This window comes from Streptomyces sp. NBC_00390, assembly GCF_036057275.1.
Taxonomy (GTDB): Bacteria; Actinomycetota; Actinomycetes; order Streptomycetales; family Streptomycetaceae; genus Streptomyces.
The window spans coordinates 2,816,851-3,045,001 of sequence record NZ_CP107945.1 but is presented as its reverse complement, the minus strand read 5'-3'; the positions used below and the strand labels follow the sequence as shown (position 1 = coordinate 3,045,001).

Genomic DNA, 228,151 nt, shown 5'->3' with positions numbered 1-228,151 from the left:
CGCGGGGTGGGCGGCCGCGCAGGCCGTCGGCCCGCTGCCGTGTTCGCTCGAACACGCTCAGTTCAGCATGGCCCGCGCCGCCCGTGCCCGCCCCCTGATCGCCTCCGCCGTCGTCGGCTCGACCTCGGACACCACATCCGCGTACGCGTCCATTTCGTCGGCGCCTGTCAGGAACTCGCCCCGCTGGACCAGCAGTTGGGCCCGTTCATAGCGCAGCCGGGCCGGGTGGGCCGGGAGCAGGAGCGACAGGTCGATCGCCCACAGGGCCACGTCCGAGCGCTCGGGCCGCGGCGCGGCCCAGGCACGGATGTTGTTCAGGATGCGCAGCACCACCGCGAGCGGCGGGGCCGGGGTCAGCATCGACGGGGTCAGAGGCGTGCCCGTCGCGCCCGCGACCAGGAGTTCCGCATCCGGCCCGGTCAGGACGCGGCCGCCCGCGAAGGGGTCGGCCAGGACCTGCCCGTCGTGGTCGCCGAAGCCGACGACGAAGTGGCCGGGCAGCGCGACCCCGTACACGGGCGCGCCCGCGCGGCGGGCGACCTCCGTCCACAGGACCGAGAGAAGGATCGGCAGGCCGCGGCGGCGCCGCAGCACCGCATGGAGCAGCGAGGACTCCAGGCGCTGGTAGTCGGCGGGAGCGCCGTGGAAGCCCTCGCGCGCGCCCAGCAGGTCGGCCAGCGCCGTCGCCCAGGCCTCGGGGGTGCGCAGACCGAACGGGAGCATCCCGGCGAGGCGGTCCAGCTCGATCTGGGCGGCGTCCAGGCCGGCCTCGTCCAGCGCGGGGTCCGCCTCGGTGCCGATCAGCAGGCAGAGCAGCGCGAGATCGGGACGTTCGGCGCGGGCCTCTTCCGCGAAACGCGCCCGCCACGATGCGTCGTACATATGCGACTCGTACCCCGTCTAGGCCGACCGGTAGTGGTGGTAGTGGTGATGAATCGCAAAACCCATCGCTTCGTACAGGGTGCGAGCCGCACCGTTGTCCGCCTCGACCTGCAGCCATGCCGCCGACGCGCCCTCGTCCAGGGCCCGGCGCGCCAGCGCGGTCATCACGGAGGTCGCGAGGCCCTGACGGCGGTAGGCCGGGTCCACCTCCACGGCCATGAAGCCCGCCCAGCGTCCGTCGACCACACACCGGCCGATCGCTGCCGGAATCTCCCCGGTGCCGGCACCCGTGGGGCCGGGTACAGAGGCGAACCACACCGAAGGGCCGCTGCCCAGGACCTTGAGCACATGTGGTCCGGGCACAACGGACCGCTGGTAGCGCCGTAGCCACCTCTCGTCGCACGATCGCGCGAGCCGCACCCGCGACACGTCCGCGTCCAGGTCGCCCACCGGCGCCAACGCCCCGGTCTGCACCTGCGCCGACACCTCGCGCCGCCACCCGCGCGCCTCCAGCTCCGCGCACAACCGCTCCTGCGTCCCGGCGGCGCCGGTCGCCGTCTGCATGTACGCGGGCAGATCGCGCCGCGCGTACCAGGAGCGCACCCGCTCCAGCGCCTCGGTGAGCGGCACTCCGGGGTCGCCGAGCGGCAGCACCGAGTTGGCGCGCCGGGTGAAGCCGCCCGAGGCGCGCAGTTCCCATGCGCCGAGCCGCTCGCTCTCCACCGGCTGCCAGGCCCGCGCGGTGACTCTCGCGAGCTCCTCGAAACCCGCCGAGGGACCCTTTCTGCGGGCCGGAGCGGCGGGCACGACCTTGCCGGCGACCAGCGACGATTCCGCGATACGGACGCTCTCCCCGGTCCTGCGAGTGATCACCAGCACACCCTCGTTCCAGGATGTGAGAACACCAACCGTGTCGGTGAACTTCTCAGCTCCCGCTTCACCCTCGCTCAAGCGCCGTACCGACACCCGTTTGCCCACGTCAGCAGGTGTGATACGAACCTCGAGCCGTCCGCCCGCAGTGAATTCCACAGCTCTGTGTGCCCCTCCTGTTCGGATCGTCCCCAAGAACGGAGATACTAGGGGCGGGCATCGACGACGCCGCGCTCCCGCGCAAGCCAGCCCTTACCGAGGAGGAACGACAGCGTGACCTACGTCATCGCGCAGCCTTGTGTCGACGTCAAGGACAAGGCGTGCATCGAGGAGTGCCCCGTCGACTGCATCTACGAGGGCTCCCGGTCCTTGTACATCCACCCGGACGAATGCGTCGACTGTGGTGCTTGCGAGCCGGTCTGCCCGGTTGAGGCGATCTTCTACGAGGACGACACCCCGGAGGAGTGGAAGGACTACTACAAGGCGAACGTCGAGTTCTTCGACGAGCTCGGTTCGCCCGGTGGTGCCTCCAAGCTCGGCCTCATCGAGCGCGACCACCCCTTCATCGCCGCTCTGCCGCCGCAGAACGGCTGATCACATCTCCATGTCCCCGGTCCCGTACGGTTCGTCGTCCGTACGGGACCGAGGTGTTTGACGCCCCACGTACCAGAAAGTGAGCGCCCCAGTGGCCGCAGTCTCTTCGCGCCTCCCCGTCTTCCCCTGGGACAAGCTCGAGCCGTACAAGGCGACGGCAGCGGCCCACCCGGACGGCATCGTGGACCTCTCGGTCGGCACGCCCGTCGACCCGGTGCCGGAGCTGATCCAGAAGGCACTGGTGGAGGCCGCGGACTCGCCCGGCTATCCGACGGTGTGGGGTACGGCGGCGCTGCGTGACGCGCTCACCGGATGGGTCGAGCGCAGGCTCGGTGCGGTGTCGGTGGCACACACCAACGTCCTGCCGGTCGTGGGTTCCAAGGAACTGGTGGCGTGGCTGCCGACCCAGCTGGGTCTCGGTCCCGGCGACAAGGTCGCCTACCCGCGCCTCGCCTATCCCACGTACGAGGTCGGTGCGCGCCTTGCCCGCGCCGAAGCGGTCGTCTACGACACCGAGACATTTGCGGCCGACCCCGCGGGGGGAGAGCTCGACCCGGCGGGCCTCAAGCTGCTGTGGCTCAATTCGCCGTCCAACCCGACCGGCGCGGTGCTGGCCAAGGACGAGCTGGCCAGGATCGTCGCCTGGGCGCGTGAGCACGGCGTGCTGGTCTTCAGCGACGAGTGCTACCTGGAGCTGGGCTGGGAGGCGGAGCCGGTCTCGGTGCTGCACCCGGACGTCTGCGGCGGTACGTACGAGGGCGTTGTCGCCGTCCACTCGCTCTCCAAGCGCTCCAATCTGGCCGGCTACCGTGCCGCCTTCATCGCCGGTGACGCGGCCGTGCTCGGCGAGCTGCTCCAGATCCGCAAGCACGGCGGCATGATGACGTCGGCGCCGGTACAGGCCGCCACCGTCGTGGCGCTCGGCGACGACGCGCATGTCACCGAGCAGCGCGCCAGGTACGCGGCCCGGCGAACGGCGCTGCGTACGGCCCTCACGGCGCACGGCTTCCGCATCGAGCACAGCGAGGCGAGCCTGTATCTGTGGGCGACGCGCGACGAGCCGTGCTGGGACACGGTGGCGTATCTGGCCGGCCTCGGCATCCTGGTGGCGCCGGGCGACTTCTACGGGACGGCCGGCGAGCGTTTCGTGCGAGTGGCGTTCACGGCCACGGACGAGCGCGTCGAGGCCGCGGTCAAGCGCCTGGGCTAGGCGGCCCGCGACACGCGGCGGGGCCCCAGGAGCCAAGAAGGCTCCTGGGGCCCCGCCGCGTGTCGCCAGGGGTGCGATCAGCCGCCGAGGGGCATGCCGCCGAGTGAGCCGGTGGGCAGAGCGCCACCGGGAACGGCGCCGGCCGGCAGGCCGCCCTTGGCGGCGCCGCCGACCAGACCGGCGGCCTGCGCCGAGGCGTCGCCGACAGCCTTCTTGGCGACCGGGGCGGCCGTTTTTGCCGCCTTGCCGACGGTCTTGGCCGCCACGGGGGCGGCCTTCTTGGCCGTCTTGCCGCCGACCTGGCCGGCCACCTTGGTGGACTCCTTGGAGACGCCGTCGACCGTGGTGTCGACGTTGTCCGTGTCGAGGGCGGTCAGGCCGCCGAGCGCTGTCTGCGGCAGCTCAGCGGCGCCTGCGGAGCCGGCCGCACCGACCACGGGAGCTGCTCCAGCCGCGATGAGCAGCGCGGCGCGGGCGATCCGACGGGTCAGGGGGAGGGACATGGTGCTCCTTGGGACGAGAGGGACGTTCGGATGTTCGGACTGCTGGTGGTGCTGCCCGACGTTCGGACGTCCTGACAACCGCTGGGGGGCCGGGGGAAGTTGCGGTCGGCCAAGGTAAAGAGTTGGTAATGCATCGTTTTATCGGTCTCGGATAAAAACGGGCAAACATTGCATTGTGCAAGTGCCTGGCGAACCGTCACTTCCCTTTGTTCGCAAGGGATTTGGCATCGCGCGGGGGGCAGTGGCAGGGCGTGCGAACAAGGCGTTCCGGGTGAGATCGGAGCGCCGCCTTCGAGGGAGGGGACAAACTACTGAGCGATACGGATCCGGACGGTGTCGGTGCCCCGCTCGGGCGCCCCGCCCTTCTGCCAGCCCTCGTCGGACTCGTCCGCGTGCCACACCCTGCCCCGGTACGAGACCTCTGCTATCCGCAGTCCGTCCGCGCGCGCGACGGCCCAGTGCGCCAGCTCCCAGCCGCGCCTGGACGCCGGGCCGCCGGACGTCGATCCGGACGTCGCCGGCACCGGAAGCGTCACCTCGCCCGCGGCAGCTGCACCAGCGCTGCCGCTCTTGGCGCCCCCGCCCTGCACGCCGCCGGGCAGCACATCGGGCCCGAAGGCACGCACCAGCTCGGTCCGCACCTTCGCCGGGTCGCCCGCGTCGCCGCCGCCGCGCACCGCGCAGGTCAGCGTCGCCGAGGCCCGGCCGGTCAGGGCCGCAGCCAGCAGCGTGGCGTCGGGCTCGTGCTTCGCGTACGCCTGCGGGAACCCGCTGCGCTGGACCCGCTGCGCGGCCACCGTCAGCGGCAGCCGTGAGTAGCCGGGGACCTCGTCGAGGTGCTCGTAGAACTTCCTGGACGCGTAGACGGGATCCAGGATCTGCGCGGGGGTGCCCCACCCCTGCGACGGGCGCTGCTGGAACAGGCCCAGAGAGTCCCGGTCGCCGTGCTCGATGTTGCGCAGTGCGGACTCCTGCAGGGCCGTCGCCAGCGCGATCGTGACCGCCCGCTCGGGCATGCCCCGCGTGGTGCCGACCGCGGAGATCGTCGCCGCGTTCGCGGCCTGCTCGGCGGTGAGCTCGTACGAGGGGCCGTCGGCCTCGGCGCCGCGGACCGTGCAGCGCGGGGCGCCCCCGCCGGTCTCGTACTGCACGATCACATAGCCGATCACGGCCAGCAGCACGACGAACGCGGCCGCGACACGAATCGGGCGGCCGCGCCGGACGGGGGAGGCGGTCTCGGGCACGACGCCCACCGTACTGGAGTCCGAGGAAGGCTCTAAGGTCGGAGCCATGCCTGACACCGTGCTTGACCTCACTCTTGACGGCCCGGCGCTGACCGCCGCGCTGGTCGATCTCCGCTCGGTCAGCGGGGAGGAGAAGCCCCTCGCCGATGCCATCGAGCAGGCCTTGCGTGCCCTGCCGCACCTCACCGTCGACCGCCACGGCAACAACGTCCTGGCCCGCACAGGCCTGGGGCGCAGCGAGCGGGTCGTCCTGGCCGGGCACATCGACACGGTCCCGGTCGCCGGCAATCTGCCCTCGCGACTGGACGAGAACGGCATCCTGTGGGGCTGCGGCACCAGCGACATGAAGTCGGGCGTCGCCGTCCAGCTGCGTATCGCGGCCACCGTCCCCGAACCCAACCGCGACCTCACCTTCGTCTTCTACGACAACGAGGAAGTCGCCGCACACCTCAATGGGCTCGGGCATGTGGCCGAGGCCCACCCCGACTGGCTGGAGGGAGACTTCGCCGTCCTGCTCGAACCGTCCGACGCCCAGGTCGAGGGCGGCTGCCAGGGCACATTGCGTGTCCATCTCCGCCTGACGGGGGAGCGGGCACACTCCGCCCGCAGCTGGATGGGCTCCAACGCCGTTCACGCCGCCGGTCCGGTCCTGGCCCGCCTCGCCGCGTACGAGCCGCGGCGCCCGGTGATCGACGGGCTCGAGTACCGCGAGGGCCTCAATGCCGTCGGCATCGAGGGCGGTGTGGCCACCAATGTCATCCCCGACGCCTGCACCGTGGTGGTCAACTACCGCTATGCGCCCGACCGCAGCATGGCCGAGGCCGAGGCCCATGTCCGTGAGGTGTTCGCGGACTGCGGCGTGAGCGAGATCGTGGTGGACGACCACACCGGCGGGGCGCTGCCCGGCCTCTCGCACCCGGCCGCGGCCGCGTTCATGGCCGCCGTCGGCGGCAGCGCACAGCCCAAGTTCGGCTGGACGGACGTCTCACGCTTCAGCGCGCTGGGCGTGCCCGCGGTCAATTACGGGCCCGGTGACGCGCTCTTCGCCCACAAGGCGGACGAGCATGTTGCCGTTGACAAGATCACGCACTGCGAGCAACGCCTCCGCGAGTGGCTCACAGCTTGAAAACCCTGATTTCATCATTCGTAACGATCCCGGACCTACCCTGAGCCAAGGCAACAAGGTTCGGCGGAGGGAGCAGGTCATGGGCAACCCCGAGGGATTGCGGGCGCCGGAGGAGCAGCGGCAGGGACCGGTACTGCGCCGTAGGGACCAGGTGCAGGAAGGCACGACCGATCAGCGGCTGCTGGACACCGAAGGCGACTCCGAGTGGGTGCACACCGATCCGTGGCGGGTCATGCGCATCCAGTCCGAGTTCGTGGAAGGCTTCGGTGCGCTTGCCGAACTCCCCAGTGCCATCAGCGTCTTCGGGTCCGCCCGGACCGTCGCCGGGACGCCGGACTACGACGCGGGGGTGGCCATCGGCCGGGCATTGGTCGAGGCCGGCTTCGCGGTGATCACGGGTGGCGGCCCGGGCTCGATGGAGGCCGCCAACAAGGGGGCGCGTGAGGCCAGGGGGATCTCGGTCGGACTCGGTATCGAGCTTCCCTTCGAGCAGGGCCTCAACCCGCACGTCGACATCGGCGTGAACTTCCGCTACTTCTTCGTCCGCAAGACGATGTTCGTGAAGTACGCGCAGGGCTTCGTGGTGCTGCCGGGCGGTCTCGGCACGCTGGACGAGCTGTTCGAGGCGCTCACCCTCGTCCAGACCCGCAAGGTGACCCGCTTCCCGATCGTGCTCTTCGGCACGCAGTACTGGGGCGGACTGGTCGACTGGCTGCGCAACACCGTGGTGGCCCAGGGCAAGGCGTCCGAGCGTGATCTGCTGCTCTTCCATGTCACGGACTCGGTGGAGGAGGCGGTGGCACTGGTCACCAAGGAAACGGCCAGGTAGCACGCACCGGCCGGCAGGGCCCGTGGCCCCGGCACCCGGGTCCTGCCCGCAGCCCCGGACGGTCAGGACACCGGACGATCAGAGCCTGGACCCGGACGAACAGAGCCCGGACCCGGACGATCAGAGCCCGGACCCGGACGATCAGAGCCCGGACCCGGACATCAGAGCCCGGACCCGGACGATCAGGGCCCCGGACGGTCAGGCGAGTCCCCGGCGGGCGACCGCCGGGGCGCGGTGGCCCGCGATCGCCGCCACCATGTCCAGCACCTGCCTGGTCTCCGCGACCTCGTGGACGCGGTAGACCTGCGCCCCCAGCCACGCGGAGACCGCGGTGGTCGCCAGCGTGCCGATCAGACGCTCCTTGACCGGTTTGTCGATGGACTCGCCGACGAAGTCCTTGTTCGACAGGGAGACCAGCACGGGCCAGCCCGTCGCGGTCATCTCGTCCAGGCGGCGGGTCGCCTCCAGGCTGTGCCGGGTGTTCTTCCCGAAGTCATGGCCGGGATCGATCATGATCGCGTCCCGGCGGACCCCCAGCGCGACCGCCCGCTCGGCCAGCCCGAGCGTCACCCGCAGCACATCCGCCATCACATCGTCGTACGCGACCCGGTGCGGCCGCGTCCGTGGCTCGGCGCCGCCCGCGTGGGTGCACACCAGCCCTGCTCCGTATCGCGCGGCGACCTCGGCCAGCCCCGGGTCCACACCGCCCCAGGCGTCGTTCAGCACATCGGCGCCCGCCTCGCACACGGCCTCGCCCACGTCGCGCCGCCAGGTGTCGACACTGATCACGACGTCCGGGTGGCGCCTGCGGATCTCTGCCACGAAGCCGACCGTGCGCCGCGCCTCCTCCTCGGCCGTCACTTCCTCACCCGGACCGGCCTTCACACCGCCGATGTCGATGATCGCGGCGCCCTCGGCGATCGCCTGCTCGACACGGGAGAGGGCGGGCTCGTCACGGAACGTCGCGCCCTGGTCGTAGAAGGAATCCGGCGTCCGGTTCACGATCGCCATGATCACCGGTTCGTGCGCCTCGAATTCACGCCCGCCCAGCCGCAGCATCCGCTGTTTCCTCCTCAGGTCGTCCGCCTGCGACCCTAACCGTCACAGTCCCGTGGCACGATCAGCACCTGACGGATTCCGCTCGGGGTGTTCGGGGAGAGGGTCGCTCGTGTTCTTGTTCTTGCTGATCGCCATGGTCGTGGTGGTCGCCGCGGTCACCCTCGCCGTGGTCGGCGGCGGCGACAGCGCGGCCCTGCCGGAGGCGGCCCCCGAACAGCTGGTGGACCCGCTGCCGGCGGGCCGCCCGCTCGCCCGCGCCGACATCGACGCCGTACGGCTGCCCATCGGTGTGCGCGGCTACCGGATGGCGGACGTGGACGAGGTCCTCACCCGGCTGGGCGCGGAGCTCGCCGAGCGCGATGCGCGGATCGCCGAGCTCGAGTCGGCGCTGGCCGGTGCACAGGCCGGCGCCACGGGCCGCCCCGATCTGTTCACCAAGCCGGGCGAGGAGCGGGACCAGTGACCGGCGGGGCCGTGGCCGGTCCCGACGGCAGACTGCGCTGCCCCTGGGGGCTGTCGACGGACGACTATGTCGCGTACCACGACAAGGAGTGGGGCCGCCCCGTCCACGGCGACGACGCCCTGTTCGAACGGCTCTGCCTGGAGGCGTTCCAGTCCGGACTGTCCTGGATCACCATCCTGCGCCGCCGGGAGGGCTTTCGCAGTGCCTTCGCCGACTTCAAGATCGCCTCGGTGGCCGAGTTCACCGACGCCGACAAGGAGCGCCTGCTCACCGACGAGGGCATCATCCGCAACCGGGCCAAGGTCGAGGCGACCCTCGCCAACGCGCGCGTGCTCGCCGACTGGTCCGCCGGCGAGCTCGACGCCCTGATCTGGTCGTACGCCCCTGATGCCGCGAAGCGGCCGGCGCCGCGCTCCATCGCCGACGTAGCCGCGGTCACGGACGAGTCCACGGCGATGGCGAAGGCGCTCAAGAAGCGGGGCCTGCGCTTCATCGGCCCGACGACCGCCTACGCGCTCATGCAGGCCTGCGGTCTGGTCGACGACCATCTCGCCGACTGCGTCTTCCGCGGCGCCAGGGCCTGACCCCGGACGGGCTCAGCGGCCGACGTACTTCGGCGGTTCCTTGGCCAGGAACGCCTTGACCGCGATGGTGTGGTCCTCGGACGCGCCGGCCTTCGCCTGGAGCTCCTCCTCCTTGTCGAGTGCCTCGCTCAGCGAGTGGTCGGCGCCGTACGCGAGGGACTCCTTCAGCGACGCGTAGGAGACCGTCGGGCCGTCGGCCAGGGCCCGGGCGACCGCGTGGGCCTCGGCGGCCAGGTCGTCCGCCGGGACCAGCTTGTTCACGATTCCCAGCTCGTACGCCTCCTGTGCGGAGATCGAACGCGGGAACAGCATCAGATCGGCGGCGCGGCTGTGGCCGACCAGCCGGGGCAGCGTCCACGACATCCCCGAGTCGGCGGTCAGCGCCACGCCCGCGAAGGAGGTGTTGAACTTGGCGGTGTCGGCCACGACGCGGTAGTCGGCGGCGAGCGCGAAGCCGAACCCTGCGCCGGCGGCGACTCCGTTGACGCCGGCCACGACGGGCTTCGGCATCTCGGTCAGCGCCCGGACGATCGGGTTGTAGTGCTCCTTCACGGTGTTCATCACCTCGCCGGAGCCCGACTCGTGGGCCGCGATCAGCAGCCCCACATGCTCCTTGAGGTCCTGGCCCACGCAGAAGGCGCGCCCGGTCGCGGTGAGCAGTACGGCACGTACGGAAGTGTCTGCGGCGGCGGCCTGGGCTGCGTCGCGCAGAGCCACCTTGGCCTCCACGTTCATGGCGTTCATCGCCTCGGGCCGGTTGATCGTGATCGTCGCAAGTCCGTCGCTCACGTCGTACAGCACGGAGTCGGCCATGTCAGGGTCCCCTTTGTCGGCTCAACGGCGTTGTCGAGGCCAGCATGGCGGAGATCAACGGCGCCGGACATGTGAGCTGCGTCAAACATTGCGCGCCGCGCCGGACTCGGGCGGGGGCGAAGTATCGCAGGCGGATCGCCGAATTGGGTGGTTTTGAGAGAGCGCGTTGCGCAAGCGATGCCGACTGATGTTGGTCATTGGGTCCCGCCATGCGGGATAATGACCTGGAAGCAATGTGTTCGATGCCGGTGAGGTGTGCCCATCCAGGGGCCGTCGGCTGACGATGAGCTGGTTTCAGGAAGGGGAACGAGCATGGCGGCCATGAAGCCGCGGACGGGCGACGGCCCGCTCGAGGTGACCAAGGAGGGGCGGGGCATCGTCATGCGCGTTCCGCTCGAAGGCGGCGGTCGGCTTGTCGTCGAGCTGACTCCGGACGAAGCGGATGCACTCGGTGACGCCCTGAAGAAGGTTGTCGGCTGACGCGCCCTGACACTTCGCTGCCCCGGTACCGACGGTGCCGGGGCAGTGGTGTTTCCGGAGAAGTTTCCGGGACCCGCACCCGGGGCGTCAGCTGCGGCGGACCGCGCAGAGCAGGCCGTCGCCCACCGGGAGCAGCGTCGAGAGCAACTCATGGCTCTCCCGTACCGCGCGCAGCAGTTCGCGCAGCCGCAGTACCTCGACGGGCTGTGCCGCGGAGTCGACCGTACGGCCGTCGGCGAAGACGCCCTCGAAGCAGACCAGGCCGCCCGGACGCAGCAGGCGCAACGATTCAGCGAGGTAGTCGAGCGACTCCGCACGGTCACCGTCGCAGAACACGAGGTCGTAGCCGCCGTCCGCGAGCCGCGGCAGCACGTCCAGCGCACCGCCCGGGATGAAACGCGCCCGGTTCGCGGCGAAGCCGGCCGCGCGGAAGGCCTCGCGGGCGAACTGCTGCCGTTCCGGCTCCAGGTCCACCGTGGTCAGTACGCCGTCCGGGCGCATGCCCTGGAGCAGATAGATTCCCGAGACGCCGGTGCCGGTCCCGATCTCGGCCACCGCCTTGGCGTCCGTCGTGGCAGCCAGCAGTCGCAGCGCGGCGCCGGTGCCCGGTGACACCGAGGACAGCCCTGACTCCCGGGCCCGCTCGCGGGCCCAGCGCAGAGCGTCGTCCTCGGCGACAAAGGCGTCGGCGAACGCCCAGCTCGTCTGCCGGTTGGCGGTAATGACCCTCTCCTGTCCCCGTAGTTGGCGCGACGCTGACTGTATCCGCTGCGCCCGGGAACCCGCAGATGGGACCGGGCGTTGTGCAGGACAGGGGAAAGCGCTCGGGATCAAGGCCGGAGCCGGACCCAAATCGACGTAAAGATTCTTATCCGGAGCTAACGGGCGAGGTGGCTATGGTAGGGGCTCCGCTGGATACCACCAGAGCCGACAGGGGAGGTGCGGCTGCAGCTGCGGATCGGGGAGGGGTGCTCAGGCGCCTTCTCAGGTCGGCGGGTGAGCCGAAATCCGTGACCAAGACCGCTGACAGTTCTCTGCCGACCGAACCCGTAGCCACCGCGACCTTCGCATCGGACGCGGAATCGCAGGCATGGACTCCGCCCACCTGGGAGGAGATCGTCAGCACGCACAGCGCCCGGGTCTACCGCCTGGCCTACCGCCTGACCGGGAACCAGCACGACGCCGAGGACCTCACCCAGGAGGTCTTCGTCCGTGTCTTCCGCTCGCTGTCGACGTACACGCCGGGCACCTTCGAGGGCTGGCTCCACAGGATCACCACCAACCTCTTCCTGGACATGGTCCGCCGCAAGCAGCGGATCCGCTTCGACGCGCTGGGTGACGATGCCGCGGAGCGGCTGCCCAGCCGCGAGCCGTCCCCGCAGCAGGTCTTCAACGACAGCCACTTCGACGCGGATGTCCAGCAGGCGCTGGACACGCTCGCCCCCGAGTTCCGCGCCGCCGTGGTGCTCTGTGACATCGAGGGACTGTCGTACGAGGAGATCGCCGCGACCCTGGGCGTGAAGCTCGGCACCGTCCGCAGCCGTATCCACCGTGGCCGTTCCCATCTGCGCAAGGCCCTGCAGCACCGCTCGCCGGAGGCCCGTGCGGAGCAGCAGCGTTCCCTGGCGGGTGTGGTCGGCCTGGCGGGGGAGGGCGGGTCGGCGTGAGCGGCACCAGTCCCACCCCCGCGGAGCAGCATCTGGGGGACCGGCTCGCCGCCCTGGTGGACGGTGAGCTCAGTCATGACGTCCGGGACCGGGTACTGGCCCATCTGGCCACCTGTCCCAAGTGCAAGGCCGAGGCAGACGCCCAGCGCCGGCTGAAGAGCGTGTTCGCCCAGGCCGCCCCGCCGCCGCTCTCCGAGGGGCTTCTCGCGCGGCTTCAAGGGCTCCCCGCGGGCCCCGCGGGGAGCGATGACGACGACCAGGCAGGACCCTTCGGCGGACGGCGCAGCGCCGACGGAGTCTTCGGAGCGCTGAAACCGTCCGCGGGGCATACGCGCGACCCCCGCGCGGAGACGTTCGGCTACGTCCCCGGGGGCGCCCACGCGGCCGTCCTGCCCGGGGGCGGGAGCGGCTTCCGGATCCACGAGGTGGGCCGCGCGGAGGCCGAGCGTTCGCCGTGGCTCGGCCGCCGGTTCGCCTTCGCGGCGGCCAGCGCGGTCTCCTTCGCCGCGATCGCGCTGGGCGGCGCCATCCCCCTGGACGCCGTGACGGACAGCAGCGCCAGGGGACAGGGCCCTGGCAAGGTCACTCCGCTGCGTACGGCGGGACCGGCCGCTGCCACAGGCTCCCAGGGCGGGACGGCCGCCGCGCGGGGCGCCGACTCCGAGCGCCGTCGCACCGGCGGCAGCGGCGCGGTCCTGCCGCAGACCCGGACGGTCGCGGCCACCGCACCCGGGGAGCCCGCGGGCGAGCCGCCGAGCCGGCCGTTCGCGGCCTCGCTGCTGGCCCCGTCCACCGCTTCCCTGTCGCCGCTGATACGCCCGACGGGTTCGACGTTCCAGCCGGCGACGGCGCCCGGAGTCACCCCGAGCACCAGCCCGGTCCCCACGGATCTCGCGCGCCCGACGCGGCCTTCCGTGTCGCAACTGCGCTGACCAGGACCCTGCGCACGGATTCGCAAACCTGGTTGAATCCTGGGAGGTGCCCCGTGGGGGCGCTGGCACGGGCCGGCAGTTTGCGGGGAGAGCATGAACGACGGGAAGCCCACCGGAGCGAAGGCGAAGTGGTGGAGCCGCCCCAGCGCGGGCAGCGGCAGCGCCTCCGGACCGGAGGCGCCCGCCCCCGAGGAAGCACAGCACACGCAGCAGGACCCGCTGGCGGCGCCGGCGGCAGCAGACGCGCCGACGGCACACGCGGAAACCACGGCAGCGCTCACGGACACCACAGCGCATACCGACACCACCGTGCGCATGGACACCACCGTGCCGGCGGACTCCGTGCCGGCGGCCGTCACCGAGCCGGTGAGCCGCCCGCAGCCGCTGCACGCCCCTGACCCGTACAGCACTCCGCCGTACGGCGGCCCCGGGCCGTGGGCGCCCGCACCCCCCGTACAGCGGCCGGTGCCGACGCCCGCGCACGGCACGCCCGTGCCGCAGCAGTACATGGCACCGGGGGCACCCCAGCCCCAGCCGCCGCAGCCCCTGCGCCAGCCGCCTCATGTGACCCAGCCGCTGCCGCCGCAGGCTCCCCCGCCCCAGGACCGGCCGCAGCCGCTGTCGTCGGTGTGGCTCCAGTACGACCCGTGGAGCGCCCCCGGGCAGCCGCTCACCCACCACGGTGAGCCGGTGAAGAAGCGCCGGCGTGGCCCGCTGCTGATCGGCGCGGTCGTGCTGGCCCTGGCCGCGGGTGGTACGGGCGGCGCGATCGGCGCGTACATCGAGCGCAACGGCGGCATCACCCAGGTCGAACTGCCGCAGGCCGGGCACGAGAGCGGCGACCGCGCGCCCGACAGCGTGGCGGGCATCGCCGCCAGCGCCCTGCCGAGCGTGGTCACCCTCCATGTCAGCGGCGGCGAAGAGCAGGGCACCGGCACCGGCTTCGTACTCGACCGTGAGGGGCACATCCTCACCAACAACCACGTCGTCGATCCGGCGGGCTCCTCCGGCGACATCTCGGTCACGTTCAGCGGCGGCGAGACCGCCGACGCGACGCTGGTGGGCAAGGACAGCGGCTACGACCTCGCCGTCGTCAAGGTGACCGGCGTCTCCGGCCTCAAGCCGCTGCCGCTCGGCAACTCCGACAACGTCCGGGTCGGCGATCCGGTGGTCGCCATCGGAGCACCCTTCGACCTTCAGAACACCGTGACCTCCGGCATCATCAGCGCCAAGGAGCGTCCCATCACGGCGGGCGGCGAGAAGGGCGACGGCAGCGACATCAGCTATGTCGACGCGCTCCAGACCGACGCCCCGATAAACCCCGGCAACTCCGGCGGCCCGCTGGTCGACGCCAAGGCGCGGGTCATCGGGATCAACAGCGCCATCCGGGCCGCGGACAGCGGCGCCGGCGCCGACGGGGGCCAGGCCGGGTCCATCGGCCTCGGCTTCGCGATCCCCATCAACCAGGGCAAGCGCGTCGCCGAAGAGCTGATCAACACCGGCAAGGCCACGCACCCGGTGATCGGCGTCAGCCTCGACATGAAGTTCACCGGCGACGGCGCACGCGTCGGCGAGAAGGGCAAGGACGGCGCCCCGGCCGTCACGCCGGGCGGGCCCGCTGCCAAGGCGGGCATCGAACCGGGCGACGTCATCACCAAGGTCGACGGCCAGCGGGTGCACAGTGGTGAGGAGCTGATCGTCAAGATCCGCGCCCACCGCCCCGGCGACCGGCTGGAGCTGACCCTGGAGCGCGGTGACGCCGAGCGGACGATGACGCTCACCCTCGGCTCCGCCGACAGCAGCTGACCGGCGCGGCAACGGGCGGCGCAGGCCATCCGGCGGCCACCGCCCGGGCCGCCGGAAGGTACCGCGCGGACAGTTTCGACGGGTACCGTGGATCGGGCCCGGACCCCGTCCGACCTGTCGGCAGCGAAGACGAAGAGAACACGAGGAGCAGCAGGGTGTTCAACGACATAGGCGGACTGGAGCTGGCGGCGCTCGTCGTCCTCGCCGTGCTCATCTTCGGCCCCGACAAGCTGCCGAAGCTCATCCAGGACGTCACCCGCACGATCCGGAAGATCCGTGCGTTCTCGGAGAGCGCCAAGGAGGACATCCGCAGCGAGCTGGGTCCGGAGTTCAAGGACTTCGAGTTCGAGGACCTCAATCCCAAGGCGTATCTCCGCAAGCAGCTCGCGGAGAACGAGGATCTGAAGGACCTCAAGGAGCTGCGCAGCAGCTTCGATCTCAAGAAGGAGATCGAAGAAGTCGCCGACGCCGTCAACGGCACGGAGCGCGCCGACGCGCCCGGCACCTCGGTTCCCGCCGCCGTGGGAGGCTCGGCGACCGGCGCCCCCGACCTGCTCAAGAAGCGCGAAAAGCTTGATCGGGACGAGCGCCCGCCGTTCGACGCAGACGCCACCTGAACCTGTCAATCCCTTCGACCGGGTGCGGGCTGGCTATTCTCTCCATCTGTCCGGGAGTGAGGACGCCCGAGGGGGGCGGGACCGCTCCAAGCCTGGAAGACGGAGGAGGCCGAGCACATGGCGACGACGAGTCGGGTGGCGGCACAGGATACGGCTGGTGCATATCTGAGCGCGGCCTTCCCCTGGTACGGCCTGGACGAGGCCTTCGCGGGCCCGCGGCGGCTGATGAAGGTCGGCATCGCCGCCGACGGCACGGTCCAGCACGGAGCGATGGGCCACGGCGACGAGCCGTCGATACGGCCGGAGGCAGCAGGCGCCGAGAAGGAGCGCTTCGCCGTCGTCGTCACGGTCGCCGCCAGCCCCGTCAGACGCAGCCCGGACGGCACGGGCATGCTCGACGCCACGAGCGTCTCCTCCGCGGCCTGGCTGGCGGGTTCGGGGCTGCTCGCCCATACCTGGCCCCCGCAGCTGGACCACTCGCTGCGTGACGACTGGCTCGACCAGCAGACCGAGACGGCCTTCGCGCTCGCCGACGACCTGACCGGCCCGCCCTGGTCGATGCTCTCGCTGCCGGTGGACGGGGTGCCGACGCCTTTCCACTACCGGGAGTCCGAGTTCGGCTGGGTGCTGGCCGGGACGACCGGCACCGGGGGCGTGCACATCGGGGCGTACGGGCGCGGGATGAGCGCCTACGGACTCGGGTTCTCGGTGGTCGAGGATCTGTCGGTGTACGACGCGTAGGACGCGTGCACGGCGCGCCGGCGCAGGCATGACGAAGGGGGCGCTGCTCGGTGCGAGCAGCGCCCCCTTCGCCGTGGCTCAGAACTTGTTGCGCGGAGTGATGCCCAGCGACATGCCCGACAGGCCGCGCTGGCGGCCGCCCAGCTTGCCCGCGATCGCACGCAGCGCCGAACCGGCGGGCGAGTCCGGGTCGGTCAGCACGACCGGCTTGCCCTCGTCGCCGCCCTCGCGCAGCCGGACGTCGATCGGGATCGAGCCCAGAACCGGCACATTCGCGCCGGTCGTCTTCGTCAGGCCCTCGGCGACACTCTGCCCGCCGCCGGTACCGAAGACATCGACCATCTCGTCGCAGTGCGGGCACGGCAGGCCCGACATGTTCTCGACCACACCGACGATCTTCTGGTGTGTCTGCACGGCGATCGACCCGGCACGTTCGGCGACCTCCGCGGCCGCCTGCTGCGGCGTGGTGACGACCAGGATCTCCGCGTTCGGGACCAGCTGCGCGACCGAGATCGCGATGTCGCCCGTACCCGGCGGCAGGTCCAGCAGCAGGACGTCCAGGTCGCCCCAGTACACGTCCGCGAGGAACTGCTGCAGCGCCCGGTGCAGCATCGGGCCGCGCCACACGACCGGTGCGTTGCCCGGGGTGAACATCCCGATGGAGATGACCTTCACGCCGTTCGCCGACGGCGGCATGATCATGTTCTCGACCTGGGTGGGACGGCCGTCCGCGCCCAGCATGCGCGGCACGCTGTGCCCGTAGATGTCGGCGTCGACGACGCCGACCTTCAGCCCGTCGGCCGCCATGGCGGCGGCCAGGTTCACGGTCACGGAGGACTTGCCGACGCCGCCCTTGCCGGAGGCGACCGCGTACACCCTGGTCAGCGACCCGGGCTTGGCGAAGGGCACCTCGCGCTCGGCGGTCGTGCCCCGCAGTGACGCGGCGAGATCCTTGCGCTGCTCGTCGCTCATCACGTCCAGCGTGACCTCGACGCGGGTGACGCCCTCGACGCGGGCGACCGCATCGGTCACGTTCTTGGTGATCGTCTCGCGCATGGGACAGCCCGAGACGGTGAGGTACACCGTGACGGCGACCGTGCCGCCGTCCCGGATGTCGACCGACTTCACCATGCCCAGTTCGGTGATCGGTCGGTTGATCTCGGGGTCGTTCACCGTCGCCAGTGCCTCAAGCACCGCGTCTTCCGTAGCCATACGGACGATGGTACGGCGCTCACCGCCACGGCCGGAAAGCCCTCTCAGCGGTCGCCTTCATCACGTCCCCGAGAGGGGCCGTGCGGGAATAGGACGCGCTGCTCCTCGATGTCCTTGATCAGATCCTGCAGTTCGGAGCGGATCCAGTCCCGGGTCGCCACCTCGCCGAGGCCCATCCGCAGAGCTGCGATCTCCCGGGTCAGATACTCCGTGTCCGCGATCGACCGCTCGTTCTGCTTGCGGTCCTGCTCCAGATTGACCCGGTCGCGGTCGTCCTGCCGGTTCTGCGCCAGCAGGATCAGCGGGGCCGCGTAGGACGCCTGCAGGGACAGGGCGAGGGTGAGAAAGATGAACGGGTACTCGTCGAAGCGCAGGTCGCTCGGTGCGCTGATGTTCCACACGACCCAGGCGATGATCGTCAGGGTCATCCAGACGAGGAAGCGCCCCGTCCCCAGGAAGCGGGCGATCTTCTCGGAGAGCCGCCCGAAGGCTTCCGGGTCGTACTCCGGCAGCAGAGCGCGGCGCGGCGCCCGCGGCACGTCCAGGCGGGCCCGCGGTCGCGACGCCGCGGTCGCCCCGGACGGCATGCGCTCCTTCGGCTCGCCCCGCTCGAAGGGCCTCTGGTCGCCGCTACCCATCGACGGCCTCCTCGCCGGAGGAGAACGCCTCGAACTCCGTCTCGCGCCAGTCCTCCGGGAGCAGATGGTCCAGCACGTCGTCGACGGTCACGGCCCCCAGCAGTGCACCGCTCTCGTCGACGACGGGCGCCGCGACCAGGTTGTACGCCGCGAGATAACTGGTCACGGCGGGCAGCGACGTGTCCGGCGCCAGCGGCGGAAGATCGTTGTCCACGATGGAGCTGACCAGCGCGAACGGCGGATCGCGCAGCAGCCGCTGGAAGTGCACCGTGCCCAGGTACTTTCCGGTCGGCGTCTCGTCCGGCGGCCGGCACACGTACACCTGTGCGGCGAGGGCGGGGGACAGGTCCCGCTGGCGCACCCGTGCCAGGGCGTCCGCCACCGTGGCGTCCGGCCGCAGCACGATCGGCTCCGTGGTCATCAGGCCGCCCGCCGTGCGCTCCTCGTACGACAGCAGCCGCCGTACATCCGCGGCCTCGTGCGGCCGCATCAGCGCCAGCAGCTGCTCCTTGTCCTCCTCGGGCAGTTCGGACAGCAGGTCGGCGGCGTCGTCGGGGTCCATGGCCTCCAGCACGTCGGCCGCCCGCTCCTGCTTCAGCTTGCCGAGGATCTCCACCTGGTCGTCGTCCGGGAGCTCCTCGAGCACATCGGCGAGCCGGTCGTCGTCGAGGGCGGCGGCCACCTCGGCGCGTCGCTTCGGCGACAGATGGTGCAGCACATTGGCGAGGTCGGCCGCGCGCAGCTGCTCGAACGTGGCGAGCAGGCTCTCCGCGCCCTGTCCGTGCTCCTCCAGCGAGAAGCCGGTGACGGCCGACCACTCGACGGTCAGCGTCTCGCCCTTGCGGCGCAGCGCCCCGCCCTTGCCCTTGCGTACGAAGACCTTGTCGATCTCCCAATCGCGGCGGGCCGGCAGCTGCTGGATCGACACATCGAGGACGGTGGCCACCTCGCCGCTCTCCACCAGCTCCACCCGCCGGTCGAGCAGTTCGCCCAGCACCAGCCGCTCGGTCGGACGCTGCTCGAACCGGCGCATGTTCAGCACACCGGTGGTGATGACCTGGCCCGACTCGACGCCGGTCACGCGGGTCATGGGCAGAAAGATGCGGCGGCGGCTGATGACCTCGACGACCAGACCGAGCAGCCGGGGCGGCCGGCGGCCGACACGCAGCATCGCCACCAGGTCGCGCACGCGGCCCACCTGGTCGCCGTTGGGGTCGAAGACCGGGACGCCCGCGAGGTGCGAGACGAAGACACGAGGCACGCCTGCCGCCATGCTCAGCGCCTCCTCCGTGCACGCTCTTTGCCCGGTAAACCGTGCTGTTCGACTGGTTCAGGCTAGCCCGTACGGTTCGGGCGTGCCCTGGTCGGCATCCGTACGGCTCTCTGATGAACACGGAGGTCGGCACAGGTACGCTGCGGTCTGCCGTCCCCCCACCGACGAGAGGCAGTGCGCTGGTGACTCCCCTCCTTCCTGCTTCCCGGGCCCGCCGGGCCGCGCTGCGGGTGGCCGTGTGCGCCGGGCTGACCGTTCTGCTCACGGCATGCGGTGAGGATCCGGACGCGGGGACCAACGGCGTCGGCAGACTCAGCGCGGTCGAGATCGAGACCAAGGCGCGCAAGGCGGTGGACGGGGCCGATTCGGTGCGCCTGTCCGGGACGCTGGTGAGCAAGGGCGGCTCGTACAGACTGAACATGCGCCTCAAGCACGAGGGCGGCACGGGATCGGTCACCACGAAGGACAACACCTTCGAACTGCTGCGAGTGGGCGACGCCCTCTATCTGAAGGCCGATGCCGGCTTCTGGACCCACTCGGGCGCCAAGGACGGCAAGGAGCCCAGCAAGTCGGACTCCGCAGCCGCGGACAAGCTCGACGACAAGTACGTGAAGGTGCCCGAGGGGGACCCGGCGTACAAGCAGTTCCGCGGCTTCACGGACATGGACGTACTGCTGGACGGGCTGCTCGGGATGCAGGGCGAGCTCACCAAGGGCGACCGGACGAAGGTCGGCGGCGTCCGCACCATCAAGGTGACCGGCGGCAACGGCGAGGGCGGCATCCTGGACGTCTCGCTGGAGGGCGAGCCGTATCCCCTCCAGTTCGCGCGTGCCGGCGGCGCGGGGGTGCTCACGCTGGGCGACTGGGACAAGGAATTCGCCCTGGCGGAGCCGTCGAAGGAGGAGACGGTCGACTACGGACGCCAGCTCCCCAGGACCTCGGGCGACTGACGCGGGGCGTCAGCGTTCCTCGACGATCTCGAGGATCCGGGTCTTCGGCGTACCGACCAGGGCGCGGGCGGTCTCGCTGGTCGCCCAGATCTTCTCCACCAGTGCGTCACGGAAGTTCTCCGCGGCGGCGGCCGTGTCGAAGTCGAGGTCGAGGGCGATGCGGTGCGGGTCGTCGAGAGGCTGCATGACCCGGTAGGCGCGCACGCCCGCGTGCCTGCGGAAATCGGCGAACCGGTCGAACCCGGATTTCCAGGTGTCGAGGTCGGTGATCTCGTGCTCGATACGGAGCGTGGCCATGCTGCCTCCGGGGCCGGGCGGCGTGTCACCTTCCATGCTGAAAACCCCGCGGATGCCTGGCAAGCCCACGCACCCGCGACGGCCGCCGGAACAGCCCCGCCCGGAGCACCCCGGCGCCCCCGGGCCTCTCCTTCCGGATCCTGCCGGGCTCGCGTACCCCTGGATTCCCCCTGGCCCTTCGGGCACGGGGATGACCCGGCACCGGACTCGGCCGCTCGCTGATCCGGCCTGATCCGGCCTGATCCGGCCTGATCCGGAAGAAGGATGCCTAGCGCTTCCCGCGGCGCTTCAGGAGCAGGCGGGGCAGGGCCGCGGGGATCGGGCGGCGTGTCGTTGCGGGGGTCGGGAGAGGCACGGCCGCCGACGAACCGTCCGGGAAGGCCGTGCCACTGTCCTGCGGGGCAAGGCGCAGCACCCGGGACTCGCGGGCCCAGCGCTGCGTCAGCTCCTCCGCGTCGGGAGCGTTCAGGCGCTTGCCCTTGAGCTCCGCGACCACCGACTCCCACGCCTCGGAGAGCGGTGCGACCTCGCTCACCCGTGCCGTCCAGGCCACCAGCCGGCCGCCCTTGTCCTTGCTGCGTACGGTGACTTCCGCCGTGCCGCCGTCCGTGAGACCTGGCAGCGGCTGCTCGCCGGGGCCGTCGCCGACGATGTACGCCGCGCCCTCGTGCCATACATGCCACAGGGCGCGCGCCGGGCCGTCGCCCCGCACCCAGATGAGGCCCGACTTCTTGGTGGCCTCCTCGACGAGCGCCCGACCGAGCAGCTGATCTGTCATACGCGCAGCCTAACGGGAGCCGGTTGCCCTACAGCCAGCCGTTGCGCTTGAGAGTGCGGTGGATGGTGAAACAGACGGCGATGATGCCGGTGAGCACCATGGGGTAGCCGTACTTCCACTCCAGTTCCGGCATGTACTCGAAATTCATGCCGTAGACCCCGCAGACCGCCGTCGGGACGGCGATGATCGCCGCCCATGAGGTGATCTTGCGCATGTCCTCGTTCTGCGCCACCGTCGCCTGCGCCAGGTTGGCCTGGAGGATCGAGTTCAGCAGTTCGTCGAAGCCGATGACCTCCTCCTGCACCCGGGCCAGGTGGTCGGCGACGTCGCGGAAGTACTTTTGGATGTCCGGGTCGACCAGCCGCATCGGCCGCTCGCTGAGAAGCTGCATCGGGCGCAGCAGCGGGGAGACGGCCCGCTTGAACTCCAGCACCTCGCGCTTGAGCTGGTAGATCCGCCCGGCGTCGCTGCCGCGCGGGCTTCCCTTGGCAGGCGCGGAGAACACGTCGATCTCGACCTCGTCGATGTCGTCCTGCACGGCCGCGGCCACCGCGATGTAGCCGTCGACGACGTGGTCGGCGATGGCGTGCAGCACCGCCGAGGGGCCCTTCGCCAGCAGTTCGGTGTCCTTCTGCAGCCCGTGCCGCAGGGCCCGCAGGGACCCCTTGCCGCCGTGCCGCACGGTGATGACGAAGTCCCGCCCGGTGAAGCACATCACCTCGCCGGTCTCGACGACCTCGCTGGTCGCGGTCAGCTCGGCGTGCTCCACGTAGTGGATGGTCTTGAAGACGGTGAACAGCGTGTCGTCGTACCGCTCCAGCTTGGGTCGCTGGTGGGCGTGGACCGCGTCCTCCACGGCCAGCGGGTGCAGCCCGAACTCCGCCGCGATACCGGCGAACTCCTCCTCCGTCGGCTCGTGCAGCCCGATCCAGGCGAAGCCGCCGCCCTCCCGCACCCGCAGCATCGCTTCGTGCGGTGTCTGGCAGGACGCGCTCTCCAGCCGCTCCCCGTCGCGATAGACGGCGCAGTCGACGACCGCGCTGGAGGCGGACGGGTCACGCGTGGTGTCGTAGCTGTTGTACGGGGTGGCGCTCTTGCGCAGGGCGGGGCGGACCGCTGCGCGCAGGTCACGGATCATCGACATGGCTGGCTCCTTCACGGAGAGGCCGTCGGCGAGTGGTGTGGCACAGCCCGGAATGAGGACGTGATGTGAGGCATACGTCCGCAAAGCGGGCGGCACCGCAGGGTCGCGGTGACGGCGTTCGCTACAGACAGGCAAAAACGAAATGCTCTTCCGTAGTGCGAAATGCCACCGGCCTCGTGCGGAAAGGCCTCAGCACACAGATCCTCGGTTCACCGGCAGAGACGGAGCGAGAATCGGTGCGGCGTGGAAGAGCTCTTGGTACTGCACGGTCGACTTCGACTCATCGCAGCCCCACCTCCTCCGGCCGGTCCCCCGTGGGGGATGACGTGTCGCCGGGACTCGAAAGCACGCTTCTGCGTACCGTCCCGACCAGCGGCCAAGACTATCAGCCGACAGAGGGTCAATCCCGTGCTTTGCCCGTTCCATACGCGCTTTATGCTCGCCCCATGGGAGATGTTCTTGCTCTGGTCGAGGCCCGGTTGCGTACGGCCCTCGGCGAACCGGAGGCGCGCGCCGCAGTGACGTTCCTCGGTACGGACCGCATCGAGGTGCTCCGGTTCATGGACCGCGACGGGGACGGGGACATCGTGCGGTACGCCACCCTCGGCATGTCCGCCCACCCGATGACCGACCCCACCGCCACCCTCGCCGACCCGGTCAAGGGCCCGCGCGCCGAGCTGGTGCTCACCGTACGGGCGGGGCTCGCGGACACCGACAAGGTGCTGCGCCCGCTCGCCGTGCTGGCCGCGTCCCCCCAGGTCGAGGGCGTGGTCGTGGCCCCTGGCGCGTCACTGGACGTGGGTGAACCACTGTGGCCCGGGGCGGCGTTCAGCTCGGTGCTGGTCGCGGAGCCCGGCGGTCTGGTCGAGGATCTCGAACTGGACGGGCCGATGGACCCGGTGCACTTTCTGCCGCTGCTGCCGATGACCGCGAACGAGGCGGCCTGGAAGCGCGTGCACGGCGGGCAGGAGCTCCAGGAGCGGTGGCTGGCGCACGGCACGGACCTGCGCGATCCGCTGCGCAGGTCGGTCACTCTGGAGTGAGAACTGGCCCGGCGGGGCAGGCCGGTCGGCGAGGATTGATGTGGCATACATCTGAATCGGTCGAGGGGGAGGCACGCTCCGGACGGGTGATCGTCCTTGACGCGGCGTCGGCCGGGGAGGACCGTTGACCCCTATGAGGGGCGAACCCAGTTGCCCGAAGTGCGGTGGCCGGGTGAGGGCGCCCGGTCTCTTTGCCGACTCCTGGCAGTGCGATGTGCACGGCGCCGTGTACCCGCTGCAGCCGGTGATCCCGCCCAGTGTCGAAGCCCTCGGTGTCGTCGTGCACCGCGCCCATGTACCCGTGTGGATGCCCTGGCCGCTGCCTGTGGGCTGGCTCTTCACCGGTGTCGCCTACGCAGGCGACGACCGCAGCGGCGGTCGCGCCACGGCGGTCGCCTGCTCGGGTCCGGGCCCGCTCGGCGGTATGGGTGAAGTGCTGCTGATCGCCGAGGAACTGGGCGTGGGCCTCGGTGCGCGCTACGCCGGGATGGACGGCCCCGACCCCGGTCCGCACATCCGCGTCGACCAGTCACCGCAGGCCAAGGTCCTCGCCGCCGGGCGCCCGACTCCCCTGTGGCATGTGGCGGGGGCACCCGAGGACCGTGCGGTCTTCGCGGGCGAGGCGCGTGGCCTGTGGCTGTGGGCGGTCTGCTGGCCCGAGCAGTCGGCGCTGCTGATGTACGACGAGCTGGTGCTCACGGATCTGCGGGACGCGGGTGCGGAGGCCGAGCTGCTGCCGTGCGGGGCGCTGTCCCCGCGACTGCTGAGCTGAGGACATTCCGCCGGGTCGGGCCGGGCCCTGCCGTGGCCCGCGACGAGGGCCGTGGCACGTCGCGGCGGCCGGCCGGCTGCGTCGCGCGCGAGGGCGACCTGTGCGAACGGGCCGCTTGTACGTCAGGGGCGGGATGCCGGGCCGGTTATCCTTGACCGTCCCCTGTCCGACCCGAGCCCCGGAGTCAGCGTCGTGCGCATCGATCTGCACACCCACTCCACGGCGTCGGACGGCACGGACACCCCGGCCGAGCTGATGCGCAATGCCGCCGCTGCCGGGCTGGACGTCGTGGCGCTCACCGATCACGACACCACCCGTGGACACGCCGCGGCGGCCGCAGCCGTCCCCGAGGGGCTGGCCCTCGTCACAGGCGCCGAGCTCTCCTGCCGCCTGGACGGCATCGGGCTGCACATGCTGGCGTATCTCTTCGACCCCGAAGAGCCCGAACTGCTGCGTGAGCGCGAGCTGGTACGGGACGACCGGGTGCCGCGCGCCCAGGCGATGATCGGCAAGCTCCAGGAGCTGGGCGTACCCGTCGACTGGCAGCAGGTCGCCCGGATAGCCGGCGACGGCTCGGTCGGCCGGCCGCACATCGCCGAGGCGCTCGTCGAACTCGGTGTCGTACCGACCGTCTCCGACGCCTTCACGCCCGACTGGCTGGCCGACGGCGGCCGGGCGTACGTCGAGAAGCACGAGCTCGACCCCTTCACGGCGATCCGCCTGGTCAAGGCTGCCGGCGGGGTCACCGTCTTCGCGCACCCGCTCGCGGTCAAGCGGGGCCGCACGGTGCCCGAGAGCGCGATCGGCGAGCTGGCCGCGTGCGGCCTCGACGGCATCGAGGTCGACCACATGGACCACGACGAGGACGTACGCGCACGGCTGCGCGGCCTCGCCGGGGAGCTCGGGCTGCTGGCCACCGGCTCCAGCGACTACCACGGCAGCCGCAAGTCCTGCCGGCTCGGTGAATACACCACCGACCCGGAGATCTACGGCGAGATCACGCGGCGCGCCACGGGCGCTTTCCCCGTTCCGGGCACCGGGGGCACCGGCGGCGCATAGCTCCCGGGAGCTTCGCGCGTCACCTCGCCACCCGCCCTTCGTACACCCCTCTTCCGGCAAGGCTCCTCACTGTGTTCGACGTTGCCGTTTTCGGCTCCTTGTTCCTCACCCTCTTCGTCATCATGGATCCCCCCGGGATCACCCCGATCTTTCTCGCCCTCACCTCCGGACGCGCCGCCAAGGTGCAGCGGCGTATGGCGTGGCAGGCGGTGGCCGTCGCGTTCGGTGTGATCACCGTTTTCGGGCTCCTCGGCCAGCAGATCCTGGACTATCTGCATGTCTCCGTCCCCGCGCTGATGATCGCGGGTGGTCTGCTCCTGCTGCTCATCGCGCTCGATCTGCTCACCGGCAAGAACGACGAGCCCAAACAGACCAAGGACGTCAATGTCGCGCTGGTGCCGCTCGGCATGCCCCTGCTGGCCGGCCCGGGCGCGATCGTCTCGGTGATCCTTGCCGTCCAGCACGCGAGCGGCGCCGCTCAGCTGACCGCGGTGTGGGCGGCGATCGTCGCGATGCACGTCGTGCTGTGGCTGACCATGCGCTACTCGCTGGTGATCATCCGCCTGATCAAGGACGGCGGTGTGGTCCTGGTGACGAGGCTGGCGGGCATGATGCTCTCCGCGATCGCCGTCCAGCAGATCATCAACGGCGTCACCCAGGTCATCCAGGGCGCCTGAGTCCCCGGCTGAGGCCTCCGGCGCGGCGCGACGCACCGTGCCCCCGTACGGACCATCCGTACGGGGGCACGGTGCGTCGTGCAGCGTGTCAGGGCTATGAAGCCGTGGTTTCGGCGGGCCGGATGTAGATGCGCTGGCCGATCGAGGCGGCCTGCTGCACGATCCGGTTGACGGAGGCGGCGTCCACGACGGTGCTGTCCACGGCGGTGCCGTCGACGTCGTCCAGTCGCATGATCTCGAAGCGCACGGCTTCTCCCTTCGTCTGATCCTCCTGAAGGAGAACTGCTGACAGACGGAATTCTCCGTCCGTATACGTATGTCCACAACGGGATGCATCCTGCAAATATTCCGTACGCTAAGGAAAATTTTCGGATGCCTAACTACTGGCGGGTAGAGCCTCGGCCGCGGAGAATGAGGCCCGTATGAACGACGCAGAGATCCCCGAGTCCGCCGAGATCGGCGCCCGCCTGGAGCGCACCAATGAGCTCCTGCAGCGGATGCTCGCCGAGGTCGCGAAGACGCCTTCCACCCATGCCATCTTCGTCGACGCCGGTTACGTCTATGCTGCGGCCGGGTTGCTTGTGGCGGGCACGGAGGACCGGCGCTCCTTCGACCTCGACGCGGAAGGGCTGATCGAGGCCTTCATCGACAAGGCACGGATCATCTTCGCCGACAGCAGGCTGCTGCGGGTGTACTGGTACGACGGCGCCCGGCGCCGTATCCACACCCCCGAGCAGCAGTCCATAGCCGAGCTGCCCGACGTGAAGGTGCGGCTGGGCAACCTGAACGCGAACAATCAGCAGAAAGGTGTCGACTCACTCATCCGTACGGATCTGGAGTCGCTCGCCCGGCACCGTGCGATCAGCGACGCGGCGCTCGTGGGCGGCGACGAGGACCTGGTCTCGGCGGTCGAAGCGGCACAGGGGTACGGCGCCCGCGTCCATCTGTGGGGCATCGAGGCGGCCGAGGGGCGCAACCAGGCGGAGCCGCTGCTGTGGGAGGTCGACAGCCAGCGGACCTTCGACCTCGACTTCTGCCGCCCCTACATCACGCGCCGACCCGTGACGACGTACGAGAACGAGGGCGCGCCGCCGCCGTCGCGCGACGAGGTGCGGTTCGTGGGTGCGCAGATCGCCGCGACCTGGCTGGGGGAGCGGGGGCGGGCGGCCATGGCGGAACTGCTCCCCGGCCAGCCCTATCTGCCGGGCCCGGTGGACCAGGACCTGCTGATCGAGGCGGAACGGGTACTGCAGCGGTCACTACGGGGACATGCGGTGCTGCGCCGAGCGCTGCGGGACGGTTTCTGGCAGCACCTGCAGGCTCAGTTCTGATCCCAGAAGGAGATCAGCGCCGCGGCCGTCTCCAGCGGCCGGTCGGTGTTGGGTGAGTGACCGGCGCCCGCGATGACGGTCCGGCGGGCATCGAGCCGCTCGGCCATCTCATCGAGCAGCTGCACCGGCCAGGTGTCGTCCTCCTCGCCGGACACCACGTGCTTCGGCAGCGGCCGTACGGCGGCGAGCTCGTCCACCCGGTCAGGCTCGACGAGCAGCTGCCGGCCGGTGGCGGTCAGCTGAACCGGATGGTGACGCATCCAACGGCGCCGCAGATCCTCGCCGTTGCGGCCGGCTGCGGCGTCGGCCTCCGCATCCTCGGGAACCTCTGTGGCGTCGAAGGCCTGGATGGCCTCCCACACCTGGTCCATCGGCATGACGGCGAGCGCGTCGCCCAGCAGCTTGACCTTCTGCTGCTGGGCCGGGCTGATCTGGGCGGGCCCGGAGGACATCAGCGTGAACGTGAGGAACGGCGTGCGGTCCAACAGCACAGCGGCACGGGAGATCTGACCGCCCAGCGAATGCCCGACCAGGTGGACCGGCCCGCCGACGGCGGCGGCCTGCGCGAGGACGTCCTTGGCCAACTCCTCCTGCGCATAAGCCTGTTGATCCTCGGGGCCGACACTCTCGTACTGCCCGCGCCCGTCGACGGCGACGGCCCGGTAACCGGCCTCGGTCAACGGCTCGAGCATCGCGATGAAGTCCTCCTTGCTGCCGGTGTACCCGGGCAGCAGCAACGCCGTCCCGCGCACGGCACCACCGGGCCGCGCATCGAGCACGGCGAACACCCCGCGCGAGGTGGACAGCGCATGGGCACGCGCGCAGGCGGGCGGAACGAAGGTGGGCGGCCGACTCATGTGACGAGGCTAGCGGGTGGGGCTGCGATCCAGGGGGGCCGCGTGCGCCATGAGGCTCCGCTCCGTGTCGGACAGCCGCGGCGCGCGGTGGTGCGGGCGCCTGGGAGGGTCCGGGCATTGCCCGGGGCTTGGGCTGGTGTGATGGCCGTACTCATCGTGGGTGCGCCGGCACCCCAGGGTGCGCGGGGGCGGGTGAATGAGGGTTCCGCGCCTCGGCCCGCCCGACGCCGCGTCCTTGCAGACGTCGGGACCGCGTGCGGCCGCAGTCGGGGCAGGGGAACTTCATCGGCGCGGACGGCGCCCGTTCCGTCTCGGCCGACGGCAGCCGGGACCGGGAGACTTCACGCGACGTGGCATGCCGCGGTGGCCGGGCTGCGTCGCCGTGGCCCCGTCATGGACGAGGGTCCGCGCCGGGACGCCGATGGCCCGGCTCCCCGTGGGGGAGCCGGGCCATCGGACCGGTGCGTGTCAGCTCTCGGGCTGCGCAGCCGTAGTCGTGCGCGTGCGGCGGCGGCGGGGCTTCGGCTCCGCAGCGGCCGTCTCCTGCGCCTCGCCCGTCCCGGCGACCGACTTCGCGGCAGCGCGGGTGCGGCGACGCGGCGTGACCTCTGTCCCGGCGTCCGCCGTGTCGGCCGCGGCGGCACGCGTCCGGCGGGCCTTCGGCTCCGCCTCGGGTGCCGGGGCGACGGCCGTGTCGGCCGCCTCCACAGGCTTCACCGCACGCGTACGGCGCTGCGGCTTTGCAGGGGCCGTCTCGTCGACGGACCCGGCGACCTCGGCGGCCGGCTGCTCGACGCTCTCCACGACAGCCGTCGCCTCGGCCGAAGCCTGCGCGCCCACGCGGGTGCGACGGCGGCGGCGCGGGGTGCGCGGCTCCGCCGGGGCGTCCGCCGGCTGCTCCGGGGCACTCGCCACGGCTGACTCCGCCGACTCGGCCAGTTCGGCCCCGCCACGGGTGCGGCGGCGCTGGCGCGGGGTGCGGGTGCGCTCCGGGCGCTCCTCCCGTACCGCGGTCGCGGCGGACTTGCGGCCGCGGCCGCCCGTCTCGCCCAGGTCCTCGACCTCTTCCGCCGCAAGCCCGGCGCGGGTGCGCTCGGCACGCGGCAGCACACCCTTGGTGCCCGCGGGGATGCTCAGCTCTTCGAACAGGTGCGCAGACGTGGAGTACGTCTCGACCGGGTCGTTGAAGTTCAGCTCCAGCGCCTTGTTGATCAGCTGCCAGCGCGGGATGTCGTCCCAGTCGACCAGTGTCACGGCCGTGCCGGACGCGCCCGCACGGCCGGTGCGACCGATGCGGTGGAGGTAGGTCTTCTCGTCCTCCGGCGACTGGTAGTTGATGACGTGCGTGACGCCCTCGACGTCGATGCCGCGCGCGGCGACGTCGGTGCACACCAGCACATCGACCTTGCCGTTGCGGAACGCCCGCAGCGCCTGCTCACGCGCGCCCTGGCCCAGGTCGCCGTGGACAGCGCCGGACGCGAAGCCGCGCTGCGCGAGCTGGTCGGCGATGTCCGCCGCCGTCCGCTTCGTACGGCAGAAGATCATCGCGAGTCCGCGGCCGTCGGCCTGCAGGATCCGGGAGACCATCTCCGGCTTGTCCATGGAGTGCGCGCGGTAGACGCGCTGCGTGATGTTCGCGACGGTCGCGCCCTGGTCGTCCGGCGCGGTGGCGCGGATGTGCGTGGGCTGCGACATGTAGCGACGGGCCAGACCGATGACAGCACCCGGCATGGTCGCCGAGAACAGCATCGTCTGACGCTTGGGCGGCAGCAGCTGGATGATCTTCTCGACGTCGGGCAGGAAGCCCAGATCGAGCATTTCGTCGGCCTCGTCGAGCACCAGCGCGCGCACGTGCGAGAGGTTCAGCTTCTTCTGGCCGGCCAGGTCGAGCAGTCGGCCCGGAGTGCCGACAATCACATCGACGCCCTTCTTGAGGGCCTCGACCTGGGGCTCGTACGCCCGGCCGCCGTAGATCGCCAGCACGCGGACGTTACGGACCTTGCCGGCGGTCAGCAGGTCGTTGGTGACCTGGGTGCACAGCTCGCGGGTCGGGACGACCACGAGCGCCTGCGGGGCCTCGGTCAGCTGCTCGGGCTTGGCCCGGCCGGCCTCGACGTCCGCGGGGACGGTGACACGCTCCAGCAGCGGCAGGCCGAAACCGAGCGTCTTGCCGGTGCCGGTCTTGGCCTGGCCGATGACGTCGGTGCCGGAGAGCGCTACGGGGAGCGTCATCTCCTGGATGGGGAACGGGGACACGATGCCGACGGCCTCGAGGGCTTCGGCGGTCTCGGGGAGAATCCCGAGATCCCGGAAAGTCATAGGCTGCGTAGTCAGGGTGTTGCCTCTTCTGTGAGACGCGGCGCGAGGCGTACGCGGGGGTCTTAACCACACCTGAGTACTGGGCCGACCTTGGATGGCCGGACGGTGCGGGACCACTGCCGACGCTCGAGCGCTCGTGCCGCTGAGGGGGCCCCTCATCTGCCTGCGTACGCATATCGCGCACGGTCCGCGTGGAGGGCTGTCGGGTCGGAGCCGATCGGGCCACCGACCGGGCATCCTCATTCGGATGGCCCACTGGACTCGTCGACATTCATCAACGATCAGTGGGCGCATTACCACTGTACCCCGGATTCGCGCATGTGTGTTGGGCGAATTCGTAGGAACCGCACTACGAGCATGGCTGACCAGGCCCTTCCGCCTCACGACGAGCGGGCTATTGTGCGCTTCATGGAGACGCCTGACAACGCCACTGAACACACCGGCATCGCCGCCCAGGACTGGGCTGCGGCGTCCAAGGAACCCCAGTACCGTGCCGCCGTCGTGGACCTGCTCGGCGCCCTCGCCTACGGCGAGCTGGCGGCCTTCGAGCGGCTCGCCGAGGACGCCAAGCTCGCCCCGACGCTGGCGGACAAGGCCGAGCTGGCGAAGATGGCCTCCGCCGAGTTCCACCACTTCGAGCAGCTCCGTGACCGGCTCACGAAGATCGACGCCGAGCCGGCCGCCGCCATGGAGCCGTTCGCGCAGGCCCTGGACGACTTCCACCGCCAGACCGCCCCCTCGGACTGGCTCGAGGGCCTGGTCAAGGCGTATGTCGGTGACTCCATCGCCAGCGACTTCTACCGCGAGGTGGCTGCCCGGCTGGACTCCGACACCCGCGCCCTGGTGCTCGCCGTGCTCGACGACACCGGCCACGGCAACTTCGCCGTCGAGAAGGTCCGCGCCGCGATCGAGGCGGACCCGCGGGTCGGCGGCAGGCTCGCGCTGTGGGCACGGCGGCTGATGGGCGAGGCACTGTCCCAGGCCCAGCGCGTGGTCGCGGAGCGGGACGCGCTCTCCACGATGCTGGTCGGCGGCGTCGCGGGCGGCTTCGACCTCGCGGAGGTGGGACGGATGTTCTCCCGGATCACCGAGGCGCACACCAAGCGGATGGCCGCCCTGGGCCTCGCCGCCTAGGGCGGCGCCGAGCGGCCCGGCCGGTCCGGTCCGCCGGGCCCCGGCCCGGCGTCGCCGGACGTACCGCGTCCGTCGGGCTCTGCGGGGTGCTCGCCCGGTCCACCGGGCTCCTGCCCGGATCCGTCGGGCCCGGGCCGGTCAGGGTTCTCCTCCGGCCGCTCGGCGGGCGGCCGGTCGTCGGACGGGCTCAGAAAGGGAGCGCCCGGCGCAGGCGTCGGGTGGACGGGCGGATCAGCAGCGAGAGCAGTACGGCTCCGATCGCGACCGCCCCCGCCACCACCGCCGCCTCATGACCCGGACCGATCGCCACATGGGTCACATAGGCGCCGAAGAGAGTGCCGAGCGTGCCCGTGGCGAACACCACACGCCGGGCCGGGAGACGGTTGGCAAAGTGATGGGCCGCGGCCCAGGACAGGGCCAGTCCGAGCAGGACGGAACCGAGCGTTGCCCAGATCACCGATGATCACCTCGTGGACGCCGGTTGGCAGAACGGGTCGTAGCCGTAACTACCCGAAGAGTGCGGAATGCAACCCTCTCGGCTCTGCGCGAGAAACGCCCGGATCAGCACAGAAGGGCCCGGCGGACATCCGCCGGGCCCTTCTGCGTGATGCTGCTGCGCGCCGCTACAGCGCGCCGAACCCCACGCGCCGCGTCGTCGGCTCACCGATCTCGACGTACGCGATCCGGTCGGCCGGTACAAGCACCTTGCGGCCCTTGTCGTCCGAGAGGCTCAGCAGCTGCGCCTTGCCGGCCAGCGCGTCACCGACCGCGCGCTCGACCTCCTCGGCGGACTGCCCGCTCTCCAGAACGATCTCCCGGGGCGCGTGCTGCACGCCGATCTTGACCTCCACGGCTATGTCCCTCCGAACGGTCAGTGCGTTGCGCGGTCAACCGCGCCGTACGCAGCACACATTAGCCCGGAGTCAGGACGCGTCCGGTGCCCCGGGGAAACGCCAGGAGCGAACAGCCCCCGGCCGGACGGCGCCGTCGGGCGGTGCCGCTCAGTGCTGCTCGCTGCCGTGCAGCGGGAAACCGGCGATACCGCGCCAGGCGAGCGAGGTCAGCAGCTGCACCGCCTGCTCGCGAGGGATGGCCGACTCGCTGGAGAGCCAGTACCTGGCCACCACCTGGGAGACCCCGCCGAGGCCGACGGCCAGCAGCATGGACTCCTCCTTGGACAGCGCGGTGTCCTCGGCGATCACGTCGGAGATCGCCTCGGCGCACTGGAGCGAGACCCGCTCGACGCGCTCGCGGACCGCGGGCTCGTTCGTCAGGTCCGACTCGAAGACCAGGCGAAAGGCGCCGCCCTCGTCCTCGACGTACGCGAAATAGGCGTCCATCGTCGCCTCGACGCGCAGTTTGTTGTCGGTCGTCGACGCGAGCGCGGTGCGCACCGCCTGCAGCAGCGACTCGCAGTGCTGGTCCAGCAGCGCCAGGTAGAGCTCCAGTTTTCCGGGGAAGTGCTGGTAGAGCACCGGCTTGCTGACGCCGGCGCGCTCTGCGATGTCGTCCATCGCGGCCGAGTGGTATCCCTGAGCCACGAAAACTTCCTGGGCGGCGCCCAGGAGCTGATTTCTGCGGGCTCGGCGTGGCAGGCGTGTGCCCCGCGGGCGCGCCGCCTCTGTCTGCTCGATGGCTGTCACGCCGCCTCCCATGTCTTGAACAAGCACAGTCGTTCCGTGCGCGCTGTGCGCCGCGCCCGCCATCGTACTTTTGGGTAACCCGGCTGTGCGTGGTGCGGACGCAGAATTTCACGGACCGGACAGTCTCGGTAGCTTCGCGTTCGGGGGCATTTCCGGCACATTTCGGTGGGCAACGGGCGAGAGGTCACCGGTAGTCGTCTTCATCGAGCGTCACCACACGGGCCTGCTCGGCGGCGTCCGCCTCGTTCGCGGCGTCCGGGTCGGCGCGATTCACCGGTTCGTCGCGGTCCGGCCGTATGTCGGTGTGCTGCTCGGCGGCGTCCGCCTCGGGGACCTCTTCGTCGCGCGCGGCGTCGTCGTCGTTCTCTTCTACGAAGGTCTCAGGATCGGTGGGATCGACTGACATGCCGCACCGCTTTCCATGGAGAGTGCCTTTCCTACGAGCCTAGGAGGTACTGATCCGTGGCGCTACGCGGTGTCCGGCGGCGTGTGACGCCGAACACACGGGTCATCGCGTGATCGTCTCGTAACATTGCCGCATGTCTTCGACCGAGCTTCCGGGGGCCCGCGCCGTCAGCGCCGCGACGGCTCCGAAGGTTGCGGCCGTACACGTCGCCGACGGCGAGGAGTTGGGCTCCGTGGCCCTGCCCGGGCTCACGCTCACCGTCCGCTCCAGACGTCCGGCGCGCGCCGGACTGCCGCCCGCCCTGTATGTGCACGGTCTGGGCGGCTCCTCGCAGAACTGGTCGGCGCTGCTGCTCCTGCTCGAGGACGTGGTGGACGGTGAGGCGATCGACCTGCCCGGATTCGGGGACTCACCGCCGCCGGACGACTGCAACTACTCGGTCACCGGCCACGCCCGCGCGGTGATCCGCTTCCTGGACGCCCGCGGCCGCGGCCCCGTGCATCTTCTGGCGAACTCGATGGGCGGCGCCGTGTGCACGCGTGTCGCGGCGGTCCGGCCGGACCTCGTGCGTACGCTGACGCTGGTGGCGCCTGCGCTGCCGGAGCTGCGCGTGCAGCGCTCGGCCGTGCCCACCGCACTGCTCGCACTGCCGGGTGTCGCCCTGCTCTTCAGCAGGCTGACGGAGAACTGGTCGGCGGAAGCCCGCACCCGAGGAGTGATGGAGCTCTGCTACGGAGACCCCTCACGGGTGACCGAGGAAGGCCTGCGCAACGCCGTCGCCGAGATGGAGCGGAGGATGGGGCTCCCGTACTTCTGGGACGCGATGGCCCGCTCGGCCCGCGGAATCGTGGATGCCTACACGCTCGGCGGACAGCACGGACTGTGGCGGCAGGCGGAGCGGGTGCTCGCCCCGACCCTTCTGGTTTACGGGCGGCGGGACCAGCTCGTCTCGTACCGTATGGCTCGCAAGGCGGCGGCGGCGTTCCGGGACTCACGGCTGCTGACGCTCCCGGACGCCGGGCACGTTGCGATGATGGAGTACCCCGAGGCGGTCGCCCAGGCGGTCCGGGAACTGCTCGACGAGCACGGTAGGAGCTGATCCGGGGCGTGGGACGACACAGCCGCAAGGGCCCCGTACCCAGGGGTGCAGGCCCGGGGGACACGCCGGGCGCCGCCGCGGCCGCTCCCGGCGGCGGACAGCGCAGGCGGGGCGCCGCACCCGGGCCCGAGCAGCACACCTCCGGCGGCTACGGTGCCGCGCAGACCAGGGGCGGACACCCCGAGCAGCACGAGTCGGGCGGAGGCTGGGGCGACCTGCGGACAGCGCCCGGCACGTCCGGCGCGCAGCGCACGCAGACACAGACGTATCCCCCGCAGCGCGCGATGGTCGGAGGGCCACGGATACCGGGACCCCGCCGCGAGTTCGTCGAGGCCTTCGACGAGTTCCCGCGACAGGCCCCGCATCCCGATCCGTACGCCTCCGTCTCCGAATGGGACACCATGCACGGCCGGCCCGCCGAGACCGCGGCCGCCGACGACGTCGACGCGGCCGCCGGCCTCGGCGTGTCCAAAACCGGGGACGAGCGGCCCGCCAAGGGGGGCAAGGGGCGCGCCTTCACCGGGATCGCGGCTGCCGCCGTGACCACGGTGCTTGCCGTCGTGGTGGCCGGCCAGGTCGTCACGGACCCGCCGGACACATCGGCATCCCGGTCCAGCAGCCAGGAGCGGGAGGTGCAGGAGCGTCCGGACCGGTCGGACGGCCGGGGCGTGCCGCCGCAGGTCCCGCCGCCCGCTGCCGCACCGCAGGCGCCCACGTACGCCCAGCTGATGGCCAAGCGGTTCCCGATCGACCCAGGGCTCGAGGCGTCGGGCGAATTCGAGGCGGTCGCCGGCTTCGACAGAGGGCCGGGCGAGGGCCGCAAGATCCGGTACCGGGTCGATGTCGAGAAGGGGCTGGGCCTGGACGGCGCCCTGTTCGCGAAGGCGGTCCAGGAGACCCTGAACGACGACCGGAGCTGGGCGCACAAAGATGAGATGACCTTCGAGCGTGTTTCTTCCGGGGACGCCGAATTCGTCATCACGCTGGCCAGCCCGGGCACGACCGCGGAGTGGTGTGCCAAGTCCGACCTCGACACCTCCGTCGACAATGTCTCCTGCGACTCGGCATTGACCGAACGGGTGATGATCAACGCGTTCCGGTGGGCGCAGGGCGCCGAGACCTACGGGCCCGACGCGATGTTCGCCTACCGCCAGATGCTCATCAACCACGAGGTCGGACACCGGCTCGGCTATGACCACGTGAACTGCGAAACCCCAGGAGCGCCGGCGCCCGTGATGCAGCAGCAGACCAAGTCGCTGGACATCGACGGGGTCAAGTGCCGGCCCAACCCCTGGGTGTATCCCGGGAAGTGAGCCCGGCCCGGACCTGGCCGTAGCATGACGGTACGTAACGAAGAGGCGCCGTAGCGCGACAGAACGCTACCTGGGCGTGAAAGTTACGTGTATTCACCCCTTCCAGTGGCGCGACGGACAACCGTCCATCACGCCACCGACGTATCCGCTTAACGTCGTCCCCGCTGCGGGTCGCCGGATCGAACGGCGGCCACCCACAAGGGAGATCGGGGGTGCACTCGTGCGGATCGGACTGCTCACGGAGGGTGGTTACCCGTATGCGACGGGTGAGTCCAGGCTGTGGTGCGACCGGCTGGTGCGCGGCCTGGCGCAGCACGAGTTCGACGTCTACGCACTGAGCCGCAGCGCCCGTCAGGAGGAAGGCGGCTGGGTCAGCCTTCCGCCCCAGGTCCGCCAGGTGCGGACGGCCGCGCTGTGGGCGCCGGAGGACGACGGCCACACCTACGGGCGGCGTGAACGGCGGCGCTTCGTCGCCCACTTCAGACAGCTGGCCGCGGCCGTCTGCACCGAGGGCGACGCCCCCGAGTTCGCCGAGGGGCTGTACGGGCTTGCCGAACTGGCCCGTGAGTACGGCGGGCTGTACGCGGCACTGCGTTCCGAACTCGCCGTACGCGCCCTTGAGTCCGCCTGCCGTGCACCCGGCGCACGCCGGACAGTGCAGGGCGCCGCTGTCCCCGACCATCTCGCCTTCGTCGACGGACTCGAGCGTGCGCTGCGACCGCTCTCGCTCGACTGGTACGACGAGGACGCGCTCGGCGCGGTCGACCTGTCCCACGCCGCGTCCGGTGGACCGGCGGCTCTGCCCGGGCTGTTGGCCAAACGCTTCTGCGGGGTTCCGTTGCTGGTCACGGAGTACGGCGTCCAACTGCGCGCGCACTACCTCTCCACGCGCGAGGCCGGACTCGGCGCGCCCGTACGGGCCCTGCTCGCGGCCTTTCACGGCCGGCTCGCCGCCGAGGTGTACCGGCAGGCATCGGTCATCACCCCCGGCAACACGCACGCCAGACGCTGGCAGGAGAAGTGCGGGGCGGACCGCGACAAACTGCGCACGGTCTACCCGGGGATGGAGGCGGACCGTTTCGCTGCGCTCGGCGACGGGGCCGGAGGGCGGGGCGGCGATCCGCACACCCTCGTCTGGGTCGGACGCATCGAACCGGCGAAGGACCTCGTCGCGCTGCTCCACGCTTTTGCCGATATCCGCAAGGAGGAACCGCAGGCGCGCCTGCGGATCCTCGGGGCACCGGTCGCCGGCCCCGAGTCAGCCACCTATCTCGCCCACTGCCGGGCGCTGGCCGCGCAGCTGTTCCCCGACGAGGCCGCCGATGCGCACGCCGTCGGCGACAACCCGGTCTCCTTCGAGGAGATCGGCGCCCCCGAGGCGCCCGAACTGGTCGACGCCTATGCGGCGGGAGAGGTGATCGTCTTGTCCAGCGTCGTCGAAGGCTTCCCGATCAGTCTGGTCGAGGCGATGCTCTGCGGGCGCGCGACCGTGTCCACGGATGTCGGCGCCGTCGTCGAAGTCATCGGCGGCACGGGGCTGGTGGTGCCCCCGCGCAATCCCCGGGCGCTCGCCGACGCCTGTCTCGCGCTGCTGCGTGATCCCGAGCGCCGTGAGCGTCTGGGCGCGGCGGCGCGGGCGCGGGCGCTCGAACTGTTCACGGTCGAACAGAACCTGGCGGCGTTCCGCGGGATCTATCTGGAGCTGATCTCGTACTCCCCGGTCCAGCGGGAGGCGGAATCGGTGGACGCGGACGGCGAGCCCCGCCCGTTCGCCTACCCCGTCGAGTCCCACGTCCCGGGCCGGTGGCCGGCCCCGGCCACCACCCCGAACTGGGCGGACGGTACGGGCCCGGGCATGGTGCCCACGGCCGAGGAGGCAGGCCGATGACCACGTCCCGCATCAACGAGCAGGCCACGGAGGAGGACTGGGCCCTCGAGGCGCTCTCCCAGCTCCACGCCGACGCATCACCGTCCGCCACGGAGCCCTGGCACACGTGGCCGGACTCCGGCACACCGGAGTTCTGGCCGGCGCCGGAGGCCGGGCCGCAGACCCGGCCCGAGGCCGAACGCTCCGCGCCGGGCGGAGTACACGCGGATGTGCGTCCGGCCCCGGCCCGAGCTACCGGTGAGCGTGTACCGGACGGGCCGGCCGCTGCGGCGGGGGAGTCGGGCACGGAGTTCGCCGCCGGATCCCCGGCCGGTCCGGAGCTGTGGCCCCCGGCGGAGCGGGAGTCCGGGGGAGTGCCCGCGGGCGACGCGGAGCGCCCCGCTTCCGACCCCGGGCCGGGGGATGCTTCCGTCTCCGGTGGGAGCAGCCGTGGGGCCGTGGCGCGGTTCGACGGTGGGCGGTCGGAGCCCGGCACCGAGTGTCCGGAGCCCGATGCCGTGCCCCCGCGACACGCGGACGCGCCGGAGCGTGGTGGTGCCGACGGGACCAGGCCCGTTGCCGTCCGGCGCGGCCCCGTGGACCCCGTCAAGGGGCTGATGCACCGGCATCGGGAGCTCTGTGAGCAGGCCGTCGACCCGCTGGAGATCGCCGCGGGGCTGGAGGCCCACGGTGTCACGGACCGCACCGCCGCGCGGTTCCGGCATCGGGATGTGTTCTCGCTCGCCGAGGAACTGTTCGCACGCGTGCCCCGCCGGGCCGAGGGCCCCATCCGTCCGGCGCGCGCCGCCGATCCGGGCGCCGGACGGATGCTGCTCGCGCTGCTGCCGGGAGCCGTGTGCGCCCTTGCCGTACTGGGCAGGGAGGTGTCCCACGGCAGCCTCCGCCTCGCCGCCACCGCCCTCGGTGCGGTCGCCGTCACCGTCGCCCTCGGGCTCTGCCTCGGCCGCGGCCCCCTGCGCGCCCACGGCCGCACCGTCCGTGCCGTGCGGATCTGGACCGTGTGCCTGCTCGTCTTCGCGGCATACGGCCAGGGCTTCGTCGGCCAGGTCGTCACCGGCGGCCCCGACGAGCGGTGGCCCGTCGCCCACGGTCCCTTCCTCGCGCTCTGCCTGGCCGTCGCCCCCGCGGCCTGGTGCGCCCACCTTTTCTCCGTACGCGCGCGCCGGAGGCTGGACCGCAGTCGCACGCTCGACGAGTTCGCCGCCGGTGTGCGCCCCCTGCTGTTCGCCGTCGTGACCTTGTACACCGGCGCACTCGCCGTGCTTCTCGCCTTCACCGCCCTCGTACTTCCCGGCCCGGCCCTCCTTCCGACCGCCGCCCTGGGTGTCCTGTTCTTCCTGGCCCGGCTGCTCGTCGTGCACGGCTTCCCCGAAGCGGCGGCCACCGCACTGGCCACCGCCTGCGCGGCCGAAGCCGCCGCACCGGCCCTGCTGTTGTCGGGCCGGCTGCCCGGTCTCGGCTTCCTGGCCGGTCCCGTCGAGGCGCTCGTCGCCGCCTGGGGCTCGGCCGCCGTACCGACCCTGGCCTGCGGCGCCGTCGCCCTCGGCCTGCTGGTCCACGCCACCACCGCGCTGAGCAGGGCCTCGGCGCACACCCCTTGAGAAGGACAACCTCCCGCGGAGCCGACACCGCGGAGTCACCGGCATCACCAATCCGGCACCACAAAGGAGCAAGCGACATGTATCCGCAACCCCCAGCCCCGGCCCGTCGGCCCGAAGGAGCCGCGCGATGAGGGTTCTTCTGCTCGGTGCCAACGGGTTCATCGGCCGCTTCGTCGCCGACCGGCTGCTCGCCGACCCGGCCGTCCATCTCACCGCCCTCGGCCGCGGCGACGACGCCGATGTGCGCTTCGACCTCGCCGGCGGCAGCCCTGGTGCGCTCACCCGCTTCCTGGGAGCCGTCCACCCGGGGGTCGTCATCAACTGCGCAGGCGCCATCCGCGGCGGAGCCCGCGATCTGACCCGGCACAACACCGTCGCCGTCGCCACCGTCTGCGAGGCACTGCGCCGCAGCGGCTGCGGTGCCCGGCTCGTCCAGATCGGCTGCGCCTCCGAGTACGGGCCCTCCCAGCAGGGCTCGTCGACCGCGGAGGACGCCGTGCCGCGCCCCGGCGGCCCGTACGGGGTGAGCAAGCTCGCGGCCACCGAACTCGTACTCGGCGCCGGCCTCGACGCCGTCGTCCTGCGGGTCTTCTCACCTGTCGGCCCCGGCACCCCGGCGGGCTCCCCGCTCGGCCGGCTCGCCGAGGCCATGCGCCGCGCCATGCAGTCCGGCGACGGCGACCTGAAGCTCAGCGGCCTCGGCGTGCAGCGCGACTTCGTCGACGTACGGGACGTGGCCCGCGCCGTGCACGCCGCCTCGCTCTCCGCCGCGCAGGGCGTCGTCAACATCGGCACGGGACGTGCCGTACGGCTCCGGGACGCGGCGGCGACCCTGGCCCGCGTCGCCGGATACGCCGGGGCGCTGCACGAGCTGGACGCTTCGGCGGGCCGCCCCATCGGCTCCCCGCGCACCGAATCCGTCATGGAGCACCTGGCCGCCACGCCGTCCCCGTACCCCGACGGCTGCGGCAACTGGCAGCAGGCGGATGTCCGCACCGCCCGGGACCGGCTCGGCTGGCGGCCCCGGATCAACCTCGAAGAGTCACTCGCCGACATCTGGATGGAGGCGGCATGTCGCATCTGACCACGAACGAGGCCCCGCTCCCGGCGAACGGTGCCGTGGCCGCCCCTCCGGACGACATCTGGGGAAGGCTCGGCTTCGGTGTTCCCGGTTACGCACACCCGCTGATCGCCCCGGTCGAATGGGCCGAGCTGGCCCGCCCCGGCGCCCCGCTGCACTGGGTCGTCCTCAATGTGGCCAACGGCCCGGGCGACCGCCCCGACCCGCACTGCCTCGAAGCCGCGGGCCGGCTGCGCAACGCCGGTGTCCGCGTCCTGGGCCATCTCGACCTGTCCCACGGATCACGGGTCTTCGGCGATCTCATCTGTGATGCCCACCACTTCCTGGAGTGGTACCAGGTCGACGGATTCCTGCTGGACCGGTGTCCGACCGAGCGGGCCGAACTGGCCCGGGTGCGGCGTACGACGGCGACGCTGGAGGCGGTCCTGGACGGCGGCCACCTGGTACTGGGACACGGCTCGCACCCGTACCCCGGGTACGCCGAAGCCGCCGACCAGCTGGTCACCTTCTCCGGGGCCTGGACGGACTACCGCTGGTCACAGGTGGCCGAGTGGACCGCGGACTACCCGCCGGAGCTCTTCGCCCACTTCGTCCACGGTGTGCCCCGCACCCACCTGGAGGAGGCCACGCGCATCGCCCGCTGGCAGGGCGCCGGAACGATCTTCTTCACGGATCGGGGCGGCGCGGATGACGGGAAAGGACAGATCGGTCCATTCGAGACACTGCCCGGCTACTGGGACGAAATCGTCTCGCAGATCGGACCGGGTGTCTCGGAATGAGGAGGGTCGTGGCAGTGTTACGGGGGAACAACCGTACTGACTTAACGACGCAACGGAGTCCCCGTGTCGCTGCCACCCCTGGTCGAGCCAGCTGCTGAGCTCACCGTCGACGAGGTCCGCAGGTACTCCCGCCACCTGATCATCCCCGATGTCGGGATGGACGGGCAGAAGCGGCTGAAGAACGCCAAGGTGCTCTGTGTGGGCGCCGGCGGCCTGGGTTCGCCCGCCCTGATGTACCTCGCCGCAGCCGGTGTCGGCACGCTCGGCATCGTGGAGTTCGACGAGGTCGACGAGTCGAACCTGCAGCGCCAGATCATCCACAGCCAGGCCGACATCGGCCGCTCCAAGGCCGCGTCCGCGCGCGACAGCGTGCTCGGCATCAACCCGTACGTGAACGTGGTCCTGCACGAAGAGCGGCTCGAGGCCGAGAACGTGATGGACATCTTCAGCCAGTACGACCTGATCGTCGACGGCACGGACAACTTCGCGACCCGCTACCTGGTCAACGACGCCTGCGTGCTGCTGAACAAGCCGTACGTCTGGGGTTCGATCTACCGCTTCGACGGCCAGGCCTCCGTCTTCTGGTCCGAGCACGGGCCCTGCTACCGCTGCCTCTACCCGGAGCCCCCGCCGCCGGGCATGGTCCCCTCCTGCGCCGAGGGCGGCGTGCTGGGCGTGCTCTGCGCGTCCATCGGCTCCATCCAGGTGAACGAGGCCATCAAGCTGCTCGCCGGGATCGGCGAGCCGCTCGTCGGCCGGCTGATGATCTACGACGCCCTGGAGATGCAGTACCGCCAGGTCAAGGTCCGCAAGGATCCGGACTGCGCAGTCTGCGGCGAGAACCCCACCGTCACTGAGCTCATCGACTACGAGGCCTTCTGCGGCGTCGTGTCCGAGGAGGCCCAGCAGGCGGCGGCCGGTTCGACGATCACTCCCAAGCAGCTCAAGGAGTGGATCGACGACGGCGAGAGCATCGACATCATCGACGTCCGTGAGATCAACGAGTACGAGATCGTCTCGATCCCCGGCGCCCGGCTGATCCCGAAGAGCGAGTTCCTGATGGGTACCGCCCTCCAGGACCTGCCGCAGGACAAGAAGATCGTCCTGCATTGCAAGACGGGTGTCCGCAGCGCGGAGGTGCTCGCCGTGCTGAAGTCCGCCGGCTTCGCCGACGCCGTGCACGTCGGCGGCGGCGTCATCGGCTGGGTCAACCAGATCGAGCCGGAGAAGCCGATCTACTGAGCACCCGCTTCGCTGAGCTGCACAAGGCGAGGCTCACGCGTCGCTGACCAGCGCCCCTCGTGGTCGTCAGCTGTCGACATCGGTCGGCAGTGGTCCACGTTCCACGGCCCGGAGACGGCCCCGGTTGCATGCCGGGGCCGTCTCCGGTTTTTGGGAGACCCGTACGCGCAGCGCCCCTCTCCCGGGGCATCTCGGCCTGCGTGGCCCTCGCGTGTGCATCACGGGTACCTGGCAGCGTTCGCCGGGGCGTCGGCGTCCTGGATCCTGGGCGCCGTTACTCGCACACCGTCCCGTCGGCCGGCACCTTGCCGTTCAGGAGGTAGCCGTCCACGGCCCGCTTCACGCACGCGCTGCTGCCGTACGCGCCATGGCCCTGACCCCGGTACGTGATCTTGATGCCGACGCCCTTGCCGAGCTCCTCGGCCATCGCCTGCGCGCCCTTGTAGGGCGTCGCAGGGTCTCCGGTGTTGCCGATGACGAGGATGGGGGGCGCGCCGGGCGCGCTGACGTCGGGGGTGTTCCAGGCGCCTGGCACCGGCCACTTGGTGCAGCTCATCAGCCCCCAGCCGAGGTACTCGCCGAAGACCGGCGAGGTGCTGCGGAACTCCGGCAGCCGAGCCTTGGTCTGTTCGAGCGTGAAACGGGACTTGGAGTCCACGCAGCCGATGGCCGTGCCGGCCGGCTGGATGTTGCTGTACTGGCCGTTCTCGTTGCGGCCGTTCATGGCGTCGGCGAAGGCCAGCAGCAGCGCCCCGTTGCCGCCGTCGGCCTCGTCGAGGCCCTGCTCCAGCAGGCTCCAGTACTCCCGCGAGTACAGGGTCTGCGCAATGCCGGTGGTCGCCAGTGTCGACGTCAGTTTCCGGTCGCCCGAGCCCGGAATCGGTTTTCTCTCCAGCCTGTCGAGGAGAGCGATGATCCAGTCCTGGATCTCCTGCACGGTGGAGCCGGGCACCAGACAGGCGTCGCCGCGCGCCACGCAGTCCCTGGCGAAGTTGGTGAGGGCCAGCTGGAAGCCCTGGGCCTGGCCGAGCGAGCCCTGTTCGGCGTTCTCGGCCGGATCCACGACGGCGTCGAAGACCGCCCGCCCGATCCGCGTCGGGAACAGGTGCGCGTACACGCCGCCGAGTTCGGTGCCGTAGGAGATGCCGAAGTAGTGGAGCTTGTCGTCGCCGAGCACCGCCCGCATCAGATCCATGTCGCGGGCCGTCTCGGTGGTGGCGACATGGGGGAGCACGCTGCCGGAGTTCTTCTCACAGGCGTCCGCGAACGAGGCGAGCCCGTCGACGAACGTCTCCTCCTCCGCGGCGTCGTCGGGTGTCCCGTCCTCGGCCAGGTAGGCGTCCATCTGCTTGTTGTCCAGGCACTCCACCGGCGCGCTGCGGCCCACTCCGCGAGGGTCGAAGCTCACCAGGTCGTACCTGGCCTGCAGGGCGCCGTATTCCTCGGCGGCTGCGGGGAGGGTCTGCACGCCGGAGCCACCGGGTCCGCCGAAGTTGAAGATGAGCGATCCGATCCGGTTCGTGGTGTCGCGGGCCCTGGCGCGTATGAGGGCGAGTTCGATGGTCTCGCCCTCCGGGTCGTCGTAGTCCAGCGGGGCATCCATGAACGAGCATTCCCACCTGGTGCCCGCGGGCAGCGGCGACGGCGGGGTCCCGCCGCCCTCCGCCTCCGAGGGCGCCGGACAGGGGTGCCACTCGAGTGTCTGGGAGGCGAAGTCCCTCGCCTCGTCCTGGTTCCCGTCGCCGTCGGAGCAGCCTGCCGCCGCCAGGAGCGCGGCGGCGGTGGCCATGGCTATGGAGGTGCGACCACGTGCGCCACCCCGCACCCGGACGGCGGCGGAGGAGGAAGTCGGCATGCCGTCATCGTGCGCCGTCCGGCCGTCGCCCGCACGGGCGACAGGTCCATGCGGGTGGATTGGCCGGGCCGGTCGATGTGTCTAGAGCAGGCCCTTGCGCGTCAGGTGGTTGAAGGCGAACCACCCGGGCAGCACCGGCAGCCACAGCGTCAGCATCCGGTACAGCAGGACCGCGGGGGCTGCCACGTCCTTGGGCAGTCCCACCAGGAGCAGACCGCCCACCAGCGCGCCTTCGACGGCGCCCACGCCGCCCGGTGTGGGGGCGGCCGAGCCCAGCGCGTTGCCCGCCAGGAACACCACGGCGATGGCGGCGTAGCTCACCGGCTGGACACCGTCGCCGAAGGCGCGGATCGATGCGTCGAGGCACATCACGAACACACCGGTGAGCAGCAGCATGCCGCCGATGCCGGTGAGCAGCTTCACCGGCCGCTGCAGCACGTCGAGCATGCGCGGCACCACGCCCGCGAACAGCGAGCGCAGGCGCGTCGAGACGAACTTCCGCAGGAACGGGATCGCCGTGACCACCAGCACCAGCACGGCGACCGTCAGCAGACCGGCGATCACCGTCCTCGACGGGGTGAACGACGCCGTCCGCTCCGTACCCGTCAGATAGCCGAAAGACAGCAGCAGGAGGATGTGCGCGCCGAGACCGAACAGCTGTGAGGCGCCCACGCTCGCCACGGCCAGTCCGGGTCGTACACCGGAGCGCTGCAGGAAGCGTGTGTTGAGGGCGACCCCGCCGACCGCCGCCGGGGCGACGATCTTGACGAAGGACCCGGCGACCTGCGCGAGGACGGTACGCACGAAGCCGACCCGCTCGGGTACGAAGCCCAGCAGGCTCATCGCGGCGGCCAGGTAGCTGAGCGCGGAGAACGCCACCGCCGCCGCCACCCACCCCCAGTGGGCCTGCGAGAAGATCGTGCCGAAGTCGATGCCGGCGAGCTGCGAGAGCAGGAAGTACGCGGCGACCGCACCGGCGAGGAGGCTGACGAGGGTGCGCGGCTTGATCCGCTCCAGGCGGACCGGCTCGACGGGGGCCTGCGGCCTGATCAGCAGCACCTGGTGGCGGATCTGGGTCAGCAGATCCTCCTCGCGCGCGCCTTCCATGGCCACGTCCATGGCCCGTTTGTCGGCCTGCTTCTCGGCGCGCTCGGTCTTGCGAGCCGCCCTGCGGTCGTCGTCGGCCGGCTCCTCGTGCGCCCGGGCCTGCCGCGCGGACGCCGATGCCTCCAGCACCGCCTCGCGCTCGCGCTGGGACCGTTCGCGCGCGAGCCTGCGCAACGTCGCCCGGGACGAGCGGCTGAGCGCGATCGGCTGGAGCAGGGGCAGACAGTCGGCGACCGCGTCGGGGCCGAGCACGGCGACGGCACCGGCGACGGCGCGTTCGGCGCCGATCCGCAGCCCCAGGGTGGTCAGCAGTTGCGCGATGTCCATGCGCAGGACCACGTCACCTGCCGCGATCTCGCCGCCGCGCAGATCCGTGAGGATCACCCGGCCGTCCGCGTCGAGCAGGATCGAGTCCCCGGTGAGCCTGCGGTGCGCGATGCGCCGCGACTGGAGCGCCTGGACCTGGCGCCAGGTGCCGCGCACCACGTCGTCGGTGATCTCGCCGTCGTCCAGCGAGTCCAGGGTCCGCCCGCCGAGGTGCTCGTACACCAGCATCACCGCGTCCGGGCCGAGCTCGGAAGTGGCGATCAGCTTGGGGGCGTTGGCTCCGGCGGCGATCGCCGCGTACGCCAGCAGCGCCTCCTGCTCCAGGGCCTGGCGCAGCGACTGGATGGAGCGGCGGGTCGTGATCGAGCGCAGCGTCAGCCGGCGCCACACCCGGTAGAAGAAGCCCTGCGCCTGCTGCTCGCGGTCGACGACGGTGACGTCGAGCGGGGGCCCGTCCTCCAGGGTCACCAGATAGCGGCGGCCGCGGTCGCCCTGGTCGGCGGTGTCGTGCCCGCTCTCCTCGGCGCGCATGGCCGTCACCGGGCGGAAGCCGACACGGCGCAGGCCGGCGAGCAGGGTCTGCCCGGTGGGGCGCACATTGGGCGAGCCGACGGCGTACAGCGTGCCGTAGGCGACGGTCCAGCCGAGCAGCACGGTGAGGATGATCGAGAACGGGGTGGTGTACCCGGCGACCAGCATCGCGAAGGCGTCGAGCAGGAGGACCACCCAGAGCACGACGCGCCAGCGGGGTCTGCGGGCCATGCCGACGGCGGTCATGTAGGCGATGACGGGCGCGAGGTAGCCGTGCACGGGATCGGTCAGCTCGCCGCCGGTCTGGGCCTGGGTCAGCGCGTCCTGGAGGGTGTCGGGCGCGCTCCTGGCGACCCAGAGGTCGGTGGCGAGGGTGACGCCGTGGGCGAGCACCGCGGCGAGTACGCCGTCGGCGATGCGCAGGCCGTCGCGTTTGATCAGCCGCTCGATGGCGAAGGCGACCGGGACGAGCAGGACGGCGATGCTCGACACAAGACCGGCCATCTTGACCAGCAGGTCGGGGGCCTGGCCGGTGCCCTTGCTGATGTCCTGCTCGAGACCGGACGTGGTGCCGTGCGCGAAGGCGGCGACGGCGAGCACCAGGGCGATCGCGAGGACGCCGATGAGCAGCCGCATCAGGTCGGAGGGCCGGTGCACGCGGGCGGGCAGCAGCGGCTCGTCGCCGGATACCCGGTCGGCGCGGATCACCTCGGGGTCGGTGCACGGGTGGGCCCCGTGGGGCATCGCCCCGGCCGGGTGCTTCGCGTCCGGCTGCTCGGCGGTCGACTGCTTCGGGCTCGGCGACTCGTCCTTCGACCGCTCGCCGTTCGACCGCTCGCCGTTCGACCGCTCGCCCTTCGACGGATCGGCGCCGGGCCGGCCGTCGGCGGCCGGTGGAACGGGAGATTCCGGGCGCGACTCGGGCTCAGGGCTGCTTGCCGCCTTCGAAGGCTGCACGCCCTGCTCCTTCGCCGTCTCGGTCTCTTCTTGATCTCGTATCACCAGTCACCGCCCGCACGATGGTGGCACGACCGGACGACAGTGGGGGGTATCAGGGTGCATTGCGGGGGCGCGAGGTGTGCAAGACTCGGCCCTTTGTCCCGCATGGCCTGATTCGCCCCTTGTCCGGGGCCCTGTCGGTGGCGTGCGGCAGGATGGGTCGGATGGAGGAGCTGCCGCAGTACGCCGAGTATCCCGAATATGCCGAGCGGGTGCTGGAGGTTGCCGACCTGATCCCATCGGGCCGGGTGATGACATACGGGGACATCGCCGAATGGCTGGGCGAGGGCGGGCCGCGCCAGGTCGGCCGGGCGATGGCGCTGTACGGCGGGGCGGTGCCGTGGTGGCGGGTCGTCCGGGCGGACGGCACTGTGCTGCCCGGCCATGAGATCGAGGCCCTGCAGCACTACCGCGCCGAGGGAACCCCGCTGCGCGACGCCCCGCGGGGTGCCGACGACCACGTGCCGCGCATCGACATGCGACGGGCGCGGTGGGACGGAGTCCACCCGGAAACAGCGGGCGACGGCAGCGACGGAACTCACATATGACAGCTTCCGCCAAGCGGCGCGGCCGCGGGGAACCGCGGGACCGCAGGAGGTACGCGGCGGACCCGCCGTCGGCGCTCCCCGCCCTGGCGTAGCGTCGTCAGCGCGCGTCACGATGCGCATTCTCATCACCAGCACACCCACCAGGACCGGCGAACCACGTGAGCTCCTCCTCCACCACCGGGCGTACGTCGTACCCGCAGCAGGTACGGCAGGGGGTTCCCCCACGCCCGCAAGGACGCAGGGGGAGGCCCCCGGGCGCGTACCGACTGGTGCGTACCCCTCCCGGCCCGGTGGATCCCCCCCTCCTGGACGCAGCCCAGCGGGCCGTGGTTGACCATCGGGCAGGGCCGCTGCTGGTTCTCGCCGGGCCCGGCACGGGCAAGACGACCACGCTGGTGGAGGCCGTCGCCGCACACATCGCCAGGGGCGCGGATCCGGCCCGGATCCTCGTGCTCACCTTCAGCCGCAGAGCGGCCGTCGATCTGCGAGACCGGACGGCGCTGCGGCTCGGTGGCAGGCAGGGGCCGCAGGCGACCACCTTCCACTCCTTCTGCTATGCCCTGGTCCGGGCCCACCAGGACGCCGATCTGTTCTCCGAACCGCTGCGGCTGCTGTCCGGTCCCGAGCAGGACGTCGCCGTACGCGAGCTGCTCGCGGGGCACATCGGTCCGGAGCGCGCCGGTGTGCCGGGCATCCGCTGGCCAAACGAGCTGCGGGCCTGCCTCACCACGCGAGGCTTCGCGGACGAGGTGCGGGCCGTGCTCGCCCGCAGCCGCGAGCTCGGTCTCGGCCCGGACTCACTCGCCCGCTTCGCCGCTCGCACCGGCCGTCCCGACTGGGGGGCGGCCGCGGCGTTCCTCGCCGAGTATCTCGACGTCCTGGACCTGCAAGGAGTGCTCGACTACGCGGAACTGGTGCACCGTGCGGTGCTGCTGGCCGAGCGGAGCGCCGCGCCGTACGACTTCCCCTACGACGCGGTCTTCGTCGACGAGTACCAGGACACCGACCCGGCCCAGGTGCGGCTGCTCCGGGCCCTCGCGGGCGGTGGGCGGACGCTGGTGGCGTTCGGCGACCCGGACCAGTCCATCTACGCGTTCCGGGGCGCGGACGTGAACGGCATCCTCGACTTCCCGGACACCTTCCGCCACACGGACGGGACGCCGTCGCAGGTGGCGGTGCTCGGCACATCCCGGCGCAGCGGTGCGCAGCTGCTCGCCGCGACCCGGCTGCTGACCCGCCGGATGCCGCTGACCCGCCTTCCCGCGGACAAGGTCCGGGCCCACCGCGAGCTCGGGGCCGTGCGCGAGGGCGGCCGCGTCGAGGCGTACACGTACCCGACGGCCTCGACGGAACTCGACAACATCGCCGACATCCTGCGCCGTGCCCACCTGGAGGACGGTGTCCCCTGGAAGGACATGGCGGTCCTGGTGCGCGCCGGCGCGCGCTCGATCCCGGCCGTCCGCCGCGCTCTGACCTCGGCGGGTGTCCCCCTGGAGGTCGACGGCGACGATGTGGCGCTGCGCCACGAGCCCGCGGTGGCCCCGCTGCTGACGGCTCTGAGAGCGGTGGCCACGGCAGCGGTGACACCGAGGGCGGCGTCGGCCACGGCCGAAGAGGGCCAGGCCACGGCCGAAGGGGACCAGGCCACGGGCGAGGGGCGTCGGGCAGCCCGGGGCGAAGCCTCTGCGGCAGCCGGGGAGCCGTCGCCGCAGACTCCTGACGACCGCCCCGGCGCGGGGCACCGGCTCCAGGTCTCCGGTCCCGCGCACGCCTCGGCGCCGGCCCACGGCGCAGGACCGGATGTCGCAAAGGCCTCACCAGAGGCCGGACGGCTGCCCTCTGCCACGGGCGGGGACGGCTCGGCGAAGGACTCGGCCCGTGACGGCCGGCCCGGTGGCGGAGCGGAGGCACTGCCTGCCACGACGACCGCGGACCCGGCGGGCCGGGGAGCCGGCGAAGCCGCCCCCGTCGGGCTCAGCACGGCGGCGGACGGCGGTGTCGCGGTGCAGGCAGCGGATCCCGTGAGCCAGGACGGCGCGGCGTCGGGGAGCGGCCCCTGCTGGCTCGGTACCGAGACCGCCGTCGCTCTGCTCACTTCCCCCCTCGGCGGCATGGACACCGCCGACCTCCGGCGTCTCGGCCGGGCTCTGCGTGACGAGGAGCGCGCAGGCGGTAACCGCGTACCCCCGCCGTCGGACGAGCTGATCGCCCGCGCCCTCGCCGAGCCCGAGCGCCTCGTCGCTCACGACCCCGCGTACGCCCGCGGCGCGCAACGGCTCGGTGCGCTGCTGCGCAAGGCGCGGGAGCTGCTCGCCGGGGGAGGCACGGCCGAGGAAGCGCTCTGGCAGCTGTGGGACGGCACCCCCTGGCCGCAGCGCCTGGAGCGCGCAGCCCGCCGCGGGGGTGCGGCAGGACGTAACGCGGACCGGGATCTCGACGCCGTCTGCGCCCTGTTCGAGACCGCGGCGCGTGCCGAGGAGCGCACCGGCGGCCGGGGCGCGCTGAACTTCCTCGAGGAGCTCGACGCCCAGGACATCGCCGCCGACACGCTCACCAGGCGGGAGGTGCGGCCCGACTCCGTACGCCTGATGACCGCCCACCGCTCCAAGGGCCTCGAATGGAGCCTGGTCGTCGTCGCCGGCGTACAGGAGGGTCTGTGGCCCGACCTGCGCCGGCGCGGATCCCTTCTGGAGGCCGACCGCATCGGCCGTGACGGACTCGCCGAGCCCCTCACGCCCGGAGCGCTGCTCGCCGAGGAGCGGCGCCTCTTCTACGTCGCCGCCACCCGCGCCCGCCACCGGCTCGTGGTCACGGCCGTCAAGGCGCCCGCCGACGACGGTGACCAGCCCTCCCGCTTCCTCACCGAACTCGGCGTCGAGCCGCGCGACATCACCGGCCGCCCGCGCCGCCCCCTCGCCGTCGCCGCGCTCGTCGCCGAGCTGCGTGCCACCACCGTGGACCCGGCCGCGACCCCGCAGCTGCGCGATGCCGCGGCCCGTCGCCTCGCGCGCCTCGCCGCGCTCACGGACGACGAGGACCAGCCGCTGGTCCCGGCCGCGCACCCCTACAGCTGGTGGGGTCTGTACGACGCCACACACAGCGCCGTCCCGCTGCGCGACCGCGACCAGCCCGTCACCCTCTCCGGCAGCGCGCTCGACCAGCTGGCCAACACCTGTGCTCTGCAGTGGTTCCTGGGACGCGAGGTGAAGGCCGACACACCCGCCACCGCGGCCCAGGGCTTCGGCAACGTGGTGCACGTGCTCGCGGACGAGGTCGCGTCCGGGCGGACCCCCGCGGATCTCGGGGTCCTCATGGCACGCCTCGACTCCGTCTGGGACGCGCTCGTCTTCGACGCCCCCTGGAAGTCGCAGCAGGAGAAGGAGCACGCGCGCCTGGCGCTCGAGCGCTTCCTGCGCTGGCACGTCATGGACCGTGGCGGCCGGGAACCCGCCGCCACCGAGCACGACTTCGACGTGACGCTCGAAGCCGGTGAGTACGAGGTCCGTATCCGCGGCTCCATGGACCGCGTCGAGCAGGACGAGCACGGCCGCGCCTATGTCGTCGACTTCAAGACCGGCAAGGCGACCCCCACCAGGGACGAGGTCGCCCGCCATCCGCAGCTCGCCGTCTATCAGCTCGCCGTGCGCGAGGGCGCGGTCGACGAGGCCTTCGGCGGCCACCGGCCCGAGTCCGGCGGCGCGGAACTCGTCCAGCTGCGCCAGCCCGCTGCCAAGAAGGAGGGCGGCGAGGCACTGCCCAAGATCCAGGCGCAGGAGCCGCTCGCGGGGGAGTGGGTGGGAGATCTGCTCGCCACCGCGGCCGGCCGGGTCCTGGACGAACGATTCACCCCGGCGGCCGGCCAGCACTGCACGCACTGCTCGTTCCGTGCCTCGTGCAGCGCACAGCCGGAGGGCCGTCACATCGTGGAGTGAACACCCGCCGCGTGATGCATGTCACGGGCCGGGTGTGCATCCAAAAGGGGCCTCTCGGCGGTCGCATAGGGGTGCGGTCAGAAGGTTCCAGAGGAGAAGAGAGACAGATGGCGGCCAATCGGAGACTCCTGGTTTCGGCGATGGTCTGTGCGACCGCGATCGCCGGACTCTCGGCCTGCTCCAAGAGCGACAGCGGCAACGGCGGTTCAGGGGCGAAGGAGCCGACGGCGACCGCGTCGTCGAAGCCGGCGGACCCCTTCAAGGGCCTGAGCGCCGATCAGATCGCCGACAAGGGCATCGAGACCACCAAGGGCGCCACGAGTCTGAGGATGGCCGGCCGGGTCAAGACGGACGGTGACCTGATGGACGTCGACTTCGCGGTCGACGACAAGGGGACCTGCACGGGCACGATGGGCACCGACGGTGCCACCGCCGAGCTGCTGCAGACCGACGACGTGATGTACATGAAGGGCAACGAGAAGTTCTGGACCTCCATGGGCAAGGAGGAAGGATCTTCCGGCGAGGAGGCCGCCGGCATCGCCGAGATGCTCAAGGGCCGCTGGATGAAGATCCCCGCCGGTGAGGGGCCGGGCGAGATGTGCGACCTCAAGGGCATGGTCTCCGACATGGACGACGACAAGTCCGAGCGCACGGGCATGACCAAGGGACCCGACGCCGAGGTGGACGGCGTCCCCGCGGCCGTCGTGGTGAAGAAGAAGGCCGACGGCGAGACGATCGAGATGTACGTGGCCAAGGAGGGCAAGCCCTACCTCCTCAAGGTCCACGTGGTCGGCGGCGACGAGCCCGGCACGATGGTCTTCTCCGACTACGACAAGCCTGTGAAGGCCGTGGCGCCCCCCGCCGACGAGGTCGTCGACATGGAGAAGCTGCAGGGCCTGGACGACCAGGGCGCGGGCGCTGCCTGACGCGGCGCGGACGCTCCCGGCCCGTCGCCGGGACCCGGCCGCCCCCGCCTGTGGCGAGCTCGGGCAGATGCGGACGGGGCCACCGGGCTGTCGGTGGTCCCCGTTAGCCTCTCTGGGATGACCGCGCGTATCACCGACCCCGAGCAGCTCAAGGAGCTCCTCGGTATCCCCTTCACCCCGGAGCAGACGGCCTGCATCACCGCACCGCCCGCCCCGCAGGTCGTCGTGGCCGGAGCCGGGTCGGGGAAGACGACGGTCATGGCTGCCCGGGTGGTGTGGCTGGTCGGCACGGGACAGGTCGCCCCCGAGCAGGTGCTCGGTCTCACCTTCACCAACAAGGCGGCGGGCGAGCTGGCCGAGCGCGTCCGTACCGCTCTCGTACGGGCCGGTGTGACGGACCCCGAGGCCCTTGACCCGGACAATCCGCCGGGTGAGCCCCGCATCTCCACGTACCACGCGTTCGCCGGTCAGCTGCTGACCGACCACGGGCTGCGCATCGGTCTGGAGCCGACCGCGCGCCTTCTCGCCGACGCCACCCGGTACCAGCTCGCCGCACGGGTGCTGCGCGAGGCGCCAGGGCCGTATCCCGCGCTCACCCGCTCCTTCCCTTCCCTGGTCAGTGATCTGCTCGCGCTGGACGCCGAGCTCGCCGAGCATCTGGTGCGCCCCGAGCAGCTGGAGGCGTACGACGCCGCGCTGCTGCACACCCTGGAGACCGCCCGGCTCAGCAACGCGGAGCTGCGCAAGGTGCCCGAGGCCGCCGCCGCCCGGCGTGAACTGCTCGACCTGACCGTCCGTTACCGCGCGGCCAAGCGGGAGCGGGATCTTCTCGACTTCGGGGACCAGATCGCCCTGTCCGCCGAGCTCGCGCTGACGCGGCCGGAGGTCGGCCGCATCCTGCGGGACGAGTTCCGGGTCGTGCTGCTCGACGAGTACCAGGACACGTCCGTCGCCCAGCGGCTCCTGCTGTCCGGCCTGTTCGGGCAGGGCACGGGGCACGCGGTGACCGCGGTCGGCGACCCCTGCCAGGCCATCTACGGCTGGCGCGGGGCGTCCGTCGCCAATCTCGACGACTTCCCGGCCCACTTCCCCCATGCCGACGGGCGGCCCGCCACGCGCCTCTCGCTCAGCGAGAACCGGCGCAGCGGCGGCCGGCTGCTCCAGCTCGCCAACGGCCTCGCGACGCCGCTGCGCGCCCTGCACGAAGGTGTGGAGGCGCTGCGCCCGGCCCCCGGCGCCGAGCGGGACGGCATCGTCCGGTGCGCCCTGCTGCCGACACACGCGCAGGAGATCGAGTGGCTCGCCGACTCGATCGCCCACCTGGTGCGCACCGGCAAGGAGCCCGGCGAGATCGCCGTCCTGTGCCGTACGGCGGGCGACTTCCCCGAGATCCAGGGCGCGCTGGTCGCCCGTGACGTCCCGGTCGAGGTCGTCGGGCTGTCCGGGCTGCTCCACCTCCCGGAGGTCGCCGACCTGGTCGCCGTGTGCGAGGTCCTCCAGGACCCGGGTGCCAACGCCTCGCTCGTCCGTCTGCTCACCGGGCCGCGCTGGCGGATCGGTCCCCGCGACCTTGCGCTGCTCGGCCGCCGGGCGCGGCTGCTGGTGCACCGTGCCACGGCTGAGGGCGCCGATCCCGAGCAGCGCCTCGCGGCGGCCGTCGAGGGGACCGACCCGGCTGAGGTCATCTCGCTCGCCGACGCCCTGGACACCTTCCTGGAGTCGGCGGGCGGGGAGGACGACGGCCTGCCCTTCTCGGCCGAGGCCCGGGTGCGGTTCGCCCGCCTCGCCGCCGAACTGCGCGATCTGCGCCGGTCGCTGGCAGACCCCCTGATGGACGTACTGCACCGCGTGCTCGGCACCACCGGCCTCGAGGTCGAACTGTCCGCGTCCCCGCACGCCCTGGCCGCACGCCGCCGCGAGACCCTCGCCAACTTCCTGGACACAGCGGCCGGTTTCGCCGCCCTGGACGGGGAGGCGTCACTCCTGGCCTTCCTGGCCTTCCTGCGGACCGCCGCGCAGTACGAGAAGGGCCTGGACAACGCCCTCCCGGGCGGCGAGAACACGGTCAAGGTGCTGACCGCCCACAAGTCCAAGGGCCTTGAATGGGACGTCGTGGCCGTCCCCGGCCTGGTCGCCAAGCACTTCCCGAGCGACCATGCGCGCGAGGCCTGGACCGCCCGGTCCAAGGTGCTGCCGCACGCTCTGCGAGGTGACGCGGCGACGCTCCCGGACATCGCCTCCTGGGACGCGAGGGGGCTGAAGTCCTTCAAGGAGTCGATGAAGGACCACCAGCACACCGAAGAACTCCGCCTCGGATATGTGACCTTCACCCGCCCCCGCTCGCTGCTGCTGGGCTCGGGGCACTGGTGGGGCCCGAGCCAGAAGCGCAGCCGCGGCCCCTCGCAGTTCCTCCAGGCGCTGTACGACCACTGCGCGCAGGGCTACGGCGAAATCGAGGTCTGGGCGGACGAGCCGGACGAGGACGCGGAGAATCCGGCGTTGCACGGGACGGCGGCGGACCATGTCTGGCCGCTTCCCCTGGACCCGGCCTCCCTCGCCCGCCGACGTGCGGCGGCGGACACCGTGCTGGCCCACCTGGACACCCTGAGAAACCAGCCCGAGCCGGAGCCGGAGCCGGAGCCGGAGCCCGAGCCCGAGGACGCGGACGACTGGTGGCCCACCGAAGCCCCCTACGACGACGAGGCCCCACCACCCCCCTACGACGACCTCGGCATCCCCGACCCCCGCAGCCCTGCTGACGGGGGGACCACCCGCCGACCGGCTCACCCCGCATCGCCGCACCCGCACACCGATGCGGGCACCGAGTCGCACGGTGAAGCCGGCTCTCCCGCAGGTGCGGAGGAGCTTCGCCTCGCTCCCGAAGAGGTCCGCATCACCCCCGAAGGGGTCCGCCTCACCCCGGAAGAGGCCCGCACCATCGCCTCCTGGGACCGCGACCTCGACGCTCTCGCCGGCGAGCTGCGCCGTACCCGCGCCAGTGTGCGTGACGTCCTCGTACCGCCCTCGCTCTCCGCCACCCAGCTGCTGCGCCTCGCCGCCGACCCCGACGGCTTCGCCCAGGAGCTGGCCCGCCCCATGCCCCGGCCACCGCAGCCCGCAGCCCGCCGGGGCATCCGCTTCCACGCATGGGTCGAGTCGCGGTTCGAGGAGCTGCCGCTGCCCATGCTGGGCCCGGACGAGCTGCCGGGCGGGGCGGACGGCCCGGACGCGGCCGGCATCGAGGACGAGCACGATCTGGCTGCGCTCAAGGAGGCCTTCGAGCGCACCCCGTACGCACGCCGCACGCCGTACCGTGTCGAGGCGCCGTTCGAGCTCACCCTCGCGGGCCGCGTCATCCGGGGCCGTATCGACGCCGTCTACCGGACCGGAGCGGACACCTACGAGATCGTCGACTGGAAGACCGCACGCAACTCCAGCGCCGACCCCCTCCAGCTCGCCGTCTACCGCGTGGCCTGGGCCGAGGCGCACGGCGTCCCGCTGGAAGCGGTGAGCGCCACGTTCGTTTTCGTACGCACCGGAGAGATCGTCCGGCCCGACGGCCTCCCCGGTCGCGCCGGTCTCGAACGCCTCCTGATCGGAGTGAGTCCGCACAGCGGGACGGCCGACGAGTCAGCCGTCGGCGCCCGTTAGGCTCAGGAGCATGAGCGACACCCCGGACAACGCCGTCCGTACGTACACGGAGCAGCATCGCGCCGCCTTCCTCGACGCCCTCACCGAGTGGCTGCGCATCCCGTCGGTGTCCGCACAGCCCGAGCACGCCGCGGACGTACGGCGCAGCGCGGAGTGGCTCGCGACCGCACTCGCCGGGACCGGGTTCCCCGTCACCGAGATCTGGCCCACCCCGGGCGCACCCGCGGTCTTCGCCGAATGGCTCTCGGACGACCCGGGCGCACCCACGGTGCTGGTCTACGGACACCACGATGTCCAGCCCGCCGCCCGCGAGGACGGCTGGCACACCGACCCCTTCGAGCCGCAGATCGTCGACGGCCGGATGTACGGCCGCGGCGCGGCCGACGACAAGGGGCAGGTGTTCCTCCACACGCTCGGTGTGCGGGCCCACCTCGCCGCCACCGGACGCACCACGCCCGCGGTCAACCTGAAGCTGCTGATCGAGGGCGAGGAGGAGTCCGGCTCCCCGAACTTCCGCGCGCTCGTCGAAGAGCACGCCGAGCGCCTCGCCGCCGACGCCGTGATCGTCTCGGACACCGGCATGTGGTCCGAGACGACCCCGACCGTCTGTACCGGCATGCGCGGTCTCGCCGACTGCGAGATCACCCTGTACGGGCCCGACCAGGACATCCACTCCGGCTCGTTCGGCGGAGCCGTACCCAACCCGGCGACCGTCGCCGCCCGGATCGTCGCGGCGCTGCACGACGAGAACGAGCACGTCACCGTGCCCGGGTTCTACGACGGCATCGCACCGTTGACCGACGCCGAGCGCGACCTGCTCGCCGAGCTGCCCTTCGACGAGGAATCCTGGCTGCGCACCGCCAAGTCCCACGGCACCCTCGGTGAGAGCGGCTACTCCACACTTGAGCGCATCTGGGCCCGCCCGACCGCCGAGGTCAACGGCATCGGCGGCGGCTACCAGGGCCCCGGCGGCAAGACGATCGTCCCGTCGTCGGCGATGGTCAAGCTCTCCTTCCGGCTCGTCGCGGGACAGGACCCGGACAAGATCGAACGCGCGATCACGGACTGGGTCGCACTCCAGATCCCGGCCGGCATCCGCAACGAGATCGAGTTCGGCGCGGCGACCCGCCCCTGCCTGACGCCTCTGGACCACCCCGCCCTGAAGTCGGTGGTTCGGGCCATGGGCCGTGCCTTCGACGGCCACAAGATCCGCTTCACCCGCGAGGGCGGTTCGGGACCGGCCGCCGACCTGCAGGACGTGCTGGCCGCTCCCGTGCTGTTCCTCGGTATCTCCGTACCGTCCGACGGCTGGCACGCGCCCAACGAGAAGGTCGAGCTGGACCTGCTCCTCAAAGGCGTGGAGGCGGCCGCCCACCTGTGGGGCGACCTGGCCGAGGCCCTGCGCTGAACCGCAACCCATCCACCCGGGGGAGTTGGAAGAACACGTGAGCACCAACAGCTACGCCGACGGCCGTCCGATCGGTTTCACCGAGCCGGTCGGCCTCACCGCGCCGAGCGGTATCGACCGCGAGGCGCACAACCGCCTCGACGAGGCCTGGCTCGCGGCGGCGTGGAGCCACCCCACGACCCGGGTCTTCGTGGTCTCCGGCGGCCAGGCGCTGATCGACGACACCCCTGACGGCCGCACCGAACTGGTCATGACCCCGGCCTTCGAGGCCCCCGTCACCGAGACCCACCGCTACTTCCTCGGCACGGACGAGGACGGGGTGCGCTACTTCGCCCTCCAGAAGGACGCCCTGCCCGGCCGTATCGACCAGTCGGCGCGGCCGGCGGGTCTTCGCGAGGCGGGGCTGCTGCTGTCCCCCCGCGACGCGGGACTGCTGGTGCACGCCGTTGCCCTGGAGAACTGGCAGCGGCTCCACCGCTTCTGCTCGCGCTGCGGAGAACGTACGGTCATCGCCGCCGCCGGCCACATCCGCCGCTGCCAGGCCTGCGGCGCCGAGCATTACCCGCGTACCGACCCCGCGGTGATCATGCTCATCACGGACCAGGAGGACCGCGCGCTGCTGGGCCGGCAGGTGCACTGGCCCGAAGGCCGCTTCTCCACGCTTGCCGGGTTCGTGGAGCCCGGCGAGTCGATCGAGCAGTCGGTGCGCCGGGAGGCCCGCGAGGAGGCCGGAATAGAGGTCGGCGAGGTCGAGTACATCGCCAGCCAGCCCTGGCCGTTCCCGTCCAGCCTGATGCTGGGCTTCTTCGCGCGCATCGCTCCCTCCGCCTCGTCCGAGATTGTGGTGGACGGTGAGGAGATCGAGGAGGCGCGCTGGTTCTCCAGGGAGGAACTGCGGGCCGCGTTCGAGTCCGGGGAGGTGCTGCCGCCGTACGGGATCTCGATCGCCTCACGTCTCATCGAGCGCTGGTACGGCAAGCCGCTCCCCAAGCCCGGCAGCCTGGCATGACGCGCAGCAGGCCGGCACAGGGCGCAGGGCCCGGGACATGACGCGGCCCCGGGACGAGCCCGGGGCCGTATGTCCGCACGGCGACGGCAGTCGCACGCACCGTCGACAGTTGTCGTCAGGCGCTGAGAGCCTGCTTCACCTGGGCGAGGCTCGGGTTCGTCATCACGACCTCCGCGCCGCCGCCCGCGGGCAGGATCTGTACGGTCGGCACCGTCTGGTTGCCGCCGTTGGCCCGCTCGACGAAGGCCGCCGACTCCGGGTCCTGCTCGATGTTGATCTCGTTGTACGAGATGCCCTCGCGGTCCAGCTGGCTCTTCAGCCGACGGCAGTATCCGCACCAGGTGGTGCTGTACATCGTCACAGTGCCCTGCATCGTCTCCTGCGCTCCTTCGTCTCGCGGGGTGTTCCAAGAGCAGAACGCATGTGACCCGACCACCATTCCCGCATTGGCCCGCATAAGTAGGACCAATCCAGCACCCCTGTGGACAACGGCCGCATGCACCACTGCCGACCTGGCAGCATGGCGGGGTGACAGCAGCAACGCACTCCTCTCTCTTCCCGCAGGTCCCCGAGTCGGCGGACGCGGTGCTCGACGGGCTCGACCCGGAGCAGCGCGAAGTGGCGACCGCCCTGCACGGTCCGGTGTGCGTGCTGGCCGGAGCCGGCACGGGCAAGACGCGCGCGATCACGCACCGCATCGCGTACGGGGTGCGCGCCGGGATACTCCAGCCGGCCAGTGTGCTGGCCGTCACCTTCACCAACCGTGCCGCCGGGGAGATGAGAGGCCGGCTGCGCCAGCTCGGCGCGGGCGGGGTGCAGGCCCGCACCTTCCACTCCGCCGCCCTGCGCCAGCTGCAGTACTTCTGGCCCAAGGCGGTCGGCGGAGAGATGCCCCGGCTCCTCGAGCGGAAGATCCAGCTGGTGGCCGAGGCCGCCGCGCGCTGCCGTATCCGCCTCGACCGGAACGAGCTGCGGGATGTGACGAGCGAGATCGAGTGGGCCAAGGTCACCCAGACCGTGCCGGCCGACTACCCGGCCGAGGTCGCCAAGTCCCTGCGCGACGCACCGCGCGACCCGGCCGAGATCAGCCAGATCTATGCGATGTACGAGCAGCTCAAGCGCGACCGCTCGGCGATCGACTTCGAGGACGTGCTGCTGCTGACGGTCGGCGTCCTCCAGGACCGGCACGACATCGCCGACCAGGTCCGCCGCCAGTACCAGCACTTCGTCGTCGACGAGTACCAGGACGTCAGCCCGCTCCAGCAGCGGCTGCTCGATCTGTGGCTCGGTGAGCGGGACAGCCTGTGCGTGGTCGGCGACGCCAGCCAGACCATCTACTCCTTCACCGGTGCCACCCCGGACCATCTGCTGAACTTCCGCACCCGCCACCCCGGTGCGACGGTGGTCAAGCTGGTCCGCGACTATCGCTCCACCCCCCAGGTCGTTCATCTGGCCAACGGGCTGCTGGGCCAGGCCACCGGCCGGGCAGCCGAGCACCGTCTGGAGCTGATCTCCCAGCGCGATCCCGGCCCTGAGCCCGCCTATGTCGAGTACGGGGACGAGCCGGCCGAGGCCGAGGGCACCGCCCGCCGGATCCGCGACCTCATCGCCGCGGGCGTCCCGGCCGGCGAGATCGCCGTGCTCTACCGCATCAACGCCCAGTCGGAGGTCTACGAGCAGGCGCTCGCCGACGCGGGTGTCCCGTACCAGCTGCGCGGCGCCGAGCGGTTCTTCGAGCGCCAGGAGGTCCGGGAGGCCGGCATTGCCCTGCGCGGCGCGGCCCGCGCCGGAGGCAACGACTCGCTGCTCGACGATGCCGAGGATCTGCCCGCTCAGGTCCGGGCGGTGCTGTCCACCAAGGGCTGGACGACCGAGCCACCCGCCGGATCGGGAGCGGTGCGCGACCGCTGGGAGTCGCTCGCCGCGCTCGTCCGCCTCGCCGAGGACTTCGCGCGGGCCAAGCCCGGGGCGACGCTCGCCGATCTGGTCGCCGAACTGGACGAGCGCGCTGCCGCACAGCATGCGCCCACCGTCCAGGGCGTCACGCTCGCCTCTCTCCACTCGGCCAAGGGCCTGGAGTGGGACGCCGTGTTCCTGGTCGGGCTCACCGAGGGCATGATGCCCATCACCTACGCCAAGACGGACGAGCAGGTCGAGGAGGAGCGCCGGCTGCTCTATGTGGGTGTCACGCGGGCCCGGCTGCATCTCTCGCTGTCCTGGGCGCTGTCCCGCCAGCCGGGCGGCCGTGCCTCGCGCCGCCCCACCCGTTTCCTCAACGGCCTGCGGCCCGGCTCGGTGCCGCTCGGCAGCCGTGGGGCCGGCGGAGCGGGCGGGGTCGAGCGTGGCAGCGGCAAGGGTCGCAAGCGGCGCGGCCCGGTGGTGTGCCGGGTGTGCGGCAAGACCCTGACCGATGCGGGCGAGATGAAGCTGATGCGTTGCGAGGACTGCCCGTCGGACATGGACGAGGCACTGTACGAGCGCTTGCGTGCATGGCGCTCGGAGCAGGCGAAGGAGCTCGGCCAGCCCGCGTACTGCGTGTTCACCGACAAGACTCTGATGGCGATCGCGGAGGCCGTGCCGGGCAGCGAGGGCGACTTGGCGGGGATCTCCGGTGTCGGCGGCCGCAAGCTCGAGCGCTTCGGAGTCGATGTCCTGGCCATCTGTGCAGGTCAGGAGCTTGGCGAGGTTGTTGAGAGTGACTGATACAAACTCGTCGAAAAAATAGTTTGCGCGCGCCCCAGCCAGCCCCATAGGTTCTTAACCACGAGAACAGGGCTTCTTCGAAGCGCTGTCCTCGTGCTGTACTTATCCGAATAGCGAGACCGGCCCCGGCCGGTCCCCGAGACGCCGAGAGGAGGCGATTCCAGTGATCAGCATCAAGACCAGCTTCATCCGCACCGCCAAAATGACCGATCGCTCGGTCGTCTCCGCCTGCTCGCTCGGCTTCTCCGCTGCGTTCCAGGGCACCGGTATGTCCGGCATCTCCGCCGTGCTTCCCGTGTCCGGCCTGGGCGGCCTCTCCCTCCTGGAGCGCAATGAGCGACCGGCCAAGGCACTGGAAGCAGGAGTAGCAGCGGCAGAGGCTCAGGCCTATGCCTTTGCGGCGGCCAGTGCCGAAACCCAGCAGACGACGATGCACCACACGAAGTGGGCCTTCCGCGGGCTCGAACCCTGGAGTGATCCAGCCTGATCCAGCATCAGGCCGGCGCCTTCAGGGCCGCGGAACCCCACCCGGGATCCGCGGCCCTTCTGTTTTCCCCACCAGGGATCACAGAGCGAAGGGGCCTCGGGATACGCACCACCCGGTACCAGCCCCCGGCACCGTCGGGGGACCCGCAACCGGCCACCAGCCGGCACGACCAGACGAGGAACAACACACCGTGCAACTCGAAGCGCACGCCCCGTCCGTACCGCCTTCCGAGACTCTCTCCCCGCCCGCCTGCACCGAGGACTCCACCTTGACTCCCCTCACCGCGCTCACCGCGCTCGACGACGCCATCGAGAACCTCGGCGTACCCGTCCCCTGCCGCTCCTACGACCCGGAGGTCTTCTTCGCCGAGTCGCCGGCCGATGTCGAGTACGCCAAGTCCCTGTGCCGCACCTGCCCGCTGATGGAGGCCTGCCTCGCCGGCGCGAAGGAGCGGCGTGAGCCTTGGGGCGTCTGGGGCGGAGAGCTGTTCGTCCAGGGCGTGGTCGTCGCCCGCAAGCGGCCGCGTGGCCGCCCGCGCAAGAACCCGGTCGCGGCATGACCGCCATCGGAACCATCGACCGACCCGTCACGCACGATCCCCAGAAGCAGGCCCCGATGACCTCTTCCACGAGCGAGCCCAAGGGCTCCGCCGCCCCAGCCTTCACCACCATCGGCGCGAACACCTCGCGTCAGAACAGGACCCGCGAAATGCAACTCATCCCAGAAGCCCTGGCTCGCGCGCATATGAGCGAGCGCATGCGTGAAGCCAACGCGGAACGCCAGGCCCAGCGCCTGGTCGCCGCCCGGCGCATGCAGCGCCGCGCCGAGCGCGTGTCCCTGCGCGCCCGTCGCGCCCTTGCCATGGCCGTCATGCACTGACGGCTCGGCCAACCCTGCGGGGGCCGGTCCTTAACGGACCGGCCCCCGCAGTGCGTTGGGACGGCGGTGCGTTGCACCTGCGCCCGGCCCGATGCGGAGGTATCGTCACGAGGTGGACGAGCAGAAGACTCCGCGCCCTGCACAGCCGGGTGCCGAGACCATCGTGTGTTCCCGCTGCGGCACCGTCGCCGAGGGGGCCCCGCCCACCTGGACCTTCTCCATGGAGAACGGCGTTCGCCACCACTACTGCGAGGACTGCGCCCGCGCCAACCTCCGGGCGATCGAGGGACGCCTGGACTCGGACTGGTGGTAGCGCCGCCCGCCAGGTCCCAGGGGCTGGTACCGAAAACAGTCCCTAGCCTTCGACGGCCGCGCTCCCGGCTTCCGCGGCGCCCGCGTCCGCATCTTCCGTCCCTGGCCGGGCCGACTCGTGCGGGGGCAGGAACCCGGGCAGCCACGCATCCAGTTCGTCCCGAAGCCGCACGGTGGCGTTCATCTGGCACAGCACCCCGATCGTGCTCAGCGTCACCCGGTGTATCAGCAGATACGCGGGCGGCAGGTTCAGCTGCTTGCCCAACTGATAGGCGGGGGAGCGGATGTCGGCGATCCGTGCAGCTTGATGGCGCATCCATCGACGGGTGAAGGTGAACTCCTCCACCTCCGCCGGTTCGATGATCGGCAGCAGATAGCCGAGCACTGCCTCCGGGTCGAGGTCGATGGACTCCTTCACGAAACCCGCCTCGCACAGCAGTTCGTAGACTGCCTCGGCCTCGCCCTCCAGCGTCATCCGCAGGCATGCGCCGATGGTGGTCGGCAGCCCGCCGGGCAGCCGGTCCACCGTGCCGAAGTCCAGCACTCCCAGCCGCCAGCCCTCACCGTGCTCGCCGGGAAGGAGCCGGAAGTTCCCGGGATGCGGATCGGCGTGCAACAGCCCTGTGCGAGCCGGGCCGGAGAAGAGGAACCGGGCGAGCAACTGGCCTGCCCGGTCCCGCTGTTCGGACGTGCCCCCGGTGATCACCTCCGCCAGCGGTATGCCGTCGATCCACTCCGTCACCAGCACCTGGTCGCACTGGTGCACCACATCCGGAACCATCACATCGGGATCGTCCGCGAACTCCGCAGCGTGCTCCCGCTGGGCCTGCGCCTCCAGCCCGTAGTCCAACTCCTCGGACACCCGGTCACGGAGTTCCGCGATCAGCGGCTTGATGTCCATCCCGGGAATCAACGGCCCCAGCAGCCGCGCGAACCGGCTCAGCTGGGTCAGGTCCGACAGCAGTGCCTCCCCCGCGCCCGGGTACTGCACCTTCACCGCGACCTCGCGTCCGTCGTGCCACACCGCCCTGTGCACCTGGCCGATGGACGCGGCGGCCGACGGCTTGTCCTCGAAATTGAGGAACAGCTCACGCCACCCGTCGCCGAGCCGCTCGTCGAGCACGGCGTGGACCGTGCGGGTCGGCATCGGGGGTGCGGCTTCCTGCAGCTTGGTGAGCGCCGCACGGTAGGGACCGGCGACCTCCTCGGGGAGTGCCGACTCGAAGACGGACATGGCCTGTCCGAACTTCATCGCGCCGCCCTTGAGCTCACCCAGTACACGGAACAGCTGTTCCGCCGTGCGCTGTTGCAGCTCCCGCGCGACGATCTCCGCGGACTTGCCGCCGATCCGCTTGCCCAGGCCCCATGTCGCGCGTCCGGCGAAACCCAGTGGCAGTGCGGCCAGCTTGGCGGTCCGGGTGACCGCCTTCCGGGGAAGATCAGACATACGCCCCTCCAAATCCCAGACAGCCGTGCCGCATGTGCCCTGTGGCGTTACACCGTTGACGGCGATGGCTCGGCCATTGTCTCGTGTGTCGGACCGAACCCCAGGGTGCGCCCCCTCTCACTTTTCCTCTCCGCGCTGCAGGGACAGTCGAGATGGGGCGGGACGGACTCGGACCGCCAGCGCAGCAAGGGAAGTGACACTTCGCACCGGGCTCCCACGCTCGCCGGCAGCTCACCGTCCAGAAACGACAGCGCATGCGCCGCCGCCAGGCCCGCCACGGTGGTGGCCAGGGCGACATCGCAGGCCGGCGGCGCCGCCCTGCGCCGTCCCGAGCGCCACTGGGCCAGCAGCCTGGCCCGCCCCGGGTCCTGTTCCGCCCTGCCTCGTTCCAGACATTCGGCACATGCGGAGCAGCCGGGCAGCACCAGCGGGCCGACCACACCGGTCGCCTCGACAACCCCCGCATACAGATGCGGAGTCCCGGTCGCGATCCAGTCCTCAGCGCCCGCCGGGTCCGGCGCATACGCGGACAGCCCGTCCCGTGGCGCGACGACGATCAGCGACAGACCCGGCTCGCCCGTGCCCGCCGTACCCGTATCGGCGGCGCGCGGAGGGCGGTCGGGTGCGGTGCGCCGCACGAGCTGCCGGGCAGCCACCGCCCGCCGTTCACCGACGGCTGCCCCGGGCAGCCCGCCCGGAGCGACATCACCAGGCTCCGCACATCCGCCGTCCAGTACCTCGATCCGGCCCACCCCCGCCGCCGACAACGTCGCCGCGACCGTGGCACCGACACGGCCCGCGCCCCGCACCTGAACCCGTATCGCCCGCCGGGCGACAAGCCGTCCCATCCCGCCGCCCGGCTCGGGGTGGATCACGGACAGTGACGCCAGATCGGGCCGAAGCCGTTCGAGCGCGCCGGCCCGGGTGCGTAAGGCATCGGCGGCCGGCCCCCCGGCCGTCGCGTCGTCGACCAGGCCCGCTGTCGCCAATCGCGCCACCAGCGCGTCGACTTGGCCATCCGGCAGCCCTATCATCCGCGCCTGCTCACGCAGGAGCGGAAGGCCACGGGTGCCGTCCAGCAACTCGATCAGGGAGCCGGTGGCCGTGTCCACCGGGCCCACCGTCACCGCGTGCGCGGGTGTGACCCCGAACTGCACTGATTGACGATCTCGCCATGCTCGCCGCAGGGCAGGCTTCATCATCGGGTGCATATCCACTTCCCCCGTCGATCTCGGAACGTCGGACCCGCGAGGACCGGAACGCCGCCCGGCACTTCGCTCAACCGGTGTCAGAATGCCCGGCCGCTTCGGCGGGTGTGAAAAGTTGTCCACAGGCGTGGGGTATTAGTCGTTCAAATGGTGGAGCCATGGAGTGGATCACGTTCGAACCGTTCCCGAGGCGGGACTTCCGCCCCTGACAGCGGGTAACGTCGGGGCGTGCCCGTCGACCCTTCCCCTCGCCTCGCTGGGGAGACTCCGCCGCACGGCCCGGGGAGTCAGCAGCGCAGCGCGACACGCCACGCGCCACGCGGATCGGGGACGAGTGCGGTCGAGGTCCGCAGGAGCGCCCGGCGCAGCCGGACCGTCTCCGCCTACCGTGAGGGCGACCGCACCATCGTGCTGATTCCCGCCCGGATGTCGGAGGCGGAGGAGCGGCGCTGGGTCAGCGTGATGCTGGACAAGCTGGCTGCCCAGGAGAGCAAGCGGGTCCTCGGCGACGCCGAACTGACGGAGCGGGCGGAGCGGTTGTCCGCCCAGTATTTCGACGGGCGGGCCCGGCCGACGTCCGTGCGCTGGGTGACGAACCAGAACACCCGCTGGGGCTCCTGCACCCCGGCAGAGGGCAGCATCCGCCTCTCGCACCGTCTGCAGGGCATGCCGGAGTACGTCGTCGACTACGTGCTCGTCCATGAACTCGCCCATCTGCTGGTACCCGGCCACGGCCCGCGCTTCTGGCGGCTGCTGGAGGCCTACCCCCGTACCGAGAGGGCCCGGGGCTACCTGGAAGGCGTCGTCTCCGCCGACCGTCTCCCGCACCTGCCTGCAGCACGCGGAGAGTGACGGTCCACGGTCCTGTACCGAATGTGTACCGGCTTGGCTCAATGTCGGCCTCAGCCGTTAGCCTGGCGCGACGCATTCAAATTCGGGATGGGGGACGGTCGTAACGCATGGCCAGGGAATTTCAACGCGGCCACAAGGCCAAGATCAGTGATCTCACGCCGGGGACGGATCTGTACGTAGGTGTGCAGATCGCCGCTCCTGGGCTGACCTTCGACATCAGCTGCTTCGGACTCGATGCGAACGAGCAGCTCTCGGACGACCGGTACTTCATCTTCTTCAATCAGCCGAAGTCGCCGGAGGAGTCGATTCAGCTTCTGGGCGCACAGTCCGGTGACACCGAGTCGTTCCGCGTCACACTGGATCGCATCCCGGCGAACATCCACAAGCTCTCCTTCACCGCGACGATCGACGGCGCGGGACAGATGTCGCAGGTCGGCCCGGGGTACATCCGGATCGTCGCCGGCGGCGAAGAGGTCGTCCGGTACGCCTTCACCGGCTCGGAGTTCTCCACCGAGCGTGCGGTGATGCTGGGCGACTTCTATCTCAAGGACGTCTGGCGGTTCGCGGCGGTCGGCCAGGGCTTCGACGGCGGACTCGACGCACTGCTGAAGAACTTCGGCGGCGAGGTCGCCGAGGAGCAGCCGGGCGCGCAGCAACCGCAGGCCGCGGCACCCTCGTTCGCGCCGCCGCAGGCCGCCGCGCCGGCCCCGGTGTTCGGCGCACCGGCCCCTGCCCCGCAGGCGCCCCAGGCGGCGCAGCCCGCGCCCGCCTTCGGCGCCCCGGGCCCGGCGCCCGCGCAGCCGAACCCGCAGATGCACGCCGCTCCGACCGTCGCCGCGCCGCTGCCGCCGGGCACCGTGCCGCCGCCGGCGCCGTCCCCGTACGGACAGCCGCCGCAACAGCCGCAGTTCGGCCAGGTTCCGGGGCAGGTGCCCGGCCAGGTTCCGCCGGGCATGCCGTCGCCGTACGGTCAGCAGGCCCCCGCGCCCTACGGTCAGCAGCCCCCCGGCATGCCCCCGGGCGGCATGCCGCAGGGCGTTCCCCAGGGAGTCCCGCAGGCGGGTGCCGGTCTGCAGGCCGCGCTCCAGCCGTACCGCGAGACCCCGACGGGCCAGCGCTGGACACCGCAGAACCAGCAGCTGATGCGGGTCGACCTGACCATGGGCGGTACCCCCGTCCTCGCCCGTCAGGGCAGCATGGTCATGTACCAGGGCAAGGTCGATTTCAGCTACAAGGGCGCCGGTTTCGCGGGCCGTATCGTCGGCAATGCCACCGGCCAGGAGATGCAGCTGATGCGCTGCACCGGCCGTGGTCAGGTGTTCCTCGCGGAGGACGGCGCGCATCTGCACTCCATCGAGCTGCAGGGCGACGGCATCTGTGTCTCCGCCGAGAACGTCCTCGCCTTCGACGAGTCGCTGCAGCACGAGGTCCGTCGCATCGAGGGCCACGGCATCCCCGGCGGCGCCCTGTTCACGATGATGTTCCAGGGCACGGGCACGATCGTCGTCAAGACCCACGGCATCCCCGTGGTCCTGCCGGTCACGCCCACCACCTTCGCCGACTGCAACGCGGTCGTGGCGTGGTCGGCGGCATCCCAGGTCATCCTCTCCAGCCAGGTCCGGCTGCGGCGCAATGCCTACCCGGGCCACAGCGGGGAGACCGTGAACCTCCAGTTCCGGGGCGCGCCCGGCAACTTCATCGTCGTCCAGCCGTACGAGGTCTGAGGGAGCCCGACATGAACCAGCAACTCGCGGGCTTCGCCCCGACCCCGATCGCGGCCCGGATGGAGAACCACGGCCGCACCATGCTCAAGGTCGCCATGGCCACAGGCCAGGACCTGTACGCGCGTGCCGGCTCGATGGTGGCCTACGAGGGCTTCGTCCAGTACGAGCCCAACCCGCCCGCCGTCCGCCAGGTCGCCGCCCAGTGGGTGACCGGCGAAGGCGCGCCCATCATGAAGTGCTCCGGTGACGGCCTGCTCTACCTCGCCGACTACGGTGCGGACGTCGTCGTCATCAATCTCAACAACGACTCCCTCTCGGTCAACGGAACCAATCTGCTGGCCTTCGACGCCCACCTCCAGTGGGGCGTCGAAAAGGTCAAGGGCCTGGCCAAGTTCGCCGGACAGGGCCTGTGGAACGTGGAGATCGAGGGCACAGGATGGGTCGCCCTGACCTCCCGCGGCACGCCGATCGTCGTGGACTGCGGCCGCGGCGAGGACGAGACCTACGTCGACCCGGACGCCCTCGTCGCCTGGTCCCCGAACCTCAAGGTGAAGGGCAAGCGCAGCTTCAAGGCCTCGTCCCTGATCGGGCGGGGCAGTGGAGAGGCCTACCAGATGGCCTTCTCGGGCCAGGGCATCGTCGTCGTACAGCCGAGCGAGGACAGCACCGACCGCCTGCGGATCCGGGGCTGAGGGGGAGCGGGAACACACCATGCAGAGTTCGCTTTTCAGCAACACGGAGCAGCAGTCCCAGGACCGCTACGTCGTGCAGAACCCGCAGTTGCTGCGGGTCTCGCTCACCGGCCACGACGACATCCTCGCCCGCAAGGGCGCCATGGTGGCGTACCAGGGCCTGGTCGACTTCGACGGCGAGTACCAGACCAGCAGCCAGCGACGGGCTCGCGCCAACACCGGTGAGGGCCTGGACCTGATGCGCTGCTCGGGACAGGGCACCGTCTACTTCGCCAACCTCGCGCAGTACGTCCATGTCGTGGACGTGGACCAGGAGGGCATGACGGTCGACAGCGCCTATGTCCTCGCGCTCGACTCCACGCTGCACACCGAAGTCATCGCGGTGGACAGCCAGTACGGCATCTCCGGATCCGGCAAGTACCAGCTCAACATCTCCGGCCGGGGCAAGGTCGCGCTGATGACCTCCGGCCAGCCGCTGATGATGCAGGTGACACCGGACAAGTACGTCAGCGTGGACGCCGACGCGATCGTCGCCTGGTCGTCCGCACTGCGGGTGCAGATGCAGTCCCAGACCCACTCGACGGGCGTGCGCCGCCGACGCGGCAACACCGGTGAGGGCTGGGAGCTCAGCTTCCTCGGTCAGGGCTTCGCGCTCGTGCAGCCCAGCGAGGTCATGCCGCCGCAGAACGCGGACCTCGGACAGGGGCTGCGTGCGCAGTACGGCGTGGGCCAGCACGGTTCGCACTCCCAGAACCAGAACAACGCCTGGAACTAGCCGAACCTCATGAGTAAGGGGCGGCCGCTGAGAGCGGTCGCCCCTTACTCGTTCCCTTATGCCTCACGCCGCATGTCTCACAGCGCCGCGCGGGTGCGCTCCAGCAGTCTCACGACAGACGCATCGGCCACGTCCGGCACCTCGTCGTACGCGAACCAGCGCAGGTCCAGTGACTCCTCGCTGATCTCGGCGACCGCTCCGGCGGGCGCCAGCGCCGCGTACTGCACATCGAGATGCCACGTGCAGGGCGCGGGAATCGGGTGCCGGTCCAAGGTCACCGGACCGCCCGGCAACAGCGTCAGACCGCTGATGCCGGACTCCTCCGTGGCCTCGCGCAACGCGGCCAGCGCGAGCGTCTCGTCCCCCGGCTCGCAGTGGCCGCCCATCTGCAGCCACATGCCGAGCTTCCGGTGCAGTGTCAGCAGCACCCGCCCCCGGTCCGGGTCGATCACCAGGGCGCTGGCCGTGAGATGCCCGGCTCCGCAGGCCTTCCACATGGCGTCAGGGTGCGCCGCCAGGTGGTCCAGATACAGCCGCCGCAGCTCTTCCTGATGCTCGTAGCCCTTCAGTACGAGCAGGGCGTCGTCATGCAGGCTCACTTCTCGTCGTCGCCCTTTTCGCCGGTGCCGCGCTCTTCCGCGGTGCCCTTGCCGCCCTTGCCGTCCTCGTCGCCCTTGGAAGCGGCCTCACCGAGCATCTTGTCCAGCTCGGAGAAGTCGAGCTGCTCGCGGTGGACGAAGCCGTCCGGATCGTCCAGATCCGTGGCCGTGGGCAGCATGTCCGGGTGCTCCCACAGAGCGTCACGCCCGTCCATCCCGCGCGCGTCGGTGAGCGAGGCCCACAGCCGAGAGGCGTCCCGCAGCCTGCGCGGACGCAGCTGCAGACCGATCAGTGTCGCGAACGTCTGCTCGGCGGGGCCGCCCGATGCCCGGCGCCTGCGCAGCGTCTCGCGCAGCGCCGCGGCGGACGTCAGACGGCTCGACGCCGCCTCGTGCACCACGGCGTCCACCCAGCCTTCGACGAGGGCCAGCGCGGTCTCCAGCCGGGCCAGCGCGGCCTTCTGCTCCGGGGTGTCCTCCGGCTGGAACATGCCCTGCTGCAGCGCCTCCTGCAGCTGCTCGGGGTGCGTCGGGTCGAACTGGCCGACCACATCCTCCAGCTTGGTCGTGTCGACCTTGATCCCGCGCGCATAGCCCTCGACCGCACCGAACAGATGCGATCGCAGCCACGGCACATGGGCGAAGAGCCGCTGGTGGGCGGCCTCGCGCAGGGCGAGATAGAGCCGCACCTCCTCCTTCGGCACCCCGAGGTCCTTGCCGAGCGCTTCGATGTTCAGCGGAAGGAGAGCGGCCTTGCCGGCCGGGCCCAGCGGCAGCCCGATGTCGGTCGAACCGACCACCTCGCCCGCGAGCACACCGACCGCCTGTCCGATCTGCTGACCGAACATCGCTCCGCCCATGGAGCGCATCATCCCGATCAGCGGACCTGCCATGGCCTGCATCTCCTCGGGCAGCACATCACCCATGGCGAGGCCGACACGCTCGGCCACCGGGTCCACGAGCTGCTGCCACGCCGGGAGGGTCGCCTCGACCCACTCCGCGCGGCTCCATGCCACGGCCGTGCTCGCGCCCGACGGGAGCGAGGTCGCTCCGTCCAGCCACAGATCGGCCAGCCGCACGGCCTCCTCGACCGCGGTCCGGTCGACCGGACCGACGCTCACGTCCTTGGTGCCGTCCGGCGTGCCCTGGGAGACCGTCTGGCGCGCGATCTGCTTGGCCATGTCCCAGTTGACCGGGCCGCCCTCGTAGCTCAGCATCTGGCCGAGCTGCTGGAAGGCCGCGCCCAGGTCGTTCGGGTTCAGGGAGCCGAACATGGCCGCGAAGGGGTTGTCCCCGCCGCTGTCCCCGAAACCGAAACCGAACGGATCGGCCGGGGACCCACCGGAGCCCTGGCCACCTCCGGCGGGATTCTTCTTCTTGCCCTCGTCGCCGTGCTCCGGCTCCTCCGGCGGAAGGCCGAATCCGAATGGGGTGTCACTCACGGGTTTCCTCGGCTCGTAGGGCCACCGGCGTCCTGCCGGCGGCGACTGCCTGACAACACTCTCAGCGTAGACATCCGGGACGCTTATGGGCTCGGTGCTCCGCCGAGGCGTGGCCTGCGGCAGGATGGACGCCACCTGGTGCGTAGACGTCATGCGCTTACGTACTGAAGACAACCGCTGGAGACGCCTGGTGAGTTCCCCAGATCCGCAGGTTCGCGCAGCGCGAAACCACTCAGCCGCTGCCGCCGGCCGTGGCCCCGTCGTGGCGGTCACCGGTGCCGCCACGGGCGTCGGCGACCTGCTCACGAGGCGTCTTGCCGCGTCCGGAGAGGTCAAGCAGGTCATTGCGATCGACGAGCGCCGCGGTGAGGTGTCCGAGGCGCAGTGGCACATTCTCGACGTACGGGACCCGGCCATCGCGGAGAAGCTGCGCGGCGCCGATGTGGTCGTGCACCTCGCACTCGACCTCGACCTCGAGTCCGATCCCGCCGCACGGACCGCCTACAACGTGCGGGGCACCCAGACGGTCCTGACCGCGGCGGCCGCCGCCGGGGTCCACCGGGTCGTCCTGTGCACGTCGGCCATGGTCTACGGGGCGCTGCCCGACAACGACATCCCGCTCTCGGAGGACGCCGAGCTGCGTGCCACCGCGGAGGCCACCGGCGTCGGCGACCTGCTGGAGGTCGAACGCCTGGCCCGCCGCGCGCCCCGTGCGCACCCGGGTCTGAACGTCACGGTGGTAAGGCCCGCCGTGCTGGTGGGCGGCACCGACACCGCGCTCACCCGGTACTTCGAGTCGCCGCGGCTGCTCGTGGTCGCGGGATCACGTCCCACCTGGCAGTTCTGCCATGTCGAGGACCTCGTGAGCGCCCTGGAGTACGCCGCTCTGGAAAAGGTCGAGGGCGAGCTCGCGGTCGGCTGCGACGGCTGGCTGGAGCAGGAGGAGATCGAGGAGCTCAGCGGTATCCGCCGCATGGAGCTGCCGTCGGCGGTCGCCCTGGGGGCGGCGGCAAGGCTGCACCGGATCGGGCTCACCCCGTCCCCGGCCGGAGACCTCGCGTACACGATGCATCCCTGGGTGGTCAGCGTCAGCCGGCTGCACGACGCGGGCTGGCGGCCGCAGTGGACCAACGAGGAGGTACTCGCCGCGCTGCTCGAGGAGGTCGAGGGCCGGCACACGGTCGCAGGCCGCCGTCTGGGCCGCAAGGACGCCACTGCCGCGGGCGCCGCTGGGGCGACGGTCGCGCTTCTGGGCACCGCAGCGCTGGTGCGGCGTGCCCGCAAGGCACGGCGCCGCCTGTAGGACCTGCCCGCCGGACCGGCTCCTCGGACCGGTCCGGTCCCGGGGGGAGGCGCCGGGGGCGACGAGGCCGTCGGCGTGCGGGCCGGGACTGTAGAAGGCTCCAAGCCGACCGGCCCCCGACCGGTCGATGGGGCTATTTCGCGTCGTCGGGGGCGTGCGGCACGATGGCTGCATGGCACGCACCAACGATCATCCCGGTGAGCAGGCGGCGCAGGACCCCATCCGTCTGCTGGCGATCCGCGAGACCCCGCTCTCCCTCGACGAGGTGTTCGCGGCTGTCGGTGACGACGCCGCGGGCGGCACCGCGCTCTTCGTCGGCACCGTGCGCAACCACGACGGAGGTGCCGATGTCGACGCCCTCGGCTATTCGTGCCATCCGACGGCCGAGGCCGAGATGCGCCGTATTGCGGAGAAGGTTGCCGCGGAGTACCCGGTCCGGGCCCTCGCCGCTGTCCACCGTGTGGGTGACCTGAGGGTCGGTGACCTGGCCGTTGTCGTCGCCGTGTCCTGTCCGCACCGGGGGGAGGCCTTCGAGGCTTGCCGGAAGCTGATCGACGACCTCAAGCACGAGGTGCCGATCTGGAAGCATCAGAAGTTCTCGGACGGCACCGAGGAGTGGGTGGGCGCCTGCTGACACGCGCGTCCTGAGCGCAACCCGGACGGCCCTATCCGCCCCGATTTGCGTAACCACAGCCCTGCCATGAGCGTTGAATTCGCGGGTGGCTAATCTGCTGATCACTCGGGCGGGTTGCACATGAACGTAGGGAGGTCGCGATGGCAGTTCTGGCATGGTTGCTGATTCCGCTCTTCGCCGTCATAGGCGCTGCGATATGGGCGAGCTGGGCCTCGCGCAACCGCAGTGCCGGGGACGTGGCCGAGCTTGCCGGTTATGCCCGTTTCCGTGACGCGATGGAGAAGGCTGCCCCCGGCTCCGACGCACTCCATCACTGACGCCGACCGCGCGCCGACGTCACCGCCTTCCGCAGCCCCCGTACGGACCGGCCCCGACGGTGCGCCTACAGGCCCGTCCCGTACTGTCGTTCCATGCCACGCCGCACTGCGACGATGCTCGCCTCCACGCTCATCTTCATCGCGCTGCTCTGCGCAGGGGTTTTCTTCCCCGTGCCGTACTCGGAGATGTCGCCCGGGCCGACGGTGAACACCCTGGGGGCCGCGGGCGGTGAGCCGGTGCTCAAGATCTCCGGCCGCAAGACCTATCCCACCTCCGGGAACCTCAACATGACGACCGTCCGGGTCACCGGGGCGGACTACCGGATGAACCTGGTCGAAGCGGTCTACGGCTGGCTGGCACACGACAACGTGGTGGTCCCGCACGACACGCTCTACCCGAACGGCAAGACCGAAGAGCAGTCGACCCAGGAGAACGCCGAGGAATTCAGCCAGTCCCAGGAGAGCGCCAAGGTCGCGGCCCTGCGGCAGCTGAAGATCCCCGTGCAGTCGCGGGTCGTCGTCGCCTCCGTCGTCAAGGACACGCCTGCGGAGAACAAGCTGCACGCGGGCGATGTCATCCGCGCCGTGGACGGCACGGCCGTCAAGGCGCCGGAGGACGTCGCGAAGCTCGTCGTCAAGCACAAGCCCGGCGAGAACGTCGTCTTCACGGTCGTCCCCGCGGACGACGCGGCGGCAGCCGAGAAGGCGGGCAAGGAGCCCAAGGGCACCGAGAAGGTCACGATCACCACGGTGAAGGCGGGCGGCGGGAAGAGCCGGGCGATCGTCGGCATCCAGGCCGGGACCGACCACACATTCCCCTTCGGTATCGACATCAACCTGGCCGATGTCGGTGGCCCCAGCGCGGGTCTGATGTTCGCCCTCGGCATCGTCGACAAGCTCACCCCGGACCGGATGACGGGCGGCAAGTTCGTGGCCGGCACCGGCACGATCGACGAGAACGGCAAGGTCGGGCCGATCGGCGGCATCCGTATGAAGCTGGTGGGCGCGCGCAACGCCGGCGCGGAGTATTTCCTGACGCCGAAGGACAACTGCGCGGCGGCCGCATCGGACGTGCCGGACGGCCTGAAGCTGGTGAAGGTCGACACCATCGGCGATGCCGCCACGTCCCTGGCGAAGATCCGCTCGGGCGACCTCTCCGGCCTGCCCGCCTGTTCCGCAAGCTGACAGCACAGCACAGCACAGCACAGCTGCAGCGGGGCACGGCACGGCACGAGGCGCCGCTCCCGGTATCGGTCCGGAAGCTGCGCCCCGCGCCGCTGAGCTACGCCTCGAACGTCGCCGTCAGAGCCTCCGCCAGGCCCGGAACCAGATCGGCACCGGTGAGGACCTCGTTCGGGGAGTCTTTCTCCCGCAGCCGCAGCGCCGACTCACGCGCACCGTCCCGCAGCACGGCCACGGTCATCCGGACCTCCTGCCGGTCCGGATGACGGGCGACCCACTTGGCCAGGGCCGCCTCGTCGAGGCCGTCGGGAACCGAGCTCTCCGCGGACGGCGGCAGCATCAGCCGCTCGACCGTCAGGGCGCAGCCGGCCACCGCGTCGGGCCAGGCGATCGTGCCGAGAAACTCGTCCAGCGCGGTGCCGGCCGGGATCTCGTCCTGCTCGACCGGGGTGAGCGGCGCGGCCGCTTCACCCCCGTCAAGACCGAGCTGGGCGGCGAGCCCCGGCTCCTGGGTGCGCAGTTTGGCGGTGTCGACGAGCGCGAAGAGCCGTGCGGGCTGGTCCCAGCCGAGTCCGGAGGCGTACTCGTCGATCTCGAGCACGGCGCGGGTGAGCGGGCTCGCGGCCATCGGGGGGCCGGAGGAAGAAACGTTGGACATGGGCAATATCCTGCCTCCTTCCGGGCCCGGGACGGGAACTAGGTAAAGCCTCAGCAAGTTGGATGAGTGGGCTCTACGATCGCGGGGCCCGATTCACACGACAGCGAAGTTCGAGGTGCGCACGTTGGCTTTCCAGATGCCGGACCGCGGCGGAGGCCCGACCGGGCCACGGATGAGAGTAGGCCGGCCCTCCCGGCGTGTCCGCACCCTGCTCATGACGCTGGGCGTCCTGGCCGCGCTGGCCATGGTGTTCGTCATGTTCTCCGGGTTCTGGACCGACTGGCTCTGGTACCGCTCCGTCAACTACTCCTCCGTCTTCACCACCACTCTGTGGACCAAGATCGGCCTCTTCGCCGTCTTCGGTCTGCTGATGGCCGCTGCGGTGGGGGTGAACATCTGGCTGGCCCACCGGCTGCGCCCGCCGCTCAGCGCGATGTCGCTGGAGCAGCAGAGCCTCGACCGCTATCGCATGGGCGTCGCCCCGTACAAGAAGTGGGTGCTTCTCGCGATCACGGCGCTGGTGGGGCTGATCGCCGGCGCCTCCGCCACCAGCCAGTGGCGGACCTGGCTGATGTGGGTCAACGGCGTGTCCTTCGGACAGAAGGACCCGCAGTTCCAGATGGACGTGTCGTTCTTCGCCTTCGACCTGCCCTGGTACCGGTTCCTGCTCGGCTTCGGCTTCGCGGCCGCCGTGCTGTCGCTGATCGCCGCCGCACTGACCCACTATCTGTACGGCGGGCTGCGTATCACGAGCCCCGGCGCCCGTGCGACCGCCGCGGCCACCGGCCACCTGTCGGTGCTGCTGGGTGTCTTCGTCTCGCTCAAGGCCGTTGCCTACTGGCTCGACCGGTACGGGCTCGCGGTGAAGTCCAGTGACTTCAAGGCGACCAGCAACTGGACCGGTCTGCGGTACGTGGACGCGAACGCGTACCTGCCGGCGAAGACGATCCTCTTCTGCATCGCGATCATCTGCGCGGTGCTGTTCTTCGCGACGCTGTGGCGCCGCACCTGGCAGCTGCCGGTGATCGGCTTCGGCCTGATGGTGCTCTCGGCCATTCTGATCGGCGGCCTCTACCCGGCGATCGTGCAGAAGTTCCAGGTCCAGCCGAACGAGCAGGCCAAGGAAGCCGAGTACATCCGGAAGAACATCGAGGCGACCCGCAAGGCGTACGGCATCGACTCCGTCAAGCCCACCGACTACTCGGGCACGGGCGAGCTCAAGGCGAGCGAGCAGCAGCGCAAGGACGCCGCCTCGGCCGCCAGCTACCGGATAAACGACCCCAACATCGTCTCGCCCACCTTCCAGCAGCTGGAGCAGGAGCGGAAGTACTACCAGTTCCCGCAGACTCTCGACGTCGACCGCTACAAGGGCCAGGACACCGTCATCGGTCTGCGTGAGCTGAATCTCGCCGGGGTCGACAAGCGCAACTGGATCAACGACCACTTCACGTACACCCACGGCTACGGCGCGGTCGCGGCCAAGGGCACCGGCACCGCAGCGGGCACCTCCGGCGCCCCCGACTTCACCGAGTCGGGCCTGCCGTCCAAGGGCAGTCTCGGGGACTACGAACAGCGGATCTACTACGGCGAGAAGACCTCCCAGTACTCGATCGTCGGAGGGCCCCAGAAAGAGCTCGACTACGAGGAGGACGGCGGCGGTCAGGTCACCACGAGCTACAAGGGCAAGGGCGGCATCGACCTCTCCGGCCCGCTCAACCGCGCCGCGTACGCGGTCGCCCTCAGCGAGCCGCAGATCCTGTACTCGGGTGCCATCGGCGAGGGTTCGAAGATCCTCTACAACCGCACGCCCAAGGAGCGCGTCGAGGCGGTCGCCCCGTGGCTGACCATCGACGGTGACGCGTACCCGGCAGTGGTGGGCAAGCGCATCCAGTGGGTCGTCGACGCCTACACGACGACGAACGGCTATCCGTACGCCTCGCGTACGACGCTGGGATCCACCACCGCCGACTCGCTGACCGACCGGCAGCGTGCCGTGGTCGCCCAGCAGAACCAGGTCAACTACATCCGTAACTCGGTGAAGGCCACGGTCGATGCCTACGACGGCACCGTCACCCTGTACGAATGGGACGACAAGGACCCGGTCCTGAAGACCTGGAAGAAGGCGTTCCCGGGCACGGTCAAGGCCAAGAGCGAGATCCCGGCCGAACTGAAGTCCCATCTGCGCTACCCGCAGGACATGTTCAAGGTGCAGCGCGAGCTGCTCAGCCTGTACCACGTCACCCAGCCCGACCAGTTCTACAACGCGAGTGACGCCTGGCAGGTGCCGCACGACCCGACCCGGCAGACGGACAACCAGGCGGTTCCGCCGTACTACCTGTCGATGAAGCTGCCGGGCCAGAGCGCGCAGCAGTTCTCGCTGACGACGACGTTCACCCCCAGTGGACGGCCCAACCTCCGTGCCTTCATGGCGGTCGACGCCGATGCGAACAGCGCCGAGTACGGCAAGATCCGCCTGATGCGGGTGACCGACGACAAGGTGGACGGCCCCGAGCAGGTCCAGAACAGGCTCAACCAGTACCGGCCGGTGGCCAACTTCGTCCGTGACCTCAAGGGCGCCGACTCGACCATCAAGTACGGCAATCTGCTGACGGTTCCGCTGGACAAGGGATTCCTGTACGTCGAACCGATCTACGCCCAGGGCCGCGGCTCGGAGTACCCGCTGCTGAGCAAGGTGGCGGTCGTCTACGGCGAGAAGATCGGCTTCGGCGACAGCCTGAGCGACGCCCTCAGCCAGGTCTTCGGCGTGGAAGGCGCGGAACCGACGCCGCCGACCACGCCACCGGGCGACGGCACCACCAAGCCCCCGCCGGCGACAGGGGACGCTGCGCTCAAGGCAGCCATCGCGGACGCCCAGGAGGCGTACGACGCGTCCAAGGCGGCGCTGAACAAGCAGCCGGTGGACTGGGTCGCGTACGGCAAGGCACAGGCGGACCTGGAGGCGGCACTGCAGCGCGCGGCCGAAGCGCAGACGGCCGCGTCCGACTCCAAGCCGCCGGCGGAAGGGGACTGAACAGGGGCCACCCCGCGTCGTGGTACGGTTGCATCACAACGACGCGGGGTGGAGCAGCTCGGTAGCTCGCTGGGCTCATAACCCAGAGGTCGCAGGTTCAAATCCTGTCCCCGCTACTCGAAGAAGAGGGCCCGGATCCATCAGGATCCGGGCCCTCTTCGTGCTGTCTTTCGTTGCCCTTTTCGTACGGTCCGATGTCGTAGGGGTCACTTCCGTGTGGCTTGTGGGGTGAAGTGCGTGCCGGATGACGCGTGTTGAGAGCCGACGTGTTTGACTTGTCGTTCTGTGGGCATGTCGACAAAACGCTGAAGTGACCTCACTGGTCGCGGTATACCAGGTGTACGCGGGTTGCAGGTGGTGCGACGATGGAATCTATGGGGGACAGGGCAACACTGTTGGAAACAGGGCGGTTTGTACGGCCGCATACGGAGGATGCGCCGGACGCGAGCAGTGCGGCCGGACGCGTCGACAACGTTGACAGCGCGTTGGAAGGGGCCGGCGCGGCGGGCACCGATGCGGTGGAGACCGCCGGGGCCGAGGCGCGGCACCGGCGCGCAGCCGACAACGGCGACACGGCGTCGATGAGCGTGCTCGGTGCGCTGCTGCTGCGCCGCGGAGACCTTGACGGCGCCGAGCCCTATCTGCGCGGTGCCACCGCTGACGGAGACCGTGCCGCTGCGAACAACCTGGGTGTCCTCCTCCATCAGCGCGGATACGCAGACGAGGCGGCCGGATGGTGGCGCATCGCCGCCGTCGCCGGTTCCGCCGCCGCGGCGCACGCCCTGGGACGGCATTTCCGCGAGCGCGGCGACGAGCCCGGGGCCGAGTACTGGCTGCGCCAGTCGGCCGAGCAGGGCCACGCACTGGGGGCGTACGCCCTCGCCGACCTTCTGGAACACCGCAGCGACTCCGGCGCGGAGCGCTGGCTGCGTACCGCCGCCGAGCAGGGCCATCGCGAGGCCGAGTACCGCCTCGCCCGCACTCTGGAACGCCTGGCGGCGGCCCGGGCCCGGGGCGGGGAGGGCGCAGGTCGCCTGGACCTGAGCGGCCCCGCCGACCGCGCACGCCAGGCGGGCGGCGAGAGCGCCCACCCGTCCGGGCGGGCAGCGGACCGAACCGACGGCCCCAGCGGGCCGCCGGGTGCTGCGCACCGGCCCCGTGGCGGCGTGGATGCCGTCGAGCCGGACGCGGGTGGAACGGGCGCGGCCCGGCGCGTGGGGGCCTTGCGTCAGGACCGTTCTGCCGGCGCCGCCAGGCCAGGTGCCGCTGTGCCGGGTCAGAACGGCGGCGACCAGGCCCGTGCGGGCAGGGCGGCGCGATCGGGTGCGGGCGGGCGGGCGGACGCCGGGCGCGAGGCCCGCCGCGACGAAACGGGCCCGGACGCTTCCGCGCGACAGGCCGGGCGGGACGGCACCGGCCCGGACGCTTCCGCCCGGCAGGCCCGTCGGGGCGCAGAGGCCGGCGGCGCGTCCGTCCATGGGGACGGTGCGCGCGAGCGTGACTCCGGTACGCCGCCGCAGGAGCAGGCCGGTGATGAGACCGCGGGCGCAGAGCTGTCCCTGCTCGACGAGGCCGAGCAGTGGTACCGGCAGGCCGCCGCCCGTGGCCACCGCCGTGCGGCCCTGTACCTCGGGGCCATTCTCGAGAAGCGCGGCGAACTGAAGGAGGCCGGGCGCTGGTATCTCACCGCCGCCAAGGACGGCGAGGCCCGGGCCGCCTGTGCGCTCGGTTTCCTGCTGCGCGACGCGGGTGACGAGGAGAGCGCCGCCGTGTGGTGGCTTCGCGCTGCCCAGGACGGTGACGGCAACGCCGCCAACGCGCTCGGCGCGCTGCACGCCGCACGCGGTGAGCAGCAGACCGCCGAGCGCTGGTACCGCGCCGCCATGGACGCGGGAGACGTGAACGGCGCCTACAACCTCGGTTTGCTGTGTGCCGCCCAGGACCGCACGGCCCAGGCCGAGCAGTGGTACCGCCGAGCCGCCTACGCCGGGCACCGCGAGGCCGCCAACGCGCTCGCCGTACTGCTCCTGCAGGCCGGGGACGCGACCGGCGCCGAGCCCTGGTTCTCCAAGGCCGCCGAGGCCGGCAGTGTCGACGCCGCCTTCAACCTGGGCATCCTCCACGTCGGCCGCGACGACGACCGCACCGCCCTGTCGTGGTACCGGCGGGCCGCGGCCGCCGGTCACACCGAGGCCGCGCTCCAGGTCGGCATCGCCCTGCTCAGGGACGGTGACGAGCAGGGCGCCGAGCGTCATCTGCGGTGTGCGGCGGGCGGCGGCAGCGCCGAGGCGGCGTTCCGCCTCGCCACCGTGCTCGACGCCCGTCAGCCGCCGCCCGGACCGCCGGCGCTCGGCGAGTCGACGGTGGAGAAGAGCGAGTGCGAGGGGTGGTACGAGCGCGCCGCCGTGCAGGGCCACCGCCGTGCCCAGGTGCGTGTCGGGATGCTCGCTGCCGCCCGCGGCGACATGACGGAGGCCGCCCGCTGGTACCGGGAGGCCGCCGAGGCCGGCAGCCGTAACGGCGCCTTCAACCTCGGACTGCTGCTCGCCCGCGAGGGCAGTGAGCGCGAGGCGGCCCTGTGGTGGACCCGCGCCGCTCGTGCGGGTCACGGCAGGGCAGCGCTGCGCCTCGCGCTGCTCGCGGCGCGCAGAGGGGAGCTGGCCGAGGGGCAGGGATGGTGCACCAAGGCGGTCGAGCTGGGGCCCGCGGAGGTGGCGGAGCGGGCCGCCAGGCTGCGCGAGGCGCTGCGCCAGGAGCTGACCGCATAGCTTGTTGTACAGCTCACGCAAGAGTGATTTGCGCTGGTCGGCGGCGTCCCGTAATGTTGAGTTCACCGACGCGGGGTGGAGCAGCTCGGTAGCTCGCTGGGCTCATAACCCAGAGGTCGCAGGTTCAAATCCTGTCCCCGCTACTCACGGACCAAGGCCCGGATCCTCAAGGATCCGGGCCTTCGTCGTGTGCGCCCGGCTCCGGCAGTCGGGATCAGGCAAGCGCAAGGGCGCGGGGAAGCTCCTGGGACGTCGAAGCCCCCGACGCGGGGGCGTCGGGGGCTTCGGGGCTGTGCTGCTAAACGCTCGCGCAGTTCGGGCACGTGCCGCGGTAGGTCACCTCGACGTCCGAGATCGTGAAGCCGAAGCGCTCCGCGTCCGGGAGGTCGGCCAGCGGGTTGCCGGCCGGGTGCACGTCACGGATCGTGCCGCACCGGGCGCAGACAAGGTGCTGGTGGGGCCGGTGCGCGTTCGGGTCGTACCGCTTGGCACGGCGGTCCGTCGACACCTCGAGCACCTCACCGAGACTGACCAGTTCGCCCAGCGTGTTGTACACGGTCGCCCGGGAGATCTCGGGGAGTCGCTTGACGGCCCGGGCATGCACCTCGTCGGCCGTCAGATGGACATGGTCGCCGTCGAGGACCTCGGCCACGACACGCCGCTGGGCAGTCATGCGCCAGCCGCGTCCGCGGAGTCGTTCGAGAAGGTCACTCATAAGGACCAGCCTAACAGTGGCGGGACTCAGGTCCCGACCCGGTGTGACTTTGGACGTTCTATTGACTTGGACAAAGTCCATTGTAGGATCCAGTACGAAGGACGCCGAGGGGCAGGACACGCAGGAAATGACGCAGGAGGCGCACGTGACGCAGGGACCGCTCACCACGGAGGCCGGAGCGCCGGTCGCCGACAACCAGAACAGCGAGGCCGCGGGCGTCGGCGGACCGGTGCTGGTCCAGGACCAGTTGCTGCTCGAGAAGCTTGCGCACTTCAACCGCGAGCGCATTCCGGAGCGGGTCGTCCATGCCCGCGGCGCCGGTGCGTACGGCACCTTCACCCTGACCCGCGATGTGTCGCAGTGGACGCGTGCCAGGTTCCTCTCCGGGGTCGGCAAGCAGACCGAGACCTTCCTGCGGTTCTCGACCGTGGCCGGCAACCTGGGCGCCGCCGACGCGGTCCGTGACCCGCGCGGCTGGGCGCTGAAGTTCTACACCGAAGAGGGCAACTACGACCTCGTCGGCAACAACACCCCGGTGTTCTTCATCAAGGACGCCATCAAGTTCCCGGACTTCATCCACACGCAGAAGCGCGACCCGTACACGGGCAGCCAGGAAGCCGACAACGTGTGGGACTTCTGGGGCCTGAGCCCGGAGAGCACCCACCAGGTGACCTGGCTGTTCGGCGACCGCGGCATCCCCGCCTCGTACCGCCACATGAACGGCTACGGCTCGCACACCTACCAGTGGAACAACGCGGCCGGTGAAGTCTTCTGGGTCAAGTACCACTTCAAGACCGACCAGGGCATCAAGAACCTGACCTCGCCGGAGGCCGCGAAGCTCGCCGGTGAGGACCCCGACTCCCACCAGCGGGACCTGCGCGAGTCCATCGAGCGCGGTGACTTCCCGACCTGGACCGTGCAGGTGCAGATCATGCCCGCGGCCGAGGCGGCGAACTACCGCTTCAACCCGTTCGACCTGACCAAGGTCTGGCCGCACGAGGACTACCCGCCGATCGAGATCGGCAGGCTGGAGCTCAACCGCAACCCGGAGAACATCTTCGCGGAGGTCGAGCAGTCCGTCTTCAGCCCCGCGCACTTCGTGCCGGGCATCGGCCCGTCCCCGGACAAGATGCTCCAGGGCCGTCTGTTCGCGTACGGCGACGCGCACCGCTACCGCGTCGGGATCAACGCCGACCACCTCCCGGTGAACCGCCCGCACGCCACCGAGGCGCGCACCAACTCCCGTGACGGCGCCCTGTACGACGGCCGCCACAAGGGAGCGAAGAACTACGAGCCGAACAGCTTCGGCGGCCCGCACCAGACGGACCGTCCGCTGTGGCAGCCGATGCCGGTCTCCGGCGTGACCGGCGGCCACGCGGCCCCGGCGCACGCCGAGGACAACGACTTCGTCCAGGCCGGCAACCTCTACCGCCTGATGTCCGAGGACGAGAAGAGCCGTCTGACCGAGAACCTCGCCGGCTTCATCGCCAAGGTGTCGCGCGACGACATCGCCGAGCGTGCGATCGACAACTTCCGGCAGGCGGACGGCGACTTCGGCAAGCGGCTCGACGCCGCGGTCCGGGCACTGCGCGGCTGACGGTCACCTGACGCGCAGCGGAGGGCCGGATCCCTGTCGGTGATGGGCAGGGGGCCGGCCCTCGTGCGTACCCGTTTCAGCCGGCCAGTGTGGCGGACCGGCGCCGGGCCGGAGCCCAGCAGCCGATGATGTCGCGTACGGAGACGACGCCGACCGGGCCGCCGTTCTCCAGCACGATCAGATGACGGAAGCCGCCGTGCGCCATGGCCTCGGCCGCCTCTTCCAGGGTCCAGGACGGCGCGGCGAAGACGACGTCGGTGGTCGTGTGGGTGCCGGCGGTCTCGTGGTCGGGGTCCTGCCCCAAGCCCACCGAATTGAGGATGTCGCGCTCGGTCAGAATGCCGAGTCCGTTGGCGTCGGTGTCGAGGACGACCGCTGCGCCGATACGGCGCGCGGCCATCAGGCGGGCAGCCTGGCGGAGTGTGTGTGCGGGTCCGATGGTGAGGACCACCGTGCTCATGGCGTCACGGACGAGCATGGACGGAGCCACCTCCTTGGTGGATCGGGTCGTTCGCGAACCGATTCACAAGTTCACAAGTGGGGGGACTCTCAGAGTCGCAGTCATGCGGGATGCCAGCAAGAGGGCGCGCGTGACCCGATGGGGCCGCGCGCGGAAGGCGCTGGTGAGCGGGCGTGCGCTGGTCGCCGGTCTCAGTACTTCTGGTATTGAACCGTCTCTCCGGCGAGGTGCGGCGCTGGTTCGCATCCGGCTGGAGACCTGCGCGGTTGCCGTCGACGTTGGTCGTTGCTGGTCGTCGCCGGCCACCCGCAGACGGCCCACGGACGGCCCCGGCGTACGGTGTCGAAGGGCTGTCTCCCCGGTCGGCCGAGCGAGGTGCGCCACCTGGCCGGCAGCGCCATCCAGACACGCAGGCACAGCAGATCGGGCACTTCCTCACGTGAGGAAGTGCCCGATCTGCTATCTCGGCTGTGGGGCGCCGGGATTTGAACCCACGACCTCTTCGTCCCGAATTAGGCCCTGGAAGATCGCCGACCTGGGACTCATGTCAAAGCTGCTGGTCAGGCTGTCGGGGTGTGTCGGTCTCCGGTGGTGCTCGGGGGCCGCTATCTCAAGATCGTCTCCAGGATTTCTCCATGATGGCATGGCAAGGCTGCGTTGTGGGTTCCCCGCGTCTGCCATCCGCGCGCCAACCTGCGTCGTGGCTGACGGCCAGCGGGAAACCAAGACCGAGACCCACGCATTACGAGTCGCCCGTGCAGCGCGACGGCAGCGAGGCAGCCGAGATCGGCTCATCAGCCCGGCACGGTCCGTCAGTGGTCTGCCACATACACCTTCTCGCCCAGCATGAGGGGCGCTTCTGCCGGTCCCTTGATGTAGGGGCCGCGCCAAATGAGGCGGTGCTCTTGCGCGGACGGGTACCACTGCCGGACCTTGTGCATGCGCACGGGCCACCGGTGGTGATACGTCCGGATCTGCTTCTCCTCCGCTGCGTCTTTCGAGCGTTGCGCCGGGATCTGCTGGGCCAGGTGCACGACCCGGACGTCGGGATCGCGAGGGATGCCTGTCGTGCGGGGTCCGGTGGGCGGACTGCTTGTGGGCTGGGTGGTGGTGACGCCTTGAGCGACGAGTCGCCAGAACGCGAACATGTAGCGGCAGGCGAAGTCGTCGTCCGGGTCTTCCACGCGGCCGCCGGCCCACTCCCCGATGTCGGCGACCGGCTCGGCTCGCCAGGCGGACGCCTGCGTGAGCGCGGTCTGTAATTGCTTGTGCTGCTCGGTGAGCCACTCCGTGGACCCGTCGTCGGCTGCGGTGACGGCGGCGTCACCGCGCATCCCGTACATGCCGTCGGGGACAAGACGAGGCAAGGGATGGCCAGAAGCACGGGCCTGAGTAACCGCCGCACGCCACTCGTCGGGCTGGACGGGACCATCACGGTCCATGAAGGTGCTGATCCGGACGCCCTCGTACGTGGCAGTGGGCAGCATCTGGTGCTGGGTGATGAACTGCCAGCCGAAGGCGGCAGTGTCGGACAGCGATCCGGTCCGGTTCACGCACACCACGGGCTCCGGCAGAACCAGCAGGCCCTTGGGTGTCACGACGTCCCGGTCGCGGGACAGCGTGGTGATGTCGCCGGGCTCCAGCGTGGCCGCCGCTGCCATGACGGAGGCATGGGCGGAGGGCGAGATCACCATCAGCTCAGCTGACCGCAGGACATTCAGATCCTGGGCCAGTTGCCAGTCCGCGGCAGCATCGGGGCCGGCAGGCCAGGGCGGTCGCATACCGAGTTTGCCCAGAATCAGCGAGCATGCCTGCTCCCATTCGGCGCCATGGGGCGCATCGCTGTTGAGCAGCACTTGGTACATCTCGCTGAGCACATTGTTGATGTTGGAGCTGACCATTGTCCGTACCCACGGGTTGCGCGGCAGGTGCCGGAGAGTCTCCGCCCGCATGCCGGACGCCGTCACCGCAGCCCTGCCAGCTGTCCACTCCCCCATACGGTCCCGGCTGCGCTCCTTCTTCGCCCGGCTCGCCTTACCCATTCCCGCCCCTTCCGCCGATGTCCCCTGACCTACCCGCCAGCCCCCGACATCGACACCACAAGCGAGGGCCCTTTGGCCAGCGTGGCGATCCGTCGGGGCACGCTGTACGGACGCGTTCACGAGTGGCACGGGCGGCGCAGTTCGTCTGCACGGCAGGAACGTGCAGTGCCGGTTTCGCCCTTTCAGCGGTGGTTGTCAGTGGGGCGTGTCAGTATGCGGCGTGGCTGCCAACTACACAGCGTTAGGGGAGGGTTCGCGTGGGCCGGACATTCGTAGAGCTGTTTCGTGCTGCGATGGACGATGCTGATGCGAGGCCGTATCCGTACCAGGAGCGGCTTGCGGCAGAGGGTTTGCCAGAGTTGCTGCGGGTGCCTACAGGGGCGGGTAAGACAGCGGCTGGGGTGCTGCCGTGGTTGTGGCGCCGTCTGGAGCATCCTGATGCCGGCGTGCGCGCCGGCGAGGCCCGGTGGTTGGTGTTCGTTCTGCCGCTGCGGTCAGTGGTCGAGCAGACAGCGGCGGTCGTACAGGGGTGGATTGCCAAGGCCGGTCTGGCCGGGGCGGTGGGCGTCCATGTGTTTATGGGCGGCGAGGATCGCGACGATGACGCGTGGCGTATGGATCCGTCGCGGACAGCGGTCTTCGTCGGAACGCAGGACATGTTGCTGTCCCGGCTGTTGATGCGCGGGTATGGGGAGTCGCGTGCGCAATGGCCGGTGTCGTTCGGGCTGCTCCACAGCGGTGTGCAGTTCGTCTTTGACGAGACGCAGCTCATGGGGCCAGGGCTGCCTACGTCGGCGCAGTTACAAGGGCTGCGGGAGCAGTTGTGTACGGGCGCGCCGTCGAAGTCGATGTGGATGTCGGCGACGCTTGCGCCGCAAGAGGTGTGCACGCCCGACCACCGCGAGGTTCGGGGCGTGGTGGAACTGGGGGAGGACGACCGGGTCGGTGGCCTGGCCGTGCGGTTGGACGCGGTGCGGCGGGTGGAGCGGGTGGGGGTGCCCGAGTCGGCGGTGGCATACCCGGCTGGGGTGGCGCAGGTCCTGGTGGCGCGTCACGTACCGGGGACACGAACGATTGCAGTGTTCAACACGGCAGAGCGCGCCGTGGCGGTTCAGGCGGCGCTGGCCAAACTCGTTCGCCGGGGCGGGCCGGAAGTGGTGCTCTTGCATTCCCGGTTCCGGCCACCTGAGCGGGAGGGGCTGATGGATGAGCTGAGGGCTCCGTTGTCTGTGGCCGGTCAGATCGTGGTGAGCACCCAGGTTCTTGAGGCAGGTGTTGATCTCTCGTCTCGGGTGCTGTTCACCGAGGCTGCTCTCTTTTCCTCGGTGGTGCAGCGGGCCGGTCGGTGTAATCGCGCCGGTGAGTTTCCGGAGGGCGCCGACCTGCTGTGGGCTCCGCCTCCCTCTGGAAGGGGGCAGTACGCGCCATATGAGCAGGAGGATGTCGAGACGGCGGTGGAGGCACTCACCTCGTTGGAGAGAACCTGGGTGAACTCCACGACGCTCCAGGAGATGCCCGTCGTCCCCAAGCCCGTTGTCCATCCGGTCCTGCGGCGCCGCGACCTGCAGCAGTTGTTCGACACCATGCCCGACCTTAGTGGTGCGGACATCGACGTCTCCCAGTGGATCAGGGACAGCCAGGACACTACGGCCCAGGTGGCGTGGCGCGGGTTGACGGACGGCAGGCCGGGCGAGCGTGAGGCGTTTCCTGCCCGCGACGAATTGTGTGCCGCGCCGATTAGGGACCTCAAGACGATCGTGAAGGATTCTTTGGGCCCGTTGTGGGTCGTGGACGCGGCGGAGGGCACCTGGCGTCGTGCCCAGTTCGCCGACATCCGCCCCGGCACCGTGCTGCTGGCCTCCACCGCCTCGGGCTGGTACGACACGAAGCTCGGGTGGGGCCTCAAGCACCGAGGCCCGGTGCTCTCCCGCGCCCGGACTGGGCAGGTTCCGGACGGCATGGGCAAGGACGATGCGTCCTGCACGGACCGGTGGGTGGACCTGATCGAGCACCTCGAGGACGTCGAACGGGAAGTCGGCTCGCTGGCAGAGAGTTTGGCTCCATTGGACGGGCTGTCCGCCGGACACCTGGAGGCGGCTCGGCTGGCAGGTCGCTATCACGACCTGGGCAAGGCACATGTCGTGTTCGTCAACACGATCCGTCGCAGTTGTCCAGAAGGGGAGCAGCCGCCGGGCGCGGGACCCTGGGCGAAATCGCGTCACCGGATGGGTCGGCACGAGCGCAGGTACTTCCGGCACGAACTGATCAGTGCGCTGGCGCTGTTGCATCCGGACAGCACCCTTCTGGACGGTAGCGAGCACGCGGGCTTGATCGCCTACCTTGCGGCAGCGCACCACGGCAAGGTGCGGGTGTCGGTGCGTTCCATGCAGGGCGAGGCCGAACGCGTGCCGCCTCGGGTTCTGGGCGTCGAACCGGCGGAGGAGGTCGGCCCAGTCGAGCTGCCGGCCGGGCAGGTACTCCCGCGCATCGTCGTCGACCCGTCCGTGCTCTTCCTTGGCGGCGGTCCGGAGGGAGCTCCTTCCTGGACGCAGCGGACCGCCGAACTGCTCTCCGGGCTTGGGCCGTTTCGACTGGCCTTGCTGGAGGCGCTCGTGCGTGTCGCGGACTGGCGGGCCAGCCAGGCCTACCGCACACCGCAGTCCGCGCAGGACCGGGCCGTGTCGTCGGACGAGCAGCCTTCCGCCACCCCGCTCCCGATTCCCGTACAGGCAGGCGCATTCGAGCAGGAGGTGCTGTGGTGAGGAACCAGATTCCGCTGCGCGGATTACGCGCCACGACACTGGGCGGCTACCTCAGCGCGCTCGGCCTGCTGCGTACTTTGGCGACCCAGCACGACACCATCACACGGCTGCGCTGGGCAGACGACCTTCCCGTCCTGACCAGCTCATCCAGCATCGAAGAGCTCACGGCGTGGCTCGTCAGCTCTTATCAGCCAAGCCCAATCATCTCCCCGTGGAACGCCGGAGGGGGGTTCGCCGGCAACGGCAAGAGCGTGGAAGCCGAAAGGGCCCTGGCTCAGATCGAGGACAGCCACGATCCACGCCTGGCGGTACTGCGACAAGCCATCGCTGCAGGCCGAAGGGCCGTGGCCGAAGGGCGTGCACGCGGGTGGGCGGGTGAGAGCCTGTGGGTCAAACAACACAAGCAGTCAGTGATCAGCCTGTGCCGCAACACTTTCCCCGATGAGGCGCTGCCCTGGATCGACGTGGCTGCTGTCCTTAGCGGTCCGGACGTCCACTTCAATCCGGTGGCCGGCACGGGCGGCAACTTCGGCCGCCAGGAGCTGTCCGCGACCTACCTCCAGCATCTCGCTCTGGTCCTCGGCCCCGAGGCCGACCACAGCCATGCCGCCGCGTGGCTACGCGCCGCCCTGACCGGCGCTGAAGACATCCCGTACAAGCGGGGAGCCGTCGGCCAGTTCGATCCCGGCCGGGCCGGAGGAGTCCTGGCCTCCATCTGGGGTGAACCCGACAAGCAAGGTTTCATCAATCCCTGGCGCACCATCTTGACCTGCGAAGGTCTACTGATGTTCGCCAGCGCCGCGGTCCGCCGCAACGCTGCCGAGCCGGGAGCGGCGTGGCCCTTCAGCGTTCACGCCACCCCCATCGGGCACCCCACCGCCTCGGCCGGTGAGACTGCCAAGGGCGAGATCTGGGCGCCTCTGTGGGAGCGGCCCGCCAACCTCGCCGAAATGGAACAGCTCTTTGGTGAGGGCCGGGCACGATGGGCCGGCTCCCAGGCCAAGGACGGCTTGCTGTTCGCGCTGGCCATTTCCGCCCTCGGTGTCGACCGCAACCTGGCCGCCTTCCGGCGATTCGTCATCGTCGAACGCCTCGGCCAAAACCCCATCGCCATCCGAGCCACGGACGTCCCCGTCGCCCTACGCAGTGAGCACACCCTGCTTGCAGAACCGTACGTGTGGCTCGCCCGGCTGCGCCGCAAGGACAAGATTCCTGCAGGTGTGGCCGCCCTGCTGCGCCAGTGTGATCAAGCGCTGTTCGCCGCTATCACTGGCAGAGATACCACCGCCATGGCCCGATTCGTGATCTCCTTCGGCCACCTTCACGAGGCCGTCGCCCGCTCCGGACGCCTGCGCCAGGACATCGCCCCGTATCAGCCACGCCAATCCCGCATCTGGAAGCCCCCGCCCGGTATTGTCGGCCAACTTGAGCTGCAGTTGGCCTCCGCCCTGGCCTCCCTCGCCGAGACCCGCACAGAGCACGCAATGCCCGCGCTGCGTCCGCTGCTGACCCGGGTGACACGCAGCAGGGCCCGTCTGGTGTGGGCCGACAGCCCCGCCACGGGCACCGAACTCCTCGGCTCCACCCTCACGCAGGCACTCGCCCAGGCCCACCGCCTGCACCTGCAGACCCTCAAAGCCGCACCCGGTGATCCCGAACCACCCGCCGCGGAATTCGCCGTCGGGCAGACCATGGCACTCCCTGCCCTCGAATCCTTCCTGGACGGCGAGTGCGATGACGAGGTGATCGCCAACTACCTGCGCGGCCTGATGGCCCTGGGCTGGACCACCAACCAACCCACCCCGGCACACCACGGACACGCACTGAACCCGGTGCTGTCCGTGCTGGTGCCATTCTTCTCCACCGACCCGCTCCGGCTGGTCTCCACCTGGGGACCGGCCCCCCTCGCCTTCACTGCCACGCTGCGCCCGCGCCCCGACTGGATCGCCCGCCTGATCGCCGCCGGTCCCGCCAGAGTTCTCGACGACGCCCTCCTACGGCTCCAACTCGCCGGATGCAGGCCGATGGTCGGCCGCCCACCGGACCGCACGGGTGCCCTGGCCGCTCACCACACCAACGGCACACGCCTGGCCGCCGCTCTCCTGATGCGCGTCCGCACCCGCGATCGCACCAAGGCGCTGAGCGCCGTGACCGCGACCCGCCCCGACAAGGCCTCTTCCGTCACCACCTGAAGACCGTGCACGTGAAAGGACCACCGTGATCACCACCGATCTCCACCGCATCCGCTTCGAGGTCCCCCTGCGCCCGGCCTTCGGGTCGACCTTCCAGCCCACCGGCTTCCCCGACATCGGCGCCGGAACCTTCGACACCTTCGCCGACGACGGAAGCACGACCCCGTCCCTCCTGGTGGAGTCCGTGCAGTCCATGGCCAACCGCCTGGAAGCCACCGCCTGGGACCACGGCGCCCAGCAGCCCGTCGACCTCATCGCCGACCTGCCCTACATCCGTGTCCACCGCGCCAGCGCCCCCGAAGAATTCCTTACCTCCAGCCGCCTCGAGGCCCACCGGATCGCCTCCGCCTTCGTACGCGAAGCCACTCTCGACGGCACCAAAATGCTCGACCTCATCGCCAGCAGACTGGGGCTGGAAAACGACAAGCCGCTCAACTTCCCGGCCATGGCCGACGCGCTCATGGGCCTGGACCCGTTCGTGCTGCTGCACGGCACCTTCTTCAACAACAAGGCGTGGTGGGGCCAGCCGCGATTCACCCGCGCTGTCTCCGCCGTCATCGAAGCCCACGACGTTCGCCGCGCCGTCAGCGGCGGACGCAAGAGCGACAGCGTCCGGCACGCCCTCGGCGACCAGAGCGAAGGGGCCGGCGGTACCAGCGAAGGCTACGGATCCGTCCCCTTCCACCGCGTGGAATGGACCGCACGCGAAATCCGCGCGATGTTCGCCATCGACACCGCTCTACTGCGGTCCTACGGACTGGGCGAACTCCGCACCGAACTCCTCACCACGCTGGCGCTGTGGGAGATCCGCAGCTTCCTCGACGGCGGCCTGCGGCTGCGCACCGCCTGCGACCTCGAACCCGTCGCCAAGCCCACCGGTAACGCCGGAGACCTCCCCGAACGCCCCGAACTCACCGCCCGGATCACCGAACTCCTCCCGCGAGCCATCGCCGACCTTCCCACCCAAGGCGCCCTCACCGTGCTGTGGAACGGCGAAAAGCCCAAGAAGAAGACCGCAGGCGGCGCCCAGTGATCACCCTTGCTCTGCACTTCCCCTGGAAGCGGTACCACGCCACCCCCTGGGGACACTTCGTCAACGAAGGCGCCGTCGAACTGCCCCCCTCGCCCTGGCGCATCTTGCGCGCGCTCTACTCCACCTGGAAAGAACGCTGCCCCGACCTGGCTGCCGACCAAGTCCACCAAGTCCTCGCTCGGCTGTCCTCCCCGCCCGCCTACCGCATTCCGCCACACCAGCTCAGTCATAGCCGCCACTACTTCCCCGACAGCAGCCACCGCTCCGGCAGCAGCGCAGGCACCGACCTAGCCCTGGACGCCTTCGCCGTCCTTGGCGGCGACGCGACCATCTACGTTCAATGGTTCGGCGACCTCGCCAGCGACCAGGCCAAAGCCCTGGCCCAGCTCGCCGAATCCCTGCCCTACCTTGGCCGTGCGGACAGCATCGTCGAAGCCCGCTTGCTGACCAGCGCCGACGACATCCCCACCGACACCCACACCCCGGCTGTTCAGCTCAACGACGATGACCTCGCCCCCCGCGGGTGGACGAACCTCGAAGTCCTGGCCCCCACCATTCCCTTGGACCTCGACGGGCTCACCATGCGCCCCACCGACGTCCGGGCTCGCTCACTGCTGTACCCGCCCGGCAGCCGACTCCTGTCCTACGCGGCACCCATCACGCACACCCCCGCACAGCCACCAGCGCACCGGCCTAAGGTCAAGCGCAAGACGGAGAAGATCACTGCGGTCCGTCTCACAATCAACGGCCCCGCGCTCCCCCCACTCACCCAGACCCTGCCACTCACCGACACTCTCCGATCCCGCTGCATCAAGCCCCTGACCCCAGGCAACGGCCTGCAGGCCCTGCGTCACAGCAACCTCGCCGGCAAGGCCGCCGACGGCAGGCCTCTCACTGGTCACCACCACGCCCACTTTCTGCCCTGGGACAGCAACCACGACCGCCGCATCGACGAAATCATCATCTGGACACCCGGAGGACTTGACACCGAAGAACTCGACGCCATCCATCAAGCCACCACCGGGACCATCGGCGTTCCGGAAGGCGTGCCGGGCCCACGCCGCCTCCACCTCCGCGTCACCGCCTACGGAGCAGCGGCCGACGTCCTCCCCGCCGAATGGACCAAACCCGCCACTCGCCACACCAGCCTCACCCCCTTCGTCCCAGCGCGGCACCCGAAGAAGCACCAGACACTCACTGAGTTCTTCACCACCGAAGCGGCCCGCGAACTCGCCCATCGCCAACACCCAACCCCAGCCCAGAGCAAGATCCTTCAAGGCGACTGGCCCCTCTACACCCAACACCGCTGGACAAAACGCGAGACCCGTAACGACAACCGACCTAGCCGAGGACTCCACCTCACCTTCAACGAACCCATCAGCGGACCAATCACCCTCGGCCGCCACAGTCACTTCGGCTTGGGACTCCTCCTCCCCACCCCCACTTCGGAACCGCAAGCACAGCAGCGACACGCAGAACGCACCGAAACGTAATGCCTGAAAGGGGCGTATTTGCCCATGCTGGAAAGCGCGCGACTACCAGGCCAGACACAGAACCTGCCGCTCACGCGGCCTATCCGCGGCCTGCCCGGCCGCGGCCCCATCGCAGGAACCGTCCCGATGGCACGCAGGAAACGAGCGACGTCACTATCCGTGGCCTGCCCGGCCGCGGCCCCATCGCAGGGCCTGGCGCAGAGCGTCCGCGGACATCGGAACGACTCTATCCGTGGCCTGCCGCCGCGGCCCCATCGCAGCACTGGGAAGTGCAACGTCCTCGGCGAGGCGGTGATCCCTGTCCGCGGCCTTCCCGCCGTTGCCCCATCGCAGGTCCCACACGATCGTGTCCGCCGCTTGGCCGCACTCCTCTATCCGCGTCCCGCCCGGTCGCGGCCCCATCGCAGGCACCCGAACTGTCGTCCCTCCCTCCCTGCGTACCTGCTATCCGCGGCCTGTTCGGCTGTAGCTCCATCGCAGGTACGCGACGATGTTCGCAATCGCCGGGTGCACGTCCTCTCCGTGGCCTGCCGGGCCAGCGGCCCCATCGCAGGTGCATCATGGCGGTCGACCCGGACCTCGACAGTGGCCTATCCGCGGCCTACCTGGCCGCGGCCCCATCGCAGGACCGGTGGCACCACCCCGGACATCACCATCGTCACCACCATCCGCGGTCTGTCCGGCCGCGGCTCCATCCCAGGGGCAAGGTGTACGGCGGGGGAGCAGCCACCATCTCCTATCCGCGGCCTTCTTGGCCGCGGCTCTATCGCAGCTCGCCGCGCGCGAGGACCCCGTTGAAGACTCCGTCCTATCCGCGGCCTTCCCGGCCGCGGCCCCATCGCAGGTGCGCGTCCAGTTTCGCCTGCACGGCGATCGCCTGCTATCCGCGGTCTGTCCCGTCCGCGGCTCCATCGCAGGCCCGCCACCGTCGGCGGAAAACTATCCGCGCCCTCCCGGCCGCGGGCCAATCGCAGGGCCCACGGGTTCACGCCCACGCTCTCAGCAAAGCGGACTATCCGAGGTCTGTCCGGCGCGGCCTCATCGCAGGGAGGAGACGTGGCGTGGGTTGGCGTGCACCGGGCTATCCGGGGTCTGTCCGGCAGCGGCCCCATCGCAGGATCTGGTCGTACGTCACCCGAGGCAGCTCGATGCCGCTATCCGCGGTCTGTCCGGCCGCGGCTCCATCGCAGGGCGCCACGCACGTGGGCGGTCGGCGAGACCGTGACCCTATCCGCGGCCTGCCCAGCCGCGGCCCCATTGCAGCTTCCACGGCGGCCGCCACTGGCCGATCATCACCGCGTTATCCGTCCGCGGCACCATTGCAGGACTGGTGGCACCACCCCGGACATCACCATCACTACCGCTATCCGCAGTCTTCCCGTTTGCGGCCCCATCGCAGGGCATCAGGCTTGTACGCCTCCATCACTGCGAACGGACTGTCCGGCTGCGGCCCCATCGCAGGTCCGCGCCGGGCTGGAGACCGAAGTCGTCAAGCCAGTGCTGTCCGTGGCCTTTCTTGTCCGCGGCCCCATCGCAGGTTTCCGGGCACTCTCGACCTGGAGACGCGCACCTACGCTTGCCCTCGACCTGCCTGGCCGCGGCCCCATCGCAGGAAGCGACACTCGCACAAATGGGCTCGCGGCCTACCTCTATCCGCGGTCTTCCCGTCTGCGTCCCCATCGCAGGCCCGCCACCGTCGGCGGAAGACTATCCGCGGCCTCCCGGCCGCGGCCCCATCGCAGGACCTTCGACCAGTACAACTCCGTCGGCTCCACCCAGCTATCCGCGGCCTGCCTGGCCGCGCGCCCAATCGCAGGGTGTTGCCCTCGATCGTGTAGTCCTGGGTGCCGTTCCTATCCGCGGTCTATCCGTCCGCGGCTCCATCGCCGGCCGACACCGAAGCCCGCTGGGGCAGCGATCCGCTTGCTGTCCGTGGCCCGTCCGGCCGCGGCCCCATCGCGGCGAGTGGCAGACCTATGACCTGCGCAACCCGACGCAGTTATCCGCGGCATGCCGGACCCGCAGCCCCATCGCCGCTCGAAGACCCGGGCGCGTACGTGCGGTGCGGTCTTCACTATCCGCGGTTGGGCCGGCCGCGGCCCCATCGCAGGTGCTCAAACCTGAAGTCATCGATCATCACGAGTGTGCCTATCTACGGCCTGCCCGGCCGCGGCCCCATCGCAGCCATAGGTGCGCGAAGGTCTGCCGGAATTTGTGCTGCTTTCCGCCGTCTGTCCGGCCGCGGCCCCATCGCAGGACCCTGGCGACGGTGGCGAGCCGCCCATGGCGCCCCATCCGTGGCCTGTTCGGCCGCGAACTCGCGGTGTCCTATGGGCTGACCTCCTCGGTCGGTGCGGTATCACCGGGGCCGCGGCGAAGAAACCCACCAGCAAGAAGCGCGCGGGCTAGTCCAACACCCCCAGCGCGGTGTCCGGCCGGCAGTGGCAGCACGCCTCGACACCCTCGGCCAGCGCACGCACCGCCTGGTCCCGCTGCAGCGTGCGCACCCGCTTGCCCGCCATGTGGCAGCCGCCGACGTGCACCGCCACCGGCGGTGCGCCCTGGCCGATGCCGCGCTCCAGCACCCAGTCCGGCGTCACCTCGAGCCGGCTGCGGCGGTGGATGGCGGCCTGCTGCTCCAGGTAGGCGATCTTCTCGCGGACCTGGTCGAGGCTGAAGGTAAGGAACGTCTCGAGGATGCGCAGGCGCTCCCGGTCCGGCGGGAGAACGGACACGATGCCGCTCTGCCTATCGCATGTGACAGTTGCGCCAGCGGCGCCCGGTGCGGGAGATCAGGCCCCGCTCCTCGAGTCGCCCGAGCTGGTATGCGACGGACGAGGACGACGACAGGCCGACGAGCTGCCCGATCTGCCGGATGCTCGGCCCTTCCCCAGTGGCGGCGATCTCCTCGCGGATGCACCGCAGGATGCGCTCCTGCCGTTCGGTCAGGCGATCCATCACGACGATCACCCCTCTTCCCGATCGCGCTGTGTCTCACCACCGATGAAAACACATGTTCGATTTCTGGGGCGACCCTGCCACACTGAGGTCATGTCCGAACCCGAGCCGCAGCGCTACCACCTCACCCTCACCATCGACGGCCGGCCGACGATGCACGGCTGGTGGGCAGACCAGGCAGTCGCGGACCGCAAGTTCCTGAGCTGGATCGGCGACTACGGCAGCACCGCCGGGGCGCACATCACCCTCACCGGCCAGACCGACGGTCGAGAGCTGGCGACCTGGCCGTAGCCGCCTGCCAGTGGGCAGAGGGCCGGCGAGGCGATCGGCAGGGCTCGCTGCTGTCAGCCCTCGGGCTCCGTCAGCCGCGCCTTCGTCTTTACGGCCCGCTCCAGCTCGTACCGGTTCAGCCCCGCCTCCCGAGCATGAGCGGTGATCGCGGCCTGCACCGCCTCCGCAGCGTCCAGCCACAGACGCCACACCTCGGGCGAGTAGCCGCTCTCAGCCGCAGCCGCGCCCGCCGCCGCGCCCGCTGCATCCGCCGCGCGCTGCAGTTCAACCAGCTCAGCAGGGGGTTCGATCCCGGCCACGCTCGGAGTCTACGTCCGGCTAGCTGACCGACGACCGCAGGCATCAGAGCTGCGGCGCCAATTGGCGGCGTTCACCACGGTTCCCCCGACCCGGGGCGCGCGTGACGTGTGAACGGCGATGAACGCCGACGTACGGAGGTGAACTGAGACGGAAACTGAGACGGAGGGAACGGGCCGCCAGCGGCCCAGTGCTCATGCTGTCGCCCTTGTGGAGGGCCGTGGGAGTCTTGACCGCGGACGACGACGGCAGACGGAGAGGGAGAGCGAGTGTCGCAACAGACCAGCCCTCGGGGGACCTTTGTGAAGATCGCGGATGCCGTGAAGGCTGAGGTCGTGGCAGAGCCTGAGATGACGGAGCTGCCGACTCTGGCCACGCTCATGGAGCGGTACGGGGTCTCCCGTGGCGTGGTGCTCCGGGCTTTCAACGTGCTCAGGAAAGAAGGGGTGGCTGAACCGATGCCCGGCGGCCCATGGCGCGTGATCAAAGAGGGACAGAGCATCGACCGCCGGCCGCTGGCTGAGCGGCTTGCCGAGGTGATCACGACGGATGGTATCGCTGTAGGCGAGTCGTTCCCCAGTACCTCGACACTCGCCACCCGATTCGGAGTTTCCCGACCGACCGTGGCCAAGGCGCTGGACAAGCTCGAAGCCGCGGGGCTGCTCTCGGCGGCGCGGCAAGGGAAGCAGCGCACTGTGCTGGCGGTGCCGAACAAAGAGGAGGGGCCCAGGCTATGAGCGCATCAGGACTGACGGAGTGGGCGTACCCGCTCGCCGAGTCGCTGCTTGCCGAGCCGCTGCCGCGCCGGTGGAAGCACTCGCTCGGAGTGGCCGAGCGAGCGCGGACGATTGCCCTCATCCTCGGGGAGGATGCCGAGCTGCTGGAGGCTGCGGCGGTCCTCCATGACATCGGGTACGCGCCGGACCTTGCGAAGACCGGCTTTCATCCGCTGGACGGGGCCCGGTACCTGCGGGACCACACCGATGCGGACGTGCGTGTGATCCGGCTGGTGGCTCACCACTCGTGCGCATGGATGGAAGCGGAGGCGCGGGGACTGCGCGACGAGCTGGAGGGTGAGTTTCCCCGCGAGCGCCCGCACCTTGGGGACGCGCTCTGCTACTGCGACATGAACACCACGCCGGACGGGACCCCTACCAACCCGGTGGACCGCGTGAACGAGATCGCTGGGCGATACGGGCCGGACAGCCTAATCGGCACTTTCATCCGTCGCGCCGAACCGGAGATCCTGGCCAGCACCGCCCGCGTGCTGGAGCGGGTTGCAGCCGCGAAACGTCAGCCGATATAGGGGACGGTGCGCGTCCGGTCCATGGCGTGCTCGATGCGCAGGCGCATCGTCGGGTGGATGTCGAGTTCAACTAGGTCTGCTGGAGCAACCCAGCGGACCTGCGTTGTCTCGCTGCTCGTACGCACGTCACCGCCGACCGGCCGCGCCCGGAAGCAGATGCTGAACTGCTGCCGCGCCTCGCCGTCGTCGTACAGCATCACGTGTCCGGGGTCGGTGTAGATCCCGGACATGTTGACGACTTCGGCCTTGATCCCGGTCTCTTCCCAGACCTCACGCACAACCGTGTCGCTGATGGACTCCCCCACGTCGTGTCCGCCGCCGGGGAGGGCCCACCGGCCGTTGTCGGACCGCTGGATCACCAGCACCTCGCCCGCGTCGTTCTGGACGAACGCGACGACGGACGGCACGACCGAGTTGGCCGGCGGGGCGTCGGGGTCGTGCAGATAGTCGATGCGTCCCATGGTCAGGCTCCCGTCAGGTCGTGATCCGTCACCTGGCGCGCGCCTCCCCAGGTCTGTTCGATGCTATTCGCGTACGTGTCGAAGAGGCCGCCGCCCGGCAGGCGCCGGAGGTGCAGGACGGGGGCCAGGTATGCGCCGATGCCGTAGACGTGGGTGTTCACCAACATCTCGTCATCGGCCCGGAACAGCGAGTTGTAGAGCGTCGCATCATGAAGCCGGAAGCCGATGTCCGGGTGACTGGCGAACAGCGGCCGGTAGTTCATCAGGGCGTTGCGAATCTTGCCGTCCATGATCTGGTGACCCTCATCTATGCCGCGCTGTTTGACGGCTGCGCAGCCTGGGTCGCCGAGCAGGATGCGCACCTGGGTATTGCCCTGCACCTTCGACTTGAGCAGGTCAAGGAAGAGCGGGTCTTCCGAAAGCCACAGCCCGGAGTAGACGAGAACGTCTACGTGCGACTGGGCCCGCCCATAGATCTCGCGCCACAGGCCGGCGGGAACCATGTGCCGGTGCGGGTAGACCGTGACGATCTCAGCCTTGCTCAGGTCGGTGGCGCTCTCGACGGTGCGAGAGTCCTCCCACAGCGTCGTTACATCGACCTTGAGCAGCGCCGCCGTCGCGTACTGGTGCCGCCGATACGGGACTTTCCCTTGGGTGATCCAGCGTTCGACGGTCTTCGGGTTGACCTCGATCGCGTCGGCAAGGTCCTGCACGGTCATGCCCTGCGCCAAGAGGGCGGATCTTAAGCGCTCGTTGGACATCTCGACCCCCGGTGGGACGTCTAGGGACTTCCTGACGGTACTGAGATCTCCCCAAGGTGTCCACGAGCGGGGTGAACAACGCCCCCCACCTGCACCGATTCTGATGGTGCGCCAAGAAGTCCCGGCGCGAGACACGGAGAGTCCGTCAGCAAGCTTGACGGAACTCAGTGCAGTACCTGTAATAGAGGTACTGCATTGAGCTTCGGCTCGATCGCGGTTCTCAGCGTGCCCGTGCAACGGGTGCGCCGCTCAACAACTGGACAGCGTGATCCACCGCAGCACCACGGCCGTGAGGACGCCGGCCGAGGCGAGTGGAGACCAGCCGATCGAGAAACGGCCCCGTGTCACAACCGGGCCCACACCCCTAACCGGGAACGCCATCGGCTCTAAGAACCGCACGGCACACCTTGAAACTGCGATGACATCCGGGATTTCGGACCTCTCCGGGTCGAGCAGCGTCGTGTGAAACAGGAGATCCGAACCCTGTACCAGCGCTCACGGTGCCCGACATCCCATCGCCGTTTCGGCAGGCAGGGTGTCGGGTCGCCTTGGTCGCTCGTAGCCCACGACCGACCCATCCAACGGCGCGCGGCCCCGGTGTCCTACCACCGGGGCCGCTTCGAGCCGTCCACCTGCTAGGGAGACACGACTCATGAAGCGCATCGTTGCTGTTCAGGCGGTTGTTACTGCCCCTGACTTTGACCGTGAGCCGACGGCTGCGGAGCTGGGCGCGATCGAGAGCGAGATGCCCGTCATCACGGCGGAGCTGGAGCTGCTGGACGCGCAGATCGTCACCCTGGACCGTGCGCCGTCGCCGCTGGACGTGCGCCGGATCCGTCGGGCGCGCCGACGGGTGTTGGTCGCCCGCCGTGAGCTGACCAACCGGGGCATCGTCGGTGCGCCGGAGGTGGCCTGATGGCTGCCACGTTCACGGCGCAGATGTCCCGCCGTGCGGCCACGGGCCGGTGGCGGCTGTATGTGGTGCTGCTCAACACCTGGGTGGCATGGCCGGAGCGTGACTTGGGTGGCGGCACGGTGGTGCCGACTGTTCAGGAGCGTTCACGGGCGCTGAACGCGCTCGGCTACGCGCTCACGGACGGGGCGCGGTGGGAGTGGACCGAGGACAGCGAAACCCCCGATGACCCGTCGTCGGCGGTGCTGCTGATCGCGTCGGTCACGGTGCGGGAGGCGGCGGGATGAACAGTGTTCAGATCCGTTCAGCCGAGCGTGCGCTGTCGGTCGGGACGTGGATGATCGTGGCCGGGGCGATGCTCTACTCGATCCTCACCGTCACTCCGCTCGCCGCCGCGCACACCCCCGATGAGTGGGACTGGACCGCGCCGATTCTGCCGCTGGTGGTGGACGCCGCTGTCGTCATCGTGGTCCGCCTTGATGCCGTTCTCGCCCGTCTGGGCGGGCACGGCGGGCGGTGGCCGGTCGTGCTGCGGTGGATGACCGGCTGCATGACCCTGGCGCTCAATGTCGCTGACTCCGCGCTGAGGAAAGACCTGGTCGGCGTGGCCGTGCACGCGGTCGCGCCGCTGCTGCTCATCGTCACCGCAGAGACCGGGCTCGCCTACCGGCGCGCCATCACCGCCGCCCAGGCCGCGCAGGAAGCCCGCCGCAAGGCGGAACAGAGCGAGCGTGAGCAGGCAGCGGAGGCACGGCGCGCGGCGGCCGAGCAGCGGGCCCGCGCGGAACGCGAGCACGCCGCGACGTTGGCCCGTGAACAGCGCGAGCACGAAGCGCGCCTCGCCCGCGAACAGACCGAGCGGGAAGAGGCCGCACGCCGTGCCGAGCGCGCCGAGCGCGAGGAGCGGGAGCGTGCCGAGCGGGAGGCACGTGAACGCCGTGAACGCGAGCGGGAACAGCAGCAGCGCGAGCGTGAACGCTTTGAACGAGAAGCTTCCCAGCGCCGCCAGGAAGAGGAGCGGCGGCGTGAGGAATCCGCCCGCTGTGAACAGCGGGAGCGCGAGGAGCGGGCGGCTCGTGAACGCGCGGCGCTGCTGTCCGGCGGCCCGGTGAACGAGAAGCTGCCCGAGGACCAGGCGCGCGCCGTCGTGCACGCCGCCTTCGGTGAAGGGCTGCCGGTGCGGGCGGCTGCGGACCTGTGCGGCTGGTCGGTCGGCTGGGTCTCCACCCGCTACCAGGAACTGCGCGACGCCACGGTGACCGACCCGCGTGCTCTGGAAGGAGCCGCGTCGTGAGGCGCCGGCCGCGCGTGCTGGACCTGTTCTGCGGTGCGGGCGGTGCGGGGATGGGGTACTGGCGGGCCGGGTTCGAGGTCGTCGGGGTGGACATCGTGCCCCGGCCCTCGTACCCGTTCACGTTCATCGAGGGCGACGCGCTCGATGCGATGCGGGAGATGTGCCAGGGCTTCCACCTGGTGCATTCCTCGCCGCCGTGCCAGTCGCAGTGCACCTTGACCAAGGGCACGAACAAGGGCCGCCGGTACGTCGACCTGATCCCGCAGATGCGGGAGCTGGGCCAGTTGTACGGGGTGCCGTGGGTGATCGAGAACGTCAACGGCGCGGGCATCCGTAAAGACCTCACCCTGTGCGGCGAGATGTTCGGACTGGGTGTGATCCGGCACCGGCACTTCGAACTCGGCTGGTTCGACGAGGCGGAGCAGCCGCCTCATCGGCCGCATCGGGGCCCGGTCCGCGGCTGGCGGCACGGTGTGTGGCGGGACGGCCCGTACATCGCCGCCTACGGCAAAGGCGGTGGCAAGGGCAGCGTGAGCGAGATGCAGGCCGCCATGGACATCCCGTGGACGGCCGACCATCACGAGCTGACCGAGGCGATCCCGCCCGCCTACACCCGCTACATCGCTGAGCAGTTCATCGGCGGTGACTGGGGCGCCGCCTTCGAGCCCTCTGCCGCGGTCCGGCTCCGGCAACTCGCCCGCGCCGAACCTCGTACGAACGAATTCGTGGCGGCAGCCTGATGACCCGCCGCCGCGACCTGTACGACCCCACCGGCGAGCGCTACGGCATCCCCACCTACCCCTGGCGCATGGCACCCGACGGCTACGCCACCCGCCGCCAACTCCGCGCCGCAGATCTCCGGCCCGGCGGCCAGGGCGTTGCCGCGCAGATCGAGCGCCCGCGCCAGCGTCGCGGCCCGCTGGTCGCCTACCTGTACACGATCGACAAGGCCAAGCCCGTCCGGCCGATGACGCCGGCGAAATGGGCGGCCCTGGCCAAGGCGAACACCGCGCGTCGCACCTGCCCGGAGTGCGAGCGGGATGCCGGATACGTCATCCCTGCCTCACTCGGCATGTGCGTCCCCTGCGCCTACCCCGACGACGAACAGCGCGCCGCTTAAGCCCTGTTGGCAGGCCCAGCCGGACGACCTCTCACAGCCCCGGCCGGGCCCAACTCCAATGAGGAGTGCACTCAGCATGACGGAACTCAGCACTGAGCCGGTAGCCGTTCCCACGGCTCCGGTCACACCGCCCCCGCCCCCCGGCACCCCGCCCGCCACGGCCAAGGACGTGAAGGGGGTCGACCACACGCCCGGCGGCTGGCCGATCATTCCGCTCGCTCTGTCCGGGGCGAACAGCACGGTTGGCGCGGTCGCCGCCGCTTCCCTGGCTGGCGGGCCGATCGCCGCGGCCGTAGCCGCTACCGGCATGGTCGTCCTCGGTACGGTCGCCGCTGCTCGTTCCCGTAAGCCTGACGCGCGCCGTGAGGCTCGCCGGGTCGCGGCCCGCACCGCGGGCCGTGACGCGGCTCGTAAGACCGGGCACCGCAGTTCCGCTTCGGGCAGCCACGGCAGCGCCGGGAGTCGTTCGGGTGGTTCGCGTTCCGGTGGTTCGGGTGGCCGGTCGGGCAAGGTGCCCGGCCAGCACCGCCGCACCACCGCAGGCACCGCGGGCCGCCACGGCAGCACCGGCGGAAAGTCCCTCAGCAAGACCGGCAACGGTCTGTCCAAGCACGCAGGGCCCAAGCACAGCGCGGGCGCGGGCAAGGGCGCTGCGAGCCGGGTGGGGCAGGTCAAAGCGCTGCGGGCCGCACAGAAGGACGCGGCCGGCTCGCGCGGCGGGCAGCGGACGCAGACGACCGACGCCCGACGCGCGGTGGCCGACGCCCGGCGGAACGCCAAGTCCGCAGCCGGCAACAGCCGATTGGGCAAGCGCTCCGGTCCGGCGAGCCGCCTGATGGGCGGCGCCGCTCGCAAGGCACGCGCCGCGCGGGACGCGGCAATCGCCAAGCAGCGCACCAAGCGGGACGCCAAGACTCGCGGCACCGTGGCGGCGCAGCGGGCGCAGGTCCGCAAAGCGCCGGCTCGTAAGGCTGCCCGGCAGGCGTTGCGCAGGTCCGCGGCCCGCTTCCACGGCCGTCGACTGCTCGCCGCGCTGCTCGCGCTGCCGGTCGGTCTGCTGGGCTGCCTGTCCACGTGGATCGGCCGGAAGCTCAACATCCCCGCCCTGGTCCACCCCGGCCGGCGCCTGTACCGGCGGATGGTGCACACCGCGGGCGAGCAGCGCGCGGCCCGGGATGAGACAGCGCGCCAGATCCAGCGCGAGCAGGAGGCCGCCGCGGACGCGGAGGCCGCCAAGGACGGCAAGGAAGGTATCGCGGACGGCGTTGAGCGGCCCGCGGCCACGGTTCCCACCAGCACGAACACCCCTGTGAGTGAAGGAGAGCACGTGTCCGGATTCAGGTTCGAAGAGGCTGCCTCTGAGATGGAGCAGGCCGCCAATCAGTACGAGCCCGAGAACGCCATGGAGATCCTCGCCATGGTCGAAGGGCTCCCTGCCGCGCTCACCGCGGTGGCGAACGTGATGAAGATCCTCGCGGAGCGTTCCGACTCCGAGTTTCCGCTGGAGAAGGAGGTCGCGGACGGCTTCAACGACATTTTCGGCGCCCTGATGAGCGCGGTTGCGGTCGCGGAGGACATGGGGCCGCTGTTCCGGCAGGCGCACGAGCAGGACATCGCCCGGCACGAGGACCCCCGCAACGGCACCGAGGCCGAGAAGGGCTGGAACGTCTGAGATGAGCAGCACCGCCACCGCCAAGAAACAGCAGAGCAGTGGCCCGGTGCTGGACTGGAGCGCCGGTCACGGTCCCGTGACCGGCGCTCTGTCCGCCACCACCGGAGCCTTCGCCCTCGCCACCAGCGGCGCTGCGCTGTCCATGCCGCCCGGCTGGGCCCTCGCGGTCGGCTCCGCGGGCGCGCTGGGTCACACCATCGCCGGTATCCGCGTCCGTAACGCCGGCCGCACCCTTGCCACCAAGGCCGCATCCTGGCTGGTCGGCGCCGGTTGGACCACGTGGGCCATGACCCACGGCCCGCTCACCTGGGCCGCCCTCGGCTCCCTCGCCACCGTCGGTGTCGGTATCGGGGCCGCTGCCCGCTCCGTCGCCCTCTACGAGGAAGCCCGCGAGGACGAGGCCAACGCCGCTGAACAGCGGGCCGTTGCTGCGGAGCTGTCCGCGGAGCGGCGTGCGATCGCCGCGGAATGGGTCGACCGCGTCCAGCGCGTGTGCTCGATCACCGTGCGCGTGGTCGGTGTGGAGATGTGGAAGACCGGCGCCGGGTTCTCCATCGACGCCGAACTCCCGCCCGGCGGCGCCACCTGGAACAAGATCGCCGCCGAGTCACCGCGGCTGTCCGCCGATGCCAAGCTGCCGCACGGCTGCACCGCCACCGCGGGCCCCGGCATCCACCAGGGCCGCGTCATCATCGACGTGACCACCGTCAACGTGCTCGAAGAGAAGCGCGACTACCCGGCGGACTACAGCACGCTCTCGATTCACACCGGCATCCCGTGGGGCTACCGCACGAACGCCGAGGAGATCCGGGCCTACCTGCGCGAGCAGTGCGCGTTGATCGTCGGGCCGACCGGTTCGGGCAAGACGAACATGGTCCACGGCATCCTGGCCGGGTTCGCCCGCGCCGAGGACATGCTCACGTGGGTGATCGACCTGAACGCCGGATCGGCCGGCCTGCCGTGGGTGCTGCCCGCCCTGAACGGGGAGATCACGCGCGAGGACGGCAAGCCCGTTCGGCCCGGCGTCGACTGGCTCGCTGGCACCTACGACGAAGCCCTGACCATGCTCGATGCGGCCGTGCGCGTGGCCAAGCAGCGCAAGATGGGCTACCAGGACCTGCTGTCCAAGGCCAACACCGATCTGCTGCCGATCAGCGCGAAGATTCCGCAGATCATGCTCGTCATCGACGAAGGCGCGGAGATCCTGGCCAGCACCGACCGGCAGATCCGCAAGCTCGGGGAAAAGATCCTGGAAGTGATCCGGATCGCCCGCGCCATGGGCGTCCGAACCGTCATTACCGCGCTCGGGGCCACCGGCAGTGTGCTGAACAAGTTGATGATCCGCCGTGAGGCAAAGGTCCGCGTCGCCCTCACCGGCGGCGAGAAAGAGGGCATGGACCTGTCCAAGATGTTCCCCGGCAGCCGCGGCCTGCGCGTGGACCAGGCCCCGCACAAGGGTGCCGGGTTCATGAGCACGCCCGAGTCGCCGGCCGCGCTGTTCAAGGGGTGGCGGATCCGCCCGAACCAGATCCGGGAGATCACCGCCGCCACCTCCGACCGGCACCCGACGCTCGACGCGGTGTCCGCGAAAGCTGCCGGGCCCGCGTACGCGCGGCGTTGGGACGCCGACCGCACCGCATGGATGCGCGACCTGGACCTGTCGGACGACACGAGCGACTCGGCACGGGACGCGTCGGGTGGTCTGCGTCTGTCGGCACTGAGTGAGCAGCAGGAGTCTGCGGAGGACGCGTTGGCGCGCCGGTTCCGGGAGGAGATCGATGCTCAGTTCGGCACCGCACCCGAACCCCATGGCACCGAGCAGGCCGCCGGGACGGAGCGGCCCGCTGGGCTGAACCTGTCGGCACTACGGGACGAGCAGGACAGCCCCGCGCAACAAGCGGCACTCGCCGCGCTGGTCGCCGCCGGACCCGAGGGCACCGGAGCATCCGCGATCGCCCGCGCCCTCTCCGACGCGTTCGGGACGACGCGTCAGACGGTCGTCGGGTGGCTGAAAACGTGGATGCAGGACGGCACCGCCGTCCGTATCGGCGAGGGAACCAAAGCCCGCTACGTCCACCGCTCCCACACCGCCAACGGCTGATCACTTGTCGCTTGTCGCCCCCGCTGCACCACATGCCGTCTGACGGGGCCGTGGAGCCCGGAAACGGCTTGCGACCTGGGAGGCGACAAGCGACAAGACAAGCAACATGACAAGGCAGACGACAAGCCGCACGACAAGAGAGACGACAAGCCACGCGACAAGCACACCCACCCCGCCGCACGGGCCCCCGCCACCTCTGGCGCGGGCCCGCGGCACACCCCGAGGGAGCCAGAAATGCGCCAGCACACCCCGCCCGGCCAAATGGCCCCGCACATCCCCGCCGACGTCTTCCAACGCGCCCAAGCGACCGGACAGCCCGTCGTCTTCGTCGTCAACGACACCCCACCCCCGTTCCCGTGGCAGCGGCTGCTCATCCCGTTCGCGATCGCCGGGGCCGCCGCCCTCGGCACCTGGGGGATGGTCGCCGCACTCGCCTGGCTCCTGGACGTGGCCGCGCACACCGCCACCGTCATCGCAGGCGCTGCCGGACCCATCGGAGTCGGCGGCATCACGTTGAAGCTCGCCCGCGGCAAGAACACCTAGCTACGCCAAGGGCGGCCCCCACTCCGCCAAGAACCGGGGCCGCCCTTGCCAACCAGCATCCACCGACGGAACTGGAGACCTCCAGCATGACGCAATTGACCGACATTCGGGCAGAGCACCTGCCTGCCGCTCTGTCCCTGGCAGCTTCCGGCGTGCCCGTGCTGCCGTTACGAGCGGGGAAGGTGCCGTTCGGCAACTGCCGCCGCTGCGCCGACAACGCGTGCGGCGGCCGGCCGAACATGAAAACCCCCGGACCCTGCACCTGCCCGTCGCCTTGCCACGGATGGGCCGCCGCCACCACCGACCCGGACGTCATCAGCTCAGGCGTCTGGCGCCGCGCATGGGTGCGCGCGAGCGCGGTCGCCTACCACCCGGGCGGGGCGGGGCTGACGGTCGTGGACCTGGACAACGCCGACGCGGTCACGTGGGCACGCAGGACCCTGCCCGCCACGCAGACCGTGCCCACTACGCGAGGTGAGCACTGGCTCTACCTCGGGTCCATGTCGTCCGCGAACGCGGTCCGGCCCGGCGTGGACATCAAGTCCACGATGGCCTACGCCCGGTGGCTCGGGTTCGGCAGCGGCACGATGGCTTACCTGCCGGATGCCGTGCGCGCGCTCGCTGTGAGCAAGCCCGCCCGGGCTCGGTCCGCGCCGCAGGCCGTTACGGTGCCCGCACCTTCCGGGAGCGGGGAGTGCCGCCATCGCACGCCCGCCTACCTCGAGCGCGGCATCGCCATGGCAGAGCAGCGCATCACCGAGGCCTGCGAGGCGGTGCACGCCTCCGTGTACCGGACGTTCCTGGCCGTGCTGTCCACCCATGGTCGGTGCGGCTGCCTCACCGAGGCCCACGTCGCTCGGCTGTTCACCGCCGCGCAGGCCAAGGGCGAATCGCCTCGGCACTGTACCGACGCGTGGACCAACGCCCGCACCCGGTTGGGACTGTGACCATGGCCGACGACGTGAAAACCCCCGCCCGCGAGGTCATCACCGACTACGCACAGGCACACTTCCGGTACTTCCGCACCCCCGACGGCACCGTGTACGCGCAGAGGAAAGGCCACCCCGTCGCCCGCCCGATCCGCTCCCAGGGCACCACGGGAAGCCACCGCCAGGAACTCATGGTCGGCCTGTTCAAGGACGGGTTCGGCGTATTCAACGGGACTGCGCTCAAGGAGGCGTTGGACCTGATCGAGGCTCTCGCGCTGAGCGAGGACGTACAGTCCGTGCACATCCGCGTCGCGCCCGGGTTCGACGGGGCGACGTGGCTGGACCTGGGCCGCGATGACGGGCAGTCCGTGCGCATCCACCCCACCGGGTGGGAGATCGCCGTCCCGGACCCGCGTGAGGTGTGCTGGCGGCGCACGCAGCTCACGGGGGAACTGCCCCTGCCGGCCAAGGACACCGACGGCAAGGGCATCGACCTCCTGCTCAGGCTCTGTAACTTCGCCACCGCGGAAACCGAGTGCCTGGCCATCGCCTGGCTCATCGGCTGCCTCGGACCGTCCGTGCCGGTGCCCGCGCCGTTTCTCACCGGGCCGCAGGGCGCGGGCAAGTCCACCGGTGGACGGATGCTCATCAGGATCGTGGAGGGCATGAGCGGTGACCTGCGGCGGGCCCCGAAGGATGAGGAGAACCTGCTCGCGGCGGTGGCGGCCGGGTGGGTCACTGCCTTGGACAATCTCTCCCACATGCCCCCGGACTTGTCCGACGCGATGTGCTGCATCGTCACCGGCGCCGAGAACGTCAAGCGCGCCCTGTTCACCGACGGGGACGTCTTCCGCGTCAGCTACCGCCGCCCCCTGCTCCTGACCGGCATCGACGTGGGCGTCATCCGGCCCGACCTCGCCGAACGGCTCCTGCCCCTGCGTCTGGAACGCCCCAAGGTCCGGCGCACCGAAGCGGAGCTGTGGGCCGAGTACGCCGAGGTTCTGCCCCTCGTTCTCGGGTCTCTCCTGGACCTCACCGTGAAGGTCCGCGCGGTGGAGGCGGAAACCCCGACCGATCTGCGGATGGCGGACTTCGCGCACCTGTGCGCGCAACTCGACGCAGCGACTGGCCTCGGGGCGCTCACCGCTTACCGGGCCAGCCTGGACGACCTCAACGACGACGTCATCGAGGGCGACCTCCTCGCCCAGACCGTCCTCAGGCACGCCGACACGATCGCCCCGGGCACGGCGCAGCGGATGACCTCCACCGAGTGGCTGCACCTCCTCAGCGGCCTCTACAGCAGCGAGGAGCCGCGTCCCCTGCCCAAGGGCTGGCCGACCACGGGCAAAGTCCTCTCCGACCGGCTCAAGCGCCTCCAACCCACCCTTGCCGCACGGGGCGTCCTCATCGACTCGGGGCGCACCAGCACGGGCCGCTACCTCGAAATGACCCGCCTCGCCGGCCCGCCCCCACACGAGCAGAAGCGGGTGTTCTGACCCGCGATCCACGCGGTCGCTGGGACAAGAAGAAGAGCACCACCGGACAGGCGTGCTCCTCTTGCTGTTCGGCGGAACGCCGCCCGATGGTCGCGCCGCGAAGCGGCTCCTTCTTCACGCTTGAAGCGGCGCCGCACTACAACAGACACCCCCTCTTTTGTCCTAAGAAGGAAGACGCTGCGTCATCAGCGTCACGCAGGCGGAAAAACGGCCCCTGACCTGCTGCGACAGGCATGACGCAGACGGCGGTCTCTGCGTCATCCTGCGTCATCTGCGTCACCCGATGACGCAGCCCATGCCGCACGGATGACGCACCCCCTGACCACTGCGTCAAGCAAAACCCCAGGTCAGAAGCCCAAATGACGCTGATGACGCAATGACGCAGAAATCCGCACCTCGGACCCACGCGTCCCAAGACCCCGAAGCCAACGTGACTCAACTTCTGAGGACCCATGAGCCGAACCCGTTCCGCTCAACCCGACTCCCGCGCCACCCTCCGCGGCGGCCTGCCCGATCGGTACCTCACCCCCGACGACATCGCCGAGATCTTCGACGTACCCCTCGAAACCGTCTACCAGTGGCGCAAGAAGCGCACCGGCCCGCCCGGCTTCCGCATCGGCAAGCACCTCCGCTACGACCCCGCCGACGTACGCGCCTACGTCACCCAGCGCAAGGACGCCGACCAGGAAGCCGCCTGACGCGGCTGTTTTCGCACTCCCCAGGGAGGGCCACGCCGTGGCCCTCCCTGCCTCATGTCCAGAAGGGGCGACGCCTACATGGCTGGCCACATCCAAGACCGCTGGTACAAGACCGAGACCGACACCGATGGCAAGACCGTCCGCGTCAAGACCGACCGCCACGGCACCGGCATGCGCTACCGCGCCCGCTACATCGGCCCCGACGGCACCGAGAAGTCCAAGAGCTTCCCCGACGGACAGAAGCGCCTCGCGGAGAAGTGGCTGTCCGGGATCGAGGCGGACATGACGCGAGGGCAGTACATCGACCCGCGCGCCGGTCGCCTCACGGTCCGCCAGCATGCTGAACGCTGGCTGGCGTCGCTCAGCATGGACCCCGGCACCTTCGTGAGCACCGAGCAGCGCATCCGCCTGCACGTCCTGCCGCACCTGGGGAGCCGCTCGCTCGACTCGCTGAGGCCGATCCACATCCGTGAATGGCTTCGGAAGCTCGAGGACGGGGGAGTGGCCGCCGCGTATCAGCGGGTCATCTTCGCGAACCTCAACGCGTTGCTGGCGGCGGCCGTCGACGACCGCCTGATCCCGCATAACCCATGCCGTTCGTCGTCCGCGAGGGCGCCCAAGCTGGAACCTCGCCGGATCGTGCCGTGGCGACCTGAGCGCGTGCTGGCGGTGCGCGCGGCAGTGCCGGAGCGGTACCGGGCCATGGTGGACTTGGCCGGCGGATGCGGCATGCGGCAGGGCGAAGTGCTCGGCCTGGCCGTTGACGATGTGGACTTCGTCGGCGGAGTCGTTCACATCGTCCGCCAGGTCAAGCTCATCGCGGGAAAGCAGGTGTTCGCGCTCCCCAAGGGCGGCAAGACGCGCACGGTCCCGCTGCCGGAGAGCGTCGCTCGGGCGCTTGAGACTCATATCGCGCAATACCCGCCCACAGCCGTGACGCTGCCCTGGCGGTCGGTCGACGGCTCACCGGTCACGGCTTCCGTCCTCTTCCGCAACGCCGAGGGGCGCGCGGTGAACCGCGTCGTCTTCAACGAAAGGGCGTGGCGGCCCGCCCTTGATAGGGCGGGTATCCCGCGCGGCCGGGGGAACGGCATGCACGCGCTGAGGCACTTCTACGCGTCCGTTCTGCTGGACGCGGGGGAGAACATCAAGGCCCTGTCGGAGTACCTGGGACACCACGACCCGGGCTTCACGCTGCGGACGTACACGCACCTGATGCCGGGCAGCGAGAAGCGGACACGGGAGGCGGTGAACCGCGCGTTCGAGGAAGGATCGAAGACCGATGACGGCCCCACGACGGCCCAGGGGGCCTGAGCTAGGGGGAAACGCGCAGGTCACGCCCCAAGCGGCGTCAGTACTTCTGGTTGAGGTAGCCGAGCAGCTCCTCGTGGAGCCGCCCGTTCGACGCCGCGGCGTTGCCGCTGTGCGGTCCCGGCCGGCCGTCGAGACCGGTGAAGGTACCGCCCGCCTCCTGGACGACGACGGCCGTCGCCGCCATGTCCCACAGGGAGAGCTCAGGCTCCGCGCAGATGTCCACCGACCCCTCGGCGACCATCATGTACGGCCAGAAGTCGCCGTATCCGCGGGTGCGCCAGCAGGCGCGGGTCAGATCCAGGAACCCGTCCAGCCGTCCCTGCGCCTCCCACCCGCTCAGCGAGGAGTACGCGAACGAGGCGTCCTGTATGCGCTCGACCTCCGAGACCCGCAGCCGGGTCGCGGAGGAGAGGCTGCGGCCCGTGTACGCACCGGCGCCCTTGGCCGCCCACCAGCGACGGCCGAGTGCCGGGGCCGACACCACGCCGACCACCGGCTGATACCCCGGTGCGCCGTCGGCGCCCGCCTCCATCAGGGAGATCAGCGTCGCCCAGACCGGCACACCGCGCACGTAGTTCTTGGTGCCGTCGATCGGGTCGATGACCCAGCGGCGAGGGCCGGTGCCCTCGATGCCGTACTCCTCACCGAGGATCGCGTCGCGCGGCCGTGCCCGCTGGAGATGCCCGCGGATCAGCTCCTCGGCCGCCTTGTCCGCCTCGCTCACCGGCGTCATGTCCGGCTTGGTCTCGACCTTGAGGTCAAGAGCCTTGAACCGCTCCATCGTGACGGCGTCGGCGGCGTCCGCGAGCACGTGGGCGAGACGCAGATCATCGTGGTAATCGGGCATGGCCGCCACTCTAGCGGTGCACGTCGCTGCCTTCCCGGGCACCGGTGGACCGCCTGTGCGACCCGCCCCGGGGCCCTTGGCAGTCACGCCTATTGACAGTGGAAGGACACGAGTCAACTCTGTGCCCAGAGTCCGGCCCGCCCTTGCAGAAGGAGTCGCGCCGGAGCCGCTCGGCCGGGGAGGCGACGATGCCTGCAGCCCGAGAGTTACTGCTGAACGCTGCGCTCGCGGCACTCGAGGAGCTGCCCTGGTCCGGGGTGCGGATGGTCGATGTCGCCTCCGTCGCCGGCCTCTCGCGTCAGACCCTCTACAACGAGTTCGGCAGCAAGGACGGCCTCGCCCGGGCTCTTGTGCGACGGGAGGCCGACCGTTATCTGCACGGCGTGGAACGGGTGCTGGCACAGCCCACCGAACCCGCCGACCGTCTGGTGTCGGTCGCCCGGTGGACCGTCGGCGAGGCCCGGGACAGGCCGCTGCTGCGTGCCCTGATCACCGGCTGCTGGGGGGAGCGGATGCCGCAGCCCAGACCGGCGAGGCGCGGCGCCGTGCTCGCCGGGGTGCCCGCGCAGCGCCGGGCGGATGCGGGGCTGCCGGCCCCGCACGAACTGGTGGCCGCCGTGCGGGACCGGTCGCTCGCCGCCCTCGGCGCCGGGCGCCAGGACGTGCGGCCGGAGCTGGCCCAGCGCTGCGAGCTGGTGGTGCGTCTCGCGCTGTCGTATGTCGTCGCACCGGTCGGCGACGGTGTCGGCCGGCCCGTACGCACGGCCCTGGCCGGCATCGACCAGCTCGTACGCGGAGCCCTGGGGGTGCCGTCAGCGCGATGAGCCCGAGAGCTGCAGACCGACGACGCCGACGATCACCAAGGTGATGGACACGATCTTGAGAGTGGAGACCACGTCGTCGAGGAAGACCATTCCGTAGATCGCGGTGCCCGCCGCGCCGATGCCCGTCCACACCGCGTACGCGGGCCCCACGTCGAGCCGCTTGAGTGCGAGCGTGAGCAGTCCGAAGCTGCCCAGTGCGAACGCGCAGAACGCGATCGTCGGCCAGAGCCTGGTGAAGCCGTGCGACAGCTTCAGACAGACGGCGAAGCCCGTTTCCAGGAATCCGGCGACCACGACCAGCAGCCACGCCATCGTCTCTGCCTCCCGATTCGATCGGTGACTGCTTCGTCTGACTTGGTGCGATTATGCCCTTACCGGCAGGTGCGGTCCGCAAACGTGCGGCTCAGTCGCCCTCGCGTCGCTCCCGGGTGGCCAGCAGCCGCCGCAGCGAGAACAGCCGTGCCGGATCCGCGTGGCCCTCGGCCACCCACTCGTCCAGCGCGCAGTCCTTCTCGTCGTGCGAACAGGACCGCGGACACCCCTCCGTGCCGGGCACCAGATCAGGGAAGGCGTGGATGACCCGGGACGGGTCGACATGGTGCAGCCCGAAGGAGCGCACGCCCGGAGTGTCGATGACCCAGCCGCCCTGCTTGTCCGCGAGCGGGAGGGCGAGCGCCGATGTCGTGGTGTGGCGGCCCCGGCCGGTGACCGCGTTGACATGGCCGGTCGAGCGGCGCTTCTCCTGCGGCACCAGCGCGTTGACCAGAGTCGTCTTGCCGACGCCGGAGTGACCGACGAATGCGGTCGTCCGTCCCACCAGGTGCTCGCGGACCCGGTCCGCGGCCAGTCCGTCCACGAACTCCTCGCGTGTGGTGACCACATGGGGCACACCGAGCGCCCCGTACATCTCCAGCAGTTCGTCCGGCGCCGCCAGATCCGACTTCGTCAGCACCAGCAGCGGCTCGAGCCCGCCGTCGTACGCCGCCACCAGGCAGCGGTCGATCAGACGCGGGCGCGGCTCGGGATCGGCGAGCGCGGTGACGATCGCCAGCTGGTCGGCATTGGCGACGACCACACGCTCGAACGGATCGTCGTCGTCGGCGGTACGCCGCAGCACCGAACGGCGCTCCCCGATCCGCACGATGCGGGCGAGGGTGTCCTTGGCGCCGGTGAGATCGCCGACGATGTCGACCCGGTCGCCCACCACCGCGGCCTTGCGGCCCAGCTCGCGGGCCTTCATCGCCATCACGACACGATCCTCGACGAGGCAGGTCAGCCGGCCCCGGTCGACGGTGAGGACCATGCCCTCGGCCGCGTCCTCGTGCTTGGGGCGGATATTGGTGCGGGGCCGGTTGCCCTTGCGGTTGGGGCGGGACCGGATGTCGTCCTCGTCGGTGTGCTTGCCGTAACGGCGCATGTCTCAGGCCCCGAGCATTCCGGTCCACATCCGCGGGAAGTCCGGCAGCGTCTTCGCGGTGGTCGCCACGTTCTCGATCTGCACGCCGTCGACCGCCAGGCCGATGATCGAGCCTGCCGTCGCCATCCGGTGATCGTCGTAGGTGTGGAAGACACCGCCGTGCAGCGGGCGCGGGCGGATGTGGAGACCGTCCTCGGTCTCGGTGACGTCGCCGCCGAGTTCGTTGATCTCCTTGGTGAGTGCCGCCAGGCGGTCCGTCTCGTGCAGCCGCAGGTGCGCCACACCGCGCAGCGTGGACGGGGAGTCGGCGAGAGCCGCGACCGCAGCGATACCGGGCGTCAGCTCCCCGACCTCCGAGAGATCGACATCGATGCCGTGGATACGGCCGCTGCCGGTGAAGACCAGAGCCGTGCCGTCCGGGGTGGTCCTCAACTCGCAGGAGCCACCCATTTCGGTGAAGATCCGGCGCAGCGCGTCACCGGGTTGGGTGGTGCGCTCGGGCCAGTCCGGGATGGTGACCCGCCCGCCGGTGACCAGAGCCGCCGCCAGGAACGGCTGCGCGTTGGACAGATCGGGCTCGACGGTGAGGTCCCGCCCGAGCAGCGCGCTCGGGGAGACCCGCCAGACGTTCGGCTCGCCGCCGGTCTCGGGCTCGTCGACCTGGGCACCGACCGTGCGCAGCATGTCGACGGTCATCCGGATGTGCGGCATGGACGGCAGCCTGCCGCCGACATGCCGGACCTCCACGCCCTGGTTGAAGCGCGGCGCGGACAGCAGCAGCGCGGACACGAACTGAGAGGACGAGGAGGCGTCGATCTCGACCGGACCGCCGTCCAGTGCCCCGCCGCCGTGCACGGTCATGGGAAGTGCCCCGCGTCCGTCGTCGTCGATACGGGCGCCGAGCACCCGCAGGGCGTCGATCACGCCGTTGAGCGGGCGCTCGTGGGAACGGGGATCGCCGTCGAAGTGGACCGGACCGTCGGCGAGGGCGGCGACGGGAGGAAGGAAGCGCATGACGGTGCCGGCGTTGCCGACATCGACGGTCGCCGGGCCGTGCAGCCCGGTGGGGAAGATCCGCCAGGCCTCACCGGCGCCGCCGGTGGTGCTGGACGAGACGGTCTCCTCGATGCCGACGCCCAGCGTGCGCAGCGCGGAGGCCATCAGCAGGGTGTCGCGGGAACGCAGCGGGCGGCGCAGCCAGCCGGGCTCGGCGGCCAGCGCGGCCAGCACCAGGGCCCGATTGGTGACCGACTTGGAACCGGGCACGGTGACCGTCGCTGCGACGGCCCCGGTCGCGAGCGGGGCGGGCCAGAGGGCGGGTTGCACGGAGCTTTCGGTCATGGGCCTCACTTTAGTGGCTCGGCGCCGGGCCCGATCTTGATCAAATGCGCTCGAACGGGGCGAATGTGCCGCGAAGAGGCGAGGAGCGGGGCCGCGGGATCCGGTCGGGGCTCACAGTCCGAGCAGCCAGCGGCCGCCGCCTGTCAGCGATGTGATCGACACGGCGTGGAAGAGGAACAGCCACATCGCGGGCGGCACATTGGTCAGCCGGGCGAGCTGGTCGGCGTCCGAGTCCGGGGCGCCGCCGTGCCGCCGCTTGGACTGCAGCTCGAAAGCCGGACGTACACCGCCGAGCAGCAGGAACCAGACCGCCGCGTACGCGAAGGCGGACTGGACGACGGGTTCGGTCAGCCAGGACACGAGCACGAAGGCGGCGCCCGTGACGATCACCGTGAACATGCCGTAGACATTCCGGATCATGACCAGCATCGCCAGCAGCAGCGCGGTCGCCAGCCACAGCAACAGCGTGATGTGGTGCGCGGCGAGCAGCCAGGCCCCGCCGAGGCCGAGCAGCGGCGGCGCCGTGTAGCCGGCGGCCGCCGTAAGGATCATCCCCAGCCCCGTCGGCTTGCCGCGGCTGACCGTCAGGCCGCTGGTGTCCGAGTGCAGCCGGATGCTCTGCAGCCGGCGGCCGGTGACCAGCGCGATCAGGCCGTGACCGCCCTCGTGGGCGATGGTGATCGCGTTGCGCGAGACACGCCAGGCGGCCTGGGGTATGACGGCCGCCAGCGCCGCCACGCCCGTGGCGATGACGAGCCACTGGTCGGGGGCGGGCTGGCTGCCGAAGACGCGGTCCCACAGGTCGGTGAGCGAGGTCACGCCGAGGTGCACGCCGGAAGCCAGGTCGGAGATCGTGCCGGGATGAGTGGTGTTCATGTCTCGGGCGGGCTCCTCGGGATGGTGGTCGGGCGGCGTGCGCGAGTGGCAGTGTGGCACTTATGTGCGGACGGTATGCAGCGAGTCGTAGGCCCGAGGATCTCGTGGGGCTGTTCGAGGTCGAGAAGTGGGAGCCGCAGGAGACGCTGGCGCCCGACTGGAACGTGGCTCCCACCAAGGAGGTCCACGCGATTCTCGAGCGCCCTCTCAAAGACGCGGACGACCGGCGTCCGGTTCGGCAGCTGCGAACGCTGAAGTGGGGGCTCGTGCCGTCGTGGGCGAAGTCCCCCGAGGGCGGGGCGCGGATGATCAACGCGCGGGCGGAAACACTCCACGAGAAGCCGTCGTTCCGGAAGCCGTTCGTCTCCCGCCGCTGCATCCTGCCGGCGGACGGCTATTACGAGTGGGTGACGGGTGTCGAGGAGCGCGAACTCGAGGTCGAGGGCAAGAAGAAGCGGCCGCGCAAGCAGCCGTACTTCGTGACGCCGTCGGACGGGTCGGTGTTCGCGATGGCGGGCCTGTACGAGTTCTGGCGCGACCGCACTCTGCCGGAGGGGCATCCGCAGGCATGGTGGGTGACCTGCTCGGTGATCACGACCGAGGCGGAGTCGGGACCGCTGGGGGTGGCCCCGGCCGAGGGCCCGCGTTCGCTGGCGGACATCCACCCACGGATGCCGCTGATGCTCACGCCGGACCGCTGGGACGCGTGGCTGGACCCCGCCCGCACGGACCTGGAGGAGCTGCGGAACATGCTCGAGCCGCCGGAGGGCGGGCTGATGCGGGCGTACCCGGTGACGACAGCGGTGAGCAACGTCCGCAACAACGGACCGGAGCTGCTGGAGGAACTGGCGGCCCCGGAGGTGCCCACGCTGTTCTGACGTGCCCCGGCGGTGTGGAGCCACGCCGCGTGGCCCGATGCGCGAGCATGGGGGCGTGAGCCGGGCAGAGATCGTGGAGACCGAGGCCGGGGACGCGCGTGTCACCTGGTGGGCGGCGAAGAACGCGCGGGGCGTGCTCGCCCTCGGACACGGCGCAGGGGGCGGGATCGAGGCGCGCGACCTGCGTGCCCTCGCCGGCGTTCTGCCCTCCCACGGCGTCACCGTCGCGCTCGTGGAGCAGCCCTGGCGGGTCGCCGGGAAGAAGGTCGCCCCCGCGCCCAGGACACTGGACACCGGATGGCGCGGCGTATGGCCCGCCCTCGCCGGGGCGGGGCTGCCCATCGCCTCCGGCGGGCGCAGCGCCGGGGCGCGCGTCGCGTGCCGTACAGCCGCCGAACTCGGTGCCGTGGGCGTGCTCGCGCTGAGCTTCCCGCTGCATCCGCCCGGCCGCCCCGAGCGGTCGCGCGCCCAGGAACTCCTCGGCGCCGGCGCCCCCACCCTCGTCGTGCAGGGCGGCAACGACCCCTTCGGCCGCCCCGACGAGTTCCCGGACGGTGCCTACGAGCTCGTGGAGGTCCCGCACGCGGATCACGGGTTCGCCGTGCCGAAACGGGCCGGGGTCGGCGAGGCGGAGACCCTGAAGGTGATCACGGACGCCGTGACCGTCTTCACCCGGCGCCTGTGGGAATGATGTGCGTGCGGACGCTGTTGTGGCGGATGTCGGAACGTCAGCAATGAAGCATGGAGTAGGGAGTCCGCCACATGGGTACGACCTTCTGCCCGACAGCCGAGCGCGCCACCGGGCTCGAGTGGACGGTGCTTTCCGCGGGCAAGGCCGAACCGGCTCGGACGGCGGGCAGCGCTGATCGGCAAGCCCCCTCGCAGCATGGTCGACTATTCTCCGATTCGAGCGGGTCCGCACTCGGTCTCGCCACAGCGTTGGAGGAGGTGGGTCCGGTCACTGGGACCGACGCAGGGGCCGACGACGGCCAGGCGGAGCTGTCCGAGGAGACGGCCGCCGAGCGCAATGCCCGTTTTGAGCGGGATGCCCTCGGCTTCCTCGACCAGATGTACTCGGCCGCTCTGCGCATGACACGTAATCCCGCCGACGCCGAGGATCTCGTGCAGGAGACGTACGCCAAGGCGTACGGATCGTTCCACCAGTTCCGCGAGGGCACGAACCTCAAGGCGTGGCTGTACCGGATTCTCACGAACACCTTCATCAACTCCTACCGCAAGAAGCAGCGTGAGCCTCAGCGCAGTGCGGCGGAGGAGATCGAGGACTGGCAGCTCGCCCGCGCCGAGTCGCACATGTCGACCGGGCTGCGGTCCGCCGAGTCGCAGGCCCTCGACCATCTGCCGGACTCGGACGTGAAGGCGGCGCTGCAGGCGATCCCCGAGGAGTTCCGGATCGCGGTCTATCTGGCGGACGTAGAGGGCTTTGCGTACAAGGAGATCGCGGACATCATGGGGACACCCATCGGTACGGTGATGTCCCGCCTGCACCGGGGCCGCCGCCAGTTGCGCGGCATGCTCGAGGACTACGCCCGCGAGCGCGGGCTCGTCCCGGCCGGTGCGGGGGAGTCGAACGACGCGAAAGGCTCGGGCTCATGAGCTGCGGAGAGCCGCATGAGACGGACTGCTCAGAGGTCCTGGACCATCTCTACGAGTTCCTCGACCGCGAGATGCCCGACAGTGACTGCACGAAGTTCGAGGTGCACTTCGAGGAGTGCTCCCCGTGCCTGGAGAAGTACGGTCTCGAGCAGGCCGTGAAGAAGCTGGTCAAGCGCTGCTGCGGCCATGACGACGTGCCGAGCGACCTGCGGGCCAAGGTCATGGGGCGTATCGATCTGATCCGTTCGGGCGAGGCCGTTCCCGACCAGGACGTGGCGACGGCCCAGGAGTAGGACGGCCCAGGAGCAGGAGCGTCTGCGAGGAGCGCTTCCTCTTCACGCACCTGAACGCCTTGCGTGCACACAGGGTGCGCCGCGCACACCGCGGCGCGCCCTGTGTGCATGTCACTCGTACGTGCGAATGGGCGGTGAAGCGCCCCCCAACCCCCCTCAACTCGCTAGCGTTGGCGCTCCATTTGAGGAGGGTGCGGGGCAGTGACGGCCTTACCCACGGCAGCTCGCGCGTACATTCTGGGTGCCGTCCTGTGCGCCGCGGCATGCGCCGCCCCGGTCCTGCGGACGCCCGGGGCGGCGGTGCCATGGAGCGCCGTGCTGCTGCTCGCCGGGCTGTACGCCGTCTGCGAGCTCCCGGCGCGCTGCCGCGTTCTCGGCGACATGGTGCCGGTGAGCGCCGGACTGTTCTTCCCCGTGCTGCTCGCCGCCGCCTTTCTGCTGCCGCCCGCCGCGGCCGCGCTCGTACCCGTACCCGGAGCGCTGCTGGCGCGGGTCGACCGGCCCCCGGCCATGGCACGGCGGATCTGGCGGGCTGCCGAGCAGGCGCTCGCGACCTGGGCGGCCGGGCAGGCCTATACGCTGCTCGGTGGCGAGCCGACGCTGCGCGCGCCGGACTTTCCCCGGGTGCTCCTGTCGGCCGCCGCCGCAGCGCTCGCGTTCTGGCTGGTGCTGACCGTGCTCGACGGCGGGATCCGGGCCGCGGCGACCGGGGTACTCCCTCTGGCGCCGGCGGGGTCGGCCCCACCCACGTCCAAGGGGCTGTGGGGGAGGGCGCCGCTCGGCGGCGCCCGGCGCGCCCAGCTGCCCGCGTCACCGGTGCCCCACCTCGTGCACGGGCTCGTCGGGCTGATGATGGCCGTGCTGTGGAGCAGTCCGTACGGGCCGCTGTCCGCGCTGTTCGTGCTCCTGCCGATGTACATCTCCTGCTGGATCTTCGCCCAGTACCACCGTGAGCGCGCGGCCCACCAGGCGACGATCCGGGCCCTGGTGCAGGCCGTCGACATCAAGGACCGGTACACCCGTGGGCACAGCGAGCGTGTGGGACGGGCGTCGGCGCTGATCGCGCGTGAACTGAGCATGGAAGAAGACCGGCTGGAGGTGCTCAGGTTCGCCGGGATCCTGCACGACGTGGGCAAGCTCGGGGTGCCGACACGGGTGCTGCGCAAGGACGGGCCGCTCACTCCCGAAGAGCGGCGGGTGATCGAGCTGCACCCCGAGTACGGGCACGAGATGGTGCGCGGCATCGGATTCCTCGGCGAGGCACGGGCGGCGATCCTGCACCACCACGAGCGGATGGACGGCAGCGGCTACCCGTACGGGCTCGTGGGCACCCAGATCCCCGAGTTCGCGCGCGTGGTCGCGGTGGCCGACGCGTTCGACGCGATGACCTCGACGCGGTCCTACAGCAGGGCGCGGCCCGTGCCGGTGGCCCTGGCCGAACTGGAGCGGTGCGCCGGAACCCAGTTCGATCCGCGGATGGTGCGGGCACTGGTGCGGGCACTCGACCGGCACGGCTGGGAGACATCGGTCACTTCGGACGAGTCTGCAGGGCTCGTGCCGCCGCGCCCGGCGGAGACCGGCCGGCAGGACCCGGCGGCACCGCCCGGGAACGTCCCGCCGCCCCGGCAGGTGCGGGCCGGGTGAAGGCGGCGGCCGGGAGGGCGCGGTGAAGCGGGGGCATCAGCGGCACCGGAGGCGCCGGGAGAGACGCAGACCCGGAGGCCTTGTCGTCGCGGTGTACGCGGGCGCCCTCTCGCTGACCGGAGCATCGCTCGGGTGGGTGGTGTGGGCGGGCATCGAGCAGCGCGGCATCGCGCTGGCCTTCGGGTCGTTCATCGCCGTGGGGGAGCTGACGCGGTGGGGTGCCGTGCCCGGGGTCGGCGCACCTCCCGTGCTCGGAGAGTTATGGGGGAGGGAACCCGCGCCGCTCGGGTTCGCGGGCGCCCTGGCGTACGCCCTGCTCGGCGAGTGTGCGGGAAGCCCCACCACCCACGGGGCACTGCAGGCCGTCGCCGTCGTGGTCGCCGGCGGGCTCGCGGGTGCCGTGCCCCATGTCGCCCGCGGCCGAGGGCCCGCGCTCGATCATGTGGTGCGCCGGGTGCTGACCGTCGGATTCGCCGCCGTTTGCTTCCAACCGCTCTATATCTCAGGGGAGTTGGACCGACGCCTGGGTCAGGGGGCGTACTACGCCCTGTTCCTGCTGCTCGTGCTCCTGCTCACCGCGCTGTGCGACGCCGTACTCGCCGCCGCCCTGCTGCGGGCGCGCACCGGGTACCCCTTCGGGCCGCTGCTGCGCGACGAGCTCCGCGCCCTGCTCGGTATCGGCTCGGCCGTCTGCGCCACCGGCGCCGTCATGGCGCTCGCGGTGGCCGTCGCCGGGCTGTGGGCGCTGCCCGTGTTCTGTGTGCCGTTGCTCCTGACGCACCTGTCGTTCCGCAGATACGCGGCGGTGAGGACCACGTATCGCCAGACCATCACCTCGCTCGCCCGCGCGACCGAGATCGCCGGATACACCAGGCCCGGCCACGCCCGTCGCGTCGCCGCGCTCAGCACCGCCGTCGGACGTGAGATGGGCCTGTCCGGTCCTGAGCTGACCGTGCTGGAGTACGCGGCCCTGATGCACGACATCGGGCAGCTCTCGCTGGTCGACCCGGTCGCGGACGGGGCGACCGCTGCCCTCCCGGCCGCCGAGCAGCGGCGGATCGCGCTGCTCGGCGGGGCCGTGGTCCGCCAGACCGGTGCTCCCGCCGCGGTCGCCGTGGTGGTGGAGCAGCAGGCCGACCCGTACCGGGAGCAGCCGTTGCCGGCACGGATCGTCCGGGCCGTCAACGCATACGACGATCTGACCGGGGGCAGCGGAGGAAGTGCGGGCGGGGTGCTCACCGCCCTCGAGCGGCTGCGGCTCGGGACCGGGCACGACTATCAGCCGGAGGTCGTCGAATCCCTTGCCAGAGTCCTTGCCCGAGGCGGTCTGGCCCCGCTCCCACCTGGGTAACCCATGGGTAATGAGCGAGCCTGTGACCGGGCATGGTTGGATGCGAAAGAAGGCACACAAGCAGGCGCACAGGCATGCGTCCGGGGGCAGTGACCCGAGCGACCGGCAGGCGGGAATCGTGAGGATCTTCGGGAAGGTACGGCATCGGCCCTCCGCCTCGTGGCGGCAGGCCACCGACCGCGCGTTCACGCTGATCGGCGACGGCCGGTACGAGGACGCGGGTGCCCTGCTGACACGGGCCGCGGACCTCGAGCCGTGGCTGTCGGAGTCCTGGTTCAATCTCGCCCTGCTGCACAAGTTCCGGCACGACTGGGAGCAGGCCCGGGCCGCCGGGCTGCGAGCCGTCGCCCTGCTCGACAAGGAGACCGGCGCCCCGGACTGGTGGAACGTGGGCATCGCCGCCACCGCCCTGCAGGACTGGCCGCTCGCCCGCCGTGCCTGGCAGGCGTACGGGCTCAAGGTCCCCGGATCCGCCGCTCCGAACGGCGAGCCCGTCGGCATGGACCTGGGCAGCGCCGCCGTCCGCCTCTCGCCCGAGGGCGAGGCGGAGGTGGTGTGGGGCCGCAGGCTCGACCCGGCCCGGATAGAGGTGCTGTCCATCCCGCTGCCGTCCTCCGGTCGGCGCTGGGGCGAGGTGGTGCTCCACGACGGTGTGCCGAACGGCGAGCGGATCACCAGCGCGGGGCCCTCGTACCCCGTCTTCGACGAGATCGAGCTGTGGGCGCCGTCGCCCGTGCCCACGTGGGTGGTGCTGCTGGAGGCCGGGTCCGAGGCCGACCGGGACGCCCTGGAGCGGCTGGCCGCCGACGCAGGCTTCGCCGCCGAGGACTGGTCCTCGTCGGTGCGGCTGCTGTGCCGGGCCTGCTCCGAGAGCCGGATGCCGAGCGCCGAGGGCGAGGGGGAGCACCTCGACCCGCACGACCACAGTGAGCCCGGTCATCCCGGGCCGCTGGGCCACCGCACGGCAGGCGATCTGTGGTCGCCGGAGCGCGAGTGCGGGATCGCGGCGCCGGCGGGGCTCGTGCGGGGACTGCTGGACGGCTGGGTGGCGGACAGTCCCGATTCCAGGGAGTGGCGGGATCTCGAGGAAGTCTGCTGACCACTGCCCGTAGGCTGTAGGGACACAGGAGTGACCGGTCAACGGGTCGGGCAACGGGTAGTGAGAAGGGCGTACGGCTGACATGGCGTCGCAGCAGTCGCAGCAGGAGACGGACCAGCAGATCAACGATGGTTTCGTCGTGGACACGGAGAACTGCGAGGAGCGCGAGCAGGCGTACCGCGAGCGCGGCACCGCGCGACCGATCACGGTCGTCGGCAACCCCGTGCTCCACAAGGAGTGCAAGGACGTCACCGAGTTCGACGACAAGCTCGCCGCGCTGATCGACGACATGTTCGCCAGCCAGCGCGCGGCGGAGGGCGTGGGCCTGGCCGCGAACCAGATCGGCGTGGACCTGAAGGTCTTCGTCTACGACTGCCCGGACGACGAGGGCGTCCGTCACACGGGCGTGGTGTGCAACCCGGTGCTTGAGGAGCTGGCGCCGCAGGAGCGCGTGCTCGACGACTCGAACGAGGGCTGTCTGTCCGTGCCGACGGCGTACGCGTCGCTGGCCCGTCCCGACTATGCGGTGGTGCGCGGTCAGGACGCCGAGGGCAACCCGATCAAGGTGCGCGGCACCGGGTACTTCGCGCGGTGTCTGCAGCACGAGACGGACCATCTGTACGGGTACCTGTACATCGACCGGCTCTCCAAGCGCGACCGCAAGGACGCGCTGCGGCAGATGGCCGAGGGCACCCCGCGCTACCCGGTCGTCGCCAACGACTGACCTCACCGTCACGCACCAGGGCCCCGCTCGGCACGAGCGGGGCCCTGGTGCGTGCTCGGCCCTGGGTGTCGGCAGAGCGTCATTGGGCGGACAAATGACGTTGGGACAGGGGCTGTTGACGCGCGTCAACCGGCCCGCCACTCTCTGGCGTACACCGCTTTCACGGTATGGAGGCTCGATGTTCCGACGTACCGCACGACTCCTGCTGTCTGTTGTCATGCTCATGGCTGCAACATCGGCCGGGATCATGGCGACCGCCGGCACCGCCCAGGCCGACGGCTGCTACACCTGGTCGCGCACCCTCTCCCAGGGCGCATCCGGCGCCGACGTCACCCAGCTCCAGATCCGCGTCGCGGGCCACCCCGGCTCCGGCGCCGTCCTCGCTGTCGACGGAGACTACGGTCCGGCGACCACCGCCGCCGTCAGACGCTTCCAGTCCGCCTACGGCCTCGCCGCCGACGGTGTGGCCGGCCCCGCCACCTTCGACAGGATCTACGCACTCCAGGACAACGACTGCACGCCGATCCACTTCAGTTACGCCGAACTCAACGACTGCAACACCACGTGGGCGGGCGGCGCGGTGAGCGCGGCGACGGCCAAGTCCAATGCCCTGCGCACGATGTGGAAACTGGAAGCCCTGCGGCACGCACTGGGCGACCATCCCATCACCGTGACCAGCGGTTTCCGCTCGCACGCCTGCAACGACGCGGTCGGCGGCGCGACGAGCAGCCGGCATCTGTACGGTGACGCGGCCGACCTTGGAGCCGGCCCGCACTCGCTGTGCAAGCTGGCCCAGCAGGCCCGCAACCACGGCTTCAACGGCATCCTGGGCCCCGGCTACCCGGGCCACAACGACCATACGCATGTCGACCACCGGGCGAGCCGCTTCTGGTCGGCGTCCAGCTGCGGCATCTGAGCCTGCGCCGGGGGCCCACGACATCGGCCGTGACCCCCGGCACGCTCATCCGTCCGGTCAGAAGTCCTCGTCCAGATCCACTGAGCCCTCGACGGCGACCTGGTACGCCGACGGGCGGCGCTCGAAGAAGTTCGTCAGCTCCTGGACGCCCTGCAGCTCCATGAAGGAGAACGGGTTCTGCGAGCCGTATACCGAGGTGAAGCCCAGCCGGGTGAGCCGCTGGTCGGCGACGCACTGGAGGTACTCGCGCATCGATTCGGTGTTCATGCCCGGCAGGCCGTCACCGCACAGATCGCGGCCGAACTGGAGCTCCGCCTCGACGGCCTCCTTCAGCATGTCCTTGACCTGCTGCTCCAGTTCGTCGTCGAACAGCTCCGGCTCTTCCTTGCGGACGGTGTCCACGACTTCGAAGGCGAAGTTCATGTGCATCGTTTCGTCACGGAACACCCAGTTCGTTCCGGTCGCCAGACCGTGCAGCAGGCCCCGCGAGCGGAACCAGTACACGTACGCGAACGCGCCGTAGAAGAAGAGGCCCTCGATGCAGGCCGCGAAGCAGATCAGGTTCAGCAGGAAGCGGCGGCGGTCGGCCTTCGACTCCAGTCGGTCGATGCTCTCGACCGAGTCCATCCACTTGAAGCAGAACTCCGCCTTCTCCCGGATGGACGGGATGTTCTCGACCGCCGCGAAGGCCGCAGTGCGGTCGTCCGGGTCGGGGAGGTAGGTGTCGAGCAGCGTCAGATAGAACTGGACGTGCACGGCCTCCTCGAACAGCTGGCGCGACAGATACAGCCGCGCCTCCGGGGAGTTGATGTGCTTGTAGAGGGTGAGCACCAGGTTGTTCGCCACGATCGAGTCGCCCGTCGCGAAGAACGCGACCAGGCGGCCGATCATGTGCTGCTCGCCGGGGGAGAGCTTGGCGAGGTCGGCGACGTCGGAGTGGAGGTCGACCTCCTCCACGGTCCAGGTGTTCTTGATCGCGTCCCGGTACCGCTCGTAGAAGTCCGGGTAGCGCATCGGGCGGAGGGTGAGTTCGAAGCCCGGGTCGAGCAGGTTCTTCGGAGTCCGGGAGGTGTCGGCGCTCAGCGCCGTCGTTGAGGGGTGGTGGTCGGGCGACGGGTGGGGGGTCATTACTGGCAGGCCTCGCAGGACTCGGGGTTCTCAAGGGAGCAGGCGATCGCATCGGCGTCGGGGGCCGCCTGCTGGACGTGGATGGTGGCAGGGGCCGTGCCGGACGCGGCGCGCGCGATCCGGGTCGCGGGGCGTGAGCGCAGGTAGTACGTCGTCTTCAGGCCCTGCTTCCAGGCGTACGCGTACATCGAGCTGAGCTTGCCGATGGTGGGCGTCTCCAGGAACAGGTTCAGCGACTGGCTCTGGTCCAGGAACGGTGTCCGCGCCGCTGCCATGTCGATCAGGCCACGCTGCGGGATCTCCCATGCCGTGCGGTACAGGGCCCGCACCTCGGCCGGCACCCAGGTGAAGTCCTGCACCGAACCGTTGGAGTCGCGCAGGGCCTCGCGGGTCTGGGTGTCCCAGACGCCGAGCTGCTTGAGCTCCTCCACGAGGTAGGAGTTGACCTGCAGGAACTCGCCGCTGAGTGTCTCTCGCTTGAAGAGGTTGGAGACCTGCGGCTCGATGCACTCGTACACGCCCGCGATCGAGGCGATCGTCGCGGTCGGGGCGATGGCGAGCAGGAGCGAGTTGCGCATGCCGACCGTGGCGATACGCTCCCGCAGCGCGTCCCACCGCTCGGGCCAGTTGAGCTCGACACCGTAGTGGTCGGGGTGCAGTACGCCGCGTGCCGTACGGGTCTCGGACCACGCCGGCAGCAGGCCGTTGCGCTCGGCGAGGTCGCAGGAGGCCTCGTACGCCGCCAGCATGATCCGCTCGGCGATCTTCGTGGAGAGCGCCTTGGCCGCGGCCGAGTCGAACGGCAGCCGGAGCTTGAAGAAGACGTCCTGCAGGCCCATCGCGCCCAGGCCCACCGGCCGCCACCTCGCGTTGGAACGCCCGGCCTGCTCGGTCGGGTAGAAGTTGATGTCGACGACCCGGTCCAGGAAGGTCACGGCGGTGCGGACGGTCTCGTCGAGGCGCTGCCAGTCGAGGTCGCCGGACGCGAGGACGAACGCACCGAGGTTGACCGAGCCGAGGTTGCACACGGCTGTCTCGCCGTCGTCCGTGACCTCGAGGATCTCGGTGCACAGGTTCGAGGAGTGGACGACGCGGCCCGGCTCGGCGGTCTGGTTGGCGGTGCGGTTGGACGCGTCCTTGAAGGTCATCCAGCCGTTGCCGGTCTGGGCGAGGGTGCGCATCATCCGGCCGTACAGGTCGCGTGCCGCGATGGTCCTGCGGGCCAGGCCCGCTGCCTCGGCCTCGCGGTAGGCGGTGTCGAACTCCTCGCCCCACAGGTCGACCAGCCCGGGTACGTCGGCGGGCGAGAACAGCGACCAGTCGGCGTCCGCCTCGACGCGGCGCATGAACTCGTCGGGGACCCAGTGCGCGAGGTTCAGGTTGTGCGTACGCCGCGCGTCCTCACCGGTGTTGTCCCGCAGCTCGAGGAACTCCTCGATGTCCGCGTGCCAGGTCTCGAGGTAGATGGCGGCCGCGCCCTTGCGCCGGCCGCCCTGGTTCACCGCGGCGACCGAGGCGTCGAGGGTCTTCAGGAACGGCACGATGCCGTTGGAGTGCCCGTTGGTGCCGCGGATCAGGGAACCGCGGGCGCGGATACGGGAGTACGAGAGCCCGATGCCGCCGGCGTGCTTGGAGAGGCGGGCGACCTGGTGGTACCGGTCGTAGATCGAGTCGAGCTCGTCGAGCGGCGAGTCCAGCAGATAGCAGGACGACATCTGCGGGTGGCGGGTGCCGGAGTTGAAGAGCGTGGGGGAGGAGGGGAGGTAGTCGAGCCGGCTCATCAGTCCGTAGAGCGCGGCGACTTCGTCCAGGGCACGGGCCCCCCTCGCGCCGTCGGACGTGGTGTCCTCGGCGAGCCCGGCGGCCACGCGCAGCATGAAGTGCTGTGGGGTCTCGATCACCTGACGGGTGATCGGGTGGCGCAGCAGATAGCGGCTGTAGAGGGTGCGCAGCCCGAAGTAGCCGAACCGGTCGTCGGCGCCCTGGTCGATCAGGTCGTCGAGGCGGGCCATGTGCCGCGTCACGAACTCGGCCGTCCGGTCGGCGATCAGGCCTTCGCGGTGCCCCACGGCGACCGATGCGGAGAAGCACACCGCGCCCTGCCCGGCGGCCTCTTCGGCGATCGTGCGGGTCAGCAGCCGGGCGGCGAGCCGGGAGTAGGCGGGGTCCTCGGAGATCAGTCCGGCGGCGGCGTCGGTGGCGAGGGAGCGCAGTTCGGCCTCGTCGGACCCGGCGTGCCGGCCGCGCAGCGCGGCGGCGGCGACCCTGCCGGGGTCGGTGTCGGGCAGGTCGGCCGTGAGCTCGGTCAGGAGCCGCAGGAGCGCGGTCCCGGGGCCGTCGGCCGTCTGCTCGACGGTGCCTGAGGCCGGATCGGCCGGCGCGATCGTCACGTGGTGCTCCCTCGCTCGGTTCCGGACCGGCGGGGGAGGGGAAGGCCGTGCGGCGTACGTGCCGCAGCGGGCAGCACCGTGCACGGCGTCCACCGGCCCAACCGCGAGACCCGGACGTCTTGGCACCCGGGTCGGTCGAACCGGATGCACCGTCGGCAGGTCCTCGGACTTGTGGGCGCGGCAAAGTGCACCACATCACACCGTTGCGGGACAGTTCCGGATTCGCACCGGATTCCCCTGCGGCGACAGCGAGCATGAGCATACATGTGGGGGCGGCCCGTTGCGTCACCCACCACATGTTGTGTCGGTGGGTAGGTTGTTGCCCGCTTTGCTCTCGTCGTTGACGAGAGCGGGCCGCCGGTTTCCCGGCGGCCCGCTGCTCGTTGGCGGTCGGTCGGTCAGTGACCGGCGCCCGCTGTGGCCGGCGGGAGTTCGGCCTGGACGCCCGGGTCACCCGCGTCCGCCGTGTAGTCGGACGGGCTGGTCTCGTCGACGCCGTCGGGGGCCTTGGCCGCCCGCAGGACGAAGGTGAGGACCACGGTGACGACGACGTTCAGCACGAACGCGGTGAGGCCGATGTAGCCGATCTCACCGATGCCGGGGATGACATCGGACGAGCCGCCGAAGTGCTTCTGGGCCGGGGTCGCGACGCCGTACGCGGTCCAGGTGCCGTAGACCATGCCGACCGCCCAGCCGGCGATCAGCGCCCAGCGGTGGAACCAGCGGGTGAACAGACCGCCGACCAGGGCCGGGAAGGTCTGCAGGATCCATATGCCGCCCAGCAGCTGGAAGTTGATCGCGACGGTCTTGTCCATGGTCAGGACGAAGACCAGCGCGCCGACCTTCACCAGCAGCGAGACCAGCTTGGAGACCTTGGTCTCCTGCGCCGGGGTCGCATCGGGCTTGATGAAGTCCTTGTAGATGTTCCTGGTGAAAAGGTTGGCCGCGGCGATCGACATGATCGCCGCCGGTACGAGCGCGCCGATGCCGATGGCCGCGAAGGCCACACCGGCGAACCAGTCGGGGAACATGTCCTCGAACAGCTGCGGAATCGCCAGCTGGCCGTTGGCCACCTTCACACCGGCGGCGATGGCCATGAAGCCGAGCAGCGCGAGCAGGCCCAGCATCAGGGAGTACAGCGGCAGGATCGTGGTGTTGCGGCGGATCACCTCGCGGCTGCGCGAGGACAGGGTCGCGGTGATCGAGTGCGGGTACATGAAGAGCGCGAGCGCCGAGCCGAGCGCCAGCGTGGCGTAACCCCACTGGCCCAGGTCGCCCGGTACCAGTGCACCGGTCGGCTTGCCGGTCGACTCGTTGATGGTCGCGAACTTCTCGCCGGCACTGGCGAAGATCTCGTCGAAGCCGCCCAGCTTGATCGGGATGTAGATGATCGCCACCGCGATGACGATGTAGATCAGGGTGTCCTTGACGAAGGCGATGAGCGCGGGTGCACGCAGTCCGGAGGAGTACGTGTAGGCCGCGAGCACGCCGAACGCGATCAGCAGCGGCAGGTCCTTGACGAACCAGTTGGTGGTCTCGCCGCCGCCGACGCCCATGACGTCGAGCACCGCCTGGATACCGACGAGCTGCAGTGCGATGTACGGCATCGTCGCCAGAATGCCCGTGACGGCGACCGCAAGCGAGAGACCCTTCGAACCGAAGCGCCCGCGTACGAAGTCCGAGGTCGTCACATAGCCGTGCTTGTGCGACACCGACCACAGCCGCGGCAGGAAGGTGAAGATCAGCGGGTAGACGAGGATCGTGTACGGCACGGCGAAGAAGCCGGCCGCGCCGGCCGCGTAGATGGCCGCCGGGACGGCGACGAAGGTGTAGGCGGTGTACAGGTCGCCGCCGAGCAGGAACCAGGTCACCCAGGTGCCGAACGACCGGCCACCCAGGCCCCATTCGTCGAGGCTGTGCTCGTTCTCGGCCTTGCGCCAGCGCGAGGCCAGAAAGCCCATGACCGTGACGGCCACGAAGAAGAAGATGAAGACGCCGAGTGCGACGCCGTTCACGTCGTTCTTCACTGCGACGCACCTCCCTTGCGGGCGCGCTGGTCACGCTGCCACAGCTGGTACGCGACCATCGTCAGCGCGGTCGACAGCAGGACCCAGAACATCTGGTACCAGTAGAAGAACGGCATGCCGATGAACGTCGGCTCGACCTTCGCGTAGGAGCTCACCCAGAGCATGGCCACGAAGGGCGCGAGGAGGCAGAGGGCAATGACCACCCGCACCGGTGTGACGGCGGGTTGCCTTGCTTCGGGCGCTTGTGGCGGTTCGGGCGCATCGGGCGCCTCGGGCACTGCGGACATCGTTGTCTCCGTCCCCTTGCTGATCAGCTGTACCTGTAACGCGCAGGGAAATGTAGGCGAGGGTTTTGAAGCGAGTCACCCCCTGTCCGTATATCGGTACGGCAACGACTGTGTCCAGGCTCCGGGCACGGAGGGGGAAACGCGACATAGCGCCGCAACGTTTGTTGCGGCGCCATGCGGTTGACGGCGGATCAGGCAGCTGCCGGGCCGGCCGGACCCCCGGCAGGGGTGTGTGGCCGGGCCGGCGTTCAGTCCTTCGGCCGCTGCAACCTCGCCACGCTGTGCTGTTCCGGGGGGCGACCCCCGGACCCCCGGCAGGGGTGTGTGGCCGGGCCGGCGTTCAGTCCTTCGGCCGCTGCAACCTCGCCACGCTGTGCTGTTCCGGGGGGCGACCCCCGGACCCCCGGCAGGGGTGTGTGGCCGGGCCCGCGTTCAGTCCTTCGGCCGCTGCAACCTCGCCACGAACTTGTAGCGGTCGCCGCGGTAGACCGAGCGCACCCACTCCACCGGCTCGCCCTGCGCGTCCAGCGAGTGGCGCGACAGCATCAGCATCGGCAGGCCCACGTCCGTGCCGAGCAGGCCGGCTTCGCGCGGGGTGGCCAGGGAGGTCTCGATCGTCTCCTCGGCCTCGGCCAGATGGACGTCGTACACCTCCGCCAGTGCCGTGTAGAGCGAGGTGTACTTCACCAGGCTGCGGCGCAGCGCCGGGAAGCGCTTTGCCGACAGATGCGTCGTCTCGATGGCCATCGGCTCGCCGCTGGCCAGGCGCAGCCGCTCGATCCGCAGCACGCGTCCGCCGGTCGAGATGTCCAGCAGGCCGGCCAGCGTGTCGTCGGCCGTGACATATCCGATGTCCAGCAGCTGGGACGTGGGTTCCAGCCCCTGGGCGCGCATGTCCTCCGTGTACGAGGTGAGCTGCAGCGCCTGCGAGACCTTGGGCTTGGCCACGAAGGTGCCCTTGCCCTGGATACGTTCCAGCCGGCCCTCGACGACCAGTTCCTGGAGCGCTTGGCGCACCGTGGTGCGCGAGGTGTCGAACTCGGCCGCCAGCGTGCGCTCGGGCGGCACCGGCGTGCCGGGCGGCAGCGTTTCGGTCATGTCGAGCAAGTGGCGCTTGAGCCGGTAGTACTTGGGTACACGCGCGGTCCGTGTCTGGGCACCGCTCTCGTTCTCGGTGCTGCCCCCGTCCGTGGTCATGGCCCGCCTTCCCGCCTGCTGCGCTCCTGCCGTCACCGGCTCCTCCGTCTGTAGCGGCTCACATGGTGGCATGGACCGGTCGCAGGTCGTCGCCCTCCCTCAGGTGTCGGTCCGATAACGGACACGACAGCCCTTCTTATACACCCTTGACACCCCTAAAGGTCTAGGCCAAGCTCCGGGTACTGGTCTAAACCACTAAAGACCAAGTCCCAGCCCCACGAGCAGTACTCGGCGTATTTCTCCGTAGGTCTTCGCGGTGGGCGGGGAGTTGCAGAATTCCCTGAGGAGGGTGGCGTGAAGCGCAAGCTCATCGCGGCGATCGGTGTCGCGGGCATGATGGTCAGCATTGCCGCGTGTGGCTCCGACAGCGACAAGCCGGGGGACAAGGCCGGTGCCGAGGTCAAGGAGATCACGGTCTGGCTGACGGTCGACGCCCAGAACAACTGGCCCGAGCTCGTCAAGGCCGCGGATGACGCCGTGGTCAAGAAGCACCCCGGCCTCAAGGTCAAGCACGAGTACTACGGCTGGCCGGACAAGAACGCCAAGCTCGACGCCGTACTCGCCACGGACAAGGCTCCGGACGTGGTCGAGATGGGCAACACCGAGATGCTCGGCTACACGGTCAAGGGCGCCTTCGCCGAGATCGACCCCGCCAAGTTCGACCAGTCCGACGCCTGGCTGGACGGCCTCAAGGAGTCGGTCACGTACAACGGCAAGACCTACGGCGTTCCGTACTACGCCGGTGGCCGCGTGGGCAACTGGCGCAAGGACGTCGCCGCCGAGGCCGGCGTGAAGGCCACGCCGAAGACGTACGCGGAGCTGACCGCCGCCCTCGACAAGATCCAGAAGAAGAAGGGCAAGAAGTTCAGCGCCTGGTACCAGCCGTCGCCGGACTGGTACGCGGCCATGTCCTTCGTCTACGACGCGGGCGGCGCCATCGCCAAGAAGGAAGGCGACCAGTGGAAGTCGACGCTCTCGTCCCCTGAGTCCATCAAGGGCCTCAAGGAGTACAAGAACGTCCTGGACAAGTACATGAAGGCCGACAAGACCAAGGACGAGTCGGACCGCTACATCGTGTACGGCCAGGGCAACGCCGGCATGATCTTCGGCGCGGCCTGGGAAGGCGCCACCTCCGAGACCCCGGAGAACGACAAGACCGGCAAGCTCAAGGGCAACCTCGAGAACTTCGTGATGCCCGGCCCGTCCGGCAAGAACATGCCCGTCTTCCTCGGCGGCTCGGACCTGGCCATCCCGGTCAAGTCCAAGGCGCAGGGCGTCGCGGCCGAGTGGATCAACGCCTTCACCGGCGCCCAGGGCCAGAAGGGTCTGCTCGCCAAGGGCAACCTGCCCAACAACAAGACGGACCTCGCGACCCTGAAGAACGACCCGAAGACGGTCGTCCCCGCCACCGCGGCCGAGTCCAGCTGGTTCGTCCCGATGGCGCCGGGCTGGGGTCAGGTCGAGAAGGCCCAGACCCTCAAGACGATGCTCCAGGAGATCGGCACCGGCAAGAAGACGGTCGAGGAGGCCGCCAAGGCCGCGGACGCCGCGATCGACAAGGTCATCAACACCAAGTGACCGTCCCGGCAGGGCCCCGTCGGCCAACGACGGGGCCCTGCTCCCGTACAAGGAGAGGGACCGCTGAGGAGCGCCCGATGAGTGCCGCAGAGACAACCACTGCCAAGGTGCCGCCGACGCGGCGATCGACAGCCCCCAGCGCCGGCGCCGGGACCGGGGGAGCCGGCAGGCCAGGGAAACAGCGAGGCATCGGCGGCGGAGCCGCACTGCCGTGGACGCTGCTCGCGCCCTGTCTGCTCGTGCTCCTGCTGGTCCTCGGCTATCCGCTGGTCCGGCTGGTGACCCTCTCCTTCCAGAACTTCGGCCAGCCGCAGCTGTGGGGCTTCCAGGAGCCGGAGTGGGCCGGCCTCGCCAACTTCACGAAGATCCTCGGGGACGGGGAGTTCTGGGCCGTCGTGATCCGCACGGTGGTCTTCGCCGCCGGTGCGGTGATCCTCACCATGGTCCTCGGCATGCTGATAGCCCTGCTGCTGCAGCGGGTGTCCGGCTGGGTGAAGACCCTCATCAACATCGCGCTGGTGGCGAGCTGGGGCATGCCCATCATCGTTGCCACCGCGATCTTCAAGTGGCTCTTCGACACCGACTACGGGGTCCTCAACTGGCTGCTGAGCCGGCTGCCCGGGGTCGACATGAGCGGGCACAACTGGTTCGCCAGCGGTCCGCAGGGCCTCGCCGTGATCATGCTGCTGGTCGTCTGGGGCGCCGTGCCCTTCATCGTCATCACCCTCAGCGCCGGACTCACCCAGGTCCCCAAGGAGCTCGAAGAGGCCGCCCGGCTCGACGGCGCCGGTTCCTGGGGCGTGTTCCGCTACGTCACGCTGCCGGTCCTCAAGCCGATCATCGTGATGCTCACGACGCTCTCGCTGATCTGGGACATGGGCGTCTTCCCGCAGGTGTTCGTGATGCGCAACGGCCATCCCGAGGCGGAGTTCCAGCTCCTGACGACGTACTCGTACGACAAGGCCTTCGTGGTCAACGACTACGGCGGCGGCTCGGCGATCGCGCTCGTCACCGTGATCCTGCTGCTCGGGGTGGTCGCCGTCTACATGCGCCAGATGCTCAAGATCGGAGAGGTGGAGTGACCACGAACGCCGCGGCACCCGCTGCCGTACGCAGCCCCAAGGGGCCGAGGAGGAGCAGGGCGGGCTGGAATCTGCTCGGTCTGCTGGTCTTCGCCACCGCCGGTTTCCCGGTCTACTGGATGCTCAACACGGCCTTCAAGCCGGCCAGGGACGCCATCGACCCGAACCCGCACTTCTTCCCCAGGGTGTTCACCCTGGGCAACTTCTCGCGGGCCTTCGACATCGCCGACTTCTGGGGCCCGGTCTGGCGCAGCATGGTCGTCTCGCTCGCCGTGGTGGCCATCGGAATCGTGGTCGGCATGCTGGCCGCGCTCGCCATCTCGCGGTTCGCCTTCCGCGGCCGCAAGATCGTGATCGTCGGGATCCTCGCGGTGCAGATGGTCCCGCTGGTCGCCATGATCATCCCGGTCTTCCTGCTGCTGAACGACCTCGGCCAGTACGACAAGCTCACCGGCCTGATCATCACGTACCTGACCTTCATCCTCCCCTTCACGGTGTGGACGCTGCGCGGATTCATCGTCAACATCCCCAAGGAGCTGGAGGAGGCGGCGATGGTCGACGGCTGTACCCGCACCGGCGCCTTCGTCCGCGTGGTCTTCCCGCTGCTCGCCCCGGGCATGGTGGCCACCTCCGTGTACGGATTCATCCAGGCCTGGAACGAATACCTCTACGCGCTGATGCTGATGAGCCAGCAGAACCAGACCGCCACGGTGTGGCTCGGCAACTTCAGCACCAAGCACGGCACCGAGTACGCACCGATGATGGCCGGAGCCACGATGATGGCCGTCCCCATCGTGATCCTCTTCCTCCTCGTCCAGCGCAAGATGGCAGCGGGCCTGACGGCCGGCGCAGTGAAGGGATGACGCCGCCTCATGACGACTGTTCTGCGTTCTTCCGGCACCCTCACCCGTGACGCTCTGACCGTCCTGCAGCCCGGCTTCACCGGCACCACCGCGCCGGACTGGCTGCTGCGCCGGATCGGTGAAGGGCTCTCCGCCGTCGGCCTGTTCGGCCGCAACATCGTCGGCGCCGAGCAGCTCGCCGCGCTCACCGCGCAGCTGCGGGCCGAGCGGGACGACGTACTGGTCGCGATCGACGAGGAGGGCGGTGACGTCACCCGGCTCGAGGTGCGCACCGGCTCCTCCTTCCCCGGCAACTACGCGCTGGGGTGCGTCGACGATGTGGAGCTCACCCGGGCCGTGGCCCGTGAGCTCGGCCGCCGGCTCGCCGCGTGCGGGGTCGACCTCAACTGGGCGCCTTCGGCTGACATCAATTCGAATCCGGACAACCCGGTCATCGGGGTCCGTTCGTTCGGCGCCGGCACCGAACTCGCCGCCCGGCACACCGTCGCGTACATCGAGGGCCTCCAGGCCGCCGGAGTCGCCGCGTGCACCAAGCACTTCCCCGGACACGGCGACACGAACGTGGATTCGCACCACGCGATGCCCCGAATCGATGTGGATCTGGCCACGTTGCACGCCCGTGAGCTGCTGCCTTTCCGAGCGGCCATCGCAGCGGGTTCCAAAGCAGTGATGAGCGCGCATATTCTGCTACCCGCGCTCGACCCGCACCGCCCCGCGACCCTGAGCCCGCAGATCCTCACCGGTCTGCTGCGCGAAGAGCTGGGCTACGAGGGCCTGATCGTCACCGACGGCATGGAGATGCAGGCCATCTCGTCGACGTACGGCATCGAGCGCGGCTCCGTCCTCGCGATCGCAGCCGGGGCCGACGCCATCTGCGTCGGTGGCGGCCTGGCCGACGAGGAGACCGTACTGCGCCTGCGTGATGCGCTGGTCGGCGCGGTACGGGACGGCGACCTGCCCGAGGAGCGGCTGGCCGACGCTGCGGCGCGAGTGCGTGCACTCGCCGACTGGACGCGTCGGATCAGGGGGGCTTCGGCAGAGCCGGGCGCGGCGTTCGAGGAGGGGACCGCGCCCGGCTCCGACATCGGGCTGGTCGCCGCGCGCCGGGCCGTGCGGGTGACGGCCGGCGAACTGCCCTACGCCCCGGTCACCGGCGCCCCGTATGTCGCCGCGTTCACGCCCGTCGCCAACATCGCCGTCGGCGACGAGACTCCGTGGGGTGTGGCCGCCGAGCTGGCCGCGCTGCTGCCGGGCACCGGGACCGGCACCTACGGCGCTCGGACCGAGGCGTCCGACGTGGTGACAGACGTGCTGAAGGGTGCGGCGGACCGTAGGATCGTCGCTGTGGTGCGCGACGTTCACCGCCACCCCTGGATGGCGCAGGCCCTGGACGCCCTGCTCGCGGCCCGTCCCGACACGGTCGTCGTCGAAATGGGTCTGAACCGGGCCGAACCGAGGGGTGCCCCGCACATCGCCACCCACGGCGCAGCCCGCGTCTGCGGACGCGCCGCCGCCGAGGTCATCACCGGCCGGGAGGCCGGGATCTGACCGACGCGGACCGTGCTGTGCCGGGCGATGCCGGGAAGCCCCCGGCGCCCGGCACCTGGACCGCCTGGAGGCACCCAGCATGTCCGCCGCGATGCCGTCCGAGCACACGGAGCACCCGGGCCGGATCATGTCCGGCGAGATGGCGCAGCAGCCCGCGGTCCTGCGGCGCATCCTCGAGGAGGGTGCGCCCAGGATCCGTGAGGTCGCCGATGCGATCGCGGCGAGGCGCCCGCGGTTCGTGCTGCTGACCGCACGCGGTACGTCCGACCACGCAGCGCTGTACGGGAAGTACCTGCTGGAGATCCGGCTCGGGCTGCCGTGCGGGCTGACGTCCATGTCCACGACCACGGCGTACGGCGCGCGGCCCGACCTGACCGACGTGCTGGTCATCGCCGTCAGCCAGTCCGGTGGCTCGCCGGACCTCGTGGCGTCGACCAAGGCGGCCCGGCAGGCCGGGGCGGTCACGCTCGCGGTGACCAACAACCAGGATTCCCCGCTGGCGGCGGTCTCCGAGTTCCACATCGACATTCTGGCCGGGCCGGAGAAGGCGCTGCCGGCCACCAAGACGTACACCGCCTCGCTGCTGGCGCTCTATCTCTTCGTGGAGGGCCTGCGCGAGGGCGACGGCTTCGCGGCCAAGATGCTGCCGGAGCTTGCGGCACGGACTCTGGACCGCCGGGACGAGGTGCGCCGGCTGGCAGCGCGCTACCGCTTCGCCGAGCGGATGGTCATCACCTCGCGGGGCTATGGCTACCCGACGGCGAAGGAAGCCGCGCTGAAGCTCATGGAGACGAGCTACATTCCGGCCCTGGCCTACTCCGGCGCGGATCTGATGCACGGCCCGCTGGCCATGGTGGACAACATCTCCCCGGTGATCGCGGTCGTCCCGGACGGCAAGGGCGGCGAGGCCCTGCAGCCGGTCCTGGACCGCCTTCGCGGCCGCGGCGCGGATCTTGTGGTGGTGGGCCCCGCCCGCCAGGTGGAAGCGGCGCCGGAGGGCTTCGTGCTGCCGACCGAGAGCGTCCCCGAAGAGCTCCAGCCGATCCTGGAGATCCTGCCGATGCAACTGCTGGCCTACGAGGTCACCATCGCCCGCGGCCACGATCCGGACGCGCCGAGGGCCCTGGCGAAGGTCACGGAGACGCACTGACGCGGTGCCTTTCCCGGCGCGTCGACGCGCGCCCGGGCACAGAACACCCGCGGGCCGCGGCGCCGGGACGGGACCCTCGACCCGTCCGGCACCGCAGCCCGGAGTTCCCGGCCGGCGGGTGTGCGGTCCCGCAGGCCTTGTGGAGGTCCCGGCGCAGTCAGGGCAGAGAGCGCCAAGTACCTCGGTCCACCCTCCTGTGCGGGGAAGGTGGAGGCTCTATCAAGGATTGTGGACTAGACCATTCGGGGCTGTCCATCCATCTGCAGAGCATAGTTGCCTGCCCATCCTCCAGTACGGGCGGACGGATGAACAGGTTCACCCCACAGGTACGCTCGCAGATGTGCCCTCCATGAACGACCTCGTCCGCCAGCACACCGCCCTCACCGAGTCCGACCTCGAGTGGCTCCATCTGCTGGTGTCGGAGTGGCAGCTGCTCTCCGACCTCTCCTTCGCCGACCTCGTCCTGTGGGTCCCCACCCGCGACGGCGCCCGCTATGTCTCCGTCGCCCAGATGCGGCCCAACACCGGCCCGACCTCCTACCAGGACGACATGGTCGGCCATCTCGTGCCGCGCGGTCGGCGTCCACTGCTGGACGCCGCGCTCGACGAGGGCCGGATCGTGCGCGAGGGCGACCCGGAGTGGCGTGAGGAGGTCCCCGTGCGGGTCGAGTCCATCCCCGTGCGCCGCGAAGGCCGCGTCCTCGGCGTCATCGCCCGCAACACGAACCTGCTGACCGTGCGGACCCCCTCACGCCTGGAGCTCACCTACCTCCAGTCCGCCTCGGACCTTGCCCAGATGATCGCGGCCGGCTCCTTCCCGTTCCCGGGGCAGCAGGTCGACATGGACGCCTCCCCGCGCGTCGGTGACGGGCTCATCCGGCTCGACGCCGACGGCGTCGTCCAGTACGCCAGCCCCAACGGGCTCTCCGCCTACCACCGCCTGGGGCTCGCTTCCGACCTGGTCGGACAGCATCTCGGTCAGATCACCGCCGAACTCGCTCCCTCTCGCGGCCCGGTGGACGAGGCCCTGGTCAAACTCGCCAGCGGCTACGCGCCCCGCGAGACAGAGGTGGAGGCCAATGGCGGAGTGATCCAGCTGCGGGCCATCCCGCTCAAGCCGAAGGGCGTCCGGATCGGTTCCCTGATCCTGCTGCGCGACGTCACCGAACTGCGCCGCCGCGAGCGGGAGTTGATCACCAAGGACGCCACCATCCGGGAGATCCACCACCGGGTGAAGAACAACCTCCAGACGGTCGCGGCGCTGTTGCGCCTGCAGGCCCGCCGGATGGATTCCGTGCGCGGCCGCGAAGCGCTCAACGAGGCCGTTCGTCGCGTCGGATCGATCGCGATCGTTCATGAGACGCTGTCCCAGAACCTGGACGAGCGCGTCGAGTTCGACGAGATCGCCGACCGGGTGATCGCGATGGTCGCGGAGATCTCCCCGGGCAAGGTCGACTGCCGCCGCACCGGCCGCTTCGGCATCCTCGACGCCGAGATCGCCACCCCGCTGTCGATGGTGCTGACCGAGGTGCTGCAGAACGCCCTCGAACACGCCTTTGCGCAGGGGGAACACGGCTCGGTCGAGGTCGCCGCAGTCCGCAGCGGCCGGCACGTCGAGTCCGGCCGGCTGCTGATCACGGTCCAGGACGACGGCCGCGGTCTGCCCGAGAACTTCGACCCCCAGCGGGCGGGCAATCTGGGTCTGCAGATCGTAAGGACCCTGGTGGAGGGGGAGTTGGGCGGATCCTTCGACATGGTCCCGGTCCAGGGGCCCGGACGTGGCACCCGGGTCGTGCTCGACATCCCCGTACCCGGCAAGAACACGAGATAGCCGCGGCACAGCGAAGAGCCCCGGACCGTTTCACACGGTCCGGGGCTCGAAGCTCACGTTGCTCGCATGTGCGAGATGCGCATTGTGGGTACTGCGCGCTGCGGCTCGGGGGCGGTGAGTGCGTACTCGCTGTACGCGCCGCCGGCTGAGGCTCGTAGCAGGGGGCGTCAGGCGCTGGCGTTACGTGCCCGGTTGCGAGCGGCGCGGCGCTTCATTGCGCGACGCTCGTCCTCGCTGAGGCCACCCCAGACGCCGGAGTCCTGGCCGGACTCGAGCGCCCACTGCAGGCACTGCTCCATGACGGGGCAGCGACGGCAGACGGCCTTGGCTTCCTCGATCTGCAGCAGCGCAGGACCGGTGTTGCCGATGGGGAAGAAGAGCTCGGGGTCTTCCTCGCGGCAAACGGCGTTGTGACGCCAGTCCATGGCTGCTACCTCTCCTTGATATTACGTGCGGGTTGCTTGTGAATGTGAACGCTTTCACGAATCCCCCCGTAAGCGAAGGGCCGACTTCCGGTTACCCGGTGTGGTCCTGGGATTCGTGGAGGGGTTCCGGCGGTCTGTGGGGCCGATGTTGCGGGCCGTCCCGATCGCCATGTAGAGATTCGCAAACCTCGGCGGCGGATACAACCCCTTCCGGAAAGTTTTTTTTGATTCCTCGGTGTCGACTAGGTCACAGCCGTACTTCTATGGGGTGGAGGCCAGCCCATACGTTCGAGATAAAGGCCGTCCGGGCCTTCCGCTCACACAATCACACGCAGTGCACGGCGTACGCCTGTGAACGTCACGCTGGTGCGCACTCCGAGGTGGTCACCGTCCATCTGGAAGGGCAGTGGAGCCTTTGAATGCAAGGTGAAGTCGGTGAGGTCGTGCAGTGTGACCGCGTGCTTTCCGCGTGGGCCGCGCTCGGGGCTGGAGGTGAGCAGCTGGGTCGCGTACCGGGCCACGGCGGGCCCCGACATCCTCGACAGTCCGAGGACGTCCAGCCCTGTCTCGAAGGAGGCCCGGGGGGACGCGTACACCGGACGATTGCCCAGGTAGGTCCACGGCGAGGTGTTACAGACTATGGACAGCACCAGGTCGGTCACCGGGTCGGTACCGGGGCTCTCCAGCGTGATCGTTCCGTGCCGGCGGTGCGGCTCGTCGACGAACTGGCGCAGCGCCTGGCGCACGTACAGGGCGTGCGTGGAGCGCTTGCCGCGCTCACGGTGCTGTTCGACGCGGCCGACGACACCGGCGTCGAAGCCGAACCCGGCGCAGAAGGTGAACCAGCGCGGCGGCACCCCCTCGTCCTCTGTGCCCGGGGTGCCGGCGGCGAGGCCCAGCCCGACCGTCCGCTCGGTCCGGTCGCGCAGCGCGTCCAGAATGGCGCCCGTCGCCTCGACGGCGTCGTTGGGCAGTCCGAGTGCGCGGGCGAAGACATTCGTGGAGCCGCCGGGGACCACGGCGAGCCGGGGCAGGCGTTCGGGGTCGGGGCCGTCGTGCAGCAGACCGTTCACGACCTCGTTGACGGTGCCGTCGCCACCCAGGGCCACGACCAGGTCGATCTCGCCGGACTCGGCGGCCCGCCGGCCCAGGTCGCGGGCGTGGCCGCGGTACTCGGTGGTGACGGCCTCGATCTTCATCTCGCTGGCGAGCGCGTGGATCAGCACGTCCCGGGTGCGGGCACTGGTGGTGGTTGCTGCCGGATTGACCACGAGGAGTGCGCGCATGCGATGCAGAGTACCTACTGAGGGGTACCCGGCCCAGCCCCGGGCTCCGGTCCCGGGCCGCTCCCCGGCTACCCTGCTCGGGTGAGTGATGAGCAGACCCCCCGCCCCGTCCGCCTGACCGCCGCTGCCGCGGTGTGCGCCGCGGAGGGCCTGGCGCTTGTGGCCGGCGGCCTCTACATGCTCGTCATGGGTCTGCTGGGCCGTCCCGACAGCCCCACCCAGGCGGAGACCGGCGGTCTGACCCTGATCGCTCTCGGTGTGATTCCGCTCGCCGCGGCCCGCGGCCTGCTGCGCCGCCGCGGCTGGAGCAGGGGACCGGCGATCATCACGCAGCTGATCGCCCTGATCCCGGCCTGGACCCTGCTGCGCGCCTCGGGTGCGCTGATCCCGCTGGGTGTCGTCGTGGCGGCGGTCGCGCTGACCGGCCTGGTTCTGCTGGTCAACCCGACGACGGCACGGGCGCTGGGCATCGGCGGCACCGACGCGTAGCGCCCGCCCGACCCGCCGGGCCGAACGGGCGCCGAAAGGCGCGGGGGCCTACTCCTCCACCAGCAGCTTCTCGCGGAGCTGGGCCAGCGTGCGGGCCAGCAGCCGCGAGACATGCATCTGGGAGATGCCCACCTCCTGCGCGATCTGCGACTGGGTCATGTTGCCGAAGAAACGCAGCAGCAGGATCCGCTTCTCCCGCGGCGGCAGGTCCTCGAGCAGCGGCTTGAGCGACTCGCGGTACTCGACGCCCTCCAGGGCCTCGTCCTCGGCACCCAGGGTGTCCGCCACGGCCGGCGACTCGTCGTCCGTGTCCGGTACGTCCAGGGACAGCGTGGAGTACGCGTTCGCCGACTCCAGGCCCTCCAGGACCTCTTCCTCCGAGATGCCCAGGCGGTGGGCCAGCTCGTGCACCGTGGGCGAGCGGCCGTGCTGCTGGGACAGCTCCGCCGTCGCCGTCGTCAGCGCGAGCCGCAGTTCCTGCAGACGCCGCGGGACCCGGACCGCCCACCCCTTGTCGCGGAAGTGGCGCTTGATCTCGCCCACGACCGTCGGGGTCGCGTACGTCGAGAACTCCACCCCGCGGTCCGGGTCGAAGCGATCCACCGACTTGATCAGGCCGATGGTCGCGACCTGGGTCAGATCGTCGAGCGGCTCGCCGCGGTTGCGGAACCGCCGCGCCAGGTGCTCGACCAGCGGCAGATGCATCCGCACGAGCTGATTGCGCAGCTCCGCACGCTCGGGCGACCCGTCGGGCAGTTTGCGCAGCTCGAAGAACATCGCCCGCGCCCCGCTGCGATCATGGAGAGCGTGCTGTTGCGGTGGCGCCTGCAGTGGCTCCTGCGGTTGCTGTTCGTGCTGTTGCGGTGGCCCCTGCAGTGGCTCCTGCGGTTGCTGCTCGTGCTGCTCGCTCATCCGGTCTACCTGCTCCGCCGCGCTCGTCTGCCCGTCAGGTTCGTCCACCACCGGGTGCGGCCGTGCCTGCTGGTCCGGGATGCCGGTCGACGCGCTCAGCACCCGGGGGCCTCGCTCCTCGTCCTGCGCCATCGGACCGTCCCCGTTTCCCTCGCTCACGCCGGCCCGGGTCCCGCGCCGCGCTGCTTGTACAGGCTGATGGAGACCGTACGGTCGTCGGCGACCGACGAGTCGACCTTGCCGGCCAGTGCGGAAAGCACCGTCCAGGCGAACGTGTCACGCTCCGGTGCCCGGCCGTCGGTCGTCGGTGCCGAGACCGTCACCTCCAGTGAGTCGTCGACGAGCCGGAACACACAGCTCAGGACGGACCCGGGCAGAGCCTGCTGCAGCAGGATCGCGCATGCCTCGTCGACCGCGATCCGCAGATCCTCGATCTCGTCGAGGGTGAAGTCCAATCGTGCTGCGAGGCCTGCGGTGGCCGTACGCAACACGGACAGGTAGGCACCCGCAGCGGGCAGCCGGACTTCCACGAAGTCCTGGGTCCCGGGCTCGCCTGCGATCTGGGACACCCTCACCTCCAAGGTGGCACAAGCTCTTTCGGGGCCACGGGAGAAAGATCCCGGAGCCTTGCGGTACGTAGTCGATACGTAGCCGGTACTGGCCCGGCGACGCTATCGCGATCCATGGTGCCGTGTCGCCGGGACCCCTGCCGATGGCTGTCACTCATGGTAAGCCCATGAGTACGGACAGTGGCTAGAGGTCTGCGCCGCCCAAATAAGCGGATCCAGCGGATGGTTGACGTACCCAGACGTCAGACGATCGAACCGTCGACAAAGCACCACCGCCAGGTCTGTCCCGGCTCGAAACTGCGCATGACCGCATGGGCCGTCTCCTGGAAGTGCCCACTCGCATGCCGCAGCGGCGACGAGTCGCAGCATGCCACATGCCCGCAGACCAGACAGATCCGCAGCTGAACGGGGTGGCTGCCGACCGCCTCGCACTGGGTGCAGGAGCTGGACAGCGGCACGGGCTCGGGGCGCGGCAGTTCTGCTACGTGCGTGCACTCGCTCATGATTGCCAGATTACGACGCAGCTGACGGACCGGACACGAGGTCGGTGACATGGACGTTTTGCATTTGGTGGGACTGATCGCGGTGAGCGCCGCGGTCGCGGGTGCCGCACGCAGGGCACCCGTACCGGCGCCGCTGCTGCTCGTCACGGCCGGCCTGATCGCCTCGTACGTGCCCGGTGTGCCGGACTACGTCCTCGATCCGCACATCGTGCTGCCGCTGGTGCTGCCGCCACTGCTGCACACCGCGGCGCTCGACAGCTCCTATCTCGATCTGCGCGCCAACGCCCGCCCGATCGCGCTGCTGTCGGTCGGCTACACCCTTTTCGCGACAGTCACGGTCGGTTACTTCGCTTATCTGCTGGTGCCCGATCTGCCGCTGGCCGCCGCGCTGGTGCTCGGTGCCGTCGTCGCACCGCCGGACGCGGTCGCCGCGACAGCCATCGCGCGCCGGCTCGGTCTGCCCCACCGGATCACCACGATCCTGCAGGGCGAATCCCTCGTGAACGACGCCACCGCGATCACCGCGTACAAGGTGGCCCTGGCCGCCGCGGTCGGCGCGGGCGCGGGCTGGGCCGACGGTGTCCGTGAGTTCGCGCTGGCCGCGCTCGGGGGCATCGTTGTCGGGCTGGCCCTGATGGTGCCGATCCACTGGCTGCGCACGCACCTCACGGAGCCACTGCTGCAGAACACGCTCTCCCTGCTGATCCCGTTCGCCGCCTACGCCCTCGCGGAACAGGTCCATGCCTCCGGAGTCCTCGCGGTGGTCGTCGTCGCGCTGTACCTCGGCCATCACGACTGGCAGGTCGACTTCGCGACCCGGCTCCAGGAGGGAGCGGTGTGGAAGGTGGTCGCGTTCATCCTGGAGTCGTCGGTCTTCGCCCTGATCGGGCTGCAGCTCTCGTTCGTCGTGTCCGGGCTCGGCGCGTACGGGGTCGTCGAGTCCCTCACGTACGCGGTCGGGGTCTTCGCCGCTGTGGTCGTCATGCGCTTCGTGTGGGTGTTTCCGGCGACGTTCCTGCCGCGCATGCTGTCCGCGCGGATCAGGGAACGCGAACCGGACACCAACTGGACCGCGCCGCTGATCGTCGGCTGGGCCGGCATGCGGGGTGTGGTGTCCCTGGCGATCGCGTTCTCGATCCCGATGGTGACGGAGGACGGCGAGCCCTTCCCGGCCCGCAACCTTGTCCTCTTCCTCACCTTCACCACGGTGATCGGCACGCTGGTGGTCCAGGGCCTGACCCTGCCGCCGCTGATCCGCGTGCTGAAGCTGCCCGCCCGTGACGTGTACGCCGAGACGCTGGCCGAGGCGCAGGCGCAGAGCCAGGCGTCCGCGGCCGCCGAGCAACAACTCGAGCAACTGCTGGCGGACCCGGGCAACCGGCTGCCGCAGCCGCTCGCCGACCGGCTGCGCTCCGTGCTGGAGCGGCGACGCAACTCGGTGTGGGAGAGGCTCGGTTCGGTGAACGAGGAGACCGGCGAGTCGGCGGACGACACGTACCGGCGCCTGGCCCGGGAGATGATCGCCGCCGAGCGGGACGTGTTCGTGGAGCTGCGCAACCTCAGGGAGATCGACGACGAGATGATGCGTACGCTGCTGCGCCGCCTGGATCTTGAGGAGGCGGCCGCGTACCGGGAAGGGGCCTGACCCACCGGGCCGTGCCGGACACGGGTGGCCCGGCGCGTGTCATCGGGCCTCCGGCCGTCCACCGCCGTCCTCATGGCCGGTGATCACGGCCACGACCGTCGTACCGCGGGCGAACGCGCCCTCCTCGGCGAGCGTCGTCAGGCCCAGCAGCATCTTGGCGACGTAGACGCGTTCCACCGGCAGCCGGTGGCGGGACTCGAAGTCGGCCGCGAACGCGTCGAGTTCAGGGGTCGTACGGGCATAGCCGCCGCAGTGGAAGCGCTCGTCCAGCGACCAGTGGCCGGCCGGGCCGCCGAAGGCCTCGGTCTGCAGTGAGCGGACCGCCGCGGTGAGGAAGCCGCCCTTGAGTACCGGGAAGCCCAGCGCCCGCCCGCCTTCGCCCAGTCCGGCGGCCAGGCCGGCGAGGGTGCCGCCGGTGCCGCAGGCCACCCCGACGACATCCGCGAGAGAGTGCAGCTCGCGGCCGAGTTCGGCGCAGCCGCGCGCGGCGAGGGCGTTGCTGCCGCCCTCGGGGACGACGTACGCGTCACCGGCCTCCGCCCGTCGCAGGATCGCGGCGAGCACCTGGGGGTCGTCCTTGGCGCGGTATGCCGCGCGGTCGGCGAACACCAGGCGCATACCGTCGCGGGCGCACCGCGCCAGGGACGGGTTGAGCGGGCGTGCGGCCAGTTCGTCGCCGCGTACGACACCGATCGTGGGGAAGCCCAGCAGCCGGCCCGCCGCGGCCGTCGCGCGCAGATGGTTGGAGTACGCACCGCCGAACGTGACTACCGGGCGGCCCGCCGCAGCCCGCAGGTTGAGGGCCAGCTTGCGCCACTTGTTGCCGGGGAGGTCGGGGTGGATCAGATCGTCCCGTTTGAGCAGGAGCCGTACGCCGTGCCGGGCGAAGCGCTCGTCCTCGGCCGGCTGCAGCGGCGACGGCAGCCGCGGCCGCAGTACGGCGGTGAGGTCGAGCGCTTCCCTGGTCACCCGTCCATTGTCGGGTCACGTGTGCCGGGCCGCCTCAGGCACTCCGTGACGTGCAGACCGTGTGCGAGGCGGTCCGGACCTGCCCCGATGCGGCGCGTCCAGTCCCACTCATTTGTGTAATGGCGCACGCACGCTCCGCACTGGAAGGCTTGCTGTCGCAGGTCAGAACCATGATCGTGAGCGAGAGGGACACACATGACGGTTGGTTCGATCGGTTCCGCAGGCCCCGAGGTCCGCGAGCAGACGCCCCAGCAGAGTCTCGGCACCGCAGCCGCACGGAACCTCGCGACCACCACCAAGTCGGCCCCGCAGATGCAGGAGATCACCTCACGGTGGCTGCTGCGGATGCTGCCATGGGTCCAGGTGCAGGGCGGTACGTACCGGGTGAACCGCCGGCTCAGCTATTCGGTCGGCGACGGCCGGGTCACGTTCGTGCAGACCGGGGACCGGGTCGCCGTCATCCCCGCCGAGCTCGGCGAGCTGCCGGCACTGCGGGACTACGGCGACGAGGCGGTGCTCACCGAGCTGGCGCAGCGCTGCGAGCAGCGGGAGTTCGCGGCCGGAGAGGTGCTGGCCGCGGTCGGGGAGGCCGCGGACCGGATCTATCTGCTGGCCCATGGCCGCGTGGAGCAGATCGGCGAAGGGCCGTACGGCGACGAGGCGGTGCTCGGCGTCCTCGCCGACGGTGCCTACTTCGGCGAGGAGACGCTCGTGGACCGCGGCGCGGTCTGGCAGTACACCGTCCGCGCCGCGACGGCATGCACCGTGCTGGTGCTGACCAGGGACGACGTGGTCAACCTCGCCGACCGCGCGGTGTCGCTGCGCACCCATCTGGCAGGCATCGCCGCCCTGCCCGAGCAGCGCACGAACAAGTACGGCGAGGCGGAGATCGACCTGTCGGCCGGCCATGTCGGCGAGGCCGTCGTCCCGCACACGTACGTGGACTACGACGCATCGCCGCGCGAGTACGAACTGAGCGTCGCGCAGACCGTGCTGAAGGTGCACAGCCGGGTCGCCGACCTCTACAACCAGCCGATGAACCAGACCGAGCAGCAGCTGCGGCTCACGGTCGAGGCGCTGCGCGAGCGCCAGGAGCACGAGCTGATCAACAACCGGGAGTTCGGTCTGCTGCACAACTGCGACTACGGGCAGCGGCTGCAGCCGCACGACGGAGCGCCGAGCCCGGACGACATGGACGAGCTCCTGTCGCGGCGGCGCGGGTCGAAGCTGTTCCTCGCACATCCGCGGGCCATCGCGGCCTTCGGCCGCGAGTGCAACAAGCGCGGTCTGGTCCCAGAGAGCGTGGAGGTGGCCGGGCACCATGTGCCGGCCTGGCGCGGGGTGCCGATCTTCCCGTGCAACAAGATCCCGGTCTCCGACGCCCGGACCACCTCCATCATCTGCATGCGTACGGGCGAGGAGGACCAGGGCGTCGTCGGCCTCCGCCAGAGCGGCATTCCGGACGAGATCGAGCCCAGCCTGTCGGTGCGATTCATGGGCATCGACGAGCAGGCGATCATCTCGTACCTGGTCACGGCCTACTACTCGGCGGCCGTGCTGGTCCCCGACGCCCTCGGCGTCCTGGAGAACGTGGAGGTCAGCCGCTGGCGGTGACCGGCGCAGCAGGGGCGCGGCGCCCTGTCGCGCCCCGTGCCCGCCGCCCTCGCACACGACCCGGCACGCCACCCCTGCGAAAGGATCGCCCAGTTGACCATCTCGGACACCACTCAGGGCCGTGAGGCCGGCGTCCTGCTGGAGCGCACCCGAACCGCCGTCACTCCTCAACTACGATCCACCATCGAGACATTGCCCGGCGCCGTACGCCGGGTGGCGCTGTACCACTTCGGCTGGGAGCAGGCCGACGGCACACCGGGCCCCGGTTCGGCGGGCAAGGCGGTCAGACCCGCGATGGTCCTTGCCGCGTGCCGTGCGCTGGGCGGTGATCCGCAGCAGGCCGTGGCGGCGGCCGCCGCCGTGGAGCTGGCGCACAACTTCACCCTGCTGCACGACGACGTCATCGACGAGGACCCCACCCGAAGACACCGCCCCACCGCCTGGACGGTCTTCGGCATCCCGGACGCCATCGTCGCCGGGGACGCCATGTTCGCCCTCGCGCTGCGGCTGCTCGCCGAGGACTCCCACCCTGCCTCGCCCGCGGCGTCGCAGCGGCTCGCGGCCTGCGTCATCGAGCTGTGCGCGGGGCAGCAGGCCGACTGCTCCTTCGAGGAGCGGGGGCCGCACGAGGTCTCGCTGGAGGAGTGCCTCGCCATGGCGACGGCGAAGACGGGGGCGCTCCTCGGCTGCGCCTGTGCACTCGGCGCGCTGTACGCGGGAGCGGGGCCGGAGGCGGTCGCGGCCATGGACGCGTTCGGGCGGGAGGCCGGTCTCGCCTTCCAGCTCATCGACGACCTGATCGGGATCTGGGGCGACCCGGAGCGTACGGGCAAACCGGCCGGGGCGGATCTCGCGGCCCGCAAGAAGTCACTGCCCGTGGTCGCGGCCCTGGCGTCCGGTACGCCGGCCGGAGCCGAGCTTGCGGAGCTGTACCGGGGGCCGATGACCCCGTCCGCCGTGCGCCGTGCCGCGGACGCGGTCGACGCGGCGGGCGGCCGTGACTGGGCACAGCTGCATGCCGCCGAGCGCATGTCCAGGGCCGTCGACGAACTCGCCCATGCGGTGCCGGACCTCACCGCGGCAGGCGATCTGCTGGCCTTGGCGGAGTTCGTCACCCGGCGCACCCGCTGAGACGGCCAGGCCGCAGGGGTCCGCCGGTCCCCGTTCCCGATGGCCAGGACAGCCGGCGGCTCAGGCTGTCCGAGACGCCCATACCGTCTTATCCTTGACTTATGGGTAGCGAAGGACACCATGCCGACCGCCGCCCGCAGGAGGAACCTGTGTGCCAGGCCTGTGGGCAGCCTGTCAGCACGGTCATCAAGCGACACAAGATGTTCGGGGCGTTCGTCCCCGCCTGGGAGCCGGGCCCGTGCCGTAATCCCGAGTGCGTGCTCTGCACCGACAAGCAGAGGGACGAGCCAGGAGAAGAGGTCGCCGCCTCCTGAAAGTGGGAGGCCGGATGCACCGCGGAGGCAGCCGTACCGCTACAGTCCGCGCCATGTCATCGGAGTCGACTGAAGTGTGGGCGGGCTGGTACCGCGACCGGCAGGGCGCGGAAGCGTTCACCATAGCCGCGAGAGGCGGCCAACTGCACACATGTATAAGGGGTGTTGAGTACGAGGGGGCGACGTTCGCGGCGATGCACGCGGTCGGTACCGACCGCGTGCTGTCGTCGTGCGTCCTCGAATGGGACATGCCGTTGCCCGTGCACGCCGACGGCGCAGTGCAACAGGCAACGCTCAGTTGTCTGTTGACGCTGGGGGAGCCGACCGGGCCCGGTGCCCCGCTGAACCGTGCGGATCTCAATCTGACGTTGCACTACGACGGTACGGCCTATGAGTCCGGGGGAGCGGAAGGCGACTTCGAGGACGTACTGAACCGCATCCGGCAGCAGCTGCCGCCCGGAGCCGGGCTCGGCCACCGGGAGCCGGCCGGCGCCTGAGCCCCGCCGGCCTGGTCAGCGCAGCCCGTCCCAGCTCCAGCGCGGGGTGGGACCGGGTTCGCCGAGATCCGTGCCGGGCGGGTCGGCCGACACATCGCGGGCGATCTTCGTCCCCCAGTCGAAGTACTCCACCACCCGGCGGCGCAGCAGCTCGTCGTCGGGCAGCTCCTTCGCCACCGCGTCACTCATCAGCTCCATCCAGCGCAGCCGCTGCTCCTCGGTGATGTGCAGTCCGAGATGAGCGTTCAGCAGAGCCTGGTGACCGCCCAGCTCGTCGGTGAAGCGGGTGGGTCCCTCGAAGACCTCGGCCAGCCAGACGGCGACACGCTCGACATGGGTGGGGGTGAAGTCGGCGAAGACGGGGGCGAGCAGCGGGTCGGCGAGCACGGCTTCATAGAACGTGTTGCTCAGGCGGCGCAGCGCGTCCGCGCCGCCCACGGCCTCGTACAGCGTGGTGGGCTTGTCGCTCATGCTTCCCAGCATTTCCCGGATCGCTGGGACGGCCAAGCTTTTCCGCTCTGGGCGCATGGACCGGAAGGGCGAAATCCGGGCGAGTCCGGGGAAGGGCGCCCCGCTGTGTGCTGCGGGGCGCCCTCGCCTGTGACTTCCGGGTCGGGTCCCCGTCAGGAGACGCGGGCGACGGCAGCCGCGAGACCGTTGGCCCACAGCTGGTTCACGCGAGCGCGCTCCTGCGTGTTCGGTACGGCGTTCTGGCAGGACGTTCCCGGGCCGCCGCCTGACATCAGCTCGCTGCACGGCCCGGAGTAGTGGTCCGGCAGACCGAGCACATGGCCGGTCTCGTGGGCAGTGACGCGGGTGGAGTTGTACTGCTGGTTCTGCCGGTAGTCGAGGAATATGTAGCCGCGGCCGTGCCCGTCGGTGCTCGCGTACGAACCGCGCGGGTCGTTGCCCTCGTAGTACCGGAAGTCGGGGCTGCTGCCCTCCTGCAGTCGCACATTGCCGACCGAGCTGTTCCAGATCTGGGTGCTGCGTGCTATCTGGGTCCGGAAGCTCGGGGCGTTGCTCGCGCTGTAGACGACGGTGACGGCCTGGGCGCCCGGATTCGCGGCGCGCTTCCTGGACACCGACGCGACGACCGCGTCGAAGAACGCCTGGGTGGCCTTGGCGTCCTCGGCGGAGCCTTCGTAGGCTGCGTACGAGGAAGAGGCGGCGGCCGCAGGGGAGTTGGCCGTCGTGGCAGCGGTGGCGGGCACGGCGCCCAGGGTGGCGGCGAGGCCGAGACCGAGGGCGACGGCGAGTAACGATCTGGGGTGACGCATGGGGGGCTCCTGCTCGTCCGATGAAACGATTGGGTAGAGCAGAGTGTCCGGGAGTCGAACCCCCGTGCGGATGATGCCAATCGGCGATAACCCAGCCGCATCGCCTGCCTTCCGCGGGTCACCCGGCATTCCTCCGGCGGGCTGTCACGATCCGTCCCTCCCGCCCCAACTCCAGTGTCTGGTGCGGCAGTTGGGGTCGCTCTACGCTCAGGACATGGAGCTCGAGGTGAGGCACCTGCGTGCGCTGTGCGCCATAGCCGACAGCGGCAGCCTGCACAAAGCGGCCCGGCAACTGGGTGTCAGCCAGCCGTCCCTGACGACCCAGCTGCGCAGGATCGAGAACTTCCTTGGCGCGGAGCTGTTCTCGCGCGAGCGCACCGGGTGCCGGCCGACCCCGCTGGGGCGCGCCGTGCTGAGCCGCGCCCGCCCGTTGGTGGCCGAGATGGCCGCGCTGGTCGTCGAGGCGAAGGCGGAGGCCTGGGACGGCGGCCCCCGGCTGCGGATCGGCTCCACCGCCAGCCGCGCACTCGCCGGCTGGCTGCGCCGGCTGCGGAAGCGGCTGCTGGGCACCGACATCTCGCTGCACATGGACGTGTCCGCCAACGCCCTGTTGCGGATGGTCGCCGCGGGACAGCTCGATGTCGCCTTCGTGCACGAGGTGGAGGGCTCGCCGCTGCGGGTGCCGGACGGCCTCGGGGTACGCGTACTGATGGAGCGCGAACCGCAGTTCGTCTCCATGGCCCGTGACCATCCGGCCGCGGCGGCCCCTGTTGTGGAGCTTGCCGATCTCGCCGACGACCGCTGGATGGTCGATCCGACGGTGGACGGCGAATGGGACGGGCTGCGCCGGATGCTGAGCGCGGCCGGGCTCAACCCTCCGGTCCTGCACGGGGATTACCACACCGCTGCCTCACTGATCGCGGTCGGCGAAGCCGTCGCCCCCTGCCAGCCGACTTCGCTTCCGCGCGAGGACATGGCGATCCGGCCCCTGCGCGGCGACCCCCTCGCCGTCCGGCTGCTGCTGTATTTCCGGCCCGGTTCCGGCGCCGAGCTGTACGAGGCGGTGTACGCGGACCTGGTCGCGGCCTACCGCGAGGCGGCCCAGCGCGCGGGACCCTACCGCCAGTGGCTGACCCGCCAGGACAGCCCCCTGCTGCAGCCGCCCGCGTCCTGCTGCGTGTGACCGCCATGCCCACCGGGAGGCCGGGGCCTGCATGATGGCTGCTTCACGATCAGGTGAGCGGCAGCGTGCCCGCTCGGAGGGGACGGGACCCATGGGTGACATCTGGCGCGTGCTCGGCGCGGCGGGAGACGCGGTCGGCGACATCGTGATCGACGAGGCCGACTTCCCCTGGCTGCACGGCCGCTTCGTCCCGGGTCCCGGGTTCGCAACGGTCGAGCCGCTGTTCCGCCGGGAGCTCGAACTGCTCGAACGCTACGACGAGGACGAGACGGCGGGAGAGGAGTGGGAGGCCGTCCACTCGGACATCGGGCGGGCCGTGTCCCTGATGTCCCCCACGGGGCCGGTGGCCGAATTCCTACTGCACATCCAGGGCGACCGGGCTTGGTTCCGGTGGAGCGACGAGCCGTTCGGCGAATGATCGCGGGGATGTCCGGGGCGGCCTCCTGGGCCGGGCCCGAGCGGCGTCAGGCGATGACGCGTCCCCGCAGGATGATCCGGCTGGGATGACGCAGCGCGCGCGGATCCAGTGTCGGATCGGTGTCGAACGCGATGAGATCGGCGGGCGCGCCCTCGACGAGCCCCGGCAGACCGAGCCAGGACCGGGCCGTCCAGGAGGCGGCTCCCACGGCCGCCTCCGTGGGGACACCGGCGCGTGCGAGCCAGGCGGTCTCGTCGGCGATGGTCCCGCAGGGAAAGCTGTCGGTTCCGGCGAGGACGGTCACCCCGGCCTCATGAGCGGCGCGTACGTTGCCCGGCATGCCGTCCCAGCCGCGCAGCCAGGACTCGCGGGAGGGGGTCCGCTCGTCGGCGCGCATTTCCTCGGCGCCCGCACCGAACACGGCCAGGGTGGGCACCAGCGCGGTGCCCTGACGGGCCATCCGGTCGAGCAGGGCCGGATCGAGGTGCATGCCGTGTTCCAGGCTGTCGGCGCCCGCGAGGACGGCGTTGCGGCACCCTTCCGACGTCTGGCAGTGCACGGACACCTTGCCCCCGGCCGCATGCACGGCCGCGACGGCAGCGGTGAGGATGTCGAGCGGAACGGCCGGCTCGTTCCAGCGCCAATCCCCGATGATCTTCGTCCATCCGGAGGAGGCCTGCGCCTCCTCGACCGCGGCACCGCTGAGCTCGTCCTCGCGGACATCGCGTCCGACTCCCGGAAAGAAGCGGCCCGGTGTGGCCAGCCAGCGCCCGGCGGACCGTACGCGGGGAAGATCGGGGGCGTCGTCCACCCATGCGGGCATCGGCGCGGCAGTGCCCGGCGTGCGCACGAGGAGTACCCCGGCGTCGCGGTGATCGGTCAGATGCCGGCGCAGGGTCTCGTCCTCGAACGGCTTGTCGTGCGACTCACTGCCCGGATGTGTGTGCACGTCGACCAGCCCCGGCAACAGCCAGCCGCCGTCGACGACCAGTTCGGCACCGGGAACGGGCTCGGTGCGCAGCACGTCGCCGTCGATCCAGAAGGAACGCTGCTCCCTCTCGGGCAGCACCACACCGCGTACCTGGACGACCATGATGACCCCTCCTCAAGTGCCATCCCATCACGAGCACTTGATGCAGTCCGCCTTGCCCGGAACAAGCGCACCCGGTCTGATGCGTTGCCGCTGCGGTCCTTCAACTCCCGTGATCCAAGTCATAGTTGACGTCAGGGCCGGATGGCCGCAGGCATGATGACCGTGAGCATCCGAGCCCGGCGGAAGGGCATGTCGTGATCTTCTTCATACCGGTGGTGTTTCTCGCTGCTTCCGCGATGGCCGTGTTCCTCCTGCTCCGGTGCCTCGCAGTTGCCCTGCCGGGGAACCCGTCCTGGTCCGGATGGCGCCGTGCGGTCGTCGCTGCCGCCCTTGCCTGCGCAGCCACGGCCACGGCCTTCTACGGGCTGGGGGCCATCAATCTGATGTCGACCGTGGCCGTGGCGCAGGACGGCGGGGCGTCCTCGGCCCCGTTCCCCTACAACCACCCGTGCAGGGCCCAGTTGAAGGGGGCGGAGGGCGCGGTGGACTACGACGTCCAGTTCCTCACCCTGCGCACCGTGTGCGTCATGGAGGACGGAGAGCGCAGAGCAGTGGACGACGTACCGCAGGGGGTCCGTGTCCCGGCAGCGGCATCGGCGGCCTGCGCCGCTGTGCTGGCGGGGACCGTGATGGCCGCCGAAGCCCGTCGTGTGCGCCCGACAGCTGGCGAGCGCCGTCAGCGGTGCCGGCCCGACTGAGCTGTCTGCTTCAGCGCCGCGACCCTCGAAGCAGGTGCAGCGCCGGACTCGGAGTGTTCGTGGCACACCGCTTCTAAGAGGTCGCGCGGACAGGCGCGGTCGGGGACGTCGGCAACAGTACGGGCACGGGTCCCGGTGATCATGGAGTTGCGACGTTCTGTGAGCACTGGGGAGACCAGTGCCCGCGCTTCGAGGATGCGGCCGGATGGCGGGACCGCCTGTCGACCGTGGCGGCCGCCCCTGCCGACCGCGGCGATCTCTCGGCCGCGCTCATCCGCCCCGACGGCATCGTCGCCTGGGCCGCCGCCCCGGGCCTGCCCGCAGACACCGCAGCTCTGGCCGCCGCGCTGCGCACCTGGCTCGGCGAACCGCACGCACGTATGACGAACGGCCAACAAGGTGAACCTGGTCAACCTGCAGGCAGGAAAGGCACCGGACAACGCGGAGGGGAGGTCTGATTGTGTGCGATCCACTCTGACGGCCGGTTCCGCACAGATCTGCCCTGATGGCGCCGAAAGGCCGTCCCGCCTCCGCACCGGCAAAACATCCGAGGAGCAGGAACGACGATGGCACCCGATCCGACAATCGCCCAGGTGACCATGACCCTGGCTGCCCTTGCAGCGACCGGGGCCACCCCGCGTCCGTCCGGGGAAACCCCGGAGCAACAGACCGAACGAATCATCACCGGCATCGACGCGCAACTGAGCGATCCCAGCCTTGCGACGCAGGGCGCGTGGAAGCTGGTGTGGCTCGCCCTGAGCGAGGCCAACGCCAATATGGCCTACATCGCACGGAGCACCAACGGCTCGAACGAGTTCGCCGTGGTCGCTCGCGGAACGGACGCCGATCTGACCGACATCCTCGAGGACCTCGACGTCGGCACGGTCGTCCCGTTCCCCGAAAGCGGATCGCCGAAGCCCATCGCCGTTTCCAAGGGGGCCATGGATGCGTTCAAACGGGTTGTCAACGCCCGCTCGATCGCCTCACCCTCCCCGAACGTCACGCTCGCTCAGGCGCTCGCCGCCGCGCTCAAGTCGGCGCCCTCCTCGCCGCAGCCGACCGTCTATCTGACCGGTCACAGCCTGGGCGGTTGCATCGCCACCATGCTCGCGCCGTACCTGCAGGCACAGACCTGGCCGAAACAGCCGAAGTTCGCGGTGATCACCTATGCCGCTCCCACCGCCGGCGCGCAGAGCTTCGTCGACTACTTCGACTCCGTGCCGTGGGTCATCGACGAGCGCCAGAACAACGCCTACGACCTGGTACCGCACGCGTGGGCCGATCTCGACACCACCGCCGGCTGGTACCCGAGCCCGGGACCGCAGGCGACCGAAGAAGTGAAGCTGCTCATCGGGGCGATCTCCAAGCGCACCAAGGGCAACGTCTACGTCCAGCCCGGCACGCTCTGCCTGATGAACACCAGATACACGAGCCTTGCCAAGAACCTGGTCAACAAGACCACCCAGGACTTCCTCGGCCAGGTCGCCTTCCAGCACGCCAACTCCACCTACCTGGACCTGGTGGGGGCGCCTGCCGTCCCTTCCGGGCCGGTGGTGACCGACGTGACCCCCACCTTCGGCGCACCAGGCGCCACGGTGACCATCAACGGCACCGGTTTCAGTCCGGACAGCATGGTCGACTTCGGCCACTTCGCCTGCACCAAGCGCGACATCGACCCCTCCGGCATCAGGATCACCGCTCAGGTCCCCAACGGAACCGGCGTCGTCCACGTCCGCGTCACCAACACCCTCGGCACCTCCCCGGCCGTCGCGATGGGGCAGTTCGCCTATGGCGGACCCGCACCTGTGGTGGTCAGTGCGGTCAGCCCGACCAGCGGAAAGGTCGGCACCCCGGTCACCATCAGCGGCTCGGGCTTCGCCGATGGCGCCACCGTGCACTTCAAGGACAAGGCATCCGATTCGGTCAAGTTCGTCTCCACCGGAGAGATCACCGCAACCGCGCCCGGTCAGCTCGACGACCACCAGACGGTGAACATCACCGTGACGGTCGGCAAGGCCACCTCTCCCAGCAGCCCGGCCGACGAATTCACCTACACCGGACTGTAGCGTCCGCCCCGTTCCCGGGGTGGCCCTTCGAGCAGCCCCGGGCCCTTGCCGCCGACCGGTCGAACCGTGCCCGGGCGAGGGATCGCCGCAGGACCGTTCGCCCTGCGGCGAGCAGGCGACGGAGCTGTGCGGCACGGCCGAAGCAGCTGCCGGGCGACCATGTGTCCGGAACCCCCGGAGAGACCGGGGCCGGGATGAGTCGAGGCACCGATGTGCCAGAGTCCGGGTACCGCGGTGCGGCGGCGGCTCGACTACGGCCCCGGCCGCCAGATCAGGTTCTGGTCGAGCTCGGCGGAGCCGCCGTAGGGGTCGCCGCGGACGACGTTGGGCGGACCAGCACGACGTGCCCTTCGATGCGACCGTCGACCGAGCCCGCGCTGGTGACTGACCACGTCACCCGGCACGGGGCGTACGAGGTCACCTGCCTCGGTGGCATCCTCATCTGTCGTCGGTGAGGCAGCCGGCCAAGTGCCGGCGTTCACCAGCCTGGGAGCCGAGCCGCCGTCCGGGCGAAGAAGACCGCACCCGGTCCGTCATGGACGCCGTGGGAGGCGGCCTGCGGGCCGGGTGCGGACGGGTGGCGATGTGACCCGCGACAGTGCACGGCAGGCCACCCAGGCCAGGGTCAGGCCTTCTTCGTCTCCCAGAAGATCTTGTCGATCTGGGCGATGTAGTCCAGAGCCTTCTGCCCCGTGGCCGGGTCCGTCGACGCCTTGGCGGCCGACAGGGCCTTCAGTGCGTCGTTGACCAGCTGGTGCAGCTCGGGGTACTTCTCGAAGTGCGGGGGCTTGAAGTAGTCGCTCCACAGCACCGAGATGTGGTGCTTGGCGAGTTCCGCACGCTGCTCCTTGATGACCGTGGCGCGGGCCCGGAAGTGCGGGTCCTCGTTGGCCTGGTACTTCTCCTGGACGGCCTTGACCGACTCGGCCTCGATGCGGGCCTGGGCCGGGTCGTAGACACCGCAGGGGAGGTCGCAGTGCGCGCTGACCTTCACCTTGGGGGCAAACAGGCGGGAGAGCATTGAGCTGTCCTTCCTCGTGATCGTCTTCTCAGGTGGGACATTACTCCGTGAGAGACGTGTTTTCGCGGGTGCCCCCTGCGGCTTAGGTCAAAAGTCCGGGGCGGGCATGGGACCGGTGGCGGAACATACCGAGGGACTCGGAGGCGGTGTCCGATGACGGAGCAGGGGCGGGAGCCCACGGCGCTGTTCGGCGTCGCCGAGGTGACCGGGCGTTCCATGTATCCCAGGCTGCGCCACGGGGACCAGCTGCTGGTGCACTACGGCGCCGAATTGCGGGCCGGGGACGTGGCGGTGCTGCGCCACCCGCTCCAGCAGGATCTCCTGATCGTCAAGCGCCTGGTCGAGCGGCGCGACGGCGGCTGGTGGGTGCTCGGGGACAACCACGGCGACGAGGTCGTGGACAGCCGCGCCTTCGGCGCCGTCCCCGACGAGCTGATGCTGGCGCGGGTGCGGGCGCGGTACCGGCCGATGCTGCCGGGGCGACGGCGTACACCCGTCTATGTGGCGTCGTGGGCGCTCTCGGCCGTACGGCTCGTGCTCGCCGACCGTTCGGTCTCCAGACGCTTGCGGGCGCGGTAGGCGGCCACATTGGCGCGGGTGGCGCAGCGGTCGGAGCAGTAGCGGCGCGAGCGGTTGGTGGACGTGTCGAGATAGGCGTTGCGGCAGGGTGCCGCCTGGCACAGGCCGAGCCGGTCGACGCCGTACTCCGTGAGATGGAAGGCGAGGCCCATCGCGGCGGTCGCGGCAAAGCCCGCCGTCGCGTTGGAGGGGTGGTCGGCGAGGTGCATGTGCCACTTGGGGCGGCCGTCCTCGTCCCGGTGGTCGTGGCCCGAGATCTGCGGGCTGACCGGGAACTCCAGCAGCAGCGAGTTCAGCAGGTCGACCGCCTGGGTCTCCTCGCCGGAGTCGGCGGCGGCGAAGACCGCGCGCAGCCGGCTCCGTACGGACCGGAAGCGGGTGACGTCGGAGTCCGTGGCACGGCGAGCGGCCTGGGTGGACGCGCCGAAGAGCTCGCGGACGGCCTCCACCGAGGTGAGGGAGTCCTTGCCGCGGGCCGGCTCCTCGGTGTTGACCAGGCGCACGGCATAGTCCGAGTAATAGGCCAATTCCACTTGTAGTCCTTACCGTGACGTTCTACTGTCGACGTAACAGATGGGTCTGCTTCGAGGGTATTACGGTCGGGAGGGTTTCCGGTGCGGGAGACAGGGACGGACACGGGCGCGGGCGCCGACTGGCGGGCCTGGCAGGAGAGCTGGGACCGGCAGCAGGAGTGGTACATGCCCGACCGCGAGGAGCGGTTCCGGGTGATGCTCGACATGGTCGAGGCCACGGTCGGCCCCGAGCCGAGGGTGCTGGACCTTGCGTGCGGTACGGGGAGTATCACGGACAGACTGCTGCGGCGGTTCCCGAACGCCACCAGCACGGGGGTCGATCTTGATCCCGCGCTGTTGACCATCGCCCGGGGGCACTTCGCCGGCGACGAGCGCGTCACCTTGGGCACCGCCGATCTCAAGGATCCCGCGTGGCCGGCCGTGCTGCCGCATGCCTCGTACGACGCCGTGCTCACCGCCACCGCACTGCACTGGCTGCACAGCGGGCCGCTGACCACGCTGTACGGCCAGGTCGCAACGCTCGTCCGGGACGGCGGAGTGTTCATGAACGCCGACCATATGAAGGACGCGGCCACGCCCCGCATCAACGCGGCCGAACGGGCCCAGCGCCACGCCGCCATGGACCGCGCCCGCGCCGCAGGTGCGCTCGACTGGGCGGACTGGTGGGCGCTGGCCGCCGAGGACCCGGTGCTGGCCGGGCCGACCGCCGAACGGTTCCGGATCTACGGCGAACACGCCGACGGTGACACCCCTTCCGCCGAGTGGCATGCACGGACCCTGAGGGAGGCGGGCTTCGGGGAGGCGCGGACGGTGTGGGCCTCGCCGTCCGACGCGCTGGTGCTCGCCCTGAAGTAGCGGCAGCCGACAGCGGAAGGGGCGGTACGGATCCCGGATCCGTACCGCCCCTTCACGCACGTGCCGCTACAGCACCTTGGACAGGAACGCCTTCGTCCGCTCGTGCTGCGGGTTCCCCAGGACGTCGCGCGGGTGGCCGGACTCGACCACCACACCGCCGTCCATGAAGACGAGCGAGTCGCCGACCTCACGGGCGAAGCCCATCTCGTGCGTGACGACGATCATCGTCATGCCGTCCTCGGCGAGGCCGCGCATGACGTCGAGCACGTCACCCACCAGCTCCGGGTCGAGGGCCGAGGTCGGCTCGTCGAAGAGCATCAGCTTCGGCTCCATCGCCAGCGCACGGGCGATGGCGACACGCTGCTGCTGGCCGCCGGAGAGCTGGGACGGGTAGTTCTTGGCCTTGTCGCCGAGACCCACCCGGTCCAGCAGCCGCTCGGCACGCTCACGTGCCACGGCCTTCGTCTCGCCCTTGACCTGGATCGGCGCCTCCATGACATTGGCCAGCGCCGTCATGTGCGGGAACAGGTTGAAGCGCTGGAAGACCATGCCGATGTCCCGGCGCTGCGCCGCGACCTCGCTGTCCTTCAGCTCGTAGAGCTTGTCGCCCTTCTGCCGGTAGCCGACCAGGTGGCCGTCGACCGAAAGACGGCCGGCGTTGATCTGCTCCAGGTGGTTGATGCACCGCAGGAACGTCGACTTGCCCGACCCGGACGGGCCGACCAGGCAGAACACCTCACGCGGGGCGACCTCGAGGTCGATGCCCCTGAGGATGTGCGCGGCGCCGTAGGACTTGTGGACGCCCTCGGCCTTCACCATGGCGGTCATGCCGACACACCTCCTCGCGGGCTCGCGAGCCCCATCATCTTCGTCTTGACCCTCTGATACGGCGTGGGCGGCAGCTGTCGCAGCGAACCGCGTGCGTAGTACCGCTCGACGTAGTACTGGCCGATGCTGAACACACTGGTCAGTGCCAGGTACCAGACCGACGCCACGAGCAGCATCTCCATGACCGCGAACGACGTGGAGCCGATGTTCGTCGCGGAACGGAGCAGATCCGTGTACTGCACCGCGGAGACCAGCGAGGAGGTCTTGAGCAGGTTGATGAACTCGTTGCCGGTCGGCGGCACGATCACCCGCATCGCCTGCGGCAGCACGATGCGCCGCATGGTCTTGCTGTTGGGCATGCCCAGCGCGTGCGATGCCTCGGTCTGGCCCTCGTCGACCGACTGGATGCCGGCCCGGACGATCTCGGCCATGTAGGCGCCCTCGTTCAGCCCCAGTCCCAACAGGGCCACCACGAACGGGGTCATCACATCGACCATCTCGTCCTTGTAGAACCCGACGTTCAGGATGGGGAAGATCAGCGCGAGGTTGAACCACAGCAGCAGCTGCACATAGACCGGGGTCCCGCGGAAGAGCCAGATGTACAGCCAGGCCACCGCGCCGGTCACGGGGTTCTTCGAGAGCCGCATGACGGCGAACACGATTCCCAGCACCAAGCCGATGATCATCGACAGCACGCTGATGATCACGGTGTTCACGGCGCCGGCGATGATCCGGTCGTCGAAGATGAAGTCCCCGACGGTGCCCCAGTTGACGTCGCCTTGCGAGAACGAGTAGATCAGCGTGCCCAGCAACGCCACGACCACGACACCGCTGACCCAGCGACCGTAGTGCCGTACCGGGATGGCCTTGATCCGCTCGGGGTGAGCGATCGCCGCTTTGCTGATCCCCGGGTCCGCCGGCGGCTCGTCGGCGGGTGGCTTGTCGAACTTGTCAGTCACAGTGACTGCCCTTCAGTGAACGCTTGAGGCGAGGACGCCGTCTTACTTGCCGCCGTTGATGGTCGCCTCGGTCACGGCGCTGTCCGTGACGTCCCACTTCTTCAGGACCTTCTCGTACTCGCCGTTCTTGATGATGGCGTTCAGGGCCTTCTGGAGCGCGTCGCGGAGCTCCGCGTTGTCCTTGTCGACGGCGATGCCGAACGGACCGGCGTCGGTCTGGTCGCCCACGACCTCGAAGTCGTTGCCGCCGCCCGCGGTCTTCGCGATGTGCGCGGCCACCGGGTAGTCGTTGAGGTCGGCGACGGCGCCGCCGGACTTCACACGGGTCTGGGCCTCGGCGTCGGTGTCGAACGCCTCGATGGTGAGGGTGCCCTTGCCGTCCTTCTTGCACTTCTCGGCCTGCGCCTTGAAGGTGTCGTGGTAGGTCGTGCCACGCTGGACGGCGACCTTCTTGCCGCACAGGTCGTCGAGCGACGTGATCTTCTGCGGGTTGCCCTTCTTGACCAGGAGGGAGACGCCGGAGTTGAAGTAGTCGACGAAGTCGACACCCTCGCCGGTCTTCTTGCCCTTGTCGTCCAGGCCCTCCTGACGGGCCTTGGTGTCACTCATGGCGGACATGACGACGTCCTGGCGGCCGGTGTTGAGCGAGGAGATCAGGCCGTCGAAGGTGCCGCTGGTGAACACGAACTCGACGCCGAGCTCCTTGCCGAGGGCGGCGGCGATGTCGGGGTCGATACCGACGATCTTGCCGCCCTCCTCGTACTCCATCGGCGCGTAGGCGGCGTCCGTACCGACCTTGATCTTGCCGGAGTCCTGGTACTTCTTCGGGAGCGCGTCGAAGAGCGGGGCGTCGGAACCGCCGGCCTGGGTCTTCGTCGACCCCGTGCCCGAGCTGGTCTGGTCACCGCACGCGGTGAGCGTCAGGGCACCGACGACCGCGATCGCGCCGACCGCGGCGATCCGGGACCTGGCAGCGGTCGTACGACGGGTGAGGCTTGCGGTCATGATCGAGGTCCTCCGGCGGGTGAGAGGGGTGTACCCAGGGGCCGTGTACTCATCTTCGAGTGTCGCGACCTTGTGTGTTTCCGGCATCTTGCCATTCGGATTAGCCCATTCAGGGGGCCGCGCATGTCAAAATCGGGTAACGGGTCACCCCCGAACCCCAGTGGGCCGGCACATCAAGGCCGGACCTTTCACTGGAACGGCTCCTTCCGGCCGAAAGATTTGCTGTGCCTGTCGGTCTCTGTACTGCCTTGGCAGCACCTGGCGTGCTCGCCCGGGTTTGCGGCTATGAGTCGCGTCACCGCCCCGTTAACGACTCGTCGAGGCCGGTGTCGGTCGGGTAAGAAGGATCCTTACACCCCTCATCCGGGGCTCAGGGCGCGTTGTGCGGCGCGCCCGCGCGTACGTACCTCACCCCTGTCAGGCGGGCCAACCGCTGGGACGGGGAACGGACGCGGTGCCCGCCCACCCCTCCTCAATCAGGAGTGGCCACCCTCAACAGATGAAGACTTAAGGGGTCAAACCAATGGCAGCGGAGATCGTCAATCCTCGCAGCGACAGTACGGGTACGGAGAGTGCCGACGAGCCCTTCGATCCGGCCTTCGCGCTGCACCGCGGCGGCAAGATGGCCATCCAGGCCACAGTGCCCGTGCGCGACAAGGACGACCTGTCACTCGCGTACACGCCTGGCGTCGCCAAGGTGTGCACAGCCATCGCCGAGCAGCCTGAGCTCGTCCACGACTACACCTGGAAGTCGCAGGTCGTCGCCGTCGTGACGGACGGGACCGCGGTGCTCGGTCTCGGCGACATCGGCCCGGAGGCGTCGCTTCCGGTCATGGAGGGGAAGGCGATCCTCTTCAAGCAGTTCGGCGGCGTGGACGCGGTCCCGATCGCCCTCGCCACCACCGACACCGACGAGATCGTCGAGACCGTCGTGCGTCTCGCGCCGTCCTTCGGCGGAGTGAACCTCGAGGACATCTCGGCACCGCGGTGCTTCGAGATCGAGCGCAAGCTCAAGGAGCGCCTCGACATCCCCGTCTTCCACGACGACCAGCACGGTACGGCCGTGGTGACCCTCGCCGCCCTGCGGAACGCCGCGAAGCTGACCGGGCGCGGTCTCGGTGACCTGCGCGGTGTCATCTCCGGCGCCGGCGCGGCCGGTGTGGCCATCGCGAAGTTCCTGCTCGAGGCCGGTCTCGGCGATGTCGCGGTGGCCGACCGCAAGGGCATCGTCAGCCGCGACCGCGACGACCTGACTCAGGTCAAGCGCGAGCTTGCGGAGATCACCAACAAGGCCGGGCTCACCGGCTCGCTGGAGACCGCGCTGGCGGGCGCGGACGTCTTCATCGGCGTCTCCGGCGGCACCGTGCCCGAGGAGGCCGTCGCGTCGATGGCGCCAGGTGCGTTCGTCTTCGCCATGGCCAACCCGAACCCCGAGGTCCACCCCGACATCGCGCACAAGTACGCGGCGGTCGTGGCCACGGGCCGGTCGGACTACCCGAACCAGATCAACAACGTGCTGGCCTTCCCCGGCATCTTCGCGGGCGCGTTCCAGGTGCGGGCCTCCGCGATCACCGAGGGCATGAAGATCGCCGCGGCGAACGCGCTGGCGGATGTGGTCGGCGACGCGCTGGCGGCCGACTACGTGATCCCCTCGCCGTTCGACGAGCGGGTCGCCCCGGCGGTCACGGCTGCGGTCGCGGCGGCCGCGCGCGCGGAGGGCGTGGCGCGACGCTGACGTTTGTGCACGCGGCGAGCGGGCCGCGTCGTACCACCCGGCCGGGGGTACGACGCGGCCCGTTCCGCGTCTGCGTGGACTCGTGGGGCCGAGCTGCGCCGGACGGGTGAAGTACGGCGCCGAGCTCATGGCCGAGGCCCTGAGGGGCATCTTTCGCCCCGCGCACCGAAGCCGGATGCGCGGGCGGCCCCGCCCGGCAGCTGCCCGGCGGGCCCTCGTTTGACCGGCCTTCGGTCGTGATGTCGGCGCCGTCGGCTTTGGCCGCCCTGGTCGGGCCTTCTTCGGCCGGAGGCTCGACCGCCCACCGGACCGCCCCTCCTGACCGTCTCGTGGTCGCGGTGGAGACCGTGTCGGTCGGTCGGGTCGGCTGCGGTCTGCGGCGGTGGCGCCCCTTGGCTCGGCTGTGCGCCGAACGCCGACCCGGACTGTGGACCGTCTTGCGGTGACCGCGTCGGCCGATGTGCCGGCTGTTCGGGTGCGGGTGTCCACGGCCAGGGGCGGCCTTCGCGACCGGCGTGGGGGCGCGCCGTCCGGGCCCTTCCGCTTCCCGCCGCGCACGTGCCGGTCCGGTCGGCTGACCCTGCGCCGTCCGGGCCGTCCGGCCGTCCGGCCGTCCGGCCGGCCCGCGGTCACCCTGGCGGCCGCCGTTGCCGGGTGGGCACCCGGGCGCGGGCGGCCTGGCTCGTTTCATGCCACTGTTCCGGTCCGCGCCTTCCCAGGTTCACCTCGCACTGCTGTGATGCGACGCGCCAACCCCCGTTCCACAGGAGGCGCGTGTGAATCTGGTCGTCAACGGCGACGCCGAGACCGGGCCCGGCGGAAGCGCCGAACCCGTCGGTTCCGTCACCGGATGGGTCATCAAGCAAGGGGCGCCCGCGCTCGTCGGCTACGCACTCGGCGGCGGGTATCCGACCGCCGCCGACCCGGGTCCCGCCCAGCGCGGGAGCAGGTTCTTCAGCGGCGGCAACTCGCCCCGGACCGCACTCGTACAGGACATCTCCCTGCCCGCAGCCGGGGCGACCGGCCGGGCCGCCGTCGATGCCGGCCTGGTGCGTTACACCGTCGGCGCATGGCTCGGCGGTTACTCCATGCAGGAGGACGGCGTCCGGCTGTCCGTGGAGTTCCGCGACGCCAAGGGCACGCCCGTCGCCCTCTCCGTGCTCGGCCCGGTGACGGCCGCCGAGCGCGGCTCCCGCACCGGCCTGGTCGAGCGGACGGCTTCCGCGGCCGTCCCGCCCGGGGCCCGTACCGCGCGCCTCCTGCTCGTCTTCACCCGCAGCGGCGGCGGGACCTCCAACGACGGGTACGCCGACGCCATATCACTCAGCCTGACGGCCACGGGGGTACGCAAGTGACCAGGCTCAACCGACGTGATCTGCTCAAGGCCGCCGGTGCCGTGGGCGCGCTCAACCTCGCCTGGCCGCTGAGCGCCGGACTCTCGCCGGCGCAGGCGCGGGAGGCCGCGGAAGCCCTCGGTGCCGACTACGACCCCGCACCGTTCACGCTCGGTGTCGCCTCCGGGGATCCGCAGCCGACAAGTGTCCTGCTGTGGACCCGCCTCGCACCCGAACCGCTCGCCGCCGAGCAGGACCTGCCCGAAGTCGTCGAGGTCGACTGGGTCGTCGCCACCGACCCCCTGCTGCGGCGAGTCGTCACCCGTGGCACTGCCACCGCCTCGGCCACGCTCGGGCACAGCGTGCACGTACCCGTCAGCGGGCTGCGCGCGAACACCCGCTACTGGTACGGGTTCACGGCCCTCGGCCGGACGAGCCGTACCGGCCGGACGAAGACCGCGCCGGTCGGCGCCGTCGCGTCCGTCCGGTTCGCCGCCGCCAACTGCCAGGCCTTCCACGACGGCTTCTACGCCGCCCACCGGGGTATCGCACGCGAGAACGTCGACTTCGTCGTCCACCTGGGCGACTACATCTACGAGCACGGCCAGGTCGGTGGCGTCCCGGCCGACCACGTCCGCGACCACGAGGGCCCGTCGGTCTTCACCGTCGCCGACTACCGCCGCCGCCACGCGCTCTACAAGGGCGACGCATCCCTGCGCGAGGCCCACGCCGCCCACCCCTGGTTCCTCACCTGGGACGACCACGAGGTCGCCAACGACTACTCCGGCACCGGCGGTGGCGCCCCGTTCATGCAGCGCCGGGCCGCCGCGTACCAGGCCTGGTACGAGAACATGCCGCATCGCGACGACGGTGCGTCCGCCCTGCCCGACCCCGAGATCCGCCGGGTCCGCCGCTGGGGCGACCTGCTGGAGCTGACCGTCCTCGACCTGCGCTCGTACCGCTCCGCGCAGAACCTCGCCGACGGCACCATCCTCGGGGCCGAGCAGAAGTCCTGGCTCAAGCGGGGCATCGACCGCGCACCCGACTCCTGGCACGTCTGGGCCAACTCGATCATGCTCAGCCAGCTGCGCGGCCGGCCGGGCGGCTCGTACATGTTCACCGACCAGTGGGACGGCTTCCTCGCCGAGCGCAAGGAGGTACTGGGGCATGTCCACAGCAGCGGGCTGGAGGACCTCGTCGTCATCACCGGCGACTGGCACTCCGCCTTCGTGGACGACATCAGGACCGACTTCGACGACACCTCGTCGCCGGTGGTCGGTACGGAGTTCACGGCGCACTCCGTCACCTCGGGCGCGTACTCCGCGGACTGGAACCGGACCAACGGCCCTCTCATGGGCGCTGCCAACCCGCACCTGAAGTACTTCGAGGGCAATCGCTACGGCTACGACGTCTACGAGGCCACCCCGGAGCGCTTCAGCGCCCACATGCGGGTGATCGCCGACCGCCGTGACCCGGTCTCGCCCGTGACGACGCTGACCACGTTCCATGTGGACCGCGGCGGGGTCGGCTCGTACGAGGACCCGGCGACGAAGAACTCCCCGGCGCAGTACCGAAGGGACTAGGGACGCGTGTCACACCGGTGCGCGGTTCCGTCGCGCACCGGTGCCGCCCTATCGTCAAGGTCATGTTCGCCGCCTACGCCGCCCGCATCGACCGTGACCAGCCGCTCAACGGCCTCGAACTGGGCGAACGCCCCGCACCCGAGGACCGTCCCGGCTGGACGACCGTGACCGTCAAGGCTGCCTCCCTCAACCACCACGACCTGTGGTCGCTGCGTGGTGTGGGCCTCTCCGAGGACAAGCTGCCGATGATCCTCGGCTGCGACGCAGCCGGCATCGACGCGGACGGCAACGAAGTCGTCCTGCACTCGGTCATCGGCCAGAGCGGTCACGGCGTCGGCCCGGACGAGCCCCGCTCCATCCTGACCGAGCGCTACCAGGGGACCTTCGCCGAGCAGGTCTCCGTGCCCACCTGGAACGTGCTGCCGAAGCCCAAGGAGCTCACCTTCGAGCAGGCCGCGTGCCTGCCCACCGCGTGGCTGACCGCCTACCGCATGCTCTTCACCAACGCGGGTGTCCGTCCTGGCGATTCGGTCCTTGTCCAGGGCGCGGGCGGTGGTGTCGCCACCGCCGCGATCGTGCTCGGCAAGGCGGCCGGGCTGCGGGTGTACGCGACCAGCCGCGACGAGGCCAAGCGCAAGCGTGCCGTCGAGCTGGGTGCGGAGGAGGCGTACGAGCCGGGCGCCCGTCTGCCCCGGCGTGTGGACGCGGTCGTCGAGACCGTCGGCGCCGCCACCTGGTCGCACTCGGTCAAGTCGCTGCGGCCCGGCGGCACGCTGGTGATCTCGGGGGCCACGAGCGGTGACCGGCCCTCGCACGCCGAGCTCACCCGGATCTTCTTCCTGGAGCTGAAGGTCGTCGGCTCGACCATGGGCTCCAAGGACGAGCTGGAGGACCTGCTCTCGTTCTGCGCGGCCACGGGCGTGCGGCCGGTGATCGACGAGGTGCTGCCGCTGGACCGGGCACGGGAGGGCTTCGAGAAGATCGCCTCCGGCGACCTCTTCGGAAAGATTGTCCTGACGAACCCTTGATGGGTCGTCAGATCTGCTGATGGGATCTCCGGCACTGTCGCCGACCGTGCCGGAGGTTGCCCGTGTACCGCCTGCTCGCCGTCCTCGCCTGCTGCCTCGCCCTGCTGACCCCGGCCACGGCCCACGCCGACCACCGGGACGGCATACCCCCGCTCACCGACGACCGCGGCCGGGTCCTCACGCTGCGCGGCTGGAACGTCGAGGACAAGACCCACCGGGGCGATCAGGCCCTGACGGCCATCACCGAGAAGCACTTCCGCGACCTGCGTGCCCAGGGCTTCAACTTCGCGCGGCTGCTGGTCTTCTGGGACGACCTGGAGCCGGAGCGCGGGCGCTACAGCGAGGCGTATCTGCGCAAGATCGAACGCGTCCTCCGCTGGGCGGAGAAGTACGGCGTCCACGTGCTCATCGATGCCCACCAGGACGTCTTCGGGCCCGCCTTCGGACATCGCGGCATCCCCGAATGGGCCACCCGTACGGACGGCCTGCCCTTCACCCCGCACCCGGACGACTGGTTCGCCGAGTACTTCGAGCCCGCCGTGCAGCGCGCCTTCACCCACCTCTACGAGGACCCTGACCTGCGCAGCGCGCAGGCACGCATGTGGCGGGTGCTGGCCGGCAGGCTGGGGAGCCATCCGGCCGTCCTCGGCTACGACCTGATCAACGAGCCGATGGGCGAGATGCGCGAGGGGGAGGGTCTGCCGGCGGCGGCACGGCGCATCGAGCGCGAGCAGCTCACCGCGATGTACAACCGCCTGGCGGACGCGGTCCGTTCGGTCGACGACGACACATGGCTCTTCGTCGAACCGACGCCGATCGTGGGGGAGGGCGTACCGACCGGACTCGGCAGGATCGACGACCCGAAGGTCGTCTACGCCCCGCACTTCTACAACACGGCGATGGAGGCGGGTGCCGACTACGACCCCTCGGCGGGCTGGATCGAGTCCTACGAGGCGGCCGTGACCGCGTACCCCGAGGAGTACCGCGTGCCGGTCGTGGTCGGCGAGTGGGGTCCGCTCAACCACGCACTCCCCAACATGCCCCGCTTCTACCGCGATGCACTGGTGTCGCTGAACCGCTACAGCTCGGGATGGGCGGGCTATGTGTGGTGCTACGGAGGCGGGTACTGCGCCGTGGACGACGAGGGCCGATTCCGTGCGAACAAGGAGCAGACCGCCGCCCCGTACGCCCCGGCCGTGGCGGGCCGCGTCGCGGCCGATGCGTACGACTCCGGGAGCCGGACCTACCGGCTGGAGTACCGGGCGGCCCGGCGCTCCGCGGCCACGGAGATCTCGCTGCCGCCGAGCGCGGCCGGCTGGTGGATCGAGGTGGCGGGTCCCGCCTGGACGACCACGCGTACGGTCCCGCCGCAGCGCGCGGCCACGGTGCGGGTCCACGCCCGGCCCGGGGCGCAGGTCACCGTCCTGGTCAATCCTGGTACACCACGATGAAGTCACCGCACGGGCCCAGACGCCCGTCCAGGGCATCACGCAGCCGGCGCAGATGGCCGGGCGTGAGCTGGAGCGGCGGCTCGTCCGGCTGATGAGTGGTGCCGCGGGGGTAGTCCTCGTCCGGGGTGCGGGTCATCTCGATGTGACAGCCGAGGATGTGCGTCACCGGGGTCGTCCCGCAGAACGCCATCAGGCGGTCGACGGTGGCCCGGAAGGCGGCCAGGTCCCTGACGTACAGACGACCCGGGTAGAGGGAGTCGCCGGTCAGCAGCAGGCCGGTGTGCCGGTCATGGAAGACGACCGCCGCCTCCTGGTGCCCGGGGCCGGGCAGCAGATCGAGCACCCGCCCGCCGAGATCCAGCTCCGCGGCCCGCAGCGGCCACTGCTCGAACCCGAAGTACGCCGTCACGGCGTCGAGCGACGTCCCGACGACCTCGGTGTGCGGGCGGTCCGCGAACTGTCCGTCGCCCGCGATGTGGTCCCCGTGGCCATGGGTGTGGGCCACGACCAGCCCGTACCCCTTGCGCGGGTGGCGGGCGAGCCACTGCTCGACCAGCGTGTCGACGGTGGCGCGCAGCGGCAGGTGCGCGGGGTCGGGGCTGGCGCCGGTGTCCAACAGCAGCGCCCGTTCGTTCCCGAACAGCAGGAACAGGAAAGGGGCTTCGTGGTGCACGGACATGTTCTGCCGCAGGATCACGGTGTGCTCGGAGTACGCGTGGACCTGGATCTCCGGGGCGGGGTCATGCTTGGGCGAGGGCCAGCCGGCGTGCCAGTCGACGTCGAGAGAGCCGGTGACGGGGGCGCCCGTACGGAAATCGATCACATCGCACACGGTACGCCCGGGGGGATGAGCCTGCCGCGTCCCGGACGGTTGCACACCGCTGGTGCGGGGCACGACCTTTGACACTCACGTGATCGCACGTGCAGGGGAGGGGGAACAGTGTCAACGGGGGAACCGCACAGCCGGATTCCGGCCTATCCGGGCGTCGAGCGTTTCGTCGACGCCTTCGACAAACTGGTCGTCCAGCCGCGCCGCAGCCGCAGCCGCGTGCCGGTGGTGCTGCTGAGCGAGCCGGGCAGCGGTCAGGCGGGGCGCCGGATCGTAGCCGGGTTACGGTCCCGGCTGCGGGGACGCGAGAGGGGGCTCGCACCGCATGTCTGGCTGCCCGACGGGCCCGCCGACCCGGCCGAGGCGCCGCTGAACCTCTTCGAGCAGATCACCTACCAGCTCGACGCGACCATGCCGCCCGGCACCGGACGGCTGCGGCTGCCCTCCTACCGGCTGCTGCGCGCCGTCGTCACCGCACCCGCCGCCGGTGGCCTCATGGAGCGCCGCCCGGGGGAGCTGCGGGACCACTGCTACGCGGAGCACCGCGAGGTGTCGGCGCTGGCCCGCGGTCTGTGGTGGCTGGGCGGCCGGGATCAGGCCAACGGCGGCACCCTGCTCGAACTGCTGTGGAACTTCATCGCGGGCCCGCTCTTCCAGCGGCTGCCGCGGGCCCTGTACGGGCGTCGGGCGGGCCGTCGGATGCTGGGGCGCGGCCGCGGCGGCGGCCGCCGCTGGTACGCGGAGTGGGTGCGCCAGCAGCAGGGCACTCCGCCCACCGACTTCTTCCGCTCGGCCCTCGACCTGGTGGACAGTGGCTCGGACGGGGATCCCGAGCAGCTTGACCGGATCCTGGTGCACGCGCTGCTCGCGGACCTCGAAGCCGCCGCCCGCAAGCGGCTGTTCAACCCCTGGCGGCGCCGCCGGGTCAGCCGCTTCGTGCTGCTGGTGGAGGAGGCGGGCCCCGCCGAGTCGCGCGTGCAGCGGTTCCTGCGTGAACTGCGCTCCGCGATGGAGGACTTGCGGTGCACGTCGGTGGTGGCGGTGGCCGCGGGGGTGCGCACCCTCGCCAGCAGGATCCCCGACATCGAGGTCCCCGGCCTGTCCGCCGCCGGCGCGGACCTGGCCAACATCGCCCAGCGCGGCACTCCGCCCGGGCGGCCGTCCGGGATGGTGGTGCCGGTCGCCGAGGGCCCCGAGGACGACCAGGCCGCGACGTACTGGCTGGGCCGCTGGCCGACGCTCGCCCCGCCCGCCATGCGGTGGGGGCCGGGGGCCGAGGTGGTCGGGGTGCTCGGCGCGGGGGTGCTCGCCCTGGTGCTGACCGGAGGGCTGGTCGCCGGGGTGCCGTTCTCGGCGGACGGTCCCGATCCGTGTCTCGGTTCCACCTTCCTCGGCACGGACGGGCAGTGCGTCGGCGTCGCGGAGGGGGCCGCGTCGTTCGGCGCGGCCGACAGCGACCGGGCCGTGCGTGACGTACTGCAGCGCATCGAGCGGCAGAACGAGCAGGTGGAGAAGGAGCTTTCGGGCCGGCGCGACGACGATCCCCGTCCGCGTGCCCGCACGGTCGTCTACTTCGGGGCGCTCAGCGGCGGCAAGGACGCCGAGGACCCGGTGCGCGGCGGCACGCTTGCCGAGCTGCGCGGTATCGCCCTGGCCCAGGCGTATGTGAACGGGCAGGCGCTGGGCTCGGGGGAGCGGGTGCCGTTGCGGGTGCTCGCGGCGAACGCGGGGGACCGGTTCAAGGACGCCCCGGCCGTGGCACGCCGGATCGTGGAACTCGCCGACAAGGACGGCTCGATCGTCGGGGTCGTCGGATTCGGGCAGAGCCGCCGCAACACGTACGAGGCGATAGGCATCTTCGACGACGCGGGGCTGCCGATGGTAGGCACCTCGGGCACCGCCGACGAGCTGCTGCGCCAGGGCGGGCACTACTACCAGACCGCACCGACCGACACCCGGGCCGGCCAGGTGATGGCGGCGTTCGCCGAGCATGCGCCGATGGTGGACGGGAAGTCCGCGGTGCGGGTGCGGCTGATCGCCGATCCTTCCGACGCGTACAGCGCGAGCCTCGCGACGGCCTTCCGTACGGCGTACGGGGACGAGCGCACCGGCATGCTTCTGTACACGCCGACGGACGCGCCCGAGCCTTCTCCCATGCCGGGCGGTCCGGCCGGATCCTCCGTCGCGACCGTCGACGACCTGGCGCGCGAGGTGTGCCGGGCCGTGGCCGACGAGCCGCGCACGGCGGTGGTGTGGGCGGGACGGGGCAGCCAGTTCCAGTTGTTCCTGGGCGAGTTGACGCGGGATGCGCGGGACTGTCCGGAGGTGAGCGTGCTCGGTGGCGACGACGTCACCAACGCGCTGACGGAGGAGCGCAGGCCGTGGGAGGTGTTCGCCGGGCTGACGCTGTACTACGTCTCGCACGGCCGGGCCCCGGTGCTGGCGGGGGCGAGCGGTGAGGCGGCGGCCTTCCTCTCGGAGTACGACCGTACCTACGCCAAGGACCATGGCACCCGTACGGGGGCAATGCGCCAGGACGCCCATGTGGCGCTCGCCTGGGACGCGATGCGGTATCTCGCGGAGGGTGTCGATCAGGCGTGGAGGGGCACCGGCGGACATGACGAACGCCTCGACCGTGGGCTGCTGCAGGCGGTGCTCTACCAGGGCCTCGGCGGCGGGGGCTTCGACGGGGCCACGGGGCGGATCGACGCCCACGGGGCCTCGGGCGGGGGGCGGCTGACGGAGAAGAAGCTGATAGCGGTCGAGCGCGGGGGCGCGAAGGGTTCGCAGACGGTGCTGCTGTGCGGGACGGTGGCGCGCGGTGACGTGCGCGATACGTGGGGGCCGGAGAAGCATGCCTGCCCCTGACGTCAATGTAGGTTGACAGTGGTCATGATGTCAATGTAGGTTGACATCATGACCGAAGCAACGGATCTCGCCGAGCGGGCCGGGGACCGCGATCCGCGGATCGGGCTGCGCGCCGTCGCCGCACTGCGGCGGCTGCTGGAGCAGCTCGAAGCCGTTCAGGTGCGCAGCGCCCGCAATCAGGGATGGTCGTGGCAGGAGATCGCCGCCGAGCTCGGGGTGAGCAGACAGGCCGTGCACAAGAAGTACGGGAGGCAGTGATGTTCGAGCGGTTCACCGAGGACGCGCGTGCGGTGGTGACCGGGGCCGTCGCCCGGTCCGAACGGGCCGAAGCGTCCACCATCACCGAGGAGCATCTGCTGCTCGCCCTGCTGGACCTTCAGGGCGGGCGGGCGTCGTTCGCGTTCCGCGCGCTCGGAGTGAGCGACCGGCGTGAGGCCCTCGAGTCGTCGCTCGACCGGGCGCGCCGCCGCGGCGGCCTGACCAAGGCGGACGAAGGCGCCCTGGCCGGACTCGGCATCGATGTCGCCGAGATCGTCGCGCGGGTCGAGGAGGTGCATGGAGAGGGCGCGCTGGCAGGCGACCGCAGGAACCGCCGGTGGTGGTCCGGTCACCGCTCCCTCACCCGCGGTGCGAAGGACACCCTGGTGAAGGCGCTGCGGATCGCGGTGGGCCGGCGCGACCGCGTCATCGGCGCCGAGCACATCCTGCTGGCGCTCACGGCCCGCCCGGGCGTGGTGGCCGAGGCGCTGGCCGACCACGGGGCGACGTACACGGCGGTGGAACGGGCGCTGTTCGGCACCGGGGGCGGGGGAGCGGCGCTGGCGGGCTGAGCGCGCGCCGCGGGGACCGGACGGCCGTCCGGTCCCCGCGTCCGCTACTCCTTGGGGCTGCGCAGCAGGGCGACGATGTGGGCCGCCGCGGTCGACAGATGGCGGCGGGCCTCGCCCAGCTGCTGAGGCGTCACCCCGTGGTCACGAGCCGCGTCGCGCACGTCGTCGCGGAAGCGGTCCAGCAGCCGCTCGAGGTCGCGTGCCGGGTTGTCCGACGGCTCTTCCTCGGCCCACTCCGGCTCCGGCGGAGCCTCGGCACCGGCCGGTTCCACGACCACCACCGGCTCCGGCTTCGGGCCGGTCCCCGGCCTGGTGAACCGCCCGAACTCCTTGGAGATCTCGGCCAGCCCCTCCCGGAGCCCCGTCGGCCAGTCGCCCCGTGCGAAGTGGTCCTGCACCTTGTCCTGGACCTGCTTGGCGATGCGCTGCATCTGCTCCTGGGCCTGGTCCTGGGCCTCCTTGGCCTGGCGGCGCGCACGCTGGGCGTCCTCGCGGGCGCGGCGGGACTCGTCCTTGGCGCGCCGTGCCTGCTCCTTCCACTCCTGCTTGGCGCGGCGCAGCTCCTCCTTGGCGGCCCGCCAGGACTCCTTGTCGGTGAAGTCCCCGAAGTCCCCGATCGTGAAGTCCCCGACGCCGAAGTCTCCGAGGCCGGGCTCCCCGTCAGTCGTGGCGTGCCCCTTGCCGTTGCCGGTGCCCGGTGCCCGGCGCGTCTGCGAAGCCGCCGCGCGCATCTCGCTGCGCAGCTTGCCCGCCGCGCCGCGCACGTCGTCGCGGATCTCCGCGGCCAGTTCGGAGACCGACTCGCGGATCTCCAGCTCCAGGTCGGCCAGTTCGCCGCTGCGCCCGGCCAGTTCGGCGCGGCCCGCGTCGGTGATCGAGTAGACCTTGCGGCCTCCCTCGGTGGCGTGGGTGACCAGACCCTCGGCCTCCAGCTTGGCCAGCCGCGGGTAGACGGTGCCGGCGCTCGGCGCGTACAGGCCCTGGAAACGCTCCTCCAGGAGGCGGATCACCTCGTACCCGTGGCGCGGGGCCTCGTCGAGCAGCTTCAGCAGATAGAGCCGGAGCCGGCCATGGGCGAATACGGGGGGCATGTCAGAGCACCTTCCCGGTCGGGGCGTCGGCGGACACGTCCTCGTGGGGCTCTTCCTCCGCCGGTGGCCTGCGCAGCAGCGCGATGGAACCGGAGACCGTCGTCGCCTTGAGCGTGCCGGTGCCGGCGCCGAGCGTGCCGGTCATCTGCTTGGCCCCCCACTGCCCGCTCACCCGTAGATCGTCGAAGGCGGTGGAGACGGCTCCGCTCGCGGTGTTCGCCTCGACCAGGGCGTCGGCCGGGTGCGGCAGCCGGATGGCCACCTCGCCGGAGACCGTGTTCAGCCTGATGTCCGTGGGCTCGCCCGCCGGGTCGATGTCGATGACCATGTCCCCGCTGACGGAGTCGGCGCGTACCGATGCGCCGGAGCCGTCGATCACCGTCAGATCGCCGGAGACCGAGTTGTAGCGCAGCCTGCCGGTGACCGACTGGGCCTCCAGATTGCCGGAGACCGTGTCGGCGCGGACCGGCCCCGAGATGCGGACGAGTGTGGTGTCCCCGCTGACGCCGCGGACCGTCGTGGCGCCCTTGATCCCGGAGACGACCGCCCCCGCGCCCACCGCGCCGACCTCCACGGCCGCCTGGGCGGGGACGGCGAGGGAGACCACCGCGCTGCGGTGCCAGCCCTTGCGGTCGAGCCACTTGAGGAAGCCCTTCCAGGGCAGGTCCTCGTAGGCGACGGTGAGGGTGGAGCCCTGCCTGGTCACGATCAGCGGCGGGCCCTGGATCTCGGAGACCTCGAGCCGGGCAGAACCTTCGTCGGTGCCCACCACATTGACCGTTCCATTGACGATGCGCACATTGAGCACGGTGACCGGGTCGTCGAAGGCGAGCTTTGTCGGCTCAGCGACTTCCCACGTCGTCTCTGCCATGGTGCTGACCTCCCAGGCCGGGCCGCGACGCAACATATCGCGTCTGTTGACCAACACGATATATCGCGGTTCTTGGATGTCAAGCTCGACCGAGGGGTCGGCCGTGCGGCCGGGGATCCTCGCGTGGTCATTGAGGGGGCACTGGGGGCCACAAGGGGCAAATTGCCCTAGCGTGGGGTCATGAACGCGACACCCGTAGGAGCGCTGCTGCTGTGCCGGGCCGAACCCGCGCTCGTACGTCCGCCGGCCCATCTGCTGCGCGGGCGGATGCTCCTCGCCCCGGCCGGCTCCCACTGGAGCGTGATCGTCCCGGAGGACAAGCCCTGGCTCGACGGCGGCGAACCGGTCGAGGCGGTGCTCGGCGGCTGGGCCCACGCACTCGCGGTGGGGGTGAACTGGCCCGTGCTCGCCCTGTGGTGGGACGGGGAGCGCGCCGGTTTCACCCTTGCGTCCGGCTTCCGCCGGCCCGTCGGCTACATCTGGCTCGCCGACGGCACCCCCGTCGGCGAGGACGAAGCCATGCGGACGTTCGCCGCCCGCCTCGGGCTCGACCCCGTTGTGGACGTCCAGGCACTGGAAGAGCTCACTCTTCCCGACCCGGAGTCGGACGCCCGCGCCCGGCTGCTCGGTCTGACCGCCGTCCTCACCCGCACCGGCCTCACCCTGCCCGTCGGCCTCACCCCCGGCGAACCGGCCGACCGGCTGCGCTCGGTCGCGCACGAGCACGAAGCGGAGACGGTCGAGTGGTCGGGCTGGCGCGATGCGGTACGGGCCGAACTCGACGTGGTCGAGGAAGGCCCGCTCGGCCCGTGGCTGCTGGGCCGCCGGGCCCGCGTACTCGGCGCCGCCCAGCTCGTGGTGGGCGTGCCGCTGACCGCCTGGGGTGTCGCCCGCCGCAGCGGGGGCTGGGCGGCGACGGGCGGGGTGCTGATCGCAGGCGGGCTGCTGAGGCTGGGCTACGAGCGTCTGCGGCGCTGAGCCTGTCGGCTGCTTCCCGCTGCCCCCTGCCGATACCGGGGCTCGGCCCGGGATCCGTGGCGGGGGGCGGAAGGAAGCGGGGACCGGGCTGATGCCCCCTGCCCCCGGGCTTGCGGCCGTGCGCCGGCGAGTCCCGGCGTTCCCGTCGGGGCTGCTCGTCGGCTTCACGCCGCGAGGCCTGCCGGGCGTGCGCCGGGCACTCCCGTCGCAAGGCCCGGTGCGGCTACTCGTCCTCGTCCTCGTCGTCGAGGCGGGCCAGCCATGTGGCGAGACGCTCGACGGGAACCTCGAAGTCCGGATTGAGGTCGACGAAGGTCCGCAGCTGCTCGGCCAGCCACTCGAAGGTGACCTCCTCCTCGCCGCGCCGCTTCTCCAGCTCCTCGATGCCGCGATCGGTGAAGTACAACGGGCTGCTCCTGCTTCTGGTGATGCGTGCCGGTGGGCTTCCCACCAGCCTAGGCGGCCGAAAGGCCCGGGCCCGCATCGCGTGGATGCGGGCCCGGGCCCCTCGGTGCGCAGGGACAGCCGTCCGGTCAGGCCTCGAAGACCTCGTTGACCAGCTGCTCCTGCTCCTGCTCGTGGCGCTTCTTCGAGCCCACCGCCGGGGACGAGCCGTGCGGACGCGAGATGCGGCGCAGGCGCTCGCCGTGCGGGATGTCCGCACCGACGGCCAGGTCCAGGTGGTCGATCAGGTTGAGCGCGATGAACGGCCAGGCACCCTGGTTCGCCGGCTCCTCCTGGGCCCACAGGTACTTCTCGGCGTTCGGGAACTTGGCGATCTCGGCCTGGAGCTCCGCACCCGGCAGCGGGTACAGGCGCTCGAGGCGGATGATCGCGGTGTCCGTCGTACCGCGCTTCTTACGCTCCGCGTCCAGGTCGTAGTAGAACTTGCCGGACACGAAGACGACCTTCTTGATCGCGGCCGGGTCGGCCACGCCTGCGTCCACCGCGGTGTCGCTGATGACCGGGCGGAAGCCGCCGGTCGTGAACTCCTCCGTCTTCGACGCTGCGGCCTTCAGACGCAGCATCGACTTCGGCGTGAAGACGATGAGCGGCTTGTGGTGCGGGTTGTGCACCTGCCAGCGCAGCAGGTGGAAGTAGTTCGACGGCAGGGTCGGCATCGCGACCGTCATGTTGTTCTGCGCGCACAGCTGCAGGAAGCGCTCGGGACGGGCGGACGAGTGGTCCGGGCCCTGGCCCTCGTAGCCGTGCGGCAGCAGCAGCGTGACGCCGGAGTGCTGGCCCCACTTCTGCTCGGCCGAGGAGATGAACTCGTCGACGACGGTCTGCGCGCCGTTGACGAAGTCGCCGAACTGGGCCTCCCACATGACCAGCGCGTCCGGGCGGGCCAGCGAGTAGCCGTACTCGAAGCCCATCGCCGCGTACTCGCTGAGCAGCGAGTCGTAGACGTTGTAGCGGGCCTGGTCGTCCGTCAGGTAGAGCAGCGGGGTGTAGTCCTCGCCGGTCTCCTGGTCCACCAGCACCGCGTGGCGCTGGCCGAACGTGCCGCGACGGGTGTCCTGGCCGGACAGCCGGACGGGGGTGCCCTCCATCAGCAGCGCGCCGATGGCGAGGGTCTCGCCCATGCCCCAGTCGATCGTGCCGTCCTCGACCGACGCCGCGCGGCGCTGCAGCTGCGGCATGAGCCGCGGGTGCACGGTGATGTGGTCGGGGATGTTGACCTGGGACTCGGCGATCCGCTTGACGACCTCCTGGGAGATCGCGGTGGTCACGGCCACCGGGAACTCGGCCTGGGAGTCCGGGACATGTGCCGGGGCCGGGAGGCTGGTCGCCTCGCGGACCTCCGCGAACACCTTCTCCAGCTGGCCCTGGAAGTCCTGGAGCGCCTGCTCCGCCTCTTCCAGCGTGATGTCGCCGCGACCGATCAGCGACTCGGTGTACAGCTTGCGCACCGAGCGCTTCTTGTCGATCAGGTTGTACATCTGCGGGTTGGTGAACTGCGGGTTGTCGCCCTCGTTGTGACCGCGGCGGCGGTAGCAGATGAGGTCGATCACGACGTCCTTGTTGAACGCCTGGCGGAACTCGAAGGCGAGCCGCGCGACGCGGACCACGGCCTCCGGGTCGTCGCCGTTCACGTGGAAGATCGGCGCCTCGATCATGCGGGCCACATCGGTCGCGTACATCGACGAACGCGACGACTCCGGGGCGGCGGTGAAGCCGACCTGGTTGTTGATGACGATGTGGACCGTGCCGCCGGTGCGGTAGCCGCGCAGCTGCGACATGTTCAGCGTCTCGGCGACGACACCCTGGCCGGCGAAGGCCGCGTCACCGTGCAGGGCGACGGGCAGGACGGTGAAGTCCGTGCCGCCCTTGTTGATGACGTCCTGCTTGGCGCGGGCGACACCCTCGAGGACGGGGTCGACAGCCTCCAGGTGCGAGGGGTTGGCGACCAGCGAGACCTTGATCTGCTCGCCGTCGAGGCCCGTGAACGTGCCCTCGGCGCCCAGGTGGTACTTCACGTCACCGGAGCCGTGCATCGACTTCGGGTCGAGGTTGCCCTCGAACTCGCGGAAGATCTGGGCGTACGACTTGCCCACGATGTTCGCGAGGACGTTCAGGCGGCCGCGGTGGGCCATGCCGATGACGACCTCGTCCAGGCGCGACTCGGCCGCGGAGTCGATGACCGCGTCGAGCAGCGGGATGACGGACTCGCCGCCCTCGAGCGAGAAGCGCTTCTGGCCGACGTACTTGGTCTGCAGGAAGGTCTCGAAGGCCTCGGCCGCGTTCAGCCGGCGCAGGATGCGCAGCTGCTCCTCGCGCTCCGGCTTGGTGTGCGCGCGCTCCACCCGGTCCTGCAGCCACTTGCGCTGCTTCGGGTCCTGGATGTGCATGAACTCGATGCCGGTGGTACGGCAGTACGACTCACGCAGCACGCCGAGGATGTCGCGCAGCTTCATCATCGACTTGCCGGCGAAGCCGCCGACGGCGAACTCGCGCTCGAGGTCCCAGAGCGTGAGGCCGTGCTCGGTGATGTCCAGGTCGGGGTGCTTGCGCTGGCGGTACTCCAGCGGGTCGGTGTCGGCCATGACATGGCCGCGGACCCGGTAGGAGTGGATCAGCTCGAAGACGCGCGCGGCCTTGGTGACGTCGTCGTCGTGCGAGGCGTCGATGTCCTTGAGCCAGCGGACCGGCTCGTAGGGGATGCGCAGCGACTCGAAGATCTCGTCGTAGAAGTTCTCCTCGCCGAGGAGGTAGTTCGCGACGATCCGCAGGAACTCGCCGGACGCGGCGCCCTGGATGACCCGGTGGTCGTACGTCGAGGTCAGCGTCATGACCTTGGAGATGCCCAGCTTGTTCAGGGTGTCCTGGGAGGTGCCCTGGAACTCGGCGGGGTAGTCCATCGAGCCGACGCCCATGATGACCGACTGTCCGGGCATCAGACGCGGCACGGAGTGCACGGTGCCGAGGCCGCCGGGGTTGGTCAGCGAGACGGTGACGCCGGTGAAGTCGTCCATCGTCAGCTTGTTGTTGCGGGCGCGGCGGACGATGTCCTCGTAGGCCTGCCAGAACTCGAAGAAGTTCAGCGTCTCGGCCTTCTTGATGCCCGCGACGACCAGCTGGCGATCGCCGTTCGGCTTCACCAGGTCGATGGCCAGACCGAAGTTCACGTGGTCGGGCTTGACCAGGGCCGGCTTGCCGTCCTTCTCCGCGAACGACCAATTCATCGACGGCATGGCCTTGATGGCCTGCACCATCGCGTACCCGATGAGGTGGGTGAAGGAGATCTTCCCGCCCCGGGCGCGCTTGAGGTGGTTGTTGATGACGATGCGGTTGTCGAAGAGCAGCTTCACCGGGACGGCGCGCACGGACGTGGCCGTGGGCAGCTCCAGAGAGGCGTTCATGTTCTTCGCGACCGCGGCGGCGGGGCCGCGCAGCACCACGAACTCGGGGCCGTCGGGCGCCTGGGTGGCGGGCGCGGCCTTGGCCTTGGCGGCCGGAGCCGCCGGGGCGGCCTTGGGCGCGGCGGCAGCGGGCTTGGGCGCGACGGGGGGAGTCTGGGCCGGCGCGGGCTGCGCGGGCGCCGGAGCGGCGGCAGCGGGCTGTGCCGGGGCGGCGGCGGTCGGGGCGGGGGTCACCGCAGCCCCCGCGGCTGCGGTACCGGTCGCGGGCTTGTCCGCCGTGCCGGAGGCACCCGGCTTGTAGTCGGCGAAGAAGTCCCACCAGGCACGGTCGACCGAATTCGGGTCCTGGAGGTACTGCTGGTAGATCTCGTCGACGAGCCACTCATTGGGACCGAACGCGGCGGCAGGGTTCTGACCCTGCCCGCCTTGGTCGGTCGAGGTGCTCGAGTTACTGGGGGACTGAGACGACACGGCGAGAACCGCCCTCTTCCGCTTCACAAGGTGATGGACAGCGGAAATAAAGGCTACGCCTCCCTGGCCGGGAGGTGCAGGCCGGGCGGGTCATCGTCGCGCAAGTCACACCGAAAGGCGGGTTTCGGGGCCGTTAATGGCGGGAAACAAGCGTGGTTCCGCTGCCGTCCGGGTGCAACAGAAGGCGACTACAGCCTGGTGACCTGCAGCCTTTCCCATGTGCTGGGCATGAACATCCCAGTGCAAGCACGGGCTCCACTGAAGCCGCTGACGTGGAGCGAACAGCTGCTTCCGCTTCAAACCCTACGTCAACCTCGCGCCGACGGGATCCCCGGAAGGGTGACCTGGATGCGGCAGCCACGGGCGGATTCGGCCACCCCGATCCATCCCCCGTGCAGATCCACCGCCCAGCGCGCGATCGCCAGGCCCAGACCCGTGCCGCCGTCACTGCCCGGACCGTGCGGCGAGGCCACCTGACCCCGGTTGAAGCGCTCGAACACCTTGTGGCGCTCCTGCTCCGGGATGCCGGGGCCTTCGTCGAGCACTTCCAGGTCCAGCGACTCCGGAGACGGCCCGCGCCGGGCCCGTACCGTCACCCGGCCGTGCGGCGGCGAGTGCTTGACCGCGTTGTCGATGAGATTCGCGACCACCTGGTGCAGCCGCTCCGCGTCCGCGTGCGCGGTCAGCTCCGGCGGTGACACATCCAGATGCAGATGCACGTCGGTACGGGTGTGCCGCCCCGATCCCGATGTCAGCCCGGGCCGGGACGAGGCCAGATTGGCCTCCTTCAGCACCCCCGACAGATACGGCCACACCTCGAAGCGGCGGGCCCGCAGCGGCAGCACACCGTTGTCGAGCCGTGACAGGTCCAGCAGCGTCTCGACCAGCCGGCCCAGACGCTCGGTCTGCTTGAGCGCGGTGCGCATGGTCTCCGGATCGGCGGCCGAGACCCCGTCGACGACGTTCTCGAGCACGGCGCGCAGCGCGGCGATCGGCGTGCGCAGCTCGTGCGAGACATTGGCGACCAGTTCCTTGCGGTTCTGGTCCACGGCCTCCAGGTCGTCCGCCATGCGGTTGATGGTGGAGGCGAGGTCGCCGAGCTCGTCGCGGCGGTCGGCGCCGCGCACCCGGCGGGTGAAGTCGCCGTGCGATATGCCCTTGGCGACGGTGTTCATCTCGTCCAGCGGCGCGGTCAGGCCGTGGGCGACGAACTGGGTGATCAGCAGGGTCGCGATGATCGTGAAGACCGTGATGAAGCGCAGCTCGGTCTTGCTGTGGAACGCGAGCACCAGCAGGCCGGTGGTGATGAAGACCGAGACGACCACCAGCGTGCTGAGCTTGGTCTTGATCGAGATCGTGATGGAGGCGGTACTGAGCCGCTTCCGCGGTCCGCCTCCTGGCCGCCGTCTCATTGCGCCGGCGTCTCCAGCGCGTAGCCGACACCGTGGACGGTACGGATCCGCTCGGCGCCGATCTTGCGCCGCAGCGCCTTGATGTGGCTGTCGACCGTGCGGGTGCCGGAGGCGTCCGCCCAGTCCCACACCTCGGCGAGCAGCTGCTCGCGGGAGAGCACCGCGCGCGGGGTGTTCGCCAGGCAGACCAGCAGATCGAACTCGGTGGGCGTCAGGTGCACGTCCTCGGTGCGTACGCGCACCCGGCGCTGGGCGTGGTCGATCTCCAGCTCGCCCAGCCTGAGGATCCCGCTGCGCGGCGTCACCGCGGCGAGCGCGGCGCGCTCCACCCGGCGCAGCAGTACATGGACGCGGGCGGCGAGCTCACGCATCGAGAACGGCTTGGTCATGTAGTCGTCCGCGCCGACGCCCAGACCGACCAGCATGTCCGTCTCGTCGTCACGGGCGGTGAGCATCAGCACCGGAACCGGGCGCTGGGCCTGGACGCGGCGGCAGACCTCGAGACCGTCGAAGCCGGGCAGCATCACATCGAGAACCATCAGATCGGGTTGCCAGGCCTCGGCCGCATCGACGGCGGCGGGGCCGTCGAGCGCCGTCTGGACGAGGAAGCCCTCGGCCCGCAGGCGGGCGGCGATGGCATCGACGATCGTGGCGTCGTCCTCGACGACGAGCACCCGGCGCTGCGCTCCGGGGGTGGCCGCGACTCCGTTGTGCGTGGTGTGTGTCTGCTCCATCGCCCCGCCCTGTTCCGCGTTCTCGCGAGCTGCATGTGGATCCGGATCGAAGTTGATCCCGTGGTGATCCCGGTGTGTCGTCCAGCAGCGTAAGGGCACCGGAGGCGTCCCGGCTACGCAGGGCGAACCGCGAGGTGAACCACGTCCGGTACGCCTCGGGCAACCTGGATCTCTTCGGTTCTTACCCCGGTGAATCCGGCATTCCGCAACGCATCCCCGAATGTGGGGGACGGCTGCGCGGACCAGACGGCGAGGATGCCGCCGGGCTCCAACACGCCCTGACAGGCGGCGAGTCCGGCGGGTGAGTAGAGGTTCTCGTTGTCGTCGGTGACGGTCCACTCGGGCCCGTTGTCGATGTCCAGACACAGAGCGTCGTAGCGGTCCGGGGTGGCTCGCAGATGGGACACGAGATCCGTGTGCAGGATCACGGTGCGAGGGTCGGCGAGCGCCTCGCCGGAGATCGCGGCGAGCGGGCCCGAACGGTGCCAGCCGATGATCGCCTCCTCGCGCTCGACGACGGTGATACGGCCCCAGCCGTGGGCGGCCGCGGCACGGGCCAGGGAGAACCCGACGCCGAGCCCGCCGATCAGGACCGCGGGGGCGGTGCGGCCGGCGGCGAGCGCGTCGTGGGCCGCGTCGACGAGCAGCCGCTCCGAGCGGCCGTCGGAGGTGTCCATCAGAAAGCACCCGTTGGCGATGATCTCGTGAACCGCCTCCGCTCCCTCGCCGCGCCTCCTCAGTACGACTTCCCCGTAGGGGCCCTCGTGCCTCTCGAGCGTGACGGGCGGGGCGTGGACTGCGGGGAACGGCATGGCGGGAACCTCCGGGCGGCTGGCGGTGACGACACGGATCATGACCATCCTGTCCGGCGGGCGGCCGACGGGACAAACCGATTCCCGGCACCGGACGGCTGTCGGCCGCCGGGACGTCGGTTTCCGGACACCGTCGGGTCGTCACCGCGTCCGCGGGCCCGGCCGCCCCCTCGCGTCGGCCGGGACCGCGGGCCGCGGTCAGCTCTCGCGGCGTGGCCCCCGCCAGGCGTACAGGGACGCGCCCGCGACGAACAGTGCCAGCGCTGCCGCCCAGGCCCCCGGCTGGGGACCGGGCTGCATCGGCCAGGCCCAGATCTGGGCGCCCACGCCGTGGACCCGGCCCGCGCCCAGGTAGATCGCACTGATGTAGGCGAAGGCCGGCAGCCAGCTCAGCCGCGCGCCGATCACCACGGCCGCGGCGGCCGTGATGCCCATGGCGCCGAGTGCGTTGCGCGCCATGGCAGGGGCGCCGAACTCGGCCGTGTGCCCGAGCACCGCGAACGCCAGGACCGTCGCGGCGAGCGCCGAGAGGCCGAGCAGCTGGGCCAGCCGCCGGGGCCACCAGGCGCGTACGGCCGTACGGTCCAGCTCGTCCATGTACTGGTACAGGCCGGTGCCGATCACGGCGGCGGACAGCAGCGGGGCCAGCGCCACGACCGGCACCCGGCGCGACGGCTCGATATAGGCGTCCAGGCCGTGCGCGCCCCACACCGCGAGCACCGCGATCGCGGCCAGCGAGGCCACGGTGAGCGGGACGGCGCGTGAGCGGGCGAGGAGCAGGGGGCCGCTGAGCGACCGCTGGGGTGTGGGACGGGCGCTCACAGTGCGGGCACCCGCTTCGGGTCGCAGCTGTCGGCGGTGGCGAAATAGCGCGAGAGCCATGCGCGGCGCTCGTCCGTGTCCATGGACGCCAGCCGGGCGCGGGCTGCACGGTCGGCCCTGATACCGGCCTGCATCTTGTCGTCGCCGCTCTCCAGGGCAGACCGGAGGTGTTGGCGCTCGATCTCGTTCCGAATGCGGTTGGGAGCGAGCCACTCGGTGACCGCGTCGTCGACCTGGGACGCGCGCTTGTCCAGGATGCGCGCGGCGCATCGATCTCCGCTGGTCAGAGCAGATGCGGCCTCCCACGCGTACTGCTCAGGGTCCGTCAGCCTGCTGCGGACCATGGACTGGCCCGTCGGGGTCAGCATGGGCAGCTGGGCCTCGTTCGGCCTTGGTTCCCCGGCCCGGTCCTCGAACCGGACCGGCAGGTTCTCGACGCCTTCGAGACGATCGGTGAGACCGGACAGAGCAGCTCCGACCTCCGGCAGCATTGCGGGGTACAGGGCATTCACACAGATCTGGGGTCGCACAGAGGTGTCGCACACCTGCTGGTGCGCCAGGGGGTGGTCACGCCACATGCGGTCGCCGGTCTGGCCGATCAGCACCGCCGCGACGGCCGCTGCGGTGAGCGGCAGAAGCGCGATGTACTTGCGCGAGGCCGCGTACGCGAGGACCGCGGCGGCCGCCAGACCGCCCACCCACACGGACTCGGCGAGCGGCTGCCACCACACAGGGAGCACGCTGTCCGTCTCGGGTGCGGACGCCGGGCTGAGGTGGCGGAACCCGCTTGTCGCGTACGTCGGGACGCCGAGCACCAGATATCCGCACACGGCGAGCGCGGGCGCGGCCGGCCACCACGCCACCAGCCGTCCCACGACATGCCCGAGCACGGTCATGGCCACGAGGAACGCCGCGTCCGCGAGTGCGGGGGAGAGCAGCGGACGGCTCGCCGAGGCGTACGGCCAGGTCGCGGCACCCACGCCGACGGCGACGACCGCGTATGCGACGGCGATCCACGCCGCCACGGGCAGCGATGCCGTGAGGAACTGGGCGAGCGGGCCGCGCGCGGCCGATGCGCGCAGTTCGTCCGTACGGCGACGGCGCTCCCTGCCTCCGTGCCAGCAGCCCGCCGCGGCGGCGAGCGGGCCGCCCAGCAAGGCACTCACGAGATGCAGCATGGTCTGGGTCTCGCCCCAGCTTCCCTGCCACTGCGGCGCCTTGCCGGCCATCGTGATCGACAGGGTCGCGGCGACGGCGAGGCCGGCCCAGGGCGCGAAGCCGCGCCTGAGCTCGCTGCGCAGGGGATGCGGGGCCGTACGCGACCCGTCGGCGCCGGCCGGTCCCGTCGGCGGGGTCCCGTTCCGCGTCCGCGTCTTCGTCTCCAGGATGCTCAACGTGCCGCCCCCGATCCGGCCGGCACGGACTGCTCGCCGCGGTGGGCGCGCAGGGCCGCGGTGTAGCCGCGTTCGATCGGGCTGCCGTCGCTCCCGTCGCTGTCGCCCGCGGAGTCCTTGCCGAGCGCGGTCAACTCGGCCGTCGCCCCCCGGTAGGCCACCCGGCCCGACTCGAGCAGGGTCACGTGCGAGCACGCGGCTGCCACGTCCTCGACGAGGTGGGTGGAGACGATCACGGTGGAGGCGCTGCCCAGTTCCCGGAGCAGTGCTCTGAACTCGACTCTCTGCTCCGGATCGAGACCGGCCGTCGGCTCGTCGAGCAGCAGCAACTCCGGTTCGTTGACGATCGCCTGCGCGATGCCGACCCGGCGCACCATGCCGCCCGACAGCGTCCTGACCCTCGCGTCGACACGGTCGCCCAGTCCGACCCGCTCGACCGCCCTCTCCACCGCGGCCGGCACCGTCGCGGAGGGCATCTCCTTCAGCCATGCGACGTACGCGACGAACTCGCGGACCGTGAAGCCGGGGTAGTAGCCGAACTCCTGCGGCAGATAGCCGAGACGGCGCCGTATCTCCGTGCGCTCCCGGTGCGCCGACACATTGCGGCCGAGGAGTTCCACCCGGCCGCCGGAGGGCGCGGCGACGGTGGCGAGAACCCGGATCAGGGAGGTCTTGCCCGCGCCGTTCGGGCCGAGCAGACCGTGGACCCCGGTGTGGAAGGAGAGGTCGAGGGCGTCCAGGGCGACGGTCCTGCGGTGCCGGACCGTCAGCCCGGTGACCTGCACGGTGCTGTGGGTGCTCACATCTTCTCCAGGTGGTCGAACGACGAACGGCGCAGCGCGAGCAGCCCCGCGCACAGCAGGGCCGCGGCGGCCCAGCCGCTCTGCACGGCGGGCCCGTCCACATAGACCGCGAGCCGTCCTGCGATGTTCTGTGGAAGCGAGGCCAGTACGGGCCCGGCGACGAACGCCAGCCAGCCGAAGGCCAGGACGCCGGCGGCGACCTCGCAGCCGACACAGGAACCGAGCGCCAGCGCCGCGAGGGTCAGGGCCAGTCCGGGCAGCAGCCAGGCAGCGGCCCCGGGCCCGTCGGCCGTCGCGGGCAGCAGGGCGCCGGCCGCCGTCAGCAACGGGATGCTGACGGCGAGAACCGCGGCGGCCCGGGTCAGCAGCAGCCGCAGCCCGCCGGACGGGGTGGATGCGGCGATCTCGTACAGCGGATCGGCGTGCCGTCCGTACGAGAGTCCGACTCCGGCGAGCGGTACGACGGGTGCGATCAGCAGCAGGGCGGGCTGTACGCCCCCGAGCCCCGCCACATAGGCAAGCCCGAACGCCGCGGCGATCACCAGCCCGAGTGCGACGAGCCAGGCCCGGTGCAAGGACGGTCCCGCGGCCCAGACGGCCCGCGCGACCCACCCGAGCCGCCGGCCGCGCCCCGTGTCCGCGGGGCCGTGCGGGCCGCCGGCCCCCGCCGTGGGTCCGGTGAGCGGTCCGCCCGGCCGGACGGCCGCGGCGCGGGCCGCGAGTCCTCCCGAAGGGACCGGCTCCGGGGTGACACGGTCCGGGGCACCGGCCTCACGGCCGGCGTCGCCGACCGTGCGGACGGGCCTCTCGGCCTGTGCCGCGCCCCGTCCCGCAGAGTCGTGCAGATGCTCGCGCGGGCCGGTGCCCTCCGCCGGGCCGGGCACGCGCGTCCCGGGCCGTGCGGCGGCGAAGGGCGACGGACGCAGCCCCCGCAGACGTGCCCGTGCCGACCTGCGCGACGGCTGTGTCAGTGCCGCCGTGGCCAGGACCGAGGCGCGCACCTCCGCCAGCAGGTGCCCCGCTGCCCCTGTCCGGGCCGCCGTCGACACGCGAGTCGCGCACGGCGTGCAGGACTCGACGTGCTTCTCCAGGGACCAGGCGTCCGGTTCGGACGCCGAGCCGGCGGCGTACTGCGCCGCCAGCGGTTCGCTCACATGCCAGTCGCTCACGCCGTGCCTCCCAAGGCATCCGTGCCGGGCGCCAGCTGTGCCAGCGCGGCGCGCAGCTCCCGGCGGGCCCGCAGCGCGCGGGTCTTGACCGTGCCCTCGGGGATACCGAGCAGCCGCGCCGTCTCACGGGTCGTCAGGCCGTCGATCACCGTCGCGCGCAGCACCTCCCGCAGCTCCGGCGAGATCCGGTCGAGGGCCGTGCCCACATCCCCGTACTCCAGTCCGGCCAGCACCCGTTCCTCGGCGGAGGGCATCGGCCCGGCCGGTGCGTGGACCACGCGATCCGCCCTTGCCCCGGCGCGCTGGGCGTCGACCAGGCGGCGTGCGGCGATCACCCAGAGCCAGCCGCCGGCCTCGCCGCCGCGGTGCGTGCCGGCCGAGCGCCATACGGTCACAAAGGTGTCCTGGAGGACTTCCCGTACGGTCTCCGGGTCCGTGCAGCGGCGCGTCAGGCGGGTGTGCAGCCAGCCGGCGTGCCGGTCGTAGAGCGCGCCGAGCGCTTCCGTGTCCCCGCGGGCGACGGCCCGCAGCAATGCCGCGTCGTCGTCCCGCTCTCCCCCCGAGGGGCGCATGAGTCTCACGCTCTCCCTATCGCTCGCGACGCGACGAGCGGTTCACGGCACCCTCGTGAAAACTCGGACGAGTTGGTTCATGCCCCCTGCGCGCGATGAAACAGGCTGACGAGCGGCGCTTCGACCCGCCACCCGAGGGACTCGTACAGCGCCCGGCCGTCGGGCGTCCCGCCGAGGACGCCCACAGGGGCGCCCCGGTCGACCGCGGCGTTGTGGAGCGTACGCATCACCAGGCTGCCGAGTCCCCTGCGCCGGTGTGCGGCCGCCGTCTCCACCTGGTCGACGACGGCGGTCGGTCCGGTGAGCGCGATCTGGCCGCGGGCCGCGAACGAGCCGTCGGCGGCCACGACCAGCACCCGGGTGACGCCGCCGCGCTCCCAGGTCCTGAGGGTGTAGCCGTCCGGCACGGCGGCCGGTGTGCGGCGCAGCTGAGCGGTCATCAGCCAGCCGGGTTCGTCGACCTGCCAGTCGGGGCCGACCCACTCGCAGACGGACTCGGGCTCGGCGAACACCTTCAGCCAGACCGTCGGTGCGGCGAACTCGGCGGCGACCTTGCGGACCGTGGACTCGTCGTCGGAGGTCAGGACATGGCGGGTGGCGTGCGGGACCTGTCCGACATCGACGGTGAAACCCCAGGGCTGTGCCACCGGGTCGGCCGCACCGCGTGAGACGACCCAGCCGTCGACCCAGGCACGGATGGTCGCGGCGGTGCTCTCGAAGGACATCCGGAACTCCCCGTAATAGGCTCTCTGTAATGAGCCAATTACATATCGGAGGTGATGCGGGCGGCGACGGCATGCTTCCGTGATCCGCGCCACAGGGGCCGGCCGCGCGGGACCCGGCGGTCCCGCGCGGCCGGTGGTCGGTGCGGCGCGTTGGTCTATCGGTCACACGGTTCGTTGGAGCCGCCGCCGCTCAGGTAGGCGTCGTAGACCCAGCCGAGGCTGCCGCCGCCCGGTTCCCGGACCCATGTCCAGCTGTTTCCGTAGTCGTTCCAGACGTAGCAGTCGTACTCGACGGTCGTACCGGGAGCGATGTGCCCCACGACGGTGCAGGCGCCGTACGGGCCGGTGTGTGCGGCCACGCTGGTGCACTTGGTGATCGTGCCGCGGGTTCCGTCGTTGGGCTGGCGCGGCCAGTGTGCATTGCCACAGGTGGCCTCCGACTCCCCGGTGACCGTGGCCTGGGCCGCCGGTGCGGCCATCGTGCCCAGTACGAGCCCGGCCCCCGCGGCCGCTCCGGCCAGGACATTGCGCAAACGCATGCTCTCTCCTCGATCGTGATGATTGCGGTCGAAGCACGTTCGAGAGCAGCCTTGGGCACGCCGCCCCCGTCCCGGCAGGGCGAACGCCGTCCGGGACGCGTCCCGGACATGTCCCGGACGGGGCACCCGCCCGGTGATCAGGGGCGGGGCGCCTTCTTGCCGGCGCGCGATCCTCCGGGTGAGGGCGACGGCGCGGGCCGCGAGGCAAACGGGTGGCAGGCGAGAAACCGCTCAGGCAGGCTCGTCCTCATGGTCTCGGTGTTGCAGAACGTGGCGATCGACTGTGCGGATGCCTATGAACTGGCCCGGTTCTGGAGCGGGGTGACCGGCCACCCGCTGCATCCGGAGGACAAGCCGGGAGACGCGGAGACCCAGGTGATGCTGCCGACGGGGCCGCTGCTGCACTTCAATCAGGTGCCCGAACCGAAGAGGGCCAAGAACAGGATCCATCTGTGCCTGCGCCCGGAGACCTCGCGTGAGGAGGAGGTCGAACGGCTGCTGGGCCTGGGCGCCACCTTGGTCATCGACCGCCGCAACCCCGACGGCTCGGGATGGGCCGTTCTCGCGGACCCCGAAGGCAACGAGTTCTGCGTCCTGCGCAGTGAATCCGACCGGGGTGCGGTGCCGTCCTGATTCCGGGGGATCGGGCGGGTGCGGTGACAAAGCGCAGCGGGCCTGGGCCCGACCGGGCAAGGTCGCCCCGGACCTCGCAAGATCCCTCGCAAGGCTGATCTGCAACTCGCAAGCACCGATCCACCGCCAAAGGGCACTGGTCGGTGTGCGATCGCTCACGGCGAACATTGGCTGGGGAACATCCCGGGGCTCATGTGCATTGAGTCGGTACAGCTCAACTTGACTGCGCTTGACTGCCTAAGGGGAGACCATGGCTTCATCGACGTCCTCACCGCTCACCCTGCCCGTGCTGCCGCTCGACGACGAGGTCGTGCTGCCCGGAATGGTGGTTCCGCTCGACCTGTCCGATGCCGATGTACGGGCCGCGGTGGAGGCCGCCCAGGCCGCGGCCCGCTCCTCGGGCAACAAGCCGAAGGTGCTGCTCGTTCCCCGGATCGACGGCACATACGCCGCGACCGGTGTGCTCGGCACGGTCGAACAGGTCGGCAGGCTCTCCGACGGCGACCCCGGCGCGCTGATCCGCGGTCGCAGCCGTGTCCGGATCGGGGCCGGTACGAGCGGGCCCGGCGCCGCACTGTGGATCGAAGGCACGGCCGTCGTGGAGGTGGAGCCCGATCCGGTGCCCGGCGCCGTCACCGAACTGATCAAGGAGTACAAGGCGCTCGCCACCGACTGGCTGAAGAAGCGCGGTGCCTGGCAGGTCGTCGACCGCGTCCAGCAGATCGACAGCATCGCCCAGCTCGCCGACAACGCCGGCTACTCGCCGTTCCTGACCACCGCTCAGAAGGTCGAGCTGCTGGAGACGGCCGACCCGGTGGCCCGCCTCAAGCTCGCCACCGAGCAGCTGCGTGAGCACCTTGCCGAGCAGGACGTGGCCGAGTCCATCGCCAAGGACGTACAGGAAGGCGTCGACAAGCAGCAGCGCGAGTTCCTGCTGCGCCGTCAGCTGGACGCCGTGCGCAAGGAGCTGCGCGAGCTGAGCGGCCAGGACGGCGAGGACGAGTCCGACGACTACCGCGTCCGGATAGAGGCCGCGGACCTGCCCGAGAAGGTGCGCGAGGCGGCTCTCAAGGAAGTCGAGAAGCTGGAGCGCGCCAGCGACCAGTCGCCCGAGGGCGGATGGATCCGCACCTGGCTCGACACCGTCCTGGAGCTGCCGTGGAACGAGCGCACCGAGGACGCGTACGACATCCGGGGCGCCAAGGCCACCCTGGACGCCGAGCACTTCGGCCTGCAGGACGTGAAGGAACGGATCACCGAGTACCTGGCGGTGCGCAAGCGGCGCGCCGACCGGGGGCTGGGCGTGGTCGGCGGGCGGCGCGGGGGCGCGGTTCTGGCGCTCGTCGGCCCGCCCGGTGTCGGCAAGACCTCGCTGGGTGAGTCCGTCGCGCACGCGATGGGCCGGAAGTTCGTCCGGGTCGCGCTCGGCGGTGTACGCGACGAGGCCGAGATCCGAGGCCACCGGCGCACGTACGTCGGTGCCCTGCCCGGCCGGATCGTCCGCGCCGTCAAGGAGGCCGGCTCGATGAACCCGGTCGTCCTGCTCGACGAGATCGACAAGGTCGGCTCCGACTTCCGCGGCGACCCGGCCGCGGCCCTCCTCGAGGTCCTCGACCCGGCGCAGAACCACACCTTCCGCGACCACTACCTGGAGGTCGAACTCGATCTGAGCGATGTCGTCTTCCTGGCCACCGCGAATGTGCTCGACGCCATCCCGGAGGCGCTGCTCGACCGGATGGAGCTCGTCCGGCTCGACGGCTACACCGAGGACGAGAAGATCGTCATCGCCCGGGACCACCTGCTGCCGCGTCAGCTGGAGCGGGCGGGCCTCGAGCCCGGCGAGGTGACCATCGCCGAGTCCGCGCTGCGCAAGCTGGCGGGCGAGTACACCCGGGAGGCGGGCGTACGGAACCTGGAGCGTTCGGTGGCCCGGCTGCTGCGCAAGGTGGCGGCCGAGCACGAACTGGGCGACCGGGAGCTGCCGTTCACCGTCGGTGCCGAGGAGCTGCGGGCGCTGATCGGACGGCCGCACCATGTGCCCGAGTCCGCCCAGGACCCGGCCGAGCGCCGCACCGCGGTGCCCGGTGTGGCCACCGGCCTCGCGGTGACCGGCGCGGGCGGCGACGTCCTGTTCGTGGAGGCGTCGCTGGCGGACCCGGAGACCGGCGCGGCGGGCCTGACCCTGACCGGTCAGCTCGGCGACGTCATGAAGGAGTCCGCACAGATCGCGCTGAGTTTCCTGCGCTCGCACGGCGCGGAGCTGGAGCTCCCGGTCGCCGATCTCAAGGACCGGGGCGTGCACATCCACTTCCCGGCGGGTGCCGTCCCCAAGGACGGCCCGAGCGCGGGCATCACGATGACGACGGCGCTCGCCTCGCTGCTGTCGGGCCGGCAGGTGCGCACGGACGTGGCGATGACCGGTGAGGTGTCGCTGACCGGCCGGGTGCTGCCGATCGGCGGCGTCAAGCAGAAGTTGCTGGCCGCGCACCGGGCGGGCATCACCACGGTGGTGATCCCCAAGCGGAACGAGGCGGACCTGGACGACGTCCCGGCCGAGATCCTCGAGAAGCTGGAGGTGCACCCGGTGACCGACGTCCGGCAGGTGCTGGAGCTTGCGCTCTCACCGGCGCAGGTCGAGGTCGCGCAGGCGGCCTGACCCGCGGAGCACGGGCCCGGCGGTGATCCACCGCCGGGCCCGACGGCTGTCCGCCGAAGGTCCCGCACAATGGACGGATGAACCAACTGCAGGGGGACTGCTCGAACTGCTTCGGCCTCTGCTGCGTGGCGCTGCCCTTCGCCGCCTCCGCCGACTTCGCCGTGAACAAGCCGGCCGGGCGGCCGTGCGGCAATCTGCGGACCGACTTCGCCTGCGGCATCCACGACCGGCTGCGCAGCAGCGGCTTCCAGGGATGCACCGTCTACGACTGCTTCGGCGCCGGACAACAGGTCTCGCAGATCACCTTCGGCGGTACGAGCTGGCGCCAGGCCCCGGACACCGCCGAGCAGATGTTCGCCGTCTTCCCCGTCGTGCGGCAGCTGCACGAACTGCTCTGGTATCTGACCGAGGCGCTGAACCTGAGCGCAGCGCAGGAGGTGCACCCCGAGCTGCGGCGGCAGCGGGAGGGTGTCGAGGAGCTCACCCGGCTCGCCCCCGACGCCCTGCTGAAGCTCGATGTCGCGGCGCACCGCCAGGACGTCAACGTCCTGTTGCTGCGCACCAGCGAACTCGTACGCGCCGCGGTACGCGGGAAGAAGAAGGACCGCAGGGGCGCGGACCTGATGGGCGCCAGGCTGCGGGGCGCCGATCTGCGGGGCGTCAGTCTGCGCGGGACGTATCTGATCGCCGCGGATCTCAGGGGCGCCGATCTGCGCCTGGCCGACCTCATCGGGGCAGACCTCAGGGACGCCGAACTGGCCGGGGCGGATCTGACCGGGTGCATCTTCCTCACCCAGCCGCAGGTGAACGCGGCCCGCGGCGACGCGGCCACCCGTCTCCCGGACGGGCTGACCCGCCCCGCGCACTGGTCGTGACGACCGGCGTCGCGGGACGGGCCAGGGGAAGGTGATGCCGGGGCTCAGCCGATGGCGAGCGCCAGGACGCGGCTGTACGAGCCGTTGAACTTGTCGTGGTCGCCGACGATCGGCCCGGACGAGGTGTACTGCCACATCGTGTGGTAGGCCCAGCCGGCCGGCAGGGTGCCGGGTGTCGCGCTGTACCTGGCGATCCACAGCGGGTTGGTGGTGCCGAAGCCGCCGTAGTTGCCGGTGCACTGCGTCCACCAGCTGGTCGCCGTGTAGATCACCGCCGCCCGGCCCGTACGCACCTTGTAGCGGTTCAGGAAGGCGCGGATCCAGGCGACCATCTGGGACGGGGACTTGCCGTAGCAGGCGGGGCCGTACGGGTTCCACTCGATGTCCAGTACGCCCGGCAGGGTCCTGCCGTCCCTTGACCAGCCGCCGCCGTTGTTGACGAAATAGTCCGCCTGGGCCGTGCCGGTGGCGGTGTCGGGGGTCGCGAAGTGGTACGTGCCGCGGATCAGGCCCGTCTTGTACGAGCCGTTGTACTGCTGGGTGAAGTAGGTGTTCTCGTAGTACGTGCCTTCGGTCGCCTTGACGTAGGCCCATCTGACGCCGATGTTCCGTAGCGCCGGCCAGTCGACGTTGCCCTGATGGCTGGAGACGTCGACGCCCGCGGTCTGCGCCACGCGGGTGCCAGGGGGAGCGCCGCCCTGGCCGTCATGGGCGATGACGCCCATGCCCAGATAGGCAGTGCCGCGCTTTGCCTTGGCGGCCGCCGCGGGCGTGGCCGTGGCGGGGAGGGTGAGGAGGAGGGACAGGGCTGCGAGGAGAGTGCCGACTGTCGCGAGACGCGACCGGCCGGTCGTTCCGGATCTGTGCACTGGCATAGCGTGCCTCCGAAGATCCCGGTGGGCGGGATCTGACGAAGTGTCGACATGTCGTGGCGGACGCCTGTGGTGTGGACATGCCATTCGGGGTGCCGGGGTGCCGGGGTGCGCCGTGCGCGGCGGGGAAGGGGGGCGGGATGCTGCCGCTGGTCCGAGCCTGCGAAATACTGACCCGGTTGCGGCTGTGCCGGCCGCCGGAAGAAACGCATCGGAACCGGGAAGCGCGCAAGGAGTGCTGACGTGCACGAAGGCGGTACGGGGAGCGACACCGGCCTGACGGACGGGACTGGTGTGGACCGCGAATTTCTCGCACTGGAACGGGAGTTGGCCGTCTTTCTGCGCCGGGCCAGAGCGTCGTCCGGCGAGATGGCGCGGGAGGTCCACCCCGAACTCGAACCCGCCGCGTACGGGCTGCTGGTCCGGCTCGAAGAGGGCGGACCGCAGCGCGCCACCGAGCTCGCCGCCTACTTCGGCGTCGGCAAGGCGACGATGAGCCGTCAGCTCCACGCCCTCGAGGACCTCGGCCTGGTGGCCCGTGAACCGGACCCGGCGGACGGCCGGGCATCCCTCGTACGGCTCACCGACGAAGGGGTGACCCGGTTCCGCCATGTGCGCGATGCGCGCCGCGACCGCTATATGAGCAAGCTCGCCGGCTGGGACCCCCGCGAGGTCGCGGAACTGGCGAGGCTGCTGCACCAGCTGAACGCCCGCGCCGGAACCTGACCCGGCGGCCGCGCCAGGGCGGCCGGCCGTCACAGCTCCGCGAACACGGCCGTCGCATCGTCATGGAGCTTCCAGCGGATCACCTCGGTGCGTTCCTGCGCCGAGACCTCCAGTGCGCGCACCCGGCCGATCAGCGCCTCCGCCCCCTCCGCGCGCAGCAGGGCCAGACAGTCGGACCAGTCGCCCTGCGTGAACATGTCCACCCAGCGCGACGCGCCGTCCGTCAGGGCGGCGACCGAGCGCACGGCGGTGCGCGGCGTACGGCCGGTCACCGCCCGCGCCGCCACGCCCGGGTCCGCGGCTGCCGTGAAGAAGCCGCCCTCGCTGTTGCGCAGCGCATCGGCCGCAGCGTGCGTGCGCAGCGCCTCTCGCGGCAGCCGGTCCAGCCGGTCGTCCAGGACCGCCCGTACCGTCCCGTCCGGTGACTCGATGAGCAGAGTCGAGTCGCAGAGCACGAGGTGCTCGACGTCGTCCGCCGGTCCGCCCCAGCGGGCCAGGACCACCGTCGCCTGAGGAGTGCGCACGTGAGAAAGGTCACACGTGGTGCGGTGGGTGTCCGCTGTGCGCCTGATTGCCGCGGCGAGAACGTCCTGAAGTGTCAGGTCGGGACGCGAACCGGACAGTTCGACCAGAGCGCCGCCGAGCCGGGCGGTGAACCACGCCACCGAATGCACACATCCGTCGTCGCCCTCCGGAGGTGTCACCCCGTCCAGCGCCACCAGCGTTCCGCCCTGGCCGGAGGCGGGCGTGGCCACCGCCGCCCAGTCCTCGTTGGACCGTTCGGGCCCGCCGGGCGATGTTGCCAGTCCGATACGCATGATCCCAGTCTGCACGAGCCGTCCGCAGACCCCTCACAGTTGGGCATTTACGCCTGTATCAGCAGGTCAGGAGGGTTTGCCGGTCGAAGCGTCCGCCTCCCGTGAGCTGCGGGCGCGCATCCTGTCAAAGGCAGGGCGGAAGGTCCAACCCATCGCTCGCGAGGCGCTCTGCGGGCCGTACGGAAAAGTTGTTTGCCAACTACTGAGTGTTGTTCACTCGTTCGGGTGGCGGAGCGGCCGATGCGCGCCTCCCTCCCAAAAGCACTGCAATGGTCGGAAGCCGTGCCAGGGGTGGGCCTCTCGCGTGTGACCGGTCGTCATCTCTGCTTCATGGGTGGACGAGTCGAGCAAGATTGCGAGCACCGGTGCAGAAGAAGCGGCCTCGGGGCAAGGACGGCAGTCGCACGGAGACCCCGGGCGGCGTTCGGACAACGGCCCCGGCCACTGTCGCGGACCCCAGCCAGGTCCCGGCGCAGGCGGCCCGGGCGGGCTCGGACGTACAGACCCCCGGCGGCCGTCCCGTACGCGTACGCAGCCGCCTCGTCGCGGGTGTCGCCGCCGTGAGCCTCGTCGTCGTGGCCGCCGGCACCCCCGGCATCCTCGCCACCTCGGCCGAGCTGACCGAGTCCCAGCGGCTGGTCACCCTCGCCGCGCTCGACCGCCAGGCCGTCACCCTCGCGCACTCCCTCTCCGACGAACGCGACGAGGTCACCGCGTACATCGCGGCCGGCCGTGCGGCGCAGCGGGGCGACAAGAAGGACCAGCGGCGGATCTCCGACAGCCTCAGCGCCCGCGTCGACCGGCAGATCGACGAGATCCGCACCGCCGTTCCCGAGGACCACGCCGAGCTGCGCCACCATCTCGCCGGCATCCCCTCCGTACGCCGCACCGCGCTCACCGGCAAGGGCACCGCGATGGAGGCCCACCGGGCCTACGGCGACGTCATCGCCGCTCTCCACGCGCTCGCCGAAGAGCTCGCCGAGAAGACCCCGCCGCGCGCCGCCGGAGCCACCCGCGCCCCCGCCGACCTCGGCCTCGCCGTCGAGCGGGCGTCCGCAACCCGCGGTCTGCTGCTGGCCGCGCTCTCCGTGCCCAAGCCGGAGAGCGTCACGACCATCGACCCGATCACCGGGCTGCCCGTGGAGAGCGAGGGTGAGGACTCCGGGGCCGACGCCCGCACGCGGGGCGCCCTCACCGCCGCCGCCCAGCAGGCCCGGGTACGCGAACTGGCCGCTCTCGCCGACTTCGACCAGGCCGCAGACAAGACCGCCCGCGACAAGCTGTCCGCCACGGTCACCGGGCCCGAGGTCAGGACCGCCGAGGGCTATCTCGCCCGCCTCACCGACCAGCCCGAGCTCTCGGACAGCGAGCGCGACACCGACCCGGAGAAGCTGGTGGCCGCGCTCACCGCGCGCATCGAGCAGATGCGCGGGGCGGAGACCGCACTCGCCGCGGACCGGGTCGAGCGGTTCGAGCAACTGCGCGACGACGATGTCACCGCGCTCGAACTTCGGATCGCGCTGCTCGGCGGACTGGTGATCGTCGCCATCGGCGTGTCCGCGGCCGTCGCCCGTACGCTCACCCGCCCCCTCGCCGTCCTGCGCATCGGTGCCGCGCGGGTCGCCGCCGCGCCCGAGGCCGAGGATCCGGTCCGCTTCACCGGCCGCAACGACGAGTTCGCGCAGGTCGTCCGCTCCCTCAACTCCCTGCACGGCAAGCTCCGCGACCTCGGAGCGCGCGCCGAGCGGCTCGACAGCGACCGTGCCGACCTGGCAGGCGCGCGCGACGCGCTCGCCGCCGACGTCGGCGCGGCACGCGCCGAACTGCAGGAGCACACCGAAGAACTCAGCGCCGAGCTGGAGCGGCTGCGCCACACCGTCCACCACACGTTCGTCAACCTCTCGCTGCGCACGCTCGGACTCGTCGAGCGCCAGCTCGGCATCATCGAGAAGCTCGAGGCGCGTGAGCAGGACCCGGAGCGTCTCGCCACGCTCTTCAAGCTGGACCACATGGCCACCGTCATGCGCAGGCACAGCGAGAACCTGCTGGTACTCGCGGGCGCCGAGCACGGTCAGGGACATGTCGGGCCGGTACCGCTCGTCGACGTGCTGCGCGCAGCGGTCAGCGAGATCGAACGCTACGAGCGTGTGGTCATCCAGTCCCTGCCGCCGCACGCCCAGATCGCGGGGTACGCCGCCGACGATCTGAGCCATCTGGTCGCCGAACTCCTCGAGAACGCCGCGTCGTTCTCCCCGCCGGACGCCCAGGTCGAGCTGTCGGGCTGGCTGCTGGAGAGCGGCGAGGTGATGCTCTCGGTCGAGGACGCGGGCATCGGCATGACGGCCGGACGCATCGCCGAGATCAACGAGCGGCTGGAGAACCCGAAGGCGTACGAGACCCGGGCGGCCCACGAGGGCGAGGGACTCGGACTGCGGGTCGCCGGGCTGCTGGCCGCGCGCCACGGCGTACGGATCCAGCTGCGCGAGCACAAGCAGGGCGGCATCACGGCGGTCGTCGTCATCGGGCAGGCGTTGCTTCCGAGCGGCCCGCCGGCCACCGAGGCGCCGTCGGCGCAGGGGGCAGGAACGGCGCCGGTGCTGAACCTGCCCGGGGCGGTGGCCGAGGCGAACTCCAACGCACTGCCCGGACCCCGGCGACCGGACCCCGCGTCCGCCGGCGGCGACGCGGTCGCGGACGGGGCAGCGGAGCCGGAGCCTGCGGCGACTGAGGACGTGGACGCGGAGCCGGGCGCCGACGCCGTCCTGGACCCGGCCCCCGCCGCGGAGGCGGAGCGGGATGTGGACGAGGCGCCGGAAGTGGTGCCTGCTCCGGTCGATGGGCCGGTGTCTGCGGAGGATCCGTTTGTGGCTGCTGCCGAGCGGGCGATTCGTGCCGCGGGGGCGGAGCGGGATGTGGATGAGGCGCCGGAGGTGGAGCTCGCTCCGGCCGGTGAGCCGGTGTCTGCGGAGGATCCGTTTGTGGCTGCTGCCGAGCGGGCGATTCGTGCCGCGGGGGCGGAGCGGGATGTGGACGAGGCGCCGGAAGTGGTGCCTGCTCCGGTCGATGGGCCGGTGTCTGCGGAGGATCCGTTTGTGGCTGCTGCCGAGCGGGCGATTCGTGCCGCGGGGGCGGAGCGGGATGTGGACGAGGCCCCGGAGGTGGAGCTCGCTCCGGCCGGTGAGCCGGTGTCTGCGGAGGATCCGATTGTGGCTGCTGCCGAGCGGGCGATTCGTGCCGCGGAGGCGGAGCGGGACACCACCGAGCGGACGCCCGACGTCGAGTCGCGCACCGCGGGGATCGATCAGGAGACGTTCTCGATGCGGCTGCCCCAGCAGCGCGAGCAAACTCCCGAGCCCGAGCCGCAGTCCGAGGCCCCGGCCGAGGGCGTGCCCGTCGGGGACCGTGTCACCGACAAGGGGCTGCCCAAGCGCACGCCCAAGCCCGTCCAGCCCGCCGCCGGGCCCGGTGAACGCACCGGCAGCATCGACGCCCAGGAATTGCGCCGCAGACTCGGCAGCTTCCATCAGGGCGCGAAGGACGGCCGCCGCGATGTCGAGGCGGAGCTCGCCCGGAACGGCGCCGAGACCCCGCACCAGCAGGAGTCCGAAGCGGAATCGGGGGACAACGTCGAGGAGGCACGCAGTTGACTGCGACCGGCACGTACGGCCTGAGCACCGAAGCCCGCAATCTTCACTGGTTGCTGGGCAACTTCGTGGAGGAGGTGCCAGGAGTGCGCTCGGTTGCCGTCGTCTCGTCCGACGGCCTGCTGCTGCTCTCGTCGGACCCCGTCCAGAACGCAGCCCCGGTCGCAGCCGACCGCCCGCAGAGCCCCAGAGGCTCCAGCGCGGACCTCGCCACCGTCGTCTCCGGCATCGCGAGCCTGACCCACGGCGCCGCCGGGCTCATGGACGGCGGCGGCGTCAAGCAGACCATGGTCGCAATGGACGACAGCAGCGTGCTGGTGATGTCGATCAGCGACGGTTCGCTGCTCGGCGTGCACGCCACCCCGGACTGCGACATGAGCGTCGTGGCGTACCACATGGCCCTGTTCGTCGGCCGTGCCGGACACGTTCTCACCCCCGAACTCCGCAGTGAGCTGCGCACATCGTTGGAGAGCGCCCAGTGACGACCGCCGCCGAACCCTTCCCCAGCCTCCCGGTACGCGGCGCGGGCAATCGGCCCGCCCGGGTCCGTCCGTACTCGCTCACCGGCGGCCGCACCCGTTTCGGCCATGTGCTGCTCGTCGAGACGTTCGTCGCCGCGCTCGAAGCGGCCCCGGAGCGCAAGGAGCTGCCGGCCGGCTCCCTCTCACGCGTCATGCCCGAGCTGCGGGCGATCGTCGAGCTGTGCCGTCGCATGCGTACGGTCGCCGAGATCTCGGCGCTGCTGAAGATGCCCCTCGGCGTGGTCCGGGTGCTGCTCAGCGACCTGGCGGACCAGGGAAAGATCCGTGTCTTCGGGACGGGCCACGGCACCGGCCAGCCCGACCGTGCGCTCCTCGAAAGGGTGCTCGGTGGACTCCGCCGCCTCTGAGACGCTCGCCACCGACACGCTGATCGCGCAGCCGCTGTCCGATGAGGTCCCGCAGCTCGAAGAGAAGCTGCAGGCATGGCAGTTGGACACCAGCAGAGCTCCCACCGCGGCCAAGGTGATCGTCGCGGGCGGCTTCGGTGTCGGGAAGACCACCTTCGTCGGCGCCCTCTCCGAGATCACCCCGCTGCAGACCGAAGCGCTGATGACCCGGGCCGGCGAGGAGACCGACGACCTCACCGCCACCCCAGGCAAGCGCACCACCACGGTGGCGATGGACTTCGGCCGGATCACGCTCGACGACGACCTGGTGCTGTACGTCTTCGGGACCCCCGGCCAGCAGCGCTTCTGGTTCATGTGGGACGACCTGGCGCGCGGCGCCATCGGTGCGATCGTGCTTGCCGACACCCGGCGGCTGGCGGACTGCTTCCCGGCGCTCGACTACTTCGAGAGCTGCGGGCTGCCGTACATCGTCGCCGTCAACCACTTCGAGGGAACGACCGCATACGAGGCCGGGGACGTACGGGAGGCGCTGACCGTGCCGCCGCACGTACCCGTGGTGATCATGGATGCCCGTAGCCGGATCGCGGTGATCGAGGCGCTCCTCGCGCTCCTCGCCCGCGCCCTCGAAGCCACCCCCGAATAGCTGATCGACGAAAGAGCACCAGCCATGCGGAAGATTCTCGTAGTCGGCGCCGGGCAGTCCGGCCTCCAGCTCGCCCTCGGCCTGCAGTCGCAAGGCTACGAGGTCACGCTGATGTCCAACCGCACGGCGGACGAGATCCGGTCCGGCCGAGTCATGTCCACGCAGTGCATGTTCCACACCGCGCTCCAGCACGAGCGCGATCTCGGCATCAACTTCTGGGAGACCCGGGCTCCGAGGATCGAGGGCGTCGGCGTCTCCGTCGCCGCCCCCGACGCGGCGCGCGCCATCGACTGGGTCGGCAAGCTGGACGGCTACGCGCAGTCCGTGGACCAGCGCGTGAAGATGGCCGGCTGGATGGAGACCTTCGCCCAGCGCGGCGGTCAGCTCGTCATCCACGGCGCGGCCGTGTCCGACCTGGACTTCTTCTCCCGTACGTACGACCTGGTGCTGGTCTCGGCCGGCAAGGGCGAACTGGTCTCGATGTTCGGCCGGGACGCGTCCCGCTCCCCGTACTCCGAGCCGCAGCGCGCCCTTGCCGTCTCCTACGTCCACGGGCTCGGCCCGCGTCCCGAGCACCCCGAGTTCGACGCCGTGCGCTGCAATCTCGTTCCGGGTGTCGGCGAGCTGTTCGTGATGCCGACCCTCACCACGTCCGGCCGCGCGGACATCCTGTTCTGGGAGGGCATTCCGGGTGGCCCGCTCGACGTCTTCCAGGGCGTCAAGGACCCGGCCGAGCATCTCTCCCTGACGCTTGAACTCATGGAGAAGTTCACGCCGTGGGAGTACGCACGGGCCACCAGGGTCGAGCTGACCGACGCGGGCGGTACGCTCGCCGGCCGGTACGCCCCCACCGTCCGCAACCCCATCGGCCGGCTCCCCGGCGGAGGTCTGGTCCTCGGCGTCGCCGATGTCGTCGTCGCCAACGACCCGATCACCGGTCAGGGCTCCAACTCGGCGTCCAAGTGCGCTGCTTCGTATCTGGCGTCGATCGTCGAGCGGGGCGACAAGCCGTTCGACGAAACCTGGATGCAGGCCACGTTCGACCGGTACTGGGACACGGCGCAGCACGCCACCAAGTGGACCAACGCGATGCTCGGCGTCCCGCCGGAGCACGTGCTGCAGCTGATCGGCGCGGCCGGTCAGCTGCAGCCGGTCGCCGACCGGTTCGCGAACGGGTTCAACAACCCGGCGGACTTCGAGGACTTCTTCTACGACCCCGACAGGACGGGCGCGTACCTCGCGGAGGTCGCGGACGCTCCGCGCGCCTGAGGGGAATGGGTGGAGGCGTCCGCCGCGCGGACGCCTCTACTCCTTCGCTTGCCCGACCGTCTGCCCGTCCGCATCCTGCTCCTTGCGGGCCCCGGTGTCGAGGCCCTTGTCCGGGCCGGTCGTCGCGCCGTCCGGCAGCTTGGGCGGGGCGTAGGACGCGAGCGCCCGGCCGGCCGGGTCAGGGCGGACCGCACCCAGCAGCGGGTTCGCCGCGATGGGGGAGGCCTTCACACGGCCGCCGGGGCGCGGGGCGTGGATCACCGTGCCGTTGCCCAGATAGACGGCCACGTGGGTGGCCTCGGGGAAGTAGACCACCAGGTCGCCGGGGCGAAGCGACTGCAGCGGCACCTTGGGCAGCTCCGCCCACTGCTCCTGGCTGGTGCGGGGGATCTTGCGTCCGGCCCTGGCCCACGCCTGTGAGGTGAGGCCCGAGCCGTCGTACGTGTCCGGGCCCTCCGCCCCCGAGACGTACGGCTTGCCGATCTGCTGTACGGCGTACTTCATTGCCGCGCTGCCCTGCGCGGACGGCGCGTGTTCGGCGTCCAGCAGGCCGGTGGCCAGCAGCTTCTCCTGCGCCTCGGCGGTGTCGGACTCCTCCTTGGCGGACAGGGCGGCGATGTCGGCGGCGGACAGGGAGGCGAGCATCTCCTCGACCGCCTTCAGCCGGGCGGCGGCCGTTCCATAGGCCTGCCTGTGCCGGGCCGCGAGGAGCAGTTCCTTGTCGAGCGCCTTGCGCGCGGCGGTCGCGAGCATGTCCGCCCGCCGGGCGCCGGCCTGAAGCCGGGTCATGGTGGCCAGCCGGCTGTTTGCCGCCCGTTCGATGAGATGGCCCTGGTCGAGGGCGCTCTGCGGGTCACGGGCGAGGAGGAGCCGGAGGTAGGAGGACAGGTCGGAGTGCCCCCGGTACTGCTCGCGGGCGAGTTGCCCCGCGGCGCTGCGGCTGTCGTCGAAGGCGGTCCGGGCGTCGGTGAGTGCGCGGCCGAGGTGCGCCGCTTCGGCGCGCTGCTTCGTGAGGGCCTGCTCGGCGGCGTTGACTGCCTCGCCGGCCTGTTCGGCGCGGCGGTACAGGTCCTGGAGCCGGGTGAGCATGCCCGAGACGGTGGAGAGCGCGGGGGCCCCGTGGGCAGGGCCGGCGGGCGCCGCGGGCTTGGCGGGGTCGGCAGAGCTGGTGGGCTTTGCGGGCTTCACGGGCCCGGCGGCTTCCGCCGCTTCCGCCGTGACGTCCGGGGATGGCTCGTCGGACGGTTCGGCGGACGCGGGCCCGGCGGCGATCGCCGTGACCGCGACGAGCGCCGCCGTGCACACCGTACGGATCAGCCTGCCGCTCACGATGCCTGACACCTCGTCACCTCCCGTGGTGAGGTGGGCCGTCCACCCTCACGGCCAGAGCATGCGGGCGCGCCGCCGCGCGGGCGCGGCGGGTGGTCGGTTCAGCGCAACGTGGTCACTCGTCTGAGGGTTCGTCAGTCCACGGGAAGCGAGTAGAACGTCCGGCCCCGCCGTACGACGATCCGGTCCTCGCCGCCGGCCAGCGGTACATAACGGGGCGCGGCCTGCGGGTTCTCCGCGTCCCGCGTACCGGCCTCCTGGAACTTCCACAGCCGCCGGCCGTCGCGCGCCGCGAAGGCGGTGAGCGCCACGGCATCCCCGGCGAACACGGTGCGGCCGCTGAGGCTCAGCGTGGTCTGCGGGATCTCGCGCCAGGCTGGCGTCTCGGTGGACCGGCTCCACAGTGCCCGTCCCGTCGCGACGTCGACGGCGCGCACCTCCTGGTAGCGGTTGGCGGCGTACAGGGCGGGGCCGCGCACCGTGGCCGTACCGTAGGCGAACACACCCTTCTCGCCCGGCGTTTTCGCGGCGGGCACGCGCCACAGCCGCTTGCCGTTGCCGCTGTCGTACGCATGCAGCTCGCCGCCCGCGGCACCGAACAGCTTGCCGCCGGTGTCACCGGCGACGGCGGCCGTCGGGCCGACCCCGGTGAGTGTGACGGACTTGAGGGCCTTGCCGGTGGCGCGGTCGAAGCCGAGCAGGACGGACCCGCCCTTGGCTCGCTTGGACTGGGCCGGGGTGAGGGAGCGGCCGTCCTGCCGTACGAGGATGCTGTCGGCGCGTGCGGCGACCAGTTCGTAGCGGGGTCGGTGCGGGGCCTTCCCCTCCGGTACGCGGGCGCGCCACAACTGCTTGCGGGCGGCGGCGTCGTAGGCGATGACGTACGCCTCCCGGACGGTGACCTTCTTCTTGCGCTTCTTGACCTTCCGCTCGACGGTCCTGGAGACATGGCCCGTCAGCCAGACGCTGGTGCCGTCCGCACCGATCACACCCTCGACGGCCAGGCTCTCGCCGGGCTCGGCGAAGGTGCGCTCGGCGACCTTGTGGGCGACCTTCCCGTCCTGCGCGGCGATCCACAGGAGTTCGTCCCCGGCCTGGACGAGACAGAGCCGGTCGTCGACCGGCACCGCGCGGGAGCCCGAGGCAGCCTCGGGCATGGCCCAGAGCCGCCGGCCCGTGCGCAGATCCACACCCGTGGCCTGCTTGCCGTCGGTCAGCAGCAGCACCCGGTCGCGCCACACGGTGGCCCCGGCAGGCTCCTCGGGATGCTCGTACCGCCAGGCCGGCTCGGGCGCCAGCCCGGCCATCCGGGTACGCCGGTGTGCGGGCGGCTGCGGGGCGGGCGCGGCCTTGTCGTCCCCGCCGGCGACGGCGTACACGCCGCCTCCGCCGACGACGAGCCCGCTGACGCCGGCTGCCACGGCTACAAGGAGCCCACGCCGGGACGGCGGGAGGACCCCGGGGACCCCACCCGGCAGGCTCGGCGGCGCCGGCGGAACCGAGGGCGGACCCGCGGCGCGCCGCACGACGAGGGTCGCGGGGTCCGTGACGCCTCCGGCGGCGCCGCCGAAGCCGTGGCCGCCGGCAGCAGGCGCGGCCGGGAGTGCGTTCCGGCCTTGCGCCGGGAAGGGAGCCCGGGCCGCTCCGGTGGGGTGGGCCTGGCCGGGCGCGGCAGGACCGGGTGCGGTGTGTGCCGAAGCCGTGGTGTCGGTGGTCGTGGGGTGGCCGGCGCTGTTGCCGTGCGGGTGGGCGTCCTGGCCCGCTGCGCCGTACGCCGGCGCGTTGCCGCTGACCGGCCCGGCCGGAGGCGCGTCATCTGCGACGAACGGCCCCGCCGCCGTGCCGGGGCCGGGCGATGTCCGGCCCGGCGCCGGGACGAGCGAGGCCGTGGGCAGCGTGCCGCTGTTTTCGGGCCCGCCCGAGCCGAGGGGGCCGTGCTGCGTGCCACCGGTTGCGCCCGCACCGCCCGATCGCAGCGCATCCGCCTGTGCCGCCTGGGCAGCCAGCGCGGCCGACAGCGGCTGGGGCAGCCAGCCTCCGCGGGCCAGAGCCGCCGCGCCCTCCAGGGCCAGATCCGCCGCCACCGTGCCCGCCGTCGGGCGGTCCTCAGGCGACTTGGACAGGCAGCGGGCGGTCAGAGGGCGCAACTCGTCAGGAACGGCGCCGAGTTCGGGTTCGCCGTGCGCGATGCCTGCCGCATCCGCCAGCGGTGCCGTGCCCGTCGCCGCGTAGGCCAGCAGCAGGCCGAGGACGAAGATGTCCGACGCCGGGCCGGGTTCCGCTCCTGTCGCCTGCTCCGGTGTCAGATATCCGAGCTGTACGGACAGTTGTCCGCCGGGACGGGCCTGGGCGACCGCCGCCGCGCCCAGCGCGCCGTACGCGGCGAGCCGCGGCCCGTCCGCCGTCAGCAGCACCGTGTCCGGTGCGAGACCGTGCAGCACCGTGCCTGTCGCGTGCACCCGGGACAGGGTCTCGGCCAGCCCTGCGCCCAGTATCCGTACCGTCCGCTCGGGCAGCGGACCGGTGAGCGCGATCGCCTCGCGCAACGTCAGCGCCGGGACGTACGCGCTCGCGGTCCACAGCTCCTGCCCGTCCGTGGCCGTGGCCATCGCGAGCGGCTCGGGCACCCAGCCTCCGGCCAGCCGTTCCGCCGTCCTGGCCTCCGCCGCGAAACGCCGCCGGAAGGCGGGCACGGCGGCCAGCTCCGGGCGCGCGGCCGAGACGACGACAGCCGTATCACCCGAGCCGGAACGGGAGTCGGAGCCGGCAGGGGAGTCGGAGCCTGATCCGGAAGCGGCGCCGGACGCCAGGTAGTGCACGGCGCTCGCCGACTCCCGCAGTCGTGCCAGCGTGGTGTACGCCCCGATCCGGCGCGGATCGTCCTGCTGCAGCGGCTCCATGCGAAGCTCCCCCCTGGTGGCACGGTCGACCGTGATCCTAATTCGGCGCCGGACGCCACCGCGAGGCGCGGTCCCTACCCCGGTGGCTGCGACTTCGGTTTCGACCAGGGCCACTTGAGCTCGCGGCGCTCCACGCCCTCTGGCGCGTACACGTACTTCCAGCCGCGCTGCAGCCCGAGCCGCTTGGTGTAGCCGAAGGGCACGCGCTTGTACGCGTACACGACGGGCGGGGAGCCGTCGTCCTGCGGCACCGGGACCTGGTACCACTTCGGCGGGTGGCCGGTCGGGCCGGCCATCACCGGCAGCACCCGCCCGTCCAGCGGTCCGCCTTCGAAGGGGGTGTTCTCGCTCTTCACCGCTCCAGTGTCACAGCCTTCACCGGGCCGGCGTCACAGCAGCCCCGTGCTGTCGCCCAGCACTGGCCCCAGCCTCCGGGCGAGCAGGCCCACAGGACCGTCCGCGCTCTCCTGCGCCATCAGGCCCGTGATGATCCCCGCCGTCTCCTCGTCGGTCGCGGCGGTGGCCGCCAGCAGCGCGATCAGATGGTCGATGAGCCAGTCCCGCAACTCGTCGGTGGGCGGCTGCTTGCCCTCGTCCAGCCAGATCAGGGACGCCGCCTCGACGGCCGCGATCCAGGTGCGCACCATCATCCGCAGCCGGGATCCGGGGGCCGCGACGCCGAGGTGGACGAGTATCTGGTCGGCCGCGGCCCTGCGCACCTCGTCGACGATCGTGCTCGTACGGGAGGTCTCGGCGACGCTCCCGCCGCGCAGCAGCGCGCTGAACCCCGCGTCGTGCTCGTCGACGAACGCGAGATAGCGGTCCAGGACGCGCGAGAGCCGCTCGGTGGGGGGCCCGGCCGACGGCTCTGCGAACCGGCTCTCCAGCTGGTCGGCGGCGGAGCGCAGCGCCGTCTCGTACAGCTGCTGCTTGCCGCCGGGGAAATAGCGGTAGACGAGCGGCCGGGACACCCCGGCCGCCTCCGCCACATCGTCGAGGGAGACCTCCTCCGGCGGCCGGTGCGCGAAGAGCGTGAGCGCCGCAGCGAGCAGTTGCGTGCGGCGCTCCTCGACGCTGAGCCGTCGGTACGCGCGGGTCGCGGGAGCGGGACTGGTCATGCTTCGCAGCGTAACCGCGCGGGCCGGCATCCGTACTTTTCTCCGATGATGCGTCCGGCGGCCCGCCCGGAGGGCCGCGCGGTGGTCCATCCGGTGACGCGTTGCTCAGGCAAGGAGCCCGGAGCTCTTCCAGAGCTTACGGCCGGGCCCCCGCAGCACCCCGATGTCGTCCAGGAAGTCGGTCAGGCGCTTGGCCCCGGACTGCATCACCTCGCGCCGGTGCCCGCTCGCCCTGACCTGGGCGACCGCCTCGCGGCGGTCCAGGCCGATGTTGTCGTACACCTTCGGGTTGACGAAGCAGACGGAGAAGACACGCGCCGCCTCACCGCAGCTGATCCGGGTGAGCTCCTGCTCCCACCGCGGCGCGGTCACCATCTGGCGGCGCAGCTCCTCGCGGGCGTACCGCACATGGCGCGCCTCCTCCACCACGTGGATACGGGTGACGCCGCGCACCAGTGTCTGCACCCGCTCGTCCGGGAAGGTGAGGCGCTGCATCCAGTCGAGGATCTCCTCGCCGAGCAGTGTCGCCGCGAACGATCCGGGAGTGGTGGATATCGTCTTCAGGACGCGTGCGAGGTTGTGGTAGACGCGCGGCACCTGGTACGCCGGGGCGCCGCCCTTCTGGATCATCCGGGCGAACATCATCGAGTGTCGGCACTCGTCGGCGATCTCGGTGAGCGCATAGCGGACATGATTGCTGGTCAGGGGCTTGTCGTAGATGTGGCGTACCAGCAGCTGCATCAGGATGATCTCGAACCAGATGCCGAGCGAGGCGAGCGAGGCGGACTCGTGACGCGACAGCTCCAGGCGCTGCTCCTCGGACATCCTGTGCCAGAGGGGCGTGTCGTAGAGGGAGAGCAGCTCCGGCGGCCAGAACCACTTGCCCTCCTCGAGCGGGGAGTCCCAGTCGAGTTCCTTGTCGGGGTCGAAGGAGTGCTTGGCGGAGGATTCGAGCAGGCGCGCGGCGACCTGCTCACGGTCCCGGAGCGGGCCGAGTGCGTCGCGGAGCAGCTGCACGTCGCGTTCGGACACGGTTGTCATGACTGAGGGCACCTCGCGGGTGGGATTACCGGTGTCAGGGTTATGAGACTCCCTGTCAGTAACATCGTCAATCCCTGTGCGCGACTTGTTGACTATCCGTCTACCAACGTGTGAGCCTGCCAACTGTCCTTGTGTGCAAGGGATACGAGGCGAAGGAGCCGCCTGTGTCGACCCAAGATCGCTACATGCACCCGCCCGAGCGCCCCCTCTGGGAGATCCCGGCGTCCGGCTCGGCGCGTTTCAGCTGGGAGTACGAAGACGGCCGGGACCGCCTCCTCGCCCTGTACCAGAAGGGCAAGGACAAGCAGTGGGACGGCCAGAAGCGCATCGACTGGGACCTCGAGGTCGATCCGTACGACCCCCTCGGCACGCCGGACGAGGTCCTCACCCTCTACGGCACCCGGTACTGGGCCAAGCTCACCGACAAGGACAAGGGCGACCTGCGCCGGCACTACACGTCCTGGCAGTTCAGCCAGTTCCTGCACGGCGAACAGGGCGCCATGGTGTGCGCGGCGCGGATCGTCGAGTCGGTGCCGGACCTGGACGCCAAGTTCTACTCCGCCACCCAGACCATGGACGAGGCCCGGCACGCCGAGATCTACAGCCGTTTCCTGCACGAGAAGATCGGGATGCTCTACCCGATCAACGACAACCTTCAGGGACTGCTCGGCGACACCCTGCGCGACTCCCGCTGGGACATGCCGTACCTCGGCATGCAGGTGCTGATCGAGGGTCTGGCGCTGGCCGCTTTCGGCATGATCCGCGACACCACGGACAAGCCGCTGCCCAAGCAGATCCTCGCGTATGTCATGCAGGACGAGGCCCGTCATGTCGCCTTCGGGCGTATGGCCCTGCGCGACTACTACCAGCAGCTCACCGACGCCGAGCGGCGCGAGCGCGAGGAGTTCGTGATCGAGGGCTGCTATCTGATGCGCGACCGGCTGCGCGGGGTGGAGGTGCTGGAGAACTTCGGCATCCCGAAGCAGGAGGCGGCAGAGCTCTCCGAGCAGTCCGAGTACCTGCATCTGTTCCGCAAGCTGCTGTTCAGCCGGATCGTGCCCTGTGTCAAGGACATCGGCCTGTGGGGCGAGCGGCTGCAGAAGGCGTATCTCGACATGGGCGTCTTCGAGATGGGTGACTCGAACCTCGACCTGCTGATGTCCCAGGACGAGGAGATCGCCGAGCAGCTCGACCGGGAACGGTTCGCGGCCGAGGAGCAGGCGCGGGTGACGGAGGTCGAGGAGGCGATCGCGGAGGGCGCGGGCGCCTCCGGCTGACCCGCGCATAAGCGTGTGCGCCGGACGGCGGCGCCCGGAAGGATGGCGGCCATGACCACCACCGACCCCTCCGTACCGTCGCCCGCCGGTCCGGCGGCCGCGCGCCGCAGTCTCGAAGCGCTCGCTCTCGGGGACGCGTTCGGCGAGCGCTGGTTCCCGCTCTTCCGCGACCGCGAGCAGGCGTACGAGGAGATCCGCGCACGCCGCACCCCGCCCGAGCCGGACTGGCACTGGACGGATGACACGGCCATGGCGCTCGCGATCCAGCGCGTGCTGGACCTGCACGGCGAGATCGACCAGGACCGGCTCGCCGCCTGCTTCGCCCTGACATACGAGGCCGATCCGGCGCGCGGCTACGGCCACGGCATGCACATGCTGCTGCCCCAGCTCCTGGAGGACCCCGCGAGCTGGCGCACCCTCGCCCCCGGGCTGTTCGACGGGGGCAGCCTCGGCAACGGCGCGGCGATGCGGGTGGCTCCGCTCGGCGCCTGGTTCCACGAGGATCTGGAACTGGTCGGCCGACAGGCCGAGTTGTCCGCCCGGGTGACCCACGCCCACCCCGAGGGCGTGGCGGGCGCGGTGGCCGTCGCCACGGCGGCGGCGCTGTCCGCACGCGGCGAGCTGACCGTCGCCGAGGTCGCCTCCCGCACCCCGCCCGGCGCGGTCCGCGAGGGCCTGGCCCGCGCGGCGGAGCTGCCGTTGACGACGGAGCCCTGGAAGGCGTCGGACATCCTCGGCAACGGCCAGAGGATCCGCGCGGACGACACCGTGCCGTTCGCGGTCTGGACGGCGGCCCGCCACCACGACGATCTGTGGGCCGCGCTCTGGTCCACGGCGGAGGGCTTCGGGGACGTCGACACGACATGTGCGATCACGGGCGGCATCGTGGGCGCGGCGAAGGGCACCGAGGGCGTCCCACAGGAATGGCTGACCCGCCGTGAGGCGCTTCCGGGCGGCTGAGAGGGGCTGAGAGGGGCTGAGAGGGACTGAGAGCGGGCTGGTCAACCTTGGCCGTCCGTCTGTCTGCCGGTCGACGTGTTCCGCCAGAGGATGAAGACCGGTCTCCCGTCCCCGTCGGCCTCGACCTGACCGTGGTCGGCCGGTGGCGTCCCGTCAGTGGCCGACCACGCCGTCAGGACGGCGGCGGGAACGGCTTCCGCAACGTGAACGCATGCTCTGTCGGCCCGTGTTCCCGCACATGCAGCAGACGTTCCTCGGCCTCGCGCACCGTCGGACGATGGCCCGATTCCACCCACCACATCGTGGTCATGACCTCAAGCACCCGTTCGAAGAACTCGTAGCGCCGAGCCAGCAGTTCGCGGTGCATGCCCTGGTACATGAACGCCGTCAGCGCATTCGTGTCGCGCCACACCGACATGTTCACCAGCAGCCAGTCGTCGCCGAAGACCCGGAGATCCGTCGCGTTGCCGGTGTCGTTCTGGAGCCGCCAGACGAAGCCGTCCGCGGCGTCGGCGACGGCGTTCACAGGGTCGAGATTGTCCACGAAGTCCTTCAACTCCGGGGATTCCAAGGGATGTTTGAGGCGGCCTATGTTCACCTGGGCGAGTTCGTAGGTCATGGCCGCACGATATTCAGCCCACGCTCCGCCGCCACCGCCATTTCGACCAGTGAGACGTCCGCGCCGCGCACCGCCACCAGTTGCAGTCCGACCGGGCAGCCGTCGCTCGTGAAGCCTGCGGGGATGCTCGCCGCCGGATGGCCGCTCAGGTTGAACGCCCAGGTCAGCGCAGTGGAGTAGAGATCACCCGGGCCCTCGTGGCCATGCGGCCGGTTGGGCGTCGCCGGGGTCAGCAGCAGGTCCGCCCCGGCGAACAGCCCGTCGAGCCGGCGGTCGTTCTCGGCCCGCACCGCCGCGCCCGCCCCGGGCCGGCCCGCCCGCACCCGGGTCCACGCGTCCCTGGGGTCGAGCAGTGCCCAACCCGCCCCCACCGTCCGTACGACCCCCGCGGACTCCAGCCGTTCCACCGCCGCCCGCGCGACCGCCGCGACCTCCTGGTCCGTCGCCGCGAAGCCCAGGTCCGGGGACCACACCGCTCGTAGCGGAAGCACGGGAGCCACCGGCTCGTAGGCGTCCAGCACCGCGCGCAGATACCCGCGCGCCCCCTCCGCCGTGCGGGTCAGCACCCCCGCCGTGGCCAGGCCCGTCCGGTCAGGGGACGGAAACAGCCCGTGCGTCGTCTTCAGCCCGAAGACCCCGCACCAGGCCGCCGGGATCCGTACCGATCCCGCTCCGTCGCTGCCGGTCGCCAGGCCCACCATGCCCACGGCGACCGCAGCGGCGGAGCCCGCGGACGAGCCGCCCGGCGTACGGTCCGCCCGCCAGGGGTTACGGGTGGGCCCGTGCGCGCCGAGCCCCCACGTCTGCCAGTACGTGCCAGGCCCCGGCACAGCCGTCGATCCGACCGGCACCGCGCCCGCCGCGATCAGCCGCCGTGCCGCGTACGAGCGGATGCCCGACGGTCCTTTCACCGCGAACGGCAGCCCGGACAGGGGGAGTCCGGAGTCGGCGTCGCGCTCGCCGGACAGGGCGCGCTCTGCCCAGACCTCCGTGAAGGCGCTCAGCACCGGGTCGAGCCGCTCGATCATCTCCAGTGTTTCCGGCACGTTCATGCCGCCAGTGTCCAGGTCCGGGCCGTCCGACGGCGTTGTCAGTGGCGTGTGGTCGGATTGATCACGTCTCACCGAGCAGAGGCGAACGGGGGAGCGCGTGATGCCATATCCGCAGGAGGACCTGACGGGGCCACAGCGATGGATCGTGCGGCTGATGCGGGATCCGACCGGCCAGGCGGGGCCCGGCGTTCCGGCTCAGGTTGCTGAACGAGCCCTGGCGGGCAGGCGGCCGCATCAGCGGCAACCTGACCCCACCGCAGAGGCGACTGGCCGAGGAGCCGCTCGACCACGCCGCCGCCACATGGGCGGAGGGCATGGTCCGCGCAGACCTCCTCGACCCCGCCGGACTTCTCAGGACCGCCCGCCCCGCCCCTCGCGCGGTCGACGCGCTGGCGCATCTGGCCGAGCGCGACCTGCTCGGCGATGGGACACGGGCAGCGCTGCACGCCCTGGTCCAGGAGCACCTCGCGCACCGTCCGGCCGCGTGGACGGCGCTGACACAGCGGCTGCCCCACTTCACCGGCACGCTGACCGAGCTGATCACGATGGCCGGGCAGACGGCGGGTGAGCAGGCCACATATCCGGGCCCGTCGGAGGCCGGTGGCCCCGTGACGGCGCCGGCATCCGAACCCCCGTCCGTACTTCCTGAACCGCAGCCGTCACCTCCCGACGCTCCGATCGGCGCGAGGCAACGGGCCGCGCTCAGCGCCCTGGACCTCCTGCTGGCCCTCGCGCCGGGGGACGTCCCGCTGCCGGACGACCCCGGCAGCCTGCGGTATCTGGCCCGGCACGACCACGACGACGCTCCGGGGCTCGAGACCCCGGACTGGCTGATGGAGGCATGTCGCGCCCACGGCATCCGACCGGACGACGGCTGGTGCGCCGCTCCCACCCGGGAAGGGGCAAGGGCGACGCGTCCGCAGAGCTGCCGTTCGTGCGCGCACACCGTGGAGAGCGCCTACGCCCACGGCATCCTCCAGACCGACGACCTGCTGGACGTACTGCCCGCCCGCCTGCTGCTGGCCCTCCCGCACGACTGGCGGCGGCTGTCCTTCCCCACCGCATGGAGCGGGGCACTCGCCGCGCGTCTGGACCAGGAACTGGGCAGCGACACGGACGCCTGGCTGCGGCTCGCCGCCGCAGCGTGCGACGCAGCGTCCGACCGGGCACCGGAGGCTGCGCCCGGGGAGGCGTCCGAAGGGGACGTGCCCGAAGGGGAGGCGTCCGAAGGGGAGGCGTCCGGCGCACAGTGCGGCCGCGGCGGCCGGCGGGGCGGCGGAGCGACCTGGCCCGAGCTCCTCGACCGCTCCCGCACCACGGCGGCCGTCGATCCGGCGGCACTCGCCGCCTGGCGCGAGGACATCGGCATGGACGACGGCAGGCTGTTCCGGACCGCTGCCCCCACCACTCCCGACAGTGCGCTGAGGCTGCTCGAGCGCGGAAACCACCTGTGGACATGGCCGCCGGGGACACTGCTGTGCCTGGCCCCGCCCGAGGCGCTCGCCGCCGTACTGCCCAGGCTCGGGGCCGACGCGCCGTGGCGGCTCGCCGCCTATCTGCTCCGGTACGACCGGACGCCCCGCGCGGCCTTCGACCACCTTCTTCGGCTGGGCGACCCCGAGGCGCTGCGGATCCTCGCCACGCAGTCACGGTGGCTGAACGACGAACTCGAGGACCGCCTTGCCGACCTCCACGATCCGGCCGTCGACCTCGCCCTCCTGCGAAACAGCGGGCACCGTCACATCACACTCCGCGTCATCATGTCCCCCGGCCCGCTGACCGCCGGGCTCCTGACCGAGCTGCGGTCCGATCCCGTGGCCACCCCGCCAGGTGGCGTCCTGTGGCTCCGATCGGCCGAACCGGACCTCATCGAGGAGGTCTTCGCCCGGATGGGCAAGCCGCTGAGCCTTGTCCAGCAACTCGTCGGCTGCCTCAACCTCCTGCGGTACGGCGGCCCGCAGCGTCTCTCCGCGCTGGTGGACGCCGGGCATCTGGGCCAGGCCGCGGCCGGACTCTGCCAGAAGGCCCTGGCCGCGGACGACCCCCTCGCCGTCATCCAGGCCCGTGCCGAGCGCGAACTGTCCACGGAGAAGCTCGCCAAGCGCCTGCGCCGGTGCGAGAGGCACTGGCAGACGGCCGATGTGATCCGCCGGACGGCCGCCGAGCCGGACTGGAAGAGCCTGGAGGCAGAGCATCTTCGCGAGCCGATCCCGCACTGGGACCAGCTGGTCAACCTCCCCGACGCCCCGCTCGGCCTGAAGCTGCGCCATGCGGAACGGCTTCCCGAGCCGGCGTACGACAGGGTCCCGAGCAGTCCGGAGCTGACGCGCGCCCGCCTCCGGCACGGTCTCGGCGGCCGCCACAGCGAGCCGCTGGGCCGTCAGCTGGACCATCTTCTGGCGGCGGGCCATCTGTCGGGCCGGTATCTCGTTCATGAAGCCGCTCCGGCCGCTCTGGTCCTGTCCTACCTCAACGCGGCCAGGCGCCGCACCGACGCGCCGCGGCAGATACGGGCCGCCGTGGACGAGGTCGCCGCCCTCGTCCGCGGCCGGCTCGGCACCGACGCCGCGGCCTGGCGCCGGGTGACCGCCCGGCTCACCGGGCGCGACAGGGACTGGAACCCTCTCGGCCCGGTCGCCTCTCTGGTGTCACCGACGCGACCGGACGGCGGCGAGGGGTGATACGCCTGCCGTCGCCCTAGGCCCTGTCCGGGCGATCTTGTCGGGCCCGCGACGACAGCTACGGCACCTCGCTGTGTTGTCGGAGTCGCCCAAGTACGTCCAGTACGAGGGCGATCCTCCGCCTTGCGATGTACCGCATCTGACGCCGCAGGCTGATCCTCGAAGATCGCCCGGACAGGGCCTAGCTCCTGGAGGTCCGCAACGCCGCCTCCATGACCGCGCGTGCGATCGGCGCCGCGCTGCCGCCCCCGCTGATGTCCGCACGGTTCACGGAGGTGTCCTCGACGACCACCGCGACCGCGACCGCCGCCTGCGGCGCCCCGTGCGCCTGCGCCCATGAGATGAACCAGGCGTACGGCGTACCGGAGTTGCCCACGCCGTGCTGGGCCGTGCCGGTCTTGCCGCCCACCGTGGCGCCCTTGATCGCGGCGTTGCTGCCGGTGCCCTCCTCGACGACCCGCACCATCAGCCGCTGCAGCTGGTGCGCGGTCGCCGGGTACATCGCCTGCCGGTACGGCCGCCGGCCGTAGTGGGCGATCGTGTCGCCGTCCGACCTCGTCACCCGTTCCACCAGATAGGGGTACTTGAGATGCCCGCCGCCCGCGACCGCCGCGGACACCATCGCCATCTGCAGCGGCGTCGCCGTCGTGTCGAACTGCCCGATCGACGACAGCGCCAGCTGGTCGTCGCTCATGTCCGTGTCGAAGTTCGACGGGGACACCGGCGACGGAATCCTCAGGGTCCGGTCGTTGAAGCCGAACCCGCCGACCGCCTTCAGCATCCCGGCCAGCCCGATCTTCACCCCGAGATGCGCCATCACCGTGTTGCACGACCACTGGATCGCGTACGCGAGCGAGGCGTTGCGGCAGCGGTCCGCCTCGTTGGGGAGCCTGGTGCGCGTGCCGGGCAGGATGTACGGATCGGGCGCACCGGTCGGCGCGTCCACATGGTCGACGACTCCCGCGTCCAGTGCCGCGGCGGCTGTCACGATCTTGAACGTCGAGCCCGGCGGATATGTCTGCCGGATCGCCCGGTTGAGCATCGGCTGACTCATGAGCCCGTTCAGCCGCTGCCAGGCACCCGTGACCTCTTCCCCGGTGCCCGACAGCACCCCGGGGTCGTACGACGGGCTGCTGACCAGCGCCAGGATCCGGCCCGTGCCCGGCTCGATCGCCGCGACCGCGCCCCGCCGGCCGCCGAGCCCGTCGTACGCCGCCTTCTGCATGGAGGCCCTGATGGTGGTGACCACGTGGCCGGCCCCCGGCCGGAAGCGGGTCAGCTCGTGCAGCAGCGGCAGCGGTGCGAGCAGGTCGCTGGTACCGGCAAGGGTGCCGTCCTCGGCGTGTTCGACCATGCTGGTGCCATAGGTCTGGGAGGCGTACCCGGTCACCGGAGCGTACATCGGGCCGTGGACGTAGGTGCGCTCGTAGCGCAGTTGCTGCCCGCTGTCCCGAGATCCGGTGACCGGCTTGCCGTCCACCAGGATGTTGCCGCGCGGTTCGGCGTAACGGGCAATGGCGAGGCGCCGGTTGGCCGGGTTGCTGTCGAGGCGGTCGGACTGGACGACCTGCACCCGCGCGGCATTGACCAGCAGGGCGACGAGCAGCAGCAGACAGAACACCGCGGCGTGCCGGATGCAGCGGATCACCGTCCGGCCTCCATGGATTCGGCGACGACACCCGGCTCGACCGGTGCCCGCTCGGGCGTGCGGGCCGAGTCGCTGACCTTGATCAGCAGTGCGACGATGACCCAGTTGGTGACGACGGACGAACCGCCCTGGGCGAGGAACGGCATCGCCATGCCGGTGAGCGGGATCAGGCCCGTCACCCCGCCGGCGATGACGAAGACCTGAATCGCGACGATCGAGGCCAGGCCGACGGCGAGCAGCCGCCCGAACGGGTCGCGCAGGGCCAGCCCCGCCCGGTAGCCGCGCTCCACCAGCAGCGCGTACAGCAGGACGATGGCCATCAGACCCACCAGACCCAGTTCTTCACCCGCGGTGGCGAGGATGAAGTCGGACTTGGCGGCGAAGCCGATCAGGATCGAGTGCCCACGGCCCAGTCCGGTGCCGAGCATGCCGCCGGACGCGAACGAGAACAGCGACTGGGCGAGCTGGTTGGGCCCCTGGCCCGCCTCGATGGTCGCGAAGGGGTGCAGCCAGTCCTCGACCCGGCCGTGGACATGGGGCTCGAGGGAGCCGACGGCGAATGCCCCCGCCGCGGCGAGCACCAGTCCGACGGCGATCCAGCCGGTCCGGCCGGTCGCCACGTACAGCATGATGACGAACAGTCCGAAGAAGAGCAGCGACGAGCCGAGGTCCCGCTCCACCACCAGCACGCCCACGCTGACCGCCCAGACCGCCAGCACGGGACCGAGTACGCGGCCGGTGGGCAGCTGGAGCCTGCTGATGATTCTGCGGCCCGTGCAGGCGAGGGCGTTGCTGTTGGCGGCCAGATACGCGGCGAAGAAGACCGCGAGCAGGATCTTCGCGAACTCGCCCGGCTGGAAGGACAGTCCGCCGACGCGGATCCAGATCTTCGCGCCGTTCACGGCCGGGAAGAAGATCGGCATGGTCAGCAGGGCAAGGGCGGCGGTGACCGAGACATACGCGTACCGCTGCAGCACCCGGTGGTCGCTCAGGGCGATCACGGCCGCGGTGAACAGCGCGACCCCGAGCGCGGACCACACCAGCTGGGTCGGCGCGGCCCGGTAGCCGGGAGTCTCCAGGTCGAGCCGGTAGATCAGCACCAGGCCGATGCCGTTGAGCAGCACCGCGATGGGCAGCAGCAGCGGGTCGGCGTAGGGGGCGCGGAAGCGTACGGCGAGATGGGCGAGGAGTGCGAGGACTCCCAGGCCGGCACCGTAGCCCACTGCGTCGGGTGGCACGGCCCCGCTGCGTGCGAGACCGACGCCGATGTAGCCGTAGACGGAGATGAGGACGGCGCAGACCAGGAGCGAGAGTTCGACGCCCCGGCGCCTGGTGAGGCGTGGCTCCGGCGGGGGAGTGTCCGCCGTGGGTGCGGTCATGCCACGCAAACTAGCTCAATATGTCTACGAATCGGACGAATCGCAGCCCTGATTGCCGTCTGACATCTCATCGAATCCCGTGACCGTACGTACTCCGGCAGCGTGACCCGGGCGACGGCGCCGCCCTCCGGATCGTTCAGGAACCGCAGTTCCGCCCCGATGACCGCCGACTGCCCCACGGCGATGGTCAGTCCGAGATCGTGCCCCTTGCTGCCGCCGTCGGTCCGGAACCGCTGCGGCCCGTGCTCCACCAGATGGTCCGGATAGCCCGCACCATGGTCACGGACCGTCACCACCGGGCCGTCCACGACCATCTCCACCGGCCGTCGACCGTGCCGGTGCGCATTGGACACGAGATTGCCGAGCACCCGCTCCAGCCGCCGCCGGTCGGTCTCGACACTGGCCGCGCGCACCACCCGGACCTCGGTGTCCGTCCCGGAGGCCCGCACCACTCGCTCCGCCAGCTCCGGCAGCTCGTGCACCGCCAGATCGACTCTCTCGCTGCCCGCGTCCAGCCGGGAGATCTCCAGCAGATCCTCGGTCAGCGACCGCATCGTCCGCACCCGGTCGCGTACGAGCTCCGCCGGGCGCCCCTCCGGCAGCAGTTCGGCGGCCGCGCTCAGGCCGGTCAGCGGAGTGCGCAGCTCGTGCGCAACGTCGGCGGTGAACCGCTGCTCGCTCAGCAGCTTGCCCTGAAGGGTCGAGGCCATGGTGTCCAGCGCGGCGGAGACCGTGGCCACCTCGTCCTGCGGGCGTGAGGGGTCCTTGGTGCGCGGATCGTTGACACGGGCGTCCAGATCGCCGGCGCTGATCCGCCGCGCGACCGTCGAACAGCTCGGGCAGTGCCGGCAGAAGCCGGCCGCGCTTCTCGTAGATCTTGACCGGACCGGTGAGCTGGTCCGGGTGAGCGGCGGCGTCGTTCCGGACGACGGTGACGGGACCGAGCGCACGGACGTGGCCGTCCGGCACCGTGATGCCGGGGATGGACTCGGTGTCGCTCTCGCCGTAGTCGAACGGAGGCGCGGTGACCGGCGGCAGGCCGGGCCAGAGCCGCACCGGTCCGATCGCTGTCGGGGTCGCGCCCGCGCTCTTGAGCCCACCCTCGTCGCCGCAGCCGGCCAGTGCGCCGGCCGCGGCCGCCGTCAGCAGCGCCGCGCACATCAGGCGGTGCGTGGTCGAGCTCAAGGTTCTCCTTGCGGCGGGCCATGGCCCGATGGTGCGCGGGTGTCCGTCCCGCCCACCTTATTCGCGCAGGTGTCCCTCGTGCCGTGCGGTGGAAGCTGTCCGGGTCACCGCTGGTACGGCTGCTGATGCCCCGGCTGCTGCACCTGGTTGTACGACTGGCCGCCCGCGTTCTGGACCTGGAGCTGCTGCGCCTGCTCCGCGGTGATCTTCTGCTCCGCACCGCAGAAGGTGCACTGAGTCAGGTACTTCGTCGAGATCGGGAACAGCGGAACGAAGAACAGCGTGAACTTGGTGACGCGCTTCCTGAGGGTGTGCGCGGACGGATTGCCGCAGTGGCCACACACCAGCGTCAGTATCGCGAGCTGGTACAGGTAGCCCTTGGTGCCGAAGATGATCACGCCGTCGGTCCCTCTCTGTTCACCGCCTGCCGGCACAGGTCCAGCAGTGTCTCGTCGGTAAAGATGTCATGGCTGCCCGATCCGGTGTCCATCGCGTTGTGGCGCCGCACGGACAGCAGCTCGCCGACCACCAGCCGCTGCGCTCCGGCCGGCCCCTCCATTGTCAGCTCCGCGAGGCACTTCGCGGTGGCGACCCGGCTGTGCGGCAGCTCCTTCCAGGCCGAGCGCAGCACCGGCCAGGACTGCCCCGGGTCCCCGGTCACCTGCCACAGTGCCACCGCCGCCTCCACCCGGGTCACCGGCTGTTCCGACCGCAGCAGCCTGCGCAGCAGCGGCGCCGCAGAGGCACCCGCCGCGCCCAGCGATCCGGCAACTCCGGCGGCCGAGCGCCTGGCCTCCTCGTCGCCCGAGGCCAGCACCGTGCGCAGCACCGGGAGCACCTCGTCGGCCTCGCCCTGAATGGCCCACAGTGCCGCCGCGGTCCGGGCGGCGAGTGCGGGCGTGAAGATGGGCGAGAACGGCGAGAAATCGGCGTCGACACCCGGAGTGGAGCGCTGCCCCTGTCCCCGGCCGGACCCGCCGCCAGGAGGCCGCGCACCTCCGGGACGCCCGAATCCGTGCCCGGCGGCGCCGGGTCTGCTGTCCACGTTGTACGGCTCGTTCCCGGCGCCGTCGCCCCCTGCCGCGAACCCCGCTCCGATGCCCGGGCCGGATCCCGACCCCGCTCCCAAGCCGGATCCCGCCCCGAACCCGGAGCCCGGCTCGCTCCCGAACCCGGCCCCCGCCCCTGCCGCGGGGCCGAATCCCGTCCCCGGACCGAACCCCGGGTCGAACAGGGCCCCGAACCGGGAACCGGCCCCCGGCCAGGAACCGGAACCGGCGCCGAACCCGGATCCGGGGCTGACGATCCTGGAGCGGGGCCCCGGCAGATGACCCGCATGGCGCACATACCCCCGCAGTTCGGGCAGCGCCTCCGCCGCGTCCGGCCCGAACGCCGTCAGCGTCCGCAGCGCCGATTCGATGACCCGCTCCCGCCGTACGCTCGGCGCCCCTCGCAGCAGTCGCAGCACGGCTGCCACTACCTCGGGCGCAGCCGTGGGTAACGATGTGGCGGCCCGCAGCGCCGACAGCCCGTGCAGCAGCGGCTGCGCCCGCTCGAAGAGCCGGCCGTCGAGCTCCAGACGGGCGAGCCTGTCGCACAGCGCCGGCGCGAGCGCCGCGCCGGCCGCTCCCAGGTGGCCGAGCACATCCCCGAGATCCCGCGGCAGTTCGGCGCGCTCCAGGATCAGCGCCAGGACCGGCACCACGCGTGCGTCCCCGGTCCTGGCCAGCGCGGTGACCGCGCTGCCGAGGGTGGGCGGGCCGCCGGGCCACTGCCGCACCCACGCGCCCGGGTCGGCGGCCACCCGCTCCGCCAGTGCGTCGGCGGCGGGCTCCGCCAGACCGAACAGCTCCTCCAGCGCACAGGCGGCCGCACCGGCGAGCCGTGGCTCGGGGTCGGCGAGCTGCTCGCCGATCAGCGACACCAGCTCATCGAACGCGCCGCGCCAGGTCCGCAGCAGGGCGCTGCTCATCCGTACGGCGTGGAGCCGCTGGCCCCAGTCAGGGCTGCACAACTGGTCGGCCAGCAGGGCGATCCGGTCGTCCACACGGTCCCCGAGACCGCAGTGGAGCGTACGCAGCAGGTCCGCCGCCCAGGGCGCGCCGCGGCCGGCCGGCTCCGCCTCGCGGCTCCCGCGCAGCTGCCCCGTCGGCGTGGGCAGCGCGGTCGGTCCGGCGGCGGTCTCCCCGGAAGCGGGCGGCACCGGGTCCGCCCGCAGCTGGCGCAACAGTGCCGTGACCGCGCTGACGAGATTGGCCGGCAGCGCGCCCGGCGCGCACCGCGCCAGCTGGGCAAGCGCGGCGAGCCGCAGCCCGGGGCCGTACGCCGTCGCGGTGAGTCCGGTGAGCCACTGCACGACCTCGGGCGTCAGACACTTGTGCCGCAGCGCGATGCGTCCGGCGGCCTCGACGTACGCGAAGCGCACCTCGGCGTCGGGCTCGATCGTGAGCCGTTCCCGAAGCAGCCGCAGCACCCGCACCGGATCGCTGTGCAGACTGGCGAGCGCGAGCGGCGCGGCGAGGCGGGCCCCGCGCTCGTCGGCCCCGGCGACCTCGATGAACACATCCGCGCCCGCGGTCACCGCCGACGCCGCCATCGCGTAGTTCGCGGCGTTCTCGAACTCCTCGTCGTCCGGGTCGAGTTCGTCGTCACCGTCCAGATCGATGCCGCCGATGCTGGTCAGCAGCTCGATGACGGCCCCGCGGTCCTGCACCGCCGGATCGGTGACAAGTTCCAGCAGGAACGGGATGCAGGCGAGCGTGGAGTCGTACACGTCTCCCTGGTGGTGCACCGCCCCGTACATCTGGTCGAGCGCGGCCTCGCGCTCCTCGGGGTCCGCGGACGCGAGCCCGCGCAGCAGCGCCGGCACGTCGTCGGCCGGGCCGTAGGCATGTTCCAATGAGGCCCAGTCGACCTCGTCGATCCCCCCGAACACGCTCGTCCCCCTCCCAACAGCCTTGGTTTCTGGGGAGAGTGTGCACCAACGCCCCGACATCGTGTCCGGTAACGAGGGGTTACAGCCAACGGCGCTCTGCGTCCTTCGGTTCCCGGGCTGTTGCCCCCGGTGCCAGGGGCTGGTCCCATGGTCGAAGGACCGTGTGCAGGGGGTGGCGGCATGCAGGGACTGCGGGTGACTCCCGCGCGAGAGCCGGGCAGGGACCGGCTGTACGTCACCCTCCCGAGCGGCCGCACGCTCGCCTGGTACGACCCGGCGATCGGCCGCGTCAGTCTGGTCGTCGAGGGGTACGGGGACGAGGTGCCGGCGGCCCTGGCACCCTTTGTGACCGGCGACGTCACCCTCGGACCGCCGCCCGTGCCGACCACCGCCCACCTTGCGCGCCTGGCCCTCCATCCGGACGACGACCTCGCGCCCAACCGTCCCGGCGAGGCCCTGCACGCCGAGCTCGACCCGCTCCCCGAAACCGGTGCGGGCCGGCCCGGCACCCACCACCGCGGGCCGGGCGTACGGCGGCTGCGGGCGGATCCGCGACGTGCCCGACTCACCGCACAGCAACGGCTGGGCGGCGAGCTGGACCGCCTGGAGGCGATCGGCCGGCGCGTGGTGCACGCAGTGCCACTGCCGGGCGCCGACCGCATCGATCACCTGGCGGTGGGCCCCGGCGGGGTGTTCGCCGTCCACACCCTCGCGGCGTTCCGGCAACGGGTCCTGATCGCCGACCCGCAGGTCAGGACCGGTCGTGCCGTGCCGAGCCCGTGTCTGCGCCTGACCCGCCGCCGTGCCGAACGCGCCGCGCATACGCTCGCCGTGGCGGTGCTGCCGGTCCTTGCGGTGGTCGGCGCCGAGCGCCTGGAGATCCGGCCCGTGCCGCCGCAGGACGTCCGGATCCTGCGGGACGGGGAGGTGCCCGCACTCGCCGGGCTCGGCGGCGTGCTGGGGCCCGCGGACATCGACGCCCTCTACGCGACGGCCCGCGACCGCCGGACCTGGCTGCGGGTCTGAACGCGCCGGCGGTCAGCGGAGGTTGTCGCCCCAGCCGCTCTGCAGCATGGTCTGGAACGCCCACTTCCCGTCCCGCCGGATCAGGATGTCGGCGTACCGCAGGTGCTGGGTGTGTCCGTCCATGGTCATGGCCGAGTCGGTGAACACCACGGCCATGGCGGGGGACAGGAAGACCGGCGTCCGGGTCGACTCGAAGGCGATGTCGTCGCTGCCGTCGCCCATCACCTGGGTCATGGTCGCCACGAACTGCTCCCGGTCCCACTGGGCCGATGCCCCGTTGCCCGCCGAGTCGTCGCTGACCAGGTTGAGCGGGAAGACGGCCAGATCCGCCATGCGCTCGACGTCACGCTTGGCGCTGTGTGCGTCGTAGGCGGCGAACCACTCCTGGATGCTCGTCAGTTCCTCGGCGGTCGGCGTGTATCCGGTGCCGGGCAGAAAGGTCACACTGTCTCCTTGCTCATCTCGTCAAACTTGACTACTTGCTCGCCGTGAGGATACCCCGGACGGGACAGTCTAATCAAACTTGATTAATTGTCCCGCCGTCATCGGTCCCATCACCGGCGTCGTCACCGGAGTCATCGCTGCCGTCATCGCTGCCGTCGAGGTCGCCGGTCAGCCGCAGCCTGAGCACCGTGGTGACCGTGTGCCGCGTCGTGCCCAGCTCCACCTCGGCCGTCGGCCCCGGCTCCACGCACTCGTACGCCACCTCGCCCACCCCGGTCGCGATCGCCGTACCGCGCCGCCCGGTCGCCCGCCCGGTCAGCGCCGCTGCCGCCTGCGCGCGCACACCCGGCGTCAGCCCGCTCGACACCACCGGTGTGTCGTCGTCGGGCAGTACGAGCACCAGCGCGGCAGGCCGCGTCGCCCTGCCCGTGAAGCCGACGACCACCGAGTCACGTGTATGGGTGTGCCGCAGCTTCCGCCAGGCGCGTACGCCGCCGCGGTACGTCTGGTCCAGCCGTTTGACCACCAGCCCCTCGATGCCCAACGCGGGCAGCGTCTCGAACCAGGTGGCCGCCTCCGCGGCGTCCAGCGTCATCGGCACCGGCTGCAGCGGCGGCCCGAGCGCACCGGTCAGCGCGACCAGCCGATCGCGCCGCTTCTCGTACGCGAGCGCCCGCAGATCCTTCCCGGCCTCGGCCAGCAGATCGAAGGCGGCGTACGAGGCGGGCAACCGGCGTGCGAGACCCGGCGCCCGCCCGGGCGTGGCGGACGCCCGCTTCTGCACCGCCGCGAAGTCCGTACGCCCGTCCCGCCACACCACCACCTCCCCGTCGAGCACCGTGCCGTCCGGCAACTGCCGTGCGGCGTCCGCGAGATCGGGGAACGCGGCCGTGATGATCCGGCCCGAGCGCGCCTGCAACAGCACCTCCCCGCCGATCCGGAAGACCACCACACGGTGGCCGTCGAACTTCGGCTCGTACGCCAGCCCCGCTCCGCGCGGTAGCACGCTCACGGACTCGGCGAGCGCGACCTTCAGCGGCGGCAGGGGCGCACTCATGGCAGTTGCCCGGCCCGGTCGGGATCGATGAGCGGATCGAGCAGGTCCCCGTAGTCCTGGAGGCGCGGCGCGAT

The 228,151-nt window shown here is 70.8% G+C and carries 207 protein-coding genes, 2 tRNA genes, 3 pseudogenes and 1 riboswitch (1 of these 213 cut by a window edge); of the genes and pseudogenes, 120 read left to right on the top strand and 92 right to left on the bottom strand.

Features of this window, described 5'->3' with window-relative positions:
- Nucleotides 1-57: 57 nt before the first annotated feature.
- Both OHS70_RS12755 and OHS70_RS12750 read right to left on the bottom strand, forming a co-directional pair.
- On the bottom strand, nt 58-882 hold the full coding sequence (locus OHS70_RS12755) for a transglutaminase-like domain-containing protein (protein ID WP_328396854.1): 825 nt from the start codon (nt 880-882) through the stop codon (nt 58-60).
- Nucleotides 883-900: 18 nt separating this feature from the next.
- Nucleotides 901-1,911 carry a GNAT family N-acetyltransferase gene (locus OHS70_RS12750; RefSeq protein WP_328396852.1) on the bottom strand — a complete coding sequence of 337 codons (1,011 nt, stop codon included), beginning with the start codon at nt 1,909-1,911 and terminating at the stop codon, nt 901-903.
- A 114-nt stretch (nt 1,912-2,025) separates the two neighbouring features.
- On the opposite strand from OHS70_RS12750, the gene fdxA reads away from it, so the two are divergent.
- Both fdxA and dapC read left to right on the top strand, forming a co-directional pair.
- On the top strand, nt 2,026-2,346 hold the full coding sequence (gene fdxA, locus OHS70_RS12745; RefSeq protein WP_003985062.1) for a ferredoxin: 321 nt from the start codon (nt 2,026-2,028) through the stop codon (nt 2,344-2,346).
- Between the two features lie 91 nt (nt 2,347-2,437).
- Nucleotides 2,438-3,556, top strand: a complete 1,119-nt coding sequence (gene dapC / locus OHS70_RS12740; RefSeq protein ID WP_328396850.1) for a succinyldiaminopimelate transaminase — start codon at nt 2,438-2,440, stop codon at nt 3,554-3,556.
- Between the two features lie 77 nt (nt 3,557-3,633).
- Here the strand turns inward: dapC and OHS70_RS12735 are convergent, their stop codons facing one another.
- The gene (locus OHS70_RS12735) at nt 3,634-4,059 is read right to left on the bottom strand and encodes an ATP-binding protein (RefSeq protein ID WP_328396848.1); all 426 of its coding nucleotides are present in this window, start codon (nt 4,057-4,059) and stop codon (nt 3,634-3,636) included.
- A 308-nt stretch (nt 4,060-4,367) separates the two neighbouring features.
- On the bottom strand, nt 4,368-5,303 hold the full coding sequence (locus tag OHS70_RS12730; protein ID WP_328396846.1) for a hypothetical protein: 936 nt from the start codon (nt 5,301-5,303) through the stop codon (nt 4,368-4,370).
- 46 nt (nt 5,304-5,349) lie between these two features.
- Here OHS70_RS12730 and dapE point away from each other — a divergent pair, with 46 nt between their 5' ends.
- Nucleotides 5,350-6,429 carry a succinyl-diaminopimelate desuccinylase gene (gene dapE, locus OHS70_RS12725; protein WP_328396844.1) on the top strand — a complete coding sequence of 360 codons (1,080 nt, stop codon included), beginning with the start codon at nt 5,350-5,352 and terminating at the stop codon, nt 6,427-6,429.
- 79 nt (nt 6,430-6,508) lie between these two features.
- Nucleotides 6,509-7,258, top strand: a complete 750-nt coding sequence (locus OHS70_RS12720) for a TIGR00730 family Rossman fold protein (RefSeq protein ID WP_328396842.1) — start codon at nt 6,509-6,511, stop codon at nt 7,256-7,258.
- 198 nt (nt 7,259-7,456) lie between these two features.
- Here the strand turns inward: OHS70_RS12720 and folP are convergent, their stop codons facing one another.
- Nucleotides 7,457-8,317, bottom strand: coding sequence for a dihydropteroate synthase (gene folP / locus OHS70_RS12715; protein ID WP_328396840.1), 861 nt, complete (start codon nt 8,315-8,317; stop codon nt 7,457-7,459).
- A gap of 109 nt (nt 8,318-8,426) precedes the next feature.
- Here folP and OHS70_RS12710 point away from each other — a divergent pair, with 109 nt between their 5' ends.
- Nucleotides 8,427-8,780 carry a DivIVA domain-containing protein gene (locus OHS70_RS12710; RefSeq protein ID WP_328396838.1) on the top strand — a complete coding sequence of 118 codons (354 nt, stop codon included), beginning with the start codon at nt 8,427-8,429 and terminating at the stop codon, nt 8,778-8,780.
- Nucleotides 8,777-9,364 carry a DNA-3-methyladenine glycosylase I gene (locus OHS70_RS12705; RefSeq protein WP_328396836.1) on the top strand — a complete coding sequence of 196 codons (588 nt, stop codon included), beginning with the start codon at nt 8,777-8,779 and terminating at the stop codon, nt 9,362-9,364. Before OHS70_RS12710 ends, OHS70_RS12705 begins: the two co-directional genes overlap by 4 nt.
- Before the next feature lie 12 nt (nt 9,365-9,376).
- On the opposite strand, the gene OHS70_RS12700 is transcribed toward OHS70_RS12705, so the two are convergent.
- Nucleotides 9,377-10,177, bottom strand: coding sequence for an enoyl-CoA hydratase/isomerase family protein (locus OHS70_RS12700; protein ID WP_328396834.1), 801 nt, complete (start codon nt 10,175-10,177; stop codon nt 9,377-9,379).
- A gap of 312 nt (nt 10,178-10,489) precedes the next feature.
- On the opposite strand from OHS70_RS12700, the gene OHS70_RS12695 reads away from it, so the two are divergent.
- Complete coding sequence (locus tag OHS70_RS12695; protein ID WP_003966491.1) at nt 10,490-10,657, top strand: DUF3117 domain-containing protein; 168 nt, start codon at nt 10,490-10,492, stop codon at nt 10,655-10,657.
- An 87-nt stretch (nt 10,658-10,744) separates the two neighbouring features.
- On the opposite strand, the gene OHS70_RS12690 is transcribed toward OHS70_RS12695, so the two are convergent.
- Nucleotides 10,745-11,422: an O-methyltransferase gene (locus OHS70_RS12690; protein ID WP_328405588.1), complete on the bottom strand. Its 678-nt coding sequence runs from the start codon at nt 11,420-11,422 to the stop codon at nt 10,745-10,747.
- 131 nt (nt 11,423-11,553) lie between these two features.
- Here OHS70_RS12690 and sigE point away from each other — a divergent pair, with 131 nt between their 5' ends.
- The 5 genes from sigE (at nt 11,554) to OHS70_RS12665 (ending at nt 16,420) form a co-directional block, all read left to right on the top strand.
- Nucleotides 11,554-12,324: an RNA polymerase sigma factor SigE gene (gene sigE, locus OHS70_RS12685; RefSeq protein ID WP_328405586.1), complete on the top strand. Its 771-nt coding sequence runs from the start codon at nt 11,554-11,556 to the stop codon at nt 12,322-12,324.
- Entirely contained in the window at nt 12,321-13,256 is a 936-nt protein-coding gene (locus OHS70_RS12680) for a zf-HC2 domain-containing protein (RefSeq protein ID WP_328396832.1), read from the top strand. The genes sigE and OHS70_RS12680 overlap by 4 nt, the downstream gene beginning before the upstream one ends.
- A 93-nt stretch (nt 13,257-13,349) precedes the next feature.
- A complete protein-coding gene (locus OHS70_RS12675; RefSeq protein ID WP_328396830.1) occupies nt 13,350-15,062 on the top strand; it encodes a S1C family serine protease in 1,713 nt (570 codons plus the stop codon).
- Nucleotides 15,063-15,217: 155 nt separating this feature from the next.
- The gene (locus tag OHS70_RS12670) at nt 15,218-15,679 is read left to right on the top strand and encodes a sec-independent translocase (protein ID WP_328396828.1); all 462 of its coding nucleotides are present in this window, start codon (nt 15,218-15,220) and stop codon (nt 15,677-15,679) included.
- A 117-nt stretch (nt 15,680-15,796) separates the two neighbouring features.
- Nucleotides 15,797-16,420 carry a hypothetical protein gene (locus OHS70_RS12665; protein ID WP_328396826.1) on the top strand — a complete coding sequence of 208 codons (624 nt, stop codon included), beginning with the start codon at nt 15,797-15,799 and terminating at the stop codon, nt 16,418-16,420.
- 78 nt (nt 16,421-16,498) lie between these two features.
- On the opposite strand, the gene OHS70_RS12660 is transcribed toward OHS70_RS12665, so the two are convergent.
- From OHS70_RS12660 to OHS70_RS12650, 3 genes are read right to left on the bottom strand one after another with little or no spacing between them, the layout of a single operon-like run.
- The gene (locus OHS70_RS12660) at nt 16,499-17,632 is read right to left on the bottom strand and encodes an Mrp/NBP35 family ATP-binding protein (RefSeq protein ID WP_328396824.1); all 1,134 of its coding nucleotides are present in this window, start codon (nt 17,630-17,632) and stop codon (nt 16,499-16,501) included.
- A 44-nt stretch (nt 17,633-17,676) separates the two neighbouring features.
- Entirely contained in the window at nt 17,677-18,270 is a 594-nt protein-coding gene (locus tag OHS70_RS12655; protein ID WP_328396822.1) for a DUF1003 domain-containing protein, read from the bottom strand.
- A complete protein-coding gene (locus tag OHS70_RS12650) occupies nt 18,263-19,543 on the bottom strand; it encodes a magnesium transporter MgtE N-terminal domain-containing protein (protein ID WP_328396820.1) in 1,281 nt (426 codons plus the stop codon). Before OHS70_RS12650 ends, OHS70_RS12655 begins: the two co-directional genes overlap by 8 nt.
- 182 nt (nt 19,544-19,725) lie before the next feature.
- Here OHS70_RS12650 and OHS70_RS12645 point away from each other — a divergent pair, with 182 nt between their 5' ends.
- Nucleotides 19,726-20,493 (top strand): hypothetical protein, encoded by a 768-nt coding sequence (locus OHS70_RS12645; RefSeq protein ID WP_328396818.1) that lies wholly within the window; start codon nt 19,726-19,728, stop codon nt 20,491-20,493.
- Between the two features lie 9 nt (nt 20,494-20,502).
- Here OHS70_RS12645 and OHS70_RS12640 read toward each other — a convergent pair whose 3' ends face one another.
- The 3 genes from OHS70_RS12640 to OHS70_RS12630 form a co-directional block, all read right to left on the bottom strand.
- Nucleotides 20,503-20,790, bottom strand: a complete 288-nt coding sequence (locus OHS70_RS12640; RefSeq protein WP_328396816.1) for a hypothetical protein — start codon at nt 20,788-20,790, stop codon at nt 20,503-20,505.
- A gap of 268 nt (nt 20,791-21,058) precedes the next feature.
- Complete coding sequence (locus OHS70_RS12635) at nt 21,059-21,568, bottom strand: hypothetical protein (protein ID WP_328396814.1); 510 nt, start codon at nt 21,566-21,568, stop codon at nt 21,059-21,061.
- A 28-nt stretch (nt 21,569-21,596) separates the two neighbouring features.
- Nucleotides 21,597-22,712, bottom strand: coding sequence for a magnesium and cobalt transport protein CorA (locus OHS70_RS12630; RefSeq protein ID WP_328396812.1), 1,116 nt, complete (start codon nt 22,710-22,712; stop codon nt 21,597-21,599).
- A 446-nt stretch (nt 22,713-23,158) separates the two neighbouring features.
- Between OHS70_RS12630 and OHS70_RS12625 the strand changes: the two genes are divergently transcribed.
- The 4 genes from OHS70_RS12625 (at nt 23,159) to OHS70_RS12610 (ending at nt 26,263) form a co-directional block, all read left to right on the top strand.
- On the top strand, nt 23,159-23,755 hold the full coding sequence (locus OHS70_RS12625) for a suppressor of fused domain protein (protein WP_328396810.1): 597 nt from the start codon (nt 23,159-23,161) through the stop codon (nt 23,753-23,755).
- 133 nt (nt 23,756-23,888) lie between these two features.
- Entirely contained in the window at nt 23,889-24,527 is a 639-nt protein-coding gene (locus OHS70_RS12620) for a DUF6758 family protein (RefSeq protein ID WP_328396808.1), read from the top strand.
- A 192-nt stretch (nt 24,528-24,719) separates the two neighbouring features.
- The gene (locus tag OHS70_RS12615; RefSeq protein WP_328396807.1) at nt 24,720-25,586 is read left to right on the top strand and encodes a PHP domain-containing protein; all 867 of its coding nucleotides are present in this window, start codon (nt 24,720-24,722) and stop codon (nt 25,584-25,586) included.
- A 71-nt stretch (nt 25,587-25,657) separates the two neighbouring features.
- Nucleotides 25,658-26,263: a MarC family protein gene (locus OHS70_RS12610; RefSeq protein ID WP_328396805.1), complete on the top strand. Its 606-nt coding sequence runs from the start codon at nt 25,658-25,660 to the stop codon at nt 26,261-26,263.
- A 94-nt stretch (nt 26,264-26,357) separates the two neighbouring features.
- Here the strand turns inward: OHS70_RS12610 and OHS70_RS12605 are convergent, their stop codons facing one another.
- On the bottom strand, nt 26,358-26,510 hold the full coding sequence (locus OHS70_RS12605) for a hypothetical protein (protein ID WP_328396803.1): 153 nt from the start codon (nt 26,508-26,510) through the stop codon (nt 26,358-26,360).
- Nucleotides 26,511-26,685: 175 nt separating this feature from the next.
- Between OHS70_RS12605 and OHS70_RS12600 the strand changes: the two genes are divergently transcribed.
- A complete protein-coding gene (locus OHS70_RS12600) occupies nt 26,686-27,594 on the top strand; it encodes an NYN domain-containing protein (protein ID WP_328396801.1) in 909 nt (302 codons plus the stop codon).
- Here OHS70_RS12600 and OHS70_RS12595 read toward each other — a convergent pair.
- Together OHS70_RS12595 and OHS70_RS12590 are read right to left on the bottom strand one after the other, a co-directional pair.
- On the bottom strand, nt 27,585-28,451 hold the full coding sequence (locus tag OHS70_RS12595) for an alpha/beta fold hydrolase (RefSeq protein WP_328396799.1): 867 nt from the start codon (nt 28,449-28,451) through the stop codon (nt 27,585-27,587). The genes OHS70_RS12600 and OHS70_RS12595 overlap by 10 nt on opposite strands.
- A 468-nt stretch (nt 28,452-28,919) precedes the next feature.
- Complete coding sequence (locus OHS70_RS12590; protein WP_328396797.1) at nt 28,920-30,770, bottom strand: DEAD/DEAH box helicase; 1,851 nt, start codon at nt 30,768-30,770, stop codon at nt 28,920-28,922.
- A 408-nt stretch (nt 30,771-31,178) separates the two neighbouring features.
- Between OHS70_RS12590 and OHS70_RS12585 the strand changes: the two genes are divergently transcribed.
- Nucleotides 31,179-31,904, top strand: coding sequence for a ferritin-like fold-containing protein (locus tag OHS70_RS12585; protein ID WP_328396795.1), 726 nt, complete (start codon nt 31,179-31,181; stop codon nt 31,902-31,904).
- 187 nt (nt 31,905-32,091) lie between these two features.
- On the opposite strand, the gene OHS70_RS12580 is transcribed toward OHS70_RS12585, so the two are convergent.
- The 4 genes from OHS70_RS12580 to OHS70_RS12565 all read right to left on the bottom strand — a co-directional run bounded on the left by OHS70_RS12580 (nt 32,092) and on the right by OHS70_RS12565 (nt 33,953).
- The gene (locus tag OHS70_RS12580; RefSeq protein ID WP_328396793.1) at nt 32,092-32,361 is read right to left on the bottom strand and encodes a hypothetical protein; all 270 of its coding nucleotides are present in this window, start codon (nt 32,359-32,361) and stop codon (nt 32,092-32,094) included.
- 166 nt (nt 32,362-32,527) lie between these two features.
- A complete protein-coding gene (locus tag OHS70_RS12575) occupies nt 32,528-32,755 on the bottom strand; it encodes a DUF3107 domain-containing protein (RefSeq protein ID WP_328396791.1) in 228 nt (75 codons plus the stop codon).
- Nucleotides 32,756-32,905: 150 nt separating this feature from the next.
- Complete coding sequence (locus tag OHS70_RS12570; protein ID WP_328396789.1) at nt 32,906-33,547, bottom strand: TetR/AcrR family transcriptional regulator; 642 nt, start codon at nt 33,545-33,547, stop codon at nt 32,906-32,908.
- 184 nt (nt 33,548-33,731) lie between these two features.
- Entirely contained in the window at nt 33,732-33,953 is a 222-nt protein-coding gene (locus OHS70_RS12565) for a hypothetical protein (RefSeq protein ID WP_328396787.1), read from the bottom strand.
- A gap of 133 nt (nt 33,954-34,086) precedes the next feature.
- Here OHS70_RS12565 and OHS70_RS12560 point away from each other — a divergent pair, with 133 nt between their 5' ends.
- The 7 genes from OHS70_RS12560 (at nt 34,087) to moeZ (ending at nt 42,956) form a co-directional block, all read left to right on the top strand.
- Nucleotides 34,087-35,052, top strand: a complete 966-nt coding sequence (locus tag OHS70_RS12560) for an alpha/beta fold hydrolase (RefSeq protein ID WP_328396785.1) — start codon at nt 34,087-34,089, stop codon at nt 35,050-35,052.
- A gap of 8 nt (nt 35,053-35,060) precedes the next feature.
- Nucleotides 35,061-36,365 (top strand): DUF3152 domain-containing protein, encoded by a 1,305-nt coding sequence (locus OHS70_RS12555; RefSeq protein WP_328396783.1) that lies wholly within the window; start codon nt 35,061-35,063, stop codon nt 36,363-36,365.
- A gap of 220 nt (nt 36,366-36,585) precedes the next feature.
- A complete protein-coding gene (locus OHS70_RS12550) occupies nt 36,586-38,253 on the top strand; it encodes a DUF3492 domain-containing protein (RefSeq protein WP_328396782.1) in 1,668 nt (555 codons plus the stop codon).
- A complete protein-coding gene (locus OHS70_RS12545; protein WP_328396780.1) occupies nt 38,250-39,854 on the top strand; it encodes a hypothetical protein in 1,605 nt (534 codons plus the stop codon). Before OHS70_RS12550 ends, OHS70_RS12545 begins: the two co-directional genes overlap by 4 nt.
- Before the next feature lie 127 nt (nt 39,855-39,981).
- Entirely contained in the window at nt 39,982-40,938 is a 957-nt protein-coding gene (locus tag OHS70_RS12540; RefSeq protein ID WP_328396778.1) for an NAD-dependent epimerase/dehydratase family protein, read from the top strand.
- Nucleotides 40,926-41,714, top strand: coding sequence for a spherulation-specific family 4 protein (locus OHS70_RS12535; protein ID WP_328396776.1), 789 nt, complete (start codon nt 40,926-40,928; stop codon nt 41,712-41,714). The genes OHS70_RS12540 and OHS70_RS12535 overlap by 13 nt, the downstream gene beginning before the upstream one ends.
- Nucleotides 41,715-41,777: 63 nt before the next feature.
- Nucleotides 41,778-42,956, top strand: a complete 1,179-nt coding sequence (gene moeZ / locus OHS70_RS12530; protein ID WP_328396775.1) for an adenylyltransferase/sulfurtransferase MoeZ — start codon at nt 41,778-41,780, stop codon at nt 42,954-42,956.
- 274 nt (nt 42,957-43,230) lie between these two features.
- On the opposite strand, the gene OHS70_RS12525 is transcribed toward moeZ, so the two are convergent.
- Both OHS70_RS12525 and OHS70_RS12520 read right to left on the bottom strand, forming a co-directional pair.
- Nucleotides 43,231-44,811, bottom strand: a complete 1,581-nt coding sequence (locus tag OHS70_RS12525; RefSeq protein ID WP_443062598.1) for an alpha/beta hydrolase — start codon at nt 44,809-44,811, stop codon at nt 43,231-43,233.
- Between the two features lie 81 nt (nt 44,812-44,892).
- Nucleotides 44,893-47,733 carry a lysylphosphatidylglycerol synthase domain-containing protein gene (locus OHS70_RS12520; RefSeq protein WP_328396773.1) on the bottom strand — a complete coding sequence of 947 codons (2,841 nt, stop codon included), beginning with the start codon at nt 47,731-47,733 and terminating at the stop codon, nt 44,893-44,895.
- 206 nt (nt 47,734-47,939) lie between these two features.
- Between OHS70_RS12520 and OHS70_RS12515 the strand changes: the two genes are divergently transcribed.
- The 6 genes from OHS70_RS12515 to nudC all read left to right on the top strand — a co-directional run bounded on the left by OHS70_RS12515 (nt 47,940) and on the right by nudC (nt 59,249).
- Nucleotides 47,940-48,323: an MGMT family protein gene (locus tag OHS70_RS12515; protein WP_328396771.1), complete on the top strand. Its 384-nt coding sequence runs from the start codon at nt 47,940-47,942 to the stop codon at nt 48,321-48,323.
- 158 nt (nt 48,324-48,481) lie between these two features.
- Complete coding sequence (locus tag OHS70_RS12510) at nt 48,482-52,255, top strand: UvrD-helicase domain-containing protein (protein WP_328396769.1); 3,774 nt, start codon at nt 48,482-48,484, stop codon at nt 52,253-52,255.
- A gap of 107 nt (nt 52,256-52,362) precedes the next feature.
- Nucleotides 52,363-53,181 (top strand): hypothetical protein, encoded by an 819-nt coding sequence (locus tag OHS70_RS12505; RefSeq protein ID WP_328396767.1) that lies wholly within the window; start codon nt 52,363-52,365, stop codon nt 53,179-53,181.
- A gap of 117 nt (nt 53,182-53,298) precedes the next feature.
- Nucleotides 53,299-56,832 (top strand): ATP-dependent DNA helicase, encoded by a 3,534-nt coding sequence (locus tag OHS70_RS12500; protein WP_328396765.1) that lies wholly within the window; start codon nt 53,299-53,301, stop codon nt 56,830-56,832.
- Nucleotides 56,833-56,842: 10 nt separating this feature from the next.
- Entirely contained in the window at nt 56,843-58,240 is a 1,398-nt protein-coding gene (locus OHS70_RS12495; RefSeq protein WP_328396763.1) for a dipeptidase, read from the top strand.
- Between the two features lie 37 nt (nt 58,241-58,277).
- On the top strand, nt 58,278-59,249 hold the full coding sequence (gene nudC, locus OHS70_RS12490; protein WP_328396761.1) for an NAD(+) diphosphatase: 972 nt from the start codon (nt 58,278-58,280) through the stop codon (nt 59,247-59,249).
- A gap of 115 nt (nt 59,250-59,364) precedes the next feature.
- On the opposite strand, the gene OHS70_RS12485 is transcribed toward nudC, so the two are convergent.
- Nucleotides 59,365-59,622: a mycoredoxin gene (locus OHS70_RS12485; RefSeq protein ID WP_328396759.1), complete on the bottom strand. Its 258-nt coding sequence runs from the start codon at nt 59,620-59,622 to the stop codon at nt 59,365-59,367.
- Nucleotides 59,623-59,777: 155 nt separating this feature from the next.
- On the opposite strand from OHS70_RS12485, the gene OHS70_RS12480 reads away from it, so the two are divergent.
- From OHS70_RS12480 to OHS70_RS12460, 5 genes are all read left to right on the top strand, one after another.
- A complete protein-coding gene (locus OHS70_RS12480; RefSeq protein WP_328396757.1) occupies nt 59,778-61,952 on the top strand; it encodes an ATP-dependent DNA helicase UvrD2 in 2,175 nt (724 codons plus the stop codon).
- A 163-nt stretch (nt 61,953-62,115) separates the two neighbouring features.
- Entirely contained in the window at nt 62,116-62,439 is a 324-nt protein-coding gene (locus OHS70_RS12475) for a hypothetical protein (RefSeq protein ID WP_328396755.1), read from the top strand.
- Nucleotides 62,440-62,629: 190 nt separating this feature from the next.
- Nucleotides 62,630-62,998: a WhiB family transcriptional regulator gene (locus OHS70_RS12470; protein WP_328396753.1), complete on the top strand. Its 369-nt coding sequence runs from the start codon at nt 62,630-62,632 to the stop codon at nt 62,996-62,998.
- Nucleotides 62,995-63,318 carry a hypothetical protein gene (locus tag OHS70_RS12465; protein ID WP_328396751.1) on the top strand — a complete coding sequence of 108 codons (324 nt, stop codon included), beginning with the start codon at nt 62,995-62,997 and terminating at the stop codon, nt 63,316-63,318. The genes OHS70_RS12470 and OHS70_RS12465 overlap by 4 nt, the downstream gene beginning before the upstream one ends.
- Before the next feature lie 112 nt (nt 63,319-63,430).
- The gene (locus OHS70_RS12460; protein ID WP_328396749.1) at nt 63,431-63,631 is read left to right on the top strand and encodes a hypothetical protein; all 201 of its coding nucleotides are present in this window, start codon (nt 63,431-63,433) and stop codon (nt 63,629-63,631) included.
- 42 nt (nt 63,632-63,673) lie between these two features.
- Here the strand turns inward: OHS70_RS12460 and OHS70_RS12455 are convergent, their stop codons facing one another.
- A complete protein-coding gene (locus OHS70_RS12455) occupies nt 63,674-65,077 on the bottom strand; it encodes an ABC1 kinase family protein (RefSeq protein WP_328396747.1) in 1,404 nt (467 codons plus the stop codon).
- Between the two features lie 47 nt (nt 65,078-65,124).
- Nucleotides 65,125-66,288 carry a ThiF family adenylyltransferase gene (locus OHS70_RS12450; RefSeq protein ID WP_328396745.1) on the bottom strand — a complete coding sequence of 388 codons (1,164 nt, stop codon included), beginning with the start codon at nt 66,286-66,288 and terminating at the stop codon, nt 65,125-65,127.
- A 225-nt stretch (nt 66,289-66,513) separates the two neighbouring features.
- Between OHS70_RS12450 and OHS70_RS12445 the strand changes: the two genes are divergently transcribed.
- From OHS70_RS12445 to OHS70_RS12430, 4 genes are all read left to right on the top strand, one after another.
- Nucleotides 66,514-67,137 carry a M48 metallopeptidase family protein gene (locus OHS70_RS12445; RefSeq protein WP_328396743.1) on the top strand — a complete coding sequence of 208 codons (624 nt, stop codon included), beginning with the start codon at nt 66,514-66,516 and terminating at the stop codon, nt 67,135-67,137.
- Nucleotides 67,138-67,244: 107 nt separating this feature from the next.
- The gene (locus tag OHS70_RS12440) at nt 67,245-68,861 is read left to right on the top strand and encodes a TerD family protein (protein ID WP_328396741.1); all 1,617 of its coding nucleotides are present in this window, start codon (nt 67,245-67,247) and stop codon (nt 68,859-68,861) included.
- Nucleotides 68,862-68,872: 11 nt separating this feature from the next.
- Nucleotides 68,873-69,553, top strand: coding sequence for an AIM24 family protein (locus tag OHS70_RS12435; RefSeq protein ID WP_328396739.1), 681 nt, complete (start codon nt 68,873-68,875; stop codon nt 69,551-69,553).
- 19 nt (nt 69,554-69,572) lie between these two features.
- Nucleotides 69,573-70,328 (top strand): AIM24 family protein, encoded by a 756-nt coding sequence (locus OHS70_RS12430; protein WP_328396737.1) that lies wholly within the window; start codon nt 69,573-69,575, stop codon nt 70,326-70,328.
- Nucleotides 70,329-70,405: 77 nt separating this feature from the next.
- Here the strand turns inward: OHS70_RS12430 and OHS70_RS12425 are convergent, their stop codons facing one another.
- Both OHS70_RS12425 and OHS70_RS12420 read right to left on the bottom strand, forming a co-directional pair.
- Nucleotides 70,406-70,927 (bottom strand): NUDIX hydrolase, encoded by a 522-nt coding sequence (locus tag OHS70_RS12425; protein WP_328396735.1) that lies wholly within the window; start codon nt 70,925-70,927, stop codon nt 70,406-70,408.
- The gene (locus OHS70_RS12420; RefSeq protein WP_328396733.1) at nt 70,924-72,369 is read right to left on the bottom strand and encodes a zinc-dependent metalloprotease; all 1,446 of its coding nucleotides are present in this window, start codon (nt 72,367-72,369) and stop codon (nt 70,924-70,926) included. The genes OHS70_RS12425 and OHS70_RS12420 overlap by 4 nt, the downstream gene beginning before the upstream one ends.
- Nucleotides 72,370-72,559: 190 nt before the next feature.
- Here OHS70_RS12420 and OHS70_RS12415 point away from each other — a divergent pair, with 190 nt between their 5' ends.
- The 4 genes from OHS70_RS12415 (at nt 72,560) to OHS70_RS12400 (ending at nt 75,808) form a co-directional block, all read left to right on the top strand.
- Entirely contained in the window at nt 72,560-73,672 is a 1,113-nt protein-coding gene (locus OHS70_RS12415) for an SDR family oxidoreductase (protein WP_328396731.1), read from the top strand.
- A gap of 172 nt (nt 73,673-73,844) precedes the next feature.
- Nucleotides 73,845-74,306 carry a molybdenum cofactor biosynthesis protein MoaE gene (locus tag OHS70_RS12410; RefSeq protein ID WP_328396729.1) on the top strand — a complete coding sequence of 154 codons (462 nt, stop codon included), beginning with the start codon at nt 73,845-73,847 and terminating at the stop codon, nt 74,304-74,306.
- 140 nt (nt 74,307-74,446) lie between these two features.
- Entirely contained in the window at nt 74,447-74,623 is a 177-nt protein-coding gene (locus tag OHS70_RS12405; protein ID WP_328396727.1) for a hypothetical protein, read from the top strand.
- Nucleotides 74,624-74,716: 93 nt separating this feature from the next.
- Nucleotides 74,717-75,808 carry a YlbL family protein gene (locus tag OHS70_RS12400; protein WP_328396725.1) on the top strand — a complete coding sequence of 364 codons (1,092 nt, stop codon included), beginning with the start codon at nt 74,717-74,719 and terminating at the stop codon, nt 75,806-75,808.
- A 97-nt stretch (nt 75,809-75,905) separates the two neighbouring features.
- On the opposite strand, the gene OHS70_RS12395 is transcribed toward OHS70_RS12400, so the two are convergent.
- The gene (locus tag OHS70_RS12395) at nt 75,906-76,463 is read right to left on the bottom strand and encodes a PPA1309 family protein (protein WP_328396723.1); all 558 of its coding nucleotides are present in this window, start codon (nt 76,461-76,463) and stop codon (nt 75,906-75,908) included.
- 136 nt (nt 76,464-76,599) lie between these two features.
- On the opposite strand from OHS70_RS12395, the gene OHS70_RS12390 reads away from it, so the two are divergent.
- From OHS70_RS12390 to OHS70_RS12375, 4 genes are all read left to right on the top strand, one after another.
- Nucleotides 76,600-79,494 (top strand): UPF0182 family membrane protein, encoded by a 2,895-nt coding sequence (locus OHS70_RS12390; protein WP_328405582.1) that lies wholly within the window; start codon nt 76,600-76,602, stop codon nt 79,492-79,494.
- Nucleotides 79,495-79,536: 42 nt separating this feature from the next.
- A tRNA-Met gene (locus tag OHS70_RS12385) sits at nt 79,537-79,610 on the top strand.
- A 249-nt stretch (nt 79,611-79,859) separates the two neighbouring features.
- A complete protein-coding gene (locus OHS70_RS12380) occupies nt 79,860-82,262 on the top strand; it encodes a tetratricopeptide repeat protein (RefSeq protein WP_328396722.1) in 2,403 nt (800 codons plus the stop codon).
- Between the two features lie 69 nt (nt 82,263-82,331).
- Nucleotides 82,332-82,405 (top strand) — tRNA-Met (locus OHS70_RS12375).
- A gap of 155 nt (nt 82,406-82,560) precedes the next feature.
- Here OHS70_RS12375 and OHS70_RS12370 read toward each other — a convergent pair.
- Nucleotides 82,561-82,977, bottom strand: a complete 417-nt coding sequence (locus OHS70_RS12370) for a Fur family transcriptional regulator (RefSeq protein WP_328396719.1) — start codon at nt 82,975-82,977, stop codon at nt 82,561-82,563.
- 127 nt (nt 82,978-83,104) lie between these two features.
- Here OHS70_RS12370 and OHS70_RS12365 point away from each other — a divergent pair, with 127 nt between their 5' ends.
- Nucleotides 83,105-84,574 (top strand): catalase, encoded by a 1,470-nt coding sequence (locus tag OHS70_RS12365; protein WP_328396717.1) that lies wholly within the window; start codon nt 83,105-83,107, stop codon nt 84,572-84,574.
- A 76-nt stretch (nt 84,575-84,650) separates the two neighbouring features.
- Here the strand turns inward: OHS70_RS12365 and OHS70_RS12360 are convergent, their stop codons facing one another.
- Nucleotides 84,651-85,052 (bottom strand): CBS domain-containing protein, encoded by a 402-nt coding sequence (locus OHS70_RS12360; RefSeq protein WP_328396715.1) that lies wholly within the window; start codon nt 85,050-85,052, stop codon nt 84,651-84,653.
- A 794-nt stretch (nt 85,053-85,846) separates the two neighbouring features.
- Nucleotides 85,847-87,076 (bottom strand): hypothetical protein, encoded by a 1,230-nt coding sequence (locus OHS70_RS12355; RefSeq protein ID WP_328396713.1) that lies wholly within the window; start codon nt 87,074-87,076, stop codon nt 85,847-85,849.
- Between the two features lie 257 nt (nt 87,077-87,333).
- Between OHS70_RS12355 and cas3g the strand changes: the two genes are divergently transcribed.
- The 4 genes from cas3g to csb2 are packed head-to-tail and all read left to right on the top strand — an operon-like array spanning nt 87,334 to nt 94,556.
- On the top strand, nt 87,334-89,838 hold the full coding sequence (gene cas3g / locus OHS70_RS12350) for a type I-G CRISPR-associated helicase/endonuclease Cas3g (RefSeq protein ID WP_443062597.1): 2,505 nt from the start codon (nt 87,334-87,336) through the stop codon (nt 89,836-89,838).
- On the top strand, nt 89,835-92,030 hold the full coding sequence (cas8g1, locus tag OHS70_RS12345; RefSeq protein ID WP_328396709.1) for a type I-G CRISPR-associated protein Cas8g1/Csx17: 2,196 nt from the start codon (nt 89,835-89,837) through the stop codon (nt 92,028-92,030). The genes cas3g and cas8g1 overlap by 4 nt, the downstream gene beginning before the upstream one ends.
- Before the next feature lie 25 nt (nt 92,031-92,055).
- Complete coding sequence (gene cas7g / locus OHS70_RS12340) at nt 92,056-93,063, top strand: type I-G CRISPR-associated RAMP protein Csb1/Cas7g (RefSeq protein ID WP_328396707.1); 1,008 nt, start codon at nt 92,056-92,058, stop codon at nt 93,061-93,063.
- Nucleotides 93,060-94,556 carry a type I-G CRISPR-associated protein Csb2 gene (csb2, locus tag OHS70_RS12335; RefSeq protein ID WP_328396706.1) on the top strand — a complete coding sequence of 499 codons (1,497 nt, stop codon included), beginning with the start codon at nt 93,060-93,062 and terminating at the stop codon, nt 94,554-94,556. Before cas7g ends, csb2 begins: the two co-directional genes overlap by 4 nt.
- A gap of 2,405 nt (nt 94,557-96,961) precedes the next feature.
- On the opposite strand, the gene OHS70_RS12330 is transcribed toward csb2, so the two are convergent.
- Both OHS70_RS12330 and OHS70_RS12325 read right to left on the bottom strand, forming a co-directional pair.
- Nucleotides 96,962-97,291 (bottom strand): DUF6233 domain-containing protein, encoded by a 330-nt coding sequence (locus OHS70_RS12330; RefSeq protein WP_328396704.1) that lies wholly within the window; start codon nt 97,289-97,291, stop codon nt 96,962-96,964.
- A 13-nt stretch (nt 97,292-97,304) separates the two neighbouring features.
- On the bottom strand, nt 97,305-97,514 hold the full coding sequence (locus OHS70_RS12325; protein WP_328405580.1) for a MarR family transcriptional regulator: 210 nt from the start codon (nt 97,512-97,514) through the stop codon (nt 97,305-97,307).
- A gap of 93 nt (nt 97,515-97,607) precedes the next feature.
- Here OHS70_RS12325 and OHS70_RS12320 point away from each other — a divergent pair, with 93 nt between their 5' ends.
- Nucleotides 97,608-97,805, top strand: a complete 198-nt coding sequence (locus tag OHS70_RS12320; protein ID WP_328396702.1) for a hypothetical protein — start codon at nt 97,608-97,610, stop codon at nt 97,803-97,805.
- A gap of 53 nt (nt 97,806-97,858) precedes the next feature.
- On the opposite strand, the gene OHS70_RS12315 is transcribed toward OHS70_RS12320, so the two are convergent.
- On the bottom strand, nt 97,859-98,104 hold the full coding sequence (locus OHS70_RS12315; protein ID WP_328396700.1) for a hypothetical protein: 246 nt from the start codon (nt 98,102-98,104) through the stop codon (nt 97,859-97,861).
- Between the two features lie 267 nt (nt 98,105-98,371).
- Between OHS70_RS12315 and OHS70_RS12310 the strand changes: the two genes are divergently transcribed.
- Both OHS70_RS12310 and OHS70_RS12305 read left to right on the top strand, forming a co-directional pair.
- Nucleotides 98,372-98,839 carry a GntR family transcriptional regulator gene (locus tag OHS70_RS12310; protein ID WP_328396698.1) on the top strand — a complete coding sequence of 156 codons (468 nt, stop codon included), beginning with the start codon at nt 98,372-98,374 and terminating at the stop codon, nt 98,837-98,839.
- Nucleotides 98,836-99,408: an HD domain-containing protein gene (locus OHS70_RS12305; RefSeq protein ID WP_328396696.1), complete on the top strand. Its 573-nt coding sequence runs from the start codon at nt 98,836-98,838 to the stop codon at nt 99,406-99,408. Before OHS70_RS12310 ends, OHS70_RS12305 begins: the two co-directional genes overlap by 4 nt.
- On the opposite strand, the gene OHS70_RS12300 is transcribed toward OHS70_RS12305, so the two are convergent.
- A complete protein-coding gene (locus tag OHS70_RS12300; protein WP_328396694.1) occupies nt 99,396-99,869 on the bottom strand; it encodes an NUDIX domain-containing protein in 474 nt (157 codons plus the stop codon). The genes OHS70_RS12305 and OHS70_RS12300 overlap by 13 nt on opposite strands.
- A 2-nt stretch (nt 99,870-99,871) precedes the next feature.
- Nucleotides 99,872-100,630: a helix-turn-helix domain-containing protein gene (locus tag OHS70_RS12295; protein WP_328396692.1), complete on the bottom strand. Its 759-nt coding sequence runs from the start codon at nt 100,628-100,630 to the stop codon at nt 99,872-99,874.
- A gap of 652 nt (nt 100,631-101,282) precedes the next feature.
- Here OHS70_RS12295 and OHS70_RS12290 point away from each other — a divergent pair.
- From OHS70_RS12290 to OHS70_RS12235, 12 genes are all read left to right on the top strand, one after another.
- Nucleotides 101,283-101,546: a DUF6284 family protein gene (locus OHS70_RS12290; RefSeq protein ID WP_328396690.1), complete on the top strand. Its 264-nt coding sequence runs from the start codon at nt 101,283-101,285 to the stop codon at nt 101,544-101,546.
- Nucleotides 101,546-101,830, top strand: coding sequence for a DUF6303 family protein (locus OHS70_RS12285; protein WP_328396688.1), 285 nt, complete (start codon nt 101,546-101,548; stop codon nt 101,828-101,830). The genes OHS70_RS12290 and OHS70_RS12285 overlap by 1 nt, the downstream gene beginning before the upstream one ends.
- Nucleotides 101,827-102,837 (top strand): DUF2637 domain-containing protein, encoded by a 1,011-nt coding sequence (locus OHS70_RS12280; protein ID WP_328396686.1) that lies wholly within the window; start codon nt 101,827-101,829, stop codon nt 102,835-102,837. The genes OHS70_RS12285 and OHS70_RS12280 overlap by 4 nt, the downstream gene beginning before the upstream one ends.
- 50 nt (nt 102,838-102,887) lie before the next feature.
- Nucleotides 102,888-103,577, top strand: coding sequence for a DNA methylase (locus OHS70_RS12275; RefSeq protein ID WP_328405578.1), 690 nt, complete (start codon nt 102,888-102,890; stop codon nt 103,575-103,577).
- Complete coding sequence (locus tag OHS70_RS12270; protein ID WP_328396684.1) at nt 103,577-103,957, top strand: RRQRL motif-containing zinc-binding protein; 381 nt, start codon at nt 103,577-103,579, stop codon at nt 103,955-103,957. Before OHS70_RS12275 ends, OHS70_RS12270 begins: the two co-directional genes overlap by 1 nt.
- A gap of 76 nt (nt 103,958-104,033) precedes the next feature.
- On the top strand, nt 104,034-105,629 hold the full coding sequence (locus tag OHS70_RS12265; protein WP_328396682.1) for a hypothetical protein: 1,596 nt from the start codon (nt 104,034-104,036) through the stop codon (nt 105,627-105,629).
- A gap of 1 nt (nt 105,630) precedes the next feature.
- Nucleotides 105,631-107,730, top strand: coding sequence for a hypothetical protein (locus OHS70_RS12260; RefSeq protein ID WP_328396680.1), 2,100 nt, complete (start codon nt 105,631-105,633; stop codon nt 107,728-107,730).
- A gap of 234 nt (nt 107,731-107,964) precedes the next feature.
- A complete protein-coding gene (locus OHS70_RS12255; RefSeq protein WP_328396678.1) occupies nt 107,965-108,273 on the top strand; it encodes a hypothetical protein in 309 nt (102 codons plus the stop codon).
- An 86-nt stretch (nt 108,274-108,359) separates the two neighbouring features.
- On the top strand, nt 108,360-109,220 hold the full coding sequence (locus OHS70_RS12250) for a bifunctional DNA primase/polymerase (protein ID WP_328396676.1): 861 nt from the start codon (nt 108,360-108,362) through the stop codon (nt 109,218-109,220).
- A gap of 2 nt (nt 109,221-109,222) precedes the next feature.
- On the top strand, nt 109,223-110,698 hold the full coding sequence (locus OHS70_RS12245) for an ATP-binding protein (RefSeq protein ID WP_328396674.1): 1,476 nt from the start codon (nt 109,223-109,225) through the stop codon (nt 110,696-110,698).
- 452 nt (nt 110,699-111,150) lie between these two features.
- Complete coding sequence (locus OHS70_RS12240) at nt 111,151-111,396, top strand: helix-turn-helix domain-containing protein (RefSeq protein ID WP_328396672.1); 246 nt, start codon at nt 111,151-111,153, stop codon at nt 111,394-111,396.
- 78 nt (nt 111,397-111,474) lie between these two features.
- Nucleotides 111,475-112,710, top strand: coding sequence for a tyrosine-type recombinase/integrase (locus OHS70_RS12235; RefSeq protein ID WP_328396670.1), 1,236 nt, complete (start codon nt 111,475-111,477; stop codon nt 112,708-112,710).
- 37 nt (nt 112,711-112,747) lie between these two features.
- Here the strand turns inward: OHS70_RS12235 and hisN are convergent, their stop codons facing one another.
- Complete coding sequence (gene hisN, locus OHS70_RS12230; RefSeq protein ID WP_328396668.1) at nt 112,748-113,557, bottom strand: histidinol-phosphatase; 810 nt, start codon at nt 113,555-113,557, stop codon at nt 112,748-112,750.
- A 188-nt stretch (nt 113,558-113,745) separates the two neighbouring features.
- Here hisN and OHS70_RS12225 point away from each other — a divergent pair, with 188 nt between their 5' ends.
- The gene (locus tag OHS70_RS12225) at nt 113,746-114,381 is read left to right on the top strand and encodes a TetR/AcrR family transcriptional regulator (RefSeq protein WP_328396666.1); all 636 of its coding nucleotides are present in this window, start codon (nt 113,746-113,748) and stop codon (nt 114,379-114,381) included.
- Here the strand turns inward: OHS70_RS12225 and OHS70_RS12220 are convergent.
- The 4 genes from OHS70_RS12220 to OHS70_RS12205 all read right to left on the bottom strand — a co-directional run bounded on the left by OHS70_RS12220 (nt 114,370) and on the right by OHS70_RS12205 (nt 118,015).
- Nucleotides 114,370-114,693 carry a DMT family transporter gene (locus tag OHS70_RS12220; protein ID WP_328396664.1) on the bottom strand — a complete coding sequence of 108 codons (324 nt, stop codon included), beginning with the start codon at nt 114,691-114,693 and terminating at the stop codon, nt 114,370-114,372. The two genes, OHS70_RS12225 and OHS70_RS12220, sit on opposite strands and share 12 nt — an antisense overlap.
- 91 nt (nt 114,694-114,784) lie before the next feature.
- Entirely contained in the window at nt 114,785-115,798 is a 1,014-nt protein-coding gene (rsgA, locus tag OHS70_RS12215; RefSeq protein ID WP_328396662.1) for a ribosome small subunit-dependent GTPase A, read from the bottom strand.
- A 3-nt stretch (nt 115,799-115,801) separates the two neighbouring features.
- Nucleotides 115,802-117,139 (bottom strand): 3-phosphoshikimate 1-carboxyvinyltransferase, encoded by a 1,338-nt coding sequence (aroA, locus tag OHS70_RS12210; RefSeq protein ID WP_328396660.1) that lies wholly within the window; start codon nt 117,137-117,139, stop codon nt 115,802-115,804.
- Nucleotides 117,140-117,250: 111 nt separating this feature from the next.
- On the bottom strand, nt 117,251-118,015 hold the full coding sequence (locus OHS70_RS12205; protein WP_328396658.1) for a M50 family metallopeptidase: 765 nt from the start codon (nt 118,013-118,015) through the stop codon (nt 117,251-117,253).
- A gap of 62 nt (nt 118,016-118,077) precedes the next feature.
- On the opposite strand from OHS70_RS12205, the gene OHS70_RS12200 reads away from it, so the two are divergent.
- The 9 genes from OHS70_RS12200 to OHS70_RS12160 all read left to right on the top strand — a co-directional run bounded on the left by OHS70_RS12200 (nt 118,078) and on the right by OHS70_RS12160 (nt 126,534).
- On the top strand, nt 118,078-118,893 hold the full coding sequence (locus tag OHS70_RS12200) for an SOS response-associated peptidase (RefSeq protein WP_328396656.1): 816 nt from the start codon (nt 118,078-118,080) through the stop codon (nt 118,891-118,893).
- Between the two features lie 55 nt (nt 118,894-118,948).
- Complete coding sequence (locus OHS70_RS12195; RefSeq protein ID WP_328396654.1) at nt 118,949-119,584, top strand: alpha/beta hydrolase family protein; 636 nt, start codon at nt 118,949-118,951, stop codon at nt 119,582-119,584.
- Nucleotides 119,585-119,841: 257 nt separating this feature from the next.
- Nucleotides 119,842-120,507 (top strand): sigma-70 family RNA polymerase sigma factor, encoded by a 666-nt coding sequence (locus tag OHS70_RS12190; protein ID WP_328396652.1) that lies wholly within the window; start codon nt 119,842-119,844, stop codon nt 120,505-120,507.
- Nucleotides 120,504-120,800 (top strand): mycothiol system anti-sigma-R factor, encoded by a 297-nt coding sequence (gene rsrA, locus OHS70_RS12185; protein ID WP_328396650.1) that lies wholly within the window; start codon nt 120,504-120,506, stop codon nt 120,798-120,800. Before OHS70_RS12190 ends, rsrA begins: the two co-directional genes overlap by 4 nt.
- Nucleotides 120,801-121,001: 201 nt before the next feature.
- Nucleotides 121,002-122,444, top strand: coding sequence for an HD-GYP domain-containing protein (locus tag OHS70_RS12180; protein ID WP_328396648.1), 1,443 nt, complete (start codon nt 121,002-121,004; stop codon nt 122,442-122,444).
- 22 nt (nt 122,445-122,466) lie between these two features.
- On the top strand, nt 122,467-123,795 hold the full coding sequence (locus OHS70_RS12175) for an HD-GYP domain-containing protein (RefSeq protein ID WP_443062596.1): 1,329 nt from the start codon (nt 122,467-122,469) through the stop codon (nt 123,793-123,795).
- A 118-nt stretch (nt 123,796-123,913) separates the two neighbouring features.
- Complete coding sequence (locus OHS70_RS12170; protein WP_328396646.1) at nt 123,914-124,894, top strand: tetratricopeptide repeat protein; 981 nt, start codon at nt 123,914-123,916, stop codon at nt 124,892-124,894.
- Between the two features lie 82 nt (nt 124,895-124,976).
- Nucleotides 124,977-125,618 (top strand): peptide deformylase, encoded by a 642-nt coding sequence (gene def / locus OHS70_RS12165; protein ID WP_328396644.1) that lies wholly within the window; start codon nt 124,977-124,979, stop codon nt 125,616-125,618.
- Nucleotides 125,619-125,796: 178 nt separating this feature from the next.
- The gene (locus OHS70_RS12160) at nt 125,797-126,534 is read left to right on the top strand and encodes a D-Ala-D-Ala carboxypeptidase family metallohydrolase (RefSeq protein ID WP_328396642.1); all 738 of its coding nucleotides are present in this window, start codon (nt 125,797-125,799) and stop codon (nt 126,532-126,534) included.
- A gap of 57 nt (nt 126,535-126,591) precedes the next feature.
- On the opposite strand, the gene OHS70_RS12155 is transcribed toward OHS70_RS12160, so the two are convergent.
- From OHS70_RS12155 to OHS70_RS12135, 5 genes are all read right to left on the bottom strand, one after another.
- Nucleotides 126,592-127,662, bottom strand: a complete 1,071-nt coding sequence (locus tag OHS70_RS12155; protein ID WP_328396640.1) for a ribonucleotide-diphosphate reductase subunit beta — start codon at nt 127,660-127,662, stop codon at nt 126,592-126,594.
- Nucleotides 127,662-130,052 carry a ribonucleoside-diphosphate reductase subunit alpha gene (locus OHS70_RS12150; RefSeq protein WP_328396638.1) on the bottom strand — a complete coding sequence of 797 codons (2,391 nt, stop codon included), beginning with the start codon at nt 130,050-130,052 and terminating at the stop codon, nt 127,662-127,664. The genes OHS70_RS12155 and OHS70_RS12150 overlap by 1 nt, the downstream gene beginning before the upstream one ends.
- A 137-nt stretch (nt 130,053-130,189) precedes the next feature.
- Nucleotides 130,190-130,314: riboswitch (cobalamin riboswitch) on the bottom strand.
- A 136-nt stretch (nt 130,315-130,450) separates the two neighbouring features.
- Nucleotides 130,451-132,079 carry a monocarboxylate uptake permease MctP gene (mctP, locus tag OHS70_RS12145; protein WP_328396636.1) on the bottom strand — a complete coding sequence of 543 codons (1,629 nt, stop codon included), beginning with the start codon at nt 132,077-132,079 and terminating at the stop codon, nt 130,451-130,453.
- Nucleotides 132,076-132,366: a DUF3311 domain-containing protein gene (locus OHS70_RS12140; RefSeq protein WP_328396634.1), complete on the bottom strand. Its 291-nt coding sequence runs from the start codon at nt 132,364-132,366 to the stop codon at nt 132,076-132,078. The genes mctP and OHS70_RS12140 overlap by 4 nt, the downstream gene beginning before the upstream one ends.
- A 432-nt stretch (nt 132,367-132,798) precedes the next feature.
- The gene (locus OHS70_RS12135; protein WP_328396632.1) at nt 132,799-133,563 is read right to left on the bottom strand and encodes a GntR family transcriptional regulator; all 765 of its coding nucleotides are present in this window, start codon (nt 133,561-133,563) and stop codon (nt 132,799-132,801) included.
- 294 nt (nt 133,564-133,857) lie between these two features.
- Here OHS70_RS12135 and OHS70_RS12130 point away from each other — a divergent pair, with 294 nt between their 5' ends.
- The 6 genes from OHS70_RS12130 to OHS70_RS12105 all read left to right on the top strand — a co-directional run bounded on the left by OHS70_RS12130 (nt 133,858) and on the right by OHS70_RS12105 (nt 141,615).
- Nucleotides 133,858-135,141: an extracellular solute-binding protein gene (locus tag OHS70_RS12130; protein WP_328396630.1), complete on the top strand. Its 1,284-nt coding sequence runs from the start codon at nt 133,858-133,860 to the stop codon at nt 135,139-135,141.
- A 77-nt stretch (nt 135,142-135,218) separates the two neighbouring features.
- Nucleotides 135,219-136,223, top strand: a complete 1,005-nt coding sequence (locus tag OHS70_RS12125; protein ID WP_328396628.1) for a carbohydrate ABC transporter permease — start codon at nt 135,219-135,221, stop codon at nt 136,221-136,223.
- The gene (locus OHS70_RS12120) at nt 136,220-137,086 is read left to right on the top strand and encodes a carbohydrate ABC transporter permease (protein ID WP_328396626.1); all 867 of its coding nucleotides are present in this window, start codon (nt 136,220-136,222) and stop codon (nt 137,084-137,086) included. The genes OHS70_RS12125 and OHS70_RS12120 overlap by 4 nt, the downstream gene beginning before the upstream one ends.
- A gap of 9 nt (nt 137,087-137,095) precedes the next feature.
- Nucleotides 137,096-138,634: a glycoside hydrolase family 3 protein gene (locus tag OHS70_RS12115; protein ID WP_328396624.1), complete on the top strand. Its 1,539-nt coding sequence runs from the start codon at nt 137,096-137,098 to the stop codon at nt 138,632-138,634.
- 79 nt (nt 138,635-138,713) lie between these two features.
- Nucleotides 138,714-139,784, top strand: coding sequence for an SIS domain-containing protein (locus OHS70_RS12110; RefSeq protein ID WP_328396622.1), 1,071 nt, complete (start codon nt 138,714-138,716; stop codon nt 139,782-139,784).
- Between the two features lie 349 nt (nt 139,785-140,133).
- A complete protein-coding gene (locus OHS70_RS12105; RefSeq protein WP_328396620.1) occupies nt 140,134-141,615 on the top strand; it encodes a histidine kinase N-terminal domain-containing protein in 1,482 nt (493 codons plus the stop codon).
- A 167-nt stretch (nt 141,616-141,782) separates the two neighbouring features.
- Here OHS70_RS12105 and OHS70_RS12100 read toward each other — a convergent pair whose 3' ends face one another.
- The gene (locus OHS70_RS12100) at nt 141,783-142,040 is read right to left on the bottom strand and encodes a WhiB family transcriptional regulator (RefSeq protein WP_003953983.1); all 258 of its coding nucleotides are present in this window, start codon (nt 142,038-142,040) and stop codon (nt 141,783-141,785) included.
- Between the two features lie 317 nt (nt 142,041-142,357).
- The gene (locus tag OHS70_RS12095) at nt 142,358-143,326 is read right to left on the bottom strand and encodes a diacylglycerol/lipid kinase family protein (RefSeq protein WP_328396618.1); all 969 of its coding nucleotides are present in this window, start codon (nt 143,324-143,326) and stop codon (nt 142,358-142,360) included.
- A gap of 81 nt (nt 143,327-143,407) precedes the next feature.
- Here OHS70_RS12095 and OHS70_RS12090 point away from each other — a divergent pair, with 81 nt between their 5' ends.
- On the top strand, nt 143,408-143,815 hold the full coding sequence (locus tag OHS70_RS12090) for a hypothetical protein (protein WP_328396616.1): 408 nt from the start codon (nt 143,408-143,410) through the stop codon (nt 143,813-143,815).
- Nucleotides 143,816-143,863: 48 nt separating this feature from the next.
- On the opposite strand, the gene OHS70_RS12085 is transcribed toward OHS70_RS12090, so the two are convergent.
- From OHS70_RS12085 to OHS70_RS12075, 3 genes are all read right to left on the bottom strand, one after another.
- The gene (locus tag OHS70_RS12085) at nt 143,864-144,994 is read right to left on the bottom strand and encodes an RNA polymerase sigma factor SigF (protein ID WP_443062741.1); all 1,131 of its coding nucleotides are present in this window, start codon (nt 144,992-144,994) and stop codon (nt 143,864-143,866) included.
- Nucleotides 144,883-145,296: an anti-sigma regulatory factor gene (locus OHS70_RS12080; protein WP_328396614.1), complete on the bottom strand. Its 414-nt coding sequence runs from the start codon at nt 145,294-145,296 to the stop codon at nt 144,883-144,885. Before OHS70_RS12080 ends, OHS70_RS12085 begins: the two co-directional genes overlap by 112 nt.
- Before the next feature lie 242 nt (nt 145,297-145,538).
- A complete protein-coding gene (locus tag OHS70_RS12075; protein ID WP_328396612.1) occupies nt 145,539-145,799 on the bottom strand; it encodes a UBP-type zinc finger domain-containing protein in 261 nt (86 codons plus the stop codon).
- Nucleotides 145,800-145,848: 49 nt separating this feature from the next.
- On the opposite strand from OHS70_RS12075, the gene OHS70_RS12070 reads away from it, so the two are divergent.
- The gene (locus OHS70_RS12070) at nt 145,849-147,444 is read left to right on the top strand and encodes a Na+/H+ antiporter (RefSeq protein ID WP_328396610.1); all 1,596 of its coding nucleotides are present in this window, start codon (nt 145,849-145,851) and stop codon (nt 147,442-147,444) included.
- Between the two features lie 39 nt (nt 147,445-147,483).
- On the opposite strand, the gene OHS70_RS12065 is transcribed toward OHS70_RS12070, so the two are convergent.
- Entirely contained in the window at nt 147,484-148,413 is a 930-nt protein-coding gene (locus OHS70_RS12065) for a 1-aminocyclopropane-1-carboxylate deaminase/D-cysteine desulfhydrase (protein WP_328396608.1), read from the bottom strand.
- A gap of 195 nt (nt 148,414-148,608) precedes the next feature.
- Here OHS70_RS12065 and OHS70_RS12060 point away from each other — a divergent pair, with 195 nt between their 5' ends.
- The 4 genes from OHS70_RS12060 to OHS70_RS12045 all read left to right on the top strand — a co-directional run bounded on the left by OHS70_RS12060 (nt 148,609) and on the right by OHS70_RS12045 (nt 151,969).
- On the top strand, nt 148,609-150,027 hold the full coding sequence (locus OHS70_RS12060; protein WP_328396606.1) for a family 2B encapsulin nanocompartment shell protein: 1,419 nt from the start codon (nt 148,609-148,611) through the stop codon (nt 150,025-150,027).
- A 93-nt stretch (nt 150,028-150,120) separates the two neighbouring features.
- Nucleotides 150,121-151,158: a family 2 encapsulin nanocompartment cargo protein polyprenyl transferase gene (locus OHS70_RS12055; protein WP_328396604.1), complete on the top strand. Its 1,038-nt coding sequence runs from the start codon at nt 150,121-150,123 to the stop codon at nt 151,156-151,158.
- Nucleotides 151,159-151,259: 101 nt separating this feature from the next.
- On the top strand, nt 151,260-151,472 hold the full coding sequence (locus OHS70_RS12050) for a hypothetical protein (RefSeq protein ID WP_328396602.1): 213 nt from the start codon (nt 151,260-151,262) through the stop codon (nt 151,470-151,472).
- 53 nt (nt 151,473-151,525) lie between these two features.
- On the top strand, nt 151,526-151,969 hold the full coding sequence (locus OHS70_RS12045) for a DUF6304 family protein (RefSeq protein WP_328396600.1): 444 nt from the start codon (nt 151,526-151,528) through the stop codon (nt 151,967-151,969).
- Nucleotides 151,970-151,984: 15 nt separating this feature from the next.
- Here the strand turns inward: OHS70_RS12045 and OHS70_RS12040 are convergent, their stop codons facing one another.
- Nucleotides 151,985-152,440 carry a group II truncated hemoglobin gene (locus OHS70_RS12040; RefSeq protein ID WP_328396598.1) on the bottom strand — a complete coding sequence of 152 codons (456 nt, stop codon included), beginning with the start codon at nt 152,438-152,440 and terminating at the stop codon, nt 151,985-151,987.
- Nucleotides 152,441-152,592: 152 nt separating this feature from the next.
- Entirely contained in the window at nt 152,593-153,249 is a 657-nt protein-coding gene (gene snpA / locus OHS70_RS12035; RefSeq protein ID WP_328396596.1) for a snapalysin, read from the bottom strand.
- Nucleotides 153,250-153,463: 214 nt separating this feature from the next.
- Between snpA and OHS70_RS12030 the strand changes: the two genes are divergently transcribed.
- Together OHS70_RS12030 and OHS70_RS12025 are read left to right on the top strand one after the other, a co-directional pair.
- Complete coding sequence (locus OHS70_RS12030) at nt 153,464-154,432, top strand: LysR family transcriptional regulator (RefSeq protein ID WP_328396594.1); 969 nt, start codon at nt 153,464-153,466, stop codon at nt 154,430-154,432.
- 91 nt (nt 154,433-154,523) lie between these two features.
- On the top strand, nt 154,524-154,850 hold the full coding sequence (locus tag OHS70_RS12025; RefSeq protein ID WP_328396592.1) for a hypothetical protein: 327 nt from the start codon (nt 154,524-154,526) through the stop codon (nt 154,848-154,850).
- Nucleotides 154,851-154,896: 46 nt separating this feature from the next.
- Here OHS70_RS12025 and OHS70_RS12020 read toward each other — a convergent pair whose 3' ends face one another.
- Complete coding sequence (locus OHS70_RS12020; protein WP_328396590.1) at nt 154,897-155,943, bottom strand: amidohydrolase family protein; 1,047 nt, start codon at nt 155,941-155,943, stop codon at nt 154,897-154,899.
- Between the two features lie 194 nt (nt 155,944-156,137).
- Here OHS70_RS12020 and OHS70_RS12015 point away from each other — a divergent pair, with 194 nt between their 5' ends.
- The 3 genes and pseudogenes from OHS70_RS12015 (at nt 156,138) to OHS70_RS12005 (ending at nt 158,707) form a co-directional block, all read left to right on the top strand.
- Nucleotides 156,138-156,641: a hypothetical protein gene (locus OHS70_RS12015; RefSeq protein WP_328396588.1), complete on the top strand. Its 504-nt coding sequence runs from the start codon at nt 156,138-156,140 to the stop codon at nt 156,639-156,641.
- 203 nt (nt 156,642-156,844) lie between these two features.
- Nucleotides 156,845-157,099: pseudogene (locus tag OHS70_RS12010) on the top strand (aromatic-ring hydroxylase C-terminal domain-containing protein); the annotation flags it as partial.
- 108 nt (nt 157,100-157,207) lie between these two features.
- Entirely contained in the window at nt 157,208-158,707 is a 1,500-nt protein-coding gene (locus OHS70_RS12005) for an IPT/TIG domain-containing protein (protein WP_328396586.1), read from the top strand.
- Between the two features lie 625 nt (nt 158,708-159,332).
- On the opposite strand, the gene sodN is transcribed toward OHS70_RS12005, so the two are convergent.
- Nucleotides 159,333-159,728 carry a superoxide dismutase, Ni gene (sodN, locus tag OHS70_RS12000; protein WP_014176526.1) on the bottom strand — a complete coding sequence of 132 codons (396 nt, stop codon included), beginning with the start codon at nt 159,726-159,728 and terminating at the stop codon, nt 159,333-159,335.
- A gap of 153 nt (nt 159,729-159,881) precedes the next feature.
- On the opposite strand from sodN, the gene sodX reads away from it, so the two are divergent.
- On the top strand, nt 159,882-160,307 hold the full coding sequence (gene sodX / locus OHS70_RS11995) for a nickel-type superoxide dismutase maturation protease (RefSeq protein ID WP_328396583.1): 426 nt from the start codon (nt 159,882-159,884) through the stop codon (nt 160,305-160,307).
- Here sodX and OHS70_RS11990 read toward each other — a convergent pair.
- Entirely contained in the window at nt 160,226-160,840 is a 615-nt protein-coding gene (locus OHS70_RS11990) for a CGNR zinc finger domain-containing protein (protein ID WP_328396581.1), read from the bottom strand. The genes sodX and OHS70_RS11990 overlap by 82 nt on opposite strands.
- A gap of 165 nt (nt 160,841-161,005) precedes the next feature.
- On the opposite strand from OHS70_RS11990, the gene OHS70_RS11985 reads away from it, so the two are divergent.
- Nucleotides 161,006-161,695 carry a class I SAM-dependent methyltransferase gene (locus OHS70_RS11985; RefSeq protein ID WP_328405572.1) on the top strand — a complete coding sequence of 230 codons (690 nt, stop codon included), beginning with the start codon at nt 161,006-161,008 and terminating at the stop codon, nt 161,693-161,695.
- Between the two features lie 66 nt (nt 161,696-161,761).
- Here OHS70_RS11985 and OHS70_RS11980 read toward each other — a convergent pair whose 3' ends face one another.
- From OHS70_RS11980 to OHS70_RS11970, 3 genes are read right to left on the bottom strand one after another with little or no spacing between them, the layout of a single operon-like run.
- The gene (locus OHS70_RS11980; RefSeq protein ID WP_328405567.1) at nt 161,762-162,514 is read right to left on the bottom strand and encodes an amino acid ABC transporter ATP-binding protein; all 753 of its coding nucleotides are present in this window, start codon (nt 162,512-162,514) and stop codon (nt 161,762-161,764) included.
- Between the two features lie 5 nt (nt 162,515-162,519).
- Nucleotides 162,520-163,482 (bottom strand): amino acid ABC transporter permease, encoded by a 963-nt coding sequence (locus OHS70_RS11975; RefSeq protein ID WP_328396580.1) that lies wholly within the window; start codon nt 163,480-163,482, stop codon nt 162,520-162,522.
- A 42-nt stretch (nt 163,483-163,524) separates the two neighbouring features.
- On the bottom strand, nt 163,525-164,487 hold the full coding sequence (locus OHS70_RS11970; protein WP_328396578.1) for an ABC transporter substrate-binding protein: 963 nt from the start codon (nt 164,485-164,487) through the stop codon (nt 163,525-163,527).
- 523 nt (nt 164,488-165,010) lie between these two features.
- Here OHS70_RS11970 and OHS70_RS11965 point away from each other — a divergent pair.
- The 5 genes from OHS70_RS11965 to OHS70_RS11945 all read left to right on the top strand — a co-directional run bounded on the left by OHS70_RS11965 (nt 165,011) and on the right by OHS70_RS11945 (nt 171,618).
- The gene (locus OHS70_RS11965; protein WP_328396576.1) at nt 165,011-166,222 is read left to right on the top strand and encodes an NAD(P)-dependent malic enzyme; all 1,212 of its coding nucleotides are present in this window, start codon (nt 165,011-165,013) and stop codon (nt 166,220-166,222) included.
- Between the two features lie 776 nt (nt 166,223-166,998).
- Nucleotides 166,999-167,577 (top strand): phosphoesterase, encoded by a 579-nt coding sequence (locus OHS70_RS11960; protein WP_328396574.1) that lies wholly within the window; start codon nt 166,999-167,001, stop codon nt 167,575-167,577.
- A complete protein-coding gene (locus OHS70_RS11955) occupies nt 167,574-169,139 on the top strand; it encodes an alkaline phosphatase D family protein (RefSeq protein WP_328396572.1) in 1,566 nt (521 codons plus the stop codon). Before OHS70_RS11960 ends, OHS70_RS11955 begins: the two co-directional genes overlap by 4 nt.
- 62 nt (nt 169,140-169,201) lie before the next feature.
- Nucleotides 169,202-170,167, top strand: coding sequence for a zinc-binding dehydrogenase (locus OHS70_RS11950; RefSeq protein WP_328396570.1), 966 nt, complete (start codon nt 169,202-169,204; stop codon nt 170,165-170,167).
- Nucleotides 170,168-170,229: 62 nt separating this feature from the next.
- Nucleotides 170,230-171,618, top strand: a complete 1,389-nt coding sequence (locus OHS70_RS11945) for a cellulase family glycosylhydrolase (protein WP_443062740.1) — start codon at nt 170,230-170,232, stop codon at nt 171,616-171,618.
- On the opposite strand, the gene OHS70_RS11940 is transcribed toward OHS70_RS11945, so the two are convergent.
- Entirely contained in the window at nt 171,596-172,441 is an 846-nt protein-coding gene (locus tag OHS70_RS11940) for an MBL fold metallo-hydrolase (protein ID WP_328396568.1), read from the bottom strand. The two genes, OHS70_RS11945 and OHS70_RS11940, sit on opposite strands and share 23 nt — an antisense overlap.
- 117 nt (nt 172,442-172,558) lie before the next feature.
- Here OHS70_RS11940 and OHS70_RS11935 point away from each other — a divergent pair, with 117 nt between their 5' ends.
- From OHS70_RS11935 to OHS70_RS11925, 3 genes are read left to right on the top strand one after another with little or no spacing between them, the layout of a single operon-like run.
- Nucleotides 172,559-175,315: an ABC transporter substrate-binding protein gene (locus OHS70_RS11935; RefSeq protein WP_328396566.1), complete on the top strand. Its 2,757-nt coding sequence runs from the start codon at nt 172,559-172,561 to the stop codon at nt 175,313-175,315.
- 48 nt (nt 175,316-175,363) lie between these two features.
- Nucleotides 175,364-175,573 (top strand): helix-turn-helix domain-containing protein, encoded by a 210-nt coding sequence (locus OHS70_RS11930; protein ID WP_040248424.1) that lies wholly within the window; start codon nt 175,364-175,366, stop codon nt 175,571-175,573.
- Complete coding sequence (locus OHS70_RS11925) at nt 175,573-176,145, top strand: Clp protease N-terminal domain-containing protein (protein ID WP_328396560.1); 573 nt, start codon at nt 175,573-175,575, stop codon at nt 176,143-176,145. Before OHS70_RS11930 ends, OHS70_RS11925 begins: the two co-directional genes overlap by 1 nt.
- Before the next feature lie 44 nt (nt 176,146-176,189).
- Here OHS70_RS11925 and OHS70_RS11920 read toward each other — a convergent pair whose 3' ends face one another.
- Together OHS70_RS11920 and OHS70_RS11915 are read right to left on the bottom strand one after the other, a co-directional pair.
- Entirely contained in the window at nt 176,190-177,236 is a 1,047-nt protein-coding gene (locus OHS70_RS11920) for a PadR family transcriptional regulator (RefSeq protein ID WP_328396558.1), read from the bottom strand.
- A gap of 1 nt (nt 177,237) precedes the next feature.
- The gene (locus OHS70_RS11915; protein WP_328396556.1) at nt 177,238-178,107 is read right to left on the bottom strand and encodes a DUF4097 family beta strand repeat-containing protein; all 870 of its coding nucleotides are present in this window, start codon (nt 178,105-178,107) and stop codon (nt 177,238-177,240) included.
- Between the two features lie 180 nt (nt 178,108-178,287).
- On the opposite strand from OHS70_RS11915, the gene OHS70_RS11910 reads away from it, so the two are divergent.
- Entirely contained in the window at nt 178,288-179,085 is a 798-nt protein-coding gene (locus tag OHS70_RS11910) for a hypothetical protein (RefSeq protein ID WP_328396554.1), read from the top strand.
- Between the two features lie 223 nt (nt 179,086-179,308).
- Here the strand turns inward: OHS70_RS11910 and OHS70_RS11905 are convergent, their stop codons facing one another.
- The 12 genes from OHS70_RS11905 to OHS70_RS11850 all read right to left on the bottom strand — a co-directional run bounded on the left by OHS70_RS11905 (nt 179,309) and on the right by OHS70_RS11850 (nt 192,401).
- Complete coding sequence (locus tag OHS70_RS11905; protein WP_003961784.1) at nt 179,309-179,491, bottom strand: DUF6104 family protein; 183 nt, start codon at nt 179,489-179,491, stop codon at nt 179,309-179,311.
- Between the two features lie 127 nt (nt 179,492-179,618).
- On the bottom strand, nt 179,619-183,419 hold the full coding sequence (locus tag OHS70_RS11900) for a multifunctional oxoglutarate decarboxylase/oxoglutarate dehydrogenase thiamine pyrophosphate-binding subunit/dihydrolipoyllysine-residue succinyltransferase subunit (RefSeq protein ID WP_328396552.1): 3,801 nt from the start codon (nt 183,417-183,419) through the stop codon (nt 179,619-179,621).
- A gap of 308 nt (nt 183,420-183,727) precedes the next feature.
- Nucleotides 183,728-184,831, bottom strand: coding sequence for a HAMP domain-containing sensor histidine kinase (locus OHS70_RS11895; protein WP_328396550.1), 1,104 nt, complete (start codon nt 184,829-184,831; stop codon nt 183,728-183,730).
- Entirely contained in the window at nt 184,828-185,565 is a 738-nt protein-coding gene (locus OHS70_RS11890; RefSeq protein ID WP_328396548.1) for a response regulator transcription factor, read from the bottom strand. Before OHS70_RS11890 ends, OHS70_RS11895 begins: the two co-directional genes overlap by 4 nt.
- A gap of 113 nt (nt 185,566-185,678) precedes the next feature.
- Nucleotides 185,679-186,377, bottom strand: coding sequence for a spermidine synthase (locus OHS70_RS11885; protein WP_328405563.1), 699 nt, complete (start codon nt 186,375-186,377; stop codon nt 185,679-185,681).
- A 198-nt stretch (nt 186,378-186,575) separates the two neighbouring features.
- Nucleotides 186,576-187,199, bottom strand: coding sequence for a hypothetical protein (locus OHS70_RS11880; RefSeq protein ID WP_328396546.1), 624 nt, complete (start codon nt 187,197-187,199; stop codon nt 186,576-186,578).
- On the bottom strand, nt 187,196-188,593 hold the full coding sequence (locus OHS70_RS11875) for a hypothetical protein (RefSeq protein WP_328396544.1): 1,398 nt from the start codon (nt 188,591-188,593) through the stop codon (nt 187,196-187,198). The genes OHS70_RS11880 and OHS70_RS11875 overlap by 4 nt, the downstream gene beginning before the upstream one ends.
- Nucleotides 188,590-189,396 carry an ABC transporter ATP-binding protein gene (locus tag OHS70_RS11870; protein ID WP_328396542.1) on the bottom strand — a complete coding sequence of 269 codons (807 nt, stop codon included), beginning with the start codon at nt 189,394-189,396 and terminating at the stop codon, nt 188,590-188,592. The genes OHS70_RS11875 and OHS70_RS11870 overlap by 4 nt, the downstream gene beginning before the upstream one ends.
- The gene (locus tag OHS70_RS11865; RefSeq protein WP_328396540.1) at nt 189,393-190,565 is read right to left on the bottom strand and encodes a zf-HC2 domain-containing protein; all 1,173 of its coding nucleotides are present in this window, start codon (nt 190,563-190,565) and stop codon (nt 189,393-189,395) included. The genes OHS70_RS11870 and OHS70_RS11865 overlap by 4 nt, the downstream gene beginning before the upstream one ends.
- On the bottom strand, nt 190,562-191,137 hold the full coding sequence (locus OHS70_RS11860) for an RNA polymerase sigma factor (protein WP_384039962.1): 576 nt from the start codon (nt 191,135-191,137) through the stop codon (nt 190,562-190,564). The genes OHS70_RS11865 and OHS70_RS11860 overlap by 4 nt, the downstream gene beginning before the upstream one ends.
- 77 nt (nt 191,138-191,214) lie before the next feature.
- A complete protein-coding gene (locus OHS70_RS11855; protein ID WP_328396536.1) occupies nt 191,215-191,862 on the bottom strand; it encodes a GNAT family N-acetyltransferase in 648 nt (215 codons plus the stop codon).
- Nucleotides 191,863-192,017: 155 nt separating this feature from the next.
- A complete protein-coding gene (locus OHS70_RS11850) occupies nt 192,018-192,401 on the bottom strand; it encodes a hypothetical protein (RefSeq protein ID WP_328396535.1) in 384 nt (127 codons plus the stop codon).
- 249 nt (nt 192,402-192,650) lie between these two features.
- Here OHS70_RS11850 and OHS70_RS11845 point away from each other — a divergent pair, with 249 nt between their 5' ends.
- From OHS70_RS11845 to OHS70_RS11835, 3 genes are all read left to right on the top strand, one after another.
- Complete coding sequence (locus OHS70_RS11845) at nt 192,651-193,034, top strand: VOC family protein (RefSeq protein WP_328396533.1); 384 nt, start codon at nt 192,651-192,653, stop codon at nt 193,032-193,034.
- 250 nt (nt 193,035-193,284) lie between these two features.
- A complete protein-coding gene (gene lon / locus OHS70_RS11840) occupies nt 193,285-195,690 on the top strand; it encodes an endopeptidase La (RefSeq protein WP_328396531.1) in 2,406 nt (801 codons plus the stop codon).
- Between the two features lie 77 nt (nt 195,691-195,767).
- Complete coding sequence (locus tag OHS70_RS11835) at nt 195,768-196,565, top strand: pentapeptide repeat-containing protein (RefSeq protein ID WP_328396529.1); 798 nt, start codon at nt 195,768-195,770, stop codon at nt 196,563-196,565.
- 44 nt (nt 196,566-196,609) lie between these two features.
- Here the strand turns inward: OHS70_RS11835 and OHS70_RS11830 are convergent, their stop codons facing one another.
- Nucleotides 196,610-197,440, bottom strand: coding sequence for a lysozyme (locus tag OHS70_RS11830; protein WP_328396527.1), 831 nt, complete (start codon nt 197,438-197,440; stop codon nt 196,610-196,612).
- A gap of 240 nt (nt 197,441-197,680) precedes the next feature.
- Between OHS70_RS11830 and OHS70_RS11825 the strand changes: the two genes are divergently transcribed.
- Nucleotides 197,681-198,163 carry a MarR family winged helix-turn-helix transcriptional regulator gene (locus OHS70_RS11825; RefSeq protein ID WP_328396524.1) on the top strand — a complete coding sequence of 161 codons (483 nt, stop codon included), beginning with the start codon at nt 197,681-197,683 and terminating at the stop codon, nt 198,161-198,163.
- A gap of 29 nt (nt 198,164-198,192) precedes the next feature.
- Here OHS70_RS11825 and OHS70_RS11820 read toward each other — a convergent pair whose 3' ends face one another.
- Nucleotides 198,193-198,981 carry a hypothetical protein gene (locus tag OHS70_RS11820; RefSeq protein WP_328396522.1) on the bottom strand — a complete coding sequence of 263 codons (789 nt, stop codon included), beginning with the start codon at nt 198,979-198,981 and terminating at the stop codon, nt 198,193-198,195.
- Between the two features lie 365 nt (nt 198,982-199,346).
- Here OHS70_RS11820 and OHS70_RS11815 point away from each other — a divergent pair, with 365 nt between their 5' ends.
- The 5 genes from OHS70_RS11815 to OHS70_RS11795 are packed head-to-tail and all read left to right on the top strand — an operon-like array spanning nt 199,347 to nt 205,426.
- Nucleotides 199,347-202,628, top strand: a complete 3,282-nt coding sequence (locus OHS70_RS11815; protein WP_328396520.1) for a sensor histidine kinase — start codon at nt 199,347-199,349, stop codon at nt 202,626-202,628.
- On the top strand, nt 202,625-203,107 hold the full coding sequence (locus OHS70_RS11810; RefSeq protein WP_328396518.1) for a roadblock/LC7 domain-containing protein: 483 nt from the start codon (nt 202,625-202,627) through the stop codon (nt 203,105-203,107). The genes OHS70_RS11815 and OHS70_RS11810 overlap by 4 nt, the downstream gene beginning before the upstream one ends.
- Nucleotides 203,104-203,514 (top strand): DUF742 domain-containing protein, encoded by a 411-nt coding sequence (locus OHS70_RS11805; protein ID WP_328396516.1) that lies wholly within the window; start codon nt 203,104-203,106, stop codon nt 203,512-203,514. The genes OHS70_RS11810 and OHS70_RS11805 overlap by 4 nt, the downstream gene beginning before the upstream one ends.
- Complete coding sequence (locus tag OHS70_RS11800; RefSeq protein ID WP_443062595.1) at nt 203,495-204,157, top strand: GTP-binding protein; 663 nt, start codon at nt 203,495-203,497, stop codon at nt 204,155-204,157. Before OHS70_RS11805 ends, OHS70_RS11800 begins: the two co-directional genes overlap by 20 nt.
- A gap of 24 nt (nt 204,158-204,181) precedes the next feature.
- Nucleotides 204,182-205,426: a styrene monooxygenase/indole monooxygenase family protein gene (locus tag OHS70_RS11795; RefSeq protein ID WP_328396514.1), complete on the top strand. Its 1,245-nt coding sequence runs from the start codon at nt 204,182-204,184 to the stop codon at nt 205,424-205,426.
- Nucleotides 205,427-205,462: 36 nt separating this feature from the next.
- Here the strand turns inward: OHS70_RS11795 and OHS70_RS11790 are convergent, their stop codons facing one another.
- The 5 genes from OHS70_RS11790 to OHS70_RS11770 all read right to left on the bottom strand — a co-directional run bounded on the left by OHS70_RS11790 (nt 205,463) and on the right by OHS70_RS11770 (nt 211,814).
- On the bottom strand, nt 205,463-206,755 hold the full coding sequence (locus OHS70_RS11790; protein ID WP_328396512.1) for a C40 family peptidase: 1,293 nt from the start codon (nt 206,753-206,755) through the stop codon (nt 205,463-205,465).
- Nucleotides 206,756-206,889: 134 nt separating this feature from the next.
- Nucleotides 206,890-209,655, bottom strand: coding sequence for an outer membrane protein assembly factor BamB family protein (locus OHS70_RS11785; RefSeq protein ID WP_328396510.1), 2,766 nt, complete (start codon nt 209,653-209,655; stop codon nt 206,890-206,892).
- 74 nt (nt 209,656-209,729) lie between these two features.
- Complete coding sequence (locus tag OHS70_RS11780; RefSeq protein WP_328396508.1) at nt 209,730-210,011, bottom strand: hypothetical protein; 282 nt, start codon at nt 210,009-210,011, stop codon at nt 209,730-209,732.
- Nucleotides 210,012-210,044: 33 nt separating this feature from the next.
- Nucleotides 210,045-210,773, bottom strand: coding sequence for a TetR/AcrR family transcriptional regulator (locus OHS70_RS11775; RefSeq protein WP_328396506.1), 729 nt, complete (start codon nt 210,771-210,773; stop codon nt 210,045-210,047).
- A gap of 105 nt (nt 210,774-210,878) precedes the next feature.
- Nucleotides 210,879-211,814: an AurF N-oxygenase family protein gene (locus tag OHS70_RS11770; RefSeq protein ID WP_328396504.1), complete on the bottom strand. Its 936-nt coding sequence runs from the start codon at nt 211,812-211,814 to the stop codon at nt 210,879-210,881.
- A 164-nt stretch (nt 211,815-211,978) separates the two neighbouring features.
- Between OHS70_RS11770 and OHS70_RS11765 the strand changes: the two genes are divergently transcribed.
- Nucleotides 211,979-213,091: a ferritin-like domain-containing protein gene (locus OHS70_RS11765; RefSeq protein ID WP_443062594.1), complete on the top strand. Its 1,113-nt coding sequence runs from the start codon at nt 211,979-211,981 to the stop codon at nt 213,089-213,091.
- A gap of 42 nt (nt 213,092-213,133) precedes the next feature.
- The gene (locus OHS70_RS11760; protein WP_443062593.1) at nt 213,134-214,051 is read left to right on the top strand and encodes an ADP-ribosylglycohydrolase family protein; all 918 of its coding nucleotides are present in this window, start codon (nt 213,134-213,136) and stop codon (nt 214,049-214,051) included.
- A 172-nt stretch (nt 214,052-214,223) separates the two neighbouring features.
- Here OHS70_RS11760 and OHS70_RS11755 read toward each other — a convergent pair whose 3' ends face one another.
- Both OHS70_RS11755 and OHS70_RS11750 read right to left on the bottom strand, forming a co-directional pair.
- Nucleotides 214,224-214,670, bottom strand: coding sequence for a DUF3291 domain-containing protein (locus tag OHS70_RS11755; protein ID WP_328396500.1), 447 nt, complete (start codon nt 214,668-214,670; stop codon nt 214,224-214,226).
- On the bottom strand, nt 214,667-215,722 hold the full coding sequence (locus OHS70_RS11750) for an amidase (protein WP_328396498.1): 1,056 nt from the start codon (nt 215,720-215,722) through the stop codon (nt 214,667-214,669). The genes OHS70_RS11755 and OHS70_RS11750 overlap by 4 nt, the downstream gene beginning before the upstream one ends.
- A gap of 200 nt (nt 215,723-215,922) precedes the next feature.
- Here OHS70_RS11750 and OHS70_RS11745 point away from each other — a divergent pair, with 200 nt between their 5' ends.
- Nucleotides 215,923-218,403 carry a hypothetical protein gene (locus tag OHS70_RS11745; RefSeq protein WP_328396496.1) on the top strand — a complete coding sequence of 827 codons (2,481 nt, stop codon included), beginning with the start codon at nt 215,923-215,925 and terminating at the stop codon, nt 218,401-218,403.
- Between the two features lie 181 nt (nt 218,404-218,584).
- Here the strand turns inward: OHS70_RS11745 and OHS70_RS11740 are convergent, their stop codons facing one another.
- The 5 genes and pseudogenes from OHS70_RS11740 to OHS70_RS39050 form a co-directional block, all read right to left on the bottom strand.
- Complete coding sequence (locus OHS70_RS11740) at nt 218,585-220,051, bottom strand: penicillin-binding transpeptidase domain-containing protein (RefSeq protein ID WP_328396494.1); 1,467 nt, start codon at nt 220,049-220,051, stop codon at nt 218,585-218,587.
- Nucleotides 220,048-221,430, bottom strand: a complete 1,383-nt coding sequence (locus OHS70_RS11735; protein WP_328396492.1) for an FtsW/RodA/SpoVE family cell cycle protein — start codon at nt 221,428-221,430, stop codon at nt 220,048-220,050. The genes OHS70_RS11740 and OHS70_RS11735 overlap by 4 nt, the downstream gene beginning before the upstream one ends.
- A pseudogene (locus OHS70_RS11730) lies at nt 221,427-222,257 on the bottom strand (histidine kinase dimerization/phospho-acceptor domain-containing protein); the annotation flags it as partial. The gene OHS70_RS11735 and the pseudogene OHS70_RS11730, both read right to left, overlap by 4 nt.
- Nucleotides 222,258-222,719: 462 nt before the next feature.
- Complete coding sequence (locus tag OHS70_RS11725; protein WP_328396490.1) at nt 222,720-223,013, bottom strand: zinc-ribbon domain-containing protein; 294 nt, start codon at nt 223,011-223,013, stop codon at nt 222,720-222,722.
- Between the two features lie 932 nt (nt 223,014-223,945).
- A pseudogene (locus OHS70_RS39050) lies at nt 223,946-225,550 on the bottom strand (PBS lyase); the annotation flags it as partial.
- A gap of 180 nt (nt 225,551-225,730) precedes the next feature.
- On the opposite strand from OHS70_RS39050, the gene OHS70_RS11715 reads away from it, so the two are divergent.
- Complete coding sequence (locus OHS70_RS11715) at nt 225,731-226,576, top strand: NERD domain-containing protein (protein WP_328396486.1); 846 nt, start codon at nt 225,731-225,733, stop codon at nt 226,574-226,576.
- Nucleotides 226,577-226,588: 12 nt separating this feature from the next.
- Here the strand turns inward: OHS70_RS11715 and OHS70_RS11710 are convergent, their stop codons facing one another.
- From OHS70_RS11710 to ligD, 3 genes are all read right to left on the bottom strand, one after another.
- Nucleotides 226,589-227,020: a nuclear transport factor 2 family protein gene (locus OHS70_RS11710; RefSeq protein ID WP_328396484.1), complete on the bottom strand. Its 432-nt coding sequence runs from the start codon at nt 227,018-227,020 to the stop codon at nt 226,589-226,591.
- Between the two features lie 73 nt (nt 227,021-227,093).
- Nucleotides 227,094-228,077: an ATP-dependent DNA ligase gene (locus tag OHS70_RS11705; RefSeq protein WP_328396482.1), complete on the bottom strand. Its 984-nt coding sequence runs from the start codon at nt 228,075-228,077 to the stop codon at nt 227,094-227,096.
- Nucleotides 228,074-228,151 carry the end of a non-homologous end-joining DNA ligase gene (gene ligD, locus OHS70_RS11700; RefSeq protein ID WP_328396480.1) on the bottom strand. It continues 798 nt past the right edge of the window, so only the last 78 of its 876 coding nucleotides appear in the window; its start codon lies beyond the right edge, outside the window; it ends in the stop codon at nt 228,074-228,076. Before ligD ends, OHS70_RS11705 begins: the two co-directional genes overlap by 4 nt.

Bases quoted from the DNA above. Each gene is read 5' to 3' on its own strand.
- OHS70_RS12755 (WP_328396854.1), bottom strand. From the start codon at position 882: ATGTACGACGCATCGTGGCGGGCGCGTTTCGCGGAAGAGGCCCGCGCC.
- OHS70_RS12735 (WP_328396848.1), bottom strand. From the start codon at position 4,059: ATGTCCCTCCCCCTGACCCGTCGGATCGCCCGCGCCGCGCTGCTCATC.
- dapE (WP_328396844.1), top strand. From the start codon at position 5,350: ATGCCTGACACCGTGCTTGACCTCACTCTTGACGGCCCGGCGCTGACC.
- OHS70_RS12720 (WP_328396842.1), top strand. From the start codon at position 6,509: ATGGGCAACCCCGAGGGATTGCGGGCGCCGGAGGAGCAGCGGCAGGGA.
- folP (WP_328396840.1), bottom strand. From the start codon at position 8,317: ATGCTGCGGCTGGGCGGGCGTGAATTCGAGGCGCACGAACCGGTGATC.
- OHS70_RS12700 (WP_328396834.1), bottom strand. From the start codon at position 10,177: ATGGCCGACTCCGTGCTGTACGACGTGAGCGACGGACTTGCGACGATC.
- OHS70_RS12695 (WP_003966491.1), top strand. From the start codon at position 10,490: ATGGCGGCCATGAAGCCGCGGACGGGCGACGGCCCGCTCGAGGTGACC.
- sigE (WP_328405586.1), top strand. From the start codon at position 11,554: ATGGTAGGGGCTCCGCTGGATACCACCAGAGCCGACAGGGGAGGTGCG.
- OHS70_RS12675 (WP_328396830.1), top strand. From the start codon at position 13,350: ATGAACGACGGGAAGCCCACCGGAGCGAAGGCGAAGTGGTGGAGCCGC.
- OHS70_RS12665 (WP_328396826.1), top strand. From the start codon at position 15,797: ATGGCGACGACGAGTCGGGTGGCGGCACAGGATACGGCTGGTGCATAT.
- OHS70_RS12660 (WP_328396824.1), bottom strand. From the start codon at position 17,632: ATGGCTACGGAAGACGCGGTGCTTGAGGCACTGGCGACGGTGAACGAC.
- OHS70_RS12655 (WP_328396822.1), bottom strand. From the start codon at position 18,270: ATGGGTAGCGGCGACCAGAGGCCCTTCGAGCGGGGCGAGCCGAAGGAG.
- OHS70_RS12650 (WP_328396820.1), bottom strand. From the start codon at position 19,543: ATGGCGGCAGGCGTGCCTCGTGTCTTCGTCTCGCACCTCGCGGGCGTC.
- OHS70_RS12640 (WP_328396816.1), bottom strand. From the start codon at position 20,790: ATGGCCACGCTCCGTATCGAGCACGAGATCACCGACCTCGACACCTGG.
- OHS70_RS12635 (WP_328396814.1), bottom strand. From the start codon at position 21,568: ATGACAGATCAGCTGCTCGGTCGGGCGCTCGTCGAGGAGGCCACCAAG.
- OHS70_RS12630 (WP_328396812.1), bottom strand. From the start codon at position 22,712: ATGTCGATGATCCGTGACCTGCGCGCAGCGGTCCGCCCCGCCCTGCGC.
- OHS70_RS12625 (WP_328396810.1), top strand. From the start codon at position 23,159: ATGGGAGATGTTCTTGCTCTGGTCGAGGCCCGGTTGCGTACGGCCCTC.
- OHS70_RS12620 (WP_328396808.1), top strand. From the start codon at position 23,889: ATGAGGGGCGAACCCAGTTGCCCGAAGTGCGGTGGCCGGGTGAGGGCG.
- OHS70_RS12600 (WP_328396801.1), top strand. From the start codon at position 26,686: ATGAACGACGCAGAGATCCCCGAGTCCGCCGAGATCGGCGCCCGCCTG.
- OHS70_RS12595 (WP_328396799.1), bottom strand. From the start codon at position 28,451: ATGAGTCGGCCGCCCACCTTCGTTCCGCCCGCCTGCGCGCGTGCCCAT.
- OHS70_RS12590 (WP_328396797.1), bottom strand. From the start codon at position 30,770: ATGACTTTCCGGGATCTCGGGATTCTCCCCGAGACCGCCGAAGCCCTC.
- OHS70_RS12585 (WP_328396795.1), top strand. From the start codon at position 31,179: ATGGAGACGCCTGACAACGCCACTGAACACACCGGCATCGCCGCCCAG.
- OHS70_RS12565 (WP_328396787.1), bottom strand. From the start codon at position 33,953: ATGTCAGTCGATCCCACCGATCCTGAGACCTTCGTAGAAGAGAACGAC.
- OHS70_RS12560 (WP_328396785.1), top strand. From the start codon at position 34,087: ATGTCTTCGACCGAGCTTCCGGGGGCCCGCGCCGTCAGCGCCGCGACG.
- OHS70_RS12545 (WP_328396780.1), top strand. From the start codon at position 38,250: ATGACCACGTCCCGCATCAACGAGCAGGCCACGGAGGAGGACTGGGCC.
- OHS70_RS12540 (WP_328396778.1), top strand. From the start codon at position 39,982: ATGAGGGTTCTTCTGCTCGGTGCCAACGGGTTCATCGGCCGCTTCGTC.
- OHS70_RS12535 (WP_328396776.1), top strand. From the start codon at position 40,926: ATGTCGCATCTGACCACGAACGAGGCCCCGCTCCCGGCGAACGGTGCC.
- OHS70_RS12525 (WP_443062598.1), bottom strand. From the start codon at position 44,811: ATGCCGACTTCCTCCTCCGCCGCCGTCCGGGTGCGGGGTGGCGCACGT.
- OHS70_RS12515 (WP_328396771.1), top strand. From the start codon at position 47,940: ATGGAGGAGCTGCCGCAGTACGCCGAGTATCCCGAATATGCCGAGCGG.
- OHS70_RS12505 (WP_328396767.1), top strand. From the start codon at position 52,363: ATGGCGGCCAATCGGAGACTCCTGGTTTCGGCGATGGTCTGTGCGACC.
- OHS70_RS12500 (WP_328396765.1), top strand. From the start codon at position 53,299: ATGACCGCGCGTATCACCGACCCCGAGCAGCTCAAGGAGCTCCTCGGT.
- OHS70_RS12495 (WP_328396763.1), top strand. From the start codon at position 56,843: ATGAGCGACACCCCGGACAACGCCGTCCGTACGTACACGGAGCAGCAT.
- OHS70_RS12485 (WP_328396759.1), bottom strand. From the start codon at position 59,622: ATGCAGGGCACTGTGACGATGTACAGCACCACCTGGTGCGGATACTGC.
- OHS70_RS12465 (WP_328396751.1), top strand. From the start codon at position 62,995: ATGACCGCCATCGGAACCATCGACCGACCCGTCACGCACGATCCCCAG.
- OHS70_RS12455 (WP_328396747.1), bottom strand. From the start codon at position 65,077: ATGTCTGATCTTCCCCGGAAGGCGGTCACCCGGACCGCCAAGCTGGCC.
- OHS70_RS12450 (WP_328396745.1), bottom strand. From the start codon at position 66,288: ATGCACCCGATGATGAAGCCTGCCCTGCGGCGAGCATGGCGAGATCGT.
- OHS70_RS12440 (WP_328396741.1), top strand. From the start codon at position 67,245: ATGGCCAGGGAATTTCAACGCGGCCACAAGGCCAAGATCAGTGATCTC.
- OHS70_RS12435 (WP_328396739.1), top strand. From the start codon at position 68,873: ATGAACCAGCAACTCGCGGGCTTCGCCCCGACCCCGATCGCGGCCCGG.
- OHS70_RS12430 (WP_328396737.1), top strand. From the start codon at position 69,573: ATGCAGAGTTCGCTTTTCAGCAACACGGAGCAGCAGTCCCAGGACCGC.
- OHS70_RS12410 (WP_328396729.1), top strand. From the start codon at position 73,845: ATGGCACGCACCAACGATCATCCCGGTGAGCAGGCGGCGCAGGACCCC.
- OHS70_RS12405 (WP_328396727.1), top strand. From the start codon at position 74,447: ATGGCAGTTCTGGCATGGTTGCTGATTCCGCTCTTCGCCGTCATAGGC.
- OHS70_RS12400 (WP_328396725.1), top strand. From the start codon at position 74,717: ATGCCACGCCGCACTGCGACGATGCTCGCCTCCACGCTCATCTTCATC.
- OHS70_RS12395 (WP_328396723.1), bottom strand. From the start codon at position 76,463: ATGTCCAACGTTTCTTCCTCCGGCCCCCCGATGGCCGCGAGCCCGCTC.
- OHS70_RS12390 (WP_328405582.1), top strand. From the start codon at position 76,600: ATGCCGGACCGCGGCGGAGGCCCGACCGGGCCACGGATGAGAGTAGGC.
- OHS70_RS12380 (WP_328396722.1), top strand. From the start codon at position 79,860: ATGGAATCTATGGGGGACAGGGCAACACTGTTGGAAACAGGGCGGTTT.
- OHS70_RS12370 (WP_328396719.1), bottom strand. From the start codon at position 82,977: ATGAGTGACCTTCTCGAACGACTCCGCGGACGCGGCTGGCGCATGACT.
- OHS70_RS12365 (WP_328396717.1), top strand. From the start codon at position 83,105: ATGACGCAGGAGGCGCACGTGACGCAGGGACCGCTCACCACGGAGGCC.
- OHS70_RS12360 (WP_328396715.1), bottom strand. From the start codon at position 85,052: ATGCTCGTCCGTGACGCCATGAGCACGGTGGTCCTCACCATCGGACCC.
- OHS70_RS12355 (WP_328396713.1), bottom strand. From the start codon at position 87,076: ATGGGTAAGGCGAGCCGGGCGAAGAAGGAGCGCAGCCGGGACCGTATG.
- OHS70_RS12325 (WP_328405580.1), bottom strand. From the start codon at position 97,514: ATGGATCGCCTGACCGAACGGCAGGAGCGCATCCTGCGGTGCATCCGC.
- OHS70_RS12320 (WP_328396702.1), top strand. From the start codon at position 97,608: ATGTCCGAACCCGAGCCGCAGCGCTACCACCTCACCCTCACCATCGAC.
- OHS70_RS12305 (WP_328396696.1), top strand. From the start codon at position 98,836: ATGAGCGCATCAGGACTGACGGAGTGGGCGTACCCGCTCGCCGAGTCG.
- OHS70_RS12300 (WP_328396694.1), bottom strand. From the start codon at position 99,869: ATGGGACGCATCGACTATCTGCACGACCCCGACGCCCCGCCGGCCAAC.
- OHS70_RS12295 (WP_328396692.1), bottom strand. From the start codon at position 100,630: ATGTCCAACGAGCGCTTAAGATCCGCCCTCTTGGCGCAGGGCATGACC.
- OHS70_RS12290 (WP_328396690.1), top strand. From the start codon at position 101,283: ATGAAGCGCATCGTTGCTGTTCAGGCGGTTGTTACTGCCCCTGACTTT.
- OHS70_RS12285 (WP_328396688.1), top strand. From the start codon at position 101,546: ATGGCTGCCACGTTCACGGCGCAGATGTCCCGCCGTGCGGCCACGGGC.
- OHS70_RS12280 (WP_328396686.1), top strand. From the start codon at position 101,827: ATGAACAGTGTTCAGATCCGTTCAGCCGAGCGTGCGCTGTCGGTCGGG.
- OHS70_RS12275 (WP_328405578.1), top strand. From the start codon at position 102,888: ATGGGGTACTGGCGGGCCGGGTTCGAGGTCGTCGGGGTGGACATCGTG.
- OHS70_RS12270 (WP_328396684.1), top strand. From the start codon at position 103,577: ATGACCCGCCGCCGCGACCTGTACGACCCCACCGGCGAGCGCTACGGC.
- OHS70_RS12265 (WP_328396682.1), top strand. From the start codon at position 104,034: ATGACGGAACTCAGCACTGAGCCGGTAGCCGTTCCCACGGCTCCGGTC.
- OHS70_RS12260 (WP_328396680.1), top strand. From the start codon at position 105,631: ATGAGCAGCACCGCCACCGCCAAGAAACAGCAGAGCAGTGGCCCGGTG.
- OHS70_RS12255 (WP_328396678.1), top strand. From the start codon at position 107,965: ATGCGCCAGCACACCCCGCCCGGCCAAATGGCCCCGCACATCCCCGCC.
- OHS70_RS12250 (WP_328396676.1), top strand. From the start codon at position 108,360: ATGACGCAATTGACCGACATTCGGGCAGAGCACCTGCCTGCCGCTCTG.
- OHS70_RS12245 (WP_328396674.1), top strand. From the start codon at position 109,223: ATGGCCGACGACGTGAAAACCCCCGCCCGCGAGGTCATCACCGACTAC.
- OHS70_RS12240 (WP_328396672.1), top strand. From the start codon at position 111,151: ATGAGCCGAACCCGTTCCGCTCAACCCGACTCCCGCGCCACCCTCCGC.
- OHS70_RS12235 (WP_328396670.1), top strand. From the start codon at position 111,475: ATGGCTGGCCACATCCAAGACCGCTGGTACAAGACCGAGACCGACACC.
- hisN (WP_328396668.1), bottom strand. From the start codon at position 113,557: ATGCCCGATTACCACGATGATCTGCGTCTCGCCCACGTGCTCGCGGAC.
- OHS70_RS12225 (WP_328396666.1), top strand. From the start codon at position 113,746: ATGCCTGCAGCCCGAGAGTTACTGCTGAACGCTGCGCTCGCGGCACTC.
- OHS70_RS12220 (WP_328396664.1), bottom strand. From the start codon at position 114,693: ATGGCGTGGCTGCTGGTCGTGGTCGCCGGATTCCTGGAAACGGGCTTC.
- rsgA (WP_328396662.1), bottom strand. From the start codon at position 115,798: ATGCGCCGTTACGGCAAGCACACCGACGAGGACGACATCCGGTCCCGC.
- aroA (WP_328396660.1), bottom strand. From the start codon at position 117,139: ATGACCGAAAGCTCCGTGCAACCCGCCCTCTGGCCCGCCCCGCTCGCG.
- OHS70_RS12205 (WP_328396658.1), bottom strand. From the start codon at position 118,015: ATGAACACCACTCATCCCGGCACGATCTCCGACCTGGCTTCCGGCGTG.
- OHS70_RS12200 (WP_328396656.1), top strand. From the start codon at position 118,078: ATGTGCGGACGGTATGCAGCGAGTCGTAGGCCCGAGGATCTCGTGGGG.
- rsrA (WP_328396650.1), top strand. From the start codon at position 120,504: ATGAGCTGCGGAGAGCCGCATGAGACGGACTGCTCAGAGGTCCTGGAC.
- def (WP_328396644.1), top strand. From the start codon at position 124,977: ATGGCGTCGCAGCAGTCGCAGCAGGAGACGGACCAGCAGATCAACGAT.
- OHS70_RS12160 (WP_328396642.1), top strand. From the start codon at position 125,797: ATGTTCCGACGTACCGCACGACTCCTGCTGTCTGTTGTCATGCTCATG.
- OHS70_RS12155 (WP_328396640.1), bottom strand. From the start codon at position 127,662: ATGACCCCCCACCCGTCGCCCGACCACCACCCCTCAACGACGGCGCTG.
- OHS70_RS12140 (WP_328396634.1), bottom strand. From the start codon at position 132,366: ATGTCCGCAGTGCCCGAGGCGCCCGATGCGCCCGAACCGCCACAAGCG.
- OHS70_RS12135 (WP_328396632.1), bottom strand. From the start codon at position 133,563: ATGACCACGGACGGGGGCAGCACCGAGAACGAGAGCGGTGCCCAGACA.
- OHS70_RS12125 (WP_328396628.1), top strand. From the start codon at position 135,219: ATGAGTGCCGCAGAGACAACCACTGCCAAGGTGCCGCCGACGCGGCGA.
- OHS70_RS12115 (WP_328396624.1), top strand. From the start codon at position 137,096: ATGACGACTGTTCTGCGTTCTTCCGGCACCCTCACCCGTGACGCTCTG.
- OHS70_RS12110 (WP_328396622.1), top strand. From the start codon at position 138,714: ATGTCCGCCGCGATGCCGTCCGAGCACACGGAGCACCCGGGCCGGATC.
- OHS70_RS12105 (WP_328396620.1), top strand. From the start codon at position 140,134: ATGAACGACCTCGTCCGCCAGCACACCGCCCTCACCGAGTCCGACCTC.
- OHS70_RS12100 (WP_003953983.1), bottom strand. From the start codon at position 142,040: ATGGACTGGCGTCACAACGCCGTTTGCCGCGAGGAAGACCCCGAGCTC.
- OHS70_RS12095 (WP_328396618.1), bottom strand. From the start codon at position 143,326: ATGCGCGCACTCCTCGTGGTCAATCCGGCAGCAACCACCACCAGTGCC.
- OHS70_RS12075 (WP_328396612.1), bottom strand. From the start codon at position 145,799: ATGAGCGAGTGCACGCACGTAGCAGAACTGCCGCGCCCCGAGCCCGTG.
- OHS70_RS12070 (WP_328396610.1), top strand. From the start codon at position 145,849: ATGGACGTTTTGCATTTGGTGGGACTGATCGCGGTGAGCGCCGCGGTC.
- OHS70_RS12060 (WP_328396606.1), top strand. From the start codon at position 148,609: ATGACGGTTGGTTCGATCGGTTCCGCAGGCCCCGAGGTCCGCGAGCAG.
- OHS70_RS12050 (WP_328396602.1), top strand. From the start codon at position 151,260: ATGGGTAGCGAAGGACACCATGCCGACCGCCGCCCGCAGGAGGAACCT.
- OHS70_RS12045 (WP_328396600.1), top strand. From the start codon at position 151,526: ATGTCATCGGAGTCGACTGAAGTGTGGGCGGGCTGGTACCGCGACCGG.
- OHS70_RS12040 (WP_328396598.1), bottom strand. From the start codon at position 152,440: ATGAGCGACAAGCCCACCACGCTGTACGAGGCCGTGGGCGGCGCGGAC.
- snpA (WP_328396596.1), bottom strand. From the start codon at position 153,249: ATGCGTCACCCCAGATCGTTACTCGCCGTCGCCCTCGGTCTCGGCCTC.
- OHS70_RS12030 (WP_328396594.1), top strand. From the start codon at position 153,464: ATGGAGCTCGAGGTGAGGCACCTGCGTGCGCTGTGCGCCATAGCCGAC.
- OHS70_RS12025 (WP_328396592.1), top strand. From the start codon at position 154,524: ATGGGTGACATCTGGCGCGTGCTCGGCGCGGCGGGAGACGCGGTCGGC.
- OHS70_RS12020 (WP_328396590.1), bottom strand. From the start codon at position 155,943: ATGGTCGTCCAGGTACGCGGTGTGGTGCTGCCCGAGAGGGAGCAGCGT.
- OHS70_RS12005 (WP_328396586.1), top strand. From the start codon at position 157,208: ATGGCACCCGATCCGACAATCGCCCAGGTGACCATGACCCTGGCTGCC.
- sodN (WP_014176526.1), bottom strand. From the start codon at position 159,728: ATGCTCTCCCGCCTGTTTGCCCCCAAGGTGAAGGTCAGCGCGCACTGC.
- sodX (WP_328396583.1), top strand. From the start codon at position 159,882: ATGACGGAGCAGGGGCGGGAGCCCACGGCGCTGTTCGGCGTCGCCGAG.
- OHS70_RS11985 (WP_328405572.1), top strand. From the start codon at position 161,006: ATGCCCGACCGCGAGGAGCGGTTCCGGGTGATGCTCGACATGGTCGAG.
- OHS70_RS11980 (WP_328405567.1), bottom strand. From the start codon at position 162,514: ATGGTGAAGGCCGAGGGCGTCCACAAGTCCTACGGCGCCGCGCACATC.
- OHS70_RS11970 (WP_328396578.1), bottom strand. From the start codon at position 164,487: ATGACCGCAAGCCTCACCCGTCGTACGACCGCTGCCAGGTCCCGGATC.
- OHS70_RS11965 (WP_328396576.1), top strand. From the start codon at position 165,011: ATGGCAGCGGAGATCGTCAATCCTCGCAGCGACAGTACGGGTACGGAG.
- OHS70_RS11950 (WP_328396570.1), top strand. From the start codon at position 169,202: ATGTTCGCCGCCTACGCCGCCCGCATCGACCGTGACCAGCCGCTCAAC.
- OHS70_RS11930 (WP_040248424.1), top strand. From the start codon at position 175,364: ATGACCGAAGCAACGGATCTCGCCGAGCGGGCCGGGGACCGCGATCCG.
- OHS70_RS11925 (WP_328396560.1), top strand. From the start codon at position 175,573: ATGTTCGAGCGGTTCACCGAGGACGCGCGTGCGGTGGTGACCGGGGCC.
- OHS70_RS11920 (WP_328396558.1), bottom strand. From the start codon at position 177,236: ATGCCCCCCGTATTCGCCCATGGCCGGCTCCGGCTCTATCTGCTGAAG.
- OHS70_RS11915 (WP_328396556.1), bottom strand. From the start codon at position 178,107: ATGGCAGAGACGACGTGGGAAGTCGCTGAGCCGACAAAGCTCGCCTTC.
- OHS70_RS11910 (WP_328396554.1), top strand. From the start codon at position 178,288: ATGAACGCGACACCCGTAGGAGCGCTGCTGCTGTGCCGGGCCGAACCC.
- OHS70_RS11895 (WP_328396550.1), bottom strand. From the start codon at position 184,831: ATGAGACGGCGGCCAGGAGGCGGACCGCGGAAGCGGCTCAGTACCGCC.
- OHS70_RS11890 (WP_328396548.1), bottom strand. From the start codon at position 185,565: ATGGAGCAGACACACACCACGCACAACGGAGTCGCGGCCACCCCCGGA.
- OHS70_RS11885 (WP_328405563.1), bottom strand. From the start codon at position 186,377: ATGCCGTTCCCCGCAGTCCACGCCCCGCCCGTCACGCTCGAGAGGCAC.
- OHS70_RS11860 (WP_384039962.1), bottom strand. From the start codon at position 191,137: ATGCGCCCCTCGGGGGGAGAGCGGGACGACGACGCGGCATTGCTGCGG.
- OHS70_RS11855 (WP_328396536.1), bottom strand. From the start codon at position 191,862: ATGTCCTTCGAGAGCACCGCCGCGACCATCCGTGCCTGGGTCGACGGC.
- OHS70_RS11850 (WP_328396535.1), bottom strand. From the start codon at position 192,401: ATGCGTTTGCGCAATGTCCTGGCCGGAGCGGCCGCGGGGGCCGGGCTC.
- OHS70_RS11845 (WP_328396533.1), top strand. From the start codon at position 192,651: ATGGTCTCGGTGTTGCAGAACGTGGCGATCGACTGTGCGGATGCCTAT.
- lon (WP_328396531.1), top strand. From the start codon at position 193,285: ATGGCTTCATCGACGTCCTCACCGCTCACCCTGCCCGTGCTGCCGCTC.
- OHS70_RS11835 (WP_328396529.1), top strand. From the start codon at position 195,768: ATGAACCAACTGCAGGGGGACTGCTCGAACTGCTTCGGCCTCTGCTGC.
- OHS70_RS11830 (WP_328396527.1), bottom strand. From the start codon at position 197,440: ATGCCAGTGCACAGATCCGGAACGACCGGCCGGTCGCGTCTCGCGACA.
- OHS70_RS11820 (WP_328396522.1), bottom strand. From the start codon at position 198,981: ATGCGTATCGGACTGGCAACATCGCCCGGCGGGCCCGAACGGTCCAAC.
- OHS70_RS11795 (WP_328396514.1), top strand. From the start codon at position 204,182: ATGCGGAAGATTCTCGTAGTCGGCGCCGGGCAGTCCGGCCTCCAGCTC.
- OHS70_RS11785 (WP_328396510.1), bottom strand. From the start codon at position 209,655: ATGGAGCCGCTGCAGCAGGACGATCCGCGCCGGATCGGGGCGTACACC.
- OHS70_RS11775 (WP_328396506.1), bottom strand. From the start codon at position 210,773: ATGACCAGTCCCGCTCCCGCGACCCGCGCGTACCGACGGCTCAGCGTC.
- OHS70_RS11770 (WP_328396504.1), bottom strand. From the start codon at position 211,814: ATGACAACCGTGTCCGAACGCGACGTGCAGCTGCTCCGCGACGCACTC.
- OHS70_RS11760 (WP_443062593.1), top strand. From the start codon at position 213,134: ATGGCGGCCATGACCACCACCGACCCCTCCGTACCGTCGCCCGCCGGT.
- OHS70_RS11755 (WP_328396500.1), bottom strand. From the start codon at position 214,670: ATGACCTACGAACTCGCCCAGGTGAACATAGGCCGCCTCAAACATCCC.
- OHS70_RS11750 (WP_328396498.1), bottom strand. From the start codon at position 215,722: ATGAACGTGCCGGAAACACTGGAGATGATCGAGCGGCTCGACCCGGTG.
- OHS70_RS11735 (WP_328396492.1), bottom strand. From the start codon at position 221,430: ATGACCGCACCCACGGCGGACACTCCCCCGCCGGAGCCACGCCTCACC.
- OHS70_RS11715 (WP_328396486.1), top strand. From the start codon at position 225,731: ATGCAGGGACTGCGGGTGACTCCCGCGCGAGAGCCGGGCAGGGACCGG.
- OHS70_RS11705 (WP_328396482.1), bottom strand. From the start codon at position 228,077: ATGAGTGCGCCCCTGCCGCCGCTGAAGGTCGCGCTCGCCGAGTCCGTG.